Source organism: Pandoraea aquatica (genome assembly GCF_902459565.1).
Taxonomy (GTDB): domain Bacteria; phylum Pseudomonadota; class Gammaproteobacteria; order Burkholderiales; family Burkholderiaceae; genus Pandoraea; species Pandoraea aquatica.
The window spans coordinates 1-230686 of record NZ_CABPSN010000009.1; the positions used below are offsets into that span (position 1 = coordinate 1).

200 protein-coding genes, 2 tRNA genes, 1 pseudogene and 2 riboswitches (1 of these 205 cut by a window edge) are annotated in these 230686 nt (G+C 63.4%); of the genes and pseudogenes, 86 read left to right on the forward strand and 117 right to left on the reverse strand.

All coding sequences use genetic code 11. From position 1 onward, the window contains the following. Window positions 1-447 precede the first annotated feature (447 nt). Window positions 448-2094: a phospholipase D family protein gene (locus PAQ31011_RS22535; RefSeq protein ID WP_150577936.1), complete on the forward strand. Its 1647-nt coding sequence runs from the start codon at window positions 448-450 to the stop codon at window positions 2092-2094. Window positions 2095-2098: 4 nt separating this feature from the next. Here the strand turns inward: PAQ31011_RS22535 and PAQ31011_RS22540 are convergent, their stop codons facing one another. From PAQ31011_RS22540 to PAQ31011_RS22555, 4 genes are all read right to left on the reverse strand, one after another. Next, a complete protein-coding gene (locus PAQ31011_RS22540) occupies window positions 2099-4624 on the reverse strand; it encodes a TonB-dependent siderophore receptor (RefSeq protein ID WP_150577937.1) in 2526 nt (841 codons plus the stop codon). Between the two features lie 167 nt (window positions 4625-4791). Continuing rightward, complete coding sequence (locus tag PAQ31011_RS22545) at window positions 4792-5802, reverse strand: FecR domain-containing protein (protein ID WP_150577938.1); 1011 nt, start codon at window positions 5800-5802, stop codon at window positions 4792-4794. After that, window positions 5799-6323 (reverse strand): sigma-70 family RNA polymerase sigma factor, encoded by a 525-nt coding sequence (locus PAQ31011_RS22550; RefSeq protein ID WP_150577939.1) that lies wholly within the window; start codon window positions 6321-6323, stop codon window positions 5799-5801. The genes PAQ31011_RS22545 and PAQ31011_RS22550 overlap by 4 nt, the downstream gene beginning before the upstream one ends. 275 nt (window positions 6324-6598) lie before the next feature. Continuing rightward, the gene (locus tag PAQ31011_RS22555) at window positions 6599-7222 is read right to left on the reverse strand and encodes a M24 family metallopeptidase (RefSeq protein ID WP_246179750.1); all 624 of its coding nucleotides are present in this window, start codon (window positions 7220-7222) and stop codon (window positions 6599-6601) included. Between the two features lie 360 nt (window positions 7223-7582). On the opposite strand from PAQ31011_RS22555, the gene PAQ31011_RS22560 reads away from it, so the two are divergent. The 10 genes from PAQ31011_RS22560 to PAQ31011_RS22605 all read left to right on the forward strand — a co-directional run bounded on the left by PAQ31011_RS22560 (window position 7583) and on the right by PAQ31011_RS22605 (window position 16615). After that, on the forward strand, window positions 7583-8551 hold the full coding sequence (locus tag PAQ31011_RS22560) for a GlxA family transcriptional regulator (RefSeq protein WP_150577941.1): 969 nt from the start codon (window positions 7583-7585) through the stop codon (window positions 8549-8551). Window positions 8552-8700: 149 nt separating this feature from the next. Continuing rightward, the gene (locus tag PAQ31011_RS22565; protein WP_150577942.1) at window positions 8701-9891 is read left to right on the forward strand and encodes a hypothetical protein; all 1191 of its coding nucleotides are present in this window, start codon (window positions 8701-8703) and stop codon (window positions 9889-9891) included. A 160-nt stretch (window positions 9892-10051) separates the two neighbouring features. Further along, window positions 10052-11059 (forward strand): 1,2-phenylacetyl-CoA epoxidase subunit PaaA, encoded by a 1008-nt coding sequence (gene paaA, locus PAQ31011_RS22570; protein ID WP_039393800.1) that lies wholly within the window; start codon window positions 10052-10054, stop codon window positions 11057-11059. Between the two features lie 58 nt (window positions 11060-11117). After that, entirely contained in the window at window positions 11118-11414 is a 297-nt protein-coding gene (gene paaB / locus PAQ31011_RS22575) for a 1,2-phenylacetyl-CoA epoxidase subunit PaaB (RefSeq protein WP_039393802.1), read from the forward strand. A gap of 63 nt (window positions 11415-11477) precedes the next feature. Further along, the gene (gene paaC / locus PAQ31011_RS22580) at window positions 11478-12281 is read left to right on the forward strand and encodes a 1,2-phenylacetyl-CoA epoxidase subunit PaaC (RefSeq protein ID WP_150577943.1); all 804 of its coding nucleotides are present in this window, start codon (window positions 11478-11480) and stop codon (window positions 12279-12281) included. Window positions 12282-12297: 16 nt separating this feature from the next. Further along, entirely contained in the window at window positions 12298-12906 is a 609-nt protein-coding gene (paaD, locus tag PAQ31011_RS22585; RefSeq protein ID WP_150577944.1) for a 1,2-phenylacetyl-CoA epoxidase subunit PaaD, read from the forward strand. A 55-nt stretch (window positions 12907-12961) separates the two neighbouring features. Next, complete coding sequence (gene paaE / locus PAQ31011_RS22590; protein ID WP_150577945.1) at window positions 12962-14050, forward strand: 1,2-phenylacetyl-CoA epoxidase subunit PaaE; 1089 nt, start codon at window positions 12962-12964, stop codon at window positions 14048-14050. A 209-nt stretch (window positions 14051-14259) separates the two neighbouring features. Further along, on the forward strand, window positions 14260-15048 hold the full coding sequence (locus PAQ31011_RS22595; RefSeq protein ID WP_150577946.1) for a DUF1835 domain-containing protein: 789 nt from the start codon (window positions 14260-14262) through the stop codon (window positions 15046-15048). A 9-nt stretch (window positions 15049-15057) separates the two neighbouring features. Beyond that, window positions 15058-15714: a TetR/AcrR family transcriptional regulator gene (locus tag PAQ31011_RS22600; RefSeq protein ID WP_150577947.1), complete on the forward strand. Its 657-nt coding sequence runs from the start codon at window positions 15058-15060 to the stop codon at window positions 15712-15714. 244 nt (window positions 15715-15958) lie between these two features. Beyond that, complete coding sequence (locus PAQ31011_RS22605) at window positions 15959-16615, forward strand: GNAT family N-acetyltransferase (RefSeq protein WP_039393809.1); 657 nt, start codon at window positions 15959-15961, stop codon at window positions 16613-16615. Between the two features lie 86 nt (window positions 16616-16701). Here PAQ31011_RS22605 and PAQ31011_RS22610 read toward each other — a convergent pair whose 3' ends face one another. Beyond that, window positions 16702-17190 carry an Lrp/AsnC family transcriptional regulator gene (locus tag PAQ31011_RS22610; RefSeq protein ID WP_150577948.1) on the reverse strand — a complete coding sequence of 163 codons (489 nt, stop codon included), beginning with the start codon at window positions 17188-17190 and terminating at the stop codon, window positions 16702-16704. Window positions 17191-17432: 242 nt separating this feature from the next. Further along, window positions 17433-17642 carry a hypothetical protein gene (locus PAQ31011_RS22615; protein WP_039393813.1) on the reverse strand — a complete coding sequence of 70 codons (210 nt, stop codon included), beginning with the start codon at window positions 17640-17642 and terminating at the stop codon, window positions 17433-17435. Between the two features lie 629 nt (window positions 17643-18271). Between PAQ31011_RS22615 and PAQ31011_RS22620 the strand changes: the two genes are divergently transcribed. After that, a complete protein-coding gene (locus PAQ31011_RS22620) occupies window positions 18272-21838 on the forward strand; it encodes an indolepyruvate ferredoxin oxidoreductase family protein (RefSeq protein ID WP_150577949.1) in 3567 nt (1188 codons plus the stop codon). A 146-nt stretch (window positions 21839-21984) separates the two neighbouring features. On the opposite strand, the gene PAQ31011_RS22625 is transcribed toward PAQ31011_RS22620, so the two are convergent. After that, a complete protein-coding gene (locus tag PAQ31011_RS22625; RefSeq protein WP_150577950.1) occupies window positions 21985-24264 on the reverse strand; it encodes an NADP-dependent malic enzyme in 2280 nt (759 codons plus the stop codon). Window positions 24265-24423: 159 nt separating this feature from the next. Here PAQ31011_RS22625 and PAQ31011_RS26500 point away from each other — a divergent pair, with 159 nt between their 5' ends. Continuing rightward, window positions 24424-24579: a hypothetical protein gene (locus PAQ31011_RS26500; protein ID WP_174990240.1), complete on the forward strand. Its 156-nt coding sequence runs from the start codon at window positions 24424-24426 to the stop codon at window positions 24577-24579. A 21-nt stretch (window positions 24580-24600) separates the two neighbouring features. Here the strand turns inward: PAQ31011_RS26500 and PAQ31011_RS22630 are convergent, their stop codons facing one another. Beyond that, window positions 24601-25848: an MFS transporter gene (locus PAQ31011_RS22630; protein ID WP_150577951.1), complete on the reverse strand. Its 1248-nt coding sequence runs from the start codon at window positions 25846-25848 to the stop codon at window positions 24601-24603. Between the two features lie 387 nt (window positions 25849-26235). Between PAQ31011_RS22630 and PAQ31011_RS22635 the strand changes: the two genes are divergently transcribed. Together PAQ31011_RS22635 and crcB are read left to right on the forward strand one after the other, a co-directional pair. Continuing rightward, window positions 26236-26925: an orotate phosphoribosyltransferase gene (locus PAQ31011_RS22635; RefSeq protein ID WP_039393823.1), complete on the forward strand. Its 690-nt coding sequence runs from the start codon at window positions 26236-26238 to the stop codon at window positions 26923-26925. A gap of 114 nt (window positions 26926-27039) precedes the next feature. Next, window positions 27040-27441 (forward strand): fluoride efflux transporter CrcB, encoded by a 402-nt coding sequence (gene crcB, locus PAQ31011_RS22640; RefSeq protein ID WP_150577952.1) that lies wholly within the window; start codon window positions 27040-27042, stop codon window positions 27439-27441. 56 nt (window positions 27442-27497) lie between these two features. Here the strand turns inward: crcB and PAQ31011_RS22645 are convergent, their stop codons facing one another. After that, window positions 27498-28379 carry a helix-turn-helix transcriptional regulator gene (locus tag PAQ31011_RS22645; protein ID WP_150577953.1) on the reverse strand — a complete coding sequence of 294 codons (882 nt, stop codon included), beginning with the start codon at window positions 28377-28379 and terminating at the stop codon, window positions 27498-27500. Between the two features lie 146 nt (window positions 28380-28525). Between PAQ31011_RS22645 and PAQ31011_RS22650 the strand changes: the two genes are divergently transcribed. Next, window positions 28526-29323: a class I SAM-dependent methyltransferase gene (locus PAQ31011_RS22650; protein WP_150578091.1), complete on the forward strand. Its 798-nt coding sequence runs from the start codon at window positions 28526-28528 to the stop codon at window positions 29321-29323. A 115-nt stretch (window positions 29324-29438) separates the two neighbouring features. On the opposite strand, the gene PAQ31011_RS22655 is transcribed toward PAQ31011_RS22650, so the two are convergent. The 4 genes from PAQ31011_RS22655 to PAQ31011_RS22670 form a co-directional block, all read right to left on the reverse strand. Continuing rightward, window positions 29439-30221 (reverse strand): peptidylprolyl isomerase, encoded by a 783-nt coding sequence (locus tag PAQ31011_RS22655; protein WP_150577954.1) that lies wholly within the window; start codon window positions 30219-30221, stop codon window positions 29439-29441. Window positions 30222-30293: 72 nt separating this feature from the next. Next, window positions 30294-30854, reverse strand: a complete 561-nt coding sequence (locus PAQ31011_RS22660) for a DapH/DapD/GlmU-related protein (protein WP_039393831.1) — start codon at window positions 30852-30854, stop codon at window positions 30294-30296. Window positions 30855-31140: 286 nt separating this feature from the next. Continuing rightward, window positions 31141-32094, reverse strand: a complete 954-nt coding sequence (gene panS / locus PAQ31011_RS22665) for a ketopantoate/pantoate/pantothenate transporter PanS (RefSeq protein WP_150577955.1) — start codon at window positions 32092-32094, stop codon at window positions 31141-31143. A 243-nt stretch (window positions 32095-32337) separates the two neighbouring features. Continuing rightward, on the reverse strand, window positions 32338-33996 hold the full coding sequence (locus PAQ31011_RS22670; protein WP_150577956.1) for a DEAD/DEAH box helicase: 1659 nt from the start codon (window positions 33994-33996) through the stop codon (window positions 32338-32340). Window positions 33997-34334: 338 nt separating this feature from the next. On the opposite strand from PAQ31011_RS22670, the gene PAQ31011_RS22675 reads away from it, so the two are divergent. Further along, window positions 34335-35258 carry a LysR family transcriptional regulator gene (locus PAQ31011_RS22675; protein WP_150577957.1) on the forward strand — a complete coding sequence of 308 codons (924 nt, stop codon included), beginning with the start codon at window positions 34335-34337 and terminating at the stop codon, window positions 35256-35258. A gap of 54 nt (window positions 35259-35312) precedes the next feature. Here the strand turns inward: PAQ31011_RS22675 and PAQ31011_RS22680 are convergent, their stop codons facing one another. The 3 genes from PAQ31011_RS22680 to mprF form a co-directional block, all read right to left on the reverse strand. Then, a complete protein-coding gene (locus PAQ31011_RS22680) occupies window positions 35313-36620 on the reverse strand; it encodes a solute carrier family 23 protein (RefSeq protein WP_150577958.1) in 1308 nt (435 codons plus the stop codon). Between the two features lie 263 nt (window positions 36621-36883). After that, a complete protein-coding gene (locus PAQ31011_RS22685; RefSeq protein ID WP_246179731.1) occupies window positions 36884-38716 on the reverse strand; it encodes a virulence factor family protein in 1833 nt (610 codons plus the stop codon). Next, complete coding sequence (gene mprF / locus PAQ31011_RS22690) at window positions 38713-41463, reverse strand: bifunctional lysylphosphatidylglycerol flippase/synthetase MprF (RefSeq protein ID WP_150577959.1); 2751 nt, start codon at window positions 41461-41463, stop codon at window positions 38713-38715. Before mprF ends, PAQ31011_RS22685 begins: the two co-directional genes overlap by 4 nt. Window positions 41464-41951: 488 nt before the next feature. Here mprF and PAQ31011_RS22695 point away from each other — a divergent pair, with 488 nt between their 5' ends. Beyond that, window positions 41952-43259: a serine hydrolase domain-containing protein gene (locus PAQ31011_RS22695; protein WP_150577960.1), complete on the forward strand. Its 1308-nt coding sequence runs from the start codon at window positions 41952-41954 to the stop codon at window positions 43257-43259. Here PAQ31011_RS22695 and PAQ31011_RS22700 read toward each other — a convergent pair. Next, a complete protein-coding gene (locus PAQ31011_RS22700; RefSeq protein WP_150577961.1) occupies window positions 43231-43572 on the reverse strand; it encodes a GIY-YIG nuclease family protein in 342 nt (113 codons plus the stop codon). The two genes, PAQ31011_RS22695 and PAQ31011_RS22700, sit on opposite strands and share 29 nt — an antisense overlap. A 105-nt stretch (window positions 43573-43677) precedes the next feature. Between PAQ31011_RS22700 and PAQ31011_RS26505 the strand changes: the two genes are divergently transcribed. Both PAQ31011_RS26505 and PAQ31011_RS22705 read left to right on the forward strand, forming a co-directional pair. Next, window positions 43678-43836, forward strand: a complete 159-nt coding sequence (locus PAQ31011_RS26505; RefSeq protein ID WP_174990241.1) for a helix-turn-helix domain-containing transcriptional regulator — start codon at window positions 43678-43680, stop codon at window positions 43834-43836. 38 nt (window positions 43837-43874) lie between these two features. After that, window positions 43875-45329: an SLC13 family permease gene (locus PAQ31011_RS22705; RefSeq protein WP_150577962.1), complete on the forward strand. Its 1455-nt coding sequence runs from the start codon at window positions 43875-43877 to the stop codon at window positions 45327-45329. On the opposite strand, the gene PAQ31011_RS22710 is transcribed toward PAQ31011_RS22705, so the two are convergent. The 10 genes from PAQ31011_RS22710 to PAQ31011_RS22755 form a co-directional block, all read right to left on the reverse strand. Beyond that, window positions 45293-45739: a hypothetical protein gene (locus PAQ31011_RS22710; protein WP_150577963.1), complete on the reverse strand. Its 447-nt coding sequence runs from the start codon at window positions 45737-45739 to the stop codon at window positions 45293-45295. The two genes, PAQ31011_RS22705 and PAQ31011_RS22710, sit on opposite strands and share 37 nt — an antisense overlap. Window positions 45740-45872: 133 nt before the next feature. Further along, complete coding sequence (locus PAQ31011_RS22715) at window positions 45873-46511, reverse strand: hypothetical protein (protein WP_150577964.1); 639 nt, start codon at window positions 46509-46511, stop codon at window positions 45873-45875. 75 nt (window positions 46512-46586) lie between these two features. Continuing rightward, window positions 46587-48080, reverse strand: a complete 1494-nt coding sequence (gene sctE / locus PAQ31011_RS22720) for a type III secretion system translocon subunit SseC family protein (protein ID WP_150577965.1) — start codon at window positions 48078-48080, stop codon at window positions 46587-46589. Then, window positions 48077-48622, reverse strand: coding sequence for a CesD/SycD/LcrH family type III secretion system chaperone (locus tag PAQ31011_RS22725; RefSeq protein ID WP_246179732.1), 546 nt, complete (start codon window positions 48620-48622; stop codon window positions 48077-48079). The genes sctE and PAQ31011_RS22725 overlap by 4 nt, the downstream gene beginning before the upstream one ends. Beyond that, entirely contained in the window at window positions 48619-49245 is a 627-nt protein-coding gene (locus tag PAQ31011_RS22730) for a hypothetical protein (RefSeq protein ID WP_150577966.1), read from the reverse strand. Before PAQ31011_RS22730 ends, PAQ31011_RS22725 begins: the two co-directional genes overlap by 4 nt. Before the next feature lie 62 nt (window positions 49246-49307). Then, complete coding sequence (locus PAQ31011_RS22735; protein ID WP_150577967.1) at window positions 49308-49853, reverse strand: hypothetical protein; 546 nt, start codon at window positions 49851-49853, stop codon at window positions 49308-49310. Window positions 49854-49863: 10 nt separating this feature from the next. Continuing rightward, window positions 49864-50286, reverse strand: coding sequence for a hypothetical protein (locus PAQ31011_RS22740; RefSeq protein ID WP_150577968.1), 423 nt, complete (start codon window positions 50284-50286; stop codon window positions 49864-49866). A gap of 224 nt (window positions 50287-50510) precedes the next feature. After that, entirely contained in the window at window positions 50511-54185 is a 3675-nt protein-coding gene (locus tag PAQ31011_RS22745) for a hydantoinase B/oxoprolinase family protein (protein WP_150577969.1), read from the reverse strand. Between the two features lie 116 nt (window positions 54186-54301). Beyond that, a complete protein-coding gene (locus PAQ31011_RS22750; protein WP_150577970.1) occupies window positions 54302-55627 on the reverse strand; it encodes an MFS transporter in 1326 nt (441 codons plus the stop codon). Window positions 55628-55815: 188 nt separating this feature from the next. Beyond that, window positions 55816-56637 carry a putative hydro-lyase gene (locus PAQ31011_RS22755; RefSeq protein ID WP_281350024.1) on the reverse strand — a complete coding sequence of 274 codons (822 nt, stop codon included), beginning with the start codon at window positions 56635-56637 and terminating at the stop codon, window positions 55816-55818. Between the two features lie 248 nt (window positions 56638-56885). On the opposite strand from PAQ31011_RS22755, the gene PAQ31011_RS22760 reads away from it, so the two are divergent. Beyond that, window positions 56886-57818 (forward strand): LysR family transcriptional regulator, encoded by a 933-nt coding sequence (locus PAQ31011_RS22760; protein WP_150577971.1) that lies wholly within the window; start codon window positions 56886-56888, stop codon window positions 57816-57818. A gap of 51 nt (window positions 57819-57869) precedes the next feature. On the opposite strand, the gene PAQ31011_RS22765 is transcribed toward PAQ31011_RS22760, so the two are convergent. The 5 genes and pseudogenes from PAQ31011_RS22765 to PAQ31011_RS22785 form a co-directional block, all read right to left on the reverse strand. Continuing rightward, complete coding sequence (locus PAQ31011_RS22765) at window positions 57870-58211, reverse strand: cytochrome C oxidase subunit IV family protein (protein WP_150577972.1); 342 nt, start codon at window positions 58209-58211, stop codon at window positions 57870-57872. An 8-nt stretch (window positions 58212-58219) separates the two neighbouring features. Then, complete coding sequence (locus PAQ31011_RS22770; protein WP_174990242.1) at window positions 58220-58930, reverse strand: heme-copper oxidase subunit III family protein; 711 nt, start codon at window positions 58928-58930, stop codon at window positions 58220-58222. Between the two features lie 32 nt (window positions 58931-58962). After that, window positions 58963-59607, reverse strand: coding sequence for a cytochrome c oxidase subunit 3 (locus PAQ31011_RS22775; RefSeq protein ID WP_246179733.1), 645 nt, complete (start codon window positions 59605-59607; stop codon window positions 58963-58965). Continuing rightward, entirely contained in the window at window positions 59604-61469 is a 1866-nt protein-coding gene (gene ctaD / locus PAQ31011_RS22780) for a cytochrome c oxidase subunit I (protein WP_150577973.1), read from the reverse strand. Before ctaD ends, PAQ31011_RS22775 begins: the two co-directional genes overlap by 4 nt. Before the next feature lie 488 nt (window positions 61470-61957). Continuing rightward, window positions 61958-63085 (reverse strand): annotated as a pseudogene (locus tag PAQ31011_RS22785) (cytochrome c oxidase subunit II); the annotation flags it as partial. A gap of 78 nt (window positions 63086-63163) precedes the next feature. On the opposite strand from PAQ31011_RS22785, the gene neuC reads away from it, so the two are divergent. Next, window positions 63164-64498: a UDP-N-acetylglucosamine 2-epimerase gene (gene neuC / locus PAQ31011_RS22790; protein ID WP_246179734.1), complete on the forward strand. Its 1335-nt coding sequence runs from the start codon at window positions 63164-63166 to the stop codon at window positions 64496-64498. Between the two features lie 6 nt (window positions 64499-64504). Here the strand turns inward: neuC and PAQ31011_RS22795 are convergent, their stop codons facing one another. Genes PAQ31011_RS22795 through PAQ31011_RS22845 form a run of 11 tightly spaced genes read right to left on the reverse strand, consistent with a single transcriptional unit; the run spans window position 64505 to window position 75721 of the window. Then, window positions 64505-65782, reverse strand: a complete 1278-nt coding sequence (locus PAQ31011_RS22795) for a hypothetical protein (protein ID WP_150577975.1) — start codon at window positions 65780-65782, stop codon at window positions 64505-64507. Next, window positions 65782-67116, reverse strand: coding sequence for a polymerase (locus PAQ31011_RS22800; protein ID WP_174990243.1), 1335 nt, complete (start codon window positions 67114-67116; stop codon window positions 65782-65784). Before PAQ31011_RS22800 ends, PAQ31011_RS22795 begins: the two co-directional genes overlap by 1 nt. A gap of 39 nt (window positions 67117-67155) precedes the next feature. Continuing rightward, entirely contained in the window at window positions 67156-67920 is a 765-nt protein-coding gene (locus PAQ31011_RS22805; RefSeq protein ID WP_150577976.1) for an oxidoreductase, read from the reverse strand. Further along, window positions 67917-68618 carry an acylneuraminate cytidylyltransferase family protein gene (locus PAQ31011_RS22810; protein WP_217424887.1) on the reverse strand — a complete coding sequence of 234 codons (702 nt, stop codon included), beginning with the start codon at window positions 68616-68618 and terminating at the stop codon, window positions 67917-67919. Before PAQ31011_RS22810 ends, PAQ31011_RS22805 begins: the two co-directional genes overlap by 4 nt. Beyond that, complete coding sequence (locus tag PAQ31011_RS22815) at window positions 68615-69616, reverse strand: Gfo/Idh/MocA family protein (protein WP_150577977.1); 1002 nt, start codon at window positions 69614-69616, stop codon at window positions 68615-68617. The genes PAQ31011_RS22810 and PAQ31011_RS22815 overlap by 4 nt, the downstream gene beginning before the upstream one ends. After that, window positions 69613-70659, reverse strand: coding sequence for a nucleotidyltransferase family protein (locus tag PAQ31011_RS22820; RefSeq protein ID WP_150577978.1), 1047 nt, complete (start codon window positions 70657-70659; stop codon window positions 69613-69615). Before PAQ31011_RS22820 ends, PAQ31011_RS22815 begins: the two co-directional genes overlap by 4 nt. A 40-nt stretch (window positions 70660-70699) precedes the next feature. Further along, the gene (gene neuB, locus PAQ31011_RS22825) at window positions 70700-71716 is read right to left on the reverse strand and encodes an N-acetylneuraminate synthase (RefSeq protein WP_150577979.1); all 1017 of its coding nucleotides are present in this window, start codon (window positions 71714-71716) and stop codon (window positions 70700-70702) included. After that, window positions 71713-72384, reverse strand: coding sequence for an acetyltransferase (locus PAQ31011_RS22830; protein WP_217424888.1), 672 nt, complete (start codon window positions 72382-72384; stop codon window positions 71713-71715). The genes neuB and PAQ31011_RS22830 overlap by 4 nt, the downstream gene beginning before the upstream one ends. After that, window positions 72333-73493, reverse strand: a complete 1161-nt coding sequence (locus tag PAQ31011_RS22835; protein WP_150577980.1) for a LegC family aminotransferase — start codon at window positions 73491-73493, stop codon at window positions 72333-72335. Before PAQ31011_RS22835 ends, PAQ31011_RS22830 begins: the two co-directional genes overlap by 52 nt. Then, window positions 73486-74466 carry an NAD-dependent 4,6-dehydratase LegB gene (locus tag PAQ31011_RS22840; RefSeq protein WP_150577981.1) on the reverse strand — a complete coding sequence of 327 codons (981 nt, stop codon included), beginning with the start codon at window positions 74464-74466 and terminating at the stop codon, window positions 73486-73488. The genes PAQ31011_RS22835 and PAQ31011_RS22840 overlap by 8 nt, the downstream gene beginning before the upstream one ends. A 10-nt stretch (window positions 74467-74476) precedes the next feature. Continuing rightward, window positions 74477-75721 (reverse strand): lipopolysaccharide biosynthesis protein, encoded by a 1245-nt coding sequence (locus PAQ31011_RS22845; RefSeq protein WP_150577982.1) that lies wholly within the window; start codon window positions 75719-75721, stop codon window positions 74477-74479. Between the two features lie 741 nt (window positions 75722-76462). Here PAQ31011_RS22845 and PAQ31011_RS22850 point away from each other — a divergent pair. The 7 genes from PAQ31011_RS22850 to PAQ31011_RS22880 are packed head-to-tail and all read left to right on the forward strand — an operon-like array spanning window position 76463 to window position 83548. After that, complete coding sequence (locus PAQ31011_RS22850) at window positions 76463-77602, forward strand: N-acetyl sugar amidotransferase (protein WP_150577983.1); 1140 nt, start codon at window positions 76463-76465, stop codon at window positions 77600-77602. Further along, a complete protein-coding gene (hisH, locus tag PAQ31011_RS22855) occupies window positions 77599-78213 on the forward strand; it encodes an imidazole glycerol phosphate synthase subunit HisH (protein WP_150577984.1) in 615 nt (204 codons plus the stop codon). Before PAQ31011_RS22850 ends, hisH begins: the two co-directional genes overlap by 4 nt. A 2-nt stretch (window positions 78214-78215) precedes the next feature. Then, a complete protein-coding gene (locus tag PAQ31011_RS22860; RefSeq protein WP_150577985.1) occupies window positions 78216-78998 on the forward strand; it encodes an AglZ/HisF2 family acetamidino modification protein in 783 nt (260 codons plus the stop codon). Between the two features lie 43 nt (window positions 78999-79041). Further along, entirely contained in the window at window positions 79042-80070 is a 1029-nt protein-coding gene (locus PAQ31011_RS22865) for a polysaccharide biosynthesis protein (protein ID WP_150577986.1), read from the forward strand. A 3-nt stretch (window positions 80071-80073) separates the two neighbouring features. Continuing rightward, window positions 80074-81177: a UDP-2-acetamido-2,6-beta-L-arabino-hexul-4-ose reductase gene (gene wbjC, locus PAQ31011_RS22870; RefSeq protein ID WP_150577987.1), complete on the forward strand. Its 1104-nt coding sequence runs from the start codon at window positions 80074-80076 to the stop codon at window positions 81175-81177. Beyond that, window positions 81178-82311 (forward strand): non-hydrolyzing UDP-N-acetylglucosamine 2-epimerase, encoded by a 1134-nt coding sequence (wecB, locus tag PAQ31011_RS22875; RefSeq protein ID WP_150577988.1) that lies wholly within the window; start codon window positions 81178-81180, stop codon window positions 82309-82311. Between the two features lie 7 nt (window positions 82312-82318). Further along, window positions 82319-83548, forward strand: coding sequence for a glycosyltransferase family 4 protein (locus PAQ31011_RS22880; RefSeq protein ID WP_150577989.1), 1230 nt, complete (start codon window positions 82319-82321; stop codon window positions 83546-83548). A 91-nt stretch (window positions 83549-83639) separates the two neighbouring features. On the opposite strand, the gene PAQ31011_RS22885 is transcribed toward PAQ31011_RS22880, so the two are convergent. The 17 genes from PAQ31011_RS22885 to PAQ31011_RS22965 form a co-directional block, all read right to left on the reverse strand. After that, a tRNA-Ala gene (locus tag PAQ31011_RS22885) sits at window positions 83640-83715 on the reverse strand. A gap of 104 nt (window positions 83716-83819) precedes the next feature. Further along, window positions 83820-85529 carry a thiosulfohydrolase SoxB gene (gene soxB, locus PAQ31011_RS22890; protein ID WP_150577990.1) on the reverse strand — a complete coding sequence of 570 codons (1710 nt, stop codon included), beginning with the start codon at window positions 85527-85529 and terminating at the stop codon, window positions 83820-83822. Window positions 85530-85652: 123 nt separating this feature from the next. Continuing rightward, a complete protein-coding gene (locus tag PAQ31011_RS22895) occupies window positions 85653-86099 on the reverse strand; it encodes a TlpA family protein disulfide reductase (protein ID WP_150578100.1) in 447 nt (148 codons plus the stop codon). 256 nt (window positions 86100-86355) lie between these two features. Next, on the reverse strand, window positions 86356-87006 hold the full coding sequence (gene soxX / locus PAQ31011_RS22900) for a sulfur oxidation c-type cytochrome SoxX (protein WP_150577991.1): 651 nt from the start codon (window positions 87004-87006) through the stop codon (window positions 86356-86358). A gap of 19 nt (window positions 87007-87025) precedes the next feature. Next, the gene (gene soxA / locus PAQ31011_RS22905; RefSeq protein ID WP_425495137.1) at window positions 87026-87820 is read right to left on the reverse strand and encodes a sulfur oxidation c-type cytochrome SoxA; all 795 of its coding nucleotides are present in this window, start codon (window positions 87818-87820) and stop codon (window positions 87026-87028) included. A 183-nt stretch (window positions 87821-88003) separates the two neighbouring features. After that, a complete protein-coding gene (gene soxZ / locus PAQ31011_RS22910; RefSeq protein ID WP_044457410.1) occupies window positions 88004-88315 on the reverse strand; it encodes a thiosulfate oxidation carrier complex protein SoxZ in 312 nt (103 codons plus the stop codon). A 33-nt stretch (window positions 88316-88348) separates the two neighbouring features. Continuing rightward, window positions 88349-88816 carry a thiosulfate oxidation carrier protein SoxY gene (soxY, locus tag PAQ31011_RS22915; RefSeq protein WP_039393898.1) on the reverse strand — a complete coding sequence of 156 codons (468 nt, stop codon included), beginning with the start codon at window positions 88814-88816 and terminating at the stop codon, window positions 88349-88351. 110 nt (window positions 88817-88926) lie between these two features. Further along, a complete protein-coding gene (locus PAQ31011_RS22920; protein ID WP_150577992.1) occupies window positions 88927-89256 on the reverse strand; it encodes a c-type cytochrome in 330 nt (109 codons plus the stop codon). Window positions 89257-89337: 81 nt separating this feature from the next. Continuing rightward, window positions 89338-90567, reverse strand: coding sequence for a c-type cytochrome (locus PAQ31011_RS22925; protein ID WP_246179740.1), 1230 nt, complete (start codon window positions 90565-90567; stop codon window positions 89338-89340). After that, a complete protein-coding gene (gene soxC, locus PAQ31011_RS22930; protein ID WP_150577993.1) occupies window positions 90551-91963 on the reverse strand; it encodes a sulfite dehydrogenase in 1413 nt (470 codons plus the stop codon). The genes PAQ31011_RS22925 and soxC overlap by 17 nt, the downstream gene beginning before the upstream one ends. A gap of 32 nt (window positions 91964-91995) precedes the next feature. Beyond that, window positions 91996-92343, reverse strand: a complete 348-nt coding sequence (locus tag PAQ31011_RS22935; RefSeq protein ID WP_150577994.1) for an ArsR/SmtB family transcription factor — start codon at window positions 92341-92343, stop codon at window positions 91996-91998. 402 nt (window positions 92344-92745) lie between these two features. After that, complete coding sequence (locus PAQ31011_RS22940; RefSeq protein WP_343031684.1) at window positions 92746-94428, reverse strand: ShlB/FhaC/HecB family hemolysin secretion/activation protein; 1683 nt, start codon at window positions 94426-94428, stop codon at window positions 92746-92748. 326 nt (window positions 94429-94754) lie between these two features. Continuing rightward, window positions 94755-96068, reverse strand: coding sequence for an NAD(P)/FAD-dependent oxidoreductase (locus PAQ31011_RS22945; protein WP_150577996.1), 1314 nt, complete (start codon window positions 96066-96068; stop codon window positions 94755-94757). An 11-nt stretch (window positions 96069-96079) separates the two neighbouring features. Next, window positions 96080-96559, reverse strand: coding sequence for a c-type cytochrome (locus tag PAQ31011_RS22950; protein ID WP_150577997.1), 480 nt, complete (start codon window positions 96557-96559; stop codon window positions 96080-96082). Between the two features lie 26 nt (window positions 96560-96585). Beyond that, entirely contained in the window at window positions 96586-97383 is a 798-nt protein-coding gene (locus PAQ31011_RS22955; RefSeq protein ID WP_150577998.1) for a BON domain-containing protein, read from the reverse strand. A gap of 120 nt (window positions 97384-97503) precedes the next feature. Next, on the reverse strand, window positions 97504-98091 hold the full coding sequence (locus tag PAQ31011_RS22960) for a phosphoheptose isomerase (RefSeq protein WP_039393910.1): 588 nt from the start codon (window positions 98089-98091) through the stop codon (window positions 97504-97506). Between the two features lie 131 nt (window positions 98092-98222). Further along, window positions 98223-98576 (reverse strand): YraN family protein, encoded by a 354-nt coding sequence (locus PAQ31011_RS22965; RefSeq protein ID WP_150577999.1) that lies wholly within the window; start codon window positions 98574-98576, stop codon window positions 98223-98225. Between the two features lie 113 nt (window positions 98577-98689). Here PAQ31011_RS22965 and rsmI point away from each other — a divergent pair, with 113 nt between their 5' ends. The 3 genes from rsmI (at window position 98690) to PAQ31011_RS22980 (ending at window position 100272) form a co-directional block, all read left to right on the forward strand. Further along, entirely contained in the window at window positions 98690-99574 is an 885-nt protein-coding gene (gene rsmI, locus PAQ31011_RS22970; protein WP_150578000.1) for a 16S rRNA (cytidine(1402)-2'-O)-methyltransferase, read from the forward strand. 178 nt (window positions 99575-99752) lie between these two features. Then, window positions 99753-99995, forward strand: coding sequence for a type II toxin-antitoxin system Phd/YefM family antitoxin (locus PAQ31011_RS22975; RefSeq protein WP_150578001.1), 243 nt, complete (start codon window positions 99753-99755; stop codon window positions 99993-99995). Continuing rightward, window positions 99982-100272 carry a type II toxin-antitoxin system RelE family toxin gene (locus PAQ31011_RS22980; RefSeq protein ID WP_150578002.1) on the forward strand — a complete coding sequence of 97 codons (291 nt, stop codon included), beginning with the start codon at window positions 99982-99984 and terminating at the stop codon, window positions 100270-100272. The genes PAQ31011_RS22975 and PAQ31011_RS22980 overlap by 14 nt, the downstream gene beginning before the upstream one ends. A 41-nt stretch (window positions 100273-100313) precedes the next feature. On the opposite strand, the gene PAQ31011_RS22985 is transcribed toward PAQ31011_RS22980, so the two are convergent. The 5 genes from PAQ31011_RS22985 to PAQ31011_RS23005 all read right to left on the reverse strand — a co-directional run bounded on the left by PAQ31011_RS22985 (window position 100314) and on the right by PAQ31011_RS23005 (window position 112057). After that, window positions 100314-107759 (reverse strand): NEL-type E3 ubiquitin ligase domain-containing protein, encoded by a 7446-nt coding sequence (locus PAQ31011_RS22985; protein WP_150578003.1) that lies wholly within the window; start codon window positions 107757-107759, stop codon window positions 100314-100316. Between the two features lie 198 nt (window positions 107760-107957). Then, window positions 107958-108752 (reverse strand): ABC transporter ATP-binding protein, encoded by a 795-nt coding sequence (locus PAQ31011_RS22990; RefSeq protein WP_150578004.1) that lies wholly within the window; start codon window positions 108750-108752, stop codon window positions 107958-107960. Window positions 108753-108754: 2 nt separating this feature from the next. Beyond that, on the reverse strand, window positions 108755-109663 hold the full coding sequence (locus tag PAQ31011_RS22995; RefSeq protein ID WP_150578005.1) for an ABC transporter permease: 909 nt from the start codon (window positions 109661-109663) through the stop codon (window positions 108755-108757). 285 nt (window positions 109664-109948) lie between these two features. After that, a complete protein-coding gene (locus tag PAQ31011_RS23000; protein WP_039393914.1) occupies window positions 109949-110935 on the reverse strand; it encodes an ABC transporter substrate-binding protein in 987 nt (328 codons plus the stop codon). Between the two features lie 483 nt (window positions 110936-111418). Next, complete coding sequence (locus PAQ31011_RS23005) at window positions 111419-112057, reverse strand: septal ring lytic transglycosylase RlpA family protein (protein WP_150578006.1); 639 nt, start codon at window positions 112055-112057, stop codon at window positions 111419-111421. Window positions 112058-112365: 308 nt separating this feature from the next. On the opposite strand from PAQ31011_RS23005, the gene PAQ31011_RS23010 reads away from it, so the two are divergent. Both PAQ31011_RS23010 and PAQ31011_RS23015 read left to right on the forward strand, forming a co-directional pair. After that, window positions 112366-113022: an MBL fold metallo-hydrolase gene (locus tag PAQ31011_RS23010; protein ID WP_150578007.1), complete on the forward strand. Its 657-nt coding sequence runs from the start codon at window positions 112366-112368 to the stop codon at window positions 113020-113022. Window positions 113023-113030: 8 nt separating this feature from the next. Next, a complete protein-coding gene (locus PAQ31011_RS23015; protein ID WP_246179752.1) occupies window positions 113031-113795 on the forward strand; it encodes a 3'-5' exonuclease family protein in 765 nt (254 codons plus the stop codon). 53 nt (window positions 113796-113848) lie between these two features. Here the strand turns inward: PAQ31011_RS23015 and arsC are convergent, their stop codons facing one another. Then, a complete protein-coding gene (arsC, locus tag PAQ31011_RS23020; RefSeq protein ID WP_150578009.1) occupies window positions 113849-114199 on the reverse strand; it encodes an arsenate reductase (glutaredoxin) in 351 nt (116 codons plus the stop codon). Between the two features lie 216 nt (window positions 114200-114415). Between arsC and PAQ31011_RS23025 the strand changes: the two genes are divergently transcribed. The 5 genes from PAQ31011_RS23025 to PAQ31011_RS23045 all read left to right on the forward strand — a co-directional run bounded on the left by PAQ31011_RS23025 (window position 114416) and on the right by PAQ31011_RS23045 (window position 119450). Further along, complete coding sequence (locus PAQ31011_RS23025; RefSeq protein ID WP_150578010.1) at window positions 114416-115663, forward strand: dienelactone hydrolase family protein; 1248 nt, start codon at window positions 114416-114418, stop codon at window positions 115661-115663. A gap of 209 nt (window positions 115664-115872) precedes the next feature. Continuing rightward, window positions 115873-116364: an energy transducer TonB family protein gene (locus tag PAQ31011_RS23030; RefSeq protein ID WP_150578011.1), complete on the forward strand. Its 492-nt coding sequence runs from the start codon at window positions 115873-115875 to the stop codon at window positions 116362-116364. A gap of 56 nt (window positions 116365-116420) precedes the next feature. Next, a complete protein-coding gene (gene otnI, locus PAQ31011_RS23035; RefSeq protein ID WP_150578012.1) occupies window positions 116421-117215 on the forward strand; it encodes a 2-oxo-tetronate isomerase in 795 nt (264 codons plus the stop codon). A gap of 729 nt (window positions 117216-117944) precedes the next feature. After that, the gene (locus PAQ31011_RS23040; protein ID WP_150578013.1) at window positions 117945-118394 is read left to right on the forward strand and encodes a CoA-binding protein; all 450 of its coding nucleotides are present in this window, start codon (window positions 117945-117947) and stop codon (window positions 118392-118394) included. A 117-nt stretch (window positions 118395-118511) separates the two neighbouring features. Continuing rightward, window positions 118512-119450: an alpha/beta hydrolase gene (locus PAQ31011_RS23045; RefSeq protein ID WP_150578014.1), complete on the forward strand. Its 939-nt coding sequence runs from the start codon at window positions 118512-118514 to the stop codon at window positions 119448-119450. A 184-nt stretch (window positions 119451-119634) separates the two neighbouring features. On the opposite strand, the gene PAQ31011_RS23050 is transcribed toward PAQ31011_RS23045, so the two are convergent. Beyond that, on the reverse strand, window positions 119635-120435 hold the full coding sequence (locus PAQ31011_RS23050; protein ID WP_246179753.1) for a transporter substrate-binding domain-containing protein: 801 nt from the start codon (window positions 120433-120435) through the stop codon (window positions 119635-119637). A gap of 305 nt (window positions 120436-120740) precedes the next feature. Here PAQ31011_RS23050 and hemE point away from each other — a divergent pair, with 305 nt between their 5' ends. The 7 genes from hemE to PAQ31011_RS23085 all read left to right on the forward strand — a co-directional run bounded on the left by hemE (window position 120741) and on the right by PAQ31011_RS23085 (window position 133967). Next, window positions 120741-121811 (forward strand): uroporphyrinogen decarboxylase, encoded by a 1071-nt coding sequence (gene hemE / locus PAQ31011_RS23055; protein ID WP_281350029.1) that lies wholly within the window; start codon window positions 120741-120743, stop codon window positions 121809-121811. Between the two features lie 395 nt (window positions 121812-122206). After that, on the forward strand, window positions 122207-124681 hold the full coding sequence (locus PAQ31011_RS23060; RefSeq protein WP_150578017.1) for a primosomal protein N': 2475 nt from the start codon (window positions 122207-122209) through the stop codon (window positions 124679-124681). Between the two features lie 138 nt (window positions 124682-124819). Then, entirely contained in the window at window positions 124820-126157 is a 1338-nt protein-coding gene (gene sorA, locus PAQ31011_RS23065; RefSeq protein ID WP_246179743.1) for a SorA family sulfite dehydrogenase catalytic subunit, read from the forward strand. A 14-nt stretch (window positions 126158-126171) separates the two neighbouring features. Then, window positions 126172-126504, forward strand: coding sequence for a SorB family sulfite dehydrogenase c-type cytochrome subunit (gene sorB, locus PAQ31011_RS23070; RefSeq protein WP_246179744.1), 333 nt, complete (start codon window positions 126172-126174; stop codon window positions 126502-126504). A gap of 159 nt (window positions 126505-126663) precedes the next feature. Further along, window positions 126664-130578 carry a trifunctional transcriptional regulator/proline dehydrogenase/L-glutamate gamma-semialdehyde dehydrogenase gene (gene putA / locus PAQ31011_RS23075; protein ID WP_150578018.1) on the forward strand — a complete coding sequence of 1305 codons (3915 nt, stop codon included), beginning with the start codon at window positions 126664-126666 and terminating at the stop codon, window positions 130576-130578. A gap of 484 nt (window positions 130579-131062) precedes the next feature. After that, the gene (gene putP, locus PAQ31011_RS23080) at window positions 131063-132616 is read left to right on the forward strand and encodes a sodium/proline symporter PutP (protein ID WP_150578019.1); all 1554 of its coding nucleotides are present in this window, start codon (window positions 131063-131065) and stop codon (window positions 132614-132616) included. 208 nt (window positions 132617-132824) lie between these two features. Next, on the forward strand, window positions 132825-133967 hold the full coding sequence (locus tag PAQ31011_RS23085; RefSeq protein ID WP_150578020.1) for a branched-chain amino acid ABC transporter substrate-binding protein: 1143 nt from the start codon (window positions 132825-132827) through the stop codon (window positions 133965-133967). A 193-nt stretch (window positions 133968-134160) separates the two neighbouring features. On the opposite strand, the gene PAQ31011_RS23090 is transcribed toward PAQ31011_RS23085, so the two are convergent. From PAQ31011_RS23090 to PAQ31011_RS23120, 7 genes are all read right to left on the reverse strand, one after another. Further along, on the reverse strand, window positions 134161-135657 hold the full coding sequence (locus PAQ31011_RS23090) for an alanine/glycine:cation symporter family protein (protein WP_150578021.1): 1497 nt from the start codon (window positions 135655-135657) through the stop codon (window positions 134161-134163). A gap of 274 nt (window positions 135658-135931) precedes the next feature. After that, window positions 135932-137839, reverse strand: coding sequence for a hypothetical protein (locus PAQ31011_RS23095; protein ID WP_150578022.1), 1908 nt, complete (start codon window positions 137837-137839; stop codon window positions 135932-135934). Between the two features lie 223 nt (window positions 137840-138062). Beyond that, window positions 138063-139466, reverse strand: coding sequence for an L-serine ammonia-lyase (locus PAQ31011_RS23100; RefSeq protein WP_150578023.1), 1404 nt, complete (start codon window positions 139464-139466; stop codon window positions 138063-138065). A 139-nt stretch (window positions 139467-139605) separates the two neighbouring features. Further along, window positions 139606-142533 carry an aminomethyl-transferring glycine dehydrogenase gene (gene gcvP / locus PAQ31011_RS23105; RefSeq protein WP_150578024.1) on the reverse strand — a complete coding sequence of 976 codons (2928 nt, stop codon included), beginning with the start codon at window positions 142531-142533 and terminating at the stop codon, window positions 139606-139608. A gap of 160 nt (window positions 142534-142693) precedes the next feature. Beyond that, window positions 142694-143077, reverse strand: a complete 384-nt coding sequence (gcvH, locus tag PAQ31011_RS23110; protein WP_039393944.1) for a glycine cleavage system protein GcvH — start codon at window positions 143075-143077, stop codon at window positions 142694-142696. 77 nt (window positions 143078-143154) lie between these two features. Further along, complete coding sequence (gcvT, locus tag PAQ31011_RS23115) at window positions 143155-144261, reverse strand: glycine cleavage system aminomethyltransferase GcvT (RefSeq protein WP_150578025.1); 1107 nt, start codon at window positions 144259-144261, stop codon at window positions 143155-143157. Between the two features lie 174 nt (window positions 144262-144435). Next, a riboswitch (glycine riboswitch) is annotated at window positions 144436-144557 on the reverse strand. A gap of 8 nt (window positions 144558-144565) precedes the next feature. Then, window positions 144566-144662: riboswitch (glycine riboswitch) on the reverse strand. 143 nt (window positions 144663-144805) lie between these two features. Beyond that, window positions 144806-145702, reverse strand: coding sequence for a hypothetical protein (locus PAQ31011_RS23120; protein ID WP_150578026.1), 897 nt, complete (start codon window positions 145700-145702; stop codon window positions 144806-144808). Window positions 145703-146117: 415 nt separating this feature from the next. Between PAQ31011_RS23120 and PAQ31011_RS23125 the strand changes: the two genes are divergently transcribed. Beyond that, complete coding sequence (locus PAQ31011_RS23125; protein WP_150578027.1) at window positions 146118-148226, forward strand: UvrD-helicase domain-containing protein; 2109 nt, start codon at window positions 146118-146120, stop codon at window positions 148224-148226. A 554-nt stretch (window positions 148227-148780) separates the two neighbouring features. Next, window positions 148781-149557 carry a metallophosphoesterase gene (locus tag PAQ31011_RS23130; protein ID WP_150578028.1) on the forward strand — a complete coding sequence of 259 codons (777 nt, stop codon included), beginning with the start codon at window positions 148781-148783 and terminating at the stop codon, window positions 149555-149557. 90 nt (window positions 149558-149647) lie between these two features. Here the strand turns inward: PAQ31011_RS23130 and PAQ31011_RS23135 are convergent, their stop codons facing one another. After that, entirely contained in the window at window positions 149648-150544 is an 897-nt protein-coding gene (locus PAQ31011_RS23135) for a c-type cytochrome (RefSeq protein WP_150578029.1), read from the reverse strand. Between the two features lie 392 nt (window positions 150545-150936). On the opposite strand from PAQ31011_RS23135, the gene PAQ31011_RS23140 reads away from it, so the two are divergent. The 3 genes from PAQ31011_RS23140 (at window position 150937) to PAQ31011_RS23150 (ending at window position 154015) form a co-directional block, all read left to right on the forward strand. Then, window positions 150937-151012: transfer RNA gene (locus PAQ31011_RS23140), tRNA-Arg, on the forward strand. A 229-nt stretch (window positions 151013-151241) separates the two neighbouring features. Further along, complete coding sequence (locus PAQ31011_RS23145) at window positions 151242-152750, forward strand: hypothetical protein (protein WP_150578030.1); 1509 nt, start codon at window positions 151242-151244, stop codon at window positions 152748-152750. Beyond that, the gene (locus PAQ31011_RS23150) at window positions 152747-154015 is read left to right on the forward strand and encodes a hypothetical protein (RefSeq protein ID WP_150578031.1); all 1269 of its coding nucleotides are present in this window, start codon (window positions 152747-152749) and stop codon (window positions 154013-154015) included. The genes PAQ31011_RS23145 and PAQ31011_RS23150 overlap by 4 nt, the downstream gene beginning before the upstream one ends. Here PAQ31011_RS23150 and PAQ31011_RS23155 read toward each other — a convergent pair. Both PAQ31011_RS23155 and PAQ31011_RS23160 read right to left on the reverse strand, forming a co-directional pair. Then, a complete protein-coding gene (locus PAQ31011_RS23155) occupies window positions 153898-154431 on the reverse strand; it encodes a hypothetical protein (RefSeq protein WP_150578032.1) in 534 nt (177 codons plus the stop codon). The genes PAQ31011_RS23150 and PAQ31011_RS23155 overlap by 118 nt on opposite strands. Beyond that, window positions 154431-155138 carry a flagellar basal body L-ring protein FlgH gene (locus tag PAQ31011_RS23160; RefSeq protein WP_150578033.1) on the reverse strand — a complete coding sequence of 236 codons (708 nt, stop codon included), beginning with the start codon at window positions 155136-155138 and terminating at the stop codon, window positions 154431-154433. The genes PAQ31011_RS23155 and PAQ31011_RS23160 overlap by 1 nt, the downstream gene beginning before the upstream one ends. A gap of 319 nt (window positions 155139-155457) precedes the next feature. Here PAQ31011_RS23160 and PAQ31011_RS23165 point away from each other — a divergent pair, with 319 nt between their 5' ends. The 4 genes from PAQ31011_RS23165 (at window position 155458) to PAQ31011_RS23180 (ending at window position 158962) form a co-directional block, all read left to right on the forward strand. Further along, window positions 155458-156564, forward strand: a complete 1107-nt coding sequence (locus PAQ31011_RS23165) for an ATP-binding protein (RefSeq protein ID WP_150578034.1) — start codon at window positions 155458-155460, stop codon at window positions 156562-156564. A 122-nt stretch (window positions 156565-156686) separates the two neighbouring features. Next, window positions 156687-157499, forward strand: a complete 813-nt coding sequence (locus PAQ31011_RS23170; RefSeq protein ID WP_150578105.1) for a response regulator — start codon at window positions 156687-156689, stop codon at window positions 157497-157499. A 42-nt stretch (window positions 157500-157541) separates the two neighbouring features. Beyond that, complete coding sequence (locus PAQ31011_RS23175; RefSeq protein ID WP_150578035.1) at window positions 157542-158030, forward strand: alpha/beta hydrolase family protein; 489 nt, start codon at window positions 157542-157544, stop codon at window positions 158028-158030. Window positions 158031-158359: 329 nt separating this feature from the next. Then, on the forward strand, window positions 158360-158962 hold the full coding sequence (locus PAQ31011_RS23180) for a BPSL1445 family SYLF domain-containing lipoprotein (RefSeq protein ID WP_150578036.1): 603 nt from the start codon (window positions 158360-158362) through the stop codon (window positions 158960-158962). 86 nt (window positions 158963-159048) lie between these two features. Here the strand turns inward: PAQ31011_RS23180 and PAQ31011_RS23185 are convergent, their stop codons facing one another. The 3 genes from PAQ31011_RS23185 to PAQ31011_RS23195 form a co-directional block, all read right to left on the reverse strand. Beyond that, window positions 159049-159930, reverse strand: coding sequence for an ABC transporter permease (locus PAQ31011_RS23185; RefSeq protein ID WP_425495134.1), 882 nt, complete (start codon window positions 159928-159930; stop codon window positions 159049-159051). Window positions 159931-159944: 14 nt separating this feature from the next. Beyond that, window positions 159945-160730, reverse strand: coding sequence for an ABC transporter ATP-binding protein (locus PAQ31011_RS23190; protein ID WP_150578106.1), 786 nt, complete (start codon window positions 160728-160730; stop codon window positions 159945-159947). A gap of 234 nt (window positions 160731-160964) precedes the next feature. After that, window positions 160965-162005 (reverse strand): ABC transporter substrate-binding protein, encoded by a 1041-nt coding sequence (locus PAQ31011_RS23195; protein WP_425495135.1) that lies wholly within the window; start codon window positions 162003-162005, stop codon window positions 160965-160967. Window positions 162006-162267: 262 nt separating this feature from the next. Here PAQ31011_RS23195 and PAQ31011_RS23200 point away from each other — a divergent pair, with 262 nt between their 5' ends. The 13 genes from PAQ31011_RS23200 to PAQ31011_RS23260 all read left to right on the forward strand — a co-directional run bounded on the left by PAQ31011_RS23200 (window position 162268) and on the right by PAQ31011_RS23260 (window position 174623). After that, window positions 162268-162939: a response regulator transcription factor gene (locus PAQ31011_RS23200; RefSeq protein ID WP_046290162.1), complete on the forward strand. Its 672-nt coding sequence runs from the start codon at window positions 162268-162270 to the stop codon at window positions 162937-162939. Further along, entirely contained in the window at window positions 162932-164326 is a 1395-nt protein-coding gene (locus tag PAQ31011_RS23205) for a sensor histidine kinase (RefSeq protein WP_246179745.1), read from the forward strand. The genes PAQ31011_RS23200 and PAQ31011_RS23205 overlap by 8 nt, the downstream gene beginning before the upstream one ends. 371 nt (window positions 164327-164697) lie before the next feature. Beyond that, the gene (locus PAQ31011_RS23210; RefSeq protein WP_150578038.1) at window positions 164698-165498 is read left to right on the forward strand and encodes a sensor histidine kinase; all 801 of its coding nucleotides are present in this window, start codon (window positions 164698-164700) and stop codon (window positions 165496-165498) included. After that, entirely contained in the window at window positions 165495-166154 is a 660-nt protein-coding gene (locus PAQ31011_RS23215) for a response regulator (RefSeq protein ID WP_010807699.1), read from the forward strand. Before PAQ31011_RS23210 ends, PAQ31011_RS23215 begins: the two co-directional genes overlap by 4 nt. 535 nt (window positions 166155-166689) lie before the next feature. Continuing rightward, the gene (locus PAQ31011_RS23220) at window positions 166690-168087 is read left to right on the forward strand and encodes a flagellin N-terminal helical domain-containing protein (protein WP_150578039.1); all 1398 of its coding nucleotides are present in this window, start codon (window positions 166690-166692) and stop codon (window positions 168085-168087) included. Window positions 168088-168243: 156 nt separating this feature from the next. Then, window positions 168244-170289: a flagellar filament capping protein FliD gene (gene fliD, locus PAQ31011_RS23225; RefSeq protein ID WP_150578040.1), complete on the forward strand. Its 2046-nt coding sequence runs from the start codon at window positions 168244-168246 to the stop codon at window positions 170287-170289. Between the two features lie 15 nt (window positions 170290-170304). Further along, window positions 170305-170739: a flagellar export chaperone FliS gene (gene fliS / locus PAQ31011_RS23230; RefSeq protein ID WP_039393971.1), complete on the forward strand. Its 435-nt coding sequence runs from the start codon at window positions 170305-170307 to the stop codon at window positions 170737-170739. Further along, on the forward strand, window positions 170732-171070 hold the full coding sequence (locus PAQ31011_RS23235; protein WP_150578041.1) for a flagellar protein FliT: 339 nt from the start codon (window positions 170732-170734) through the stop codon (window positions 171068-171070). The genes fliS and PAQ31011_RS23235 overlap by 8 nt, the downstream gene beginning before the upstream one ends. 42 nt (window positions 171071-171112) lie before the next feature. Beyond that, window positions 171113-172525, forward strand: a complete 1413-nt coding sequence (gene fliK, locus PAQ31011_RS23240) for a flagellar hook-length control protein FliK (protein ID WP_150578042.1) — start codon at window positions 171113-171115, stop codon at window positions 172523-172525. Then, window positions 172522-172890, forward strand: coding sequence for an EscU/YscU/HrcU family type III secretion system export apparatus switch protein (locus PAQ31011_RS23245; RefSeq protein WP_150578043.1), 369 nt, complete (start codon window positions 172522-172524; stop codon window positions 172888-172890). The genes fliK and PAQ31011_RS23245 overlap by 4 nt, the downstream gene beginning before the upstream one ends. 231 nt (window positions 172891-173121) lie before the next feature. Then, window positions 173122-173577 carry a hypothetical protein gene (locus tag PAQ31011_RS23250; protein WP_150578044.1) on the forward strand — a complete coding sequence of 152 codons (456 nt, stop codon included), beginning with the start codon at window positions 173122-173124 and terminating at the stop codon, window positions 173575-173577. Further along, window positions 173574-173858, forward strand: a complete 285-nt coding sequence (locus tag PAQ31011_RS27035; protein ID WP_150578045.1) for a type II toxin-antitoxin system RelE/ParE family toxin — start codon at window positions 173574-173576, stop codon at window positions 173856-173858. Before PAQ31011_RS23250 ends, PAQ31011_RS27035 begins: the two co-directional genes overlap by 4 nt. A gap of 27 nt (window positions 173859-173885) precedes the next feature. Next, window positions 173886-174623, forward strand: a complete 738-nt coding sequence (locus tag PAQ31011_RS23260) for a P-loop NTPase family protein (protein WP_150578046.1) — start codon at window positions 173886-173888, stop codon at window positions 174621-174623. A gap of 84 nt (window positions 174624-174707) precedes the next feature. On the opposite strand, the gene fliE is transcribed toward PAQ31011_RS23260, so the two are convergent. Beyond that, window positions 174708-175043: a flagellar hook-basal body complex protein FliE gene (gene fliE, locus PAQ31011_RS23265; protein WP_150578047.1), complete on the reverse strand. Its 336-nt coding sequence runs from the start codon at window positions 175041-175043 to the stop codon at window positions 174708-174710. A 360-nt stretch (window positions 175044-175403) separates the two neighbouring features. Here fliE and fliF point away from each other — a divergent pair, with 360 nt between their 5' ends. From fliF to fliR, 13 genes are all read left to right on the forward strand, one after another. Beyond that, window positions 175404-177101, forward strand: coding sequence for a flagellar basal-body MS-ring/collar protein FliF (gene fliF / locus PAQ31011_RS23270; protein ID WP_150578048.1), 1698 nt, complete (start codon window positions 175404-175406; stop codon window positions 177099-177101). Continuing rightward, window positions 177088-178086 carry a flagellar motor switch protein FliG gene (gene fliG / locus PAQ31011_RS23275; protein ID WP_039393995.1) on the forward strand — a complete coding sequence of 333 codons (999 nt, stop codon included), beginning with the start codon at window positions 177088-177090 and terminating at the stop codon, window positions 178084-178086. Before fliF ends, fliG begins: the two co-directional genes overlap by 14 nt. 19 nt (window positions 178087-178105) lie before the next feature. After that, complete coding sequence (gene fliH, locus PAQ31011_RS23280) at window positions 178106-178765, forward strand: flagellar assembly protein FliH (protein WP_150578049.1); 660 nt, start codon at window positions 178106-178108, stop codon at window positions 178763-178765. Beyond that, window positions 178759-180480: a flagellar protein export ATPase FliI gene (fliI, locus tag PAQ31011_RS23285; RefSeq protein WP_246179747.1), complete on the forward strand. Its 1722-nt coding sequence runs from the start codon at window positions 178759-178761 to the stop codon at window positions 180478-180480. The genes fliH and fliI overlap by 7 nt, the downstream gene beginning before the upstream one ends. A 12-nt stretch (window positions 180481-180492) precedes the next feature. Then, window positions 180493-180945, forward strand: a complete 453-nt coding sequence (fliJ, locus tag PAQ31011_RS23290) for a flagellar export protein FliJ (RefSeq protein ID WP_150578050.1) — start codon at window positions 180493-180495, stop codon at window positions 180943-180945. A gap of 19 nt (window positions 180946-180964) precedes the next feature. After that, window positions 180965-182410 (forward strand): flagellar hook-length control protein FliK, encoded by a 1446-nt coding sequence (locus PAQ31011_RS23295; protein WP_150578051.1) that lies wholly within the window; start codon window positions 180965-180967, stop codon window positions 182408-182410. A 327-nt stretch (window positions 182411-182737) separates the two neighbouring features. Further along, entirely contained in the window at window positions 182738-183172 is a 435-nt protein-coding gene (gene fliL, locus PAQ31011_RS23300) for a flagellar basal body-associated protein FliL (protein ID WP_231965115.1), read from the forward strand. A 7-nt stretch (window positions 183173-183179) separates the two neighbouring features. Continuing rightward, entirely contained in the window at window positions 183180-184178 is a 999-nt protein-coding gene (gene fliM, locus PAQ31011_RS23305) for a flagellar motor switch protein FliM (protein ID WP_039394002.1), read from the forward strand. Then, the gene (fliN, locus tag PAQ31011_RS23310; RefSeq protein WP_039394006.1) at window positions 184178-184618 is read left to right on the forward strand and encodes a flagellar motor switch protein FliN; all 441 of its coding nucleotides are present in this window, start codon (window positions 184178-184180) and stop codon (window positions 184616-184618) included. The genes fliM and fliN overlap by 1 nt, the downstream gene beginning before the upstream one ends. After that, window positions 184615-185211, forward strand: coding sequence for a flagellar biosynthetic protein FliO (gene fliO / locus PAQ31011_RS23315; RefSeq protein ID WP_246179748.1), 597 nt, complete (start codon window positions 184615-184617; stop codon window positions 185209-185211). The genes fliN and fliO overlap by 4 nt, the downstream gene beginning before the upstream one ends. Next, window positions 185211-186041, forward strand: a complete 831-nt coding sequence (gene fliP, locus PAQ31011_RS23320; RefSeq protein ID WP_150578052.1) for a flagellar type III secretion system pore protein FliP — start codon at window positions 185211-185213, stop codon at window positions 186039-186041. Before fliO ends, fliP begins: the two co-directional genes overlap by 1 nt. A gap of 16 nt (window positions 186042-186057) precedes the next feature. Further along, complete coding sequence (gene fliQ / locus PAQ31011_RS23325; RefSeq protein WP_039394013.1) at window positions 186058-186327, forward strand: flagellar biosynthesis protein FliQ; 270 nt, start codon at window positions 186058-186060, stop codon at window positions 186325-186327. Between the two features lie 21 nt (window positions 186328-186348). Beyond that, a complete protein-coding gene (fliR, locus tag PAQ31011_RS23330) occupies window positions 186349-187140 on the forward strand; it encodes a flagellar biosynthetic protein FliR (protein WP_150578053.1) in 792 nt (263 codons plus the stop codon). Window positions 187141-187243: 103 nt separating this feature from the next. Here fliR and flgL read toward each other — a convergent pair whose 3' ends face one another. The 11 genes from flgL to flgB form a co-directional block, all read right to left on the reverse strand. Then, window positions 187244-188479 carry a flagellar hook-associated protein FlgL gene (gene flgL, locus PAQ31011_RS23335; RefSeq protein ID WP_150578054.1) on the reverse strand — a complete coding sequence of 412 codons (1236 nt, stop codon included), beginning with the start codon at window positions 188477-188479 and terminating at the stop codon, window positions 187244-187246. 18 nt (window positions 188480-188497) lie between these two features. Continuing rightward, window positions 188498-190486 carry a flagellar hook-associated protein FlgK gene (gene flgK, locus PAQ31011_RS23340; protein WP_150578055.1) on the reverse strand — a complete coding sequence of 663 codons (1989 nt, stop codon included), beginning with the start codon at window positions 190484-190486 and terminating at the stop codon, window positions 188498-188500. Window positions 190487-190618: 132 nt separating this feature from the next. After that, window positions 190619-191506 (reverse strand): flagellar assembly peptidoglycan hydrolase FlgJ, encoded by an 888-nt coding sequence (flgJ, locus tag PAQ31011_RS23345; protein WP_150578056.1) that lies wholly within the window; start codon window positions 191504-191506, stop codon window positions 190619-190621. A 1-nt stretch (window position 191507) separates the two neighbouring features. Beyond that, window positions 191508-192599, reverse strand: coding sequence for a flagellar basal body P-ring protein FlgI (locus tag PAQ31011_RS23350; RefSeq protein WP_174990246.1), 1092 nt, complete (start codon window positions 192597-192599; stop codon window positions 191508-191510). A gap of 113 nt (window positions 192600-192712) precedes the next feature. After that, entirely contained in the window at window positions 192713-193435 is a 723-nt protein-coding gene (locus tag PAQ31011_RS23355; protein ID WP_217424890.1) for a flagellar basal body L-ring protein FlgH, read from the reverse strand. Between the two features lie 62 nt (window positions 193436-193497). Then, the gene (gene flgG, locus PAQ31011_RS23360) at window positions 193498-194280 is read right to left on the reverse strand and encodes a flagellar basal-body rod protein FlgG (protein ID WP_039394029.1); all 783 of its coding nucleotides are present in this window, start codon (window positions 194278-194280) and stop codon (window positions 193498-193500) included. Window positions 194281-194335: 55 nt separating this feature from the next. Beyond that, window positions 194336-195079, reverse strand: coding sequence for a flagellar basal body rod protein FlgF (locus tag PAQ31011_RS23365; RefSeq protein ID WP_046290182.1), 744 nt, complete (start codon window positions 195077-195079; stop codon window positions 194336-194338). Window positions 195080-195122: 43 nt separating this feature from the next. Then, window positions 195123-196379 (reverse strand): flagellar hook protein FlgE, encoded by a 1257-nt coding sequence (gene flgE / locus PAQ31011_RS23370; protein ID WP_039394035.1) that lies wholly within the window; start codon window positions 196377-196379, stop codon window positions 195123-195125. A 91-nt stretch (window positions 196380-196470) separates the two neighbouring features. Continuing rightward, a complete protein-coding gene (gene flgD / locus PAQ31011_RS23375) occupies window positions 196471-197199 on the reverse strand; it encodes a flagellar hook assembly protein FlgD (RefSeq protein ID WP_150578057.1) in 729 nt (242 codons plus the stop codon). A gap of 24 nt (window positions 197200-197223) precedes the next feature. Continuing rightward, a complete protein-coding gene (gene flgC, locus PAQ31011_RS23380; protein WP_039394038.1) occupies window positions 197224-197628 on the reverse strand; it encodes a flagellar basal body rod protein FlgC in 405 nt (134 codons plus the stop codon). A 5-nt stretch (window positions 197629-197633) separates the two neighbouring features. After that, a complete protein-coding gene (gene flgB, locus PAQ31011_RS23385; protein WP_150578058.1) occupies window positions 197634-198074 on the reverse strand; it encodes a flagellar basal body rod protein FlgB in 441 nt (146 codons plus the stop codon). A gap of 371 nt (window positions 198075-198445) precedes the next feature. Here flgB and flgA point away from each other — a divergent pair, with 371 nt between their 5' ends. From flgA to PAQ31011_RS23400, 3 genes are all read left to right on the forward strand, one after another. Beyond that, window positions 198446-199492 (forward strand): flagellar basal body P-ring formation chaperone FlgA, encoded by a 1047-nt coding sequence (gene flgA / locus PAQ31011_RS23390; protein WP_174990244.1) that lies wholly within the window; start codon window positions 198446-198448, stop codon window positions 199490-199492. A 149-nt stretch (window positions 199493-199641) separates the two neighbouring features. Beyond that, the gene (flgM, locus tag PAQ31011_RS23395) at window positions 199642-199977 is read left to right on the forward strand and encodes a flagellar biosynthesis anti-sigma factor FlgM (protein WP_150578060.1); all 336 of its coding nucleotides are present in this window, start codon (window positions 199642-199644) and stop codon (window positions 199975-199977) included. After that, window positions 199974-200432 carry a flagella synthesis protein FlgN gene (locus tag PAQ31011_RS23400; RefSeq protein ID WP_150578061.1) on the forward strand — a complete coding sequence of 153 codons (459 nt, stop codon included), beginning with the start codon at window positions 199974-199976 and terminating at the stop codon, window positions 200430-200432. Before flgM ends, PAQ31011_RS23400 begins: the two co-directional genes overlap by 4 nt. A gap of 15 nt (window positions 200433-200447) precedes the next feature. Here the strand turns inward: PAQ31011_RS23400 and PAQ31011_RS23405 are convergent, their stop codons facing one another. After that, complete coding sequence (locus PAQ31011_RS23405; RefSeq protein WP_150578062.1) at window positions 200448-201110, reverse strand: hypothetical protein; 663 nt, start codon at window positions 201108-201110, stop codon at window positions 200448-200450. Between the two features lie 305 nt (window positions 201111-201415). On the opposite strand from PAQ31011_RS23405, the gene PAQ31011_RS23410 reads away from it, so the two are divergent. Further along, entirely contained in the window at window positions 201416-201880 is a 465-nt protein-coding gene (locus tag PAQ31011_RS23410) for an NUDIX domain-containing protein (RefSeq protein ID WP_150578063.1), read from the forward strand. Between the two features lie 6 nt (window positions 201881-201886). Continuing rightward, window positions 201887-202144, forward strand: coding sequence for a CBU_0592 family membrane protein (locus PAQ31011_RS27040; protein WP_425495136.1), 258 nt, complete (start codon window positions 201887-201889; stop codon window positions 202142-202144). Window positions 202145-202223: 79 nt separating this feature from the next. On the opposite strand, the gene PAQ31011_RS23415 is transcribed toward PAQ31011_RS27040, so the two are convergent. The 24 genes from PAQ31011_RS23415 to atpD form a co-directional block, all read right to left on the reverse strand. Then, window positions 202224-202952 (reverse strand): RNA polymerase sigma factor FliA, encoded by a 729-nt coding sequence (locus tag PAQ31011_RS23415; protein ID WP_150578064.1) that lies wholly within the window; start codon window positions 202950-202952, stop codon window positions 202224-202226. Between the two features lie 37 nt (window positions 202953-202989). Then, a complete protein-coding gene (locus PAQ31011_RS23420; protein WP_150578065.1) occupies window positions 202990-203874 on the reverse strand; it encodes a MinD/ParA family ATP-binding protein in 885 nt (294 codons plus the stop codon). Then, on the reverse strand, window positions 203867-205138 hold the full coding sequence (gene flhF, locus PAQ31011_RS23425; RefSeq protein ID WP_150578066.1) for a flagellar biosynthesis GTPase FlhF: 1272 nt from the start codon (window positions 205136-205138) through the stop codon (window positions 203867-203869). The genes PAQ31011_RS23420 and flhF overlap by 8 nt, the downstream gene beginning before the upstream one ends. Then, the gene (gene flhA / locus PAQ31011_RS23430) at window positions 205135-207240 is read right to left on the reverse strand and encodes a flagellar biosynthesis protein FlhA (protein ID WP_150578067.1); all 2106 of its coding nucleotides are present in this window, start codon (window positions 207238-207240) and stop codon (window positions 205135-205137) included. Before flhA ends, flhF begins: the two co-directional genes overlap by 4 nt. Before the next feature lie 3 nt (window positions 207241-207243). Continuing rightward, window positions 207244-208395 carry a flagellar biosynthesis protein FlhB gene (flhB, locus tag PAQ31011_RS23435; protein ID WP_150578068.1) on the reverse strand — a complete coding sequence of 384 codons (1152 nt, stop codon included), beginning with the start codon at window positions 208393-208395 and terminating at the stop codon, window positions 207244-207246. Between the two features lie 148 nt (window positions 208396-208543). After that, the gene (gene cheZ, locus PAQ31011_RS23440; RefSeq protein ID WP_281350031.1) at window positions 208544-209167 is read right to left on the reverse strand and encodes a protein phosphatase CheZ; all 624 of its coding nucleotides are present in this window, start codon (window positions 209165-209167) and stop codon (window positions 208544-208546) included. Between the two features lie 53 nt (window positions 209168-209220). Further along, the gene (gene cheY, locus PAQ31011_RS23445) at window positions 209221-209619 is read right to left on the reverse strand and encodes a chemotaxis response regulator CheY (protein ID WP_039401766.1); all 399 of its coding nucleotides are present in this window, start codon (window positions 209617-209619) and stop codon (window positions 209221-209223) included. A gap of 145 nt (window positions 209620-209764) precedes the next feature. Continuing rightward, window positions 209765-210844, reverse strand: coding sequence for a protein-glutamate methylesterase/protein-glutamine glutaminase (locus PAQ31011_RS23450; RefSeq protein ID WP_150578070.1), 1080 nt, complete (start codon window positions 210842-210844; stop codon window positions 209765-209767). Continuing rightward, a complete protein-coding gene (cheD, locus tag PAQ31011_RS23455; protein ID WP_046290196.1) occupies window positions 210841-211518 on the reverse strand; it encodes a chemoreceptor glutamine deamidase CheD in 678 nt (225 codons plus the stop codon). Before cheD ends, PAQ31011_RS23450 begins: the two co-directional genes overlap by 4 nt. 1 nt (window position 211519) lies before the next feature. Then, window positions 211520-212461, reverse strand: a complete 942-nt coding sequence (locus PAQ31011_RS23460) for a CheR family methyltransferase (protein ID WP_150578071.1) — start codon at window positions 212459-212461, stop codon at window positions 211520-211522. Window positions 212462-212504: 43 nt separating this feature from the next. Then, the gene (locus tag PAQ31011_RS23465) at window positions 212505-214139 is read right to left on the reverse strand and encodes a methyl-accepting chemotaxis protein (protein WP_150578072.1); all 1635 of its coding nucleotides are present in this window, start codon (window positions 214137-214139) and stop codon (window positions 212505-212507) included. 242 nt (window positions 214140-214381) lie between these two features. After that, complete coding sequence (locus PAQ31011_RS23470; RefSeq protein WP_150578073.1) at window positions 214382-216181, reverse strand: methyl-accepting chemotaxis protein; 1800 nt, start codon at window positions 216179-216181, stop codon at window positions 214382-214384. A gap of 80 nt (window positions 216182-216261) precedes the next feature. Continuing rightward, window positions 216262-218649 carry a methyl-accepting chemotaxis protein gene (locus tag PAQ31011_RS26930; protein WP_150578074.1) on the reverse strand — a complete coding sequence of 796 codons (2388 nt, stop codon included), beginning with the start codon at window positions 218647-218649 and terminating at the stop codon, window positions 216262-216264. A gap of 116 nt (window positions 218650-218765) precedes the next feature. Continuing rightward, window positions 218766-219281 carry a chemotaxis protein CheW gene (locus PAQ31011_RS23480; protein WP_150578075.1) on the reverse strand — a complete coding sequence of 172 codons (516 nt, stop codon included), beginning with the start codon at window positions 219279-219281 and terminating at the stop codon, window positions 218766-218768. Window positions 219282-219298: 17 nt separating this feature from the next. After that, window positions 219299-221533 (reverse strand): chemotaxis protein CheA, encoded by a 2235-nt coding sequence (cheA, locus tag PAQ31011_RS23485; RefSeq protein WP_150578076.1) that lies wholly within the window; start codon window positions 221531-221533, stop codon window positions 219299-219301. A 51-nt stretch (window positions 221534-221584) separates the two neighbouring features. Beyond that, window positions 221585-221959, reverse strand: a complete 375-nt coding sequence (locus PAQ31011_RS23490) for a response regulator (protein WP_174990247.1) — start codon at window positions 221957-221959, stop codon at window positions 221585-221587. Between the two features lie 26 nt (window positions 221960-221985). Continuing rightward, the gene (gene motB / locus PAQ31011_RS23495; protein WP_150578078.1) at window positions 221986-223005 is read right to left on the reverse strand and encodes a flagellar motor protein MotB; all 1020 of its coding nucleotides are present in this window, start codon (window positions 223003-223005) and stop codon (window positions 221986-221988) included. A gap of 12 nt (window positions 223006-223017) precedes the next feature. Then, window positions 223018-223878 (reverse strand): flagellar motor stator protein MotA, encoded by an 861-nt coding sequence (gene motA, locus PAQ31011_RS23500; RefSeq protein ID WP_023598342.1) that lies wholly within the window; start codon window positions 223876-223878, stop codon window positions 223018-223020. Window positions 223879-224007: 129 nt separating this feature from the next. Next, window positions 224008-224604: a flagellar transcriptional regulator FlhC gene (flhC, locus tag PAQ31011_RS23505; RefSeq protein WP_150578079.1), complete on the reverse strand. Its 597-nt coding sequence runs from the start codon at window positions 224602-224604 to the stop codon at window positions 224008-224010. Between the two features lie 83 nt (window positions 224605-224687). Next, window positions 224688-225005: a flagellar transcriptional regulator FlhD gene (gene flhD / locus PAQ31011_RS23510; RefSeq protein ID WP_023598340.1), complete on the reverse strand. Its 318-nt coding sequence runs from the start codon at window positions 225003-225005 to the stop codon at window positions 224688-224690. 670 nt (window positions 225006-225675) lie between these two features. Then, window positions 225676-226908 carry a Bcr/CflA family multidrug efflux MFS transporter gene (locus PAQ31011_RS23515; protein WP_150578080.1) on the reverse strand — a complete coding sequence of 411 codons (1233 nt, stop codon included), beginning with the start codon at window positions 226906-226908 and terminating at the stop codon, window positions 225676-225678. Window positions 226909-227030: 122 nt separating this feature from the next. Further along, window positions 227031-228749 (reverse strand): AMP-binding protein, encoded by a 1719-nt coding sequence (locus PAQ31011_RS23520; protein ID WP_150578081.1) that lies wholly within the window; start codon window positions 228747-228749, stop codon window positions 227031-227033. A gap of 279 nt (window positions 228750-229028) precedes the next feature. After that, window positions 229029-229445 carry a F0F1 ATP synthase subunit epsilon gene (locus PAQ31011_RS23525; protein ID WP_039394093.1) on the reverse strand — a complete coding sequence of 139 codons (417 nt, stop codon included), beginning with the start codon at window positions 229443-229445 and terminating at the stop codon, window positions 229029-229031. A gap of 147 nt (window positions 229446-229592) precedes the next feature. Beyond that, window positions 229593-230686 carry the 3' portion of a F0F1 ATP synthase subunit beta gene (gene atpD, locus PAQ31011_RS23530; RefSeq protein ID WP_039394096.1) on the reverse strand. Its footprint extends 298 nt past the window's final position, so the window shows 1094 of its 1392 coding nt (coding positions 299-1392); its start codon lies off the right edge, out of view; it ends in the stop codon at window positions 229593-229595.

A 230686-nucleotide genomic window follows, 5' to 3' on the forward strand; every position in this document is an offset into this window, starting at 1 on the left:
CTGCGTCGCTGCATCAGCAGCAGAGAAGTGAGATTATGTCGCAGCTTCTCGTCGTCGTCAACAGTTTTTTTCGCTTTTTTCGTTCGTCGCCGTAGCGACTCACAAGCTCCAAAACCACTAACCACCGGGCTTTCCAGCCCGTCGCTTCAACCGCTTCGCTGCTTTCGCTGCGTCGCTGTCGTTGCGAGAGACGGAATATTAGTGAAAACCCGGAACCCTGGCAAGCACTTTGTGAAAATAATTTGAAAAGGGCAAAAAAAGGCCCGCGTCGTGAGCGGGCCAAGATCCATGGGACAGGACACATGGAGGAGACGGGTCCACTGTATCCGGGCCACCCCGGACGACGCAACGAATGAAATCGCATATGCTTCCTGAAAGCTTCCCTATATGGAAAGGCGAAGCCCGCGTCGATGTCTCTCCCCCTATCTCTATATAAGAGCGTTTGAGATGCTCCCAGCGCGCGCCCTTCTGTCCTGCCTCGTCCAGCCGTTTCGCCGTTGGCGCATCGCGACGCTCATTCCACTCGCGATCCTGGCCGCAGCATGTACGTCGGTTCGTCCGCCGCCGGAACCGTCACAGTGGACGTCCCACACGCCGGCCGCTACACCGGGCGCATTGGCCACCGCCCTCGCTCCGGCAGTTCACACGCATCCGGGCCAATCCGGCTTCCAGTTGCTCGCGACGGGGTCTGCCGCCTTCACCACGCGTCTCGCGCTCGTTCAGTCCGCCCAGCATAGCCTCGATGTGCAGTACTACAGCGCGGGCGAGGACATCACCGGCCGTCTACTGCTCCAGTCGCTGCTCTACGCCGCCGACCGGGGCGTGCGGGTGCGCATGCTGGTCGACGATATCAACCGTCGCCACACCGATCCGGCCTTCGCCGCGCTGGACCAGCACCGCAACATCGAGATTCGGGTCTTCAATCCGTTCGGCACTCGCGACACCACGCTACTCGAACGGGCGGGCAACCTCCTCACTCAGTTCGACCAGCTCAACCGCCGCATGCATAACAAGGCGCTGATCGCGGACAACCAACTGGCGATCGTCGGCGGCCGCAATCTGGGAGACGAATATTTCGACGCCAATCCCGACCTCTCCTTCCGCGACTTCGACCTGTTGTGCGCCGGAACGGTAGTCGAAGCCATCTCCCGCAGCTTCGACCACTTCTGGACAAGCCCGCAGTCCTACCCGCTCAAACAGGTCCAGTCGAAGATCGACCAAGAGACGCTGGACGCCACACGCGACGCTCTCGCCCAACACTGGCACGACGCCGACAATGTCCCCGCCGGGCACGAAGCCCTGAACCAGCCGCCTCTCGCCGCCGGACTACGCGACGGCTCCGTTCCCCTCTTCTGGGCCCCCGCCGAACTCGCCGCCGACACGCCGGACAAACTCGACGCCCCCGCCACCGAAACCCAGAGCGCCCCGGGCGACAAACTCCGTCAACTGGCCGCGAAGGCACAAAGCGAGGTGCTGATCATCTCGCCCTACTTCGTGCCACTGAATGGTGGCGTCCGGTTCCTGTCGACGCTGACGCAGCGCGGCGTCAAAGTCCGCGTGCTGACGAACTCGCTGGCGGCGACGGACGTGGTCCCCGTCCACGCGGGATACGCGCGCTACCGTCCGGCGCTGCTGCAAGCGGGCATCGAGCTGTACGAATTCAAGCCGATCCGTTCCGGCGACGGCGAGCGCCCCACGCGCCGCGTCACCTTCGGCGGGTCGTCGAAGGCGAGTCTGCACGGCAAGGCGTACGTGATCGACCGGCGCGACGTCGTCCTCGGCTCCTTCAACCTCGACCCTCGCTCGGTACGTCTGAATACCGAACTGGCGATCGTCATCCACAGCCCCGAGTTCGCCGAGCGCATGGCGCGCATCTTTGACCGTGCGACGTCGCCGCGCAGCAGCTTCCGCGTCGAACTCGCGCCGCCGGGCACAGCGCCGCCCACACCGACGCCACCGACGATGCCCGCGCTTCGCTGGGTCGGCGAGGAGAACGGTCAACCGCGCATCTTCGATGTCGAGCCGTACGCGAGCTTCGGCCGCAACGCCGTCGCGGGCGCATTCACGCTGCTTCCCAGCGACGACTTGCTCTGATTCATCAGAACTCGAACGTCGCCGACAACGTCGCGGAGCGCGCGTCACCGATGGCCACGACCGTCTGACTCACGCTCGAGGGGTAATACGTCTTGTTGAACACGTTCTTCACGTTGAGCTGATAGTGGACGGGATGTCGCCCGATCTTCGTGTCGTACGTCGCGAACACATCGGCGACGAAGTACGCCGGCAGCGTAAAGCTGTTCGCCGAATCGCCCGGACGCGACCCGATGTACCGTCCCACTGCCCCGAGGCGCAGATTGCCACTCCCATCGCCCAGCACCGGGCCCCAGTCGTACACCCCCGCCAGCGACGCCGTATGTCGAGCCGCATTGACCAGCGTGTTGCCGGTGTACATCGGATCGTCGGTGATCTTCGCGTCGATGAACGCATAACTCGCAATCACGTTCCAGCGCTGCCCGATGCGCCCCGACACATCCAGCTCGACGCCCCGCGAGCGTGCCGCTCCGGACGTCCGCCAGTCCAGCGTACTGCTCCCGGGCACCGCCTGCGACACCAGTACATTGCGCTTGTCGATGTTGAACACCGCGAGGTTGCCGCTCAGCCCGTTCGGCATGTCGAGCTTCGCCCCGACCTCATAGGACTTCGCGTGTTCGGGCGCGACGTTCGAGTCGATGACAACGCCCGTCGACAACGGCGCAATGGTGGACGTCGGCTTGAGCGACTCGGAATAGCTGCCATAGAACGATAGATAATCCCGTGCCTTATAGACGACACCCGCGCGCGGCAGCCACTTCGAGTCGCTGATGTTCGTGTTCTCCTTGAACGGTCGCCCCTTGCCCGCGATCTGGCTGTACGTCAGCAAGCGCACGCCGCCAACGACAATCCAGCGATCCGTCAGATGGATGGCGTCCTGGAAGAACAGCGACGCATCGTGCAGCGTATCGGTCTGATCGCTATCGGCGGCGGACACGGTGGAAGGGATCACCTCGCAGCCGTAAACCGGATTCAGATAGGAGAACGTGCACTTCGCGGCCTGACGCAGCAGATCGCGCCGATAGATGCGCCGATACTCCCAGTCGCCGCCGAATTGCAGGTCGTGTCGCATGCCGGCGAGCATCACCTTGCCGTCGAGATATGCCGTACCGAAGCTGTCGGTGCTGTCCGAGCCGAGCGTACCGTCGTTACTGCGCGAGACGATCCCGGTCGTCGAATTTACGCCCGTAATGCGCAACTGCCCCGCATCGTACGTCTCGGTGTTGTAGCTGTAGCCGAAGTGCGCCTTCCAGTCCGGATTGAACTGATGGTCGACGGTGATCTGCGCCAGATGCGACTGCCCGGCCATTTCGTTGTGGACGTCGTCCAGACGCTCCCGTGCCGAAATCGCCAGCGGCCGGTTCGTCTTCGGGTCCAGCGCCGTGCCACGGTCGAACGGCGTCAGAAAGTTGCGGTACTCGTAGGAGGCGACGACCTGCGTATCGCGTCCGTAATAGGCGAGCGTCGGCGCGACGAGCGTCTCGCGCTGCGAACCGAAGACGCGCCAGTACTGCTGATTGTTCTGATCGACGACCAGCCGATAGGCCAGCCCGGAATCGCCGATCGGCCCGGTCGTATCGAGCGTCTCTTCGACACCGTTCTTACCGTGCCCATACGTCGTGCCCGCCACGCTCACTGCGGTGTACGGCTTAAGCAGAGGACGCTTGCTCACCACATTGATCACGCCACCGGGGTCCATGATCCCGTAGAGCAGCGACGTCGGCCCCTTGAGCACTTCGACCGAATCCGCGTTCGCGTTCAGCCCGCGCCCCTGCACGAGCGGCATGCCGTTGTGCATGATCGAGCCGTCGCGATTGCCACCGAAGCCGCGCTTGAGCAGCGTGTCCTGCGTACTCGCCAGCGTATTGCCCTGCACGATGCCGCTGACATTGATCAGCGCGTCGTCGAGCGTACGGGCGCGCTGGTCGGCGAGCACCTGACGCGGCACCACGTTGATGGCCTGGGGGATGTCGAGGATCGGGGTGTCCGAGCGCGTAACGTTCGCGTCCACCGGCAGGCGGTAGGCATCGGACCACGCCTGCCCTTGCACGTGCGTCGTCGGCAGTGCGACGTCTCCCGATCCGCCGCCAGCGGCCAGCGTCGCGGCCGCCGGGGCCGCCTGAGGGACGAGCGTGTAACCGGTGCCCTGTGGCGACGCCGTCAGTCCGGTGCCCGCGAGCATCTGACCGAACGCGCCCGGCACATCGAAGCGGCCTTGCACGCCGGGGCTCTGACGCCCGGCCGTCAGCGCAGGTGTGTACGTCAGCAAGATGCCCGCTTCGCGTCCGAAACGGGTCAGTACGGCGTCGAGCGAGCCTGCCGGAATGTCGTAGGCCCGCGCGGCGGCGGCGACCTTGGCCGTCGCGGGTGTCGGTTCGAACGTCTGCGCCTGGGCAACGCCCGCGCCAAACGTGGAAGCGAACGACGCAAACGTCAGCGCGACGCCAGCGCAGACGCGGCGTCGATGCAATCCGGTGGCGGTGCACGACGGGACGCGCGATAGTTCAGCGAAATCAGGTGAAGCGACGGCCATGATGTGAGGTCTCGTTGAAGCAATAGAGAGAAGGTTTCACTTCCCTTGTCACGCGAGACCGGCAAATCAGCTCACTGACCGTAAAGAAATTTGGAAAAAATGTTGGGACGTCCGTCGACAGGCAATCGAAGGGGGTGTCGCGTGTCACCGGGACATCCCCCGGCGTCTCACCCGCGCGGCCCGACCATCACCCAATACCGCGTGACGGACGACACCGATACGGGTAACGCGTGTGGCAGCACGCCGAGAATGGCGTCGATGTCGGCCAGCGGATACGTACCGGAGACGCGCAGCGATGCCACCGCCGGATCGCACCGCAGATAGCCGCGCCGATAGCGCGACAGCTCGGCGAGGAAGGTGTCGAGACGCATGTCGACGGCGACGAGCATGCCGTCGGCCCACGCGCCATCGCCGTTCACCAGCGGGAGGACCGCCCCGACGCCGCGTGCGCTGATCGTCGCCTGCTCGCCTGCGTGGACGATACGAACGCTCGACGTGTCAGTTTCGGGTGCGCCTCGCGGTGTCACGCGTACCGCGCCTTCGAACACTTGGACGGAGGCGTCGCGGCTTCTTTCGCTCTGACCATCGGTCTGACGCACGACGAAACGCGTGCCCAGCGGCTGGAGCGTGCCGTGCGCTGTGGCGACGATCAACGGCCGTGGCGGCACGTGCGCCACGTCCTTGCCGGTCGTCACCATGATTTCGCCTTCGACGAGCCCGATGCGTCGCACGTCGCGGTCCATCGACAAGTGCACGGCACTGCGGGTATTGAGGACGAGCGTGGTGCCATCGGCCAGACGCAACGTGCGTCGCTCGCCCGCCCCGGTGCGCGCGTCGGCGCGCAGCCATTGCACCGCCATCGGATCGCTGGCGACCCACGCGCCGGTGCCGACGAAGAGCGCGCCGACGATGGCCTTCACGGCCATGCGGCGTCCGCGCGAACGAGGCGCGCGCAGCGCCGCCTGCGCCACGGCCGCCCCCAACGTGCCCGACACATGACGCATACGCCGGTCGGCGCCTTCGATGTGCAGCCACGCGCGCTCGTGCTCCGGATTCGCCGCCCGCCAGCGTGCGCATGCCGCGCGCAGCGTCTCGGTGGCGTCGCCGCTTTGTAGCGTCACCCACCACTCGACGGCCTTTTCGGCGATGGCCGCATCGAACGTCGTTGCCCGCGTCATGCCGTCCCCATCGCAAAGAAACACTGCGTGCCCGCACGCACGAGGTGACGTTTCACCGTCGCCAGGGAAATGCCGAGTTCGGCCGCGATTTCGGGATGCGTGAGGCCGTCCAGTTGCGCCAGCAGGAATGCCCGTTTGACGAGGGGTGGCAGACCGTCGAGACAGCGGTCGATTTCGAGCAGCGTCTCCAGCACGATGGCGCGCTCTTCGGGAGACGGGGCAAGGGCTTCAGGCTGTTGGGCCAGGGCGTCGAGATAAGCGCGTTCGATCTGCTCGCGTCGCCAGTAGTTATAGAGGACGCGCTGCGCGACGGTCGTCAGGAAAGCGCGCGGCGAAGCCAGCAGGCGTGGCGGATCGCGCTCCAGCAGACGGACGAAAGTGTCATGCGCGAGGTCGGCCGCGCGATGCGAGCAGCCGGTCTTGCGATGCAGCCAGCCATGAAGCCAGCCGTGATGATCGTTGTAGAGTCCCTGCAGCGTGTTCAGCGAAGTGTCGCGCTGCAGCGTGTCGTCGGCGGGCATACGCCCCTCCTGTCCCCGGGCCAGGTGTGGCCGTAAGGCTCAGGCACCGTTTTGCAAATGAGAATCGTTCGCAGTATAGCAAACAACTCCCGCAGACAACGGAGTGCCTTTTTGCTGTCGCCGCGGTGCGTGGCGCCTATGCGACACCACGATCGCGCGACCGGGTGTGCGCGGGCGACGACCTGCCGACGAGAGACGGAGGGCTCGTGGACGACGATGACCTGCGACGTTGTCCGGCCCTTCCGTCCATGACCCACGCAATCTCTGCAACACGCTTAGTAATAGGCGTCCTCAAGCAGCATGTCTTCGAAGAACGCACCGAAGCGTTGCTGCGGATCGCGCAGGTGAATTTCCAGAATCCAGCGCATGGCGGACGGCGTCGTCTCGAAGTCGGCCAGCGAGCCGGTGTGGATCGCGGCGTGAGGGAAGTCCGAGACACGGTGGCCGGGCAGATCGAAGTTCAGCGTCCAGCCCATGCGACGGGCGACTTCGTCGGCGTAGGCATAGAGCGCCTGTCCGGTCGAACCTTCGCGCTGCCACTTCTGGCGGACGTCGTGAAACAGCGTCTCGGCGTCGCGGGCGCAGCGTTCGAATTCGTCATGCTGGCCGACGACGAAGCTCGCACCGCCGTCACCTTCCCAAGCTTCGAAGCGCGGCGCGATGTCGATGAAGAAGATGTCGTTCTCGCCGAGCACAATGCCCGGCTCGGACGGCTGGCGCATCGGCTTGAGCGTGTTTTTGCCGAAGCGAACGCGCGTCGGGTGCCAGCTCAGTTCGAGACCGGCAGACGTCAGCACGCCCTTGGCCATCGTGACGGCGTCTTCCTCGACCATGCCGGGGCGCACGTTCGCTGCGATATCGCGAATTGCGGCGCGGGTCTTGTTGCGCGCGGCGAGCATGCCGTCGACGGAGAACGCCGGGCCGACGCGCTCGGCGAGCGAGGCTTCGTCGGGATAACGGACGGCGGGGATGGCAGGGGCGGCGGAAGTCACTTGATTCGACATCGAATACCTCTCGGTGGATGCGGTTGTTCTGGGGGCATGCGACGGGGTTTTCCGTCGCTGAGAGGATTGTCGAAGCGCCACCGCACCACGCCGGCCAACGCGAGCGGGTCGATCGGGCCAACCAGCGGCATCTTCGCGCCAGCGTCCGGCCGATAGCTTGCCGATGGGTCGCTTTCTGCCAAAATGGGTCGCATCAACGCCAGTGCTTTCCGGTCCCGTTGCCCCCAAACCTGAGTCGCCTTGCGCAGAATCGCCATGATCCGTAACGTCGCCCTGCTGGTCTTCCCCGGTGTGCAATCGCTCGATGTGAGCGGGCCACTGGATGTCTTCGCCGAAGCCAATCGCTTCCTGCTACCCGGCGATCAGTACCAGACGGAGGTCATCGGCACGCAGCACGGGGCCATTGCGTGCTCGAACGGGATGGCGTTGCTGCCGCGTCGGCACTATCAGGACGTGGGCGGTCACGTCGATCTGCTGCTGGTGGCGGGGGGTCCGTCGCTACTGACGGACGATCTTGGGCCGAACGTCTATCGCTGGCTGAACGACATGGTCCCGCGCGCACGACGCTACGGCTCGATATGCAACGGCGCGCTGATTCTGGCGGCGGCGGGTTTGCTCGACGGTAAGCGCGTGACCACGCACTGGAACGATGTCGACGTGCTGGCCGAGCGTGCGCCCGGCGCGAACATCGAAGTCGACCGGCTGTTCATTCAGGACGGAAGCTTGTACACGTCGGCAGGCGTGACGGCCGGGATCGATCTGTCGTTGCATCTGCTGGCGCAGGATCACGGGCAGGAGGTGGCGCTGAACGTGGCGAAGCGGCTGGTGGTCTTCACGCAGCGCGCAGGCGGGCAGTCGCAGTTCAGTCCGTACCTGACGCCCTACGCCGAGCCGAACTCCCCCGTCGCACAGGTTCAGCATTACGTGCTGGAGCATCTGGCCGAACCGTTGTCGGTCGGCGATCTGGCGGCGGTAGCAAAGATGAGCGTGCGCAACTTCTCCCGCGTGTTTGCCCGTGACGCAGGCGTGACGCCCGCCGACTTCGTGAGCGCCGCCCGTGTCGACGCCGCGCGCGTAATGCTGGAGAACGGCAACGCGCCGCTCAAGACGGTGGCATGGGAGTGCGGCTTCGGCGATCCGCACAACATGCGCAAGGTGTTTCAGCGACGTTTCGGCGTATCGCCTCAGCAGTATCGCGAGAACTTCGGGCAACCGCAGGGGTGAGATGGTGCAAGATGGCTCGAGCGCGCGGGTATGGCGAGGCAGGGGGAAGTTTTGAATTGCGACGCAATCGCCCATAAGATCATGGGTCCCGGTCGCTATGCGCGATCGACCGTCCTGTCAGTTCAACAACGCCAACGGACCGCACCGCAATGCCACTGCCCGACGACCTGCGCGATTACACGAATCTCACGCACGCAAACGCGTGGCGCCGACATACAGGGAAGCCCAAAAACGGTCCGGATGAACCCGCTTACGTGAGTTCGCTGCTGTTGGGCGAGACATTCCGCGGGCTACGAGCCACCATCAGGAGTTACGCAACACCGGGCACCCTGACGCAGGTCCGCGGCATCTTTACCCACCAGACACCGAAAGTGAAGCTCGCGACGGGCGGACAATCGGTCGAAATGGGCGATCTGATGTTCGTGCATCGGCACTTTTCTCCCCATCTGCGGCAGGCCACGTTTGGCCGGGCATTGCTGCTTCAGGCGAAACGCACACTCACGCCGAAGACCGGCTCGCTTGCCTCGAAAACGCAGCCGATCCAATTTCGGTTGTACCGCGACTGGCCGTTGTTCGAAGGCGTCACCCGGATCCCTCAAGCGCCGATCGGTGCCACCGCCTGGGATTTCCATCTGAGCGGTGTCACCCCGGCCTCGCCGCCCCAAGCCGGCTCGGCCTATATGACGATCTTCCCTGAACAGGCATACACGATAGCCGCCGCCGTGCCTCAGTGGATGGCACCGCTTCAGGCCGGTGTCGCAAGGTCTCGGTTGAAGTCGAAGGGCTACCCACAGGACTGCACGTGGGCGGTCGGCGCAAGCCCGGCCCACGGAACGCACCCTCGCGCAGGTGTCAGTTGCCCCACCGACTTTGGCACGGCACTTACGGATTTTCTGAGCGGCAAGATCGGGCGCCCTTTCGTACCCGGTGCCATGACTGCCACCGATCACTGGTCCTATTTCGTCAACCAGATGCTGCTCGAATCGGGCCGGGCGAACGGCAACTATCGATACACCGCGACAAACCAGAATGTCACCAGCGCCCCACGCGGTCGCAACATTGGGTTCATGGCATGGGAAAACGTGCTCGAGCACAGTATCGCCAACGACCAGGAGGCCTGGCGTGAAGGGCTTGGTGATGGTGGCAGCCCGCCTTTTGAATTTTCTCGCAGCGTGCTTGCCATCATGGATAGGCTGGCGCGCGATCGGCGCGCCGAGGGTGGTCCTCCGGACGAGACGCCAGAGACTGTCTTCGTGCCCTCCGGCGGCCACGTCCCGCTTTTACTCGTGACGACCATCGGCAATGACTGCGAGCCATTCAACGTGGGCGAACGCGGGTAGGCGCATTTCCCTATCAGGCGGCGGCCTCCCCTGACGTCGCCAACCGCATCGCGAATCGCCCCAATCACCTCCCCGGCCTAATGGAAAACATTTATTGACCGACCGGCCGGTCGGTTTATAATGCGTTCCATATCCCCACATGCCGCGGAGGCCTTCCTCTATGTATACGCAAGCCATCGATCTGGCCGGCAACAGCCCCAAGGGCGTGCAAGCCCTGAGCGAGGCCGAGCAGGCGCAGCAAGCTCGCTTCGACGCACGCGTTGCCGCCGACCAGAAGATCGAGCCGCAGGACTACATGCCGGCCGAGTATCGCAAGACGCTCGTTCGCCAGATCTCGCAGCACGCGCACTCGGAAGTCGTCGGCATGCTGCCGGAAGGCAACTGGATTTCGCGCGCGCCCAGCCTCAAACGCAAAGCCATCCTGCTCGCCAAAGTGCAGGACGAAGCCGGTCACGGTCTCTATCTCTATTCCGCCGCCGAAACGCTCGGCACCTCGCGTGACCAGATGATCGACGCCCTGCACTCGGGCAAGGCCAAGTACTCCAGCATCTTCAATTACCCGACCCTCACGTGGGCCGACGTCGGTGTGATCGGCTGGCTGGTCGACGGCGCCGCCATCATGAACCAGGTGCCCCTGTGCCGCTGCTCGTACGGCCCGTACGCGCGCGCCATGATCCGCGTCTGTAAGGAAGAGTCGTTCCACCAGCGTCAGGGCTTCGACGCCCTGCTCGCGATGATGAGCGGCACGCAATCCCAGCGCGACATGGTGCAGGAAGCGGTGAACCGCTGGTGGTGGCCGGTGCTGATGATGTTCGGCCCGAGCGACAAGGAATCCATCCACAGCACCCAGACCATGAAGTGGGGCATCAAGCGCATCTCGAACGACGACCTGCGCCAGAAGTTCGTCGATGCCGCCATCGAACAGGCCAAGGTGCTCGGCGTGACCTTCCCCGACCCGGATCTGAAGTGGAACGAAGCCCGCAAGGCGCACGACTACGGCGAGATCGACTGGAGCGAATTCTGGCGCGTGGTCGGCGGTGACGGCCCGTGCAACAAGGAACGTGTCGGCACCCGCGTGGCCGCCCACGAGAAAGGTGCCTGGGTGCGCGATGCCGCCCTCGCCCACGCCGCGAAACAGCGCCAGCGCGCCGAGAAGCAAGCGGCATAAGCAGGCTGCATAAGCGGTTGCAAGAGCGCGCCGCCCTCACAAGACATCAGGAACGATCATGACGCAAGCAAGCAACAAGGAATGGCCCCTCTGGGAAGTGTTCGTGCGCAGCAAGATGGGCCTCGAACACAAGCACAGCGGCAGCCTGCACGCCGCCGACGCCGAGATGGCGCTGCGCATGGCGCGCGACGTCTACACACGCCGTCAGGAAGGCGTGAGCATCTGGGTCGTGCCGTCGGTCGCCATCACGGCCTCGGCACCGGAAGACAAGGCCGAGCTGTTCGATCCGGCCGCCGACAAGATCTACCGTCACCCGACCTTCTACCAGCTGCCGGAAGAAGTGAACCACATGTAAGCGGCCGCGCGCCGACGTGACGAAGCTCACGTCAATGGCGCGCCCCAAGCGAGACCCCAGAACATGAAACCGACGCAGGAACACCTGTCCTATCTGCTGCGCCTCGCCGACAACGCGCTGATCCTCGGTCAGCGCAACGCGGAATGGTGTGGTCACGGCCCCGTGCTGGAAGAAGACATCGCGCTCACCAACCTGAGCCTCGATCTCATCGGCCAGGCACGCATGCTGTATCAGCACGCCGCCCAGCTCGAAACCGAACTCACCGGCCTGGCCAAGCAGGAGGACGACTACGCCTTCTGGCGCGACGAATTCGCCTTCCGTAACTGGACACTTGTCGAGCTGCCCCACTACGGCCCGACCGCCGGCACCACAGCCGCCGAGCGCGATTACGCTGTCACCATCGTGCGCAACTTCCTCTACTCGGCCCTGATGGTCGAAGTGTGGCAAGCACTCGCGCAGTCGACCGACGAAACGCTCGCCGCCATCGCCGCCAAGTCGGTCAAAGAAGCGCACTACCACCTGCACCACGCGCGCGACTGGCTCGTGCGCTTTGGCGACGGCACGGAAGAATCGCATCGCCGCGCGCAGGCCGCGCTCGACTATCTCGTGCCGTACATGAACGAGATCTTCAAGCGCGACACGCTCGAAGACACGGTCGCCGCCGCCGGTACCGGCGTGACGATGGCCGACCTGAAGGACGCATGGCAAGCCATCGTGAACGACGCCCTCGCGCAAGCCACGCTCACCGCGCCGGTCGGCGGTGCGTTCGAGAGCACGGGCAAGTTCGGGCATCACTCCGAGCACATGAGCTATCTGCTCGGCGAGATGCAGGGTCTGGCCCGTCAGCACCCCGGCGCCACCTGGTAAGCCACGCGCGCACATCATGCCTACGACGAACCTGTTTGCCGACGCGATGACGAATCTGCCGCTCACCCCTCCCGTTGCGCCCGACGTACTCACGCCGGCCTCGGAGGCGTCGCTGCCGCTCGCCTGGCAAACGCTCGAAGCCGTGCCCGATCCGGAGATTCCGGTCGTGTCGATTCGGGAGCTCGGCATTCTGCGCGATGTGCGCGTCGTGACGAACGACGAAGGCCGCGCGGCGTTCGAGATCGTGATTACGCCTACGTACTCGGGCTGCCCGGCGATGCAGCAGATCGCCGAGGACATCGCCGCGGCCATGACGCGTGCGGGCCTCGGCCCGTGGCACGTCAAGACCGTGCTCGCGCCCGCGTGGACAACGGACTGGATCAGCCCGGAAGCGCGCGAAAAGCTGCGCGGCTACGGCATTGCGCCGCCCACGGGCGCGCACGCCGTGTCGGCCGACGCGCCGCGCAAGATCACGTTCTACGGCCGTCCGAAAGACGGCGTGCCGTGCCCGCACTGCGGCTCGACGCATACCGAAGTCGTCTCCGCCTTCGGCTCGACCGCCTGCAAAGCACATTACCGTTGCCGCACGTGCCAAGAGCCGTTCGACTACTTCAAGCCATATTGATTGGCCAGATTAACCTCGCGTTTGACCCCGCGTTGACGCATTTGGGAAGCTAACGATGACGACCCCGCAATTCCATTCGCTGACGATTCGCGAAATCCGGCCCGAGACCGCCGACGCCATCTCCATCGCCTTCACGGTGCCGGACACGCTGCGCGACGCCTATCGCTTCACGCAAGGCCAGTTCCTCACGCTCAAGACTGAGATCGACGGTGAAGAAGCCCGTCGCTCCTACTCGATCTGCGTGGGCGTGCCCGAATACGAAGCCACCGGCGAACTGCGCGTGGGCATCAAGCGCGTGCCAGGCGGCAAGTTCTCGAACTTCGCGAACGATCAGCTCAAGCCGGGACAGCAACTCGACGTGATGACGCCGGACGGCCGTTTCTTCACGCGTCTGTCGGAAACGAACGCCAAGCACTACGTCGGCTTCGCCGGTGGTTCGGGCATCACGCCGATGCTCGCGCTCATCAAGACCACGCTCGCCACGGAGCCGGACAGCCAGTTCACGCTCGTCTACGGCAACCGTTCGGTACCCGCGATCATGTTCGCGGAAGCGCTCGAAGACCTGAAGAACACGTATCTGGGTCGTCTGCGTCTGTATCACGTGCTGTCGGACGAAGCGCAGGAAGTCGAGCTGTTCAACGGTCTGCTCAATCAGGACAAATGCAGCGCGTTCCTGGAGACGCTGATTCCGGCCGCGAGCATCGACGAAGCTTTCATCTGCGGCCCCGGCCCGATGATGGACGCCGCCGAAGCGGCGCTTGCCGCCGCCGGTGTCGCCAAGGAAAAGATCCACGTCGAGCGCTTCGGTGTGCCGTCGCCGCAAGCCGGTGTGAAGCCGGTCGTCATCACCGACGACACGCCGATGGCCGAACTGGTCGTCGTCATGGACGGCAAGGAGCGTCGTCTGCGTCAGCCGTATGAAGGTCAGAGCATTCTGGACACCGGTCTCGCCGCTGGCCTGTCGCTGCCGTACGCCTGCAAGGGCGGCGTGTGCTGCACGTGCCGCGCCAAGGTGCTCGAAGGCGAAGTCGCCATGGAAAAGAACTACACGCTCGAAGACTACGAAGTCGAGCAGGGCTTCGTGCTGACGTGTCAGGCGCGTCCGCTCACGGAGCGCGTGGTGGTCAGCTACGACGAGCGTTGATCGAAGCAGGCGTCGACCGACGCAAGGCCGCGATGTCCCAAATGTCACCGGGATCGCGGTTTCGCCAGATCGAACGCCTGTTTGCCGCCGCGTGCGAACACGACGGCAACGCGAGCGAAACGCGCGTGAAATCCCGCCAATGCGTCGATTATTCCGGGCATTACGGGAGCGTCAACCCGAGGTAGCGGGAATACCGTAAACTACCGGGCATGAATACCATCCATGTCGTCTGTGGCGATATCGCCGCGCAGCAATTGCGTGCGGCGATGGCGCAAGCGCAACGCGCCGACCCTGTCCTGGTTCTGCGCGACGATCTGGCCATCGGCCCGTTGCGTGAGATCGACGAAAACGAACGCCAGCGTGCCGCCTTCTGGCAGCGCGTCGTCCCGTCGGCCGGCCGCGACTATGCCGGTGAGCTGCGCGAGGAACTGGCGTCGCTGCAACGCCTCGTCGAAGGCGACAACGCGGTGGTGTGCTGGCATGGCGACAGCGCGTCCGACCAGTTGACGTTGCGCCGCGTGGCCTTCATGCTGCGCGGCACGCCGGCCCGCCTGAACGAGATCCTGCTGCGAGGCAGCGACCTGACGGGTGCGGTGAACGGGAGCGACGCGAACCGCCGCACCAGCGTCGGCATGTATGCCCCGGAGGTGCTGGCCGAGCGCTTCGTGCGCATTGCCCCGATTTCGCTCCTGCGCATTGGCCGTCTGTCGCTGGAATGGCGGGCGCTCAAGCAAGTGAATACGCAGGTCCGTCGCTGGGTGCACAACACGTTCGAAGGCGCGACGTTCGCCGAGATCGACGATCAGATTCTGACCCGCGCCCCGGTGGCCTGGACACCGATGGCGGCATTTCTCGGCGAAATGATGCCGCGCGTCGAAGGTTTTTTCGCCACCGACAGTTTTCTTTTGTGGCGCTGCCGCGAACTCGGTGCGGCAGGCCGACTCGCGTTACGCGGCGACACCACGGCCGCCGCCGCGTGCGATTTACGACTGGAGTAACCCCCGTTTATGGCACGTACCAAAGCGCCCGATCACGAATCGCAGCGCGAACAGATTCTCGACGTCGCCGCCGACGCCTTTGCGCGCGCGAGCTATCCGAGCACGTCGATGTCCGAACTGGCCGCCGCCTGCGGCACGTCCAAGGCCCGGCTGTATCACTACTACGCCAGCAAGGACGCCATCCTCTTCGATCTGCTTGAGCGCTACACCAAGCGCCTGATGCTGATCGTCACGGAGGTCGAGGCACTCGGTCAGCGTCGCGGCCTGTCGGAGCGCGACACGTTCCACGAACTGATCCGCGCGTTCCTCGACGAGTACGAGACGTCGCAGACGCGTCACATCGCGCTGCTCAACGATGTGAAGTTCCTGAACGACGAGCAACGCGAGATCGTGCTCAACCGTCAGCGCGACGTGGTCGCTGCCTTTGCGCGCCAACTCACACGCGCCTTCCCCGACCGGGTCGCCAAGCACAACCAGACGGCGCTGACGATGATGCTGTTCGGCATGATCAACTGGACCTTCACGTGGCTCAAACCGGGCGGGCGCATGCGTTATCGCGACTTCGCCAACGAAGTCATCGCAGTGCTCGAACACGGCCTCGCAGCCCCGTTGCCTGACGGGATCGAAGCGGCGATTCCGGCACCGGCGATGCCTGTGAAGTCATAATGAAAGTTAGCGATCACTTACAAAACAAGGGCGAATAGTCGCCCTTTTTTGTTGCCGCGCAGCAACTCTTATAGAAGAGCCATCTGACGAGAAACCCAGAAAAGACGCCATTCTTCAGGGACTTAGACACTTCCCTCCACGGTCGGGACTTAATTTCCTAGGGTTTTTACCTAGCCCTTCGGGTATAATTCTTTTGCGTCGCACAATCAGGTGGACGCACTAAAGATTACCCAAGGATTACCCCATGACTGCCCCGAACCACACGCCCGACGTCGCACGCGCGACGGTTGCCGCCAACGAGCGGTCGAGCGTGCTGATTCGTGAGCTGACGTCCGGCGACATCCATCGACTCCAGCGCCACTTCCTGGCGCTCGGCGAAGAAGACCGCCTGCTGCGCTTCGGTCAGGCCGTCTCCGACGACATCATCACGCGCTACGTCGCCAGCCTCGATTTCTCCCGTGACAGCGTCTTTGGCGTCTATGACGACAATCTCGCGCTCGTCGCCGTGGCTCACGTCGCCCAATTGCCGGAAGGCAAGAACGGCCGTGTCGCAGAGTTCGGCGTCTCGGTGCTCGAATCGGCCCGTGGTCTGGGCATCGGCTCGCGTCTGTTCGAGCGCGCTGCGATCCATTGCCGCAACAAGCGCGTCGACACGCTGTACATGCACTGCCTCTCGCGCAACGCCCGCATGATGCGCATTGCGAAGAAGGCTGGTATGGAGATCAACTTCGCGTACGGCGAGGCAGACGGCTACCTGAGCCTGCCGCCGGCCGACACGCAGTCGATGCTCTCGGAAATGATGCAGGATCAGATCGCCGCATTCGATTACGCGCTCAAGCGTCAACTGCGCAACGCGCGCCGTCTGGTCGGCGCACTGCTGCCGAACCAACGCGCAGCCTGAACGCCAGCATGACGCTTCGGCGTCGCCCATAAAAAACCCGGCCTCGGCCGGGTTTTTTGTTTTCGTCAGCGCAATACGCGAACCGCTCAGGGCAGCGGCAGCGCCGTCGTCTCCTTCAACTGATCGAGCACGAAGCTGGTTTTGACGTCCACCACGCTCGGATGCACGAGCAGTTGCGTCTGCATGAAGCGCGAGAAATGCGCCATGTCGCGCACATGCACGCGCAGGAGATAATCCATGTCGCCCGCCATCGCGTAGCAGCCGACGACTTCCGGCCACGAATCGACAACGCTGCGGAAATGTTCGATCACCGAACCGCCCTCCCCGTCGCCGGGGTGACGCTTGTCGAGTCTCACGTTCACATAGGCCAACAGTCCGAGCCCAAGCCGTGTAGGCTCCAGCAAAGCGACGTAGCCGCGAATCACGCCCGCCTCTTCAAGGCGACGAATGCGACGCAGGCATGGGCTCGGCGAGAGCCGCACCTGCTCGGCGATTTCGAGATTGGAAAGACGCCCGTTGCTTTGCAGCAAGGCGAGAATCCGCCGGTCGATCTTGTCCAGTTCCAGCTTTGACATACCCCCTCCCTGTTTTTGGTATTTATGCGCAATATTATTGCGCATAAACCCACTTATCAGGAAGTTGGTATCAAAAATCGCCGGTTACGGAAGATTACAGCGGATGAGAATCGAGAAAACGGGCAAGAAAAAGGCGCTCGCCGCTGCCGGCTGCGCCCTGTGTCCGTCAATGACTGAGGGGTTTGAACGGATCGCCGACGTAGCCGTTCGGCGGTCGATTCGGGTGGATCGGGCCGATGGGATTATCGGCGCTGGAATTCTCGCGGGTCGATCGTGCGCTGGTCGAGCGGGCCTTCGTAACGCTGCGGCGTTTGGGTGGTGCGCTGCTGCGTGATGGGGGTAGGTTCGGCCGTCTTGTCGCGCGCCAGTTCATCGGCGCGGGCGACGCTCACTTCCAGGGTCAGGAACGAAGCGGAAACCAGCAGGAATTTGGCGATGTTTCGTTGATTCACAGTGACTCCTTCTTACGTGTCGCTTTGTTGTTGCTGCGTGCTTTCGCAGCACGCTATGAATGTGCCCGAGGTGACGATAATGGTTTTGTCACGCATCGGGTAACGCATTAGTGAGCATTCTGCCCGCTCCGTTCCCGTTCGCCCCGCACCGTTACACGTTGTTACCCCCGTGTCAGAAGGCACCGACAAGCGTACGGTTGCCGACATAATCGCGACACAATGCCGCCATTTTGGGGAGAATTCCTAAAGCAGGGAAGCGGCTCAATGCCGCACCTGTCGCTTATATGGGGGGTGTCCCCGCAGAAGACCAGACAGGGTTTACGCCAGCCGTCTTACGTTTACGTAAACGTCATAATCCTCGTTATACTGCCGTCGATCGGCAACCCATGGAACGTCGCCGCCAACGTCATCCGTCGTCAGGCAATGGCATGACACCGGTGCTACCATGAGTCCGACTGGCATCAGCATCACGAAAAAAGGCCCCGCCCGACGAGTGACATCACGAATGTGAGCCCTCGGAAGCGCAAAATCAAAAGGCCGGCATTCACGCTGCCGTCCTGCTTCACGAGAGCGGGAGGGGCAGGAAGTTTTGGCGATCCCAAAATCAGTGAGAGTGAGGAGCACACCCCATGAACGCCCCCGTCAATCCGAGCTTGCTGGCCGCACTAGAATCGGTCACGCTCGACGACAAATACACGCTCGAGCGCGGTCGCGCTTATATGAGCGGCATCCAGGCCCTGGTTCGACTACCGATGTTGCAGCAGGCGCGCGACGCCGCTGCCGGGCTCAACACCGCAGGTTTCATTTCGGGCTATCGCGGCTCGCCACTGGGCGGTCTCGACCTCTCGCTATGGAAAGCGAAGCAACACCTCGCCGGTCATAACATCGTCTTCCAGCCGGGCCTGAACGAAGACCTCGCGGCGACCGCCGTGTGGGGCTCGCAGCAGGTCAATCTGTATCCCGCCAAGTTCGATGGCGTGTTCTCCATGTGGTACGGCAAGGGCCCGGGCGTCGACCGCTCGATGGACGTGCTCAAGCACGGCAACTCGGCCGGCTCGTCGAAGCACGGCGGTGTGCTGGTGCTTGCAGGCGACGACCACGCCGCCAAATCCTCCACGCTCGCGCACCAGTCGGAACACGTCTTCAAGGCGGCCGGCATTCCGGTGCTGTTCCCGTCGAACGTGCAGGAGTACCTCGACTACGGTCTGCACGGCTGGGCGATGAGCCGCTACTCCGGCCTGTGGGTCGCGATGAAGTGCGTGACGGACGTGGTCGAATCGTCGGCCTCGGTGATGATCGATCCGCACAACGTCGACATTCGTCTGCCGAACGATTTCATCATGCCGCCCGACGGCCTGAACATTCGCTGGCCCGATCCGCCGCTGGTGCAGGAAGCGCGGATGATCGACTACAAGTGGTACGCCGCCCTCGCCTACATTCGCGCCAACAAGCTCGATCGCGTGACGGTCGACTCGCCCAACGCGCGCTTCGGCATCATGACCGGCGGCAAGGCGTATCTCGACGTGTGTCAGGCACTCGCCGATCTCGGTCTGGACGACGCCACGTGCCAGCGCATCGGTATCCGTCTGTACAAAGTGGGCTGTGTGTGGCCGCTCGAAGCGCAAGGTGCGCGCGCGTTCGCACAAGGGCTTCAGGAAATTCTGGTGGTTGAGGAAAAGCGTCAGATTCTCGAATACCAAATCAAGGAAGAGCTGTACAACTGGCGCGACGACGTGCGTCCGCGCGTGTACGGCAAGTTCGACGAGAAGGACGGTGCCGGTGGCGAATGGTCGGTGCCGATGGCCAACTGGCTGCTGCCCGCGCATTACGAACTCTCGCCGGCGCTCATCGCCAAGGCGATTGCCACACGACTGGAAAAGTTCGAGTTGCCGAGCGACGTGCGCGAGCGCATCGCCACGCGTCTGCGTGTGATCGAAGCGAAGGAACAGGCGCTGTCCAAGCCGCGCATCGCCGTGGAGCGCAAGCCGTGGTTCTGCTCCGGCTGCCCGCACAACACGTCGACGAATGTGCCTGAAGGCTCGCGCGCCATCGCAGGTATCGGTTGCCACTACATGACCGTGTGGATGGACCGCAAGACGGACACCTTCTCGCAGATGGGCGGCGAAGGCGTGCCCTGGATCGGTCAGGCACCGTTCTCGTGCGACGAACACATCTTCGCGAACCTCGGCGACGGCACCTACTTCCACTCGGGTCTGCTTGCGATTCGCGCAGCGATCTCGTCGAAGGTCAACATCACCTACAAGATTCTGTACAACGACGCGGTCGCCATGACCGGGGGCCAGCCGGTCGACGGCACGCTCACCGTGCCGCAGATCGTGGCGCAGGTCGATGCAGAAGGCGCGGCGAAGATCGTCATCGTGACGGACGAGCCCGAGAAGTACGACGGTGTGAAGCTCGTCGGCGACATTCCGATTTATCACCGCAGCGAACTCGACCGCGTGCAGCGCGAATTGCGTCTGGTGAAGGGTACGTCGATCCTGATTTACGACCAGACGTGTGCCACCGAGAAGCGCCGCCGCCGCAAACGCGGTGCGTATCCCGATCCGGCCAAGCGTGTGGTCATCAACGAGTCGGTCTGCGAAGGCTGCGGCGATTGCTCGGTGAAGTCGAACTGTCTGTCGGTGGAACCGCTGGAGACGGAATTCGGCACGAAGCGTCAAATCAATCAGTCGACGTGCAACAAGGACTTCTCGTGCCTGAACGGCTTCTGCCCGAGCTTCGTGACGGTGGAAGGCGGCCAGTTGCGTAAGCCCAAGACGGCACAGGTGGATAGCAGCGGTCTGCCGCCGTTGCCGGAACCTGCACTGCCCACGATTGCGCGTCCATACGGCATTCTCGTGACGGGCGTGGGCGGCACCGGCGTGGTGACCATCGGCGGTCTGCTCGGCATGGCGGCGCACCTGGAGAACAAGGGCGTCACGACGCTCGACGTGACCGGCCTCGCCCAGAAGGGCGGCGCGGTGACGAGCCACGTGCAGATCGCGCAACAGCCGGAAGACATTCACGCCACGCGTATCGCCATGGGCGACGCGCGTGTGGTGATCGGCTGCGACGCCATCACGACCGCCAGCGACGACACGCTCTCGCGTGTCCAGCACGGCGTGACGAACATCGTCGTGAACAGCGCTCACACGCCGACGGCCGAGTTCATCCGCAACCCGAACTGGCGTTTCCCCGGCGCAAGCACGGAGAACGACATTCGTGCGGCGGCCGGTGACAACGTCGATTTCGTCGACGCGAACCATCTCTCGCTGCGACTGCTCGGCGACACGATCTACACGAACCCGTTCGTGCTGGGCTACGCGTGGCAGAAGGGCTGGGTGCCGCTCTCGTACGCAGCCCTCACGCGCGCCATCGAACTGAACGGCGTGGCGATCGAGAAGAACAAGCAGGCATTCGAGTGGGGACGTCGCGCTGCACACGACCTCGCTACCGTGCGCAAGCTCGCGCAACAGGGTGAAGCGCCCGAGTCATCGGCCACGGGCGGCAAGCTGATCACGCTGCACTCGCCGCGTGCGCTCGACTTGCTGATTCAGCGTCGCTACGACCAGCTCGTCGCGTATCAGGATCGTGCATACGCAGAGCGCTTCAAGCAGACGGTGGACCGTGTGCGTGCAGCCGAATCGGCGCTGCCGAACGAGAATGCGCAGATGCCGCTGACGGAAGCCGTCGCCCGTGCGCTGCACAAGCTCATGGCCTACAAGGACGAGTACGAAGTCGCGCGTCTGTACACCGATCCGGCGTTCATGAAGAAGCTCAACGAGCAGTTCGAAGGCGACTTCTCGCTGCGCTTCCATCTCGCACCGCCGTCGCTCGCCAAGCACGACGACAAGGGCCATCTCGTGAAGAAGGCTTACGGTCCGTGGATGATGAAGGCGTTTGGCGTGCTGGCGAAGTTCAAGGGCCTGCGTGGCGGTGCGTTCGACATCTTCGGCCGGACGGAAGAGCGTCGCACCGAGCGTGCGCTGATCGGCGAGTACGAGACGCTGGTGAACGAGCTGTTGTCGCGCCTGAACGAGCACAACGTTTCGCTGGCCGTGCAACTCGCGGAGCTGCCGCAGGAAATTCGCGGCTATGGGCACGTGAAGGAACAGAACCTTGCCGCGACGCGTATCAAGTGGACGAAGTTGCTCACGCAGTTCCGCGATGGCGATTCGCATCGCGTAGCGGCTTGATTCGCTGACACTGACGAAACGGCTGTCCCATAAAAAATCCCGCCAGCGCGTAAGCGACTGGCGGGATTTTTTTATGCGCTTTCGACGGTGACAATCACCGGCCATTCAACGACTACTGGCCAGCGAATGTCCCCGTCAGCACAGCATCAACGCGTGACGTTCGCCGCAGCGACGGCCGTCATGTTGATGATGCGGCGCACGGTCGCGGCCGGGGTCAGGATGTGAACCGGCTTGGCGCAGCCCAGCAGGAACGGACCCACTGTCACGCCTTCGCCGCCCGTCATCTTGAGCAGGTTGTACGTGATGTTGGCCGCTTCCACGTTCGGCATGACGAGCAGGTTCGCTTCGCCCGACAGACGCGATGCCGGGTAAGCCGCGCGGCGGATCGTCTCCGACAGTGCAGCGTCGCCGTGCATTTCGCCGTCCACTTCCAGCGACGGGGCACGTGCGGCCAGCAGTTCGGCGGCGCGAGCCATGCGTTGAGCGGATGCCGACTTCACGCTACCGAAGTTCGAGTTCGAGAGCAGCGCCACCTTCGGAGCGATGCCGAAACGCTCGATTTCCTTCGAGGCCAGCACCGTCATTTCGGCGAGCTGTTCCGACGTCGGCACTTCGTTCACATACGTGTCGCTGATGAACAGGTTGCGGTTCTCCAGCATCAGCAGGTTCATCGCCGCGTAGTTCTCAACGCCTGCTGCACGGCCCAGCACCTGATCGACCACGTCCAGATGGCGGTGGTACGTATCGATCATGCCGCAGACCATGCCGTCGGCTTCGCCCAGATGCACGAGGATCGCACCGATCAGGGTGTTGTCCTTGCGCATGGCGGCCTTGGCGACTTCCGGCGTCACACCATGGCGTGCGCCAAGGTTGTGATACGCCTGCCAGCAGCGCTGATAGCGCGCGTCGTCTTCCGGATTCACGATTTCGAAGTCGACACCCGGCTTGAGCTTCGAGCCGATCTTCTGCAGACGCATTTCCACCACGGCCGGACGACCGATGATGATCGGCTTGGCGATACGCTCGGCCAGCACGAATTGCGCAGCGCGCAGCACGCGCTCGTCTTCGCCCTCGGCGAACACGATACGGGCGGCGTCGTTACCGAAGCGGGCACGCGCGGCGGCGAACACCGGACGCATGATGAAGCCGGTGCGATACACGGTCGTACCGAGTTGTTCGCGGTAGGCGTCCATGTCCTTGATCGGACGCGTGGCCACACCCGAATCCATCGCGGCTTGTGCCACGGCCGGGGCGATCTTGATGATCAGACGCGGATCGAACGGCTTCGGAATGATGTATTCCGGACCGAATTCGAGCGACTGGCCTTCATAGGCACGCGCGACTTCTTCGCTTTGCTCTTCTTCCTGCGCCAGTTCGGCGATGGCGCGCACGGTGGCGAGCTTCATCTCTTCCGTAATGGTGGTGGCACCCACGTCGAGCGCGCCACGGAAGATGAACGGGAAGCACAGCACGTTGTTGACCTGGTTCGGATAGTCCGAACGGCCGGTGGCGATGATGCAGTCCGGACGCGCAGCCTTCGCGATTTCCGGGCGGATTTCCGGCTCCGGGTTGGCGAGCGCGAGAATCAGCGGCTTCGTGCCCATCGTCTTGACCATGTCGGCGCTCAGCACGCCGGCGGTCGAGCAGCCGAGGAACACGTCTGCGCCGTTGCTGGCGTCGGCCAGCGTACGGGCTTCGGTCGCCACAGCGTAGCGCGCCTTGCTCTCGTCGAGCTTGTCGCGGCCGGTGTGAATCACGCCCTTCGAGTCGAGAACGAGAATGTTCTCTTTCTTGAGGCCGAGGTTCACCAACAGATCCAGACAGGCGATAGCGGCAGCGCCTGCGCCCGAGCAAACCAGCTTGACCTTCGCGATGTCCTTGCCGACGACCTTCAGGCCGTTGAGGATAGCGGCCGAAGCGATGATGGCGGTGCCGTGCTGATCGTCGTGGAAGACCGGAATCTTCATGCGCTCACGCAGCTTCTTCTCGATGTAGAAGCACTCGGGCGCCTTGATGTCTTCGAGATTGATGCCGCCCAGCGTCGGCTCCAGCATGGCGATGGCTTCGACCAGCTTGTCCGGGTCGTGCTCGGCAAGTTCGATGTCGAACACGTCGATGCCCGCGAACTTCTTGAACAGGCAGCCCTTGCCTTCCATCACTGGCTTGGCGGCGAGCGGGCCGATGTTGCCCAGACCCAGCACAGCGGTACCGTTGGTAATCACACCCACGAGGTTGCTGCGCGACGTGTAGCGATTGGCGGCGAGGGGGTCTTCCGCAATCGCTTCACAGGCGTAGGCCACGCCGGGGGAGTAAGCCAGCGACAGATCGATCTGGTTCGACAGCGGCTTGGTCGGCGTCACCGAGATTTTGCCCGGACGCGGATTCTCGTGGTACGCCAGGGCGCTTTGTTTCAGTTGTTCATCCATATCTCGATACCTAAGAACTGGGCGACGGCCGGGCCCGTGCCGCATGCGGGCGGTGTCTGGGCTCAGCCGTCTTTTGACGGATCACGGCGGGGGGAAGAGCCAACCGGAGGGATTCGGCGATTGTGTCGTCGACGGGGTTCTTCGCAGCGCAATGGCGTGATGACCATCGCTTCCCCGATCCTGAATACCGCGCTCGCGCGCGTCGGACCGTGGGACTTGCGGTGGCCGGTGCTCACCGCAGGACGCAAAGTGTACACCTTGCGCCAGAAGCGTGATGCCGCACGCGCAGCAAGGCTGGCGTGCGGCTGGGATTGACGTGGCGCCTACCGGAGCGCTTTAAACCAGCGCCTCGCCACGACGTTCCGGAATCAGGAACAGCGTCGCGAGAATGTCGAGCACGTAGATGCCCGCGAGGAACACGAGCGCCATCTTGAACGAGTATGCGGCCGCCAGCGCGCCGACCGTCAGCGGGCCGAAGCCGCCGACCGCACGGCCGATGTTGAACAGCACGTTTTGCGCCGTGGCGCGCGCCGCCGTCGGATACAGCTCCGAAATCAGCGCACCGTAACCGCCGATCATGCCGTTCACGAACATGCCCATCACCGCACCGCCGATCAGCAGCGAGAACTGCGACTGAAGCTGCGCATAGACGAACACCATCACGACCGCGCCGATCTGGTAGCCGATGAACGTGGGACGACGCCCGAACCGATCGGCCAGACGGCCGAACAGCCAGATGCCGAACGCCATGCCCAGCACGGTCACCGCCGTCCACATGGCCGACTTGGTGAGCGAATAGCCGAACGTCTTCGACAGATACGAAGGCATCCAGATCATCAGGCCGTAGTAGCCGAAGTTCTGCACCGAACACAGGATGGCCACGCCGAGGCTTGCGCGCGTGGTCGCACAATCTTTCACCAGCAGCTTGAGCGGCGCATGTTCGCGCGGCTGTTGCTGTTGCGCGAGGAACATCTCCGGTTCGCCCAGCGTGCGACGCATGACGAACGACACGACCGCCGGCAGCAGGCCGACCGCGAACATGCCGCGCCAGCCGATGACCGGCAGCAGCAGCGGCGTGAGGAGTGCCGCAGCCAGCACCCCGGCCTGCCAGCCGAGACCGACGAACGACGACGCGCGCGCACGGCGTTCCGGTGCGCAGGCTTCCGCCGCCAGCGCCATGCCGATGCCGAACTCGCCGCCCAGACCGATACCGGCAATGGTCCGGTACGCCAACAGATCCCAGTAACCCTGCGCGAGCGAGCACAGACCGGTGAAGACGGCGAACAGCAGAATGGTCCACGAGAGCACGCGCACGCGGCCGTAGCGGTCCGAGAGCATGCCGAAGACGATGCCGCCGACGACCGCGCCGATGAGCGTCCACGTCACGAGTGCGCCCGACTGCGCGCTGGAGAGCGCCAGATCGGCCGCGATGGCCGGCAGGATGAAGCCGAGGATCAGCAGATCGAAGCCGTCCATGGCGTAGCCGATGGCCGAGGCCCACAGGGCGCGGTTCGCGTAAGCGGTGTCTTGCTTCGGCACGGCGGAGGCCGGTGCGGCAAGGGAAGGCGAGGAATCGTTGGGCATGGGAAGGGTCTGGACCGGTCTGAATTTCGGCGAGAGTGTATGCCTGTCATAAAGGCTCGGCAACTGTCTCTTTTTTTGGACACATCTGTCGTTGGGCCTTTTTCATATGCGCCGTGCGCTCACACTGTGCGTATCAGTGCGTCGACGAATGTACGCTCAGTGCATAATTGACCTCGCATTTGCTGAAACTTGTGGCATAATTCGCGTTTAAGCGCAGGCCGTTCGTCGCAAGACGTGCCGCCCGCTGCCTCAGACGGTGTCCCGCCGCAGTAAGCTGTTCCTCTGCGTGGCGTGTTTTGCGCGGTAGTTGGCGCGGCACACCGCTGACTCATCAACGACTCCTGGCTGCGCGCCGCACGGCGGGCAGCTACGCTAAGGAACCGCATCATGATTGGCATCGACCGCCAGGCGATTTCCGACATCACCGCCAAGATCCTGCTCGAAGTGGGCGCGGTGCATTTCAACGCCGAGAAGCCGTACATCTTCACCTCGGGCTGGGCCAGCCCGGTCTACACCGACTGCCGCAAGCTGATCTCGTACCCGCGCGTGCGCCGTACGCTGATGGACTTCGCAGAAGCCGTGATCATTCAGGACGTGGGCTGCGAGCAGTTCGACACGGTCGCCGGCGGTGAAACCGCAGGCATCCCGTTCGCTGCCTGGATCGCCGACAAGCTGATGCTGCCGATGCAGTACGTCCGCAAAAAGCCGAAGGGTTTCGGTCGTAACGCCCAGATCGAAGGCGATCTGCCGGAAGGCTCGCGCGTGCTGCTCGTCGAAGATCTGACGACCGACGGCCGCAGCAAGATCAACTTCTGCAAGGCGCTGCGCGAAGCCGGTGCGAAGGTGAACCACGTGTTCGTGGTGTTCCACTACGACATCTTCCCGGAAAGCCGTCAGGTGCTGAAGGACATCGACGTGGAGCTGCACTCGCTCGCCACGTGGTGGGACGTGCTGCGTGTCGCCAAGCAGCAGAACCACTTCGACACGAAGACGCTCGACGAAGTCGAGAAATTCCTGCACGCACCGGCCGAGTGGTCGGGCGCGCACGGCGGCGCCACGTCGTTCCCGAAGGACTAAGTCCTTTGGCCATGTCAGTGGCAACGCACGCAGTATTCGCTTGAGAGGCGAGGACGGTCAGCCCGAAACGGCTGGCCGTTTTTTATTCTGTGGGATGGTCGGGAGGAATCACTCATGTTGGCTTCGGTCGTCGCCATCAGCCTCGGGGCTTCGCTCGGCGCGCTACTGCGCTGGGTACTGAGCGTACAACTCAACGCCATTCTGCCGACGCTTCCTCTCGGCACCCTCGCTGCCAATCTCGGCGGCGGCTATCTCATCGGCATCGCCGTTGCGGTGTTCAGCTACATTCCGTCGATTCCCGTCGAGTGGCGGCTGTTCGTCGTCACCGGGTTCCTCGGTGGCCTCACCACTTTCTCCACGTTTTCCGCCGAAGTCACCACGCTGCTGCGCGAAGGCCAGATCGGCTGGGCGTCGCTCATCGTGGTCGTGCACGTGGGCGGCTCGCTCGTCATGACGCTGCTCGGCATGGCCACCGCCACGCTGCTGGTGCAGTGGCTGCGCCCGGCGGCGGGTTGATCAGCCGGTTAGCGGCCGCTTGGCGATAGGTCGACGCAATCGGTCGACCTCGTGGCTCACGCCAGCAACATCACCAGCTTGACGTCGTCATGCCCCGACAGGCGGAACGTCACCTGCGCGAAATCGATGTCGCCGCGCGACGGGTGATGAAAACCGCGCCGTCCCCCTTCGCGCTCCACCACATCCTGCTGCGACCACAGCGCCGCGAACACCGGGCTCTCGCGTTGCAGTGCATCGGTCAGCGCGCGCACCGGCGTGTCGTCCAGATAGGCGCTGCATTCGGCGCGAAACTCGGCAACGACGCGCCGCGCACGGCTTTCCCAATCCTGAATCAACGTCCGCGCGCCCGGGTCGAGGAAGATGTAGCGCAGCAGGTTCTTCATGCCTGCGCCCCCTGCATTCCCCGCACCGCCTGACACGCCCGGCGCGTCGAGCCATCCACGAAAGATATCGGCCGCCGCCGCGTTCCAGGCGAGCACATCCCAACAGCGATCAAGCGCGTAAGCAGGTGCCGCGACCGCCGCCACCGCCGCTTGCACCTGCGCTGTTGCGTGATGCGGCAGCGGCGCTGCACCGCGCTCCGGGTCGCGCTTGCCTGCGAGATCGAACAGATACGCCCGCTCGGCGCGCGAGAGCCGCAGCGCAGTCGCCACGGCCGCCAGCGCCCCCGCTGAGATCGACACCTCCCTCGCCTGCTCGATCCATGTGTACCAGGTCGACGACAAGCCGCATAACTGCGCGACCTCCTCGCGACGCAGCCCCGGCGTGCGACGTCGGCCCATCGGCGGGAGACCGACGGCGGCGAGCGTCAGCCGTTCGCGATGGGCGCGCAGGAAGTCGCCGAGTGCCCGGCGCTGACGGGCATCGTCGCTGTGGGGCGAAGTCGGCGTATGCTCGGCCGAAGGCGAGGACTGCGTGGGGATGGGGGTAGTTTTCATACCAGGATAAACAGGCAACTTGTACCGGTATCGATGAGCCATTATCGTGAGACCCATCGATGTCGCGCAAGCCCCAGATACACACGGCGCAAGACGCGACAGATTGCGCCCCGCCCCACCAACGAAGGAGACTCCCCGTGAGCCACATGAGCGACACCCCTCGGTCCAAAGCCACTGCCTCCCATGAGGCTCACAATGCCGTCGTCACCGGCCAGTTCGGCCCGCAGGCGTCGGCCTATCTGACGAGCGCCAACCATGCGCAGGGCGCCGATCTGGAGCAACTCGCCGCGATCGCCCGCGCACACCCGAATGCGCAAGTCCTCGATCTGGGTTGCGGCGCAGGTCACGTGAGCTTCTTTACCGCGCCACACGTCGCCCGTGTGGTGGCTTACGACCTCTCGGCCGACATGCTCGGCGTGGTCGCGGGCGAGGCGGCCAAGCGCGGGCTGACGAACGTCGACACGCAACTCGGCGCAGCCGAATCGCTGCCGTTCGCCGACGCGTCGTTCGACCTCGTCTTCAGCCGCTACAGCGCACACCATTGGGCGGACGTCGGCGCGGCACTGCGCGAGATGCGCCGCGTGCTCAAGCCGGGTGGCCGCGTCGTAATCTGCGACGTCGCCTCCAGCGGACAGCCGTTGTTCGACACCTATCTGCAAGCGGTGGAAGTGTTGCGCGACACCTCGCACGTGCGCGATTACACATCGGGCGAATGGCTGACGATGGCGGCAGGCGCAGGCTTCTCGGTGGCATCGCTCACCCCGCGTACGCTCGACCTCGACTTCAAGACGTGGACGACGCGCATGCGTACGCCGGAACCGATGCAGGTCGCCATCCGCGCGCTGCAAACGGCGATGGCGGACGGTGTGCGACAACATTTCAAGATTCAGGACGACGGCTCGTTCACGCTCGACACGCTCACGCTCGAACTGATCGTCGGCTGACGACGACGGACGTCAAAAAAGGGCGCTGCCCGAGCCGCTTCCTTGGTGAAGCCGGCTCGGGCAGCGCCCTTTTGTATTGCGCCTAATGCACCTAATGCACGTAGTGCGGTGCCGATTACTGCACGCGCGTCGGTCCTTCGCTCTCGTTCCAATCGGGCATATCGTGCTCGTCGTTCGCGCCACTGATCTCGGCGGCGTCCGCGAGCAACGCGACATAGTGACGTAGCGCACGTGCGCGCGCCTGCTCGTACAACTGTGCAGCAATGCGATCGGCCACGCGCTCGAACGGCGGCATGCGGCCCTTCACCCGACGCTCGATGCGCAGCACATGGAAGCCGTAACGCGTATTGACCAGTCGGGGCAACACCCCTAGCCGGTCGCCGCAGAACAGCACCAGTTCGAACTCCGGCGCACCGCTGCCACGCGCGAGCATGCCGAGGCTGCCGCCACTGCGTCCCGACGGACAATCCGACATGGCCTGCGCGACGGTTTCGAACGACGTCGGCTCCGCGAGCACGGCGTCGAGCGCGGACTGCGCGCGCCCCAGCGTGCTGGACAGCGGCACGCCCGCCGACAAAGCAAACAAGATGTGGCTCGCCTGCACTTTGTCGCCCACGCGGAACTGCCCGGCGTGATCGTGAAAGTAGGTCCGGCACTCGGCTTCGGTCGGATGCCGCACCTGCACGTCGCGCGTGAAGAGCGCATCGACGACAGCGTCGTCGCTAGCCCCCGCGTCCTCGGACAGCAGGCGCAGATCGCGCGCCCGCTGCCGCAACAACTCGCGACTCACGAGTGCGCGTTGCGCCGCCGCTTCCGGATCGGCCGCGTCCCGATGCTGATCGATCTCATCGGCGACGCGGCGTGCGTCGATGACAATACCGTTGACACTCAAAGACATGACGGACTCCAACAAAACGTTCACGGCCACCGCGCACTCGCCAGCAGCATGCTGGCGAGTCGCCACCTATCGTCAGAACTCGTTCTGAATCCGACGATAGGCGCGCGCGAGCTGCACATTCGTGCGGCTCACCGATTCGGAGAACTCGCGCGCATCGACAGTGACCTTCGGAATGGTCGCGAGATCGGTCTCGCGGCTGATGTGTGTGGTCGAGGGAATGTAGAAGTTCTCGGGAATATCGCGCCCGTCGATCACGCTGTTGTGCCGCACCACCACGCCGTCGTGCACGACGCAGTTGAACAGCACCGAGTTGAAACCGATGAAGACGTTGTTACCGATGACACAAGGTCCATGCACGATGGAGCGATGAGCGATGGACGTGTTCTCGCCGATAGTCACGCGTGCGCCGTCTTTCGAATGGATCACGACCCCGTCCTGAATATTGGAATTGGCGCCGATCACGACCGGCTCCATCTTGCCGTCTTCGTCGACCTCGTCGGCGCGCAACACCGCATAAGGTCCGATAAAGACGTTCTCGCCCACGATGATCTGGCCGCACAAAATGGCCGTGGGATCGACGAACGACGTTTCGTGCACCACGGGGTAATCCCCGCGCGGATTCTTTCGCAACATGCTTGAGACACTCCAGACCGCTCGCTCGTACGCCGGACCACGACAGCACATCGCGCAACAAAGCCATACGCGCAATGCGGACTGTCGACGCTGGTCACGTCGGAATACGCCCTGTGGGCGAGCGGGGGAAGGGAAACACGGACGGGCGCCGTGCTACAGACTCTCTCACCGCCGCGAACGGTATATCGAAGTTGTAGGCGATGAGAGACGGAAAGGCAAATGTCCGCGATGACGGTGCGGACTCCCGTTGCGCGCCGCACACACCGGTGCGCGGCACAAAGAAAATTCAGTGCGTCGGACGCGTTGCCGTCGCCTGGCTGTCGTTGGCCGTGCCGGTCGGGCGACCGCGCCAGTAACCCGCGAGCAGCGAGCCCGAGAGGTTGTGCCAAACGGAGAACAGTGCCCCCGGCAATGCGGCCAGCGGCGTGAAGTAGACCTTGCCGAGCGTGGCAGCCAGACCCGAGTTCTGCATGCCGACCTCGATGGCCAGCGTGCGGCAGATCGATTCGTCGAAGCCCAGCAGACGACCGCCCCAGTAACCGCCGAGCAGCCCCAGTCCGTTGTGCAGAATCACGCCCACCATGACCAGCGGCCCCACCGTGGCAATGTTGCCCTGATTCGCCCCGACGACGGCGCCGATGATGAGCACGATCGCCACCATCGAGACCAGCGGGAGAACGCCTTCGATGGCACGTACCACGCGGCCGAAGAAGTGATTGATGAGCAGACCCGCGCCAATCGGCAGCGCCACGATCTGAAGAATCGACAACAACATACCCTCGACGTCCACAGCAATCGAGGCATCGACGTACAAGCGCGTGAGCAGCGGCGTCGCGAACACGCCGACGAGGGTCGACATGGCACTGATGGTGACCGACAGCGCAACGTCGCCGCGGGCGAGATAGATCATGACATTCGATGCCGTGCCGCTCGCTACGCTGCCAACAAGCACCATGCCCGCCGTCAGATCGGGGGGCATGTGAAGCACGCGTGCAATGATCCAGGCGGCCAGCGGCATCACCAGATAGTGCAGCACCACACCCGCAACGATGGGGGCGGGACGGGTGAACACACGCTTGAAGTCGTCGAACGTCAGCGTGACGCCCATCGCAAACATCACCACGGTGAGCAGTGCCGTGACATGCGGCGTGATGCCGGTGAAACTGCCCGGCGAGAAGAAAGCAAAGACGGACAGCAGCAAGGCCCACAAGGGGAACAGCCGGGTGACACGGGCGATCATGAGAGTCTCGGGCGCAAAAAGTTAATATTTTACTTATTTTGCGCAGCGCACTCGTCGGGGCTGACCCTGAGGCATCGGGAGACGCCGGCGAAGGCGTGTTCGAGTGCCTATTGACGTGATGCGCGTGATCGTCGCAGCCCCCGTCGCGAAGCCGCCGGGCAGCTTCGCGCAACGCCATGCCGCAGCTCAAATTCACCGGAATGTTGAGCTGCGTGCACATCGTCGATACGTCCGGCGAAGCGCTTAATCGCGCTTCGGCTTGCCCATCAGCAGGGCACCGCCGGCACCGTCGCGGCGCGCCGGACGCGGACCGCGCTGACCGAAGTCGCCGCGCTCGCCACCGCCGCCGCCGTTCTGCGCACGCGCAGCGTTCTGTCCCTGACGTGCATTGCCCGCACCCTGCGCGGTGCGTGCCGGTGCGCGTTGACCGTCAACCGGATTGCCCGGACGCTTCGGTGCCTGCTCGCGGCGTCCGGCAGATTGACCGACGTTGCTGCTGTTGCCAGCATTACCACCGTTCCCACCATTGCCACCCTGACGGCCACCCCGTTCGCCTTCGCGACGCGGCTTCGCTTCGCCGCCCTGGCGCGCGCCACGACCACCGTCACGAGGCTCACGAGGTTCGCGCGGCGCACGTGCGCTTTGACGCGCGTCGTCGCCACCGCCACCACCCGCGCCACGACCGCCACGGCCACCGCCGCCTGCGCCACGGCCGTTACCTTGCTGATTCTTGCGAATCGGCTGTGCCACGGCATGCGGATCCGGCTCGAAGCCCGGAATGACTTCGCGGTCGATGGTTCGCTTGATGAGACGCTCGATTTGCTGGAGCAGTTGATGCTCGTCCACGCACACGAGGGAGACGGCTTCACCGTTCGCGCCGGCACGGCCCGTACGGCCGATGCGGTGCACGTAGTCTTCCGCCACTTCCGGCAGATCGAAGTTCACGACGTGCGGCAGTTGGTCGATGTCGATACCGCGTGCGGCGATATCGGTCGCGACCAGCACTTGCAGCGTGCCGCTCTTGAACTCGGCGAGCGCGCGCGTGCGTGCGCCCTGACTCTTGTTGCCGTGAATGGCGAGTGCGGGAATGCCGCCCTTCGTCAGCTGCTCAGCCAGACGGTTCGCACCGTGCTTGGTACGCGTGAAGACCAGCACCTGAAACCAGTTGTGCTCGCGCACGAGGTGTTCGAGCAGTTCGCGCTTGCGGTCGCGATCGACCGGATAGATCTTCTGGTCGACGGTCTCGGCCGTGGTGTTGCGACGCGCGACTTCGATCAGCGCGGGCGACTTGAGCAAACCGTCGGCCAGCTGTTTGATTTCGTCGGAGAACGTGGCCGAGAAGAGCAGGTTCTGGCGCTTCGCGGGCAGCGCCGCCAATACGCGGCGGATATCGCGAATGAAACCCATGTCGAGCATGCGATCCGCTTCGTCGAGCACGAGAATTTCGACGCCGGACAGATCAACCGTCTTCTGCTGCATGTGGTCGAGCAGACGGCCCGGCGTGGCGACGAGAATGTCGACGCCGCGCGAGAGTTGCTTGACCTGCGGCACCATCGACACGCCGCCGAACACGGTCATCGACGTGAGACGCAGATACTTGCCGTATTGCGTGACGCTCTCTTCGACCTGAGCGGCCAGCTCGCGCGTGGGGGTCAGCACGAGGGCGCGCACCTTACGCTTGCCGTTGGCGGCAGCCGGGTGCGAACGCGACGAGAGCATTTGCAGGATAGGCAGCGTAAAGCCTGCCGTCTTGCCGGTTCCGGTCTGTGCACCGGCGAGAAGATCGCCGCCTTGCAGAACGGCCGGAATCGCTTGCAGTTGAATCGGGGTCGGCTGCGTGTAACCGAGATCGGCTACCGCGCGCAAGATGTCGGCCGATAGGCCGAGCGTTTCAAAAGACATATAAAGACCAATGCGCGGACTCCACGATGTGTGTCCCCGCGCGTATCGATGTTGTTTGTTCTTGATGGAATGCCCGCGTGGGCGTGCGACACGCATCGCGCTCATCCGGGCGACGCGTCTGAAGACGCCAGCAAGACGACCCGCCGGCGAATGAAACTCTGCGGCTTGGCGGGCGAGACCGTCGCGGGTACGGCCGTGTCTTGAAAGCGCGTAGTTTACCATGCGCCCTTGCCCAAGTCAGTCGCCATCGTGCCCGGACGAACCGCTACACTGACTGCACCCTGTCTCTCATCCGTGCCCAGCGCCTGCCCATCCCGTCCCTATCCCGTGCCCATCCCATGAGATTCGACCTGACCGATCTGCGTCTTTGCCTGCTGGTGGCCGAAGCCGGCAGCATCACTGGCGGTGCCGAGCGCGCGCATCTCACACTGGCCTCTGCCAGCGCCCGCATTCGCGGTTTGGAAGAGACGCTGGGCGTAGCGCTCTTCATGCGCCATCCGCAGGGCGTCGTGCCCACTCCCGCCGGACGTGCCCTGCTCGCACATGCGCGTCGCGTGCTGCTCCAGATCGAACAGATGCGCGGCGAACTCGGGGAGTACGCGGCCGGCCTCAAGGGCAACGTGCGCATCGCGTCGAACACGGTCGCCATGTCCGAATTCCTGCCCGATCTGCTGGGCGCGTTCCTGGCCGACCATCCCAACGTGGAAATCGCGTTGCGCGAGCAGACGAGCCCTGCCGTCGTGCAGGCCGTGCTCGAAGGCGCGGCCGACATCGGCGTCGTGTCCGACTGGATCGAGTTGACGGGGCTGGAGACGGTGCCGTTCCGGCAGGATCGTCTGGTGATCGTCACGCCGCCGGGGCACGCGCTGGCGGCGCGCGAGGGCATCGCATTTGCCGACGTGCTCGACTCGGAATTCATCGGTTTGCCCGCGCATAGTGCGCTGGCCGAACACATCGACGGTCACGCCCGACGCGCGGGACGCGCCCTGCACTACCGGCTGCGTCTGCGCGACTTCGACAGCCTGTGCCGTGCGGTGGCGACGGGCGCGGCGCTGGGCATCGTCCCTTTGAGCGCGGCCCATCGCTCGGCCGCCACGCTGGACATCGGCATCGTGCCGCTGGTCGACCCATGGGCACTGCGTACGCTGGTGCTGTGCATGCGCGAACGCGACGCCCTGCCCGTCTATGCCCGCCAGTTGCTCGAACACCTGCAAGCGCCGCCCCTCGAAACGATCCTCACAAACAAAAACGGCACGACGTAATCGCCGTGCCGCTTATATCGCACGCCCCGGTACTCGCAGGCGCAGGGTGAAACATTACATCGCCGCCGGGCGCGACGCGCCGCGTCCGCGCAGCAGCGCATACAGAATGATCGCGCCGAACGTCGCGCAACCGATACCGCCCAGCGAGAAGCTGCCGAACTTCAGCGTGAAGTCGCCGGCGCCCAGCACCAGCGTCACTGCGGCGACGATCAGGTTGCGGTTGTCCGAGAAATCGACCTTGTTCTGCACCCAGATGCGCGCACCGGCCACCGTGATCAGACCGAACACCACAATCGACACACCGCCCAGCACCGGACCCGGAATCGTCTGAATGACCGCGCCGAACTTCGGCGAGAAGCCCAGCACCAGCGCCAGTACGGCCGCCACCGCAAACACCAGCGTCGAGTAAATCTTCGTCACAGCCATCACGCCGATGTTCTCGGCATACGTCGTCACGCCCGTGCCGCCGACGCTGCCCGACACGATGGTCGCCAGCCCGTCGCCGAGGAACGCACGACCCATGTATCGGTCGAGGTTCTGCCCCGTCATGGCGCTCACGGCCTTGATGTGCCCCAGATTCTCAGCCACCAGAATGATGGCGATGGGCGCGAGCAGCACCATCGCTTCCGGCTTGAACACCGGTGCGGCAAAGTGCGGCAGACCGAACCACGCAGCGTTGGCCACGACGGCGAAGTCGATCGGCTTGCCCATTCCCATGCCGTTCGTCAGCACGGCATAGAGCACGTAGGCGAGCAGCAGGCCGACCAGAATCAGCAGACGCTGCACCATGCCGCGTGCGAACACGGCCACGAGGCCCACGCACAGCACCGTCGCCAGCGCCATCCACGTGTCGAAGCTGGTGGCCGAGACGCCCTTGACCGCGACCGGTGCCAGGTTCAGGCCGATCACCGCGACGACCGCGCCCGTCACGACCGGCGGCATGAGCGCTTCGATCCAGCGCGTGCCGACGACCATCACAATTAGGCCGATGATGGCGTAGAGCACCCCGCACGCAATGATCCCGCCGAGGGCGACGGGAATGTTCAGGTTCGGGCCGCTGCCTGCATAGCCCGTGACCGAGATGACCAGACCGATGAACGCGAAGCTGGAGCCGAGGTAGCTCGGGACGCGTCCGCCGACGAGCACGAAGAAGAGCAACGTGCCGATGCCCGACATGAAGATCGCGAGATTCGGATCGAAGCCCATGAGCAACGGGGCCAGCACGGTCGAGCCGAACATGGCGACCACGTGCTGCACGCCCATCGCGATGGTCTGCGGCCACGGCAGACGCTCATCGGGGGCGATCACGCGCCCGGAGGCGGTGTCCTGCGGTTGCCACTTCGGAAAGTATCCCTCGGCCATATCGATCTTCTCCTGTCTGTCGTGCCGTATCGTGTGGTCCCTACCGTATTCGTCACACGTGAAACACGCTAAGTGCGTGAGGCGATAGGGAAAAACTGGCCGCAGTGTACGGAGCGCCCGCACGGAAGGCAAGGCGAGAAAGCGCGGATACCTGATACGTTGGGACGGAGCGACAGACGGAAGGTCCGGGCACTCGTCAAACGCACGAGCTGGATCAGCAACCCGAATCGGAGCCAGCGGGAGCGCGACGAGCGCGGACGCCGTCAGCGCTTGGCGAGCCCCTGCAAGATCACGTCTGCCAGCGCGGTGTAGTTGCCGTCGAAGTGGTGCCCGCCGGGCATCTTCACGACCTGCACCCGCTTGGGGTCGAGGCCCGGACAGTTGCTGTCGTCCTCGTCCGCACCGTAGATACACATCGCCATGCCGTCGGGCAGACGCTCCACCTCGGGGCGGATCGGCAGCCCGTTCTGGCTCGACATCACCCAGTTGGTCATGCGGAACTCGAAATCGGCCTTCTGACCGAGCCCCATCAGCACCAGCAGGCCCACACGATCCCGCGCGAGCGGCGGCATCCGGTTGACCATGAACGGCAGCACGTCGGCCCCCTGCGAGTAGCCGATCAGGATCGCGCGCTTCTTGTTCCAGCGGGTCTGATAAAAGCGCATGAGACGGTCGATGTCGAGCGCGCCGGACGCCGGCGTGCGCGCCGACCAGAAGTACCGGAGCGAATCGACCCCCACGACGGGAATGCCATGCGCGGAAAGCGCCCCGGCGACGTCACGATCGAGCCCGGCCCAGCCGCCGTCGCCCGACATCAGGATGGCGAAGGTGTCGGCCAGATTCGCAGCGGGCTTGCCCGTGGCGGGCACCTCGATGACGGGCAGATCGGCGACGGCCGCAGGCGGTCGCGCCGTGCCTGCCACGTGGTGCGCGTTCAGACGCCGGAATGCGTTCTTGTATTGCGTCACCCAGTCGGCCAGCACCGGCGTGGACGACGCGCCCGTTGCCGAGGCGGACGTCGTACCGCTCGTATCCATCGCCCCCAGACTGCCCGCCAGCCCGCCCACGAGCCAGTTGGAATTCGGCGTACGTGCGGCGAACTCCTGCGCGACGTGGTCCGAGCAACGCGGTGCGCGCGCCGGACTGGCGGGACCACCCGAAGGGCCGCCCATCGCGAGCCACGGGGCGCTCATCACCGGCGCAGGCAGCAGACGCATCGGTGCGCCGCCCGGCGTGTGAGTGATGCCGCGCCCGAAATGCACGCCTTCGCCCTGACACAGCGGACGCGACATCGGCAGCACCGGACAGAAGTCGACGGACAACGCGCCGGAGAACGTGTCGTTACCGGCCTGCGCCAGCATGGCGTATGCGAACGTGCCTCCGACGCCGTCGCCCACGAGTATCGGCGGGGTATAGCCCGGCAGTTTGACGGCGGCCTCGACCCATCGGCCGAAGTTGTCGAGATCGCCCGCCGCATAGACGCACGCGATATCGTCCTTGGTGTAGTTCGCCATCAGTCGCGCGGTGTCGATGCCTGCGACCAGCGCGCCCGTGTCGGCCAAAGCGCGGGCCATGCGCTCGGCGCGTGGTGTCCAGCCGTCGTCGTCGGAGAAGAACAGCACCGTCGCGTTGGGCTCGCCTTCAGGTCGGAAGATGGGGACGCTCTCGAAGCGGCCGTGCGTCATGATCTCGGGAGCAGCGCCCGCGCCAGCACTACGAAAGGCGGCCGCACCGGCGGCGGCCGCAGCCGCCTGCGGCATGACCGGTGCCGGCACACTCGATGCCGCCGCAGGCGACTGTGCCACCGGCCCTGCCTTGGGCGCGGGTTTGAGCACATTCAGCGGATTGCCACGCTGCTCGGCGGTCTTCGACGTCTGCGCCATCACGACGGGCGACGACATCGCCGCCGTCAGCATCGCCACGCCAAGCGCCGCCCGCACGCCCCCTGCCGCCCCGACGACCCCGATGTCCCTTGCACTACGCGCCAATCGTCGCGACATCCCGCGAGAGCGCTCAAGTGATCTCACCGGTGCATCGTGGTTGCCGTCTGCGTTGCCCTCTGTCTTGCCGCGCTTCGCCATGGCGTTTCCCGTCATTTCGTAATCATCCCTTTCCAGCCGCCGCCTACGAGTGAGGCGACGTCGGCGAGCGTCAGCATCGGTGCAATGCCGCCCGGTGTCATCAGATAGCGCGCCTCCCATTGCGGATCGAACTTGTCCTTGAAGCTGCGCAGCCCCCGGAAGTTGTAGAAGCGCGCGCCGTGCGCGAACATCATCCGCCCGAAGCGGTGCCAGCGCGGCGCGAGCTGATGCGTCTCCATGCCCGACATCGGCGCCATGCCGAGACCGAAGCGTTGATAGCCCTGTTCCTTGAAATGCAGCATCAGCTTCGCGAAGAGGAAGTCCATCGTGCCCGGCGGCGAGTCGGGCACCTGACGCATCAGATCGATGCTCGCTTCGATGCGTTGCACGTCGGGACACATCAGCGTGGCGAACGCGACGAGCCGTTCTTCGCGCCGCACCAGCGCCACCGGCTGACGCGCGACGTATGCGTCGTCGAACGCCCCCAGCGAGAAGCCCTTCTCGCGCGTGTGCTGACGCGCGAGCCACGCATTCGACACAAGCCGCATCTCGGCAAGATGGGGCGCAACGTGCTCCGGCGGCACGATCTCCAGCGTCAGTCCTTCGCGCTCGCCGCGCGTCACACCATGGCGCAGATTCGCGCGACGCGCGCCTTGCAGGCCGAACTCCGGCAACGAGACGAACGCCTCTTCACCCAGTTTGTACGCGCGCAGTCCTGCGTCGATGTACAGCGGCAATGCTTGCGGACGCGTCTTGTAAAACGCCGCGCGGCCGCCGTGCGCGTCGGCCAGTTCGATGAACCGCCAGATCAGCTCCGGCCACTCTTTCTGATCGCCCACCGGATCCGAGAGCGACACCCACGAGCGGCGATGCTTCGCGTACATGATGAACGCGTTGCCCGACGGCGAGAACAGGAAACTCTTGTCGCCCATGAGCGCGAGACACGCGTCGGCGGCGGGTTGCTTGCGAATGACGGCCTTCGCGCGCGCCAGTTCGTCTTCCGTTGCAGGCACCATCGCGCCCGGCGATTGCCGCAGCAGTTGCCACAGCGACAACCCCAACCCGATCACGGCAACGACCATCAGCGCGCGCATCGAGCGCGGCGCATCGCCGTCGAACGTGAATTGCCACCAGAGTTGATTCGCGTAACCGACGCGCCGGTACGACATGAACATCAGCCACGTACACGCGCCCAGCACCGACAGCACAGCGATGATCCAGCCCGGTTCGAACGACTGGGTGAAGAGCGACGAGCGCCGGTCGAACTGCTTGCGCGAGACGAGTAGCAAGGTCGCTAGCACCGCCAACACGAAGAACTCCGACAACGCAATGCCCTTCGGAATCGCCAGCACCGCCGCGATGACGGTGAGGCCCAGCGAGCCCCACCACGCCGCGTCCAGCCGGTGCAGCAGACCGCGCGCGAGGAACAGCATCGACAGCCCCGCCACGCTGCCCAGCAAGTGCGACACCTCCACGAGGAACAGCGGCACATGGCGTCGCAGGAAGTCTTCGGCGTCGCGCGTGGCAGGCGTCACCCCCGAGATCAGCAGCATCACACCGGCTACGAGCGTGAGCGCGGCGAGCAAGCCGGGGAAGAGGCGCACGGCAGCGCGTCCGATGGGGGCGGCCGGCCCTTGCCGCAACTCGAACGCTGCGAGCAGGCACGCCGCGAAGATCAGCGGCAGCAGATAGTAGATCCCGCGATACAGCACCAGCGCACCGGCGACCTGACTGATCGGTGCGTGGCCGTTCGTCGCCAGCAGAATCACCGCTTCGAACACCCCGACGCCGCCTGGCACGTGGCTGAGCACGCCGAGTGCCATGGCGATGGCGTAGAAGACGACGAACGTCGGCAGATCGACCACGCCAGCAGGCAGCAAGCACCAGAGGGCTGCGGCGGCCATGCCGAGATCGGCGGCGGAGATCACCAATTGACGCAACGCGAGGCGCAGCGGCGGCAACGGCATCGACCAGCGGCCGAAAATCGCAACCGAGCGTTTGCGTGCGCACAGCACGAGGAACGCCGCCGCGCCTGCCAGCAGCAACACGGCGAAGGCCTGCAACATCCACGCGGGAATCGGCACCAGCGCCGAGACGCGCGACGCACCCCACAACATCCCGAGCGAGCCGAACACTGTCATGCCGAGGCCGAACGCCCCGGCGTTGAAGGCGACGGCCTGCGCGACCTTCGACGCATCGACACCCGCCGCCGCGTACATCCGCATACGTACCGTGCCGCCCGTCAGCACACCGAGACCGACGGAGTTACCCAGCGCGTAGGCGATGAACGACGTCAGCACGACGGTCGAGCGCTTCACCTTCGCGCCAGCGAACGCAAGCCCCGAGATGTCGTAGCCGGTGAGCGCGGCGTAGCTCGCCAACGTTGCCAGCATGGCAAGCACGAGGCGCGTCACCGGCGTGGCGTGAATCGCCGCGATCACGTTGTCGTAATGCACGTGTCGCAACATGTGATGCAGCGCGTCGAAGACGAACAGGCCGAGCAGCAGCACACCGGCGACGATCAGCCACGGGCGGGCGGCACTCCAGGGGAAACATCGGATCAGGCGGATGGGCGCGGGCAAGGCCAGCCAGGCGGCCTCGACGGGGGATGGTGCAGAAGGACTGGCTGCATCCGGCGGGTTGCCATCGCCCCCGCCAGCGGCAGAGGCCGCAGCGCTGTGTCCGGCAGTGGCCGGGGAAAGCGCCACGGGTGAAGCGGGATCGGCGGGCCGGCTCGGGCGCGCACGGGACGGTTCAGTCATGTTTCGGTCGTTCCTTCGGCCGGCACGACGTCATCGGGACGCCGCCCTCAAGGCCTGTGGGCGAGTCGGAGCCTGTCAGTCTTGGGAGATAGCTTACACCGCGATGCGTAACAGGTCTTGTCGGTGCGGCACTGACAAAGCCGCCGCTTGCGCTGACATAACGCCCGGAAAGCGCCGCCGGACGGTCCTCTGCGGTCGATGCTTTACGTTATGAGGGAGTTTTGGCAGCGCAATATGCGTGACGTTCCCCGCGCCGTGCCCGTCGGACGGGGCTGAGCCGGGGCGATTGCACCCGGCTATCGCCATTGGCGCGCGATATATGCAACTTAATGTAAAATGCGCAAGTTTTGCTGGGTACTTACCCGAAGTTTTCCTAAACTTCGATTTCGAATATCGCCACAAAGTGGCACGTGCGCACTCCGAACCATTCCGACTCCGAAGAGAGTCGATTCGCGGTTCGAAGTTTTGTGCGCGGGGGGAGTTAAGTAATGAACGTCGAACGGCAAAGCCGTCCGGCAGCAGGGGCACGTATTACCGCACTACGGACTATGCCGGGCAATTGGCATGCCGTAGCACGAGCTATGGGGCGTACCGGCGCGTCTGCACGCCGTGTTGTCCTGACTATCCTGCTGGGCACTGCCACACTGATGATGGCGAGCCATGCGCTCGCGCAGACGCCGTCGAACGCGTCGAACACGTCGTCCGCCTCATCCGCCACCGCTGTCACCAACACCACCGGCGCGGTCGTCGCGCTGCCGTCGTCAGGTGCCGTGACACCGATCAAGCCGGCCGTGCCGATCGGTCAGTCGACCATCGCGCAGGGTGTCGCGCAGCTCAAGGAACGCTACAACCTCTCACACGTCTGGCTGCGTACCGAGTCGGACGGCGGCGTCGCGCTCGAAGCGGCCACGCCGGGCGACGAAGTCCAGCAGTTGCTGCCCGTCGCGAGCCTGTCGAAGTCGGTCACGGCGATCGGGATCGCGCTGCTGGTACAGCAAGGCAAGTTATCGCTCGACGCCAAACTCGGCGACCTGCTCACCGACTACTCGAAGGAACACGGCAAGCCGCTCGACCCGTCGTTGCGCGAGTTGACGGTACGACGCCTGCTGGCGCATCGCGCGGGGCTGGCGACGAACGGCTTCAACGATCCGGTCAACGGTCTGTTCAGCGGACTGGCGATTCGTCGCGTGGGCGGCAGCGCCGACTTCTTCAACTATCTGGATGCGGGCGAGGCCAGCCATTCGACGGGCCGCTCCGACTTCGTCTACTCGAACGTCTCGTATCTGTTGCTCGGGATGGTGATCGAGGCGGTGTCCGGCGAGGATTACAAGGACTTCTGCGAGAAGAACATCTTCACGCCGCTGGGCGTGACGGATGCGAAGCTGCCCGACAGCTGGCGTCTGCTTGCGCCGTTCGCGGGCTGGCAGATGTCGACGGGGGCGTTGCTCAAGGTGTGGCGCGTGTTCGATGTCCGTCACCCGAGCCTGCTCACGGAGAAGACACTGCGCGCGTTGTTGCTCGATAAGCAGTCGGGGCCGGTGAATTCGGATCGCGATGTGTACTACACACTCGGCGTGTTCCTGCTGCCGGGGGCTGGGGATCGGAGCTATCGCATCAGTCACGACGGCATCGCCGATTTCTTCCGCACGCAGTCGACTTATTACACCGTGGTGGAGAAGACCGTGCCGGGCGATAGCTGGGCACTTGTGGTCTCGCCGATTCCGTCACGCGGCCAATTCGGCGCGCTGCAACGCGACGTGCGACGCATCATTCGACAGGCGCGTCTGGTGCCTTGAGGGATGACTCGGCGGCGGGGACGTCGCTGAGGTCAGCGAGGTCGCAAACATACGTCCCCGCAATCAGGCCGCGTTTCTGCGACGCGGTCAGTTGTTTGATGCGGTACTCGGCACGCGAGGCCGCCGACCTGTCGGCAAACGACAGTGAGAGCAACACCCGCGATGGCGGATACGCCCGCGTGAAGCGTGCCCCCTTCCCTGCCACATGCGCCGCATAACGCGCGTCGACGTCGACCGTGATCCCCGTGTAAATGCGCCCACCGGCACACTCCAGCAAATAGAGATACCAGGGCTTCGGTGCGGAGGCGGTCATGACTTCGTTCGGTTCCAACGTCTGAATTTTCGTCTTGAAAGGTAATTTGAGGGTGCAGACATTGTAGTCTTGCCGCGCCCCAACGCCCGAACACGACAACGCCAAATGACACATATCGAATTGACACCGTTCGATGCATCCGAATACTTGGACACCGACGAAGTCATCTCCGAATACATCACCGCTGCGCTCGAAGAAAATGACATCGAGCTACTGATGGCGGTAATTGCAGATATTAAGAAAGCGAAAGACCGAACCATGTAAGATCGCTGTTCTGGCCCAACATCAAAACGACAAGCGCCATGAACGAAACGGTTTCGTCGGAGACATTGCACGCCTCCAATCTCTTGCGTCGCGAACGATTGCGTGCCCGGTTGCGGGCGCTCGGCGGTTACGCCGCTTTCGGCCTTCTCGCGCTCGCGCTGTGGGCCGCGAGTCACGGCAGCACCACGCTCGGACTCTCTCCTACGGCGGCGCAAGCGGCGGTCCTCGTGCTCTTCACCATCGGCGCATGGGCGTTCGGCCTGTTCCCCGAACCTGTCACCACACTGACCTTCTTCCTGCTCGCCACGTTGCTGCATGTCGCGAAGCCGGAAGTCATCTTTGCCGGCTTCCACTCCGCCGCATGGTGGCTCGTCTTCGGCGGCGCCGTCACCGGCCTCGCGGTGCGCACGACCGGGCTCGGCTCGCGACTCGCGTCCACAGTGTTCGCGCTGAAGCGTCCGACGTATCCTCGTTACGTCGCGTCCGTGATGGTGGCCGCCGTCGGTCTCGCCTTCGTGATGCCATCGACTACCGGTCGCATTCTGCTGCTCATCCCCATCGTGCTCGCGCTCGCGGATCGCATCGGTCTCACCGAAGGACGACGCGGACGCACCGGTCTCGTGATGATGGTCGCCGCCGCGAGCTACATGCCGCCGACGACGATCCTGCCCGCGAACATCCCGAACAGCGTGCTGATGGGTGCCGCCGATTCGTTCTACGGCGTGAAGCTGCATTACGCGCCGTATCTGCTGCTCCACTTCCCCGTGCTCGGTGCGCTCAAGGCCGTCATTCTCGTGTGGGTCATCTGTCGCCTGTTCCCGGACGATGGTCCGCTCACGAACACGTCTACCAACACAACGCCACCGTTCACGAACGACGCACGTCATCTGTCCGTTCTGCTCGCGCTCGCGCTAGCAGGCTTTGCGACGGACGCATGGCACGGCATCTCGCCTGCGTGGATCTCCGTGGCCGCCGCGATCATCTGTCTGCTGCCCGCGATTCATATCGTGACGCCCAAGACCTTCACCGACCAGATGCAGATCACACCGCTCATCTACGTCGCAGGGTTTCTGGGGGTGGGTGCCGTCGTCGCGGATAGCGGACTGGGAGAGAAGGTGGCGCGCCTGTGTCTGGACGCCGTCGGCATGGTACCCGGCACACCGGTCATCAACGCGGCGTGGCTCATCGCCATCGGCGCGGCCATCGGGCTCGTGGCGACCCTGCCCGGGCTGCCCGCCGTGCTCACGCCGCTTGCGGGTCAGTTATCCACGGCGAGCGGCCTGCCGCTCTACACCGTCCTGATGCTTCAGGTGCCGGTGTTTTCTACGGTGTTGTTGCCGTATCAAAGCCCACCGATGATGATCGCGATGCACCTCGGTGGTGTCGGTATGCGAGACGGCACCCGGCTCACCGTCGTCATGACGGTTATCTCGCTAGTACTGCTCTTCCCGCTGGATTACGTGTGGTGGCGTGTGCTCGGCATGTTGCCGTGAGCCACAGAAGGTGAAGAGGACGAGGGGGACGGTGTGTCGCGTGCCGCCATGTGACGCGTCGGAATGCCCTGATGATCGCGGCAGAACACCAGCCAGCGATCGCCGTCCTCGTCTCGCCAGAACGCGCCCTCGCGCTCCAGAATCACACTCAGTCGAAGCCGCACGTCGCGCAGATGCGCGTCGCTCACGCCCGGCAGAATCATCCCGCGCACGTAGCTCAGATGCGGCACCGTCCTCAGCAACGTGCGGATCAGCTGACAGAATCGCCTCACCGCCTGATCGCTCGACCGTGCTTCGGCATCGAGCCGGAAATCGGTGATCGTCAGCACATAGCCCGCTGCGACTTTATCGAGACGATGACAAAGGGACAACTCGCCGTTCTCGACGCGTTGTCCCAAGGTGATGTGCATGCGTTCGCAGACTTCCGCGCGCGCCGTGAAACGGTGTGTCCGGAAAAATGCCGCAACGGCGCGCGTGCAGACTGTCATGGATGGGTCACTGGATGGGTCATGGGATAGATCACGGGATGAATCACGGAACGAATCAGCGGATGGCTTCGTACAGCTTCGTAAGATGTTGGCCCGCGAGGCCATACAACTGACGCGTGACGTCGCGCAGCTCGCCGCTCGCCGCGTCGATACGCTGACGCAACCGGTCGTTGCTCTTGCGCGTCTCGTCGGTGAGTCCTGTGGCAAACTCGCCGACCACTTCGTTGTCGCGCCCCCGGTTCGACAGGTCAGCGGCCGCGAACTCGAACGCCGGTTTGCCGAACTGTCCGACGCCGCTCACGACGCCGCCGAACATCTGCCCGATCTCCATCTTGTCGCGCATGCCGTAGCGCGCGCCGATCACACTGCCGCCGAGCGACATGACGCCCGTGAAGAGCGATCCACCTGCGGAGGTCATCGCGGCGTCGTAGTGCTTCTTGTTGGCTCGGTATTTCTCGTCGCGCGCCGCGACACCTCTCGCGAACAACATCACATCGTGACGCGTGCGGTACGACTGATCGGTGTTGCGCTCGCCGACGCGAATTTCCATCATCAGCTTCACCAGTTGCATCAGCGTCACCAGCCCGTCGACGGCACGTTCGCTGCGATCCGGCATCGGCACATCCGACACCCACGCGCCACGCTCACTTTGCGCCGTGGGCTGCCACGGCTTCGTCGTTGCTATGCCTGTCATTTACGTTTCCCTTTGCGTTCCATTTTAGGAAGACGCGACCGAAGCCGCGCCGATGATCGATAACACGCACGCCGCTCACGCCATTGAGGCGGCGATGCGGATGCGCACGGCCCCCGTCTTCGTCACAGCGTCGCTGGCCGACTCGGCGATCTCGCCCTGCTGCGCCGACAACGTCTCCATGCGTTTGGCCACACGCTTCTTGTCGTCGCCATTCAGCTCCATCAGGAACTGCAACCACATCATTTCCGTACCGATGTCGCGCGCTTCACGTTGAAGCTTCGCGCGCTGGATACCGATTGCGCCCGCCGTGATTTCGCGTGCGCCAACAACACCACCGCGAATCACACTCGAGAGCGACCACATGCCCCGCACGATAGCGCGACGTCCCTGCGAGGCGATCTGCCTGCCGAACGACTTCGTCACGTCGGTCGCCGTCACGCGTGCGCCCTTGGCCACTTGCTTACCCGTCGACTTGACGACGCTGTCGAACGAACGCGACACCATCCGCTCGACCATCTCCTGCGTGAACTGCTCGGCCATCCGGTTGAAACCGCGTTTGACGAGATTGCGTGCCGTGCGCGTGCCGTTCTGTGCGAGCGACTTGCCGACGCGCTTCCCGACTTCCATGCCGACCTGATACGAGACCTCGGAGACGACACGCTGCTTGATCGCGCCGATGGCCGCGTCGTCGCCCGCCTTCACGGCCTTCGTGAGCGCTTCGCCCGCGCCGCCCTTCATCACACGCGTGGCCGTCTTCGTCACCGAGCGAGATGCCATGAATCCGCGCACCGACGTACCGAAGCCGACGACCATGCCAAGCGCTTGAAACGCCATCTGTGCGTAACCCCACTTCGTGGCTTCCGCCTCGTATTTCTCGGCGTTCTTCGGATCGACGAGTGCCATCGTCTTGTAGACCGCCGCACCGATGCCCGCAACGCCCGCACCGACGTCCGCAATACCACCTGCGATCATCAGCGGATTCATCGTCAGCACGCCGGTCACGACCTTGACGGCACCGACGACGACGTCGATTGCCGCGACCACCCAGTCAAAGATCACGCCGAAGATGCCGCCCTTGCGCGCCTTGTCGGCGTCTTTGGTCGCGGCGTCCATCTGCTCGCGGAATTTCTGGAGGTCCTCCTGCCGCAGCTTGTCCTGCCGCTCCGCCAGCAGTTCCAGCGCCTTCTGCGTCGACTTCGCCGTGTCTCCCATCGCCTGCATCGAGATCATCGACGCGACCATCACCAGCGTGGACGGATCGAGCTTTTCGAGACTCGCGAGATCGGTCATGCCGAACTGCGATGGCGGACGCATGCCATCTGCCGCCATCGCACTGCCCAGCGAGTACAAGCGCTGTAGTAAGCGAGCGAACGCGCTGTCGGCGTCTTGCCAGTTCGCCACCTCCGGCGAGTCGGGAAAGAAGTCCTCCGATGAGAGCCAGTCGCCGGACGCGTTATCGCGTCGCACCGTATGCGACGCACGCGCCGCCTCGCGCTGCGTCGTTGGCACCTGAACGTCACCCAGGGATGACGGACGGTAAGCCATTCCCACTGCACCAATCACAGTCATGCGTTTCCTTTTGATGGAGAAGTTGACAGGGCATCGCACCGGGCGCGCGCCGAATGTGCGAGCTTGCGATGTTGCGTGTCCTCGCCGCAGAGCCGTAGTGTCGCGAGGTAGGCCTTCGTCGCGTAAGCCGTATTGCCCGCGCTCTCGTAACTCATGCCCGCCAGATAGGACGGACGCGGGTCCGCGGCGCGGATCACACCGGCCTTGGCGAAGCACGGCAACGCGTCGTCATGCTGGCCGAGCCGCTGATAGCACAGGCCGAGGCCGAACCAGTCGTCGAACGACCATTGGTCCAGCGTGGCGAGCATGAAATAGACGCGCTGTGCAGCCGCGATCTCGCCTTCCTTGAAGCGTTGCTGCGCGTACGCACGGACGCACGCCAGATCGCGCTCGTCGAGATCCGCCAGCATGCGCAGCGCGCCGCCCCGCTCGAAGAAGCGCGAGAAGATCGCTTCGGTGTCGGCAGCGGACGCGTCGCGCATATCGTGTGTGTCGTGTGCCGTACGAGCCAGCAATGACGCCGTCGATGAAGATGCGTTCACGAGCGCATCGAGCCGTTGATCTGATTGAGCTGCTGCCCGCGCGAACTGATGATCGTGTTGGCGAGCGTCGAAACGCCGTTGTATTCCTGGAGGAACTTGTTGATCTCGATGTTCTCGATGGTGCGGCTGTCGGTCGCTTCTTCGCCTCGACTGTCCGCCGCCGCCTTGAGCGCGCGCAGATGGTCCGCTCGGTAGTCGCCCGACGACCCCGACGGTCCTGAATAACCGTCCTCGCCGATCTTCTTGCTGCGCGACTCCCAGTCCATCAGCGTCTTCTTCGTACCGCTGTCGTCGATGCTGATCTTGAGGTCGTGCTTGTCGAAGAATTCGCGAATGCCGTCGCCGACTTTGGTCGTCGCCGTCGTGCTCGTGCCGAGCTTGTTGATGAGCGTTTCGATCTGATTCGCGACGTCGCGCGCCTCGCGGCCATGCGCCTGACGCGCACGCATCGAATCGATCTTCAGCTTGGCGTCACCGCCGCTGGCTTGCATCAGCGTGGCGGCGTGCGCCAGCAACAGCGAGTGAATGTCGACGGTACGTGCGGACGTCAGCGTGACGTCCTGCGACGCCTGTTGTGAAGCGGACGCGCCGTAGCGATACGCGCTCGATTGGATTGAAGTCATGGGATCGTTCCTGAATTCGATATGAGGGAGGGAAAGCTGAAACGTGAAGTGAAAGACGGCCGTCAGAGGCTGCTGGTGATCTTGCTCATGATGTCGCGCAACTTGGCGATGACCGCGTTGCTCAACGTCAGCGCATTCTCGTAGCGCGACAGAAACTGCTTGAGTTCAATCTGTTCGACGGTGGCCGACTCGCTCGTACCCGATGCCATCGACTGCACACCGGCCTTGAGGCTGTCCAATGCAGAAGTGCCGAGTGCGCCGGATGCCTGCAATGTCGACATCAACGCGTTGCGCACCACGAACTCGCGCAATCCTTCCGGCAACGACACCGCGCTTTCTCCCGCACGCAAGCGCGACTGCAATGCGTCAATCGACGTCAGCCAGTCGCGCGCATCGCGAGCGTTCGCCGAGCGGTTGCGCGCCTTGCCCAGCCACTCGTCGACGCGCACCTGCAAGCCATCCATCTGCTCGCTGGCGCGCCACATCGTGCTCAATAGCGGGTTGTCGCCTGCGTGCCTTTGCGATGCGGAGCCCGCATCCTGCGCGAACGCGCCGCCGGGTCGCGGCGCGTGGTGCGTGTAGCGCGTGCCGATCGTTCGATAGATCATGTCGCCCCCGTCACGCGCAGGTCCGATGCTTCGCGCGACTGCGCGCCGGGACTCGCACGGTTTCGTCGCCCGTCGCAGGCACCTCAGCGTTCAGCCGCTCGATCACGCCGGCGAGTGCGACGGCCATGCGCTCGATCTCGCGCGCTTCACGCTGAAAGGCTTCGCTGTCGAGCAGCGCATCGAGACGGGCGAGTTTGTCCGTCGCCTGCGGTGTACCCGCCTTTTCCATCCGCTCGATCTCGTCGAGTACCGTCTGATAGTCGAGCGTCTGACGCGCCAGCTTGCGACCGGCCATCTGGATCTCGCCGCAGGCGCGCTCGTACTGCGCGAGCAAGGCGTCGGCGTCACGCGTTTCGGGGAGTGAGGATGAGGGCGTTGCCTCAGTGGCACGCTGGGCGTTCGGGTCTTGGGGTGTTGCAGACATCTGGGACATTTCAGGCACCTCCGTACGTTTCGTAGCGGTTGTCATTTACGACAACGGCATCGTACGGAGGTCCTCATGGTGCGCCTTTGCAAAGCCCGCAATCCCTTCCGGGAACCGGTCTCGCTTCAGTCATTTCCCAGTGACGGAGCGGTTACGCGCATCGCGTTGCCGATGCGCAGCCCCTTATCCGGTGGGGCCATCCGGTCGTTCGACTTCAGCCCTCGACGTCGGCCTCACGCCCGGCCGAAGCCGCCACCTCCCGGCGTCTCCACGACAAAGATGTCGCCCGGTTGCATCTGCGTGCGTCCGATGTGTGCCAATGCCTCACGCGATCCGTCTACGCGCTCAACGTAGTTTGCACCCAATGCCCCCGTCCCGCCGCCCTGTGCGCCGAACGGCGCGTGCACACGGTTGTTGGAGAGAATCGATGCCGTCATCGGTGTAAGGAAACGAATGCGGCGCACGGCACCGTTACCGCCTTGCCAGCGTCCGCTGCCGCCCGATCCCACGCGAATGCGGTGGCTCTCGAGGCGCACCGGATAGCGCCACTCCAGCACTTCCGGGTCGGTCAGACGCGAGTTCGTCATGTGCGTCTGCACGGCATCCGCCCCGTTGAAGCCATTGCCCGCCCCACTGCCGCCCGAGATCGTCTCGTAATACTGGTACGTCTCGTTGCCGAAGGTGAAGTTGTTCATCGTGCCCTGACTCGACGCCACGCTGCCCAGCGCACCGTAAAGCGCGTTGGTGATGGCCGACGACGTCTCGACGTTGCCCGACACCACCGCCGCCGGATACACGGGGTTGAGCATCGACCCCTCCGGTACGATCACCGTGAGCGGCTTCAGGCAGCCTGCGTTGAGCGGGATGTCGTCGTCCACGAGCGTACGGAAGACGTACAGCACCGCCGCCATGCACACCGCACGGGGAGCGTTGAAGTTGTTCGGCAACTGCGCCGACGTGCCCGTGAAATCGATGGTGGCGCTTCTCGACGCCTGATCGACACGAATCGTCACGTCGATGACCGCGCCGTTATCGAGCGGGTAGCGGTAGTGGCCGTCGCCCAGCGCCCCGATCACGCGACGCACCGCCGCTTCGGCGTTGTCCTGCACGTGCCCCATGTACGCGAGTACGACGTCGCGTCCGAAGTCGTTCACCATGCGACGCAGTTCGTCCACACCCTTCTGGTTCGCCGCCACCTGCGCGCGCAGATCGGCCATGTTCTGATCGATGTTGCGCGCCGGATAGCGTGCGCCGCCAAGTAGCTCGCGCGTCTCACGGTCGCGCAGTTCGCCTGCGGCCACGAGTTGCCAGTTGTCAATCAGCACGCCCTCTTCTTCGACGTGCGTCGAATCCGGCGGCATCGAACCCGGCGTGATCCCGCCAATGTCGGCATGATGGCCGCGCGACCCTACGTAGAACAGCGGCTCGGCCGCATGCGCACCGGATGCCCCTTCGTCATCTTTGACGAACACCGGCGTGATAACGGTGACGTCAGGCAAGTGCGTGCCTCCGTGATACGGGTCGTTGAGCATGAAGACGTCGCCCTCACGCATGCGGCCGCGATTGCGCTCGATCACCGTCTTGATACTCTCGCCCATCGATCCCAGATGCACCGGCATGTGCGGTGCGTTGGCGATGAGGTTACCGTCGCGGTCGAACAGCGCGCACGAGAAGTCGAGACGCTCCTTGATGTTGACCGAGTACGCCGTGTTTTGCAGACGCAGCCCCATCTGCTCGGCAATCGACATGAAGAGATTGTTGAAGATTTCGAGGCGCACCGGATCGGCCTGCGTCCCCAACCCGCGCTGCGTTTCTCTCGGCACCACGCGCGTGAGCACGAGGTTGCCCTGTTCGGTCATCTGCGCCTGCCAGCCCGGCTCGACGACTGTCGTGCCGCTCTTCTCTGCGACGATGGCGGGACCGTCGAGGGTGTCGCCCGCGAGCAGCGTGTCGCGCTCGAACAGCGCCGCATCGTGCCACGTACCGCCGGCGTAGAGCTTCACCTGATCGACGGCTTGCGGCGCACCGGACGTGCGAGCCGCCAGCGGTGCGATGTCCACCGGCGCGTCCGACAGACCGATGGCTTCGACCGACGCCACTTCGACGATCAGCGCCGCCCCGTCCATCAGGAACGAATAGCGCTGACGGTAGGCGGCTTCGAACGCGTCGCGCATCTGCGCCACGCTGCCGAACGGCACGGCAATGGCCGAGTCCGTCCCCGCATAACGCACGTGCACGCGACGCACCGTCTCGATGCGCGATGGCGGCACGCCCTGCGACAGCAGCGCGTTGACAGCGTCGTCCGCGAGCGCGCCGAGCGCGTCTTCGAGCGCATTGATACCGTCCTCAGCCAGCGGTGCTTCGATCATGCGTTCGCGCATCGCCGTCTGGTCGGCCAGCCCCATGCCGTAGGCCGACAGCACGCCCGCGAGCGGATGCGCGAAGACCTTGGTCATACCCAGCGCATCGGCCACGCCGCACGCGTGCTGACCGCCCGCGCCGCCGAACGTCGTCAGCACATAGCGGCTCACGTCGTGGCCGCGCTGCACGGAGATTTTCTTGATGGCGTTGGCCATCGCACCGATGGCAATGTCGAGGAAGCCCTCGGCGAGCGCCTCAGGGGTCTGACGGCGGCCCGTCGCCTTCTCGATTTCGTCGGCGAGTGCGGTGAACTTCGCGACCACGACGTCGCGATCCAGCGGCTCGTTGGCGTGCGGACCGAACACCTTCGGGAAGTGCGCGGGCTGAATCTTGCCGAGCATGACGTTGCAGTCCGTGACCGCGAGCGGGCCACCACGACGATAGGCCGCTGGTCCTGGGTTCGCACCCGCCGAATCCGGTCCCACGCGCAGACGCGTGCCGTCGAACGACAGCACCGAGCCGCCGCCCGCCGCCACCGTGTGAATGCTCATCATCGGCGCACGCATGCGCACACCGGCGACCTGCGTCTCGAACACGCGCTCGAACTCACCGTTGTAATGCGAGACGTCCGTCGACGTGCCGCCCATATCGAAGCCGATCACGCGCTCGAAGCCCGCTGCGCTCGACGCGCGCACCATACCGACGATGCCGCCTGCGGGACCGGAGAGAATCGCGTCCTTGCCCTGGAAGTTGTCGGCGCGCGTCAGCCCGCCGCTGCTTTGCATGAATTGCAGATTCACGCCCGGCATTTCCTTCGCCACCTGTTCGACGTAGCGGCGCAGGATCGGCGACAGATACGCGTCCACCACGGTGGTGTCGCCGCGCGAGACCAGCTTCATCAGCGGCGAGACTTCATGCGAGACGGAGACCTGTGTGAAGCCGATGTCGCGAGCCATCGCAGCGAGCGTCTTCTCGTGTGCCTGATAGCGGTAGCCGTGCATCAGCACGATCGCCACCGCACGGATGCCCTTCGTGTAAAGCGCTTCGAGCGCGCTGCGCGCCGTGACGACATCCAGCTCGCGAACAACGTCGCCGTGCGCACCGACACGCTCGTCGATTTCCACGACATCGGCATACAGTGCTTCAGGCAGTGCAATGTCGAGATCGAACAGTCGCGGACGATTTTGATACGCGATGCGCAGCGCGTCGCGAAAGCCGTGCGTCGTGACGAGCGCCAGCGGCTCGCCCTTGCGTTCGAGCAACGCATTGGTCGCCACGGTCGTGCCCATCTTCACCATATCGACGAGGTCTGGCGTGATCGGCTCGCCGGCGGTCAACCCGAGCAGGTGACGGATGCCTGCGACGGCAGCGTCGCGATACTGCTCTGGGTTCTCGGAGAGCAACTTGTGCGTGACGAGCGTGCCGTCCGGGCGACGCGCCACGATATCGGTGAAGGTGCCGCCACGGTCGATCCAGAACTGCCAGCGCGACGCAGTCTGATGCGCAGGCGCGCGGTTTTGGGCGGAGGGCGTGAGAGCGTTCGTCATGATGTCATTCGCAAAACGGGGGGTGTCAATCGAGGGATCGGGGGATCGGGATCAGGCGAGAAGCGATAGCGCGGCGATGACAGGCGGTGCGCGGGGCACCGCCTTGCGTCATTCGATCAGTGCGTGGTGGTTTCGAGCGATTCGAGTTCGCGACCGCGCGTCTCGGGCAGCGTGAGCGCTGCGATGATCAGCACGCCGTAGGCCACACCGGCGAAGATGCCGATGGTTGTGCCCAGACCGTATTCCTTCGAGAGCATGCCGATCAGGAACGGGAACAGTGCGCCGATGGCACGGCCGACGTTGTAGCAGAAGCCTTGTCCCGAGCCGCGAACCCGCGTGGGGAACAACTCGGTCAGGAACGCGCCCATGCCGCTGAAGATGCCCGACGCGAAGAAGCCGAGCGGGAAGCCGAGCCAGAACATCGCGCTGTCGGTCAGCGGCAGCGAGGTGTACGAGAACGCGATCACCATCGACCCCACGGCGAACAGAATGAAGTTCGGCTTACGACCCAGACGGTCCGTCAGATACGAACTCGCGAGGTATCCGACCCAGGAGCCGAAGATGATCATCGCGAGATAGCCGCCGGTGCCCATCACGGTGAGGTGACGCTCCGTCTTCAGGAACGTCGGCAACCAGGTCGTGATGGCGTAGTAGCCGCCCTGCGCGCCGGTGGTCAGCAAGGCAGCGCGAATCGTCGTGGAGAGCAGCGCGGGGCTGAAGATGGCCGCCATACCGGGCGCGTCTTCCGACTTCGCCTGCTTGGCCTTCTCCTTCTGATACACCTCCGGCTCCTGCACGTAGCGACGGATGAACAGCACCAGCAGCGCGGGCAGCAAACCGATCAGGAACAGCGCGCGCCATGCCAGTTCGCCCGGCATGAGCGAGAACAGCACCGAGTAGAGGATGGCCGTCAGCCCCCAACCGATGGCCCAGCCGGACTGCACCAGACCTACGGCTTTGCCGCGGTCCCGAGCGCGAATGACTTCGCCGATGAGCACGGCGCCTGCCGTCCATTCGCCGCCGAAGCCGAAGCCCATGAGCGCACGGGCGGCGAGCAGTTGATGGTAGTTCTGCGCGAGGCCGCACAGCCCGGTGAACACGGCGAACCACAGCACCGTGAGTTGCAGCGTACGCACGCGGCCGATGCGATCCGAGAGGATGCCCGCGACCCAGCCGCCGAGGGCGGAGGCGAGCAGCGTGAGCGTGCCGATGAAGCCCGCGTCGGCGAGGCTGATGCCCCACGTGGCGATCAGCGTCGGGATGACGAAGCTGAGCATCTGGGTGTCCATGCCGTCGAGCATGTAGCCGACCTTGCAGCTCCAGAACGCGCGCTTCTCGCGCGGGGTGGCGTCGCCATACCAGCCGAACAGACTGCCGCCAGCTTCGGCGGGCGCGGAAGAATCCGACCCTACGGGGGGCGCGAGAGGGGTTTTGCTTTCCATGAGAAAAAGGCTCCGGTGATGTCCTGACTTGCCGTGTGATGCACTCGGGCCGCGCTCATTCAACAGGCGTGGGTCGTCACCGGCGGGCAATACCTCTCCCGCCGCGGCCCTTTATGGCGCGGTTCTTTTGCTGATTCGGTAGTGCTGGGTAGTACGGGTACTGCGGGTCTTGCAGTTTCCGAATGACGTCAGAAGACGGCCAGTGACGCGTTCGTGATGTCCGTCATCAGCATGTAGCCGGGGCGGTGCCCGATCGCGAGCGGCAGCTTCGCGCCCATGAGCGCCGTTTGCGGCGTCACGCCACAGGCCCAGTACACGGGCAGCTCACCGTCGCGAATGGTCACGGCGTCGCCGAAATCCGGCTTCGACAAGTCGGCAATGCCCAGCGCCGACGGATCGCCGATATGAATCGGTGCGCCGTGCACGCCGGGAAAGCGGCTCGTGATCTGCACGGCACGAATGGCGTCTGCGCCCTTCATCGGCCGCATCGACACGACCAGTTCGCCACCGAACCTGCCGGCGCGCTGATTCGCGATGTTGGTGCGGTACATCGGCACGTTGCGGCCCTCTTCCACGTGGCGCAGCGGGATACCTGCCTTGGCCAGCATGTCCTCGAACGAGAACGAGCAACCGATGGCGAACACCACGAAGTCGCTCTGCCAGAACTCCGCGAGGTTATCGACCTGCGCGTCGAGCTTGCCGTCGCGATAGACGTTGTAGCCCGGTACGTCGGTGCGGATATCGACTTCGCGTCCCAGCGCGGGCACGTGCCACTGTCCCGGCTCACCGACGCCCAGCAGCGGGCACGCCTTGGGGTTGCTCTGGCAGAAGCGCAGGAAGTCGTGCGCATACGCTACCGGCACGATAGCGAGATTCGCCTGCGCGAAGTCGCCGCAATAGCCAGCGGTCGGCCCACGGAACTGCGCCGAGCGCACGGCCTGACGAAATTCGTAAGGCGTGATGGTGTCGCGTTGCGAAGTGAAGTCGTGCGGGGTGGCTCGGTGGTTCATGGCAGATCCGGCTTGAGTGGGAGACGCCAATGCGGCATCAGATGGCAGAAGCATAGGAAGAAAAAAAAGTTGCCGCTAACGAGTTTTTGTTCGCCCCTGTGTATAGAATTTCTTAACAACCTCGGGGGTTTTCCCGAGGTTCGTTGCATTTATTTTCACTGCACCGTTCAGCACACTGCACACCTTGCGTCGCAGACTTTGGGTGACTTCCCGGCCCCTTCCCGGTCCATCGACGCGCACGGAGCCTCATGAATACGCGCTTTCTCGAAACCTTCGTCACGCTCGCCAAGCTGCGCAACTTTCGCGCGACGGCCACAGCGTTGCATGCGACGCCCGCCGCCATCTCACAGCGTCTCAAGGTGCTGGAAGAGGAGCTGAAGACCGAGCTTGTCGACCGCGACAGCCGCGAATTTCGACTCACGCCGAACGGGGAATACCTGCTGGGGTATGCGAAGGCGGTGGTGGAGGCTGCGCGTCGGTTGCAGGCGGCAGCGTCGGGCGAAAGCACGTTGCGCGGACGGCTGCGTCTGGGGGTGATCGAGACGGTCGTGCACAGCTGGCTACCGAACTATCTGCGACGCCTCGCCGCCGACTATCCGACACTCGAAGTCGAACTGACGGTCGACGTCTCCGTGCAGTTGCAGCGGCGGCTCATGGCTGACGAACTCGACCTCATCATTCGCGTGGAGGGCAGTGACGACAGCAGTGTGGTGTGCAATGCACTCGCCAACTATCCGGTGCACTGGATCGCGCGCAAGGGCATGTTTCCGAACACGCGCAGTGGACTGGCGAAGCAGGTGTTACAGCATCCGATCCTGACCTACGGACGCGGGACCGCGCCGCACCGCGCGCTCGAAGACATCGTGGCGAAGCTGGCCGGTGTGCACGGCGTGCCGCTCTCCGAGACGCGCATTACCGGTTCGCCTTCGATTGCCGTGATCGTGCAATTGGTGCGTGACGGTTTCGGCGTCGCCGCGATTCCACGTCTGTTCGTCGACGCGCTGATTGCAAGCGGCGAAGTCGTCGAACTGCCTTTGCAGCCAGCGCCGCCGTCCATCGTCGTATCGATGTCGCGCCGAGCCGATGCGCCGCTGTTCGTGCATGGCGCGGGCACCGCCGCGCGCGCCGCATGTGCGGAGTACTGTCAGAAGAGCGACCGTCGGCTGGTGGAATTGTTGTGAGGCACTGACGTCACTAATGTCGCTAATGTCGCTAGCGAATCGCGACTCAACTCATCCAAAGTGCGCCATCCGTGTGAGGAACGTGAAGTCTGCTTCCGACGCCATCAGCGACATCAGCACCAGCAGCGCCAATGGCGGAATCAGAATGGCGTAGACGAGCGCGAGCCGCTCCCATCGCATGTGCATAAACACCGCAACGATGAGGCCCGCCTTGGCAATCATCAGCGCGAGAATCAACCCCCATCGCAGATAGCCTTGCAGATTCGCGTAGTCGACGAGATACGAGAACGTCGAGAGCACGAACAGCAGTCCCCACACCTTCAGGTAAAGGCCGACCGCGTGTTGTTGTCCGGTGTGACCGGCACTGTGCGTCGCCGCCGCAGAGGATTCCATCGCGCCTCCTACCAGAGATAAAACAGCGCAAAGATGAACACCCACACGAGATCGACGAAGTGCCAGTACAGGCCCGCGATCTCCACCAGTTCGTAGTTGCCGCGCCGCTCCAGCGTGCCGTTGAGCACGCGGCGCATCACGGTCAGCAGATAGATCACGCCCGCGCTGACATGCAGCCCGTGAAAACCCGTGATCATGAAGAAGCACGCGCCGAACTGCGCCGCGCCCATCGAATTGCCCCACGGACGCACGCCTTCGTGCACGATCAGGTTCGTCCATTCGAAGGCCTGCATGCCGACGAAGGCGATGCCGAAATAAGCCGTCGCGAGAATGCACGCCGCAGTTTTGTCGCGGTCGCGCCGGTACGCGTAATTCACCGCCATCGCCATCGTGCCGCTACTCGTGATGAGCACGAACGTCATGATCGCGATGAGCAGGAGCGGTACCGGATGTCCGCCCACGTTAAGCGCGAAGATCTCCGCCGGATTCGGCCACGTTGCGGTCGTCGACATGCGCACCGTCATGTAGCCGATCAGGAAACTGCTGAACACGAAGGTGTCCGAGAGCAGGAAGATCCACATCATCGCCTTGCCCCACGGCACGCGGAATGTCGCGCGGTCGCCGGACCAGTCGGTGACGACGCCGCGCCAGCCGTCAGGCGGCGCGATGCCAGATGCCGCTGATGCAGCGGAGGATGGGGCGGACGATGGCGTATTCACGAGGCGTCTCCTGGCCGGGCCGATGCATGGACTTACGGCGCAACGCCGGTGCCGCACAGACGCTGCGCGATCTCCGGCGTGAGATTGACGATGGCCGCGAACAGCACCACCCACAACACGAACAGGAAGTGCCAGTACTGCGCGGTGAGCGAAAGACGTCTGGCACGTGCGGCATGCGTCACACGACGCGGCATCAGCAGCGCCCACGCCACCATGCCGCCGAGCAGATGCAGCGCGTGCAGCCCGGTGAGCAGAAAGAAGAAGCTGTTGGCCGGGTTGCCCGACACGCCATAGCGACGCAGCGCGAGATCGCGCCAGACCCAGAGTTGTCCGGCAATGAACGCCAGCGCGAGCGCACCGGCGAGTGTCCAGTCGCGTCGGGAGCGTCGTAGCTCTCCTCGCTTCGCCTGCCACGCCGCCGACTGCATCACGATGCACGCTGCCGCCAGTACCCCCGTGTTGACCCACAGCGCATTGACGGGCGGCAACGGGCGCCAGTCGCCGAGGCTCATGCGCATGACGTACGCCACGAGCATCAACGCGAACAACATGCCGATCACGCCCATGAGCCACCAGAGCGCGACCTGCGACGCTGTACGCCGACGCGGTTGCATCACGGGAACGCCGCCGGGAATGCCATCGGGGGGCATCGGCGGCCACGACGGAACGGGCCTCATGGTGTCGCTCCTTTCGGGGACTCGGGCGGTGGAGGCGCCTTGCTGCCGCCACCATGCAGCGCCGCCGAGTCGCCGCCGTCCACCAGCGTGGCAGGACGTCGCGGATCGGGCGCGAGATTCTGCGGCACGAAATCGTCGATGTCGCCCGGCACGCTGTACTCGTAGGGCCAGCGATACGTCGTCGGCAACACTGCGCCCCAGTTGCCATGTTCGGGTGGCGCGTGCGGTGTCTGCCATTCGAGCGAAGCGGCGCGCCACGGATTCAAACCGGCCGGTTTGCCGTGCCGCACGCTCCACGCGAGGTTGAACAGGAACAGCAACTGCCCCAGCGCGACGACGAACGCAGCCACCGAGATATAGGTGTTCATCGTGTGCGCGGACTCGGGGATGAAGCTGTAATTCTGGAACTCGTAGTAGCGTCGCGGCATGCCGAGAATGCCGAGGTAGTGCATCGGGAAGAAGATCGCGTAGGTGCCGAGGAACGTGATCCAGAAGTGCCACTGACCGAGACGGTCGTTCAAACGTCTGCCACTCACCAGCGGATACCAGTGATAGATCCCGCCGAAGACCACCAGCAAGGGGGCGACGCCCATCACCATATGAAAGTGCGCGACGACGAAATACGTGTTCGACAGCGGCATGTCCACGCTCACATTGCCGAGGAACAGCCCCGTCAGTCCGCCGATCACGAACGTGCTGATGAAGCCGATGGCGAACAGCATCGGCACCGTCAGATGGATGTCGCCACGCCAGAGCGTGAGCACCCAGTTGTAGACCTTGATCGCGGTCGGAATCGCGATGATGAGCGTGGTCGTCGCAAACAGAAATCCGAAGTACGGATTCATGCCGCTGATGAACATGTGGTGCGCCCACACGACGAACGACAGCACGCCGATGGCGAGAATCGCCCAGACCATCATGCGGTAGCCGAAGATGTTCTTGCGCGCGTGAACGCTGATGAGATCCGAGACGATGCCGAACGCAGGCAACGCGACGATGTAGACCTCTGGGTGTCCGAAGAACCAGAACAGATGCTGAAACAGGAGCGGGCTGCCGCCGCGATAGTCGAGCGGTTGTCCCATCGACACGACCGCCGGCATGAAGAAGCTCGTGTGCAGTGTCTTGTCGAGCAGCATCATTACGCCAGAGACGAATAGCGCCGGGAAGGCGAGCAAGGCCAGCACCGTCGCCATCACGATGCCCCACACGGTGAGCGGCATGCGCAGCAACGTCATGCCTTCGGTGCGCGCCTGCAAAGCCGTGGTGACGTAGTTCAGGCCGCCCATGGTGGCCGCCACGATGAAGATCAGCAGCGAGACGAGCATCAGCACGATGCCCCACTCCGTGCCCGGTGTGCCGGGCAGGATCGCCTGTGGAGGATAGAGTGTCCAGCCAGCGCCGGTCGGGCCACCGGGCACGAAGAAGCTCACCATCAACACGACCACGGCCAGCAGATACACCCAGTAACTGAGCATGTTCAGAAACGGGAAGACCATGTCGCGCGCGCCGACCATCAGCGGAATCAGGTAATTGCCGAAGCCACCGAGGAAAAGCGCCGTGAGCAGATAGATCACCATGATCATGCCGTGCATGGTGACGTACTGATAGTAGTGACTGGCGTCGATGAACGAGAACTTGCCGGGGAAGCCCAGTTGCAGACGCATGAGGTTGGACAGCACGAGTCCGACCAATCCGACGGCAATCGCGGTGCAGGCGTACTGCACGGCGATCACCTTGTGGTCCTGACTCCAGACGTACTTCGTCCAGAAACTCTGAGGGCCGTCGTGCCCACCATAGCCCCCATAGCTCCCGTGGGCACCGGCATGGGTGGAACCGTCGGCATTCTCGGCATTGCCAGTCATGACGTTGTCTCCCTTTGTTGCCGGTGCGGCCCGCGCATCTGTGTGCGACGCGCGTCGGGCTACGGCGCCGGTCTGATCATCGGCACACTCGGTTGCGCCGGTCCCGGCGATTGCGGACCGGTGGACTGCCGCGGCGGGATGGCCAGCGGCGGGGCGTACGTGTTCGGATCGTTCTGCAACGGCAGGCCCGGCGTGCCGCCTTGGCGGCGCGCCGGTTGCGACGGCGACTGTGCTCCCTGATTAGCTTGATTGCCCGGTGCGGACGGCGTCAGCGGTCCGTATTGCACGGGCGGTCGCGGCGACTGAAGCGTGTTCTGCGCGAGTTGCATCGCGGACGCGTCGCTTCGGGGCGAAGACTGTGCGGGGACAGCGGTAGCTGCCAGGGCAACGGCTGTGAGCGGAATAGTGAGATGTCGGACAGGTTTGATCATGGCAGACGAATGAGGTGTGTCGGATGAAGCAGACTGCGCTGACGGTGTCGAAGGCGCGGGTGCCCCGGGCTGCGCCGCCGGTTGAGCGCCCAGCGTCCGGATGTAAGCGATAAGCGCCTTCAGGTCGTCGTCGCTGAGTTCCAGTTTAGGCATGATCGGGGCGAAGCCCTTGGGCACACGTGCCGTCGGGTTGCGGATGAACTCGGCGAGGTAGGCGTCGTCGACGTGGGCGGAACTGCCATCCTGAAACGTCTCCGTCTTCCCGTAAAGCCCATGCCAGGTCGGCCCGACGCTCGCCGATCCATCCACCGAGTGGCAGCCAGCACACCCTTTGGCCTGCGCCAGCAACTTGCCCTTCGCGGCGAGCGGGTCCAGTGCGCCCGCCCCGGCGTGCTGTGTTTGCAGTGCAGCAAAGGTGGGGAGTTTGGCCACCCAGGCGTCGTAGGCGGGCTTGTCGTCCACGACGACCACGCCGCGCATGTTGGCGTGCCCCACGCCGCAGAGCTGGGCGCAGAGGATGTCGAAGCGTCCGGTGCGGGTCGGCGTGAGCCACATCTGCGTGACCATGCCCGGCACCATGTTCATGCGCGTGCGAAACGGCGGGACATAGAAGTCGTGCAGCACGTCTTTTGCGCGCAGCAGCAATTTCACCGGCTGACCGACGAGCAGGTGCAATTCGGGGGCGTCGACGATGCGATTGTCCTGATTCGCCGGGTCCTTGGGATTCAGGCCAAGCGGATTGTCGGCGGTGACGTAGCTGGGGTCCGACGTGCCGAGGCGTCCGTCGGGTCCCGGAAGACGGAAGCGCCACTGCCATTGCTGGCCGACGACTTCGACGACGTGAGCGTCCTTCGGCGCGTCGATCAGCTTCGCGTAGACGAACAGTCCCGGCGCGAGCATGGCGACGATGCCGACCGTCGTAATGCCGATCAGCCAGAATTCGAGACGCCGGTTATGAGGTTGATACGCCGCACGATGGCCGTCGCGATGACGATAGCGAAAAATGGCCCATGCAACGAAAAGATTGATGACGACGAAGGCTACGCCGGTGATCACCAGCGTAAGGGTAAGGGTGTCGTCCATCTGGTGCCAGTTCGACGCCAGCGGGGTCTGCCACCACGGACTCCAGAAATGAAACGCGAGCGCCGCAGCGACAACGACGATCAGGAGGATCGGGAGAGCCATATAGTCCCATGCAAAGACGCCGAATCGCGGCTCGCCTTTCAAAACTAGACGTTAAGGGAAACATGTCAAGGTCCGGCTTTGCAATTTCCTGCGCCTAAGGGATATCGGCAGCGTCATCCGCCCCAGCCGCGTTGCCCTGATGCATTAGGCCGCGAAGTATCCAAGTATGGGAGTCTTGTAGTGACTGGTAGAATTTCTGCTGATCTCCCTCTTTCCTCCTCTGCCATGACGACCCCTCGAAAAATCTGTGTCATTACCGGAACTCGCGCCGAGTACGGTTTGCTTCGTTGGGTCATGCAAGGCATCAAGGACGCCCCTGAACTTGAGCTGCAAATCATCGCTACCGGCAGTCATCTGGTTCGTGAGTTCGGCGACACGTACAAGGAAATTGAGCGCGACGGTTTTTCCATCGACCGTAAGGTCGACATGCTGATGGCTTCGGACACGCCCGTTGGTGTCGCCAAGTCGATGGGTATTGCGCTCCTGGGTTTCGCCGACGCGCTCGCCGATCTCTCGCCCGATCTGATTGTGGTGCTGGGCGATCGCTACGAGATTCTGGCGGCCGTCTCAGCGGCCATGGTCGCTCGCATTCCGATTGCCCATCTTCACGGCGGCGAAACCACCGAAGGTGCGTTTGACGAAAGTATCCGGCATTCGCTGACGAAAATGTCGCACCTCCACTTCGTTGCGGCAGCGCCATACCGGGACCGCGTCATTCAACTCGGGGAGTCACCAGAGACCGTGCATCTGGTCGGCGGGCTCGGCGTAGACGCAATCAAACGTGTCAAGTTGCTCGACCGCGCGCAACTGGAAGCGTCGTTGAACTTTCGATTCGGCAAACGCAATCTGCTGGTGACATTCCACCCGGTGACGCTGGAGTCCGATTCGGCAGGTCGTCAAATGAACGAGCTGTTCGCGGCCCTCGACACGCTACCCGACACGCACGTCATCTTCACGCTGCCGAACGCGGACACTGACGGGCGCTCCCTCATTCGTCAGGTGAATGACTACGTCGCCACGCGCCCGCATTGCCGTGCCTACCCCTCTCTGGGGCAATTGCGGTACCTGTCATGTATCGCTCAGGTCGACGGCGTGGTGGGAAATTCGTCGAGCGGCGTTGCAGAGGTGCCAAGCTTCGGCAAGGGAACGATCAATATCGGAGATCGTCAACGCGGCCGACTGATGGCCGACAGCGTGATTCAGTGCGCGCCGGAACGCGCATCCATCGAGCAGGCACTGACGACGCTCTATTCCCCGGCATTTCAGGCCACGTTGGTGCACACGGTCAACCCGTATGGCACTGGCGGTGCGAGCACCAAGATCGTCGAGGTTCTGAAGTCGGTTGATCTCTCCAACATGTTGAAGAAATCGTTCTACGACCTTGACGTGTCAGGCGGGCCGATCGAGCGCTAGACGCAGTCAGCCGACAGAAGTGGCAGCGACCTTCTCCGTCAGTCGGGCTTGAATTTCGCTGCCCAGTGCAGCCGCCATGTCGGGCGTCGCGTCGAGCGCGTGAACGACAGCCGGTACGCCAACGTTCGCGTACTCGGTCACCAGCGTCGAAGGATAGGCGACGACAAGATCGACGGCAGGGAAGACGCTTCGCTCGTGAATGACTTGCCAGGGTTGTCGTGCGACTTGATTACCCGGTGCCGCCGTCGGATGCGGCTTGTAGAAGACTTCGACATCGACGCCACCGCGCGACAGCTGATGCATGAGCGCGATATGAAGCGGCTCGCATAGCGTGTGCCCAACGATCAACAGGCTCGCTCGCCCTGTCGTATTCATTCGGGTCAGTTCAATGGTGGGCTTGAAAGTCCGCACATCAATCCCGCGGGCCACGCACTCGGGCGTCAGCACATCGCTAAGGAAGACGGACTGCGAAATCGCATCGTAGACCGAGAGTCGTGAAACCGACGTCAGTCGATGAGGTAACGGGAAATGGAGTCGACCCGACGGTGCCTCGCCATTCGCCGACAGTCCCGCCAGCGCCCCATGCTGCACCAGCGTTAGCGCATTGCATCGTCCGCTACGCGCGACGGCATCGGCCAACATGGCCCAGCGATCGTAGTGCTCCGCGATGAGCAAACGGCATTCTGTGAATTTGGCCAACGCGATACGCGCGGCGAACCAGCGCACGGCGGTGTAACTTTGCAGAGCCCAAAGTCGCGTTGGCGGCCTGCGTCGTAATTCGGCAGATGCCCGTATCGCGAGCTTTCGTGCCAGTTCGATATCCTCTGCCGTTAGCAGCGAGAACGCATCGACCTGGGCCTGACCTGGCGGTAGCGGGTGAATCGGTGCCCACGGAAACGTGAGCCATTGCTTCGGCTCGTCAGACAGCGCGGGGATGTGAAGCACGTCCGCCGCCCTGGACGAAAAGGCGACCGCGAGTTCGCGGCACTCCGACGTCAGTCGTTGCGGCGCGGGTGCGCAGGATTGGCGATAGCGCTCCAGACGCCTGGCATCGTAGTTCAGATACGCGCGGGCCGCGCCGACACCCCAGAGGACACGAGACACAGTACCCACCATACGCAACACCGGACGCAGCTTCGCCGACATGCCACGCCAGCGCGCCGGACGCGGCAAGTGTCCAAACGCGCCTGCATTGCCCCCACCGATCGAATAGAGATGCGCGTCAACGGCAATCTCGTTCTCGGTGGCACGCAGATACTCTTCGACCCAGGAAGACTCAGACATTACGGTTTCATCGCAGGTGCTGCGTTGCCAGCATCGCCAGGTACGGTCGACGCGACGTGGCGGGGTATCGGCCGCAACGACATTTTTCTGAACAGATACGCAATAACCGCGATGTAGGGATACAGATAGAAATCAGTCCAGTTGATCAGGCTGCCGCGCAAATGCGAAATCATGAGAATCGTCATGAGAATCGACGCAGCCCAGTACCCCAGCGAGTCGTTCCGAATCGCCCGGCCATGAATGAAGCCGATGATCCCAAGATACAGGGCAACCAACGGCAACCCGCCGACAAACATGAAATTAAGATACAGATCTGTCTCTACCGGCCATTGCTCGGTCGCACGAATCGCCCACGACTTCGGGAAATAAATGTCCGTCAGCAAGTGATTCATGTCGAAATACATGTCCGGACTCGCCAAACCGAAAGGCGTCTGGAATTTCACAAACGGCAGGAAGAACGTCATCAGCACGCTCGGATCGAAATCGCGCACCGAAATGGCAAGGTTCTCGAGCGTATTGAAGTAATTCAGTGCATACGGAATCATGGTGTCCGCACTGACCCACGTGATATTCCGGAAATACAGACCCAGCAGGAAAATCATGACGAACGAGACATAAAGCAGGATCGTCTTGACCGTCAGCAGTCTCATGTTGCGCACCCAAGGCAGCATCGAAACGACCGCGAGCAACGAAATCTGGAGCTTACTGCCATGCACCGGCGACGTCACTAACAACCAGGCCAGAAAAATGCACAGGGCAACCTTGCTGTGCTTGCGCACGCAGTAATAGCCCGTCAATGCTGCCAGCGCAACCGATGAGAAGTGACTCAGCACAACATAGACGCCGGACCCGCTTCGGTTCAGGAACGCATCACCGGGATTCGCCTCCCAGACGGAAAAGCCACCGCTGGACTGCACAATCATCACGACCATCGCCGTGGCAACGACGTACAGAATCATCAGCGTGCTGCGCAAGGCAAACGTCCCCGGTGCGCGCCCCCGATAGTCGGTGCGATGACCGGCCCGCCCGATCCGTTCGCCGACTTTGATCGCGACGACCCCGAGTCCGAACACCGTATACGCCAGGGCAATGGCCAATTGATATTCCGTGTGGTCCAACATGCCATCAAAGCGCTGGGCGAACATCGGCGCGACGACAAACCATGCGCCGTAATAGGCATAAAACAATGCCAGTGGGGAAAACGCCCGCTTCGGAAGATTGGTGACCAGCGTCAACGCGAAGAAGCACACGAACGCAGTGAAGTTGCCCGCGTGATCCAGGTATCGTCCCCAAATGACCAGCGACCCAACGATATAGACGATTAGCGACGACATTGAGAGTGTTCTACGGAATATTCAGGCAGTGGAGCGGAATTAGCCGACCGAGAAACCGTCGTCGATCACGATGTTTTGTCCACACACATAGGCGGAGTCGGACGACAACAAGTACAACACCGAGCCGACAATATCCTCCGCGTCCAGCATTCCCTTCTCGCGGCAATGCGCGTTGTATCGAGCCAGGAAGTCCGGATTCTGACCGGCAAGGATCCCGCCTGGACTCACACAATTGACACGAAACCGGGTGCCCTTCGTATATGCCGTTGCGTAACTAGTGAGATGCTGCAATCCGGCTTTGACCGCCGCGTACTCGACGGGCATCGTCATCGGCAGCCCTTCGTAGACATCGAAGCGCGGTGCCATCACGCCGTAAATCGATGAAAAATTCACCAGCGAGAAGGGCTGCTTCGAATGCAAAGCGTACTGAGCGCACTGCTGCATGAACAGGAAATAGGCACCCACGTGCCGACTCACGTTCTCGCAGAAATCGTCGTACGTCACCTCATAGAATTTCGCACCGTACCGGGCATTGCGCGGATAAGCGGTGTTCACCGCACCGTCCACACTACCGAATCGCTGCTCGGCGTCTGACAACAATTGGCGAATCGCCGTCGCGTCGCTCACGTCGAGCGTCTGGCACATGACGCGCGCCCCGTACTCCGCCGCCACGCTGTCCAGACCGCTTTCGTCCACGTCGGCAACGACAACGTTGGCGTCCGCCTGGACCAGTGCGCCGACAATGGCCCGACCGATACGGCCGGCACCACCGACGACAATGATCGTCTTATTGTTAAGGTTCATTGTTGTTCTGCCCGAATGAGGACTTCGGCGAATTGGAAATCGTGAATATCATCGATGTCCACCGCGCGAATTTTGGGGACGACCACCGATCCAACGCGCCCGTCGAACAGTCGATCGTGGGTGCGAACGAACTCGGGGCGTGTAACGTAAGCGACAGTCGTGAGGTCATACACGGCCGGTGCATCCTGACGACGCGCCGCACCATGTCCGCCAATCACGAGATTCGTCTGCCCCTCCTGTGTGCGGGTGACCATATTGAAGTACGGACTACGTGCTGCCGGTGTTACCGTGACAACGACGTCGGTCGAATCATTCAGGGCATCAAGGCATGCGTCAACATCGTCGACCGAACGCAACGGACTCGTCGCCGGCAAGCTGAGGAAGACGTCGAACGCACCGTCGCGCGCAAATACGGTATCGATGGCGTGGCGCCACGCAAGCCATTCCGGGGCGGTGTCGGTTGCGAGCTCTGCGGGGCGGTCAATCACTTCAGCGCCAAATTGGCGTGCGACGCGCGCAATCGCTTCATCTTCGGTAGAGACGTAGATCTTGCGAACCCGCGCGACCTGTTGCGCAGTACGGATCGAGTGAGCCACCAGCGGCACGCCGCCCAACTCACGGATATTCTTGCCCGGTAGTCCCTTGGACCCGCCACGGGCAAATATGAATGCGCAAACGCTCACTTCTTTCCCCTTCAAATCGCCACCTGCTGATGCGTCGCCGCGGACTGTCTCATCGCGTCGATCAACCTGAGAACGTCGGCCGCCTGGCCAATATCCACGAACGGTGCGCTCGCGCCACTGGCCACCTTGGCAAAATGAACGAGCTCGTCGATATACATGGCGTTCCGGTCGTAAGCCGCATCGCTATATAGCGTTGTCTCCTCGCCGCCGGAACGTTGCACGACCACCGTGTTCTTGAGCATGTCCCACACTAACGTCCCTGTCTCGCCGATCACTTTACAGCGACGCGTGACCGAACGTTGGAGAAAGTCCATGTGCAAATTGATGACGGGGCCATTGTCGTGGATAAGGAAAGCATCCACCACATCTTCCACATCGATTTCCAGATCGCTCACGCGGTTCGCGATGCAAAACACACTGTCCGGACGACCGAAAATCCAAACCAGATAATCGATCTCGTGGCTCAGCTCGCGAAGCACTCCGCCGCCAAGCGCATTCTGTGCGGATACCTGCTTTCGATAGTCCGAGCCAGGACGCCAGTCGGGCAAATACTGTCCAACCTCCGCACTCACGGAAAGCACGCGGCCGACGCTTCCATCGACAACCGCTTGTCTCAAACAGACAGCCGACGGCATGAACCGCAAGTTGTAAGCGATCTCGATTTTGTCCCGATGACGCATCAATTCATCAAGTGACGGCGCCAGCGTTTCCATACTGTCGGACAGCGGCTTCTCGATCAGCACGGGGATTTCCGTCTCAAGCAGCTTGCGCGCGTGCGCGACGTGCGCAGGGGCGGGGGACGCGACGACAGCAAAAACGGGCGATGCCGACATGGCCTCGTCAAGCGTGAGAAATCTGACGACACCGGGTTCCACATCGTCGGCAGACAGGGCCCGCCCCGATGCGGACACGCACCCAACATCCGCGTCAGGATACAGAGCGCGCAAGTTGCGCATGTGTCGGCGAGCAATACTGCCCGAGCCGATCACCAGATAGAGAGCCTTTGCCGTCATAGATTGCCGAACTGTTGCTGCGCCCGCTTGAAATCTTCCATGCGGCCGATGTCCAGCCAGTACTCGTGCACGGGGAACATCATGACGTCGGACCCCTTCTCGATGGACTGCTCCAGGAGGGTCGGCATATCCACGCGTTGGTTGACCGGTACGCTGCGGATCAACTCCGGAGAAAGTACGTAAATGCCCGCGTTGATAAACCACTTCTGGATGGGCTTTTCCACCATCGACTGAATGCGATGGCCATCGCTCTGAATGACGCCGTAAGGCACCTGGAACTCATACTCCCGCACGCACATCGTCGCCGAACCGCCATGCTCGTTGTGATAATCGAGCAGGCCGCGATAATCGAGTCGAGTCAACAGGTCGCCGTTCATGAGGAACATCGGCAGGCTGATTTCATCGCGCGGAAGCAGCCCCAACGCGCCCCCCGTGCCCAGTGGCGTTTCTTCGTGGACGTAGCTGATCGTCACGCCCCATTTGCTGCCGTCACCGAAATGCGCGCGGATCATTTCGGGAAGATAGTGCGTCGAGATATAGAACTTGTGAAAACCTGCGCTGATGTAGCTCTCGAGAATCAGTTCGAGGATAGGTTTGTCGCCAACTTTCAGCAGCGGCTTCGGGCAGTCGTTGGTCAGCGGATGCAGCCGGGTGCCAAATCCTCCCGCCATCAGAAAAACGGGATTGTCGAGGCGACGGCCATTCACCAGTTCTTGCATGGTCTCCAGCCCGACGAGCACATTGCCGTCGTCCACCACCGGCATATGCAGCAACTGGCGGGATTGCATAATCGCAAGCACGCGCTCGCGCGGCCAGGCTGGCCCGGCGGTTTGCGGCGTCGAGCACATGACGTCACGCACCGCCGTGCTCATCGGGAGATAGCGCAGCAAAGCCCGGCGCACGTCGCCATCGGTGATGGTACCGAGCAACCGGCGTTGGTCGTCCACGACGAGCACAATGCGCAGCGCGCCGGTGTCCAGCACCGAAATCGCCTTCTCCAGACTGTCGTCCGGGCCAACAAGCACAGCATTCCAATTCTTCATCGCTCGAAAATCCGTCGTACTCGAAAGTCGATCTGACTATTTACCACTCGATTGCATCACCTGCTTCGTAGTCGCGCCCCGCCTTGCGCCCTACGACCCGCGGCCATTCCATCGGCGATATGCCTTCGCCCGGACGGCGCACTGCGAGGTCTTCCTCAGACAGGACATGCCCCGCGGGAATCGCCCGTGCCGCCACAATCTGCTTTCGCGCGACGAGACGGTTACTACGCTCCGAAGGCGTCAGCCGCTTGACACCATCACCGAGCGCCAATTCAACGTGACGGATCGACGTCACCATGGCGCCCAGCTCGGCAGGCTCCAGCGAAGCCGCATGATCGGGGCCCGGCAGGGTCCTGTCCAAGGTGAAGTGCTTCTCGATGACGCGCGCACCCAGCGCCACGGCGGCAATCGGAATCTCGATCCCAGTGGTGTGGTCCGAGTAACCGCACGCCAGTCCGAAAGCATTGCCCAGCGTGTTCATCGCGCGCAGATTGACGTCTTGCCAGGGTGCCGGATATTCCGTCGTGCAATGCAGCACGCAAATATCCTCTCGCTTGGTACCGGCCGCCTGCAAGACATCGAGCGCAGCTTCCACGTCGCTCAAAGTACTCATGCCCGTCGACAGAATCACGGGACGTCCGAGCGCGCCAATGCGGCGAAGGTACGGATAGTTGGTGATTTCTCCGGACGGAATCTTCCAGACCGGCAGCTCCTGCGAAATCAGGAATGTCAGGCTCTCCGGGTCGAAAGCCGTGGAAAACCACAAGATGCCTCGGGAAGCCGCGTATGCGCGCAATTCACGTTGCGTTTCGTCTGACAGTTCGAGCCGCCGGAGCATCTCGTACTGCGACGTCTCTTCCCCCAGATTGCGCTTCTGATAGTCCGCCATTCGGGCTTCACGCGATACGAGCGCTGCAGCACGGAATGTCTGGAACTTGACTGCATCGGCGCCGGCTTCGGCAGCCGCATCGATTAACTGGCGAGCCAGCCCGACGTCGCCGTTATGGTTGACGCCGGCTTCTGCGATGATGAAAACGCGTTCGTTCCAAAGACTCATTTCATTCTCCTGGCGGGCGTTCCTACCCAGGTGCCCGCTGCGTCGATATCGGCGAGTACGGTTGCGCCAGCGCCCACAACGACGCCGTCTGCAATACGCACGCCATGCCGAATCACCGCGCCAGAGCCGATCATACAACCCTGACCGATAACCACGTTCCCATTGATCAGCGCCCCGGTGGACACATGCGTGTGATCGCCTATGCGGGCATCGTGTTCGATCAATGCGGCGGTGTTAATGATGCAGTTCGCCCCGACCCGTGCGTTCGCATTGACGACGGCACGCTCCAGTACGACTGTCCCTTCCCCAACGGTGGCGTGCCGGGAAACGACGGCTGTTGCCGACACCAGCGTGGCAATCGTCGCGTTCAAGCGACGCAAGTGCTCAAAGATGCGTCGTCGGATGGCCGCTGACCCTGTGGTCCCTACGCTCACAAGGAATGCGAATTCCCCGTCGGATACATGCGTGTCGATCCAGGTGTCGTCACCGAGCACCGGGTAGCCCAGAACGTCGGCACGGGCGTCGGGATCGACGACACCCGCGATCCCGATCTGCGCCCGCTCGGCGGCATCGATGCACGAGCGGCAATGCCCTCCACCACCGACAAAAACGAGCCTCATTGCGCCGGCACGCTGCTCGGAATGTTGACGATTCGGTCCTGCAGCCATTGCGCATTCGGAATAGCCATCGCCTGTGCGTCGCGGAATGCCGGCAAGGTCGTCATCAGTTGCCACACCGGGCGCATCATGATCTTTTCATCCGCCGCATAAGCCAGCAACGCGTCTCGTTCGTCCCGCCCTTCGGTCAGCACTGCGTTCAACCAGAAATTCGATTCCCCGCCGACCGGCTCGTTCAGGAAATTCAGCCCGGCTTTTTGACAGACATCCGCATAGAATCGCGACAGCTCACGCTTCTTCGCCAGAAAGCCCGGCAATTGCTCGAGCTGTGCGCATGCCAGCGCGGCGTTGATGTTCGGCAAACGATAGTTGTAGCCGACCTGGTCGTGCGAAAATTCCCATGCGTGCGGGCTCTTGGCCGTCGTCGTGAGGTGCTTGGCAAGGCGCGCGATTTCCGGAGAATCCGTGACGACGCATCCGCCGCCCCCGCTGGTCACAATCTTGTTTCCATTGAAGCTGAAAGCGCTCAGCGGCGCGAACGTTCCGAGCGCCTTGCCCTTCCATGTCGAGCCGATCGCTTCAGCAGCATCTTCAATGACGACGATATTCCAGCGCTCGCCGATTTCGATGAGCTTTTCGATACGCGAGGCGATGCCGAACGTGTGCATCGGCACCATCGCGCGAATACGCCGTCCGGTGCCGCGATTGAAACACTGCCCGTCGCGCATTTCGGCGTGCGACTCGAGGAAGTCGGCAACGGCATCCGGCGACAAGCCGAGCGTGTCGCGATCGACGTCGAGAAAAATCGGATGGGCACGTTGATAGGCAATCGCGTTACAGGTGGCCACGAACGTGAGCGGCTGTGTGATCACTTCGTCACCGTCGCGAACACCCGCGAGAATCAACGTCATATGCAGCGCCGCGGTACCGTTCATGGTCGCGATCGCAAACTTGCTGCCGGTGATTTCTTCCATCATCCGCTCGAAGCGGTCGACGAACGGGCCCACTGACGATACAAAAGTGCTATCGATGCATTCGCTCAAATAGGTTTTCTCGTTCCCGCCGAAGACGGGCGCGTGAAGCGGAACGAAGCCGTCGCCCGGGAAACGTTCGCGAACTGCCTGGATCAGCGGCAAATAGCGGGCTTTGACGTCAGACATTGTAAATACCTGCCTTGTACTTAGCGAGATTGCCGGGCTGAACAAACCAGTCGATGGTCGCCTGAAGGCCGGCACGAATGTCGTACTTCGGCGTAAATCCGGTCATCTCGCGAATTCGGGCGTTGTCGCACCAGAGGCGGAAGACTTCGGACTTGCCCGGACGCACGCGCTGCTCGTCATGCAGGAACTCGACCGAACTGCCCATCAGCTCGCGGATCAGATTCAGCGTGTCACCCACCGAAATTTCGTAATTCGATCCGATGTTGACGACTTCGCCTGCCGCAGCGTCGCAGCGCGCGAGCGCGAGGAATCCCTCGCACGTGTCGGCGACATAATTGAAGTCGCGTGTCGGTGACACATCGCCCAGCTTGATCTCCTTCGCACCCGCAGCAATCTGCGTGATGATGGTCGGGATGACCGCACGGGCGGATTGACGCGGGCCGTACGTGTTGAACGGGCGAGCCGTCGTCACCGGCAAATCGAACGCGTTGTAGAAGCTCATTGCCATCGCGTCAGCGCCGATCTTCGACGCGCTATACGGCGACTGCGGTTGCAGCGGGTGCTTCTCGTCGATCGGCACGTACTGAGCTGTTCCGTACACCTCGCTCGTCGACGTGTGGATGACACGCCCGACATTGTTTTCCAGCGCCGCCTGACAAATGTTCAACGTGCCGCGCACGTTGGTGTCGACGTAGCTCTCCGGTGCGACATACGAATAGGGGATCGCAATCAGCGCAGCCAGGTGAAAGATCGTGTCGACGTCTTTAGTGATGTGTTTGCAATAGTGAGCGTCGCGGATATCGCCGTTGAGAACTTCGATTTCCTTCAGGCATGCGACGTCCTCAAGCCATCCCCAATAGTTAAACGAGTTGTATTGCGAGAGCGCTTTCACTTCATATCCCTCACGCACCAACAACTCCGTGAGGTGGGAACCGATAAAGCCGTCTGCGCCGGTAACAAGGACTTTTTTCACAATAGGTAACCTAACAATGGGGATTGTTTTTAAACTCGCGAAGCATCAGGCGGTAGCACACTGTCTTCCACAGCAGAAGCGTCGTATAAGCGAAGCACAATGCGACGGGAACAGCGACTACTCCCCAGACTTGCCCCGCCGGCACCGCCACAGCGGCAAAAGCCAGCATCGCGGCAATCTGGCTCCACAACAGCACACGATCCAGCCCTCTTGCGTACAGTCCCAAATGGGGAATATGACTGACGCCAAATACGAACATAGCCAGAAGTATGTACTTGAACAGATAGAAATTGTCACTGTACGCCGGCTTGTCGAGCCACTGAACCACCAGCAATCCCACGCACCACGCGCCGATCGCCAGCACCAGCATGCACACCACGACATTCAGGGTGAGCTTGCGCATTCGTTGCGCAAAAGCTGCGAGATCGTTGCGTTTTGCAGCATCGATCAGGCTTGGATAGAAAAAAACAATAACCCCGGCTTCCAGGAACGAGATCATCGCCGTCGCAATGCCCGCGAAAAGTGAGTAAGCGCCCACATCACTGACGCTGCCGAAATCCTGGACGGCGTAGCGGTCAAATGTCGTGAGGCCTTGCAGCGCCAGCGCGGCAACGAAAAGGATGGCAGCCGTCTTCGCTCCCTTACGCACCCAGCGCCAGTCCACTTGGCCGATTCCGGGCCACCCATGCCGACTTCCCACCCAATACGCACCGAGTATGCAAGCCAGGAAGCTGCCACATAGCCAGGCCCCCAGGACGAAATTGAGATCACGCGCCGAATCGGTGGCCACCATTGCGCCGATGACGGTCAGGCACCAGGCACCGCTGCGAACGAACAGCACGGCACTGGCATGCAACTGCATGGACAGTGAGACGAGAATGCGATTTACCTCCTGGGAGAAATGCTCGACCAGAAGAATGGCGTAAAACCAACCGACATAAGCCCACGGGAGCTTCTTCCACACAAACAAGCCGATAAACAGCGGCATGAATATCGCATAGCAGACCAGATGAAACCCGATTTGGGATCGTAACATCCCGCGTCTGGCCGACTGGTCCGCAACCACCAGTTCGCGCATTGAAAAAGTGTAAAACTCGCCGCCCAGAATGAAAGCGCAGTAACCAATTGTGACGACCATGAGGCCATAGACGCCGACATCGACCGGGCGAAGGAATTTGGCCAGCGCAAACACCAGGAGGAATTTGCTCGCCAGCGTGAGGCCACGCAAAATCAAATTAAAAATCTGGAGACGCAATTACGCTGCACCGATTGTGAGATTTAAATATGTGGATTTGCGTCTGATTTTGGCTCGACTCATCGCCGTAGGCGCTTATCGGACGTGCGGCCACAGGCTTTGCGGTGGCCGTATCGGTCGGGCGGTATGGTAGCATAACGACCACTTTATCCGGCTCGCGGCACCCGCATAGCGGCGCCCCTTCGGCCGGCCGACGCCAGCGCGACTTTTGCACCATCGCAGACAAGTGTCACGCGCTCACAACATCCCTTCCCCGCAAGCCGCCTTCAAACACGCTTGGGCTATATCCGGCTGGTATAATTCGCGTCTCGCAATCTGCCGTTGAAGCCCTATGGATGGTGACCGAGCCCCCCGAGCAACGCGTGACCCCGGCAAAGCAGCCGGGCGACGCAGGCTGCCAGGGCTGCCTGGTCTCGTTTTAAGCCCCAGAGGCCCAACCGGCTGACGATTACTTACAATTTCAATTAGCCCCCTTGCGTAAAACGTTGTCTAAGCCGTGGTGATAGGGTCCGCACCGCGCCTTTCGACCTCGAGAACAGCGGGAGGGGCAATTTACGCCAGTCAAGCTCATTCACGATGCGCTCAGTTTTGTCGTCGAACGCGCCATTCGGTCGCAGGCCGCAACCACTGCACCCGAAAACGATTTGCCTTCCCCATCCATCGGCACGCACGATCGCGCCGGTCTGAATACCTCACCACGACGCCAACGCAAGTTTGCAGAATCAGTCAGGAACCGCATTTATGGCTAGCCAGCACTATCAAATTTGCTCCAACTGCATCATGGACACCTCGGATTCGAACATCACGTTCGACGAGCGCGGTTGGTGTGATTACTGCAACAACTACCACAGCAATATTCTGCCGAACTGGCACCCCGACGAGCGCGGCGAGCGTGAAATCATGGCGACCGTCGAGCAGATCAAGCGTGATGGCAAGGGGAAGGATCACGACTGTCTGATCGGTTTGAGCGGCGGCGTGGACAGCTCGTATGTCACGTACCTCGCCAAGGAAAAGTTTGGCCTCCGCCCGCTGCTTTATCACGTCGATGCCGGCTGGAACTCGCAGCAAGCCGTCAACAACATTGAAAAGCTCGTCGACGGACTGAATCTCGACCTGTATACCGAAGTGGTTGACTGGCCCGAAATGCGCGATCTGCAACTGGCATTCTTCAAGGCTCAGGTGCCGCACCTGGACACGCCCCAGGACCACGCGTTCTTCGCCGGCCTCTATAACTTTGCCGCCAAGCACGACGTCAAGTACATCCTGACCGGTGCGAATTACTCGACCGAATGCGTCCGCGAACCGCTGGAGTGGCACTACCACGCGTCCGATTTGCGCCAGTTGAAGGACATTCACCGAAAGTTCGGCACCCGCCCTCTCAAGTCGTTCCCGCTCGCCGGGATTTTCAAGTTCAAGCTGTACTACCGATTTGTGAAGGGCGTTCGCGTCGTCAAGCCGCTGAATTGCGTCCCGTACATCAAGGAAGAGGCGATGGACGAACTCGTCGCCAAGTACGGTTGGCAAAAGTACGCCCACAAGCATTACGAATCGCGCTTTACCCGTTTCTATGAAGGCTTCTGGCTCCCCACGAAGTTCGGGTACGACAAGCGACGCGCTCACTTCTCCAGCCTGATTCTCACGGGTCAGCTCACCCGAGAAGAAGCACTCGAAAAGATCGCAAAGCCGGCCTACGACGACCAGACGCTCGCTCAGGATTTCGAGTACATCGCGACCAAGCTCGGCATTACTGTGCAGGACTTGCGCAATCTGCTCGAAGGACCGAAGAAGACCTATAAGGACTACAAGAACGACATGGGATTCATTGATCTTGGTACACGAGTCCTTCGCGCATTGGGCATTCAACGGGCGATCATCCGATGATTACCATCGTCGATTACGGGTTAGGCAATATCGGCGCGTTCTCCAACATGTACAAGCGCATGGGTATCGAGTCGCGACGCGCGACGCGTGCCGAGGAACTCGACGACGCAACGCACATCATTCTGCCTGGCGTTGGCGCGTTCGATCACGCCATGGATCTGCTCAATGCGTCAGGCATGCGTGAATCGCTCGAGCGCAAGGTCCTGGTCGAAAAGACGCCGGTAATCGGTATCTGCGTCGGCATGCAGATTCTGGCGCAAGGCAGTGACGAAGGCGTGAGAGACGGGCTCGGATGGATCAAGAGCCGCGTGCGTGGTTTCGCCAACAACCCCGCGTCAGCCGCTCTGCCAATGCCGCATATGGGATGGAACGATGTCGCCCCCAACGCCAGTTCACCGCTATTCAAAGGACTGGAGCGCGACGCACGTTTCTATTTTCTGCATAGCTTCTATTTCGAATGCGAGCAGGCCGAAGACGTCTCCGCCACTGCGGATTACGGATTCCGTTTCGGATGTGCCGTGCGCCATGAGAATGTCTACGGCGTGCAGTTCCACCCGGAAAAGAGCCACCATTGGGGGGCAGCGCTGTTGAAGAATTTTGCGGAGATCTGACAATGCTGCGCCCGCGCATCATTCCTTGCTTGCTGATTCACGAAGGCGGCCTCGTCAAGACCGTCCATTTCAAATCGCCCAAGTACGTCGGCGACCCGATCAATGCCGTCAAGATCTTCAATGAGAAGGAAACGGACGAACTGATCGTCGTCGATATCGACGCCACCGCCAACGGTGCCGAGCCCGATTACAAGCTCATCGCACACATGGCAGCCGAGTGCCGCATGCCGTTGTGCTATGGCGGAGGTGTGCGCACTGCTGAGCAAGCTAAGCGCATTATCGGCCTGGGTGTCGAAAAGGTCGCCATTAGCGCCGCTGCGCTGGCTGATCCGACACTCGTCACGCGCATCTCCGACGAAATCGGCCGACAGAGCCTTGTCGTCGTGCTCGACGTGAAGAAGCGCATGTTGAGCCGCGACTATGACGTCTACACGCACAACGGCACGAAAAACACGAAGCGCAGCGTCTTTGACGTTGCGCTGGAAGCGGCAAAGAACGGCGCTGGCGAGATCGTCGTCAACTCGATCGATAACGATGGCCAGATGAAGGGCTACGATCTTGCGCTGGCCGAGAAGCTTCGCAAGACGGTGAGCATTCCCATCACGATTCTCGGCGGTGCCGGATCGTTGGATGACCTTGGACAGCTCATCGGACGCTGTGGCGTCATTGGCGCAGCCGCTGGCAGTCTGTTTGTTTTCAAGGGTGCTTATCGCGCCGTCTTGATCAATTATCCGACCCTGGCGCAACGCGACGAAATGATTCTCGCGGCGTTGCCCCGAGCGTGAGCGCGCTGCGCGTCGCGATCACCACTATTAGACGAGACTCCCCATGTTTGCAGGCAAAGTTCTCCTGATCACCGGCGGCACCGGTTCATTTGGCAACGCGATCCTGCGTCGCTTTCTCAATTCGGATCTGAAAGAGATCCGAATTCTGAGCCGCGACGAGAAGAAACAGGACGACATGCGCAAAAAGTACAACGACCCGAAGCTGAAGTTCTTCATCGGGGACGTGCGCGACTACCAATCTGTGCTCAACGCCGTGCGCGGCGCAGATTTCATTTATCACGCCGCCGCGCTCAAACAAGTGCCGTCTTGCGAATTCCATCCGATGGAAGCCGTTAAGACCAATGTGCTCGGGACGGAAAACGTTCTCGAAGCAGCGATCAATTGCAATGTGAAGCGAGTCGTCTGCCTAAGTACGGACAAGGCCGTCTATCCCATCAACGCGATGGGCATCTCGAAAGCGATGATGGAAAAGGTCATCGTCGCGAAATCGCGCGGCAGCGACAGCACCGTCATCTGTGCGACCCGATACGGCAACGTGATGGCCTCACGCGGCTCCGTCATTCCGCTGTTTGTCGAACAGGTTCGTGAGGGCAAACCCATCACGATTACCGACCCGTCAATGACGCGCTTCATGATGACGCTGGATGACGCCGTCGATCTCGTGCTTTACGCATTCCAACACGGCTCGCCCGGCGACATTTTCGTTCAGAAAGCACCGGCTTCGACGATCGAGAATCTGGCTCGCTCGCTCGTGTCGCTGATGAAAAAGCCCGACCACGAGATTCGTGTCATCGGAACGCGTCATGGCGAAAAGCTTTACGAAGCCTTGCTCAGCCGTGAGGAAATGGCCGCGGCCGAGGATCTTGGCAACTACTACCGCGTGCCGCCCGATCTGCGCGATCTGAATTACGGCAAGTTCGTCGAACAGGGCGAAACAAGAATTTCGGAAGCGACCGACTACAACTCGCACAACACCGAGCGACTGGACGAGGCGGGAATGACTGCGCTGTTGATGAAGCTGCCTTTCATCCAGGCTATCGCGCGCGGCGAGTACGTCACTCCGGAGGCGTAAAGCATGCGCGTGCTCATCACCGGCGCCAACGGATTCATTGGCAAGAATCTGGCGGTTCACCTGCACGAACGCAAGATCGAAGTCGTCCCCTTCACGCGCGACATGGCCACTGAGCGGTTGCCTGCCTTGCTCGACGGCGTCGACTTCATCTTCCATCTGGCGGGCGTCAACCGCCCCCAGGATCCCGCCGAATTTGACACCGGCAACGCAGGTCTGACCGAATCGCTGACGCAAGCGGTTCTCGCCAGCGGTCGCGCGATCCCGATCGCCTACACGTCGTCCATTCAAGCCGAGCGAGACAACCCCTACGGTCAGAGCAAGCGCGCCGCAGAAGACAGCATCGCGAAGCTCGCCGCCCAATGTGGTGCGCCCGCGTATATCTATCGACTGCCCAATGTTTTCGGCAAATGGGCGAAGCCGAATTACAACTCGGCGGTCGCTACGTTCTGCCACAACATCGCGAACGGCCTGCCCATTCAGATTCATGACCCCGAGGCTGTCGTTCATCTCGTGTACGTCGACGACGTTTGCAAGGCGCTGGTCGGCTTGCTCGATGCACCGACTCAGGGCGTGCAGTGGCCCGAGGTAACGCCGTCTTATCAATGCACGGTCGGCGAGCTGGCCGCGCATATTCGCGAATTCGAGGCCAGCCGTCAGTCGATTACCACGCCGGCGGTCGGCACCGGGCTCGTTCGAGCGCTGTACGCAACTTATCTGAGCGTGCTACGTCCCGGCCAGTTCAGCTACGACCTTACGCCGCACGGTGACGCCCGCGGTGTCTTCGTCGAAATGCTGCGCACGAAGGACTCGGGACAATTCTCGTTTTTTACGGCGCACCCGGGTGTGACGAGAGGTGGGCATTACCACCACACGAAGAATGAGAAGTTTCTGGTGCTCAAAGGGCGTGCCCATTTCGGTTTTCGCCATATCGTGACTGGCGAGACGACTGAACTGATCACGTCGGACGAAAAGCCGCAGGTCGTAGAGACCATTCCCGGCTGGTCGCACAACATCACCAACATCGGTACCGATGAATTGATCGTCATGCTTTGGGCGAACGAGATGTTCGATCGCGCGTTGCCCGACACGATTGCCCACGAGGTTTGAATGAAGAAGTTCAAGGTTGCCACCGTTGTCGGCACACGACCGGAAATCATCCGTCTTTCGCGCGTGATGGCCAAACTGGATCAGTACTGCGAGCACGTACTGATTCACACCGGGCAAAACTACGATTTCGAACTCAACGAGATTTTTTTCCGTGATCTCGCGGTTCGCAAACCCGATCATTTCCTGAACGCGGCGGGAAGTAACGCAGCAGAGACCATCGGCAACGTCATCATTGCCGTGGACAAGGTGCTGGCGCAGACAGCACCGGATGCCCTGCTGATCCTCGGCGACACCAACAGCTGTCTCGCTGCGATTCCCGCGAAGCGCCGCAAGATTCCGATTTTCCATATGGAAGCCGGAAATCGTTGCTTCGATCAGCGCGTGCCCGAAGAAACGAACCGCCGCATCGTCGACCATACGGCCGATATCAATCTGACTTACAGCGATATCGCGCGCGAATATCTGCTGCGCGAAGGGCTGCCGCCTGACCGCGTCATCAAGACCGGCAGCCCCATGTTCGAGGTCCTGACCCACTATCTGGACGACATCGAGAAAGCCGATTCACTGGAATCTCTCGGTCTCGAGCCGGGCAAGTATTTCGTCGTCAGCGCGCACCGCGAGGAGAATGTCGACTCCGACCGCTTGCTCAACAATCTGGCACTCACGCTGAATTTGGTCGCACAGACCTACAACGAGCCGGTCATCGTTTCGACGCACCCACGCACTCAAAAGCGTATTGACGCGATGGGCATTCGCTTCCACGACAACGTCCGACTGCTCAAACCGATGGGCTTTCACGCCTACAACAAACTGCAGAAGTACTCGCGGGCGGTGCTGTCCGATAGCGGGACGATCAGCGAAGAGTCGTCGATCCTCAACTTCCGTGCGCTGAACATTCGCGAGGCGCACGAACGCCCCGAAGCGATGGAAGAGGCCTCCGTGATGATGACGGGACTCAATCCCGAACGCGTCATGCAGGCACTGGACGTGCTTCGCGATCAACCTGTTGGCGAGACGCGCTTGCTTCGTCCGGTCGCCGATTACTCCATGCCGAACGTGTCGGACAAGGTCCTGCGGATCCTCCTCAGCTACACCGATTACGTCAATCGAACCGTCTGGCGAAAAGATTGTTGAGGCGGGCGTGAAGATCCTCATCGTCAGTCAGTACTTCTGGCCCGAGAACTTTCGCATCAATGACCTGACCGCCGCGCTCGTCGAGCGCGGCCATCAGGTCACAGTTCTTACCGGCTACCCCAACTACCCGGATGGCAAAATCTTCGACGAGTTTCGCGCCAATCCGGGCGGTTTCTCCCAGTACGAAGGTGCAGAGGTTATTCGTGTGCCTCTCCTGCCGCGCGGCAATGGCGCTTTGCGATTGATGCTCAACTACGCATCGTTCGTCGTCACCGGCATGTTCATCGCACCGTTCAAACTGAGGGGACGAAAGTTCGATCGGATTTTCGTCTATGAAACCTCGCCGATCACGGTTGGCTTGCCCTCGTCCGTGCTCCGTCGGATCAAACGCGCGCCGGTAGCGTTCTGGGTGCTCGATCTCTGGCCCGAGACGTTGCGCGCGGTCGGCGTGATCAAGTCCGAACGCGTGCTGGGTTGGGTCGGCAAACTTGTGACGTTCATCTACAACCGGTGCGACGTGATACTCGCGCAATCGCGTTCGTTCATTCCTGCGATTCGTCGACATGCCGGTGAGAGCGCCCGTGTGGAGCTGCTTCCGAGCTGGGCAGAAAGTCTGTTCGACGACGCCGAAAACGTGAGCGTCGCGCCTGAACTCGTACCGTTCGACGGCAAGTTCAAGATCGTCTTCGCCGGCAACATCGGTGAAGCGCAGGATTTTCCCGCCATCCTGGATGCGGCTTATGCACTGCGCGAGCGTACCGATATTCAGTGGATCATCGTCGGTGACGGACGTAATGCCGCATGGGTGGCGAGTGAGATCAAAACACGTGGCTTAGGCAGCACAGTGAGCATGCTCGGACGTTTCCCACTGGACCGGATGCCGTCGTTCTACGCGGGTGCCGACGCACTCCTCGTCACGCTTCGGGCCGACGAGATTTTCGCCATGACGATTCCTGGGAAGGTCCAATCCTACCTGGCCGCGGGCAAGCCGATCCTGGGCATGCTCGACGGCGAAGGGGCGCTGGTCATTGAAGAGGCGAAGGCAGGCTACGCCTGCGGCGCGGGCAATGGGGAAGCACTTGCGTCGCTGGCCTGTCGTCTGGCAGATGGCGGCGCGACGCAACGCGACGATATGGGTGAGCGGGGACGCGCGTATTATCGTGCCAACTTCCATCGGGACACCGTCATCCAGCGTCTGGAAGACATGCTTGCCGATTTGACGCTGAAGTCACGCTGATCATTTCGTGAGGAATGGCCCGATGTTCGGCCGAATCGCGAAGGCAAGAAAAAAGCACCCTCTCTCCCGAGAGGGTGCTTTTTTGCATTCTTGGTGGAGCGGAGGAGGATCGAACTCCCGACCTTCGCATTGCGAACGCGACGCTCTCCCAGCTGAGCTACCGCCCCACACGAAGCTCTGATTATATCGATTTTTCCCTGTGCGGCGAGCAGCCGACAAAATTGCTCGGGATTGCCCGTCCGACGCGCAATCCCTGTGTTTTCAGGGCACGTCAGGCGGACCCCAAATTCCCCTTCATCCCCTTGATGACAGGGACTTTCGGCGCTTTTGCGACAATCGTCTTCTGCGCCTTGAGATGGCGGGCCACGACATCCCAGACCGGCTCACCCTGCGCACCTTCCGCCACCGGCGCCCAGCCGGCCACCTTGTAGGTCTTGCCTGCCTCGATGAGCTTGCCGTTCAGACGCATTTCCGAGATCCGTTGCCCCATCGGTGCCATCGGATCGATGGTGTAGTCCATGCCGCCCACCCGCACCATATCGCCGCCCTGCTGGTAATACGGGTCCGGGTTGAACAGGTTGTCCGCCACGTCTTCGAGCACCGTCTTGATCGTCTCGCCGGTCATGGGAGTGAGGGTCGTGTACGGATAGGTAATCGCCGTCTGGTCGAGCAATTGCTCCATCGTGATCGCCTGGCCCGGCAGCAGCGACGTCCCCCAGCGAAAGCCCGGCGAGAACCCGATTTCGGCGTCCTTCTCGGCCATCACCGCGTCGAGCAGCAACTGGTCGAAGGTGCCGTTGAAGTTGCCCCGGCGGTACAGCGTGCCTTCGGTCACCGCCAGCGGCTCGGCCAGCTTGGCCGCGAACGGCGCGCGCACGCGCTCGATGAGCGCCTGCATCTGCGCGTCGGCCGGCAACAGGTTCGCGAACACCGGCAGGAGCTTGTAGCGGAAATCCACCGGCTTGCCGCCCTTCACATCGAAGTCCAGCACCGCGAGGAACTTGCCGTTCGAACCGGCATTCGTGACGAGCGTCTTGCCACCGGCGTTGGCCACCACGACCGGCTTGGGCACACCGTCGTGCGTGTGGCCGCCGAGAATCGCGTCGATGCCGCGCACACGCGACGCCAGCTTCAGATCGACGTCCATGCCGTTGTGCGAAAGCACCACGACCACCTGCGCGCCCTTGCCACGCACTTCGTCGACCATCGACTGCAAACGCTCTTCCTGAATGCCGAACGTCCAGTCCGGCACGAAGTAACGCGGATTCGCGATCGGGGTGTACGGGAACGCCTGACCGATGATCGCCACCGGCACGCCGTTCATCGTCTTGATGGTGTACGGCGCAAAGACCGGATCGCCGAAGTCGTTCGTCTGCACGTTCTGTGCGACGAAGTCGATCTTGCCCTTGAGCTGCTCCTCGACGACGGACTTCACGCGCTCCGCGCCGTACGTGAATTCCCAGTGTGCCGTCATGACGTCGACGCCGAGGGCCAGCGTGGCGTCGACCATGTCCTGACCCTTCGTCCACATGGCGGTGCCGGAGCCCTGCCACGTGTCGCCGCCGTCGAGCAGCAGCGCCCCCGGGCGCGACGCCTTCATGCGTTTGACCAGCGTGGCCAGATGCGCAAAACCGCCGACCTTGCCGTACGTGCGTGCGGCGGCTGCGAAATCGAGATAGGTGAAGGCGTAGGCATCGTGCGTGCCGGGACGCAATCCGTAGGCCTTCAGGAAGGCATCGCCCACGAGATGCGGTGCCTTGTTGGCCTGCTCGCCAATGCCCAGATTGACGCTCGGCTCACGGAAGTAGATCGGCAGCAACTGCGCGTGACAGTCGGTGAAGTGCAGCAGATGCACGTTGCCGAACTTCGGCAGATCGTAGAACGCCGCAGCCGCCTTGGCCGCTGCCGTCTCGTGATGCGACAGCGCCATCCCGCCTGCGGCCGCCACTGCCAGTACTTGCATGAACTCGCGTCGATTCATCTCGTCTCCGTTGCCACTGCGGGGCGCACGCTTCTCGCGATGCGTCGCCGCTATTGTTCTTGCGTGTTGTGCCCAGGTGTAGCGGCTCGCGCTGTCTTGCCGCTGTCTTGCCGTCGTCTTACGTTACTTGCCCGCGTAATCCGCGAGCGCCGCCACGTCTTCGCCGAACATCTCACCGACTTCCTTGCGCAGCACCTTGCCATTGCGTCCGATGACGTACAGCTCCGGCAAACCGCGACGCTTACCCAGCGCCGCCTGCCATTCAGGCGTCTCCATGCCCGCCGGGAAGGTGTAGCCATGCGCCTTGATGTAATCGACGGCCTCCTGCGGCTTCTTGTCGATGGACAGCGTGACGATCTGGATCGGCTTGCCGCGCGTTGCCTCAAAGAGCTTCTGCACGTGCGGATTCTGCTGTGCACAGAACGGACACCACGACGCCCAGTACTCGACGATGACCGTGCGGTCCTTGAAGGCGCTGGCGGGCAGCGTCTTGCCGTCGAGCAGGGTGAGCGACGGCAGCGTTACCGTGTCGCCGACTTCGACTGCCTGCGCAGGCGCACTCGCGAGCATCGCGCCAGCACTCAGCGCCGCCGCCAGCAGCGCCAACAGTCCCTTCGATACGCGAGCCTTCACGAGACCCCGCCAGCCAGTCGGCGCGGTCCAGGCGAAATTAGCGAACTGGGATTTCATGCGACGCTCCGAAAGCCGCCGACGCAGGGACGCCGATCGGCCGCCGGACAGCGCGATCACGTCATCGAGTGATCGCGCCCCGCGCGTCCGACCGCATCTCGTGCACCGAGGCGGCGAAGGACAAAAGGCAATCGCCTTATTGATTGACCGGCGAAGCCGGGTCGAGCAGCAAAGCCATGACATCCTTCAACTGCTTTTCCGTCAGGATGCCCGCCGCCCCGAAGCGCGGCATATTGGAGCAAGCCATGTAGCTGTGCGAGTCGTAGACCTTCGCCCACGTGTACTTGACCACTTCGGGCGAATCGCCGCGCAGCTTGCCGTAGTTGTACAGCGACGGACCGATGTTGCCGAACGAGATCTCGCTCTTGGTCAGTTGGTGGCACGCATAGCAGTTGCCGCCGTTGACCGTGTCGGCCTTGTCGGTGAACTGCATGCCGCGACCGTTCTGCGCAACCTTCTCGCCTTCCTTCCAGTCGCCGAGGTACTTGCCGTCCGCCGGTGCCTTGACGTTCGCCAGTTCGGCCTTTTGCAGACGCTCGGCGATCTTCGCCGGCATCGGCTTGGTCGCGTACTGCGTGCACAGCTTCTGCAATTCGCTCTGATCGATGCGATCGAGCTGTGCGATGCCCGAGCCGCGGAACGAGTCGCGCAGTTCCTGCACGACGGCCGCGTCGGTGGTACCGGTGGCGCGCTTCACGCCGTCATCCTGAGCGAAGGCCGCGCCGACGACGAGAGCCCCGGCCGCTGCCAGCGCGACACACGTCGCGCGCAATGCGAATGATTTCATGGGTGTGCCTCGCAATCGGTCAGCGCTTCAGGCCGGGGGCGTCCATCTTGCCGCCGTTGGCCATCACACCGAGGAAAGTAATCAGATCGATCGACGCCTGCGAACCGTAGTTCAGTTCCGGCATGCGTTGCTGACGGAAGCAGTCGTACATGCGCCACTGAATCGTACGCAGCGCGCCTTGCGAGACACGGTAGCCCGGCCACGTCGCGAAGGCCTGACGGGCGGCTGCCGGTTTGGTCAGGTTCGGCAGATCCTGCAACCGGATGCGCTTGTCGTCCGCCCCGTGACACGACGCGCACGAGAAGTCGTACGGACCGGCACGGTAATAGAAAATCTTCTGACCGCGCGCGTACGCTTCCTTCTCTTCCTTGTGCGACTGCGGAATGCGAATGAGCGCGCCACGCGACTGACCCGCCACATAAGCGGTGAGCGCTTCGAGATCGGTCGGGTCCTGGCCTTCCTTGGAGAACGGCTGCTTGATGACGTCCGCACGCTTGAAGCCTTGCAGATTCACCATGCATTCGACGATGCGCGACTCGGCGTCGAGCACGCGTTTCGTATCCGGGAAGTAGCGCGGCAGTTGCGCGTAGGCGTCTTTGATGACGCCAGCGCCGAGCCCGAGGTCACACTGCGCGAGCGAGACGTTGTTCGGGCCACGCGGCGTCTTCCAGAGCTCTTCGCCGCGCATTTCGATGAGTTCCGCCGGGTTGCCGTCGGCGAGCATTTCGCGATATTGCGCGATGGCGTCGGCCGTCGCGTTGTCGGCAGCGAATACCGTGGCGACGGGCGTGGCGACGCCCGCGATAGCGAGCATGCCACCGAGCACGGCACGGCGCAGCCATGCCGCCGATGTGATGTCGCGTGGGGTGCTCACCCGTGCGCTATGTTGCGCCTCTAGCATCTGACTCTCCTCTTTTTGTGGGTTGTTCGGCGCACCACGGGCAGACACGTTCCGCCTTCCCGCGAGCGCCACCGCACAGCTTCCCGGCATCGCCCCTTAGGCGACGGTCGCCTCGTCGGTACGCGAGTCGCCCTTGTTGTCGGTCCACGTCACCGCGACCTTGTCGCCCTTCTTGCCGCCCTTGAACTTGAACGACATGAACGGATCCTTCGACACGGCGGGACCCCATTCGGCCGTCAGCACCGTCTTGCCGTTGCAGGTGACCGTGACCGTCTGGATGAAGTGTGCGGGAACGATGTTACCGGAAGCGTCCTTGCGCTGGCCGGTTTCCATGATGTGGCTCATCAGCGCCTTCACTTCGACGACACCGCCGGCCTCGGTTGCGCGAATGCGCATCGGATTACCCATGTTGTGCTCCTCTAGCCTTATACGATGCGTCGCTCAACCGCCGCAGCCACCCAGCGTGACCTTGATTTCCTTCTCGGCCACGAGGTACTTGTTGTCTGCCTTGACCAGCGCGTAGACCTTCGACGTCTGGCCCATCTTCACGCGGGTCGTCACCGACGGCTCGGTGCCGTCAGGGATATCGAACGACGCGGCGAGCGTGTTCGGATTCTTCTCGATCAGGATGGCGATCGATTGCGTATTCGGCGCCTTGCTCGTGACTGCCACCGGCACGACCGCGCCGTTTTCGGCGATGTCGGGAGCCGTCAGCACGACCAGGTCGCTGGGGCTCGCGCTCGTGCCGCCGAGCGCCTTGACCGTATCGGCCACGCTCTTGGTGGCAAACGCCGCCTTGTTCCATTCCACCTGTGCCGCGCGGGCCTCTTCGGGCTTGATCAGCCCGGCGGCCACCGCCAGTCCCATTACCGCGGAAAACCGCAGCATGTCGCGTCGCTGTTGGTTCATCTCTGTGTGTTTCCTCTTTGAAGGCCGCCGACGCACGTCTGAAAAGCTTCCTACGTGACGCCGGCCGCCGTTCGCTCGTCCGATGTTCCGGCGAGCCCCCTGCCCCTGACTTACTTCGCCGGGGCGCCGGCCAGAACCCAATCCACCAGGATCTTGGCGTCAGCATCCGACATGTTCGGGTGGGCCGGCATCGGGATCGGACCCCAGACACCCGAACCACCGTTCTTCACTTTCTTCGTCAACTTGGCCACGGCATCCTTGTCGCCCTTGTACTTGGCAGCGACTTCCTGATACGACGGGCCCACGAGCTTCTTGTCGACCGCGTGGCAACCCATACAGGCGTTGGCAGCCGCAAGCTTGGTCGCAGCGGCGACATCGACACCTGCATGAGCCAGCGAAGTACCGGCAAGCATGGCCGCAGCGATGAGCATCTTCTTCATTCTTACTCCTTCGGTTTGTGTTGGGGACGGGGTCTTGCGGCGGCCTGGAGAATCGGCACATCCGTCGGACACCCTGCCCGCTCAATGTGCACCACGAAGAATCCAGTCGACCATCGTACGGATATCGGTCTCTGCAACCTGTGATTGCGGCGGCATAGGCATGCTGCCCCAATTACCGGCACCTCCGGCACGTATCTTCGCCACCAGTACATCAGTCGCATTCGACTGCCCATGGTACTTGGCGGCGACCTCCGAGAAGGCGGGCCCGATCTTCTTGTCGGTAACGCCGTGACAGGCCAGACAACCGTTCTTATCCGCAAGCGTTGCTGCCGGTGACGTCGCTGCGGCGGTTTGGGCCGGCGCGTCCGGACTCGCCATACCGAGCGTGGCGAGAGCCGCAGTCCTGCGCACCGACGCATTTTGCGCGGCAGTACCCGACAGCGGCGGCAGCTTCGTATCGACACCACGCACCGGGCCGATGACCCGGTTTTGCGCGGCCAGATCTCCATGTGCGTCGCGGGCGTACGCAGGGAGTGCGGACGTCACGATACCAGCCTCAGGGCAATCCTGCATACACGCCTTGTTATGGGTATCCGGTTTGTCGCCCACGCGCCACATGCCGTGCGCACGCGTCATACCGTTGCGATTGGGCATCAGTTTCTGCACGTCGCCAATGTTCTTATCCGACAGCACGAAGTCCGCCGGCACGATCTCGCCGAGGTTCAGGATGTAGGCCGTGACCGCATACACCTCATCGGGCGTGAGCGAGCGCGGCGCGTTCCACGGCATCGCGCGACGGATGTAGTCCCACATGGTGGAGACCGTATCGACCTTCATGAGCGTGGTGCGCACCGGCTGGTTGTTCGCGCGCAGCGAGGCGACGTGGCCCGTCTTGATGTCGTCGGCCGTCGTGCCGCCCACCAGTGGATTGAAGACCTCGTTGCTCTCGCCGAACGTGCCGTGACACGACGCGCAGCGCGCATCGAACAGCTTCTGCCCGTCGGCCACCGATCCTTGCCCTTTGGGCAAACCCTTGAAATCGGGACGCACGTCGATGTCCCACGCTCCGAGTTCGGCGGGGGTGGCGTCGCGCCCGATGCCGCCCGGTGCCTTGGTGGGGGATGCCGGGGATGCCGCTGCCGTCTGCGTTACTTTGGTCGTCGCCGTTGCGGCGTGCGCGGATTCGGCGAACCACGCCGTCGCGGTCAGCCCCGCCACGGCCAGCGCACCGGCCCAGAGCAAAACGACTGCCGTAGCTTGCGCGCGTCGGCGCAGGGTGTTCATGGGCATACGCTCAGTCGACGTGAACATTGGTCACCTCCCCGTTCGCTGCCACTTGCCACGTCTGGATCGCGTTGTTGTGATAAATCGATTTGGTGCCGCGCACTTCGCGCAGTTGCCGGTAGCGCGGCTGCAAGAAGCCCGTCTCGTCGACCGCACGGCTTTGCAGCAAGGCGGGCGAGCCGTCCCACTGCCAGTCGAAGTTAAAGCGCGTGAGGCATTTCGGGAGCACCGGTGATTCGAGCCGCGCGGCGCGCCACGACTTGCCGCCGTCGGTGGAGACGTCCACGCGTTTGATCCGCCCCCTGCCCGACCATGCGAGGCCCGTCACGTTGAAGTAGCCCCGATCGAGCAGCGCCTGCCCGCCCGAGGGCGACGTGATGACGGATTTGCACTCCTGAATCGACGTGTATTGACGATGCTGGCCGTCCGGCATCAGGTCGACGTAGTGGCTCGTTTCATCCTTGGTATTCCACGGCGCGTCACCCACTTTGATGCGACGCAGCCATTTCACCCACGACACGCCCTGCACGCCCGGCACCACCAGACGCAGCGGATAGCCGTTCTCAGGACGCAGCATCTCGCCGTTCATCCCCCACGCGACGAGCACGTCCGAGAGCGCCGCCTCCATGGAGATCGTACGGGTCATACCGGAGCCGTCGCCGCCTTCGGCCAGCACGAACTGGCCCTTCTTCGTGTCCGCGCCCACGTCGTCGAGCAGCACGGACAGCGGCACACCGGTGAATTCGCAGCACGACAGCATGCCATGCGTGTACTGGACGGTCGGCACGGCGGCATTGCCCCACTCCATGCCGGTGTTCGCACCGCATTCGATGAAGTGCATGCGCGAGACGGACGGCAGACGCATGATGTCGTCCATCGTGTACACCTTCGCTTCGCGCACGAGACCGTGCACCATCAGCCGGTGCTGCGTCGGGTCGATCTCCTGCCAACCCTGATGATGGCGCTCGAAATGCAGACCGCTGGGGGTGATGATGCCGAACAGACCCTGAAGGGGGGTGAAGGCGACCGAAGCCTGCGCCGTCTGCGTGAGCCCCGGCGACTGACGGCGTTGCAGGTTCGCTTCGAACTTCGACGGCATGCCGTACGGACGCGCCGCCACAGGCTGACCGAGCGACGTGGCCCAGGGGCGCGGCTCGAGAATCATCGGATCGCCGGCTCCCGGCACACCGTTGGGTGCGTCGGCAGCAAACGCCGCGCCGCCCGCGAGCGCCGCGCCTGCGGCGAGGAAGCTGCGTTGCAGAAAGCCACGTCGCGAAGGGTTCAACCCGTCGCGCGTGACGTCGGCCGCAAACGTGCCGTCGATGAAATTCTCCGGAGCCCGGCGCAAACGGCCGGCTCGCGACTTGTCATCGCTTGTTTTGCTCACCCCTGTCTCCTCGCGTTTTGTGGCGTCCGCCAGCATCGCGAGGACACTGACGGGTTACAGCTTATGTATTAATTCCCGCGTGGCATGAAGCCATCGACGGCACGCTCTGGCAGCGCTTCCTCCTCGATTCGGCCGGCCACCTGCACGCACACGGCGCGACAGATCTCGACCACCCCGGTATCCGCAATCGTGTAGTACACCTGGTTCCCGTCGCGACGCCGCGAAAGCACGCCCGCCTGATACATCGCGCCGAGATGCCGAGACACGTTGGTCTGCGACGACCCCACTTCCGTCACCACCTCGTTCACCGAGCGCTCGCCCCCACACAGCGCGTGCAGGATCTTCAGCCGCGTCGGCTCCGACAGCAGGCTGAAGTAGTGCGACACCTTTTCGAATACGCGATCGAGTTCTTCCATGACGGTCAGTCTTCAAGTTCGTGCGAAGGCACATAGAATTTCGCATATGCCTACATACGCATATACGGATAATCAAAATAACGAGCGAAGGAATCAAGCTGCACTGCAACATATCGGACACCGATCTATCGGCTGCGCGATGATCGAGCGTGTTCGACGACGAGACGTTTCCGTGTATACCGGTGGATATAGCGCACGGCCCTGTAATCGACTGCGAGACGCACGTCGCCAGCGGCGTCAGGCGACGCGTCGGAACACACGAAGACAGAGGGGGCATCGGCATCAGGGAAAAACCTGATAAGAAATTTGATGAGGGACGACCCAAACAACCGGGGCGACGCTCATGCAGCTATTGCACGAGCGTCGCCCCGCAGCATGCTACCGGACCCGGCGGTCCCCCGCTTACTCGAACTGATACGACCAGTTCGCGTTGAAGCGCAGCGGACGGTTGGGTGAGTTGGTCGGCGCGTCCGCCATCGGCTTGGCGACCGACAGGTCGAGCGTGTAGTACTTGCTGTCGGAGATGCGTACGCCAAGGCCCACGGACGCCAGTTGGTTGTGGAACAGTTGACCGGCGTTCAAGTAGACGCGAGCGGTATCGAGCAACAGATACGGCTGAACCGTCTTCAGATACCGGAAGTCCGTGCGGAACATACGGTTCAGCTCGATGGATGCGCCCCATCCCTTGTCGGCCGCGATTTCGCCAGCCGGATAGCCCAGACCGTAACGCTGCCCCCCGAACGTGGCCTGTTCGGACGTTGGCAGCGTGTTGCTGCTGTACTGCGCCCCTGCCGAGACGACGACACCGAAGTCCCACGGCAACACCACCCCTTGCTTGGCGTCGAGGTTGAAGCGCCAGAAGGCAAGATCGTACGGCCCGAGAATCTGCTGGATGCCCGCGGGCTGCGTCGTGTACGACTGGCTCGCGCCCATTCCGTTGAAGCCCTTGAACACGCCCAGCGTGGCGCTGCGCGTTTGCTTCTCGGTCACTTCGTTGTACGCGAGCTGGACCTGACCGGCGCGAACGTTCGTCTGCGAGTTGATGTTGTTCGGCGAATTCGGCACTTCGTAACGGTCTCGCGAATTCACGCCGTACATGCCGCCGCTGACCGTCAGACTGCGCTGGTTGTTGAGCAGGATCGGGTACGACAGGCTCACCGCGACGCGCTTGGTGTCGAGGTGACGCGTGAGGCCCGCGAGCGCCTGATCGTCCGGCTGGCCGCGATAGTGCGATGCATCGACCCGCGCCTGAAGCCCGTTCGAGCCCAGCGGCTGCAAGTACGACGCCGCGTAGAACTCCTCGTCGTTGTGTCCCTTCGGCGCGATGGCCGTCAACTGGATCTGTTCGCCCAGCGGCGTGAGCGCGTTGCTCGTGACGGTGAAAACGCCGCGAATGCCCGGGTTGTTATACGAGAGCGACGTGCCCAATGCGACAGGCTGACGCTGCACGTCCAGCGACAGTTCGGTTGCGCCGTCGGTCTGCGTGGGCGGCTGCACGTCGGCCTTGATCTTCATGCCGGGCACGAGCGTGAGCAGATTCAGATAGCGCTCGAACGTCGCGCGCTTGAGCGGACGCTCCGCCTCGATGTGCGCGGCAATGTCTCGCAACCGCTGCTCGGACGGTCCGGGCTTGCCGCTGATCTTCGTGCTGGAGATATATCCTTCGACGATGGTTACGCGCACGAAGCCGTCGTTGAAATCCTGCGCGGGGACGAAGGCGAACGACAGCAGGTAGCCGGCGTCCTGATACATCTTCGTGACCTGGTTGGCCTTCTCGACCAGATCGCCGATGGTGACTTCCTTACCGGCCATGGGCGAGAACAACGCCGCGATCTGATCGAACGGCAGCGACTTCACGCCTTCGATACCGAAACGCTGGGGTGTGATCTTGCGTGCGAGCAGCGACTTGAGCGCCTCTTCCTGCGTCGGCGGCTGAATGTGGATGGTCGCCGGTGCGGCCTTGGGTGCTTCGATCTTCGGCAGACTTTGCATCGGATCGCCGCGCACCGGGCTGGCGTCGGCCCAGGCGTACTGGCTGCCGAGCAGACTCAGGGAGCAAAGCGATATGGCGACGATCTCGGCCACACGTACGGCACTTCGGCCTACAGAATTGCGGTGTGCGACCTGACGATTGCGAACAGACTCCGAGCCCCCACGCGTGACGCGTGACGCAAGACGGGACTCTCCCTGGCGATACGCCATCCCTATGCCCCCCAACGCTTATTTTTTCGTGGAGCCAGTGTAACCGCGAGGGGTAAGGCCCCGTCAACGGGGGAAAGCGGGGGATTGCAGCGCGCCGACAACACGTGCGTCGGGCGCGTCGTAAGGACGTAGGTTGCGCCGCTTAGAGACTCCCCTCCAAACGCGATTCGACGACATCGAACGCCATCAAAATGCGCCTGAACGCCGCGTCAGGCCAGCATGTCGGCCCAGATGCCCTGCGCCCATGCGAGTCCCAGCGCGAATTCGTCTCGCGTGGCCCGTGGCGACGCGCCACCCGTGCCTTGCACCGGCATCACGGTGTGCTGCGCTGCGTCATAGCGATGCACGCTGGCAACGTGCATCGCTTCGGCGGACGAAACGAACGTATAGCAAGTGTTGCTGTAGAGCGGCGCGGGATTGACCGGACGGCCGGACAGCGTGGCGACGATGGCCGCCGCGCAGACCTTGCCGTGCTGGTTGGCCATGTGACCCGATTTCGGCATTTGCGGCGCAATCTGGATGGCGTCGCCGAGGACATGGATGTCGGGCTGCGCGGCGGACGCGAAGCTCAGGAAGTCGACGTCGCACCAACGGCCGTTGGCCGTCGCCAGTCCGCTTTGCACGGCGAGGTCGCCCGCGCGCATCGGGGGAATGACGTTCAGCACGTCGGCGCGGATTTCCTCGCCCAGCTCGAAGCGGGCGAGCGGCGTCTTCCCGTCGGCCACGACCTCCGTGCAGTTGAACTGCGGGTGGTACTCGATCATGCCGTCGTACTGCGTGCGCCAGACATCGTGGAACTGCTCCGCTTCGGCCAGCACCGCGTCATTGGCGTCGAAGATCAGCACTTTGGCGCGCGGATTGTGCTGTCGCAGCCATGCCGCCGCCTGACACGCGCGTTCGTACGGCGCCGGCGGGCAGCGGAACGGCGCTTCGGGAATCGTGATGGCGAACACGCCGCCGTCGGGCATGGCCTTCAGTCCAGCGTGCAACGTGGCGCTCTCGCGGGCGTCCGTCCAGCCGACGGGAAGCGCCTCGCGCATTGCGGCGTCGTTCAGACCGGCAATGGCGTCGCGACGAAGCGAGACACCGGGCGCGACGATCAGCTTGTCGTAGGCGAGACTTGCGCCGTCTGCCAGCTTGACCTGTTTGCGCGCCGCGTCGATGGCGGTAGCGCGCGTGCGTCGCCAGGCCACGCCGTGCCGCGACACCAGCCGGTCGTAAGGCACCGTGAGGTCGCTCACGCGCAGGTTGCCGCCGACGACGAGATTCGATAACGGAGAGGAGACGAAGGCGGGGTTCGGTTCCACGAGCGTGACGTCGATCGTGTTCCCCGAGAGCACGCGCAGCGCCTTGGCCGCCGTGGCACCACCGAACCCACCGCCGACGACGACCACGCGGGCGCGGCCTTTGACCGGCGTCGGCCAGAGTGGCGCAGCGAATGCGCCGGAAGGGATGGCCATGCCGACTGTTCCGGCGAGCGCAGCCGTCGAACTCAGGCCGAGAAGGAAGTGGCGGCGGTGCATGCGCGGGCGGCCTATCGGGACGAAGCAGAGGGTTTGGGCTGCGCAGCGAAGTACGCGGCGATGCGCTGCAATTCGTCCTCGCGATAGCCCTTGAGCAGTTGCGGCATCAGCGTCGCGGGACGTTTTCCGTCTCGCATGGCCTGAAGCGCAGCCATCAGCTCGGCCGCCGGACGCCCGTCCAGCACGGAGAGCGTTGCCTTCCCCGCACTGACCGGGGCCGACGCATTGTGGCAACTCATACAAGCCATCGCCCAATCGCGCGCCTGCCAGTCCGGCTCGGCGCGCGAAGACTGCGAAGGTGCGACGTACACCGGTGACGCCGCGCGTACGCCTGAAGCAGGCAACGCCTCGGCAGCCGATGCAACGCCCGATACGGCAAACCCGAGGCTTGCCGTCAAAACGAACGCCGCCGCAATCGTCCGGCTCGCCTTGTGGCGAAGGGGACGATGGCGGCGGCGTGTGTCCGGGCAATGCCCGGTCAGCATGGGCAAGGAGAGGCTCCGCAGCGCTGCTTCGATCAGTTGCCGGTCTTGTTCGACGGCCCCGGCTTGACCGGTCCTTCGCTGATCGGCGCGGGCGACGAGAGCGGCTTGGCCGTCACGGTGTCGTTGCCGATGGGCGTGGTGGTGACCGTGGCCGCATTGGTGTCGTCCTGCACCGGTGCCGGGTTCTTCTCGGCTTCGGTCGACAGACGCTGCGCCTCTTCCGGCTTCACGTATTCATACAGTTTGACGACCTTCTGCACGCCGTCGATGCGGCTCGCCACGTTCGCGCCGATGGTGCCTTCTTCCTGCGACACCAGCCCCATCAGATAGACGTCGCCACGCTCGGTCACGACCTTGAAGACATTGGCCGAGATTTCCTTCGTGTTGATCAGGTTCGCCTTGACCTTGCTGGTGATCCACGCGTCGTTCGAGCGCGAGCCGAACGAACTCTTCGGCCCGATGGCCAGTTCGTCGACGATGCCGCGCACGTTGCTGATCTGCTTGACGATGTTCACAGCGGCTTGCTTGGTGGCGTCGTTCGGCACTTCGCCGGTGAGCAGCACGCGACGGTTGAAGACGGTCACGTTCACGTGCACGGCGTCGTCGGTCAGCGTATTGGCGATGTTGGCTTCGGCCTTGACCTGGATCTCGCGGTCTTCCGTCTGCGCGCCGACCGAGCGACGGTCGGTGGCGACGAGTGCGCCTGTCGCGGCGCCGCCGAGGATGATGGGGGCGCAACCGGCGAGGGTTGCGGTAATCAGGGCTGCCGCGATCAGCGGCTTAATAAGACTTTGCAGACTTTGAACGCTTTGGGCGCGTCGGAAACTCATCGGGCTTTCTCCTTCCAGGATGTTCGGACGGGACGGCCCCCGCCGCGCCCGGTCGGCACCGCTCGCCCCCGCGACCCGGTACCCGTCACATGATCTTGACGCCTTAAGATGACAATAGGTTCACTCGTCGCCAAGCAGCATCGAGTCGATCAGGTCGCACAGGCAGTGAATCGTGAGCAGGTGCACTTCCTGAATACGGGCCGTGCGCTGGGCCGGCACGCAGATGTGCACGTCCAGTTCGCCCAGCACGTCGTTGGTCTTGCCACCGCCCTTGCCCGTGAGCGCGATCACGTGCATGCCACGCTCGTGCGCGGCTTCGATCGCCTTGAGCACGTTGCCGGAGTTGCCCGACGTGGTGATTGCCAGCAGCACGTCGCCTTCCTGGCCGAGCGCGCGGACCTGCTTGGAGAAGATGACGTCGAAGTTGTAGTCGTTGCCGACGGCCGTCAGGATCGACGAGTCCGTGGTCAGGGCGATGGCCGGCAGTTCGGGGCGTTCGCGCTCGAAGCGGCCGACGAGTTCGGCGGCGAAGTGCTGGCAGTCGGCCGCCGAGCCACCGTTACCGCACGCGAGAATCTTGTTGCCGTTGGCGAGGGCTTCGACCATGACGTCCGCAGCGGCGGCGATATGGTGAGCCAGTTCGTCGCGCGCGGCCAGCTTGGTCTCGACGCTATCCGTGAAGTGTTGCTGAATTCGTTCGATCGACATGGTCGTTTGCCAGGGTGTCGCAAAAGCTGCCAGCCTTATGTGGGCTGGCGTTCAGATGCCGTCAGTCTTGAAAAGCGGCAATTTCGCAAGTGTAACAGGGCCGGCGGGCAAGGGTTCGGGCACGGCCTGGCTCAGAGATCGTCCGTGCGAAAAGCGTCGGGCAGCCAGCGCACCACGGGCGGGCGTCCGTCGAACGTCACCACATCGAAGCGGCACCGCGCCGCCGGACGCCGCAGCAGGTAGTGCCGGGCAGCCAGCGTCAGACGTCGCCGTTTCGCGTGCGTGATGCTTTGTGCCGCACCGCCGAAGTCGCTGCGTGCACGGGCGCGCACCTCGACGAATACCAGCACGCCGGCGCGATCCCGCATAATGAGGTCGATTTCGCCGCCCCGGCACTGATAATTGCGGGCGACGAGCCGCCATCCGCGCCGCTCCAATAGCGCCTGCGCGCGCCCCTCGAACGAAACTCCTAGCTGATTCGACATGGTTGTTCCGATGTTTTCCGTGACCGGCGAAGCCGGCACTGTCCGAATTCCGATGCACCTCATGCACCTCACGCCCCGCATGACGATGCCCACGCGCATGGGAGGCCGATGCGATGGATGAGCGTCTGATGTCGCTGACCGAAGGTCAGCATTACCCCACGGGCACCCTGTACGTGGTGGCCACACCGCTGGGCAACACCGCCGACATCACCGTGCGGGCCCTGCACATCCTCGGCATGGTCGACGCCATCGCCTGTGAAGATACGCGCAACAGCGCGCTGTTGTTGCAGCGTTACGGCATCGATAAGCCGCTGATTGCGGCCCATCAGCACAACGAAAACGAAGCGGCGACGCGACTTGTGGAGCGCTTGCGCGGCGGCGAGCGCATCGCCTACATTTCGGACGCCGGCACGCCGGGCATCTCCGATCCGGGGGCACGACTGGTCGATGCGGTGCGCGCGGCGGGCCTGGGTGTGGTGCCGGTGCCGGGTGCTAGCGCGGTGATCACGTTGCTGTCGGCGGCGGGCGCTTGGGTGGAGACGTTCACGTTCGTGGGCTTTCTGCCGTCGAAGTCACAACAACGCGCCCAGGCGATTGCGGCTCTGTCGGGGTCGACGGCGGCACAGGTGTTTTACGAAGCGCCGCACCGGATCGTGGAGACGGTGGCGGCCCTGGCCGAGGGGCTGGGCGGGGAGCGTCGTCTGCTGATCGGACGCGAGTTGACCAAGCGCTTCGAGGACATTCACGAGTGTGCGCTGAGCGAGGGCGTGGCGTGGCTGAAGGCGGACGCGAACCGTCAGCGCGGCGAGTTCGTGCTGGCGGTTTCGGGCGCGGCGGCCAGCGAGAGCGACGACGGCGTGGATGCCGAGGCGCAGCGCGTCCTCGCGCTGCTCGTCGCGGAGCTACCGACGAAGAGCGCCGCCAAACTCGCGGCCGCGATTACCGGGGCACCGAAGAACGCGTTGTACGAGCGCGCGTTGGCGCTGAAGAACGGCTGATCGCGCGACGTTCGGCCACCGCTTTCAAGCGGTCTAAAAATCGGAAATATCTGGTGGGATTCTCGGCCATCCCCCAAAGCCAGCCGTCGATAACCGACCTATGATTGGCTCGTTCTCAGGGTCTCGGCCAATGTGCGCAAGCGGATTGGTCACCCCCCCGGGCCTGATGAGACATGACATGAAAATCATCCTTGCCAGCGCATCGATCGGAATCAGCGAATTGAAATCAAACCCCAGTGCCGCCATCAACCGTGCCGACGGCCCCGTCGCCATCCTGAATCGCAACACTCCCGTGGCGTATCTCATTCCCGCTGCGGATTGGGAAACGATCTGCGAGCGCCTGGACGATGCCGACCTCGCCGACATCATCCGTTCACGCGCCGGCGAAACGCCGGTGAGTACAAAGCTTGACGACTTATGACCTGCAATTTCTCCCTTCGGCGCTCACGGAATGGCGCACGCTCGACGCGTCGATCCGGCGACAGTTCAAAACGAAACTGCAACAACGTCTTCGACACCCTCAGGGGCCCGGCAGTCGATTGAGATCGATGCCTGATTGCTACAAGATCAAACTCGCGTCCGCGGGTTATCGGCTGGTCTACCGGGTTAATGCGACGGCATTCACCGTCCTGGTGATCGCAGTGGGCAAGCGAGAGAACCTCGATACCTACCGCAAGGCACAAACGCGAATCCAATAGGATGCCTGCCCCCGCCAAACCGGGGGTAGCCTTCGTGCCTATCACCCCATCGCCAGCAGACGGTCGATTAGCGGGCGGTAGGCTTCGTAGGTCCGGGTTTGCAGCACACCCGGACCGGCCCCGCGCAGGGCGTCGGCGTCGTTGTCCAGACCGTCGTCCCTCAGATGGTCTTTCACCCGCTGCTGGAAGACATCCGGGTCCATGCTGTCCGTGAGTTGGTCCCTCGCCGCAGCGAACTCCTCCGGCCAGCGGCGTTCGAGCAATGCCTGCACCGGCCCCGAATTCGCCAGATACTTCGGGAAGTCCTTTTCCTCTTCTCGCAGCACCCGCTCCTTCGCCGCCTTCAAGTCCGCCTCCGTCACGCCCGACACGCCGAAGTAGCGCATCTCGGTCGCGTCCGTCGGCAACGCCAGCGCGCCGCGCAACTTCACCTGATACGCGAGAAACACTTCGATTTCGTCGACATAAGCCAGCGTCGGCACCTTCTCACGTGCGATCAGTTCGAGAAGATGGAGACGGTACAGGCCGAGCATCGTCGCCTTGAACAGTTTCGGATCGTCGTCGTACACACCCTTGGTCACCGCGTGCGCGAGCCACGCCTGCTTCATCTGCCCGAAGGTGTATGTCACCCGGTCCTCACAAGATTCCGTCGAGCACAGACTCACCGGAAATATCTTCTCGCGAAACGACCGGTCTGCCTCCAGCTCAGTAATGAACTTCCTCGCGCGGCTGCGAAACGACGCACTTTCGTAATTCACAGTGCGACGAAGGCGGTCGAGAAACTGGGAAAAGTCCGGCGCGTTAGTCTCCTTCGCGAAACCCTCCCAAAGCTGCCGATGCATCGCCTGCACCGCCGGGTCGAACCAATCCGACACCGCGTCCGCCAGCGGGCGGGCGGCGATCTGAAAGGTGTTGCCCATCGAGAAATACACTTGCGCACCATTCGGCACGGCCGGACGTTGCTGCCATTCGAGAATGCGCTGCTCAGGAATCGGATTGCCCGCCATGTCCACGATGAGCGGACGCCCGAACAAGCTATGCGTCGGCACGACGCTACGCCAGCTCGCCACCACATGAGGAATGTTCGCAAACTGATTCGTCGTGAGCGTGAGCGTCTGCAACCCGGGCAACGCCGGCACATCGGTAAGCGTCGCGATGCGATTACGCGCGAGATTGAGTCTCATCAGGCTCGGCAGTCGATGGTCCCCTGTCAGCGGCAGGCGCGTCAGGTCGTTGCGCGCAAGATTGAGCGTCCCCAAGTCCGGCAGATCGAGCGGCAAATCCACTTGCTGAAGTCGCGGATTGTTATTGATCTCGATGCTGAGCAACTGCGACGGCTCAGCAGCCCCCGCCCCTTCAGGCATCGACTCGATCTCAAAGCTGCGCAGCGACAGATTGCCGTCGACACCCAACATCGTCAGTGACTGACACTCGTACGGAATACGCAGCGTATTCGCGTTCGTGCCATCGACCACGACAGTGATCGCGCGACCCATGACCGGCAAGCGGAATTCGCGAGGCACTACGGCGCGCTTGACGACGAAGCGCTCGACGCTGGGCAACGACTTCGGCAGCGTGAGATCGACATTCCCCTCGATGCGAAGACTCTTCAGATGCGGCATCACGTCCGGCAGCACGAGCGTGGCAGACGTATGCTGCAACACGCTCAGACTTTCGATGCCTCGCGGAATGCGATTCGGGCCAAAGAGCGCCAGCACGTTCTCCGGCTCGACCATCGGAAATGCCCATGCCGGGGGTGCCCCTTCGAGAATCCGCGTCAGGGCGATCTGTTTTGCCTCATCGACGGAGAGCTTGCCGCTCACGCGGGTGAGTGGCCTGAACTGCGCGAGGTAATCGCCCGCCTCCTTGAGGGTGTTGAAGATACCTGCATTCGCCAGCATCTTCGCGCCCGACACTTCCATACTGATCGGCTCGCGCAGATAGATGGCGAACTCGCGCGGCGTCGATCCTGTGATCAGTCGTCGTTGCGCCAGCCACGTGCGCCGCTCTGCGCCCAATGCCCCGAGCGGGAATTCGAACTTGCCGAGATACGCATGCACGTCGGCTTCACTCAGAAAGTCCCCGGTCGCGACGAGAATCTGTTCGGCGGAGAGTCCATCCCTGCTGAGCAGCAACCACGCGTCGTTTGGCTTGATGTACGGGTAGGCCCACGACGGCGTGCGTCCGCTCATGCGATCCGTCACCAATCGATGCCGCGTCGCCGTATCGAGCGATTCGAAAGCGTTCAGATAGCGGCGTGCCGCGCCGATGTCTTCGAACACGCCCTTCGCGACCAGCACTTCCTCGGCCGAAAACATGCCCTCGTACGACCTGGCGAACGCTGCCGCCCACATCGGTTTCCCGCCCTGTACCGCTTCGAGATCGAACCACGCCCACATCTCCGGTTTCGGAAACTCGAACTCGCTCCGGTACAGTGATTGCTGTGCATCGCCCACCGTGCCCGCTTTGCCAAGCACTTCGGCAGGCGACTGACCTGTCCATCCGAAGACGCGGCCGCGCTCCGACGCACGCACATAGTTGAACGCCCACCCCGGCACCTTGCCCGTCGCGTGAATTTCCTGCGCCACCTCGATACGACGCATCGCTGCCACCCCCGGCGGGAAGACAAAAGCGTTCAGGAAGACGTTGACGTCTCGCGGCGCCAGACCGAGGTCAAGCAGGAAGCTGCTCGCGTCGATCGTCCGCGCTCGTTTGGCCGCCGTCGGCCCGCCGCCGAGCAAACCCGCGTCGTCCCACTGCCAACGGCCATCGCGAAACGTCACCGGAATGCCGGGCGCATTGGCACGTTGCGGATCACGCACCCGAATCGTCGCCCATGCGTTGTCGGAGAACACTTCGAAGGTGCGGCCGCCGTCACGGATGTAGCTGCGTCCGTCGCGTTCGTAACGCACGCCGCCCGATACCGGACCGGTGCGCACCGGCGTCGGGTCAACGTTGCCGACGTCGATGCCATGGGTCGCCAGCGTATCGCGCAGATGCCCGAGATCGTCGAAGGCCGCGCGCTGCCCCTTCACCTTATTCAGTACTTCGGTGACGTCGGCCGCATTCGCGAAATGCGATTTCCCGGCCCAGGCGAGCAGACGTCGCGGATCCATGATGCGCAATCCCGCACCGATATCCAGCGCGTCGGCCCACAAGAACGCGACGTCGAGTAGCGCTGCATCGATTTCTCCGCGCTGGATATTCTCGTAGGCGCTCATCAGGTCGACGCCAGCCAGCGCAGCCGTTCCCACACCGCAAAGCGCTATGCCCGCGCCACCGGTCGGCGCAATGCAGACCGGCAGCAAGGCCAGTCGAACACCTTTGACGACTTGTTCCCAGACGACTTCCGAACGGCTCGTCGTGCTCTCTTGCGTCTCGTCGATCCTGTCGAGCAGCCGCTGGTCGCCGAAGCTGCCGAAATCGTTCAAGGCCACCGTATGCATCTGCGATGCCCCGATCCCCTTGCCGTAACGCAGCGCGTCGTCGACAACTTTGCGATCCTTCGTGAGTACACGTCCCAACAGATCGTCGTCATAGGGCGTGCGGTGCAGCCCCTCGCGGTACGCCGTGAGCGGTAGCAGTTCCGAGCCATACGGCCCCTCGGGCAGCCAGACGTAGTCTGTGCGCAGCGGCGCTTTGCCAACGGTATCCGGCCCCACGCGCTTGCGTTGCGAGAGGACCAGCACGCCGGGAATGCGACGGCCCGCAACGTATAGCTCGCTGATGAACGCGTCGCCCACTGCCACGCGCCCCGGCAACCCGCCGACGAGACCGTTCAACCATGCGGCGTCCGCCGGCGGGAGACGTCCACTCGCCGTATCCATCGAAATCGTCACCTGAAGTTTTGCCCGGATCGCCACTTGCGTCAGATGCCGGAAAGTCTCCGCCGTCGGATCGTCCGATGTGAGCCACTGTCTGAGATGCGCGATGTAGGCATCTCCGGCGTAGGTGCTGCGAAGATTACGCTCAAGACTTTCCTTGAAGTCAGGCGTACTCAGACGCTCAGCGACCGCCGCATCGCTCGCGACGATTTGCGCGTCGCGCTGAAAGTTGTTGGTCGACGCGAACACGCCGTCGCCATGGTGGCGATAGCCTTCCAGCACCCAGTCCGTCACGGTCATGTTCTGACCGTTGAACAGGATCGAGACACTGTCGGCGTCGACCGCGCCGAGATCGGGCAAACCGTCGCCGCTTTTTCCCTCTACGCCACGCAAGCCCCGCGTGAGCTTGTCGCTCTCCGTGCGCCGCGTGAATTCCCGCAAGGGTGGAAGATGCTCCGCCTCATAGGCCTGAAAGCGTTGGTCGAGCGCCAGCGCGTCCGCGAGTTGCGCGGGCAATCCCGGCACCTTCGTCATCGGGTCGAGTTGCGTGGCGAGCCGATCGAGCTGACGTCGCGCCCACGCCTCAAGCCGTATGGGCAAACGCGCGCCGTCGTACGGCGAGAACTGGAGAAACTCGGGCTTCCAATGCGCGGGATTCTCGGATTGCGAGTCGAGGAATTTTCTCAGCGCCTGACGATCGCGCGGCGCGACCGCTTCCAACGCCACCTGCGGCAGCGTGCGCAGGGCGTCGTCGTTCACCGTCACGGTGGCAGGGCTCGACGGGGTCGGCTTTTCCATCTCACGGCTCAGCGACTTGCGAAGGCGTGGAAGATCCAGGTATTGATAGAGGGCCTGACGATTGTCAAATACGGACCACGCCTTTTCTTCGGGACGATAGAGCACCACACAGTGGTCCGCGTCCTTGCGCTTGTTGTCCTTGCGAGCGAAGACGAGCCACGGCAACAGTGGAATCTCGGACATGCCGGGCGGCGCGAGGCGTAACGCGCCGACCTCGACATCCGGCGCGTCGTGCATCGCATCCTGCATCAGACGCAGCCCCTGAATCCACGCGTCGCGTCCGCCCGTCAGATGCCCCTTCAGCTTCGCTTCCAGAATGTCGCGATGCAGTTCTCCTTCGAGGAAGGTCGCGAATGGCGTCTGCAACGAGGGAATCGACGATTCGATCGCCTTGAACCGCGCCTGCGGTGTCGTGCGGCAAGCCTGACCACGCAGCAACGTGCGCATCAGCGCGGTCTGCGCTGCCGTCACCGGCTGACCGTTCAGGAAACCTTCGAACGTCTCCGGATCGCGGCGCGAATCGCCCGACAGACAGGCGTCGATCAGGCGTTGCTGCACGATGATCGGCGGCGAGATGCCCTCAACCGGCGCAGGATATGTCACCGTCCATGACGCCGGATCCCCTTGAAGCCCTGACTGCGCGAACGCGACGTACACCACATCGAGCGGCTGTGCGTGATGGATCGCCTGCGCGAATTTATCGAAGCGATCGCGCGCCTTTTGCACGTAATGCAGCCAGAGCTTCTGCTCCGATTCCGGCGCGCGTGCCAGCCATTCGAGCGACGGGTCCGAACGCCAATGCGATTGCAACGCGCCGAACAGGCGCTTTTCGTCGTCACCGGAGACCGAGTGCCGATACTGGTCGACGGCATCGATGATGTCGATGACGGTTTCGGTGTCAGCACGATCACCAGCGGCGACGTCTCGCATTTGCGTCAGCCGTTGCGCCGTCGTGCTCGAATCGACGGAACGACGCAAGCGTCGATGGTCGGGGGCGACGTCAGGGACATCGAACTCGCTGAAGTCGTCTGCGTCATCGTTTGCTTCGTCTTCCTGGATCGCTGCGATCTCGTTGAAGTCGTGACGCAGCAACGCTGCGACCCGTTCAACGACGTCTGGCGCGTGGGGATCGGGCGCATTCGACACGACTCCGGCGATGGCCTCCAGCGTCGAGCCCCAGACACCATCGTCGCCCGCGTGAAGGCGGTCGGCAAGTTTCGCAATGAGCGCTTGCTGTGAAGTCGTGAGCGCCGGATCGGTCGCTGTCGCGTTGCTACCCTCGCCAGGTCCGGCCGAGGGCGGCGCACCCTCCGGCCGCATCCATTCATAGCCGGTGTAGAGGATGCCGCTCGTGGCGGCGAGGCCGAACACGCTGGCCGAGAGGCCCAGCTTGGGGTTCGTCGACGCGCCACCGGTGTCCGCGGACAGCGAAAGATCGTGCGCCAACGGGTCCGCCAGAGGATCGACACCCGCGAACACCGTCAGCGGTCTGCCTGCCTCCTCGTCGAACGTCGTCTGCGTGGCGTCGTGCGTCGTCGAGCCCCACGAGAACAGGGTGCGCACCGCCGAGCCGATGTACCCCATTGCGCGCGGCACCGTTTGCAGCATGCCGCCATGACGCGCGGCGGCCGACGTTGTCATCTCGAGGGGCGGCTCCACATCGAACACGTCGTCGGCCACGGACGGGGCTATGGGAAGAATGGGCACGATGTGCCGGGGCGGTATCAACGTTGGCGGCTCGAATCCGGCAAACTCGTCGCGCTGCCGCTTTTGCATCGCGACGCGCTCGTCCTTCGGCAACGACCACAGCGCGATGTCCTTTCTCAGCGCCGCCAACTCACGCGTCAATACCCCGCGCTTTTCTTCGTTCGGCTCCGTCAACCGTCGATCCGATAATTCGAGCACCTGAATGCGCCGGTCGAGCTGACGACTTTCCGTCCCCGCTTTCATTGCCTGCTTCTGCGCAAGCAGCACCGCTTTACGTTGCCGCAACTCACGTTGCGCGACGCTGACCGCCCCGTTGTCGAGCGCATCGCCCGTGCATTTGAGGTCCAGCATCCGACGGTCGTTGAGCTTCAGCCAATCGGCCGCGTCGTGATTCATCACAGCGCGGCTTTCCTCTCGTGCAGCACGGACCGGCAGCGGATCGACGGAGGTCGGACGGAAGCCCCCGTACAGCCATGTAAGCGCCTCACGCGTGAGCGTAGCCACCGGTTTTTCCTGACCGACCTTCACAGGATCGAACTGTGCCTTCATCGCGCGTTCGGCGTTGAGCGCCCAATAGCGGACCGGTAGCGAACGCAGCACCTCGTCCGGATCGGTGTGCGGCGACAAATTCAGTGCGCCTCGCACCGCCAGGACGATGCGGCCGAAGTCGAGCAATCGATGCTTGTCTGCGGACTCGATTTCCTTCATCCACACGGTAAAGGCCGTCAGCGAGATCTCCGGGAAGATCGCGTGAAACATCGCCGCTTGCGTGGGATGACTGCGGTCGACATCCGCGAGCTTCGCCACGTCTTTCTGACAGACGCCCTGCGCGCGCAGCTCGTCCATGAACTGCCCGAAAGCCGCGTCGCGTGCCTGTTCGGCCGTTGGTCCCCAGCGGAGTAGCGCGGAAAAGGCACCGCCCAAAGCCAAGGCGCTGCCGATGATCGGAGCACCCGCCGTGCCGATGGCTGTCGCCGATCCCAACAGTGCCATCAGCGACAACACATCTCGCCTGAATGTCTGCGCGAGATCCACGTCGGGTGCGCACGGACGTGTGCGCGCGGCATCGGTGCGCATGGTGCGGGAAGGACTGGCGTCGGCCGCAGACGAACGACACGTCGCCGTCAAGCCGGCGGTACTTTGCGAGATGTTGAGCATGAAACGGCGACCGTCGAAACTCCGAAGCGATCATTGTTTTCCGACAGCACACGCCTGGCTTCCATGATTCGTTTTTGCGCTCAGTACACGTTCGCCAACGTCGAGATTTGGTCTGAAAAAAAAAGCCCCCGGCGAACCGGGGGCTTCGTCTGCTACGTCGGCGTCGCGACCGTCAGGACGCGATGGCCTCGCAGGCACTCAACTCAGCAGCAACGCATCGTCATCGAGTTGTTCGCCACGCGTGCGCTCGAACATCTGCAACAGGTCCGGCACGTCCAGTCCCTTACGGTCCTCGCCCGAGACATCGAGCACGACCTTGCCCTGATGCAGCATGACGGTCCGCTCGCCGTAGTCGAGTGCCTGACGCATGCTGTGCGTGACCATCATCGCCGTGAGCTTGCTCTCCTGCACGATGCGCGCCGTCAGTTCCAGCACGAACGCCGCCGTCTTTGGATCGAGTGCCGCCGTGTGCTCGTCGAGCAGCAGAATGCGCGACGGTTGCAGCGATGCCATCAACAGACTCACCGCCTGACGCTGACCGCCCGAGAGCAACCCGATACGGTCCGACAGACGATTCTCCAGTCCAAGGTTCAGCAAGCTCAGCTTCTCGCGGAAGCGCTCGCGCAACTCCTTGTTCAGGGCGATGCGAAAGCCCCGACGCTCGCCGCGCTTGACCGCCAGCGCCATGTTTTCCTCGATGGTCAACGCTTCGCACGTGCCCGCCATCGGATCCTGGAACACACGCGCCACCTGATTCGCGCGCTGAAACGCGGTCTTCTTCGTGACGTCGTTGCCATCGATGGAGATCGTGCCCGAATCCACCGACAGGTCACCGCTGATCGCGTTCAGGAAAGTCGACTTGCCCGCACCGTTCGAGCCGATCACGGTGACGAACTGGCCCGTCGGAATATCGAGCGACATGCCACGCAGCGCGCGATTTTCGATGGGCGTGCCCGGGTTGAAAGTGATCTTGAGGTCTTTTGCGCTCAGCATGATCAGGCACCTCCGTTCTTGCGCGGGAACAGCTTGCGACGCGTTGCAGGCAGCACGAGTGCCACCGCCACGAGCAAGGCCGTCACCAGGTTGAGGTCCTGCGCCTTCAGACCGATGAAATCGCTATTCAGTGCGAGTGCGATGAAGAAGCGGTACAGCACGGCCCCGACGACCACCGCCAGCGTGGTGAGGATGAGGCGTCGCGCCGGCAGAATCGTCTCGCCGATGATCACCGCCGCCAGACCGATCACGATGGTACCGATCCCCATCGAGATGTCCGCGCCGCCCTGCGACTGCGCAAACAACGCACCCGCGAGCGCCACGAGCGAGTTCGACAACGCCATGCCGGCGAGGATCTCGCGGCCGGTGTTCACGCCCTGCGCACGCGCCATGCGCGGATTCGCGCCGGTCGAGCGCATTGCGAGACCTTGCTGCGACGAGAAGAAGTAATCCAGACCGAGCTTCACCACGACCACGACCACCAGCAGCAACAGCGGACGCAGCACATAGTCCGGCAGCCAGTCCGGGGCGTTCTCCGGCAACAGCATCGTGAAGACCGTCGGCGACGTGATCAGCGGCACGTTCGGTGCCCCCATCACACGCAGGTTGATCGAGTACAGCGCGATCATCATCAGAATACTGGCGAGCAGATCCATGATCTTCAGGCGCACGTTCAGCCAGCCGGTGATGAAGCCCGCCACCGCGCCGGCCACCATAGCGACGAGCGTTGCGACAAACGGATTGGCCCCGCCGGCGATCAGAATGGCCGCCGTTGCACCGCCAAGTGCAAAGCTGCCGTCTACGGTGAGGTCGGGGAAATTGAGGATGCGGAAGGAGATCAGCACCCCGAGCGCCACGAGGCTGAAGATCAGACCGATCTCCAAAGCGCCCATCATCGAGAAAAAGGACATGTTCGTAATTCCACTGCGCAAGACGGCCCATGCCGGGTCTCGGCATCGGCGCCCGCACGGCCGAGTCGGCCAGTTCAGGTCATAGCCGGTCGTTGTGCGACCGCGTTTCGGGGGGAGCCATCTCGCCCGTTCGATAGGAAAAGAGCGGCGGGGACAGATCGTGTCCGGACGCCGCCCTGTCGCTCGCCGATGCTGCGGGAGTTAGCCCACAGCATCGGTGTCACGCCTTCACCACCGCAGCGATAAACCGTCCGCAGAGGTGCGCGTGAGTCGCGGGTGAGTCGCTTACTGCTTGATGACCGTCTTGGCTTCCTTCACCAGATCGTCCGACAGCTTCACGCCTTGCTTCTCGGCGGCTGCCGTGTTGACGAACAGTTCCAGATTCGAGCTGGTCTGCGAGGCGATCGCGCCCGGCTTCTCGCCCTTCAGGATACGGCCCACGACCTTGCCCGTCTGACGGCCGAGGTCATAGTAGTTGATGCCCAGTGCCGCAATGGCACCGCGCTTCACGCTGTCCGTGTCCGAAGCCACCAGCGGGATCTTGCGGTCGTTGGCGACCTTCACCAGCGACTCGTATGCCGACACGACGTTGTTGTCCGTGTTGGTATAGATCACGTCGACTTTGCCGACCAGGCTGTTCGCGGCCGAGCTGATGTCGACGGTGCGCGGTGCGGCGGCTTCGACCAGCGTCAGGCCAGCGGCCGGCAGCAGCTTCTTCAGTTCGTTGACGACCACGACCGAGTTGGCTTCGCCCGGGTTGTACACCATGCCGACCTTCTTCGCGTTCGGCACGACACGCTTGATCAGCGCGACCTGCTTGTCCAGCGGCAGCTTGTCCGACACGCCGGTCACGTTGGTGCCCGAAGCATCCCAGCTCTTGACCAGTTGAGCCGCGACCGGATCGGTCACGCCCGAGTAGACGAGCGGCACCGACTTGGTGGCAGCGGCCACGGCCTGAGCCGTCGGCGTTGCAATGCCGATGATCGCGTCCGGCTTGTCGCCCACGAACTTGCGGGCGATCTGTGCTGCCGTGCCCGTGTTGCCCTGTGCGCTCTGGTATTCCCACTTGAGGTTCTTGCCGACCTCGTAACCTTCTGCCTTGAGTTCGTCGCGCGCGCCATCACGGATGGCGTCGAGTGCCGGGTGTTCCACGATCGCCACGACAGCAACCGACTTCGTCTCCGCCGCGAATGCCGCGCCGGTCGTCCCCAACAACGTTGCGGCCACCGCGCACAGCACGGTGCGCTTGGCGTATTTGCCCATCGTCGACATCAAAACTCCTCCAGGAATGCTTCTTGATAGGTGCGCCGTGCCCGGGTCTCGGCGGGCCTCTTTCGGATGCACACAAAGCGTGCACCTGCGCGTGGGGCACAGTCTACCCACATCCCCGGCAGCGAACAACGGTTGCCAACGCAACTTCCCGGGACGCCCGTGGAACATCGGATTGCGCCCAAACGCTGGCATTTTTATGCGGCAATCGGAAAAAAATTAGTCGATTCGGTCGTGTGCAATTCGATGCACGCACGTTCGTGCGAGGCGTTCAATCCATGGGATTCACCGAATAGCGAAAGAATCCGGCGCATTTCATCCGCAATGTGCGTCGTTTGCACAATAAACGCGCAGCAGACGTCCCGCTTTTTAAGGCACGTCCGAGAGGAATTCGGAATGACGTTCGGGATTCCTGGGGAGGATGTGCGCCACACCGAAGCACCGCGCCGCTCCGCGCCCCGCCGACCGATGTACCGACGGGTGGAATTACTGAGCGTTGCTTTGGGCGTTGCTCTGGGTGTTGTTCTGCGCGCTGTTGGCGTCGTCGAGGCCGAGGGCGGCGACTTCGCTGCGAGAGAGGCGGCGAATTTCAACCTTGGCGTGTCCGGCGCGAATGAAGTCGAGTTGCTTGGCTGCGCCGAAGGACAGATCGATGATGCGATTGCGGGTGTACGGCCCCCGGTCGTTGATCTTCACGACGACGGTCTTGTTATTGGCGATGTTGCGCACCAGCGCGAAGCTGCCCAGCGGCAATGTCGGATGTGCGGCGGTGGGTTCGTTCATGTCGAACGCTTCGCCGGTGGCGGTGCGGCGGCCGTGAAACTTCTTGCCGTACCACGATGCCATGCCCGACTGAAAGAATGTACCGGCGTCGGCACGCAGACGCGCTTCGCCATCGCGCTCGGGGGCATCGGGATCGCCGGGGTTGAGGCCCTCGTTGCGATACGACCGGCCCGGCCATTGCAGATCGAAACTGGAGCCGACAGGTGCATTGGCTTCGCGCGCACGGGCGCGCGCGCCTGTCGCCGAAGTGGCGGCAGCCGTCTGGCTGGGGGGTTCGAGCGGCGTTGTGCAGGCTGTCAACGTCAGGGCGAGGGCGCAGCAGACCGCGAACCGTGTGAGCATGTCGCGTGTTCGCATAGCCCGCAAGTCTAACACGCCGCAAAATTCAACCTAGCAGCGAGCGTTCACTTACACGTTGAGACTTGTTTACAAAGCGTTACGCAGAATTAGGCGTTCACGTCCAATGCGCCTATTCCGAAAGCCTTTTCCGTTGAAAGGTGCAGGCCATGCGCACGGGCCTGTCACGCGTATTGCACAGCGCACCACGGGCGCACCACGCGACTAACGGGACAGCGCTGCGGGCGACGACACGCGTGGCCGAATACAATAGACAAAAATTGCGTCCCCCGAATTGCGTCCCCGATAACCCAATGAACGTCACCCTGATCCCTGTCACGCCCTTCCAGCAAAACTGCACCCTGCTCGTCTGCGACGCCACGAAGCGCGCTGCCGTGGTCGATCCCGGCGGCGACATCGACCGGATCGTGGGCGAGATCGAACGTCAGGGGGTGACACTCGAAAAGATTTTCCTGACGCACGGCCACCTCGACCATTGTGGCGGCTCGGGCGCACTGGCTGCCAAATACGACGTGCCCATCGAAGGTCCGCATCCGGACGACGCTTTCTGGATCGATCAGCTTGAGGCGCAAAGCGCGCGCTTCGGCTTTCCGGAGCCCGAGCCTTTCACGCCCGACCGCTGGCTGGGTGACGGCGACACCGTCACCTTCGGCGACGTCACGCTCGACGTCTTCCATTGCCCGGGCCACACGCCGGGTCACGTGGTGTTCTTCTCGAAGGACGAACGACTGGCCAGCGTGGGCGACGTGCTGTTCGCCGGCTCCATCGGCCGCACCGACTTCCCGCGCGGCAACCATGCCGATCTGATCGCTTCGATTCGCGACAAGCTCTGGCCGCTGGGCGACGACGTCACGTTCATCCCGGGTCACGGCCCGGTGTCGACGTTCGGTCAGGAGCGCCAGACGAACCCGTATGTTGCCGATGCCGTGCTCGCCCGGAGCGCCTCATGAGCGAGGCGATGTCCCGTACCCCGTCGCGCATCATCCCTGTGGACGAAGAGATTTTCGTCAGTACCGACGTCGAGGCCGATGGTCCGATCCCGGGGCCGCATTCGATGCTGAGCTTCGCGTCGGCCGCGTACACGGCCGATAAGGAACTGATCGGCACGTTCAGCGCCAATCTCGAATGTCTCCCCGACGCGAAGGGACACCCGCTCACGATGAAGTGGTGGAAGACCGAGCCGGAAGCCTGGGCGGCATGTCGCGTGGCGCCGGAAGACCCGGCCAAGGCGCTCAAGGCCTATGTGAAGTGGGTGGAGAAGTTGCCCGGCAAGCCGGTATTCGTGGCGTATCCGGCGGGCTTCGATTTCACGTTCATGTTCTGGTACATGATGCGCTTCGTCGGCCGTTGTCCATTCTCGTGGTCGGCACTGGACATCAAGACGCTCGCGTTTGCGATGACGGGCATGCCTTACCGCAAGTGCATCAAGCCGCGTCTGCCGCAGGTCTGGCTCGACCCGCTGCCACACACGCACGTGGCGCTGGACGACGCGTTGGAGCAAGGCGCGCTCTTCTGCAACATGCTCGCGGAGCTGCGTGAGCAGCAGAAAACGCTCGCCGAGTTACCCGGCTGGCGTGGCGCGGGTCTGACCGCGAATGCCGACGCCCCCGTGTTCGGTTCGGCCGCAGCGAAGGCGGCAGCGGAAGCCGAGGCAGCAGAATCCAACGACGACGCCGAATCCCCGGCTACCGGCCCGGGCAAGGACAGCCCGGCGCATCGCTGACCGCACCCGCGCCGGGCTGGCATCCCCCGCCTCCCTGCCGTTCCTTCGTTCGTTTACAGCACGCCGCTGACCAGCTCCGGCGGCCGTGCGATCACCGCCTTGTCGCCGTTCACGACGATGGGGCGCTGCAACAGCTTCGGATGCTTGGCCACCGCGGCCAGCAGCTTGTCGTCGCTCAGCGCCGTATCGGCCAGTCCCAGTTCCGCGAATTCCGTCTCGTTGCTGCGAATCATCTCGCGCACGGGCACGCCCAGCAACTGATGCAAACGCTTGAGTTCGGCGAGCGTCGGCGGCGTCTTCAGATATTCGATGATTTGCAGGTCATGGCCCGCCGGGGAGCCTTCGACGAGGGCCAGCGCTTCGCGCGACTTCGAGCAGCGCGGGTTGTGATAGACGGTAATCATGGTCACTCCAATGCGTTCAGAAAGCGTCCGGGGCGACGCTGCAACGTGCGGTGAACCGCAGCAGGTCACGCCTGGAACGTGCGCTCCGAGTATGCATGGTATCGTCGGAAGCCGCTACTCAGGGACTTCGGACCGCGCAGCGCCGGTCCCGAAGTTAGCCCGATTCCTTTGCCTGATTCCCACACAGAATTCCCAGGACTTACAGGAGAAGACGACATGGCAGGACGCTTCATCAGCATCAAGTCACGCGACGGCAAGACCTTTCAGGCCTATCTGGCGACACCCGACAGCAAGGGCGCGAGCGAAGGCAAAGGTCCGGGACTGGTGTTGTGTCAGGAAATCTTCGGTGTGAACGCCTATATCCGTGAACTCGCCGACCGTTACGCCGAAGAGGGTTACGTCGTGCTGGCCCCCGACCTGTTCTGGCGCATCGAGCCGGGCATCGAACTTGGATATTCGTCCAGTGACTGGCAGCGCGCGTTTGCGTTGTTCCAGAGCTTCGACGTCGATCTAGGCATGGAAGACGTGGGTGCCACCGTCGACACGCTGCGTGCGTTGCCCGAATGTGTCGGCGGCGTGGGCGTGGTCGGGTACTGCCTAGGGGGCAAGCTCGCCGCGCTGTCCGTTACGCGAACCAGTGCTGACGTCGCGGTGGCGTACTACGGCGTGGGTCTGGAGCAGCATGCCGAAGAACTCGCAGGCGAGCATCCGCCCCTCGTCCTGCACATTGCCGAACTCGACAAATACGCACCCGCCGAAGTGCGCGACGCGCTGACCGAGCGTCTCGGCAAGCATCCCAACGTCACCCTCTACAGCTATCCGGACGCCGATCACGCGTTCGCGCGTCCCGGCGATCACTTCAACCGTGCAGCCACGCAACTTGCGCATCAACGCACCATCGCTGCGATTCGCAACGCCATCGGACCGCACTTCGACTTTGCGTCGCTCTGGGAAACGCATTGTGCGTACGAGTTCGCCATTCGTGAGATCGATCCGCTCATGAAGACGATGGTGGCGGAGCCATACGTCAATCACATTCCGACGATGACGGGCGGCGTGGGTCATCAGCAACTGGCGCACTTCTACCGGAATCACTTCGTCAACAGCAATCCGCCCGACACCCAACTGATCCCGATTTCGCGAACCATCGGCGCGACGCAGTTGGTGGACGAACTGCTGTTCTGCTTCACGCATACGACGCCGGTCGACTGGATGCTGCCAGGGGTCGAGCCGACGGGACGCCGCGTCGAGATCCCGCTGGTGGCCATAGTGAGATTCCGGGGAGACAAACTGGAGCACGAACACATATATTGGGATCAGGCGAGCGTGCTGGTGCAGATCGGTTTGCTCGACCCGAAGGGGTTGCCGGTCGCGGGCGTCGAGACCGCGCGCAAGTTGCAGGACGAGAACCTGGCGTCCAACGCGCTGATGCCGAACTGGTCGTTCGGCACACGCAGCCAGTAATCCCGGCAATCCCGGACGGTGTCCGGCCCGCGCGATGCGCCGGGTGCGGATGCCGTCCATGCAGCACCAGCCGTCAAAACAAGAAAAAGTGTCGCGATCGTTGCGGGAGACAAGTCATGAATACGCAACTTTCCCGGTGCGGGCATGTGCCGCGTGCCGCCCGTTTGATCCGTATGACCCGTATGACCCGTATGACTCGCATAGCCCGGATGGCGCGTTTCGCTTTCGCCACCATCCCCGGACAGGTCGCGGCCGTCGCGTGCACGTTGGTGATGACCGGCTGCGCCAATCCGGACTTCGAACCGAAGAAGCCGCTCATCCTGAACTTTCCGTCGGGTCAGGCCCCGCTCACAGGTCTCGATCAATACAAGATCGCGGCGGCTCGGCGCATCGCCGAAGTCAACGCGCGCGAAATCACGCCCGGCAATCCGCAGCCGATGTTGCGCTCCGTGGTGTCGCTCGAATACTGGGTGGATCGCAACGGCAACGTGACCGGCGTCGCGCTTTATCGCAGCAACGACGATCACGAGGCCGAGCGCATCGCCATCGCGAGCCTGCGGCGGGCGAGTCCGCTGCCTGCACCGAGCCGGGCGCTGGTCGACAGCAGCGGCCGCGTGCGTGCGGTCGAGACGTGGCTCTTCAATAACGACGGACGATTCCAGTTGCGCAGTGTGGCGGCGCCTCAGATCGACGGGCAGTGATATCGTGGGGGCATCCGCCCACCCTGCCCCGCCCGTAGTTGGCGACGGAGAGTCCCATGCCGCGATTTGCTGCGAACCTCACCCTGCTCTATCAGGAAGTACCGTTTCTCGACCGTTTCCGCGAAGCGGCGACCGATGGCTTCCGGGGCGTCGAATTTCTGTTCCCGTACGAGCATCCGGCGCAAGAAATCCGGAGCCGTCTGAACGACACCGGCCTCACGCAGGTGTTGTTCAATGCGCCGGCGGGCGACTGGACGCGCGGTGAGCGCGGTCTCGCGGCGTTGCCCGGGCGCGAAGCGCAGTTTCGCGACGGCATCGAACTCGCCCTCGACTACGCCGATGCCCTCGGCTGCCGCCAACTGCACGTCATGGCGGGGTGCCCCGATGCCACCGAGTCGCCCGAGCGTTGCCGGGCCGCATTTCTCGAGAACCTCGCGTATGCGACGGGCCAGGCGGCAGCGCACGGCGTCACCGTCATGATCGAACCGATCAATCCACGCGACTTTCCGCGCTATTTCCTGACGCGTCAGGATCAGGCGCACGCCATCCGCTCCGAAGTCGGGGCGAGCAATCTCAAAGTCCAGTTCGATGCTTACCACTGTCAGATCGTCGAAGGCGATCTGGCGATGAAGCTGCGCCAGTACATCGGCAACATCGGCCACGTGCAAGTTGCGGGCGTCCCTGCGCGGCATGAGCCCGATACAGGCGAAGTGAACTACCCGTTCCTGTTCCGGTTGCTGGATGAGTTGGGTTACGCGGGATGGGTGGGATGCGAATACCGGCCGCAAGGCGAGACCCGTGCAGGGCTCGGCTGGCTCAAACCGTGGCTCAGAGCGACTGCGTCGCGCTGACGTTCTCGTCGACACAAGCCAGCAATTCAGACAAATGACCGGCATTGACCGATTGCGTCAGGTCTTTGCGCGTCTTCCTCACGCGATGCGCAGGCGGCTCACTCAAGCGGCGCACTCAGACGGTAAATTTACGCAGGCGTGAATCGATTTCCGAAAATCAATCGGAGGTCGAACCAGTTGCGGCGTGAACGTCGGAGAAAGTCTTAGGAAAGATGTAGGACGAAACAGGCAAAAAAAATGGCGGGACACACGGGCCCGCCAAAACCACACGCTACGGGGTTAGCGCGAGGAGACCAGATTCGGAGCACTGCATCGAACCACTTGCAATTCGCGCCGGGGGACGCCTCTTGCCGATACAGTCGCGCTGCTGTGTTACCGGGGGATAAGCACTTCAGCGTTGAGATGCATTGTGGTGGAAAGGGTTGGCCGGAGGGGTAACAAAGTGTTTCAGGTTGTAACACCTTGAGCGTCACATCGTCGCATCGACACCCCTGAGAGCCTTATCCGGAAAGGACTTCAGAAGAGACACAAATTGCCCATGTTGGTTCGTCATCCTGAATAACTCACCGGATGAAGCATCTCATCGGCACCTCCCAATGCATCCGCCGTTAAGCCCGACAGTCATCCGCTATTGCCCTGCCGGGCTGACTTGCGCGACGTACCACCACTTGCACGCCGTCGGTTGCAATGTGCTACTTTCAATCTTTGTGCGTGGCAACAAAGTGAGCAATGGAAACCATTGAACGACTGGGGCAGATTCTGGCGCGGGATCGGGTGATCGCTGTCGTGGGATTGTCGCCGCGGCCGGACCGGCCGAGTTTCACCACATCGCGTTATATGCAGCAGCACGGATACCGGATCGTGCCGGTCAATCCGCAGGCGGCGGATTCGGGCGAAACGATATTGGGCGAGACCGTTTACGCGAGCCTCGGCGAGGCGGCGGACGCCTTGCGTGCCGAAGGGTTGCGTATTCAGATGGTCGACTGTTTCCGACGCAGTGCGGACATTCCGCCGATCGCGCAGGAAGCCGTGGACATCGGTGCGACAAGTCTGTGGATGCAGATGGGCATCGAGAACGACGAAGCAGCCGCCGTCGCACTGGCGGCGGGGCTGGATGTCGTAATGGACCGCTGCGTAAAGATCGAACATCAACGTTGGCTGATGCAGGGTGGTGGTTAGCCGAGTCAGCCAAAGCAGGTCGGCGACCGACGAAATGTCGCATTGCCGTGTCTCGAAAAACAAAAAAACCGACGTCTTCCGCTCCTCCTAAAACCAGAACGCCAACCTATTGCTGCCATGACCATCGATGCCGATTTGCTCGCCTACTACGACCTGATGGCGCGTAAGTACCCCACCCCTGAAAACGCGCCCGCACCGACGCCGCAGGAAGTCCGGGCGAAGTTCGCGACCGTCGCGGTCGAGGCCTTGCGTCCGTTACCGGCGGGTTTGCGCAGCGAGACGTTCGACATTCCTTTGCCGGGCCGCAACCTGCGCGCGCGCCTATATCGCCCGGTAGGTCGCACCGTCCCGCTCGTCGTGTACTTCCACGGGGGTGGTTGGGTGGTTGGTGACGTCGACACACATGGCACCGTGGCGGCTTTGCTCGCGCAGGATGCGGACGTGGCGGTGCTCAGCGTCGACTACCGTCTCGCGCCGGAGCATCCGTTCCCGACGCCGGTCGACGATGCGCGAGAAGCGCTTGCGTGGGCGGCGGAACAACGAGCGCGACTGGGTGTGAGTCTGGACCGTCTGGGGGTTGCGGGCGACAGTGCGGGCGGGCATCTGGCGGCGCAGGCGGCGGCGTGGTTCAACGATAAGCATCCGGGAATGGTGGGCGCACAGTTGCTCATTTACCCGGTGGTGCAGTACAGGTTCGACACGCCGAGTTACGAGCGGTTGGCGGACGGCGTGGGATTAACGCGTGACGAGATGCGTTGGTACTGGAAGGAATTTCTGGGCGACGTAAAGCCGGACGAAAACGATGTGCGTGTGAACTTGATGGCGGAAGCCCCGCGTCATCCGTTGCCGAACAGTTTGGTGATTGCGGCGGAGTATGACCCGTTGCATGACGAGGCGGTGGAATATGCGCAGTTCGTCGCAAGAACGGGCGCAAGGGCGGAGGTCATCGAGGCCTCGGGCCTGACGCATAGTTTTGCGAGATTGCAGCCATTCGTGCCGCAGGCGAGGATGGTGATGCACGACGCCGCCCAGCGCCTGAGAGAGTGGTTGGGATAAAAAAGCGCGGCAGGACTAGAAGACCGGCGGGTTTTCTGGCCCTGGGCAAAGCAGGCCGGAACAAGGGGGGCGCTCACCGCAGTGACTTAAAGGTAGTGGAACGGAGGGGAGCGCCCCCCTTGTTCCGGTGTCGCTGCGGGGTGGGGAGGGTGAGGCGTGGGCCTCACCTGATAACGTCAGAGCGTCACTTCAGCCATTTATCGACAACGGCTTGATACTCGCCGGTTTTCTGGGCGAGGTTGAGCCACTGGTCGACGTAGTGTTTAAAGACGTCATCACCGCGGGGCAGAAGGTAGGCTTTCTCGCCAAACTGGAGCGGCTTATCGGGATTGACCGGGCACAAGGCGGGGTTGAGCTTGTGTTGAAGCAGCGTCTCGGAGGAGTCCGTGACCATGACGTCGGCTTTGCCGTCGGCGATCTGTTGGAAGATCGTGACGTTATCCGGGTAGATGGTGAGGGTGGCGTTGGGGAGGTACTGACGGGCAAAGCGTTCGTTCGTACCGCCGGGGTTGGCGATGGCACGCGTGCTGGGTTTATTCAGATCGGCGAGCGTCTGGTACTTCGCCACATCGGCACAGCGGACGATCGGTGACTTCCCGTCGATCATCACCACCTTGCTGTAGTAGGCACGCGCAGCGCGATCGAGCGTCACCGAAACCCCGCCAACGGCGATGTCGCACTTACCAGCGGTGAAATCGTCCATCAGCGCCTTCCAGGTCGTGGGGACGATCACCGGCTTCACGCCGAGCGACTTCGCCAGCGAGGCGACCAGATCCACATCGATGCCTTCGAACTGACCGTCCGGACGGCGGAACGAATAGGGCTTGTAGTCGCCCGTCGCGCAGGCGCGCAGCGTGCCCGACTTCATAATGTCGTCGAGCCGCGAGTGGACGGCGGAAGGCTGGGGCGTGGCGGATTGCGCCTGAGCGAGGGTGGCAGTGGCGATACCCGTGGCGAGGGTGACGGCGAGCGCCGTCCCTGCCATGAAGGCCGCGCGGGCGGCCGTCTTCATGACTGTCATGCTTGTCTCCGTATTGTTTTACTGGCGTTGAACGCACAAGTTTCCCGCGCCGTCTGCGGCGGCACGTGGGCCTCCCATACTACGGGTTCGAGCGCGACGCCGCCAACCCGCGCAAAAAAGAACGACACCGCACGCGTCCCTCCCGAGCGCTTGTCTGCGGCACTCATCTGCGGCATTTATGTGCGGCATAACAGCCCGGCCCGCGACCCGCCCCCGGATACCCGAGTAAAATGGCCGCTTGCCCAAAACCCTCTGACCACCACTGCGACGTGTCCCAAGCTCTGCAAAACGATACTTTCCTGCGCGCCCTGCTGCGCCAGCCGACCGAGTACACGCCGATCTGGCTGATGCGTCAGGCGGGCCGGTACCTGCCCGAATACAACGCGACCCGTGCCAAGGCCGGCAGCTTCCTGGCGCTGGCCAAGAACCCCGCCTACGCCACCGAAGTCACGCTTCAGCCGCTGGAGCGTTTTCCGCTCGACGCCGCGATTCTGTTCTCGGACATCCTCACCATCCCCGACGCCATGGGCCTCGGCTTGTCGTTCGAAGCAGGCGAAGGCCCGCGCTTCGCGCATCCGCTGCGCACCGAAGACGACGTGCGTCGCCTTCAGGCGCCGGATCTGGACAGCCTGCGCTACGTATTCGACGCCGTCAGCGAAATCCGCCGCGCCCTGAACGGCCGCGTGCCGCTCATCGGCTTCTCGGGCAGCCCGTGGACCCTCGCGTGCTACATGGTCGAAGGGCAAGGCTCGGCCGACTTCCGCACCGTCAAGACGATGATGTACGAGCGTCCCGATCTGATGACGCACATCCTCGAGACCAACGCGCGCGCCGTCGCTGCCTACCTCAATGCCCAGATCGAAGCGGGCGCGCAAGCCATCATGGTGTTCGACACCTGGGGCGGCGCGCTGGCCGACGGCCTGTATCAGCGCTTCTCGCTCGCCTATATGAAGAAGGCGCTCGAAGGCGTTCACCGCGAATGGAACGGTGCGCGCATTCCGCACATCGTCTTCACCAAAGGCGGCGGTCAGTGGCTCGAAGCCATCGCCGACACCGGCCCGGATGCCATCGGTCTCGACTGGACCGTCGATCTGGCAGCAGCCCGTCGTCGCGTGGGCGATCGTTGTGCACTGCAAGGCAATTTCGACCCGACCGCGCTGTTTGCCGCGCCCGACGCCATCCGCACCGAGGTGCGCCGTCTGCTCGACGCGTACGGCAATGCACCAGGCCATGTCTTCAACCTCGGACACGGCATCTCGCAGTTCACCAACCCCGAGCACGTTGCGGCGCTCGTGGATGAGGTACACAGCTATAGCCGGAAGGTGCGTCAGACAGCGTGATCAAAAACTCGCGCAAGCGAGAATGCGGGTTCGCGGGGCATTTTGCCCTGCAAACCCAACCGCCGTTTCAAGTGGGGAAAGTCAAGGGAAAAGCGGTCGAAGAACCCCTCCAATTTACGGAGTTGTCCCGAAGACTTATGCACAAATTCTCGCTGCGCCGCCGCAAGTGAGAGACCCCGACAGGTCATCGTCGACGTCATTCATAAGCTATTGATCAAAAAGCAATTTTGATTCAAGCAAAGTCGGGACGTCGAGCGACGTGAGGGCCGTGCAGTGAGGCTTGCGAGCCATAATCCCCACAGTTCTTAACATAGTTATCCACAAGCATTTCGAAGCTGCCGGAAAGCCGACTCAAATCCGGGGTTTACCGAGACTTCTCAGGATTCACTTTAAGTTTGACCCGCGCCGACGACCTTTCCGAACCGAGCGTCGCATCGCACGACGATGCACTGGCTCCGGCGGCCCCGCCCCGTGCGGGTACGCCCGCCATCGCTCGCGTTGCGCTCGATACGCCGCTGATCACCCTGTTCGATTACCGTCTGGATCAGGCGGCGAGCCTCGGCCAGCTGGTGCAGGTTCCGTTCGGACGACGACAGGTTGTGGGCGTCGTCTGGGAATTGACGCAGCGCAGCGAAGTTGCACCGGCCAAGCTGCGCGAAGTGACGTCTGTGTGGCACGAATTGCCGCCGCTCGGCGACGATTGGCGCGAGCTGATGCAGTTCGCGTCGCGTTACTACCAGCGCGGTATCGGGGAAGTCGCACTGCCCGCGATTCCCGGGCACCTACGCACGCCGATGCGCTGGCCGCGTCTGCTCGCGCAGCGCGGCGTGCAACGTTTCCGGATCGCCGACGGCGCACTGTCCACACTGATGGAGAACGTTCCGGCGCGACTGCGTGCACAACGGCGGCTCGCCGAAGGCCTTGCGCAGGCGGGCACGCTCGACGCCGACGAAGCAAAGGCGTTGTGCGCCAAGGCGGCGGATGTGCTCAAGCAATGGGCCGCTGCCGGCTGGGTCGTCGTCGAGACCGTACCGTTCCATGAAACGGTGCGCGATGCCGAGGACGCTGAGGACGCCGAGCGTCCTGACGATGGTGACGCATCGTCCTCCACTCTCGCCGAGGTGCTGGACGATGACGTCGACAGCGCCAGCCCGCCGGGCACGAAGACGCTGACGGTCGGGCAGGCGGACGCGGTCGGTGCGATCCACGACGCCCTGATCGCCGCAGGCGCACAGCGTCTGGATAAGACGCCGACCACCGACGATGCACCCGACACCCCCGCATGCCCGCCCTTTCTGCTCTACGGCGTGACCGGCAGCGGCAAGACCGAAGTCTATTTGCGTGCGGTGGCCGAAGCGTTGCACACGCGGGACGTGCGCGATGCGCAAGTGCTCGTGCTCGTCCCGGAAATCAACCTGACGCCGCAGCTCGAAGGCGTGTTCCGCGCGCGCTTTCCCGACGAAACGCTCGTCACCCTGCACAGCGGACTTGCCGAGGGCGAGCGCGCCCGACACTGGCTCGCCGCCCATCGGGGCGAAGCGCGCATCGTGCTCGGCACGCGTCTGGCGGTGATGGCCTCGTTGCCCCACCTGCGGCTGATCGTCGTCGACGAAGAACACGATCCGTCTTACAAACAGCAGGAAGGCCTCCGGTACTCCGCGCGCGACCTCGCCATCTGGCGGGCGAATCGCCTGCGCATTCCGGTCGTGCTCGGTTCGGCCACACCGTCGCTGGACAGTTGGAACCGGGCGGAGCAAGGCCGTTACGTGCGTTTAGCCATGCCCGAGCGCGCCACCCCTGACGCCGTGCTGCCGCGCGTGTCGCTCATCGACATGGAGATCGAGCGCAAGCGTCAGCGTGTGGTCCACGAAGGGCTGTCGCAGCCGCTGCTCGCGGCCATTCGTGCGCGACTGGAAGCGGGCGAGCAAAGCCTGCTGTTCCTCAATCGTCGCGGTTATGCGCCGGTACTCAACTGCGACGCCTGCGGATGGATCAGCGACTGCCGCCGATGCAGCGCGCACATGGTGCTGCACAAACCCGAGCGTCGCCTGCGGTGCCACCATTGCGGGGCCGAATCGCGCATTCCCCATGCGTGCCCGGACTGCGGCAATCTCGATCTGGCGCCGCTCGGTCGCGGCACACAACGCATCGAAGAAGCACTCGCCGAACACTTCCCCGACGCCCGGCTCGCACGGATCGACGCCGACAGCACGCGTCGCAAGGGCAGCGCACAAGCGCTCTTCGCACAGGTGCACGCGGGCGAGGTCGACATCCTGATCGGCACCCAGATGGTGGCCAAGGGGCACGACTTCCGTAACGTCACGCTCGTGGGCGTGGTCAACGCCGACAGCGCCCTCTTCTCGCATGACTTCCGGGCCGCCGAACGGCTCTTCGCTCAGCTCATGCAGGTGGCGGGCCGTGCCGGACGTGCCGCGCGGGCCGACGGCCCCGGCGACGTGCTGATTCAGACGCGCTACGCATCGCATCCGCTCTTCGCGTCGCTCATGCGTCACGACTACGCGGGCTTTGCCGCACAGCAACTGGAAGAGCGCCGCGTCGCACTCTTGCCGCCGTACACCCATCAGGCGCTGCTGCGCGCCGAAGCCCGCAAGCTCGACGACGCGATGGCGTTCCTCAAACAAGCCCGCGAAATCGCCGCCACCCCGGCGCTGAACGACCCGCGTATCTCGTTGTGGGACCCCGTCCCCATGACGATGGTCCGCATCGCGGGCACCGACCGGGCGCAACTCGTGGTCGAGAGCCCGCACCGGGGGGCACTCCAGCGCTTCCTCACGCAATGGATGAGCGAATTGCGCGCGCTGAAAGCGCCCGTTCGCTGGCATCTCGAAGTCGACCCTCTCGAAATATAAATCGGTATATAGCGTTCCGGAAATTTGACAATATCGGAAGAATCTCCGACGATGCGGCCATAAGATCGCTGCACGTCGAACGGTTCACGTCATCTGCATTGCATTTGAACGATAAGAAGTCCCTACAGGAGACATCCGATGAAGTCGCACGACCGGAGCGCCGCCCCCACGGTGCCGCAAGCCGCATCCTCTCTCGTTCCTCCCGAATACGCCTTCTCCGAGTCACCGGCCGAGTCCGCGGTGGCTGAGGTGTCGCGCCGTCGCTTCCTGCGACGTGCCGGTGCCCTGGGCGTCGGGGCGAGCCTCGCGGGCCGCGCACTCGATGTGCTCGCCGCCACGACCGCACCGCAGACGGTGACGCTGCCGTTCGCGAACGGCGAGCGCGAACTCGTCGCGTACCCGCAGAAGCGCCCGTTGATCCGGCTGACCGCGCGTCCGCCGCAACTGGAGACGCCTTTCGAAGTATTCAACGACGGCCTGATCACGCCGAACGACGCGTTCTTCGTGCGTTATCACCTCGCGGGCATTCCGACCGACATCGATCCGGCGAAGCATCGGATTCGCGTCGGCGGCAGCGTCGCCAAGCCGCTCGATATCTCGCTGGCGTCGCTCAAGAAGGATTTCGGCGCGCCGGTCGAACTGGTGGCCGTGCATCAGTGCTCAGGCAATAGCCGGGGGTTCTTCGAGCCTCGCGTGGGCGGCGGCCAGATCGCCAACGGTGCAATGGGCAACGCGCGCTGGCGCGGCATTCCGCTCAAACGCATTCTTGAGCGCGCGGGCGTTTCCGCCAGCGCGAAACAAGTGACGTTCGAAGGTCTCGACCGCCCGATCGTCCCGGCGACGCCCGAATTCGTGAAGGCGCTCGACCTCGACCACGCGATGGACGGCGAGGTGATGGTCGCGTTCGCGATGAACGGCAAAGACCTGCCCATGCTCAACGGCTTTCCGGTGCGCCTCGTCGTGCCGGGCTACTACGGCACGTACTGGGTCAAGCATCTGGCGGACATCAACGTCGTGGACAAGGTGTTCGATGGCTTCTGGATGGCCACGGCGTACCGCATTCCCGACAACGACTGCAACTGTGTCGAACCGGGCAAAGCACCGGAGAAGACCAAACCGATCGGACGCTTCACCGTGCGCTCCTTCGTCACCAGTCACACCGACGGCCAGCAAGTCGCGGCGGGCAAACCGATGCGTGTGCGCGGCATTGCGTTCGACGGTGGCGAAGGCATTCGCGACGTGCAGTTCTCGACCGACGGCGGCCAGACATGGCAGGCCGCAAAACTCGGCAACGAGTTGTCGAAGTACTCGTTCCGCGAATGGACGGCATCGTTCACCCCACCACAAGCCGGTGAGTATGTTCTGAAAGTTCGGGCGACGAACCGCGCAGGGGTCACGCAACCGCTGCAATCGTTGTGGAATCCGGCCGGCTATCTGCGCAACGGGGTAGAAACCGTGCGCGTGGTCGCGGCTTAAGGCGGGGGACGATCATGACCTTCTCTAAACTGATGCGCAGCACCGCCCTCGTGTTTGGTGTCGTCGGCCTGACGGCTGCTTTACCGGCCCACGCACTCGACATCAAGTTGCCGCAGGAAACGTCGCAACTCAAGGCGTCGACGCTCGCGGGTCATCAGGCCGCCAGCGCCTGGTGCGTGATGTGCCACTCCATCGACTACATCAATTCGCAGCCGCCCATGCCGTCGGCGTTCTGGCACGCCGAAGTGACCAAGATGGTGAAAGTCTACGGCGCGCCGATTCCCGAGGATCAGGTCAAGCTGATCTCCGAGTATCTGGGCAAGACTTACGGCACCGACCAGAAGTAACGCAGTCACGCGCCGTTGGTTGACCTATGAGCAGCAATGGGGTGCAACCCTAATTTTGACTCTGGTTGCACCTCTTTCGAAACCCGGTTACGATGCCGCCATTCACCCGCTATGGGTGTCACGCATTTTTGCGTTTTCGCGTCATCAGGGTCCCTTCTCATGGCTAATACCACTCTCGGCGTCAAGGTCGACGATATCCTGCGCACCCGTCTCAAGACGGCCGCCCAGCAAATCGAGCGCACCCCCCACTGGCTCATTAAACAGGCGATCTTCGCCTATCTGGAGCGCATCGAAAGCGGCGCGCTGCCGCCCGAGCTAAGCGGTGCAACCCAGTCGGGCACCGAGGTGATCGACGGCCATGCCGGCGACGACACCGTGCCGCATCCGTTCCTGGAATTCGCGCAGAACGTGCAACCGCAGTCGGTGCTGCGTGCGGCCATCACGGCCGCGTATCGCCGTCCGGAACCTGAGTGCGTGCCCGTGCTGGTCGGTCAGGCCAAGCTTGCGCCGGCCACGGCCACGCTGGCCTCCGATCTCGCCCGCAAGCTCGTCGTCGCGCTGCGCGGCAAGAGCACCGGCGGTGGTGTCGAAGGCCTGATCCACGAATTCTCGCTGTCGAGCCAGGAAGGCGTGGCGCTGATGTGTCTGGCCGAAGCGCTGCTGCGTATTCCCGACAAGGCCACGCGCGACGCGCTCATCCGCGACAAGATCAGCAAGGGTGACTGGCACGCCCACATGGGCAACTCGCCATCGATGTTCGTCAACGCCGCCACCTGGGGCCTGATGATCACGGGCAAGCTCGTCACCACGACGAGCGAAGCGGGTCTGACCAAAGCCCTCACGCGCCTGATCGGCCGTGGCGGCGAACCGCTCATCCGCAAGGGCGTCGACATCGCCATGCGTCTGATGGGCGAGCAATTCGTCACGGGCGAGACCATCTCCGAAGCCCTCGCCAACAGCCGCAAGTACGAAGCTCAGGGCTTCCGCTACTCGTACGACATGCTCGGCGAAGCGGCAACGACGGAAGAAGACGCACAGCGTTACTACGCCAGCTACGAGCAAGCGATCCATGCCATCGGCAAGGCATCGGCCGGACGCGGCATCTACGAGGGCCCGGGCATCTCGATCAAGCTCTCGGCACTGCATCCGCGCTATTCGCGCAGCCAGCACGAGCGCACGGTCACCGAGCTGCTGCCGCGCGTGCAGGCGTTGGCCAAGCTGGCCCGCTCGTACGACATCGGCCTGAACATCGACGCCGAAGAAGCCGACCGTCTCGAAATCTCGCTCGATCTGCTCGAAGCGCTGTGCTTCGATCCGGAACTGGCGGGCTGGAACGGCATCGGTTTCGTGGTGCAGGCGTATCAGAAGCGCTGCCCGTTCGTGATCGACTTCATCATTGATCTGGCACGCCGCAGCCGTCACCGCATCATGGTGCGTCTGGTCAAGGGTGCGTACTGGGATACCGAAATCAAGCGCGCACAGGTCGACGGCCTCGAAGGCTATCCGGTCTACACGCGCAAGATCTATACGGACGTGTCGTACCTCGCCTGCGCGAAGAAGCTGCTCGCGGTGCCGGACGCCATCTATCCGCAATTCGCCACGCACAACGCGTACACGCTGTCGGCGATCTATCACCTCGCGGGCAATAACTACTATCCCGGCCAGTACGAGTTCCAGTGCCTGCACGGCATGGGCGAGCCGCTGTACGAGGAAGTCGTCGGTCCGATCGCTGCGGGCAAGCTGGCGCGTCCGTGCCGCGTGTACGCCCCGGTCGGCACGCATGAAACGCTGCTCGCTTACCTCGTGCGCCGTCTGCTGGAAAACGGTGCGAACACGTCGTTCGTCAACCGTATCGCGGACGAAACCGTCAGCGTCGACGAACTGATCGCCGACCCGATTACCGAAGCTGAGAAGGTGCAACCGCTCGGCGCGCCGCACGCCAAGATTCCGCTGCCGCGCGAACTGTACGGCGCGTCGCGCGCCAACTCGTCGGGCTTCGATCTCTCGAACGAACACCGTCTGGCTTCGCTGTCGTCAGCGCTGCTCGCCAGCGCGGGCACGCCGTGGCGCGCCGCCCCGATGCTGGGCGACGGCGAACGCACGGCAGGCACGCCGCGCGCTGTACGCAACCCGGCCGACCTGCGCGACATCGTCGGTCAGGTGATCGAAGCGACGTCTGCCGACGTGGAAGCCGCACTGACGCACGCCGTGGCCGCCGCCCCGATCTGGCAAGCCACGCCGGTCGAAGAGCGTGCCGACTGCCTGATGCGCTCGGCTGACCTGCTCGAAGCGCATATGCCCACGCTCATGGGCCTGTGCGTGCGTGAAGCGGGCAAGTCGCTGCCGAACGCCGTTGCCGAAGTCCGCGAAGCCGTCGACTTCCTGCGCTACTACGCCGCGCAGATTCGTCAGGGCTTCTCGAACGACACGCACCGTCCGCTGGGTCCGGTCCTGTGTATCAGCCCGTGGAACTTCCCGCTCGCCATCTTCGTCGGTCAGGTCGCTGCGGCGCTCGCCGCCGGTAACCCGGTCATCGCCAAGCCCGCCGAGCAAACCCCGCTCATCGCCGCCGAAGCCGTGCGTCTGATGCAAGCCGCGGGTGTGCCGTCCGGCGCGCTGCAACTGCTGCCGGGCACGGGCGAGACCGTCGGCGCCGCGCTCGTGGCCGACGCCCGCACCAAGGCCGTGATGTTCACCGGCTCGACCGAAGTGGCCCGCATCATCGCGCGCACGCTGGCCGATCGTCTGGACGCGAACGGCCGTCCGATCCCGCTGATCGCGGAGACCGGTGGTCAGAACGCCATGATCGTCGACTCGTCGGCACTGCCCGAACAGGTGGTGTACGACGTACTCGCCTCGGCCTTCGACTCGGCCGGTCAGCGCTGCTCGGCCCTGCGTGTGCTGTGCTTGCAGGACGACATCGCCGACAAGACGCTGCACATGCTCAAGGGCGCGATGCAGGAACTCGCCATCGGCAACCCGGACCGTCTGTCCATCGACGTCGGCCCGGTGATCGACGCCGAAGCGCAGAACGGCATCACCCGTCACATCGAACAGATGCGCGGCAAGGGCTTCCCGGTCGAACAACTCACGCTGCCGGACGCCGCGCGTCACGGCACCTTCGTGCCGCCGACACTCATCGAGCTGACCGACCTGAAGGCGCTGCAACGCGAAGTTTTCGGTCCGGTGCTGCACGTGATTCGCTTCAAGCGTGCGCAACTCGACAAGCTGCTCGACCAGATCAACGGCACGGGCTACGGCCTGACATTCGGTGTGCATACGCGTATCGACGAGACCATCGCTTATGTGACCGAGCGTGCGCATGTCGGCAACGTCTATGTGAACCGTAATGTGATCGGTGCTGTGGTCGGTGTGCAGCCGTTCGGCGGTGAAGGTTTGTCTGGGACGGGTCCGAAAGCGGGCGGTCCGATGTATCTGCCGCGACTGCTGGCGACGCGTCCGGCCGCCCTCGCACCGGAGCTGAACCGCAACGAAGCTGCGCTCTCGCCGCTGGTGAACTTCCGCGACTGGCTGCGCCAGCAATCGGACAGCGCCCCTGCGATCGATCGCGTCGACCGTTATCTGGCGACGTCTGCACTCGACGCCACCGCCGTGCTGCCGGGTCCGACCGGCGAGCGCAATACGTACGGTCTGGAGCCGCGTGGCCCGGTGCTGTGTGTCGCTGCGACGACACTCGGTGCGCGCACGCAACTCGCGGCCGTGCTGGCGACGGGCAACAACGCGGTCTTCACCGACAGCGCCGCCGCCCGCGAACTCGTGGGTGCGTTGCCCGCGACGCTCAAGGGACGTGCATCGGTGCTGGCAGCCGGCGCGGACGCCGCGAGCGAAGCGGCGCTGGCTGCGGTGCTGTTCGAAGGCGACAGCGACGAGTTGCGCACCCTGAACCGCCGCATCGCCACGCGTAACGGTCCGATTCTGTCGATGCAGGGCCTCGCTCCCGAGGCGTTGGCGGCTGGCGACGACTACGCACTGGAACGTCTGTTGTGCGAACGCTCGGTGTCGGTCAACACGGCCGCCGCCGGCGGTAACGCCAACCTCATGACCATCGGCTGATCGTTCGATCCATCGATGTCATCCCGCCGGATTTAGCGACGTCTCCTCCCGGATTCGTCCTAAATCTGGCGGCGTCGTTTCCCGCAGTCACCCCCGTCATTCCCCTGCTATTTCCCTGCTGACGCCCCGGTTTGACACCGAATTCGGGGTACGTCGTCGCAACAATCCCCCGCCGCAAACGTCTCGTACGAGACCGTTCCCCGCACCCGCCGCCGCCTCCGCGACATCTTCCGCAAACCCTGCGCACTGCCGTCACCTCGCTTGCGTCGTCGTCGCGCCGCTAGCTGCGTACATGCGCAATTTGAGCGAAATCGGGGTATCGTCGCGCCCGCCCCCGACATATAACGCGTCTCACCGCCTTCGAGCGGTTAACCCGTGCCGGCGACACGTATCGTCGGCCATCGCGGTCTTCAGTACGCGTTTGCCCCTTTCGTCATGCCGGAAGACAGGCACGGCGCGCGCCTGAGCCGTACAAGGAGGCAACATGTCCCTTTGGAATCCCACGGCGGTCTCGTTCACCGTCTATTTGCTGTTGATGTTGGTGATCGGCTGGCTCGGCTATCGATCTACCAATAACCTCTCGGACTACATTCTGGGCGGACGCCGTCTCGGCAGCTTCGTCACCGCGCTGTCCGCAGGTGCCTCCGACATGAGCGGCTGGCTGCTGCTCGGCCTGCCTGGCGCGATCTATGTCGGCGGCCTGTCTGGCGTTTGGATCGCCATCGGCCTGGCCATCGGCGCGTGGGCCAACTGGCGTCTCGTGGCGGCACGGCTGCGGGTGCACACGGAAGTCTGCGGCAACGCACTGACGCTGCCCGAATACCTGACGCAACGCTTCGGCGACCGCAGTCACGTGTTGCGCATCGTCACGGCGCTCGTGATCCTCACCTTCTTCACGATCTATTGCGCGTCAGGCGTGGTGGCCGGGGCGCGTCTGTTCGAAACGATGTTCGGTCTCGACTATCACACCGCCTTGTGGATCGGCGCGGTCGCGACCATTGCGTACGTCTTCATCGGCGGCTTCCTCGCCGTGAGCTGGACGGACACGGTGCAGGCTTCGCTGATGTTCGCAGCGCTCGTCGTCACGCCGATTGCCGTCATCACCATCGACGGCGGACCGGTGGCCGCGGTCACGGCGGTCACCGCCGTGCATCCCGCACACACCGACTGGTTCGGCGATCTCGCGCCCATCGGCGTGATCTCGATGCTCGCCTGGGGTCTCGGCTATTTCGGTCAGCCGCACATTCTGGTGCGCTTCATGGCCGCGCGCTCGGCGGCGGCGATTCCGCAGGCGCGTCGCATCTGCATGACGTGGATGGTGCTGTGCCTGGCGGGCGCGGTGGCCGTGGGCTTCTTCGGACTGGCCTTCTATAGCGCACGGCCCGGGCTGGGCGCGGGTGTGCAAGCGAACGCCGAAACCATCTTCATGGCGCTCACGACGCAACTCTTCACGCCGTGGCTTGCGGGTGTGCTGCTGGCTGCGATTCTCGCGGCCGTCATGAGCACGCTGTCGTGTCAGTTGCTGGTGTGCTCCAGCGCGCTCACGGAAGACCTCTACAAGACGTTTGCACGTGGACCAGTGAGCCAGAAGCGTCTGGTGTGGATCGGTCGCGCGATGGTACTGGCCGTGGCCGTGGTGGCCGTGCTGCTCGCGATGGATCCGAATAGCCGCGTGCTCGGCATGGTCAGCTACGCGTGGGCGGGCTTCGGCGCCGCCTTCGGTCCGCTGGTGCTGGCCACCCTGCTGTGGCCGCGCGTCACTCGTAACGGGGCATTGGCGGGCATCGTGGTCGGTGCGGCCACGGTCCTGATCTGGAAGCAGTTCGGCTGGTTCGACCTGTACGAGATCGTGCCGGGCTTCGCGCTGGGCGGTCTGGCACTGTATGTCGTCAGCCGTCTGGATCGCGCGCCGAGCGCCGAGGTGCTGGCCCGCTACGCCGCCGCCGAAACGATGCTGAAGGACATTCGCGAAGGTAAATCGACCGGCGAAGTCATGGGCGGTGGCACCGACACCCCGGTGGCGCAACCTTCGCCATAAGGCGGTAGCACCTTCTATCGGAATTTCTCCCTCTTGACCGGCGCGAGCAGCCATCCAATACTGCCGCGTCGGACGCATTTTGCGTTTGATTGCGATTGATGCCGCCACGGGTCAACCGGCCCGATGTTGACGGCGTTTCAAGAAAGGCGTGCCGCGGCGATCCCGCAGACACGCCACTCAACGACAAACACATGCAAGGAGAGGGTTGATGCAATCGAAGCTTACGGCTAGCGCCGTCGCAGTCGCGGGGCTGCTCGCGTTTGGCGCGGCTAACGCGCAACAGGCGCAGGAAGTGAAGCTGGGTTTTGCCGCACCGCTCACGGGCGCTCAGGCCCACTACGGCAAGGACATGCAGAACGGCATTCAGCTGGCCGTTGACGAGTACAACGCCACCAAGCCGACCATCGAAGGCAAGCCGGTGAAGTTCGTGCTGCAAGCCGAAGACGATCAGGCCGACCCGCGTCAGGGCTCGCTCGTTGCACAGAAGCTGGTCGACAACGGCATCAAGGGCATGCTCGGCCACTTCAACTCCGGCACGACCATTCCCGCGTCGCGCATCTACGCGCAGGCTGGCATTCCCGAAATCGCCATGGCCACGGCCCCGGAATACACCAAGCAGGGCTTCAAGACGACGTTCCGCATGATGACGTCCGACATCCAGCAGGGCTCGGTCGTCGGCACGTTTGCCGTCAAGAAGCTGGGCTTCAAGAACATTGCCATCGTCGATGACCGTACCGCCTACGGTCAGGGTCTGGCAGACGAGTTCGAGAAGGCCGCCAAAGCTGCCGGCGGCAAGATCGTGCGTCGCGAATTCGCTAACGACAAGGCCGTGGACTTCCGTGCCATTCTCACGAACCTGAAGCGCTCCAACCCGGACATGGTGTTCTACGGCGGTGCCGACGCACAAGCCGGCCCGCTCGCCAAGCAAATGCGCGAACTCGGCATCAAGGCCACGCTGATGGCGGGCGAAATGGTCAAGTCGGACGCCTTCCTGAAGATCGCCGGCGACTCCGCCAACGGCTCGGTCGTCTCGCTCGCCGGCCTGCCGCTCGACAAGATGCCCGGTGGTGCCGCTTACGAGTCGCGTTACAAGGCCAAGTTCGGTGCAGGCCCGGAAACGTACTCGCCGTACGCTTATGACGGCGCAATGGCCATGATGTCGGCCATGAAGAAGGCCAACTCGACGGACCCGGCCAAGTACCTGCCGGTGCTGGCGAAGACGAGCATGCCCGGCGTGACCACGCGTGAGCTGGCCTACGACAACGTGGGCGACCTGAAGTACGGCTCGATCACGCTGTACAAGGTAGTCGACGGCAAGTGGACCGTGCTGGAAACCGTCGGCGGCAAGTAAGCCATCGATGTGACTGAGCGCTGACACTTGGCGCGCACGGCACAGCAGTAAAACGACAAGGGCCGGTGAGGATAACTCACCGGCCCTTGTGCTTTGTGACGCGTCAGGAACGCTCGTGCACGCCGGACCGCACGGTTGATCCGACAGCGATCTAACGGGACCTAACAGCGATCTGACACCGATCAGCCGGCGGTCAGACAGCGTTCGACGCTACCGCGTCGCCGTCGGTCCGACCGGTGGCTTTACCCTCAACCGCCGTCGATTCGCGCGTCTCCGGCCAGACATTCGCCGGTAATGTCTCGCGCAGTTCGGGCGGCAACGCATCGCGTGCGAAGACCGGCTCGGCAACACCCGCTTCGCGCTGCGTCTGATAATCGCGCCACGCCGCCAGCGCGTAACGCATCAGCAGGCCAATCGCGACAAGATTGATAAACGCCATCAGCGCCGTGCCCACATCGGCAAAGCTCCACACCAACGGCAAGCTCGCAACGGACCCGAGCATCACGGCCAGCAAAACGAACGCTCGGAAGATGTTGAGGAACCACGGACGCTGCGTCAGGAAATCCATGTTCACTTCCGCATACGCATAGTTGCCGAGCACGCTGGAGTACGCGAGGAAAAACACCGTGATGCCGGTGAAGATCACCGCCCAGTCGCCGAAGTGCACGCCGAGCGCGCGTTGCGTCAGCACGGTACCCTCGGGCGCCGCACCGGGGATGAACTGCCCCGAGAGCAGGATCATGAAGGCAGTGGCCGAGCACACGACGATGGTGTCGAAGAACACGCCGAGCATCTGCATCAGCCCCTGCTGCACCGGATGCTTCGTCGTGGCCACCGCTGCGGCATTGGGCGCACTGCCCATACCTGCCTCGTTCGAGAAGAGGCCGCGCTTCACGCCCATCAGCACGGCCTGACCGACCGCGTAGCCCACAATGCCGCCCGCCGCCGGCTCAAGGCCGAACGCGTGACGCCAGATCATGGCGATCATGCCGGGGATATGTTCGATGTTGACGATGCAGACGTACGCCGCGAGGCTCAGATACGCAATCGCCATGACGGGCACGATCCATTGCGCGAAGCGTGCCACGCGTCGTACACCGCCATAGATGATCGGTGCGGTCAGCAACACGAGTGAGATACCGATCCACTGCGGCTCCCAGCCGAAGGACGCTTCGAGTGCCTGAGCAATCGAATTCGCCTGCACGGAGTTGAGTGCAAAGCCGAACGTGTAAAGCAGCACGACAGCGAACGCAATGGCGAACTTACGCGAACCGAGGCCGAGCTGGATGTAATACGCCGGTCCGCCACGGAAGGTGTTATCGCGATGAGGGATCTTGAAGATCTGTGCGAGGGTCGATTCGACGAACGCGGAAGCCATGCCGAGCAGCGCTGTCATCCACATCCAGAAGATCGCGCCCGGCCCGCCGATGGTCAGCGCGACGGCGACACCTGCGATATTCCCCGTGCCGACGCGGCTCGCAAGACCCGTCGCAAACGCCTGAAACGGCGAGATGCCGGTGGTGCTGCCGGAAGTGCGCAGCAAGTTGACGCTATGCGCAAACGCACGAATCTGAATGCCGCCGAACCGCAAGGTGAAGTACAAGCCTGCGCCGAGCAGGGCAATGACCAGCGGGTAGCCGGATAACACCCCGCCAATCGCGTCGACCACGGAATTGAGCCAACTTTCCATCGATTGCGTCTCCTTTCGTAACCGCCTGTCGTCCCCCGGGAACCCGGGGCGTGAGGCAGGAGAATCGCAAGATTTCGCTTAATTCGACGCTTTGCCACTGCACTTTGCGTTTATTCCTAGACGCTGACGCACCTGAGGCGTCGAATCCGGCTTGCAGACAATAAAAAAGCCGCTCGGCATTCGCCGGGCGGCTCAAAGACAAGGCAAGGAGACATCGGTGAGTAGATTAACGGGGGAATGTGGCATTCATGTGACGGACATATGGGCATCGAGGTCACCAGGTGGACACACAGTTATTACCTTCGTAACTGCATACCGAGAAGCCTGCGGCCAGTGTGTCTGCTTTCGTTGGAAAAGCGCAGGTCACTTCGCCATACGTATTGCCGAAGTCGACGATGGGCGTTCCGTCGGTATCCATCTCAACAGAGGCTCGTTTGGAACCTCCGGATGTCGAATAGCACCAGTTCCGTTCCCTCACTGTGCATGCCAGCGCACCTTTCATTCGGCTCCGATAGCTACCGCTGCAATTGGCCCACTCGTACTTCCAGATGCCCATCACGATGTGCTCTTGCTGACGACGCGCAAATATGGCGGCGGTTCTCGTCTTGAATTCGCTGGAATCGCTTGAGAACTGTTCATAGGGCGCGATGGCGACATAAGTCCACGCGTTGGGGCCGGTGAGCGAGTACATCTCGCCTTTTACCCATGACGAACGTGACAGACACGCGACTTCGGTGCCGCGCCCAATTCCCTTAAAGGACACTGAGCCGTTGGCCTCCAACCAAACCTCGGGACTGCCCGCGCCGGTCGGGCTAACGAACGTCGGCGACGTCATGTCGGTCCGACGCATACCGACAGGCGCGCAGGCCAGCGCGCCGTCGACGCGAACCATCCCTTGCGTAGCGCCCGGCTTGAACGTGGAGAGCCAGATCGCCTCGCGTGTCCGGATGACTTTGATGATGGGATCCGGTACCTCGGTGATGGTCTTCGGTGTACTCGCCAGTTGCCAGGAACCTCCCTGACACGAAAGCACCCGCCCGCCGGCGTCCAGCGCAATGCCGTTGGACGCAGAACGGTCGAGGCCACCCACACCACTGCAGGCGCCGCCAACGCGGTACTCCTTTTCCAGCACGACAACACCTGATCCCGATTTCAAGGCCTCCTTCGAAGTGACGGTGTCCGCAACCGCCTTACCGCTGACGTTCAGATCCTTTGAAACCTGCACACTGCCCGCGCTCAGCAGACCATTGACCTCCGCGCTCGCGACTTCAAGACTCCCCATCGTCAGCTTTCCGGCTCCCTTGATGTCTCCCGCCCCGACGATGTCGCTTCGCGCCTTGGTCTTCGGATCGGTCAGATTTAGCTCCCCCTTTATCGTGACGTTCGTCGCGTCCAGCGTGCCGGTCACGGTCGCACTCGCGACCTGAAGCTCGTGTCCCACGATCTTTCCCGCCCCCACGATGTCGTGCTTGTCCATCTTCAGATCGCCGGTCATCGGCCGCGAACCATCGCGACGAAGATAAGCATCCATCGCACTGGTGGAGTAACCGCCGCGCATTGCAACGAGGCCTCCTGTCGTCGCGAAATTCGCAACCGTACTGCTGCGTCCATTAGCCTCAAGAAATCGGAACGCGTGGCCCCCTTCCGTCTGCGAAACCCCACCTAACATGCCGATCTTGCGCGCAGCAATCGCCGCCGCATCCATGTCCGGCTCAGACGAATAAGGTTTCGGAATCGGCTTCTCGATGTACGTCAGGGTTTCGACGTTGCGCTTTTGTCCAGGGACATCAGGCGACAGATAGACCCGAATGACGTACTCCCCCACATTCCCCGGCGGACGCTCACCGATGCCGCTCGCGTTCGTCGCCTTGATCAACCTGGCGGCGGTGAGTTTTCCGACGTAGACATTGCCCTGCGAATCCGTCTCTCGTTGGAATGTCTCGCCACCGGCCTTAAGCTCGGGTTTCCCATCGCGCAACAACGCATCGATCTCATGATGATGTTCGACAACAAAGCTTTGCACTCTGTCGCCCACGATCTTGAGCGCCTCGCCGATACGTTCGGCTCGCTCGATTCGCATCTGACGCGCGTAGTTCACACCCCAGAACGAGATCAGTACGCCAAGAATGGCGACCGCTATCGCGGCCGAAATCAGGAATGCGCCTGCTTGCTTCTTTCGCATTGTCCGTGCCCTCTCTCTCAGTCACGTCACTGCCGCGCAACGCCATATCGTGCGTGGCAGTAAAGACGTCAAGCCCGCTATTCTCTAGGCAAGCGTCCGAAAGAGGTCTGGGAAATGCCCGAACTTTGCAAACCGCGATCACGAAACCGACAACGGTGGCGTCAAAAAGAAAAAAGCCGCACGGCGAAAACCGTGCGGCTTTGACTTGGCTACGCAGAACGCGTCAGCACTCGACGATATTCACCGCGAGTCCACCGCGCGCCGTTTCCTTGTACTTCGTCTTCATATCGGCACCGGTTTCGCGCATCGTCTTGATGACGGAGTCGAGCGACACATAGTGCGCACCGTCGCCGCGCAGTGCCATGCGTGCGGCGTTCACGGCCTTCACGGACGCCATCGCGTTGCGCTCGATGCACGGGATCTGCACGAGGCCGCCGACCGGGTCGCACGTCAGACCCAGGTTGTGCTCCATGCCGATCTCGGCCGCGTTCTCGACTTGCGCGACCGTGCCGCCCAGCACTGCGGCGAGCGCACCCGCCGCCATCGAGCACGCCACACCGACTTCGCCCTGACAGCCCACTTCCGCGCCGGAGATCGACGCGTTGAGTTTGTACAGAATGCCGATGGCCCCGGCCGTGAGCAGGAAGTCGATCACACCCTGTTCGTTCGCGCCATGCACGAAACGGTCGTAGTAATGCAGCACCGACGGGATGATCCCAGCCGCGCCATTGGTCGGTGCCGTCACAACACGACCACCCGCTGCGTTCTCTTCATTGACGGCAATCGCGTAGAGGTTCACCCAGTCCATCACCGACAGCGGATCGGACAGCGTGCGCTCCGCACGTTGCGTCAGTTGACGATACAACTCCGGCGCACGACGGCGCACATGCAGCGGCCCCGGCAACTCGCCGTCGGCCTCGGGGTTACCGATGCCGCATCCGCGCGTCACGCACGACTGCATCACGTTCCAGATGTTGAGCAAGCCGCGACGAATGTCCTCCTCCGCGTTCTCGCCGTGATGCCAGACCTTCTCGTTTTCCCACATCAGCTGGGCGATGGACTTGCCGCTCGCACGGCACATCTCCAGCAATTCCTTGCCCGTGCGGAACGGATACGGCAACTGGTTATGCGCGGAGAGCACCTGCGCATTCGACGCACCGGCCGTCACCACGAAACCACCACCGACCGACAGATAACGCCCTTCGCGCAGCGTGTTACCTGAACCGTCGAACGCGTGGAATTTCATGCCGTTCGGATGTTCCGCCATCGCCTCGCGACGGTAAAACACCATGTGTTCCTTCTCGACGAACGGCACCTCGTGCTTGCCGAGAATCGACAGCACTTTTTCCTTGCGCATGACAGCGAGACGCGCGGCAATCGTCGACGGATCGACCGTATCGGGCGCGTCGCCCATGAAGCCGAGCAACACGCCCTTGTCGGTGCCGTGGCCTTTGCCCGTCGCGCCGAGCGAGCCGTAAAGCTCCGCACGCACCGACGCCACTTGCGGCAGCAGGCCGTCGCGCTCAAGACCTTGCACGAACATCAGCGCCGCGCGCATTGGCCCGACGGTATGCGAACTCGACGGTCCGATACCGATCTTGAACAAATCGAAAACTGAAACGGCCATGAGGCTTCCCTGAAGTTCTGAAACGTGTTTGTGACTCGACGGATACCACCAGTCTGGCGCATCCGCGTTACATCTATAGAGACAAAAAGGGGCCAGCAATGTTTCTGCCGGCCCCCGTTTGTCGAATTATCGCGACAATTTACTCGTAGTCGCTCATCGGCACACAGGCGCAGAACAGGTTCCGGTCGCCGTAGACGTTATCGGCACGTCCGACCGGCGGCCAGTACTTGCGCTCGCGCAGGGCCTTCACCGGGTACGCCGCCTGGCTGCGCGCGTACGCGTGCGTCCATTCGTCGGCGGTCACGACATCGGCCGTGTGCGGTGCGTGCTTGAGCGGGTTGTCTTCGCGATCGGCACGGCCTTCTTCCACCGCGCGAATTTCCTCGCGAATCGTCACCATCGCCTCGATGAAGCGGTCCAGTTCGTGCTTCGATTCCGACTCGGTCGGCTCGACCATCAGCGTGCCCGGCACCGGGAAGCTCATCGTCGGGGCGTGGAAGCCGAAGTCCATCAGGCGCTTGGCCACGTCGTCGACGCTAATGCCGCTGGTGTCCTTGAGAGGGCGCAGATCGAGAATGCACTCGTGCGCCACCAGACCGCCCGGGCCCGTGTACAGCACCGGATAGTGCGGCGCGAGCTTCTTGGCGAGGTAGTTGGCGTTGAGGATGGCCGTCTCGGTCGCGGCCGTCAGGCCCTGTGCGCCCATCATGGCAACGTACATCCACGAGATCGGCAGAATCGATGCCGAACCGTAGGGTGCTGCCGACACCGCGCCGATGCCATCGGCATCGCGCGAGTAACCCGTCGAGCGCTGGTTCGGCAGGAACTGCGCCAGATGCGCGCCCACCGCCACCGGACCGACGCCCGGGCCGCCACCGCCGTGCGGAATGCAGAACGTCTTGTGCAGGTTCAGGTGCGAGACGTCGCCGCCGAATTCGCCCGGTGCGCACAGACCGACCATCGCGTTCATGTTCGCGCCGTCGACATACACCTGACCGCCGTTGGCATGCACGATTTCGCAAATCTGACGGGCACCCGCTTCGAACACGCCGTGCGTGGACGGGTACGTCATCATGATCGCGGCCAGACGGTCGCGATGCTGCTCGGCCTTCGCTTGCAGGTCGGCCAGATCGACGTTGCCGTTCGCATCGCATGCGACGACCACGACCTGCATGCCGGCCATCTGCGCCGATGCCGGGTTCGTGCCGTGGGCCGACGCCGGGATCAGGCAGATGTCGCGATGCGCTTCACCACGCGACGCGTGATACGCCTGAATGATCAGCAGGCCAGCGTACTCGCCTTGCGAACCGGCGTTCGGTTGCAGCGAGACAGCGGCGTAACCCGTGGCGGCGACGAGCATTTGCTCCAGCTGGTCGATCATCGTGCGGTAGCCGACGGTCTGCTCGGTCGGTGCGAACGGGTGGATCTGACCGAATTCCGGCCACGTCACCGGCAGCATTTCCGAGGTCGCGTTGAGCTTCATCGTGCACGAGCCCAGCGGGATCATCGTGCGATCGAGCGCGAGGTCCTTGTCCGACAGGCTGCGCAGGTAACGCAGCATTTCGTGCTCGGAGTGGTAGCGGTTGAACACCGGGTGCGTGAGGTACGCGCTCTGACGCGAGAGCGACGCCGGGAAACCGCTGGCGACGGTGGCTTCGATGGCGTCGAAGTCCAACGACACTGCGCTCTTGCCCAGCCCTTCTGCGACGACTTCCCACAGCGCGATCACATCGGCGCGCGTGCTGGTCTCGTCGAGCGAAATGCCCACGGTGTCGGCGTCTTCGCGACGCAGGTTGAAGCGGCGCGCCGCAGCCACCGTGTGAACGGTGTCTGCACGACCGGTGACGGGGACCGTCAGCGTATCGAAGAACGTCGCGTTGCGCGGGGTGGCACCCAGCGTTGCGAGACCGGCGGCCAGCGTCGCCGTCAGACGGTGCACGCGTTCAGCGATCACACGCAGGCCCTGCGGGCCGTGATACGCGGCGTACATGCTGGCCATGATGGCGAGCAGCGCCTGTGCGGTACAGATGTTCGACGTCGCCTTCTCGCGACGGATGTGCTGCTCGCGCGTTTGCAGCGCCAGACGCAGCGCAGGCTTACCTTGCGAATCGACCGACACGCCGACCAGGCGACCCGGCATCGAGCGCTTGAGTTCGTCGCGCGTGGCCAGATAGGCGGCGTGCGGGCCGCCGAAGCCCATCGGCACGCCGAAGCGCTGGCTGTTACCGACAGCAACGTCTGCGCCCCACTCGCCCGGCGGCGTGAGCAGCGTGAGCGAGAGCAGATCGGCCGCTGCGATCAGCATGCCGCCCTTGGCGTGGATCGCGTCGGCCAGCGCGCGGTAGTCGCGCACGTCGCCGCCCACACCCGGGTATTGCACCAGCACGCCGAACGCATCGATTTCCGTGGCAGCGGCCACCGGGCCGACCTGCACTTCGATACCCAGCGGCTTGGCGCGCGTTTGCACGACTTCGATGGTTTGCGGCAGCACGTCGTCGGCCACGAAGAACGTGTTCGACTTCGACTTGCCCGTGCGCTTGACCAGCGTCATCGCCTCGGCGGCAGCGGTCGCTTCGTCGAGCATCGACGCGTTGGCAATCGCCAGCCCCGTCATGTCGATGATCATCTGCTGGTAGTTGAGCAGCGCTTCGAGGCGGCCCTGCGAGATTTCCGGCTGGTACGGCGTGTAGGCCGTGTACCAGGCGGGGTTCTCGAGCACGTTTCGCAGAATCACGCCCGGCGTGAGCGTGTTGAAGTAGCCCTGACCGATGAACGACTTGAAGACCTGATTCTGGTCGGCCAGCGCACGCAGTTGCGCCAGCGCCTGTGCTTCGGTTTGCGGGGCAGCGAACTGACCGAGCGACGTGGCGAAGCGGGCGCTGTCGCGACGGATCGAGTCGGGCACGACGGCGTCGATCAGTGCAGCGCGCGAGGCGTAGCCAAGCTCGGAGAGCATGGCTTGTTGTTCGGGGGTGTCCGGGCCGATGTGGCGCGCGGAGAAGTTGTCGCGCTGCTCAAGCTCGGCAAGCGAGCGGCGCGCGGCCTGCAGGTCGGTCAAAGCATTCATGGGTCAAATCTCTCGTTCGATCACGGCAAGTGACGGCGTAGGAGGTATTGCTTCATTCAAGTCGTCTCGACGGAGTCACGGGATGTGAACTGCGCCGCGCGAGCCGAAGCCGCACAGCGCCGTCCACAGACCGGACTCGGTCGTCAGACCGATCGGCCGGTCAGGCGCCGATCTTCTTGGCGTAAGCGCCGGCGTCGAGCAGCTTGTCCAGCTCGGCCACGTTCGACGGCTTCACGCGGAACAGCCAGTTGCCGTAGGCGTCGCCGTTGATCAGGTCGGGCGAGCCCGGCACTTCTTCGTTCACTTCGAGGATCTCGCCGCTGACCGGCGAGTGGACGTCTGCCGCCGCCTTGACCGATTCGATCACGGTCGAGGCTTCGTCAGCGGCCACCGTGCGGCCGACATCCGGCAGCTCGACGAACACGATGTCGCCCAGGGATTCCTGTGCGAAGTCGGTAATGCCGACCGTCACGGTGCCGTCGGCTTCGAGACGCGCCCATTCGTCGGATTCGGTGTACTTCAGGTTATCGGGGATGTTCGCCATGTTGACGCTCCGGGATTCAGTGTTTGGGGTATTCGGTTATCGGTACTTCGTGTCGCCTTACCGTGGTGCGGTGGTGCTCAGGCCACCACGGCCTTGCCGTGACGCACGAACGGTAATTTGACCACACGTGCGGGCAATTGCTTGTCACGAATTTGCACATGGACGACGGCGCCGTCCGGCACGCCCTTCGGCAGGCGTGCAAAAGCGATCGATTGCTGGAGGCTCGGGCTGAACGTGCCGCTGGTGATTTCACCGTCGCCTGCGTCCGTCACCACGACCTGATGGGCGCGCAGCACGCCGCCCTTACCGTCGAGCACGAGACCGGCGAAGCGCCACGTCTGGCCGCGCGAGATCAGCGAGTCCTTGCCCACGAACGTGCGGTCGCTTTCCTTTTCGACGGTCCAGCCCAGGCCGGCGTCGAGCGGCGACACGTCATCGTCCATGTCCTGACCGTAGAGGTTCATGCCCGCTTCGAGACGCAGCGTGTCGCGCGCGCCGAGACCGGCCGGACGCACGCCAGCGGCGACCAGCGCCTGCCACAGCGCCGCCACGTGATCCGAGTTCACAACGACTTCGAAGCCGTCTTCACCGGTGTAGCCGGTGCGCGCGATCATCAGCTCACCGAAAGCGGTGTCTTTTGCGAACGCGGCGTTGAACGGCTTGAGGGTTTCACTGACCGCCTGGCTGCCCGGTACGGCCTGCCACACCTTGGCGCGGGCGTTCGGGCCCTGCACGGCCACGATCGACAGATCGCGACGCGGGGTGATCGTCAGGCTGTAATCGCCGTGGGCGTTGAGCTGACCGATCCACGCGAGGTCTTTATCGGCGGTACCGGCATTCACGACGATGCGGAACCAGTCTTCGGCGATGAAATAGATGATGAGGTCGTCGATCACGCCGCCGCTCGGGTTGAGCATGCAGGTGTAGAGGGCCTTACCCGGGGATTGGAGTTTGTCGACGTTGTTGGCGACGGCGAAACGCAGGAATTCGCGGCAGCTCGGGCCGTGCAGGTCGACCACACACATATGCGAGACGTCGAACATGCCGGCGTCGGTGCGCACGGCGTTGTGCTCTTCGATCTGGGAGCCGTAGTTCACCGGCATGTCCCAGCCGCCGAAATCGACCATGCGGGCACCGGCTGCGCGGTGCGTCTCGTTGAGCGGAGTACGTTTGAGTTCGGTCATCGGGGCGTCTGTCCGTAAGGCACCAGGGTTCATGAATTCCGGACGACGCGGGGCGAGGCTAGGCGAATGCGCCGCTTACCGTCCGAAAATGCAAAAAGGGGTCATCTCGACGACCGGCACTTGTCGCGCGGGGCGCGTGCTTGTGCACTAGCCCGGCGCAATGCCAGTTGGCGAGATGACCCCTCTGTCCTTGGTACCTGAGAGATTGCCCGGTTCACGATGCTGTTGATGACCGGCCCCTTCGGTGGGTTGCCCGCGTGCCATGCACGCCGCAACCGCTCTCCAGAGATCGAAGGCGATGCCTTCGGCGCGGCCGGTCCTTGATGCCTGAGAGTTTGTGGGTATTACCCCTTCGGCGGCGCCGGCATGTGCTTCCCGGCGCGCTCTCCCGACCACGCTCGCGCACTTTACGGGGAAAGCCGGGGGCTGTCAATTTGGGCCAAAAACGGCGCGATGCCCCGTGCGCTTTCCCTGCAATTGCGGCGCAATTTCATGCCCATTCGATGTCGATTCCGAGCCGATTTAGTGACGATTCAGCGCCGATTTAGCGCGACTCGCCCGGATTCGTGCCCGCCGGACACCCGTCTCGTCCCCATCGTCCGTTGCATACCGCCCAGATGCAGCGCTGCTTCGGGATCACCTCGAACCATCGATAGCGATCGCATTGCGCGAGCGCGGCGGCAATCGTCGCCGCAGCCGTTTGCGCCGTGGGTGCGGACGCCACCGCTGCCGTTGCCCCCTCGGACGGCCCTTGCGCCGGCGGCACGGCCGCAATCGCACCGATGTCGTCGTTGTCGTAGTGGGCAGGCAGATCGCTGTTGGCCGCCGTCCGGGGCGGCGCACGGTTCCCGGCCGCCGCTTCGCTTCGGCTGAGCAATTGCATCATCGGGTCAGGGGCATTGCTCGGAGATACGGCTGACGGCGACGTCGCGGCCGCCGTCAGCGCCGCCGTGGCCGCCGAGGCGGTCAATGGCGCGCCGCCGCCCGCCGTAGTCGCCGCAATCTCGGCTGCCGCACCGGACGCCGCCGCGTCCACCGCAGCGAGCGCCTGCGCGCGCGCCAGGGCGGCCGACGCTTCGCTCGCCGCACCCGCCACGGGGCTCGAAGCCAGCGGCGGCGTATCGTTACCGGAATTGAACGGCGTGACGGTCAGTCCGCCGGGAGGCTTCGGCACCGGGTCGACGTATGGCGCACGCAGGTTCCACCAGATGCCAAGCAGTGCGATGGCGGCAAACACCGCCGTGCCAATCACGAGTGCACTGTTGAGCCAGCCGGGCTCTTCGCCACGCGCACGGCGCTCGCGTCGAGTGGGCTTTCGAGAGGGAGGATCGTCAGACACAGCGGCATCGCGTTGCGCAGATCCCATGGGCGAGCGCATCTCGGGCATCGCACCGACGGCACCTGCCGCAGCGCCGGCCATGCCGGCGGCGGCCACGCTCAAACCCTCATCCGGGAGGAATCCGGGTTCGGCATCCGCGAGTGTTGCGCCGCACTTCACACAGTGCAGTGCACGCGTCGCATTGTTCGTCCCACAGGTTGGACATTGCACGGCGACCTCACCACGATGGCAACGTTTTTCATTATAGGCACCCGCTCGGCGTCGACGCCAGCGCGACACCCTCTGCCTGCGGCCGCGCGTCGCGTCGGCCCCACAGTCGGCCCCCTTCAGTCGCCCGTCGCACACCTGTCGGTAGGGACGATCCCTCGGTGTCACGGCGGTGTGCATGCTGCGTGATAGACTTGCCCACCACCCGGCGCATGCCCGTTCCGACCGATTCCGACCGAATTGCGGAACCGCTATCAGGCATGCCGCACGCGGCCAGCGCTTTCAATCTTCGTCCCCATCGCTTCACACCATGTCGTCCTTTCCGCTCAATCCTGCCCAGAACGAAGCCACGCACTATTTCGACGGCCCATGCCTCGTGCTGGCCGGCGCAGGCAGCGGCAAGACGCGCGTCATCACGCAGAAGATCGCGTGGCTCATCGAAGCCAAGGGATTCGAGCCCAAGCACATCGCCGCCGTGACCTTCACGAACAAAGCGGCGGCCGAAATGCGCGAGCGGGTGGCAAAGCAGCTCGAAGGCAAGACCCTCACCACGCCGGGCAAGGTCGGGCGCAAGGTGCCGGTCAATCAGCTCACCATCTGTACGTTTCACTCGCTGGGCGTGCAGATCCTGCGACGCGAAGCGGAGAACGTCGGCCTCAAACCTCAGTTCTCGATTCTCGACGCCGACGACTGCTTCGGCCTCATTCAGGAACAGCTCGGCACGACCGACAAGGCGATGATTCGCGGCGTGCAAACCGCCATCTCCCTGTGGAAGAACGGCCTCGTCACGCCGGAAGTCGCGCTCGCTGCCGCCGAGACGGCCGACGAACATCAGGCGGCCGTCGTCTACCGCAATTACATGGCGACGTTGCAGGCCTATCAGGCGGTCGACTTCGACGATCTGATCCGTCTGCCCGCCGAACTCTTCGAGCGCGACGAGGAAGTACGCGAGCGCTGGCAGAACAAGCTGCGCTATCTGCTCATCGACGAGTATCAGGACACCAACACCTGTCAGTACCTGCTGCTCAAGCTGCTCGCCGGGCCGCGCGCGGCATTCACGGCCGTGGGCGACGACGATCAGGCGATCTACGGCTGGCGCGGCGCAACGCTGGAAAACCTCAAGCAGCTGCAAGTCGACTTCCCGACGCTCAAGGTCATCAAGCTCGAACAGAATTACCGTTCGACGTCGCGCATCCTGACGGCGGCGAACAACGTCATCGCGAAGAATCCGAAAATCTTCGAGAAGAAGCTCTGGAGTGAGCACGGTCTGGGCGATCCCATCACCGTCACCGCGATGAACGACGAAGAGCATGAAGCCGAGTCGGTCGTCTTCCGTCTGTCCGCGCATAAGTTCGAACGTCGTGCGGAATTTCGCGACTACGCCATCCTCTATCGTGGCAACCATCAGGCGCGCATCTTCGAACAGGTGCTGCGCCGCGAGCGCATTCCGTATGTGCTCTCGGGCGGTCAGTCGTTCTTCGACAAAGCAGAAATCAAGGATCTCTGCGCGTATCTGCGACTGCTCGCGAATCCCGACGACGATCCCGCGTTCATCCGCGCCGTGACGACACCGCGCCGGGGCGTGGGCAGCACCACGCTCGAAGCGCTGGGCAGCTTTGCGGGTCAGGCGAAGGTGTCGCTGTTCGAAGCGGTTTATATGGGCGCGGTCGAAGCGCGTCTGCAACCGCGTCAGCTCGATCCGTTGCGCGCGTTCTGCGACTTCATTCAGCGCATTGCGGCGCGCGCCGCGCGCGATCCGGCCAACGAGGTCATCGACGATCTCATGGAAGGCATTCACTACGAGGCGTATCTCTACGACACGTTCGACGAACGTCAGGCGCAATCGCGCTGGACCACCGTGCTCGAATTTCTCGAATGGATGAAGCGCAAGGGGACACGCAGCGAGACCTCGGCGACCGCTGAAGGTCTCGACTCGCTGGAAGATCAGGACGACGACGCCAAGAGCCTCATGGAACTCACGCAGACCATCGCGTTGATGTCGATGCTCGAAGGTCGCGACGGCGACGATCCGGACGCCGTGCGCCTATCGACGCTGCACGCATCGAAGGGGCTGGAGTATCCGCACGTGTTTCTCGTCGGCGTGGAAGAAGGCATTCTGCCGCACATTCGCGAAGACGAGGAAGTGACCGCCGAGAAGATCGAAGAAGAGCGCCGGTTGATGTACGTCGGCATCACGCGCGCGCAGCGCACGCTGCAACTGTCGTGGTGCAAGAAGCGCAAGCGCGCTCGTGAGACGTACACCTGCGAAGTCTCGCGTTTTGTGCCGGAAATGCAACTGGACGAAGCGCCGCCCCCGCCGCCCGAAGACGCGCCGATGTCGCCCAAGGACCGGCTTGCCAGCCTCAAGGCGATGCTCGCCGGCGGCGCGAACAAGACCCCGTCTGCATCGGACGCTTAAGCGTCACGCGTCTTCCACAAACGAATAGCCCCCGCAGGCGGGGGCTGGACCAGGACACGGCCAAACTGCGGGCCGAATGGCGTCATACGGCGACACACGGCGACGTCATTACCGGGGCTGTCGGCGGCGGCAGACACGCCGTATACACAAAATAAGCACAATGTAGGCAATGCTTACCGCTACTTGCCACTACCCGAAGACGTTTGGTCACATGCGGCAGCCGGGCTCGTTGCCACGACCACACCCGCCAGACCGGTCAAACAAAGCAGGACTGCAACCATCAGTTTTCGCATAGGCTCGCCTCCTCTCGTCAGGTGAAGTTTCACTATAGGAGCGCATCCTTTCGAAGACAAAGACATCTTGACCATCGACGCGGGCCGGGTGATAGTCGGTAAAAAACGGACGAAACGATACGCAAGTTGCGTCGATTTCGATCCAATGCCCACACCCTCCGCATCTTCGTCAGGCGCTTTGTCAGGCAACGCCATACGTTTGACGTGCGTCGCGGTCGCGCGTGTGCGGCGCCGATCCCCAGTTTTTGTGGAGCGTGGTGCGTGAGACTGCATATCCTGTCCGACCTGCATTTGTCCGTGGCGCCGTTGGCCATTCCTGAAGTCGACGCCGACGTCACGATCCTCGCCGGTGACATCAGCCGCCCGGCGCAAGCCATCGAATGGGCGACGCAATTGCCACGCCCTGTCATCTACGTTCCCGGCAACCACGAGTTCTATGGCGCGACGCTCGCCGGCACGCTGGCCGAATTGCGACGTCTGACGGCCGGCACCAACGTGCATCTGCTCGAACGCGGTTCGGTCGTCATCGGTGGCGTGCGCTTCGTTGGCACCACGTTATGGACGGACTTCGCGCTGTACGACGCCGAGGGCAAACACGACGCGGCGGTCGAAGAGTCGCAGAAGTTCGTGCGCGACTTCACGCGCATACGTGTCGGCGACCCCGCCGCCCCGTGGTCCGATCTGCCCTTCTTTTCGCCGGACGACTGCGCGGCGCTGTGTCGCGAGAACGTGGCGTGGCTCGCGCGCACGTTCGCCGCGCCCCACGACGGCCCGACGGTGGCCGTCACGCATCACGCGCCGACGCCGCAGAGCATTCATCCGCGCTTTTCGGGCTCGCTTGTCAATCCGGCGTTCATTTCGGATCTGACCTCGCTCATCGAACAATCCGACGCCGCGCTGTGGATCCACGGCCATACGCACGATTCGTTCGACTATCGTGTCGGGCACACGCGGGTGTTGTGTAATCCGCGCGGTTACTGCTTCGAGGGACGTGTCGAGAATCCGGCCTTCGATCCGCGGATGATTGTGCGCGTGTGATGCGACGGTGCAAACCCGGTTGCGTGCAGAAACAAAAATCCCCGCCGAAGCGGGGATTTTTTTCGCGCGCTACCGTGAGGTGCGAAGCGCTTACTTCGCTGCGCTCACCATGTAGTCCACGGCGGCCTTGACGTCGTCGTCCGAGGCATTGGCCGCCCCGCCCTTCGGCGGCATCGCGTTCAGGCCCTTGAGTGCCGCGTTGTGCAGCGTCTCGATGCCGGTCGCGATACGCGGTGCCCATGCGGCCTTGTCACCAAACTTCGGCGCACCTGCCACGCCAGCTGCGTGACAAGCCATACACACGGTGTCGTAAAGCTTCTTGCCTGCGTCGAGGTTGCCCCCTGCGCTGGCGGCGGCCGGGGCGGCCGTCTTGAGCGACGCCATCGCAGCGGCTGCGGCAGCGGCCGAACCTGCATCGCCCCCCGAAGCGGCAGCCGGTGCCGTCGCTGACGCTGCCGCGGCACCCGATGCGGGTGCTGCTGGCGCGGCGGGTTCCTGCAACTTGCCGCCCGACGCGTTTGCCATATAGACGATGGCGCGGCCGATTTCGTAATCCGTCACGTCGTCGGGGTTGGTGCCCCCACGCGCGGGCATGCCACCTTTGCCGGCCAACGCGATCTTGAGCATGTCGTCGTAACCGGGCTTGATGCGCGGGGCCCAGTCTTCGGAGGAGCCGACTTTCGGCGCACCTGCTACACCGGCCGCGTGGCAAGCCGCACAAACGGCCTTGTAGAGTTGTTCGCCGGTTTGATAGACGAGCGGTGCGTTGACGTCTTTGACCTCGACGTGCGCCACGGGCGCGATGCGCTCGGCAATGGCTTTTTCGGTCATGGCGGAACTGCCGGCACCGGTCAGGGCGTTGTTGCCCACGTAATTGACCAGCAAAACGATGATGACGATCGGGACGAGAAAACCGGCAATGACTGCGGCGATGAGCTGCTTGGGTGTTTTGATCAGGGACTCGTGCTCGTTATGTGCTTCACTCATGCGGGATCTCTCAATAGTTTTTGTGGAAACCGAGTGCATCACACTGGATAGTTCGCATCGGCCGCGGGCACCATCCAGTCAAAATAACGAACCATTGTAGCAACAAACCCTCGGCCGATGACGTGCCGAGGCAGTGCGCAGACGCCGCAAAAGTCCCGTATTTTCCCTAACTTACGCGAAAGCAAAAGCGGTGTTCCGCGTAGTTCGTGCGCAAAGTGCGGGCGCATTGCATACACGTCAAATCCGCGCGGGACGGGCATCTGGCAGAGAATCGCCGCATTGTGGGGCGAGAGAATGCACGGGGCATGGACGCCACGCGGCAAAACCGCTATGCTTCTACCTCTTTGCCTGCCGGTCGCGCGCTCGCGCCTTCTCCCCCGGTGGTCAGCACAGCGCCCGTAGCTCAGGGGATAGAGTATCGGCCTCCGAAGCCGAGGGTCACTGGTTCGATTCCAGTCGGGCGCACCAATCTGCCGTTTGCTTCCGTTGCCTCCACCAGACCGCATCCCCTAGTCCTCGACGGATACCCTAGATGCCCCTCGTTCACCGCTCGACGCTTCGCATCGGCAGATTGGGCGAATCACGAATGTCTGCAAACGCCTCCCATGTAACGATTTGACGTCGGCTGATGGGCCGACGGTCATGACTCGTGTAAATCGATGTGCAGTGCACCATCCGCTGCGCCGGAGCGTCGTCCATGTTTGTCGTTCCCCAGCCCAACGGCACCTACTTCGTCATCGGCCCCGTGCCGTCCAGCACGTCATCGTGGGTGCCCGTTTCCGGAACGGGCGTCATCCTCAGCCATATCCCGATTGACTTGAGCCGCGTACAGCAAGCCTCGATGGCCGCGTCGCTGATCGACGAAGCGCCTTCTCCGGCGACCGATCTCCCCGTTGGCACCGAGTGTTTGCCGATGGCACAGGTCGCGCGCCTTCAGGAAGTATCCGTTCCCCCAGAGGCAGCGGTGCCGGAATCCACCGCGGCGACCTCGACATCCCGTCCTGCGGCCCGTGAGCGTTTCGCCATCACCGCCGCGCAAATGCGCGAGGCCCGGCGAATGCCGAACGAATTCAAGATCGTCTGTGCACGACGCCTGCGGCTGCACCGTCCCGACCTCTCCAGCGATCAGATTCAGGCGATATCCGGCGCGACGACGCTCCCTCTTGCGAGGGATGCCGCCTATAACGGATCGATGGACGCGTTGCGCGATATCCTCACCGAGCTTCCCCGCGAGGATGACGAAGGGGCGTTGGCCTATGCGACGAGAGTGCACATGCGGCACCCCAAACTGCCGCTAGTGAATCTCGACATGCTTTCCGGCGCGGGTTTGCCGACGTTACGCGCACATCTCAGTTCCGGTGACCCGAACACCACGCTGGATCAGGTCCTGACTGCCGTGCCCCGCAATCCTGAGGAAACGCTTCGCCAGCATGCACGCCATCTGCGAAGCCAATTTCCCCACCTATTGAAATCTCAACTCGCACGAATTACCGGGTCCAGCGCCTGCAATATCGGTGGCGATCCGAAGCTCGCTGTCTTGTCCGATAAGGAGCGGCAGATTCGCGACGAGATTCCCCGAGATCCGGGCGAAAGTGGCACGAGACACGCGCTTCGCATTCTTGCGGCACAGCCCTCTCTTTCGCCCCGGCAAGTGGCTAACATCACCGGGCTCGACGAGAACAACATCCGTCAAAAGTTGAGAATGCAGCGAGCCCGAGCCTCGACGAATTCGACGACGGCAACCGCGGCGGCGGCAATGGCGGCGTTTCTCGTTCACAAAGCCTCTACCGGAGAGGCACCGCAACGACGGACGCTTGAAACGAGCATCCGTTATGCCCTACGCCTGCACCTGCACAATCGCGATCTCAGCACTGAGCAACTCGCGGCCGCATCCGGCGCAACCTTGGAGCAAATCGGGGCGTGCACCGCGTTCAGACGCTCGGAGGCGGAGCTGGTTGCCGTCGGCGTGAAATGGCCTCGTGACGCAGACGAATCACGCCTACGTTATGGGCTTCGTCTGCTGTCGTCGGACCCGTCGCTGCTAGAGGAAGAAGCGGCAGTGCTCGCCGACGTCAACGCGGGCTCTCTGCGACGCACAGTCCGAAATGCCGATTCGGCAGTCGACCATTCGGGTCAGTCGTCGACTTCCGAAGCACGACTCACCGCGCCACCCGCTGCGCCCTCCAGCAATGCGACACCGACATGAACGTCCGCCCCCCTCCCGAATTTGGATGGAACCCTTTCGTTCCCCGCTCCCCCACCGACGTGCTGACGCACCTGCCCGTCAACGTCGAGGCGCACTCGGACATCCTTGCCAGCGATCTCTCGACGGTGGCTCAGGCACCGATGTCGGCATCCGCGAGTGCGTTCGTGCTGGAAGAAGGTGTTGTCGCGCCGGACGTGCACTCACCGAATCGGGTGGGCACGATCCATCGCCCCGTCTCAGTCATTTGCGACGCAGATGCCGCCACTCGGTCGACGGTTGCGCCAGCAGGCATTGAAGCCTCCCCCGAACCTGTCGCCCCTGATCCACAAATTGCTAAGGCCGCTTCGAATGGGCTCGACGTCGTGCCTGCGCCAACCGATCCGTCATTGCTCATTCGCAAAAGCAACGAGACCAATATCCGCTATGCAAGACGTCTGCATCTGCTGGATCCGACGCTCAGCATCGAGAAGATTTCGGCCATGTCTTACGCCGGGATTGCACGACTGCGGAGCGATGCGATGTTCAACCTCATCACGCCGCGCTTGAGGGACATCTATTCTGCAACGCCAGTGCTTCGTCACGAGACGGCGTTGAGCCACGCAAGGCGGGTCGCCGCGTTATATCCTGAACTCACCCCTGCCGCGCTTGACCTTCTGACCGGCGTGTCACCGGTGCGCCTTCATCTCCACACCGCCCCCGGCAAATGCGACGACGACGTGAAGCAGGCCCTCCAACTCATACCGCGTGCCGACGGAGAATCGCGCCTCGCGCATGCGCGTCGCATACGTCAGGCGTATCCCACGCTGTCCACGGGCCAGATCGCTCATCTGTCGGATACAAAAGAATCGAACCTGCGCGCCGATCCGGTGTTTCAGCAATCGAATCCGGAACTTGATCTGATCCGCGCATCGAACCCGCCCAAAGCCGACGAGAAAAAGACGGCCTATGCGCGTCGGATTTGCAACCGTCTGCCTCATCTCACTGCGCAGCAACTGTCGACCATTTCTGGCGTGCCGGTGAGAAACATCCTTCTTTACGTCTTCGATATCGACCGAGGCGTCGTTGGAGACTATCAGCGGGTGGCCGACGCCCTGACGAAGGCGTCGATCCCATCGGCTCAACCCTCGGAAGAAGCCCAGCTCGCCCCTCAGAACACCACCAACCGATCCACCAGCTGCGCCATCCGGGAATTCGACGCCGACCACGATTCCACCGTCGATGAGCGTCCGTCGAAGTACACCGTATTGATGACCGAGCCGTCCTGACTCAGGGTGAGCGTCGCGTACGCGAGGTACTCGCTCGGGGAGTTGCCCCACAACGAATTGCGCCACGCACGGCGCACCGTGTAGTTCAGCACGACGCAACCTGTCGGCCATGTGCCGGGGCTGTAGATCGTGCTGATGATGCCGTACGCCCGCAAACGCCCTTGAATCGCGGGCAGCAAATCGGAAATGCCGTCTGGCGCAAGTTCGATGCACATGTTGCGCGAAAGCAGTTCGGGCGCTGCCGGCTGCGTCGGTGGCGAAACCGACGGCAACTGGTCGGAGAGCACCACCCCCGTCGACACGACGCTCGCCGCGACCTGCGCCGCGAGGATCGGCGCGGGCGTGGTGAAGAGACAACCGCCCAGCGTCGCGCTGGCCGTCGCCGCCAGCGCCAGCACCATCGCGAGGCGCTTCATCAGAACGGTGAAACGCCGAGAAGAATCGTCTGCAACCAGCCGCCGTTGCTGCCATCGGCGACCTGCCCGTCGTCCACGCGCGCCACCTTGGCCTGTCCGACCTTGCTCGACGCCACCACATTGGCCGGCGAGATGTCGAACTTGTTGACCACACCTGTGAAGCGGAACGTCTCCATATTGCGCCCCTGCATGACCTGCTTTTCCCCGCCGACCACGTATGCGCCATTGGGCAGCACTTCCACGATCGCCACCGCAATCGTGCCGGTCATCGCAGAACTCGACGTATTCGTACCGTTGCCCTTGAAGCTGCTCGCCTGCTGGCCGATGTTGAACCAACGCTCCAGCACCGAATCGGCCCCGTCCGCCTTGGCGCTCTTGGCCGTCATGCTCGCGTTACGCGACGTATCGCTCTGCGATTTGCTGGTGCCCGTGGAGTTTTCCGAGACCGCAATCGTCAGCAGATCGCCGATACGGTGGGCGACCGGCGTTTCGAACCAGTTCGTCGCCGTGGTGGACTGGTAGATGGAACCGCCGGTCTGGACGTTGGCGACGCGCGGCATCGGCATGACGGCCATCGGCGTTGCCGTGACCTGCGGGCCCGAACAACCGCTGAGCGCGACGCTTGCGCTCACGATCACCGCCAGCCAGGCCAGCGTATGGGTCAGTACGCGCGTTGCCGCGCTCGGTAGCATCGACAGTTTCGACATGGTGAGGCGCCCCCGCGCCGGTCCCGGATGCCGTATCCGGATGTCTTTCGAAAGTGGTGAACGGTTGGCGGGCGGCACAGCCCCTGCCCGACGAAGACAGCACGGCGGCCAGCTTCGAGATGGATAGTAAGAACCGCGCGTGCAGCCACTGCGCACAAATAGAGGAAAATTTGTGGAGGCATGACGCGCGGCGTCCCGAAGCTGAGAGAATGGCGCGCCGACCACGGGAGGGGCCGCACTCGCCCGCCCGGCCGTCACCCGGTCGCCAATAGGACAGCAGTCAACTTAAGCCGCTAACTTCGTCGGAACACCCGAGCGCATGAATTCAGGCATCACCCGCAAGCTGTTCCTCGCGATCTTCGCGACGGGTCTGGTCACCATGGCGGCCACGACGGCTGTCGTGCGTGCCGCCATGGGCGGACACAGCTGGTTGAGCGGCGACAACCTGATGTATCTGGCGATCCTCGGCATCGCCCTGCTCGGCGCTGTCGCGCTGCGGCTCGCCCAGCGTCTGCTCGTGCCCGTCACGCCGCTGCTCGAAGCCACCCACCGCATGGCGATGGGCGACTACAGCGTGCGCGCGCCCACCGCCGGGGCGGACGAACTCGCGCGGCTCGCCGTCGACCTGAACCGTCTGGCGGACACGCTGGCCCAGAACGACCGCCTGCGCCGCAATCTGCTCGCGGACATCTCCCATGAGCTGCGCACGCCGCTGTCGATCCTGCGCGGAGAAATCGAAGCGATGGAAGACGGGGTGCGCCCGCTCACGCAAGACGCGCTCGCCTCGCTGCGTGTCGAAATCTCGCTGCTCTCCAAGCTGATCGACGACCTGTACGAACTGTCGCTTTCCGATGTGGGCGCGCTGACCTACGAGTTCGCGCCGGTGGACATGACCGAGCGCGTCGCGACATCCGTCGCCGCCTTCGGCGACTGGTTCGAAGCCAAGGGCATTGCACTGAACGTGCACCTGCCGGACGACACGCTCACGGTCGACGGCGACCTGCACCGTCTGACGCAGCTCATCGGCAACCTGTTTGAGAATTCGTTGCGCTATACCGACGGCGGCGGCGCAGTGCGTGTCTATCTGTCGGCGACTGAGACACAATTGCGCCTGGAAATCGAAGACTCCGCACCCGGCGTGCCGGACGATGCCCTGCCTCGCCTGTTCGAGCGGCTGTTCCGGGTGGAAGCGTCGCGCAGTCGGCGCAGCGGCGGTGCGGGCCTCGGACTGGCGCTTTGCAAACATATTGTCGAAGCGCACGGCGGTCAGATCGCCGCGCGACACTCGCCACTGGGCGGTCTCGCGCTGGCCATTACCCTGCCGCGTCAGAACCCGGCCGCCACCGGCGCTTCGGCATCGACGGCCTGCGCACTGAGCGCGGCCGCCAGCTGTTTCGGCACCCAAGCCCTGACGACCCTGAGTTGAGCCTGCCCTTTATGCACACGCACTCGTCGACATCCCTGCAAAGCGCTTCCGGCACTTCCGGCCTTTCCTCCCTTACACCCACGCCACCGGCACATTCGGCGATCGTCTCGACGCCCGCCGCCATGGCGCTCTCGGACGCCGCGCCGATTCTGATCGTCGAAGACGAGCCGAAACTCGCCGCACTGCTCGCCGAGTATCTGCGTGTGGCGGGCATGCCGTGTCGCATCCTGACGGACGGACGCGACGTGTTGCCCGCCGTGCGCGTGACGCAGCCGCGTCTGGTGCTGCTCGACCTGATGCTGCCGGGCATGGATGGCCTCGAAGTCTGCCGCGCGGTGCGCGAGATCTCCGAAGTGCCCATCGTGATGCTGACCGCACGCGCGGCGGAAACCGACCGCCTGCTCGGGCTCGAACTCGGCGCCGACGACTACATCTGCAAACCCTTCAGTCCGCGCGAAGTGGTTGCGCGTGTCAAAGCCATCCTGCGACGCGTGCGCGGCGGCACAATGGTCAGCCCCGGCACCGTGACGGCAACGCCCGCCGCACCGCCGACACCCGCGCTCGTGATCGACGCCGTGCGTCATCACGCCAAACTCGACGGGCACGAACTGCCACTCACGCCGGTCGAGCTGCGACTGCTCGCCACGCTCGCCAGTCATCCCGACAAGACATTCCCGCGCGCGCATCTGCTCGACCGGATGTACGACGATCACCGCGTGGTCGCCGACCGCACGGTCGACAGCCATATCAAGAATCTGCGGCGCAAGTTGCAGGCGATCCGGCCGGACGAGGAAATCGTGCGCTCGATCTACGGCGTGGGTTACCGGCTGGAGTTGCGCACGGACATGCCCGCGGTGCCAACCCTTCCGACCATGCAGACGGTGCGACCGGGCGTCGCGGCTATCGACAACCCGACCGGGGCGGTGCCAGAATAGGCGCACCCGCTGCCCAGGCGGGATTCATTGAGGAGAATGTCGATGCCGCGCCGCACCGTCACGCTGTCCCCGATGTTCCTGACCACCGCTTCCCCTGTCACACACCCTGTCGCCCACGCTGCGTCGGCAATCGTTGGCACTGCCGAGTTTGACGACGCACCGTCGTCCGTCCGATCGCTCCACCGTCTACTTAAGATCGCTGCTGCGACTGTGGCGCTCGGTGCGAGCGGCTTCGCTTTTGCGCAAACGCCGGTGTGCTTCGATAGCGTTGGCCGCGCGTTACCGCCGGAGCAATGCTCGCAAGCGGCCCGCAATCAGGCCGCTGCACAGGAGGCCTCTTCCGCCTCTGCCGCACCGACCAAACGCGACTATTGCAAGGCGCTCGCCGACAAGATCGCCAACACGCCGGACAAGCCGGTGTACACCCGCGATCAACGCGTCGATTCGCCCGCGGGCAATCGCGTCGACATTCCTACACGCACAAACCCGCGCAAAGCGCTCAAAGAGCAATACATGCGCGAGTGCACGTAGGCGGACACCTACAAGTTAGCGAAAGATAGCAACACGTTAGCGGAACTTATCGCGCTATTTTCTTGACAATACCGACAGAGCCCGCATAATCGACGTCACGCCGATGCACTGATTTCCGCTTTCTCAACACTGTGAAGCGGACATCACGCTACGCTCTCTGGCCGATCAATTGTCACCATCGGCATCCGTCGGATGCCAAACGATCGTCCTCATCACCCGCTTCAATGCTGCGGGGACCGGTGCCGAAAGGCGCGTCCCCATCGGCCTGACGTTTAATCCACATCCACGCCGCTACGCTTTGCGCACGGCTCGCTTTCCGGAGGGAGAAAATGCAAAAACGCGAATTCCTGATGAAAACTTCCGTCGCTGTCGCCGCTGCCGCCTTTGCGCTTGCGGGCTGCACGACGACGACCCCGTCGCAATCCGACAAGAGCGATAGTTCGCCCGCCGCGAACGCCAGCAAGCGTCAGGAGATCGACGCTTCGGTGAACGGTGCGCTCGACAAGATGTACGCCTCGGTGAAGGGCTCGCGCGAACTGGTGAACAAGGCGCGCGGTGTGCTCGTCTTCCCGTCGGTGCTGCAAGCCGGCTTCGTGGTCGGCGGCGAATACGGCGAAGGCGCGCTGCGCGTGGGCGGCAGGACGCAGGGTTACTACAACACGGTGACGGCGTCGTTCGGTCTTCAGATCGGCGCGCAGTCGAAGGCTGTCATCTTCCTGTTCATGACGCAGGATGCTCTCGACAAATTCCAGCGTACGGACGGCTGGACGGCCGGTGCCGACGCCTCGGTTGCTGTCGTGAAGATCGGCGCAAACGGCGCTGTCGACCTGAACACCGCGACCTCGCCGGTGGAAGTGATCGTAATGACCAACGCCGGCCTCATGGCTAACCTGAACATCGAAGGCACGAAGGTCACCAAGCTGAAGATCTGACGACCCAGGCTCGTCATCGTCTCCAAAGGAAAAGCGGCGTCACTTGTCAAAGTGACGCCGCTTTGTGTTTTTGCAGAACGCGAGGATTACTCGTTAGAGAACGCCGCCGGACGCCACTTCAGCAAGCGCTTCTCCAGCGACGTGAGCAACCAGTCCGCCCCCAACGCCACCACGGCCAGCACGATCATCGCAGCGAACACGCCACTGGCGTTGAATGCACCCTGCGCCGTCGAGATCAGCAGACCGATGCCCTGCTTCGACCCGAGGAATTCGCCGACGACCGCACCGACCAGTGCGAAACCGAAGCTCACGTGGAGGCTTGCGAGAATCCACGACAGCGCCGACGGAATCACCACGGACATCGTCACCTGACGGCGTGACGCCCCGAGGATCTGCGCATTCGCAATCATGTAGCGGTCGGCCTCACGCACGCCCTGGAAGGCGTTCGCGAACACCACGAAGAACACCATCACCACGGCGAGCGCCACCTTCGACGCCATGCCCAGACCGAACGCGATCACGAAGATCGAGCCGAGCACCACACGCGGAATCGAGTTGGCGATCTGGATGTAAAGACTGAAGACATCCGAGAGCAGCTTGTTGCGACCCAGCACGATGCCGCAGATCACACCCGCAACACCGCCGATCAGAAAGCCCAGCACGGTCTCTTCGAGCGTGACGAGCACCTGCGTCCAGAGCGGTCCCTGCGACGTGCCTTCCACGCACCAGTCGTAGATCTGCTGAACGATCAGCGTCGGTTGCGAGAAGAAAAACGGATCGATCCAGCCGATGCGCGCCGCCAGTTCCCAGCCGCCCAGCCCGACCACCAGAATCGCCACGCGCAGAAACACCACCAGCGCGCGACGTTGTTTGATACGGCGTTGCGCGATGGCTTCTTCGCGTGCCAGATCGGCCTCGCCGAGTCCGGCGGGCATCACCGCCTGCATAGCTTGTTCACTCATGTTCATATCCTCCGTGCCACTCAACCGATCTTCACTTCTTCACGCAGATCCGCCCAGATCTCGCGGGAGATGTCGATGAAGCGCTGTTCGTAGCGAATCTCGGACATCACGCGCGGACGCGGCAAATCGATCGTGTACGTGTTCTTCAACGTCGCCGGGCGCGCGGTGAGCACGAACACCCGGTCAGCCAGCGCAATCGCTTCTTCGAGATCGTGCGTGACGAACACCACCGAGCCCGACGTCGACGACCACAGTTGCAGCAGCTCGTCTTGCATGAGCGTGCGCGTTTGCATGTCGAGCGCGGAGAACGGCTCGTCCATCAGCAGGATTTCGGGGTTGTTGATGAAGGTCTGCGCGAGGGCCACGCGTTTGCGCATCCCGCCCGAGAGCTGGTGCGGATAGTGGCCACCGAACTTGTCGAGCCCGACGCGCTTGATCCATTCGTCGGCCTGCGCATAGGCGGCATCCTTCGACTGACCGCGAAACAGCGGCCCGGCGGCCACGTTATCGCGCACGCTGCGCCACGGGAAAACCGCGTCGTTCTGGAAGACGAAGCCGATGCGCGGGTCGATGCCGTTGACCGGCTGCCCCATCACGCGCACGCTGCCGGCGGTCGGACGCAGCAGGCCGGTGATCATCGACAGCGTGGTCGACTTGCCGCAGCCGGTCGGGCCAACGATGGCGACGAACTCGCCGCGCGCCACCGACATGCTGAAGTTGCGCAGCGCGATGGTGGCTTTGCCGTCCGGCGAGATGAAGCGGCACGACACGTTGTCGAACTCGATGGCAGGCGTATCACGTGACATGCGTGACACGGCGCTTGCCGCGCGCGCCGGTGCCGTGGGGGTAATGGTCTGGGTCATGCCCGGCTCCTGAATGACGTCGGAACGGTGGTGTTGCGTTTGCTAGGGCTGAGCCGGTCCGCACACCTGACATGGGTCGGGTGCGGGCGGCTTGGCGATTTCGGGTAAGGGCTGCGCGTCGTGGGGACCGCGCGCCGGTACTACAGGGTCAACCGATGCGAGTCGGTACGTGCAGACTTACTTGGCCTGATCGACGAACTCGTTGGTGTACGTCTTCGACAGATCGATGTGCTTGCCCTTGACGTTCGGGTTGAACGCGGAGAGCACCTTCAGCACGGTCTCCGGACCGTCCTTCGGCATGCGGCCGTCCGGCGAATACATCGGCAGCGAGTTCTGCAAGGCCTGCACGTACAGCGCCTTGTTGTTGCCGTAGTAGTCCTTCGGCATCTTCTCGGTGATCTCGGCCGCCGAGTGCGTGTTGATGAACTTGAGCGTCTTCACGAAGGCGCGTGCAAGCTTCTGCGCTTCCGGCTTATGTTTGTCGAGCCACGCACGCTGCACGTACAGGCTCGATGCCGGGTAAGCGCCACCCAGCGCCGCCACGGTGCCTTCCATCGTGCGCATGTCGACGAGCACGGCAGCGTCGCCGGTCTTGAGCAGTTGCGAGGCGGTCGGCTCGGTGGTCATGCCCGCGTCGATACGGTTTTGCTTGATGGCGGCGATGAACGTGTTGTCCGCGCCCACCGGCAGTACCGAGTACTGCGCCGAGGTCAGGCCGTGCTTGGCGGCCAGATACTGCGTGAGGAAGTTCGTCGACGAACCCAGACCGGTCACGCCAAGGGTCTTGCCCTTCACGTCGGCCATGCTCTTGATGGTGTCTTTGCTCTTGGCGTTGACCAGTTCCACTTCGCCCGGTACCTGACCGAACACGACGATGGACTGAATCTCCTTGCCCTTGCTCTGCAAATCGATCGAGTGATCGTAGAAGCCGACCACGGCCTGCACGGCACCGGCGAGCAATTCGTTTTCGGCGTCGACACCGGCCGGCTGCGACAGCAGTTCGACGTTCAGGCCTTCTTCCTTGAAGTAGCCGAGTTGCTCGGCAAGCTTGGCCGGCAAGTAGACCATCTTGGTGATGCCGCCGACCATGATCGTGATCTTGCCGCTATCGGCAGCGAAACCCGGTGCGGCGGCCAGCGCCAACGACACGCCGAAAACGGCGGCCAGAACGGGTTTCACGAAGGCTTTCGGCGCACGCACGCCAAGGCTTGCTCGCATTGTGGTGTCTCCATCGTTTTTAGGGATAATGGCCCGAACCGATTGCGGTGCCGGCCGGCCCGTCGTGATATCTCTGTCACTGGGCCCGGGCAGCGGTCCTCTGATGCGTATCCTCTGCCTTGGAGCAAATTGTAGAAAACCGAAGCTTTCATCAAGCTTTCGCCCCATGCAGGTTTTCGCCTAATGCTCATGGGTGTTTACCCGCTGTTGGCGCGCCCACGTTCCGCGGGCACACTCGCCGTCGCATTCTGCATTCGCCGTCATGAAACTGCTGCTGATCGAAGACAACGAGACTCTGGCCCACTGGCTCGCCCGCATGCTGCGCGACGACAACTTCACTGTCGACGCCGCGCGCGACGGCGACGCCGCCGACCGTCTGCTGCAAACGGAAACATACGACGTGGTGCTGCTCGATCTGATGCTGCCCAAGCTCGGCGGCAAGCATGTCTTGCGGCGACTGCGCGAGCGGCGCAACAACGTGCCCGTCATCATCCTGACGGCCAGCGGCTCGGTCGACGAAAAGGTCGATTGCCTAGGGGCCGGGGCCGACGACTATCTCGTCAAACCCTTCGAAGTGCGCGAACTGATCGCCCGCGTGAAGGCGCTGGCGCGGCGTCACGCCCCCGAGCAGAGTGCCGATCTCGTGTGCGCCGATCTGAGCTATCACGCCGGCACCCGGCAATTCACGATTGCCGGCGCGCCCCTGGCGTTGCCGTCGCGCGAACATGCCGTGCTCGAAATCCTCATGCGCAAGCAGGGCAAGACCGTCGCCAAAAGCGCGCTGGTCGACGGCGTGTTCGGACTCGACGACGAACCCAGCGCCGACGCCATCGAAATCTATATCCACCGGCTTCGCAAGAAACTCGAAACGAGCCGCGCGGCCATCATGACCCTGCGCGGTCTCGGTTATCTGCTGCGCGAGAAAGATGCTTAGTCTGCGCGTCCGGCTGCTGATGTGGCTGATGCTGCCGCTCTCGCTCTATATCGTGGCGACCGGCTGGCAGGCCTATCGCAGCGCACACGACACCGCCGAACTCGTACAGGACCGCGCGTTGCTCACGTCGGCTCAGGTCATTGCGGGCGAACTCAGCTGGGCGGACGGCGCACTGCGCGCGAGCGTGCCGCCCTCGGCGCTGGAATTGTTCGCGTCGCCCGCGCGCGACCGGGTGTTCTATCAGGTGATCACCGAAGACGGCAAGCTGCTCGCCGGCCCTCCCGACTTTCCGCATCCGCCGCTGTTTCCGCAAACGGTGCCCACTTATTCGAACGTCACAGTGAATGGCGAGCCGCTGCGCGCGATCAGTTTCGTGCGTACGATGTACGACTCTGGCCAGCCGCATCGCGTGGCAATTGTGGTCGCCGAAACGATGCATGCGCGTGACGAGATGCTTGCGCAGTTGTGGGAGCCTTCGCTGCACCGGCAGATCGCCATGGCCGCGCTGGCCGCCGTGCTGGTGCTCATCGGGTTGACGGTCGAGTTGCATCCGCTCATCCGGCTCAAGGACGAAGTGGCCGGACGCGCACCGCAGGAACTGGTGCCGATCCGCGCCGGGCAATTGCAAACGGAACTCAGACCCATCGTCGACGCCATCAACCTTTGTATTCAGCGACTGTCCGCGCAGGCCCAGCAGCAGCGCCGCTTCGTGGCCGACGCCGCCCACCAGTTGCGCACGCCGCTCACACTGCTCGACACGCAATTGCAGTTCGCCGCGCAGCTCGACGACCGCGCAGCACTCGCCGATGTGCTGGCTGCCATGCAGACGAGCAGTCGCGGCCTGGCCGATCTGACGAACAAGCTGTTGCTGCTCTCACAGGCCGAGGCGGCGGACACGCCGGCGTTCTCGCGTTCGCGGGTGGATCTGGTGACGGTGGCCGCCGGGGTGCTGGAAGAACTGGTCGCGCTGGCGCAGCGGCGCAACATCGATCTCGGGCTGGAGACGGTCGAGGCGCACGTGTGGGTAGCGGGCAATGGCGAGCTGTTTCATGCGATGGTCATGAATCTTGTCGACAATGCGATCCGCTATATCCACGAGGGTGGACGCGTGACCGTCGCGATCGACTGTCCGGACAGCACCGCCCGCCTGCGCGTCATCGACGATGGACCCGGCATTCAGGCCGAGGCACGTCAGCGCGTATTCGAACGTTTCTACCGCAACGCGCCGCCGGGTCAGCCCGGCACGGGTCTGGGGCTGGCCATCGTGAAGGAAATCGTGGCGGCCAGCCATGGCACGGTGACCCTGTCGCCGGGCACGGATGGTATCGGACTGATCGTCAGCGTGACGCTCCCCTTAGATTCGGAGACCGAAAGCAACGTCTCATAGGGAACGCCACGTGAGGCGGTGTACCGATGGGGCGCGTGGTATACCCGCGTCCTCATCTGAAAGAAAATAACAATCGTATGAAATAACGTCGTCAATTCAGGCGTTATGACCGTTTTGGACCGAGAATGTCGTTTGAAACATACGCTCGACTGGATGCGCTAGGACAAACCCTGATATATTTGGGGTCTTCGCAGAAATCCCCTCAAGCAAGCGAAAACTTCTTGATCCAAATCAAATAGTTACGCATCGCTGTCAACCATGCGGGTGCCCGCCGCGTGTAATTGTGACGAAATGTAAAGTTTGTTAAATTGAATGTGGGTCTCGCCGCGTGGGTTGCGGCACGGGACTTTTTCTCTCAGGGATTTGCCTCCATGCCGTTTCTCGTCGATCCTGCCGCACAGGCTGCGAGACGTCGCGTGTCGATTGACGACGCGTTGCATACGCGCGCCACGACGCCGCAGACGGTCGCACGCAAGATCGACGCAGCCCGCGAAGCCGAGCGCACGCGACTCGCGCAGGAAATGCACGACGGGCTGGGCGCTCACCTCACGGCATTGCAGCTGGTCGTTGCGCGTCTTGCGACGCGCGCGCCCGCAGACGCCGCCGAGTGGCAATCCTTCTGCTCCCAGATTCAGAACGTAGCGAACGCTGCACAAGACGCGGCCGACGAACTCGTCGGACGCAACCGCCCGCCTGCGCTCGACGCGGGTCTCGTGAATTCGCTGCGCGTCTGGCTGCGTGGCTTTGGCGAGCAAAGCGGTCTCACGTGCATCTGGCGCTGCGACGACGTGACGCGCGAGCGCGTTGCGAGCCTCACGCCTGACGCGATGCTGGCGTTGTACCGCATCGCGCAGGAAGCGCTGACCAACGTTGCCCGTCACGCCCGCGCCACGCGCGTGGTGGTGGCGCTCGATGGCAGCCATCGTTCACTCAAACTCACGATTTCCGACGACGGTTGCGGGTTGGCCCGCGGCTCGCGTCGCAAGCAGGGACATTTCGGATTGGTTGGCATGCGCGAGCGCTGTACGGCGCTCGGCGGCACGCTACGTATCGGCAGTGTTCAAGGATCGGGGACGCTCGTCAGCGCACGGCTTCCCTGGCATCAGATCCTGCCTGCCCCGACCGGCCAGCACGGCCCGGAATCGCTTGCTCTTCACGGATACGCATCATGACGCTTAGAGTGCTCATCGTCGACGACCACGCCATCGTGCGCCAGGGCGTCCGGCAATTGCTCTCCGATAGCGGAAGCATCGCCGTCATTGGCGAAGCCGACTGCGGCGCAGAAGCGCTGGAGATGACCGACGCAGCCCAGTGGGACATCGTCCTGCTGGATATCTCGCTGCCCGACACCAACGGTCTGGAAATTCTCAAGACCCTGCGACGCAAACATCCGCGTCTGCCGATCATGATCTTCAGCATGTACGGCGAAGGTCAGTTCGCACTGCGTGCGCTCAAGGCGGGTGCCGCCGGTTACCTGAGCAAACGCTCGAACGCCCAGCAACTGGTCTCGGCCGTGCGACAAGTGGCCGCTGGCCGCAAGTACGTGAGCCCGATGGTCGCCGAAACGCTCGCCGACTACCTCGGACCGGACGCCGACCAGCCGCCGCACGAGCGTCTGTCGGATCGCGAGTACCAGACGCTGTGCATGATCGGCTCGGGCAAGCGCCTGACCGACATCGCCAACGCGTTGTCGCTCTCGGTCAAGACCGTGAGCGTGTATCGCACCCGTCTATTAGAGAAGATGCGTCTGAATAACAACGCCGAGCTGACCTATTACGTCATGCAGCACGGCCTGGTCAGTGCGGAGATGGGTCCGGTCTGCGCCTGATCACGGCGACCGGCACGACCGCATCACCACATTTCCTGCCAGATTCCGTCGGGAATCCCAAGAACTAAGTGCTCACTTCGTGGCCCGCAACAGCGGGCCACTTCCATTTCCGGGGTTGCATTCGACGGTCGACGCGCGCGCTTGCGAGGAATTTTCACGGCGACGAGAAAATTTTTTTCGTCCACTGGCCGGGGTTGCCGCCGATTGAGAATTGCCAGCCGCGCCGTCGGGAATCGCAAGCGAGCGCAAACGCCGCGCCACCTCTCCGAGCCTTACAGGGCATGAATAGGCGGCACATTGCCCCTTTCCTTGACGGATCAATCGTGGAGGAATTTTGTAGACTGGCCTACTAGCGTTTTTCCGACATCGGCCTGGCACGTCGATGGGGGCTGGCAAAGCATTTTGCAAATCCACCCTAAATTTTCCCAATGGCCGTCCGATATCCCCTACAACGGCGGCTTTCGGCGATTGGCTGGTGAGCCAAAGTTACGGCGCTTAAGCCGGAGCCAAAAAATTTTGGGAAAGGAGTGGCTAAATGTCATCTGTCATCAATACCAACATCTTCTCGACGATCGCCCAGCGTAACCTGAGCTCGTCGCAAAGCAGCCTGCAAACGTCGATCACGCGTCTGTCGTCGGGTCTGCGCATCAACAGCGCCGCTGACGATGCCGCCGGTCTGGCCATTACCGACCGTATGACGTCGCAGATCAACGGTCTGACGCAAGCTCAGCGCAATGCCAACGACGGCATCTCGCTGGTGCAGACCGCTGCTGGCGGCCTGTCGTCGATCTCGGACAACCTGCAACGTATCCGTACGCTGGCAGTGCAAGCAACGAACGCCACGAACTCGGCTTCGGACCGCGCCGCTATCGACCAGGAAGTTCAGCAACGTCTGTCGGAAATCACGCGTACGGCACAACAAACGCAGTTCAACGGTCTGTCGGTGCTCAACGGCACGATGGGCGCAGCGAACTTCCAGGTTGGCGCTAACGCTGGTCAGTCGATCTCGGTCGCCCTGACGCAAAACATGGGCGCTGGCTCGATCGGTGGCGTTGCTCTGGCAACGGCAACGACGGCTGCCAAGTTCGGCTCGATCACGCTCGACGCCGCCAACTCGATCTCGGTCGGTGGCACGGCAGTTGCGAACGGCACGTACAACACGGCAGCCGACCTGGCCGCCGCGATCAACACCGCCGCTGGTACGAACATCGCCGCCGCTAACGCGACGACGGGTGAAATCGACTTCACCAACACGACCGCTGCTGCGATCAACATGACGACGACCGGCCTGACCGGCGTTACCGTTCCGGCAACCCTGGCAGCTACGACGGGTACGGGTTCGTCGACCGGCGTGAAGACGGCTCTGTCGCCGCTGACCCTGACGGGCACGGACCTGCAGATCAAGGCAGCCGGTTCCACGACCGCCACGTCGATCACCGGTACGTTCAAGACCGTGGGCGAACTGGCTGACGCCATCAGCTCGAGCGGCAGCGGCGTGACGGCATTCGTCGACTCGACCGGCAAGCTGAACCTGGTTTCGAGCCAGAACTTCACGGTGGCGGGCACGGCCGCCAAGCTGACGCAAATCGGCGTGGCAGCAGGCAGCTCGGCAGTGAGCGGCAGCCTCTCGACGGCTAACGCACTGACGGTTGACTCGGCAACCAAGCTGGTTGCACAGATCGACGCCGCCATCGGCACGGCTGACTCGTTCAACGCAACGCTGGGCGCAATTCAAAACCGCTTCCAGTCGGCTGTGAGCAACCTGTCGGCAACGACGCAAAACCTGACCTCGGCACGTTCGGGCGTTCAGGACACGGACTACGCAGCGGAAACGGCCAACATGACCCGCTCGCAGATCCTGCAACAAGCTGGTATCTCGATGCTGTCGCAAGCTAACCAGCTGCCGCAGCAAGTGCTCAAGCTCCTCCAGTAATACCGGAGTAGTGCTTGACACACCCGGTGGGCGCAAGCTCGCCGGGTCGACGGCGGCGTCACTGCGAAACGGTGCCGCCGCCGCGTGTTTTACGGGCCATCGCGTTTTTGGGCGGTCCGGGTAGCAACGATCAATTCAACGGAGTGAGAGCACATCATGGCAACTTCTAACGGACCGGGCACAATTTCCTCCCCAGGGATCGGGTCAGGCCTGGACGTCAATGCACTCGTCAAGAGTCTGATGACGCCTGCCACGAACAAGCTCACTCTGCTGCAAAACCAGGAAGCGGCGTACAACACGAAGCTCTCCGCCATCGGCCAGCTGCAATCGGCGTTGTCTGCGTTCCAGACCTCGCTCAACACGCTCTCCAGCGCCTCGCAGTTTCTGCAAGTCGCAGCGGCCGTCGGTGACAACACGATCCTGTCGGCCACCGCCGACTCGACGGCCAACGTCAGCCAGTGGTCCATCGCCGTCTCGCAGCTCGCCCAGGCGCAAAGTCTGACCACATCGGGCTTTTCGAGCCAGACGAGCACGATCGGTACGGGTACGTCGACCAAGGTGACGATTACCCTTGGCACGATCACGGGCGGCACGCTGACCGACGGCAAATATTCGGGCGCAAGTTTCGCCGCCAACGCCAGCTCCTCGCCGATCAACGTCACGATCGACAGCAGCAACAACTCGCTGACCGGTATTCGCGACGCGATCAACGCCCAGGGCGGCGACGCCGTGGCGACGATCGTCAACGACGGCAGCGGCACGCCTTATCGTCTTGTGCTCACTTCCAAGACGACGGGCCAGAACATGAGCATGAAGGTCGATGTGGCCGCCGGTGGCGACCCCGCGGTCACCAACCTGCTGGCCAACGATCCGACCGGCACGCAGAACCTGACGCAAACGAGCGCCGCGCAGAACGCCAACCTGACCATCAACGGTCTTGCGGTCACCAGCGCGACGAACACCGTGACCAAATCGCTCACCGGCGTCACGCTCAATCTGACGAAGGTCGGCTCGACCACGGTGACGACCAGCCGCAACTCGGCGGCCGTCACGCAAGCCGTGCAGTCGTTCGCCACGGCCTACAACACGCTGCAATCGACGATCGGCAAACTCACCGCGTTCGACCAGGCCGGCAACGGCGCGAACAACGGTCCGCTGATCGGCGACTCGACGGTTCAGCTCGTGCAGAACCGTCTGACCCAGATTCTGAACGGCAAGCTGCCGGGCGTCGGCTCGACGGGCCTCGCATCGCTCGCGCAGGTCGGCGTGGGCTTCAACAAGGACGGCACGCTTTCCGTCGACACCACCGCCCTGAATAAGGCGATGAACTCGACGAACGGCTTCAACGCGCTGGCGTCGCTGTTCGCGACCAACGGTCAGACGACCGACAGTCTGGTGAGCTTCACCAGCTCGACCAATGCGACGCAGCCGGGCCAGTACGGGATCAATATTTCGCAGGCGGCCACGCAAGGCACCACGACGGGCGCGATCACGCTGGGTGCGACGACCACGATTGCGGCCGGCAGCAACGAACTCCAGATCTCGCTCGACGGCAACATCGCCAGCGTGCTGATCCCGCCGGGCACCTATACGCAGGACAAGCTGGCCTCGGCCATTCAGGCGGCGATCAACGGCAACAACAAATTCACCACCGCGCAGTCGGGCGTGTCGGTCGCGTCGAACAACGGCATTCTGACGATCACGTCGAACCGTTACGGTTCGGCATCGAAAGTGATCGTGACGGGCGGCTCGGCCTACAACCAGCTGTTCAACGGCAACAACACCACGACCGGTCTGGACGTCGTCGGTACCATCGGCGGTTTCACCGCAGTGGGTAGCGGTCAGACGCTCACCGGCGCCGCAGGCACGCCGATCGACGGCCTCAAGATCACGGTATCGGGCACGGCCACGGGCAATCGCGGCAACATCGGCTTCTCGCAGGGCTTCGCGTCGCTGCTGAACACGCAGGTCGGCGACTTCCTGAGCGCCAAGGGCGCGGTGACGAGCGCGACGAACAACCTGAATACGTCGATCAAGCAGATCAAGCAGCAGGAAACCGACTGGCAAGACCAGATGACGCAGATGCAAAACCGTTATCTGGCCCAGTTCACGGCGCTCGACGCGACGATGGCCAAGCTCCAGAACACCAGCGACTACCTCAAGCAGGTGCTGGGCGGTTCGTCTTCGTCGTCTTCGAAGTAAGCGGGGCAACGACTCATGTACGGTCAGAACGCCGCCAATGCGTATCGCAAAGTCGGGCTCGAAACCGGCGTCGTCGCCGCGAGCCCGCACCAGCTCATCGTGATGCTGTTCGACGGTGCCAAGGCTGCGCTCACCAAAGCCCGCATTCACTTCGAAGCCGGCCATATCGTCGAGCGCGGGCAGGCCATCTCGAAAGCCATCGAGATCATCGGCGGTCTGCGCGATGGTTTGAATATGGAAGTCGGCGGGGAACTGTCACGCAATTTGCGTGATCTCTACGACTACATGGGGCGACGTCTTCTCGAAGCCAATCTCGAAAACGACGTGGCCAAGATTCAAGAAGTCGACACCCTGCTCGAGACAATTGCATCGGCCTGGCGAGCGATCGCCCCGGCTGCCGGCACGGGTGCCCCCGCCGCTCAGGCGGGCACCGGAGTGCGCTATGAATGAAGCCACGACTTTGCTGAACTGCTACGAAAGTATTGCCGGTCTCACGGAGCGCATGCTCGGTGTGGCGCGCGATGGCGACTGGGATGCCCTCATCGATCTCGAGACGCAGTATCGTGCACAGGTCGACTCGATCAAGCAGCTCGACGCCGATCTGCCGTTGTCCGACGACGAGCGCACGCGCAAGCACGCCATCATCCGCCGTATTCTGGCCGACGATGCCGCCATTCGCGATCTCGCGGTGCCCCATCTGGCGCACCTGGACGCCATGATCAACAGCACGCGCCGTCAACGTGCCCTGCACGAAGTCTACGGCCTGAACCTGGGCGCCTGACGCGCGGCCGCGCGTCACCTCGCCCGCATCTCGGAGTAAGGCATGGCCGGTCTCGACTCGGTTCTGGCCACGACACTCGCACGGCGGCTCGACACGTTGCTCGGCGTGGGGGTGTCTTCAACGACCGCGCCCAATGCCATCGCCGGCTCACAGCCGACGGGCGACGCCACTTCCGCCCTCGGCGACCTCGCCACCAAGACCTCACCCACCGCCGTTGCGCTCGGCAATGCGACGTCGCAGACAGCGGCGCGCACGCCGACCCCGGTTCAGCAGGCGACGCTGTCCGCCGCCGCGCGCACCATCGACACCATTCTGCGGCTTGCGCCCGACTCGCCCGGCCCCGTACAGGCGAGCGCACCGGTGTGGCCTGCCGCGCCCGGCACGGGTGCCCCGGCACTCGCACCGCTGGTCGCCGCTGCGCTCAAAGAAGCGCTGTCGGCGAGCGGACTCTTCTACGAATCCCATCTGTCGCAATGGGCCTCGGGCAGCCGCTCGTTCGAGCAGTTGCAGGCCGAGCCACAGTTGCGCTGGCCGGCGTCCGCCAATCTTGCAGCGCAGTTACGTGCGGCTGGTGCAGATGCCACGTTGCCCGGCCCCGGACCTCTGACGCGTCTGCTCGGCCCGGCGGGCGGTGAAGCTGCGCTGGCCACCGGCTGGCCGACGTTGAGCCCGTCGGCACTGGCATCGTCATTGCCCTCGGCCACGCCGAATCCCACGCCTGCGCAACCCGGTACGGGCGCACAGCCGGCGCAGGGCGACGGCACCGATGGCGGACTGCGCGCCAGCGCGAATCTTCCGAACACCGCGACTGCGCTCGCCCATGCCGCGAGCGTGGCGCATACGACCAGCAGCGTGCTGCCGACGGGACATGACGGCGGCGACGCTGCACTTGCGGCCAACGGCACGTCGGCGAACGCACAGCAGCACGGTGCGGCGGGCGCGATTGCGGCCGTCGCGAATACCCCGGCCGAGAGCGTAACGCTGGTCCGTCAGCAACTCGACATGCTCGTTAATCCGCAGTTTCAGTGGAACGGCATGGCATGGCCGGGCGCGCCGATGGAGTGGCGCGTCGAAGAGCGTCCCGGGCAGCAAGCGGCGGGAGAAGCCGCTGCGCCGTCGACGTGGCATACCCATTTGCGTCTGACGCTGCCGTCGTTGGGCACGATCGACGTCACGCTGGGCTTATCCGGTCAGCAGTTGCAGGCGCGTGTGCTCACCGACTCGACGGCGACCACCGACGTGCTGTCGAGCGAAGGCGAAGACCTGCGCCACCGGCTGGCAGCCGTCGGCCTGATCGCGAGTCAGTTGTCGTTCGGTGCGCTGGACGATGCGGGTGAGGTAGTGACGCACGGGGGGGATATCGCTGTGTCCGGTGCGCCATCCGCCGATGTTGAAGTCGCTGAGCTGCCCGTGCCCGTGACCGATACCCCGCCGCAAACCGGAGGTGATGCATGACGTTGCCACCGGAACGCCGCACGGCGGTCGCGCTCGCCTACGGCGCGAAAGATTCGGCCCCGCGTGTCGTGGCAAAGGGTTACGGGTTGCTGGCCGAGACTATCGTGCGCACGGCGCGCGAGCATGGCCTGTACGTGCACGAGTCGCCGGAGCTGGTGAGTTTGCTGATGCAGGTCGACCTCGACCAGCGAATTCCCGCGCAGTTGTATCAGGCCGTCGCCGAACTGCTGGCATGGCTCTACAAACTCGAAGCCGGACGTGGCGGCAAACCGCCCCCGCTCCCTCCGGGCATCCTGCCCCCGGACGTCCCGGCCGAAGCATCCGCCGACACCCCGCCACCGCCCGTCTCCTCCCCGTCCGCCTGACAACGCAGGCACTAGGTCGCACCCTGCGCGCTAAATGCGTGTGTGGCGTGAAGTATCCGAATAGCGCTCCGTACGCGTTCGCACTACTCGCTTGATTCATCTAGGGATTTGGCGCTTTCGACGCGCCAGGATTCGACGCGCCCGTCCCATCGTTCGCGGATGGTCAATAGCATGAGTCTTCGGGTGTTCACGCGGAACGCCCGTGTCCACTGATCGCTTTGACGGAAGACCATGCAACTCACCACCTTTACCGACGCTCGTCGGTCCGGCGCAATGCCCTGCGCCTCACATTTCATTTCGCCGCCTATGCCGACGCTCTCGCACGACGCGTTTCTCGATTGGATCGCCGCAGAGAAGTCCGGTGTGTTCGCGGTGTCGGAAGCGGAATTCTGGCGACTCGAAGTCATCGTCGACGATGAGATTCGATTGCTGGCGGATACAACGTCAACTGCCCCAAGAACCTTTGCAACGTTGAGCGATGTCTCGGATTTCCTGCTCGTCGTCGGCATTTCCGAATTCTCCGTGATCCCGAATCCTTCGGCGTTACGCGCGGCGGACTACGACAACTGGGTCTTGCAGGCGATTCAGGAAGCCGTTCGCGAGGCGGATGCTCCCGACACTGAGTGGATTGCTAACGAAGAGGTCGAGGAAGCGACCAGAAACCTGACCGAGGGCAATCACGAGTGATCCCGATCGTCTGGACACGCCGTGCAGCGAACGAACGTTATGACGCCTATCGGTATTTGTTGCCGAAAAATGCCGCAGCCGCGGGTCGCCAGTCTCGCGAGGTCTCCGCGCAAGTGCTGTGGTTTCAACGTTACCCAAGCCTAGGTCGACTTGGCCGTGTCTTGCGGACTCGTGAATTCCTTATACGACGGACGCCATATCTCGCGATCTATCGCCATCGAGTGGATCTGTCACGCATCGAAATCATGCGATTTCTGCACGGTGCTCAACTTTGGCGTTGACCGGAATTAGCTACATCTCTCTTCTCAATGGAAAACGTGCAAAGTCCACATCCCTCTGAAACGTCGGCGAACCGCCTCGCCTTTACCCAACACGAAGATATCCGAGAGGAAGTTCGTATCTGCATTGAACGACTGCGTCTGGGCCGCCATTCGAATGCACAACTGCTTGTCGGCACCTACGATGCTGGTAAATCAGCAATGCTTGACCGCTTGCATCGGGATATCGAGCATCTAGGTGCCATGACCATCTGCATACCGATGCCTGGGAGCTGCAAGCTTTCCGATCAACTGGTCCCTTTGATTCATATGGTGCTCACGCGCTTAAGCAAGGTGCCCGCCGCACGCGACGAAGTCGCGCTTGGCTTGAACGAGCTTGCGCGTTTTGTGCATCGCATGAAGGTCCCATATGGCGAGATTGATGGCGCGTATCTCGACTCGTTCGAATTGGCGCTCCCGTTTTTCGGCCGCCTGGAAGTTGATCTGTGTGCGCTATTGGCGCAGGTGGGACTTGCTGCGCAGGCGGCAAAATCAGTACTCGCCATCGTTATCGACGACATGCACCTGATGTCCAGATACGAGAAGGTCTCGCTGCTTTACGCCCTTCACCGATGTAACCAAAAGGGCCTACCTGTCACGGTGATTGGAACAGGCCTGCCCGAGATCCTTGGGCAACTCAGCAGCGAGGCAACAGGCTACGCAGAACGAATGTTCGAGGTGACATATCTCAGTCCCCTGAACGATATGGACTTCTCGGTTCAGGCGTAACCCTTCGATGTCGGCGATCTAGCAGGAGGCAATAAAAAAGCCCCGTCAAAGACGGGGCTTTCTCGACAGCCATTCAGCCAGCCATCAAACCTGCATATTCATGACGGTTGTGTAGGCCGAAACGAGCTTGTTGCGCACTTGCAGGCTCATCTGGAAGCCGATGTTGGCTTTTTGCAGGTCGACCATCACGTCGTTCAGCGCCACGCCCGGCTCGCCCATTTCGAAGGCCTTGGCCTGCGCTTCGGCACCGTTCTGCGATGCCGACACGCGCTTGAGCGACGCTTCCAGTTCAGACGCGAAACCGCCCGTCTTCGACGCGGCACCCGCGCCGACACTGGACGTGCCCATGATCGAGCCCGCCGCCTGCGACGCTACGCCGCCCAGCTTTTGCAGTACCGATTCGATCCCCGGAATGGCCATTGTGCTTGTCCTTGCTTATGTCGATGCGTCGATACAACAACCCCGGCAGCCCGCGAAACACCCGCCGAACCCACCGGATTGCCTTTTATCAGTCACGTCGGAGCTTACCACCCCTTGGCAAGCCCTCAATAGCTTAATTAACGGGAAAAGACCCGCCTAATCCTTAGAACGATTCCACATTCGCCATCGAATAATCAGGACCATCGGCATCGTGCGCACCCGCACCAAGTTTCTTTCCAATCCTTAGCAACTTGAGGATGCGCGCCCGATGCCACGCGTACCCGGAGAATTCTGTCGCATGTTAGTGAGCACTTCCACCGCGATGACCGTCATCACAACGCCCCTGGCGTGGAGCCGCGCATGAACGCCGCCACCCAGACGGCTGACGCCGCCGCCAAGCCGCCCCTGCTCGCGCAGCTACGCTCGCGTGAGCGCCTGCCGTTGCTCATCGGCGGCGCGGCCATCGTCGCATTGCTGATCGCCGTCTTCCTGTGGAGCCGTGCCCCCGACTACAAGGTGCTGTACAGCAACCTGAGCGATCGCGACGGGGGTGCCATCATCACGTCGCTCCAGCAGATGAACGTGCCGTACAAGTTCGCCGAGGGCGGCGGGGCCATTCTGGTGCCGTCCGAACAGGTGCACGACGTGCGTCTGCGTCTGGCCTCCCAAGGCCTGCCCAAGGGCGGTCTGGTCGGCTTCGAACTGATGGACAACCAAAAGTTCGGTATCAGCCAGTTCGCCGAACAGGTCAATTACCAGCGCGCCCTCGAAGGCGAACTCGCCCGCTCGGTCGAATCGCTTTCCGCCGTGTCGGCTGCCCGCGTGCACCTCGCGATCCCGAAGCCGTCGGTGTTCGTGCGCGAACAGCAAAAGCCGAGCGCCTCGGTGCTGGTCACGCTCTACCCGGGCCGTGTGCTCGACGATGCGCAGGTGAGCGCCATCGTGCACATGGTGGCGTCGAGCGTGCCGGAACTGCCCGTCAAGAACGTGACGGTGCTGGACCAGAACGGCAATCTGCTCTCCGCCCAAAGCGGTAATGCGCTGGGTCTGGACGCCAGCCAGCTCAAGTACGTCCGCGAACTCGAACAGTCCTACGCACGCCGCATCGAGGCGATCCTGAACCCGATCGTCGGGCCGGGCAACGTCCATGCGCAGGTGACGGCAGACGTCGACTTCAACCAGGTCGAGCAGACGTCCGAAAACTACAAGCCGAACTCGGGCGAACAAGCCGTTCGCAGCCAGCAAAGCAGCGAAGCCTCGCAGATCGGCGCGAACGCCGCCGGTGGTGTGCCGGGTGCGCTGTCGAACCAGCCGCCGGGTCAGGCCACCGCGCCGATCACGCAGCAACAGCAACAACAGCAGTTCGCCCAGCAGGGTGCCAACCCGGCCAGCGCCGCCAGCGCCCCGCAAGGCCCGCGCAGCGACCGCAAGGACGCCACGACCAATTACGAAGTCGACCGCACGATTCGTCACGTGCAGCAGGCGACCGGCGGCCTCAAGCGTCTGTCGGCAGCGATTGTCGTGAACTACCGTCCGGGCACCGACGCCAAGGGCAAGCCCGCGATGGTGGCGCTCACGCAAGCCCAGCTCGACCAGATCCAGAATCTCTCGAAGGAGGCCATCGGCTTCTCCGGCCAGCGCGGCGACACGATCAACATCGTCAACAGCGCATTCACGGTCGAAGAAGATCCGGAAGCGAACCTGCCGTGGTGGCGTCAGCGTCAGAACATCGAACTGGCCAAGCAAGTCGGCAAGTGGGTGCTGATCGGCCTGATCGGTCTCTATCTGTGGTTCGGCGTGATTCGCCCGGCCATCCGCAAGCACCTGACCCCGCCGCCGCCGGCCGAGCCGACGATGGCAGGCGCAGGTGGTGCGGGCGGCGCAGCAGGCGCCGAGGGCGGTGAAGGTGAAGGCGCAGACGGCGAAGCCGGCAAGCGCGGCGAACTCAGCGCTTACGAACGTAACTTGCAGTACGCGCGTCAGGTGGCGCGACAGGATCCGAAGATCGTGGCAACGGTAGTCAAAGCATGGGTGGGTGGTGGCGATGAGCGCGGCTGAGGGACTCCAACGCAGCGCCATCCTCCTGATGTCGCTGGGCGAAGATGAAGCGGCGGAGGTCTTCAAGTACCTCGCGCCGCGTGAAGTGCAGAAGCTCGGCGCAGCGATGGCTCAGCTTAGACAGGTCACGCGCGATCAGATCGCCGACGTGCTGCAGGACTTCGTGCTCGAAGCGGAGCAGCATTCGGCGCTGTCGCTCGATTCGTCCGAATACATTCGCTCGGTGCTCAACAAGGCGCTGGGTAACGACAAGGCCGCGGGCCTGATCGAACGCATTCTGCAGGGCGGCGATACGAGCGGTATCGAAGGCCTGAAGTGGATGGACTCGACGGCCGTGGCCGAACTGATCCGCCACGAGCACCCGCAGATCATCGCGACGATTCTGGTGCACCTCGACCGCGATCAGGCGTCGGAAGTCCTCGCGCTCTTCACGGAGCGTCTGCGTAACGACGTGGTGCTGCGTATCGCCACGCTCGACGGTATCCAGCCGGCCGCGCTGCGCGAACTCAACGACGTGCTGACCAAACTGCTTTCGGGCAGCGAGAACATCAAGCGCAGCCCGATGGGTGGCGTGCGCACGGCGGCAGAAATCCTTAACTATCTGGGCGGCGTGCACGAAGAATCGGTCATCGAAGCCGTGCGCAACTACGACTCGGACCTCGCGGCGAAGATCGTCGAAGAGATGTTCGTGTTCGAAAACCTGCTCGACGTGGAAGACCGCAGCATTCAGGTGCTGCTCAAGGAAATCGAGTCCGAGTCGCTCATCATCGCACTCAAGGGTGCACCGTCCGAGCTGCGCGAGAAGTTCTTCAAGAACATGTCGGCCCGTGCGGCCGAACTGTTGCGCGAAGACCTCGAATCGCGCGGTCCGGTCCGTGTCTCGGAAGTCGAAGCCGAACAGAAGAAGGTGCTGCAAGTCGTGCGGCGCCTGGCCGATCAGGGCGCCATCATGATCGGCGGCCGCGGCGACGACGCGTACGTCTAACGGAACGGGGCCCGCGCGTATGTCGACCATCATCCCGAAGGAACGCCTCTCCGCCTGGCAACGCTGGGAGATGGCGTCGTTCGACCCGCCGCCGCCCCCGGCCCCGCCGCCGCCGCAACCGCCCAGCCCGCTGGACGATCCTGCACTCGTCGAACAAATTGCCGCGTGGCGCGAAGAAGCACGCGCCGCCGGACACGCCGAAGGCTACGCTGCCGGTCATGCGCAAGGTTATGCCGCAGGCCAGGCCGAGGGAAAGCAAGAAGTCGACACGCGTGCCGCACAACTCGCGGATATCGCGCATGGCTTCGGCAACGCCGTGAACGCCATCGACCGTGAAGTCGCCGAACCGTTGCTCGGACTGGCGCTCGACATCGCGCGTCAGGCATTGCATCAGACACTCGCCATTCGTCCGGAAACGCTGCTGCCGATCGTGCGCGATCTGCTGGCCAACGATCCGCTCACGGGCTCCCCGCGTCTGCTGCTCAATCCGGAAGACGTCGAACTCGTCGAATCGCATGTCGGCGCAGAACTCCGTGCCGCCGGCTGGACCGTGCGCGCCGATCCCACCATTGAGCGCGGCGGCTGCAAGGCCGAAGCCGCAAGCGGCGAAGTCGATGCGACCATCGCGACCCGCTGGCAGCGCGTCATGGCGGCACTGGGCAAGGATCTGCCATGGTGAACGCCGAACTCACCCCGCTCTCCGCACATGCGCCGGTGCTGCCCAGCACCGAGCATCCGCATGACGAGGCGACGCCGTCCACGCCCGCCCCGGCGAACGACGGCACCACGCCTTCCGTGCGGTTGTGGGATGAGATCGACACGCACACGGTGCAAGCCGGTGCGTTGCAGCCCGACGATCACGATCACGACGCTGAGACCGACGTCGAAGCTGCCGCACAAGCCAGTGACGACACCTCAGCGCAAGCAACGCCCGAGACCGATGTTGGCACGTCGGCTACCGCAGCACAACAACCGCACAACGCACTGAACGCCCGCGAACTCGCGCGCGATGCCCACCTGCGCCGCTGGCAGAACACGTTGCGCGAGCGCATCGCGCACGTACACGCCGTCGAGCCGACACGCCGCTGCGGTCGCCTCACGCGCGCCGCCGGTCTGGTGCTCGAAGCCGTCGGCCTGCGCTTGCCGGTCGGTGCGGGCTGCCTGATCGAACTGCCGGTTCACGACGCCTCGCGCGAACCCGCCACGGCGGAAGCGGAAGTCGTCGGCTTCGGTGGCGACCGCCTGTTCCTCATGCCGCAAACGGAAGTTGCCGGCCTGCTGCCCGGTGCGCGCGTGTTCCCGATGGAACCCGCTGCGGACGGCCCGCTCCCGTCGCAACGTCACAACGGCAAACGTCTGCCCGTGGGCGAAGCCCTGCTCGGCCGCGTGGTCGATGCCGCAGGTCGCCCGCTGGACGACTTCGGCCCGCTCGGCATGACCGACAGCGCCTCGCTCGCGTCGGTGCCGATCAATCCGCTGGGCCGCGCGCCCATCGAGTCGGTGCTCGATGTCGGCGTGCGCGCCATCAACTCGCTGCTCACCGTGGGACGCGGTCAGCGCATGGGCCTCTTCGCAGGGTCGGGCGTCGGCAAGAGCGTGCTGCTCGGCATGATGGCCCGCTTCACGCAGGCCGAAGTGATCGTCGTCGGACTGATCGGCGAGCGCGGACGCGAAGTGAAAGACTTCATCGAGAACATTCTCGGGCCGGACGGCCTGGCGCGCTCGGTCGTCGTGGCCGCACCGGCCGACGTCTCGCCGCTGCTGCGCCTGCAAGGCGCGGCCTACGCCACAACGCTGGCCGAGTACTTCCGCGATCAGGGCAAAGACGTGCTGCTGATCATGGATTCGCTGACCCGTTACGCGATGGCGCAACGCGAAATCGCACTGGCCATCGGTGAGCCGCCTGCCACGAAGGGCTATCCGCCCTCGGTGTTCGCCAAGCTGCCCGCGCTCGTGGAGCGTGCCGGTAACGGTCCGGACGGCGGCGGTTCCATCACGGCGTTCTACACCGTGCTGACCGAAGGTGACGATCAGCAAGATCCCATCGCCGACTCGGCCCGCGCCATTCTCGACGGGCACATCGTGCTCTCGCGTCAGCTCGCGGAGTCGGGTCACTACCCCGCCATCGACATCGAACAGTCGATCAGCCGGGCGATGGCCGCGCTCATCGACGACGCGCAGTTCGATACGGTGCGCCGCTTCAAGCAGATGCTTTCGCGCTACCAGCGCAACCGCGACCTCATCAACGTGGGCGCGTACGCGCCGGGCAGCGACCCGATGCTCGATCAGGCGATCGAGCTGTATCCCCGTCTCGAAGGCTTCCTGCAACAGGGAATGCGCGAGCGGGCCAGTTATCCGGACGCCGTGCAGCAGTTGCGCGGACTGTTCCACTAATTGGAGGCGGCCATGAATTCCAACCTGCCCCTCAAGTTGCTCATCGAACTCGCCCAGAAGGACGTGGACGAAGCTGCGCGCCTGCTTGGCGAGCGTCAGACGCAACGCGCCGAAGTCGAGCGTCAGCTCGAAGCACTGCGTCAGTATCGTCACGAGTACCGCACGCGCATGCAGACGGCAACGATTCAGGGCATGGCGGGATGCGACTGGCGCAACTTCCAGCAATTCATCGATACGCTCGACACCGCCATCGGACAGCAGGCCATGCTGCTCCAGCAAGCGGAAGAGCGTCTCAACGTCGCGCGCCGGGAATGGCAGGCACAGCAACGCCGCCTGAACTCCTTCGGCACGCTCGCCTCGCGCGAAGAAGCCCGCACCGCTGTGCGTGTGGCACGTCGCGAGCAGAAAGAAAACGACGAGTACGCCGCGCGCAGCCTGCGCCGTCGTGCCGAATCACCGATTTGAAGGAATTGAGGAGCCCACTATGTCGATTCTGAGCTTCCTGACCGATGCCGCCGGCGCTGCCCGGCAAGCCGTGAACCGCGCCGGTTCGTCGAGCAGCGACGACGCCAGCGTGCTGCCGTTCTCCACGGTGCTTTCGCAGCAAACACGTCAGACCGTCCAGCCCTCGGCCAGCAGCGCGAATAACAATGCCGCGCAGCAGGCCGGTCAGACGAATTCGTCCAACGGCTCGTCGAGCAGCACGAAGTCGACCGAAAACGCGTCGTCCGGACAAACCGGTCAGACGGCGCAATCGGGCCAGACGGGACAGACAGGTCAAACGAACGCTTCGAACAAGCCTTCGAAATCGTCGAACGCCGACGATGGCAAGGACGAGGAAGACGACACGCAAACGGCCACTGCTGCCCCGGGCGATCCGGCCGCCGCACTGGCCGTCGCGCTCGCTGCGATGAACAACGCGCCGCTGCAAACCGCCACACCTGCCCCGGCAACGCCGACGGGCGATGCGGTCGCCACGGCCACCGACGGCAAGCCGGGCACCGGCGCAGCCATTACCGCTGCCGTCGCAGGTGCAATGCAAGCCGCAGGTGCCGCACAACTGACCGGCCAGCCGCCGGCCGGCACCAATGCGGATGCCACGCCGGCGACGACTGCCGCCAACACCGGCGCGCCGGTCAAGAGCACCGTCACGCCGGCCGCCTCGACGACCAGCCCGACGGGCGGTATCTCACTCGACACGCTGGCGAAGAACGCCACCACCGCACACGCTGCAACGACGGCCCAGCCGGCGGCGACGGACGCGAAGGCCGCCACGCCGGTGGCCGCTACCGACGCGCAGGCACAACAACGCATGGCCGACGCACTGGCGCAGGGCAACCGCGACGCCGCCTCGCAGGCCGCCACCGCAGCGTCGCAAGCTGCCGTGCAGGCTGCCCAGAGCGCCACCCCGGCCGTCGACGCCCAGCCGCAGTTGCAGGCGCAGGCCAACCTGCCTGCCGCCCTTGCACTGAACGCACGCGTCGGCACGCAGGACTGGAACAACCAGCTTTCGCAGCAGGTGGTGTGGCTCTCCAGCGCCCATGCGCAGACGGCCCAACTGAGCCTGAATCCGCCCGATCTCGGCCCGCTGCACGTGGTGCTAAACGTGGCGAACGACTCGGCACAGGCCATGTTCGTCTCACAACACGCCGCCGTGCGCGACGCCGTTCAGGCCGCCCTCCCGCAATTGCGCGACAGCCTTGCCAACAATGGCATCGCGCTCGGCAATGCGACCGTGAGCAGCGACAGCTCTCAGCAGCAAGCCTTCGCACAGCAAAGCGCCAACGGCAATGGCGGCGGGAACGGTAGCGGCAATGGCAACGGACGCGGTACGCCGGGCTTCGGCCAGACGGCGGACGACGCCCCGATCGCCACCACCGTGAACGTCCCCGTGCGCGCGAGCAACGGCTTTGTGGACACGTTCGCGTAAGTATTCCTGAGACTGCCGCCGGCCTCATAACAGGTACATAACAGGTGTATGAGCGGCGCAGAAGTCGGCGCAAATCGCCATGCCATGCGGGCTGCCCGCCGTCGCCGACCTTGCGACGACGTGAAGCAGCGCCGCAGTGTGGCGGCAAAGTACCCTAAAGCAAGCGGGTTTTTCTGCCGTTAAGACAAAGACGCGAGTTAGACGCGATTGTCCCTTCTTTTCGGCCGATCACCCCCAGGCGGGTTGGCCGACAATCACTACCCAATAGCAGGCGAATACATGGCAAATCCCGCACCGACGCAAGCCGCGGCTCCCTCCGGAGGGGGCATGCGCAAATGGATTCTGTTGATCGTGGCGGTAGCGCTCATGGCAGCGGCCGGCGCGGCAACGGCCGTGTATTTGCTGACCGGACGTAGCGAAGCGGCCAAAGCACCGCCGCCCCCGCCGCCGCCCGTGTTTGTCGGCATGGATCCGTTCACGGTGAACCTCTCGGGCGAAGACGGCGAGCGTTACCTGCACATCGGCCTCTCGCTCAAGGTGGCAGATGCCGAAACGCAGGCCCGCATCACGCAACATATGCCCGAAGTACGCAGCCGAGTGTTGTTGTTGCTGTCGTCGAAGCAGCCGCAGGATCTCGCAACGATCGACGGTAAGCGCCGTCTGGCGAGCGAAATCCGCGCGTTGGTCGCACAGCCGTTCGCAGCCAACATGCCGCAGCAAGCCGTGGGCGACGTCCTGTTCACCGCGTTTGTAATTCAGTGAGTGATTCATGGCGCATGAGGAGTTCCTGTCGCAGGAAGAAGTCGATGCCCTTCTAAAGGGTGTCACCGGCGAACAGGATGAACGGTCGGAGTCGGAAGATCATTCCGGCATTCGGCCATACAACATCGCGACGCAAGAGCGCATCGTGCGCGGGCGCATGCCCACGCTCGAAATCATCAACGACCGCTTCTCGCGACTGTTCCGCATTGCGCTGTTCAACTTCATGCGCCGCAGCGCCGAAATTTCGGTCAGCCCGGTGCGCGTGCAGAAGTACAGCGAGTTCATTCGCAACCTGCCTGTCCCGACCAACCTCAACCTGGTCCACATCAAGCCGCTGCGCGGCACGGCGCTGTTCGTGTTCGATCCGAACCTCGTGTTCCTCGTGGTGGACAACCTGTTCGGTGGCGACGGCCGGTTCCATACGCGCGTCGAAGGCCGCGACTTCACGCAGACCGAGCAACGCATCATCGCGCGCCTGCTCGACCTCGTCTTCGAGAACTACGGGGCGTCGTGGAAGCCGGTGTATCCGGTCGAGTTCGAATACGTGCGCGCCGAAATGCACACGCAGTTCGCCAACGTCGCCACGCCGAACGAAGTCGTCGTCACGACCACGTTCGACATCGAGTTCGGCTCGGTGGGCGGCGAATTCCACATCTGCATGCCGTACTCGATGATCGAGCCGATGCGCGACCAGCTCTCGAGCCCGCTGCAAGGCGAGACGCTCGAAGTCGACAAGCGCTGGGTGCGTCTGCTCTCGCAGCAGGTGCAGGCCGCCGACGTGGAAATCGTGACGAACCTCGCCCAGTTCGACATGACGCTCTCGCAGCTGCTCAACATGCGCGTGGGCGACGTGATTCCGCTCGACGTACCTGAGGTGCTCGAAGCCAAGGTCGACGGCGTGCCCGTGATGCACTGCAATTACGGCGTCTTCAATGGTCAATACGCGCTGCGCGTGAACCAGATGATCAACCATTCGCACAGCGATTACAGCAAGGACAACGAGTGATGAGCGATACCCCTCAAACGCCCGGTGAAGACGCCCAGGCCATGGCGGACGAGTGGGCCAGTGCCATGGCCGAGCAGACCGCTTCGGAGCCTGCACCTGCCGCTGCACCCCAACCCGCGGCAGCCCCGGTGTTCCAGCCGCTCGCCGCGACCGCCGGCAATCCGGCCGGTGCCGCGCACAACGATATCGATCTGATCCTCGACATCCCGGTCCAGATGACCGTGGAGCTGGGCCGCACCAAGATCGCCATCAAGAACCTGCTGCAACTCGCACAAGGCTCCGTGGTGGAACTCGACGGCATGGCCGGCGAGCCGATGGACGTGCTGGTCAACGGTTGCCTCATCGCCCAGGGCGAAGTGGTGGTCGTGAACGACAAGTTCGGCATCCGCCTGACTGATATCATCACGCCATCCGAACGCATCCGTAAGCTCAACCGATGATTGCTTTGAAAGTCCGCGGCACGCCCGTGGGGCGCGCTGCGGCAAGCGCCGCCGGGCCGACGTCCACGCATCGTGTGATGTGCACCCTTCGCAAGCTGGCGCGTCCGCTCTCCCTTCCGACCGGTCTGGCCGTAATCACAGCTATTGCTGGCATGGCCCTCCTCCCCGTCTCCATGGCTCACGCGCAAGGCACCGCTTCGCAAGCGGCGGCCGTGCCGAGCCTCGGCGGTGCGGGTATCGTGCAAACGGGCTTCGGCCTCGTGCTCGTACTGGCGCTGCTCTTCGGGCTGGCGTGGCTCGCGAAGCGCTTCGGGTTGCAACGCCCGCTCGGCGGGAGCAACGTACGCATCGTGGGTAGCGCGGCGGTCGGTCAGCGCGAACGTGTGGTGGTCGTGGAAGTGGCGGGTGACTGGGTCGTGCTCGGCGTTGCCCCGGGTCAGGTCCGCAGCCTTCACGTGATCGACGCCGACCGCGTTGCCGATCATGTCGCCGAATCACCGGCCCCTGCCGTCGCCCATCCGGGTGCGCAAGCCAACCGCGCCGCGCAAGCTTTTGCGCAAAAGCTGCGCGAAACGATGAAAAAGGACACCTGATGTCACGCGGCGTGTTGCTGGCCGGACAAGCACCGGGCCCGGTGCGTATTTTCCGTCCGACGGCCGGTCTGAAGCCGGGTCTCGCGCTCGCGCTGTTCGCGTGCCTGCTTTGCCTGATCGGGCTGACCCTGCCCGTCTCCGCTTTCGCGCAGGCCACGCTGCCTGCCTTCACCACGACGCCATCGCCGGGCGGCGGACAGACGTACTCGCTGTCCGTGCAGACGATGCTGCTGCTCACGTCGCTGGGCTTTCTGCCCGCGATGTTGCTGATGATGACCGCCTTCACGCGCATCATCATCGTGCTTTCGCTGCTGCGTCATGCCATCGGTGTGACGACCTCGCCGCCGAACCAGATCCTGATCGGCCTGGCGCTGTTCCTGACCTTCTTCGTCATGTCGCCCGTGTTCGATCAGGTCTACACGAACGCCTACCAGCCGTTCGCCGCGAACAAGATCAGCTTCGAGCAGGCCATCGACACTGGCGCCAAGCCGTTCCACTCGTTCATGCTCAAGCAAACGCGTGAAGCGGACCTCGCCCTGTTCGCCAAGCTCGCCAAGACGCCGCCGATGAACGGTCCGGAAGATGTGCCGATGCGCATTCTCGTGCCCGCCTTCGCCACCAGCGAACTGAAGACGGCCTTCCAGATCGGCTTCACGATCTTCATCCCGTTCCTGATCATCGATCTGGTGGTGGCCAGCGTGCTGATGGCCATGGGGATGATGATGGTCTCGCCGTCCACCGTCTCACTGCCGTTCAAGCTGATGCTGTTCGTGGTCGTCGACGGCTGGCAACTGCTGCTGGGCTCGCTGGCCCAGAGCTTCACGACGTAGCGGGGAGGCCACCGAAATGACGCCGGAAACCGTGATGGCGCTGGCCCATCAGGCCATGCAGGTCTGTCTGCTGCTCGCCGCGCCGCTGCTGATCGTCGCGCTCGTTTCAGGTCTGCTCGTGAGCCTGTTTCAAGCCGCCACGCAGATCAACGAAATGACGCTGTCGTTCATCCCCAAGCTGCTCGCCGTGTTCATCACGCTCGTGGTCGCAGGCCCGTGGATGCTCAACCTGATGGTCGACTACATGCGCCAGCTGCTCACCGGCATTCCCGGCCTCGTCGGGTAAGCCGGCGCATCGGCCAGCGCCTTGATCAGCTTCACTTACGACCAGCTCTCGAGCGTCATTGCGACGTTCCTGTTCCCGTTCGTCCGCCTGCTTTCGCTGTCCATGACCGCGCCGATCTTCGGCGACTCGCGCGTACCCGGCACCGTGAAAATCGGGCTGGCGGGTATCGTCGCGCTCACGCTGGCCCCGGTCATCGGTCCGGCACCGTCGGTCTCGCCGTTCTCGTGGGAAGGTCTCTGGATTCTCGCGCAGCAGATGATGATCGGCGCAGCGCTCGGCTGGTGCATGCAACTCGTGTTTTCCGCCGTCAGCATGGCGGGCGACTTCGTTGGCCTGCAAATGGGCCTGTCCTTCGCCACGCTGCTCAATCCCAATGCCGACGGCAGTACCGCCGTGCTCGGCATGCTGCTCAACGTCGTCATCATGCTCGTCTTTCTCGCGACGAACGGGCATCTGGTGATGTACGCCACGCTGGTGCAAAGCTTCACGGTGCTGCCGATCTCCGGCACGCCGATCTCGGTCGGCGGCTGGCATTACCTCGCCATGCTCGGCGGGCAGTTGTTCACGCTGGCGCTGATGTTGTCGCTGCCGCTCGTCGCCGCGCTGCTGATCTGTAACCTCGCACTCGGCATTCTGAACCGTGCCGCGCCGCAACTGAACATCTTCGCCGTGGGCTTTCCGCTCACGCTCGGCGTCGGTCTCGTGGTGCTCGAACTGATGATGCCGCGCCTGGCGCCCGTGATGGACCACTTCGTGTCCATCGGCATCGACATGATGATGCGCGCGACGGCTGCGTTTGTGCCAAAGGCCTAAGCAGCCCCAATGGTCTGTCCACCGGCGGCAATCGCCGCCGCCCAAAACAAAGCAGGCCACCCGAAGGTGGCCTGCTTTGTTTTGGTGTCCCTCAATCTCGCGATCAGAGCAAGCTGAACAGCGAGAGCTTCTGCGTCTGAATGAAGGTCTGCTGGGACGCTTGCAGCGCGGCTTGCTGCTGCGCGAACTGGCTCGTCGCCGAAATGATGTCCACGTCCAGCAGATCCTGCATCTGCGACGTGTAAGCGAGATCGTTGGCGCTGCCGATGTCGTTGAGCGTCGAGATCTCGTTCATGCGCGAGCCCACGGTCGTGCGAACGGTCGTCACGTTGTCGTAGGTGTTGCTGAACATCTGGTTGAACGTGGTCAGCGCGTTGCTCAGATTGGCCGAACCGGCTTGACCTTGCGCCGAGATCGGCGTCTTGAGCGTGTTGATCAGCGCTTGCAGGTTGTCGAACACGTTCGTGCTGGACTTGCCCGCCGGATTCACGTTGTAGGTGTCGCCCGTGGCCGGCGCGCCCGTGAACGTCACCGACTTGCCGGCGAACGTGATCGGCTGGCCCGACGTGTACGCGCCCGTCACATCCGCTACGGTCGTGTCCGTCAGATCCTTGACCGTGTAGTTCGTGGTCGGCGGCGTGGTCGTATTGTCGATGGCGAAGCTGATCGAGAACTGGTGATTGGCCCCCGCGTTGCTCGCATCGGTCGTCGAGACCGGCGTGAACGTGGCCGTGCCGGTGTTCGACAGGCTGCCGCTGATCACCGTGCTGGCCGTGGCCGGCTGAATCGCCTGGAAGATGTTCGAGCCGATGTCGTTGATCGCAATCTGACGTCCGCTGCTCACTTGCACATAGCGAAGACCGGTGTCGCCCGCGTAGCTGGCACCCGTCGGCGTGGCGACGTAGGCGGCCGAGCTGCCCATGAAGCCGGAGAACAGGTACTGGCCGTTCGCGTCGGTCGTGTTGGCCAGCGAGAGCAGCTGCTGGTAGCTCGACTGCAGATCGGTGGCGATGGCCGAGCGATCATTGTCGTTGAGCGACGGGCTGCCCGCGGCGATCACTTGCGACATCACGTGTTGCAGCGTGTTGACGATGCTGCCGAACGTCTGGTCTTCGAGCTGGAGCGCCGTCGTCGCCGAACCGCGGTTCGTCGCGTACTGCTTGTTCATGTCCTGGGCTTGCGACACGGCCACGGCCTGTGCCGACGCGAGCGGATCGTCGCTCGGCGTGGTCACGCGCTTGCCCGAGGAGAGCTGTGCCTGCGTGTTGAGCAGATCGGAGACGTTACGGCTCATGGCCGACGACCCCTGATCGAAAATCATGCTGGTGCTGATACGCATTTTTCCGTCTCCTCAGCCTTAGTTGACCATCTGCAGAATCGTGTCGAACAACTGCGACGCGGTCTGGATGACCTTTGAGTTGGCCTGATAGAGCTGCTGGAACTTGATCAGGTTGGCGGCCTCTTCGTCGAGGCTCACGCCGGAATTGGACTGCTGGGCGCTCTTCGCCTGCGTGAGCAGCGTTTGCTGCGCGGCGCTCGTCGCCTTGTAGGTGTTCGTGGTCGAGCCGACGTACGAGACCAGATTGGCGTAGGCGGACGCATAGCTGTCCTTGCCGCCGACCTTGGTCTTGTCGTTCTGCAGCGCCGAGAGTGCGAGGCCGTTACGGTTGTCCGTGGTCGCGCCCGCAGCGTTCGGGGAGATCGTCAGCTTGTCGCCGTCGGCCGGGGTGCCGCTCACGTTCACGGTCATGCCGTTCATCGTGATCTTCGCGCCGTTGGCGGCGTCGTACGGCACGGTGTCGCCAGCGGCGTAGGTGGTCGTCGTGCCGTTGACCGTCACGGTCATCGGCGACGGCGCGACCAGCGTGATCGCACCGGTCGTGGCGTTCTTGCTGAACGTGAACGAGACCGGCGTGGTCAGCACGTTCGACAGGTAATTGGCGTCGACGGACCCCTGATCGGTCTTGAGTGATCCGGTGTTGGTCGTCGGCGTCGACGCGAGGATCGGCGCGGCCAGGGCGATCTTGCCCGGGTCGGTGATCGCCACCCCGATGTTGCCTGCGGCATTGCGCGTGGGCTGGATCGTGAAGCTGTCGCCCGCGACGTTATTGCCGACCGTGACGTTGAAACCGTCGTTGAACGCGTTACCGCTACTGTCCGTGAACGCCAGCGGTGCGCCAGGGGTGCCCGGCACCGGGGCCGTCCACTTCGCACCGTCCGACGAACGGGTCATCGTGTAGTTCGTGCCGTCGAACGTGACGTTGTAGTCGCTGGCCGTGACCTTCGACGCGTCGGTAATCGTCGAATTGAGCACCGCGCCGTTCGAGTTCTTCGTGTTGGCGACGATGGTCGGGTTCGGCACCGTGAAGAGGTTGCCGCCGAGCTGGCCGTACAGGTCCAGCCCGAGCTGGTTCTGCGCGTTCATCGTGCCCGCGAGCGACAAGGCGATCTGGCCGAGCGAATTCTGGGCTTGCGTCAGCGCGCCGCTGCGGAACGACAGAAGACCGGCGAGCGAGCCGCCCGTGATCGACGATTCCGGCACCGGCACCTTGGTGCCGTTGGGCGTCACGTAGGCAATCGTCAGTTCCGACGGGTCGTTGGTCGACGCCATGGTCGTCAACTGGTACGCCGAGTTGCCCGTCACGAGCGACTGGCCGTTACCGACGTAGACGTTGTACGTGCCGTCCTGCGCCTTGACCACATTGGTCTGGATGATGGCGTTCAGGCTGGCCACCGCCTGATCGCGCTGGTCGAGCAGGTCGTTCGGCGAAGCGCCGCCGCCATTGGCTTGCGCCTGCACGATGGCGTCGTTCAGTTGCGCGATCTGCTTGGCGTAGACGTTGATCTGGTCGGTCGACTGGGAAATGCTGGCATTCGTGCTGGAGCGCAGCGTCGACAGCGTGCCCGAGAGCGACTGGAACATGCTCGCCAGCGTTTGCGCCGACGACACGACGGTCGCGCGCGTGGCCGAGTTGGCCGGGGCCGACACGATGTTCTGCAGGTTCGTGAAGAACTGCGACATGGTGGCCGACAGACCGGTCGTCGAGCTGCCCAGCGCGTTGTTGATCTGCGAGATCTGCTGGTAGTACGTATTGAGCTGGCTGTACTGGGTCTGCGCCTGGTTCGTCTGGTTCGACAGGAACTGGCTGTACACGCGCGAGACGTCGTTCACCAGCACGCCCGTGCCGATGTAGCCCGCGCCCGAATACTGGCTGGCGGCCTGCGAATAGTCGACGATCTGACGGTTGTAACCGGCCGTGCCTGCATTGGCGACGTTATTACCGGTGGTGCTGAGGGCGAACTGGGCGGCATTCAGCCCGCTCATGCCAGTATTGATTAGGCTCATGATCTCGCGGCTTGAGTTAGAGGCACGCCCCGCGGTGAAAAGCCCGCTCGCGCACCGTTACCGATGTGTTTACGGCAGTCCGGCGACAAAATTGAGGCCCGGACTCGCTTGAATCTCAGGAATCCCGCGACGTCAGGTGAAGTGTTTCATCACTTTCATCAGCTTGCTGGCGTACTGCGGGTCGGTCGCGTAACCGGCGCGTTGCAGATTGTTGGCAAAGCTCGCGGCGTCGTTGGCGCTCGCCACCACCGACGAATAGCGCGGATTGTTCGAAATCAGCTTGGCGTAATCGGCGAAAGCCTCGTCGTACGAGCCGTAGGTGCGGAACTTGGCCATCACCTTGCGCGGCTGGCCGTTCACGTACTCGGTCGTCGCCACTTCCACGGTCGGACCGTTCCAGTTCTTGCCTGCCTTGATGCCGAACACGTTGTGGCTGGTGCTGCCATCCGCCCGGCGGATCTCGCGCTTGCCCCAGCCCGACTCCAGCGCCGCCTGACTCAGCATGAAGCGCGCCGGAATGCCGCTGTTGGCGCTGGCGTTCTGGGCGGCCGTGGCCATCCGGTCGACGAATTCGCCTGCGGCAGCCGGTGCGTTGTCCGCCACACCGATCGCATCGGCCGAGTTGTAGGCGCGCCCGGCCAGCGGCTGCTGACGGCCCATGGCCGCCGGCGGCAGCGTAGTGCCGGTCTTGGCCAGTTGCTTGAGCATGAGGTCGGCCAGCCCGATGCCCTTGTTCGATGCCAGTTGCTGGGCAAGCTGATCGTCCAGCATGCCGTTGAACATCTTTTCCTGATCGCTGCCGAGCAAGCCGCCGGACATGGTGGCGTCGCGCATGCTCTTGACCATCATCTGCGTGAAGACGGCTTCGAACTGCTTGGCCGCCTGCTGCGTGGCCTGCGGCGTTTGCTGGTGCGCGGCTGCGCGCAGCGCCGAGAGGCCCTGCATTTCGTAGGACGCGCGCTGCGTCAGGTCGGGCAGAGGGGCGCTCGCAGCCCCCGTGAGGCGATTGCTGTCGGCCATATCAGATGATCTCCAGGTCGGCGCGCAGGGCGCCCGAGGCCTTCATGGCCTGCAGAATCGACATCAGGTCTGCCGGACTCGCACCCAGCGAGTTCAGCGCCTTGACGACGTCGGCGAGGTTGGCGCCCGCTTTCACCATCTTGAGCGCGTTGTTCTCCTGTTGAACGGAGATTTGCGAATTCGGGGCCACCACCGTCTGACCGCCCGAGAACGGTGCCGGCTGGCTCACATTGTTTTGCGTGTCGATGACGACCGACAGGTTGCCGTGCGCCACCGCGCATTGCTGGATCGTCACGTTCTGGTTCATCACCACCGAGCCCGTGCGGGCGTTGATGATGACGCGTGCGGCCGTGTTGTCAGGGCGCACTTCCAGGCTTTCGAGCTGTGCGAGGAATTGCACACGCGAGGACGGGTCGGTCGGCGTGCGCAGCAGAATCACGCGGCCGTCGAGCGCCTGTGCGGTGCCGTAGCCGAAGCGGCGGTTCACAGCGTCGACCACGCGCTGCGCGGTCGAGAAATCGGTGGCGTTCAGCTCCATCTGCACGGTACCCGGCTGACCGCCCATGGCGGTCGGCACGGCGCGCTCGACGATGGCGCCGCTCGGAATCCGGCCCGAGGCGAGCTGGTTGATGGTCACGCTCGACCCGTTGGCGGCCGCGCCCGCGCCGCCGATCAGCAAGTTGCCCTGCGCCAGCGCGTAGACCTGACCGTCCGGCCCCTTGAGCGGGGTCATCAGCAGCGTGCCGCCGCGCAGACTCTTGGCGTTACCCATCGACGAGACCACCACGTCGATGGACTGACCGGGACGCGTGAACGCCGGCAGCGTGGCCGTCACCATCACGGCGGCCACGTTCTTCAGCTGCATGTTGGTACCGGGTGCCACCGTGATGCCCAGCTGCGAGAGCATGTTGGTCATACTCTGCACGGTGAACGGCGTCTGGGTCGTCTGGTCGCCCGAGTTGTCGAGACCGGCCACGAGGCCGTAACCGATCAGCTGGTTGTCGCGCACACCCTGAATCGACGCCAGTTCCTTCAGACGCTCGGCGTGCGCCACGCCCGGTGCGAGCAGCACTGCGCCGCCCGCGACGCTCATCGCAGCGGCCACGGCCAGCGTGGAAGCGGAGCGACGGAGGTGGCGAATGGGGCCGAAGGAGCCGGTTGAGCCGGAATTAGGCGCGCGGCGCGACAGGAACGACATGATCGACATCAGAAGGGCGAAACGTTAAGGAAGAAGCGCTGCAGCCAGCCCATGGTTTCGGCTTCGTTGATGTAGCCCTTGCCACGGTATTCGATGCGCGCATCGGCCACCTGCGTCGACGGCACGGTGTTCGCGCCCGAAATGGTCTGCGGGCTGACGATGCCCGAAAACTTGATGTACTCCGTGCCCTGGTTGATCGCGATCTGCTTTTCGCCGGCGACCGCGAGGTTGCCGTTGGAGAGCACGTCCATCACGGTCACGGTGATCTGCCCCGAGAACACGTTGTTGGCATTGGCCGCGCCCTTGGCGTCGAACTTGTTCGAGCCGCTTGCGTCCAGTGCCTGATTATTCAGCACGCCGCCGATCACGCCCGGCGTCTGCGTCAGCGTCAGATTGCCGCTGCCCGCGCGCGTCGTGTTCGCAGCGGAATTCTTGCTCGCCGCCGTGTTTTCGTTGATGACGATCGTGAGAATGTCACCCACGTTGCGCGGACGGCGGTCTTCGAAGAGCGGCCGGTTCGAGTACAGCGGACGGTAGATCGAACCTTCCGGGTCGGCCGATACGGGCGGGGGCGGCGGACGCGTGGTCGTCGGTCCGGTGACGACCGGCTCCTGCGGCACGTAGGCGCAGCCCGCCAGACCGGTCAACGCCACGGCAGCCGCGAGCGCGAGGAACCGAGCGAGGCCCGCGCTGCGTGGCTTGCGTTGAGAAGCGGTCGTGCTTGCGGACATATCGACGTTCATTTCCTAAGTGCTGAATGCGTTCGGTGCTCGTTCGGCGGCTGTCGCCCCGATTACATCTGCGTCAGACGTTGCAGCATCTGATCCGACGCCGTCACGGCCTTCGAGTTGATTTCATAGGCGCGCTGCGCCGAAATCATGTTCACCAGTTCTTCCACCACGTTCACGTTCGACGTTTCGACGTAGTTCTGGTTGAGCACGCCCGCGCCGTTGGTGCCCGGCTGTGCGACGTTCGGCGCGCCCGAGGCGGCCGTCTCGGCGTACAGGTTCTCGCCCATGCTTTGCAGGCCGGCGTTGTTGATGAACGTGGCGAGCTGGAACGTACCGATCTGCACGTTGGCGGTGTTACCCGGCTGCGTGACCGAGACCGTACCGTCGCGTGCGATGGTCAGCGACAGCGCATTGGCCGGAATCGTGATCGCCGGCTGGATCGGGTAGCCCGAAGCCGTCACGAGCTGGCCGTTGTTATCGACCTGGAACGAGCCGTCGCGCGTGTAGGCGGTCGTGCCGTCCGGCATGAGCACCTGGAAGAAGCCGTCGCCGTTGATGGCCACGTCCTTCGCGTTCGCCGTCGACGTCAGGTTGCCCTGCGTGAAGATGCGCTCGGTCGCCGCCGGACGCACACCCGTGCCCAGTTGCAGGCCCGAGGGCAACAGCGTCTGTTGCGACGACTGAGCACCCGGCTGGCGGATCGTCTGATACAGCAGATCCTCGAACACCGCGCGGCCTTTCTTGAAGCCGTTCGTGCTGGTGTTGGCGAGGTTGTTCGAAATCACGTCCATGTTCGTCTGCTGGGCGTTCATGCCGGTGGCAGCGATGTAGAGCGAACGGATCATTTGATGTTTCTCCCCGTGTACGGTGGCTGGCGTCGTCTGGCCGACTGGCCGTCCGTTAGCTGAAGTTCAGCAACTGGTTGGCGGATTGTTCGTTGGTGTCGGCCGTCTGCAGCATCTTCATCTGCATCTCGAAGGCCCGCGACTGCGAAATCATGTTCACCAGACCGCTGACCGGATTGACGTTGCTGGTCTCGATCGAGCCGGCGACCACCACGACATTCGGATCGACCTGCGCCGGTGCGTTGTTGCCCATGCGGAACAGCCCGTCGTCGCCGCGCACGAGGTTGCCCTCGGGCGGGTTGACCAGCTTCAACTGGCCCATCACGGCGATAGAGTTGGGCGGATCGCCCTGCCCCAGTGCCGAGATCGTGCCGTCGGTGCCGACGGTCACGGCAGCGCCCGGCGGCACGGCGGCCGGACCGGCGTCGGTCATGACCGGCAGGCCATGCAACGTGATCTGGCCGTCGGCCGTCATTTCGAGGTTGCCGCCACGGGTGTAGGCTTCGCGGCCCTGCGCGTCGCGCACCGCGAGCCAGCCCTGCCCCTGAATGGCTACGTCGAGCGCACGGCCCGTCTGCTGCATGGCGCCGGGCGTGAAGTCGGTGCCCGGCGTGGACGTCGTCACGAACGTACGCGTGCCGGTCGAACCGTCGGCCCCGCGCACCGGCGCCTGACGGAACGCCGAGAGCTGGGCACGGAAGCCCGGCGTCGAGACGTTCGCCAGATTGTTGGCGGTGGTCGATTGCTGCTCCATCGCCTGCTTTGCGCCGGTCATGGCGATATAGATCAGACGATCCATCGACGCCCCTCCTGCAAGTTACGCATACGCGCCGCTCCGTGTCTTACAGGTTGACCATCGTCTGCATCAACTGGTCTTCCGTCTTGATCGTCTGCGCGTTCGCCTGATAGTTGCGTTGCGCGGTGATCATGTGGACCAGTTCGGCCGTCAGGTCGACGTTCGACGCTTCGACGGCACCGGCTTGCAGCTTGCCGAGGTTGGTGCCGCCCGGCACGCCCACGATGGGGATGCCCGATGCGGCCGATTCCGACCAGAGGTTGTTACCCAGCGGGATCAGGCCGTTCACGTTGTTGAAGTTCGCGAGCGCGACCTGACCGAGCACCATCGATTGCGTGTTCGAGTACGTACCGACGATGGTGCCGTCGGCGTTGAACGTGAAGCCGGTCAGGCGGCCCGACGAGTAACCGTCCTGCGTCAGCGTGTTCGGCGTGTAGCTGTTACCGAACTGCGTGGTGCCGGTCAGGTTCAGCGTGAGGTTGCCCTGCGCCGCGCCGTTTCCGTAGGTGATCGTCGGCAGCGTGATCGGGCCGGTCACGGCCGCGCCCGTCGAGTCCGTTTGCGAGACGAGGCTGCCCGACGAGTTGAACGTCAGCGTGCCGATCGGGCCGGCGCCGACTTGCGTCGTGCCGTCGACCGAGGCGTACACGGTCCACGTGGCGTTGTTGGTCGTGGCGTCGACGCTCGTCTTCTTGAAGTACAGGTTGACGTCGTGCGAATTGCCCAGCGAGTCGTAGACCTTGAGCGACGTGGCGTTGGTGTACGAGTTCGGGTCGGTGATCGAGAACGGCGTGGTGTTCACGGCGCTGCGCGAATCGAGGTTGAACTGACCCGTGATCTTCTTGGTGGCCGTCGGGGCCAGATCGCCCGTCGGGATCTGCAGATCGACCGGCGAGACGCTGTTGATGATGCCGTTCGGACCGGCCAGATAGCCGGTCAGGTGATCGCCGTTCGAGTCGACGATGTAACCGTTCTTGTCGAGCGAGAACTGGCCGTTACGCGTGTAGGCGATGGTGCCGTTGTTCGACACGCGGAAGAAGCCGTTGCCGGAGATCGCCAGATCGAGCTGACGGTTCGTGACCGTGATGTCGCCCTGCGTGAACTGCTGCGCGATGGCGGCCACACGCGTACCGATACCGACGGTGTTGTTGCCTGCGCCGAACAGCGAGTTGGCGTAGATGTCGGCGAACTGTGCCTGACCCTGCTTGAAGCCGACGGTGGCCGCGTTGGCAACGTTGTTGCCGATGACGTCCAGGTCCTTGGAGGCGGCGTTCAGGCCGCTCAATCCGGTCGAAAAGGCCATGGTGTTACTCCTGAAATTCGGTTGTCGACGACAGGTATCGCGACGAATACGGTTCGAAAAGAGTTAAGCGCTTACGAATCAGAGCTACGGATCAGAGAATTTCGCGAACGTCGGAGAGCTTGATGTTCGAGCCCGTGCCCACGTTGAGCAGCGGCGAGCCGGTCGTGCTGGCCACCACGCTTTGCACCTGCGCGTACGAGAGCAGCGTCGGCGTCACGGCCTTGCCGTTGGCCGTTGCCGTCACGCTCAGCGTGTACTTGCCGTCGGCCACCGCGTTACCGGCGTCGTCCTTGGCGTCCCAGGTCAGGGCTTGCACGCCCGCATCGAGCGCGCCCGCGTTGACGGTGCGGATCGTCTTGCCGGTGCTGTCCTTGATCTCGATCTTGACGGTGTCGGCATCGCTCGGCAGTTCGAAGCCGAACGGCGTGGCCGTCTTCGTGACGGTGCCGTCGTCGGCCTTGGTGCTGCCTACGCCGATGTTGGTGCCCGGGATCAGCACGCCCTTGCCGACCAGCGCCGCGGCTTGCAGGCTCTGGGTCGAGTTCAGTTGCGAGGTCACCGACGAAAGCGTGGTGTTGAGCTGCGTGATGCCCGAGACCGTGCTGATCTGCGCGAGCTGCGACGTGACCTGCGAGTTGTCCATCGGGTTGAGCGGATCCTGATTGTTCATCTGGGCGACGAGCAACTTCAGGAAGCTGTTTTGCAGATCGTCCGCGCTGCCCGCCGACGACTTCGAGCTGCTGCTGTTCGCAGTGCCGTTGATCGAGTCGAGGAAGTTCTGCGAAAAGTTCGCGGCGTTCGACGTATTGATGCTGGCCATTTCTTCTGGTCTCCGCGCGGCCCCTTACTGGCCGACCGTGAGGGTTTTGAGCATGAGTGTCTTGGCGGTGTTGAGCGCTTCGACGTTGGCTTGGTACGAGCGGGAAGCGGAGATCATGTTGACCATCTCTTCCACCGGATTCACGTTGGGCATGGTGACGTAGCCCTGTGCGTTCGCGGCCGGGTTCTTCGGGTCGTACACGGTCTTGAGCGGCGACGGGTCTTCCACCACGCCGGCGACCTTCACGCCACCGACATCGGTGCCCGTGACCGGATTGACCTGAAACACGACCTGCTTGGCGCGGTACGGCTGGCCATCCGGGCCGGTCACTGATTCGGCGTTGGCCAGGTTGCTGGCCGTCACGTTCATGCGCTGCGACTGCGCAGTCATGGCCGAGCCGGCGACGTCGAAGATGCTCATGAGTGGCATGGCGCTTACCCTTGACTGGTGATGGCGGCCAGCATCGTCTTGATCTGGCTGCTCAGGACCGTGAGGCCCGTCTGATAATGCACGGCGTTGTCGGCGAAGTTCACACGCTCGGCATCGAGTTCGACGGTGTTGCCGTCGACGCTTTGCTGATACGGCACGCGGTAGAGCAGCTCCGGGCCGCCCATCGGCGGCGCCGTCGTCACACCGCGTCCGGCGATGTGGCGCGAGGACGTACGCGAGAGCGACACGCTCGACTCGGTGGCGAGCTGCTGCTGCGCGCCGCGCTCGACGGCCTGATTCAACGCGTTATTGAAATCGACGTCGCGCGACTTGTACCCCGGCGTATCCGCGTTGGCGATGTTCGACGAGATCACCTCCTGACGGTAGGCGCGCATAGCCAGCGCCTGCTGGGAGAATCGCAATGCCGCGTCCAGTTTGTCCATGATCTCGTCTCGCCCGATGCTTGCCTTGATGCTTGGGTACTTGGGTAATGCTCAAGAAACTTGCCCGTGCTGCGTCCGGTCCGGCTCAGTCGTGTGTTGCGTTGACTGGCGGGCGGTGCGCAGACGGGGTGCCCTGCCCGGTCCGGAAAAAATAGGGACCTTTTGGCATGCTTCGCATCGTATGCGTACCCCCCGGGATTCAATCGGAGGAATAGGAAGGAGATTGACCGCCATTTCGAGCCATGCCCCGCGGCGCGACATCTCTAGAATGGCTTCCTGACGGCATCGGGCGGGGTTCGCCCCCCAGGCACAGGGACACTGCCCGGTGTCGTCGGCTTCGCTACGCGAAAGCCGTTCAAGCAAGGAGAGTGAGCATGGCAGGCAAATTCGGCGACCCATTCGCCAATGCCCCGCGCACGCACGGTGTGCAGCGGTTCGGCCAGCGCTCGTCCGCAAAAATGTCCCCGAACTTTCAAATACTTACGAGTGCGCGACGTGGCCTGATGGCCGCGATGTTCGCGACGGTAAGCATGGCCGGGTTCGTGACGTCTGCACACGCTGCAACGGGTGCGAACCCCGGCGTCGCCACCGATCCCGCCGCCCAGAACCTCGGCAATACGCTTGGGCCCAGCGCCATCGTCATTCCCGGCAACAACGCCGCCGCAGGCGGTGTCGCGTCGAACGTGCCGAACATGGTGCGTCCCGCGACCGCCACGGCGAATGCGCCCGCTCAGACACAGCAAGCACCGGTCGCTGTCGCAGTACCTGTGCAGCCCCAGGCATCCCAATTCCAGAACACGCAGGTGATCCGGCAGACTGCCGAGCGTTTCCTGCGTGAGCAGACCACCGGCCTGCCCGGTCAGGTCAACATCACCGTGGGCGAGTCGGTCTCGGACCGCATGCCTGCGTGCGCGGCGCTTGAGCCGTTCCTGCCGCCGGGCGCGCGCCTTTGGGGCACAACCAGCGTGGGCGTGCGGTGTGCGGGGGAGCGTCCGTGGACGCTGTATCTGCAAGCGCGCGTGAGCATCAACGCGACGTATTTCGTCGCCGCACGTCAGATCAATCCGGGCGAGACCATCGGGCCGACGGATCTGTCACCGCGTCAGGGCGATCTCACGCTGTTGCCGCGCACGGTCGCGACCGATGCCGGTCAGATCGTCGGCACGGTGGCCGTCAACCGGATTACCTCGGGGCTGCCGATCCGCTCCGACCTGCTGCGCAGCGCGATTGCCGTCCAGCAGGGACAAACCGTGCGAGTGGTCTCGCGCGGCTCAGGTTTTGAAGTGAGCACGGAAGGTCAGGTGCTCACCCGTGCCAGCGCGGGCGACCCCGTGCAGGTGCGCACGCGTGCCGGACAGGTCGTCAGCGGCACCGTGAAGTCAGGAAAGAATGGCAACGTCGAAGTCGAAGTTGCACTGTAAGAAGTTGGAAGAAGGCGATGAAAGTAATCGCTTACTTACGTTAAGTATTCGCTGAAATCACCCGGGCACTTGAACTGGTAACAGGATGTTACTTGCCTAAAGTTATGGCGGATAATGCCGTTACACAGGCAGGTTTCTGGGGAAAGCACATGAAAATCGAACCACCCGCCAATCCGCTGACTGGTGTCGGCGCGAGCAAGGCGACGACGGATCGGACGACGGCCGGCGCTGTGAATAGCGACGCTGCGGCAGCACCTGCAGCGGGCACTGGCGGTGCCAGCGTGAGCACTAGCGCCTTGTCGTCGGAGATGCGTGCCTTGCAGGAAAAACTGGCAGCCAGCGGCTCGGCCGACATCGACGTCGCGAAGGTTGCGGCGATCAAGACGGCGATCGCTAACGGCCAGTTGGCTATTGATACCTCCAAGATTGCGGACGGTCTGATCTCGACCGCACGCGATTTGCTCTCTGCGCAATCGAAGTCATGACCACCGATGCCCTGCTGAACGCCCTGACTGCTGAGACTGCCGCGATCGGCACGTTTTCGACATTGCTCGGGGAAGAACAGCAGGCATTGGTCAACGGCACGCTCGACGCGTTGCCGGACCTGACCGAGCGCAAGACGCGCGCTGTAGCGGAGCTGTCCGCCCTCGGCCGCGAGCGCGATGCGCAGTTGAAAGCGTTGGGCTATTCGCCTGACGAAGCGGGCGCGACGGCAGCGGCCGCCGCCGATGCCAAGGTCGACACCGCGTGGAAAGCCCTGCTCTCCGCCGCCGCCGAGGCCAAGCGGGCCAACGACACGAACGGCCTGCTCATCAACACCCGCCTGACGTACACCCAGCAAGCCCTGAACGTCCTCTACGGCCCAGGCAACAACACCCCGCTCTACGGCCCCGACGGCCGCACTACCCCGCGCTCAAGCGGGGGGAGTGTTACGGCTTAAACGAGCACGAAATTTTCAGCATTCCACCGCGACAAGCGGCCGTTCTCTTTTAACGAACGGATCGATGCTCGTCACCTGGCCTGGAATGCGGACGCAATACAATCCTGTCGCCGTTTGAATCCGCTCTAGTCTCGATCCATCAGGCCTAACATCGCCGGACAGCGTGCCCAAAGAGCGCCATCCTTTGCCGAGTGCCGCCTCAAACGCCTCCGCAACCTCGCTGGTCATCCTCCCCGCCCGTTCTGACAGCGGATCATCTGCACTACTGGACTGCCGCGTTACTGCCTCCTCTGCAACACTACCCGCGCCCTGTCGCTCTACGGATCGAACGAACGATGTCACCGATTGACGCCAATCCGGCAGGATCGACGCAGCGTCATCTTTAGGGAGTGATGGCTCAACGACGGGCGATGGTTCGGGAACGGTGGCCGACGATTTTGGTTCGCTCGCAGACCCCGCGCTCATTGTGCGAGAGTGCATTGCCCTCGCAGGCTGACTTTCTGCAACCGTCGCGCCCTGCTGCTTCGACGGTTCGACGAAATAGACGGTCAATACGGGCGTCTGTTGGGTGGTCGAGGAAAACGCATCCCATCGCGAAAGCAAAAGAAGTGCGATCACATGTATCGCGACGGACACCACGATGCCGCAGGATAGCCAGACGCTCGAACGGGACTGCAATGGTATGCCTCGGCCTTGTCTGAGAATGGCTACGCGCCAAATGGCGGCGAGCCGTGGCATACAGAATAGGAAAACGAGTGTGTGATCGACGCAGGGAAATTTCTGTTGAATTCCGATTCTTGTCGTCAGCAACGACCGTCGCCCCGTGCGGCTTAGCGTCCGCACTCGTAATTAATGCAACGCGCCCACGCCGTTAGATCCAAGTATCAGAACTTCCTCAACATTGTTCTGCGCCAAACACCCCCATCATTGAGAGGATCTAAGAATGCCGGAAGTGGTCCGGCTTGAGATGGAGCAAACTTGTCATGTTATTGCTGGCGAGAATGGGATCGTATTGGCGCAATATCGTCCGAAGCGTCCGGTCTCCGAAAACCGTTGGCGTTCGGGCGCTGATTGTCGATGAAACGAATCGTGTCCTGCTCGTCAGGCACACTTACCTGCCCGGATGGTTCACGCCCGGCGGTGGCGTGGAAAAAGGGGAATCACCGGTGGCCGCGATACGGCGGGAGATTTACGAAGAGACGACACTTCAAGTGACCGGCGAGCCACAGTGCTTTCACGTCTACTTCACGAACCGCGAAAGCCGGGACGACTATCCGATTCTGTACGTTGTGCGTGAGTATTCGGGCAACGCCACCATAGGCGACGAATCGGAGATCGCCGAGATCGGCTGGTTCCCTGTCGACTCCCTACCGGACGGAACGTCACCAAGCACGCGCCGACGAGTCGCCGAGTTTCGTGGGCTCAGCCCAAAATCCGACCGGTGGTGATCTGGCATGACATCAATAAATGCCTCAGACGTCATTGGCATTGCGGGTGCGCTGATCGTAGTCATTGCCTACTTTCTTAATCTACACGGGACGCTCTGCACGACCTCGTACAAATATTCGGCACTGAATCTGGTTGGATCGCTAATGATCGTCTACTCGCTGATCTACCACCCGAATCCTGCCTCGATGCTGATCGAAGGCTTCTGGGCATCGATCAGCTTGTACGGTTTGTACAAAGCTCATCAGAACAGGAGGACGAGGTGATGCGAAGGCGAAGCCTCGCGCAACAAAAAATCCCTCGAAGCGAAACGCATTCGAGGGATTTTTTGAGCCTTGCTACCGCTTAATTCGCCGAAGTCCAAGCCTTCTCACGCAGCGTCGCACGCAAACGCGAAATCGCCTGGCTGTGCAGCTGACAGACACGTGACTCGCTGACTTCGAGCACTGCACCGATTTCGCGCAGATTCAGACCCTGCTCGTAGTACAGGCTCATCAGCAACTTCTCGCGCTCGGGAAGATGGTCGATGGCGTCGACCACGCCGCCGCGCAAACCTTCGTCGAGCAGCATCGTCAGCGGATCCGCACCCGGGTCCGCGCAAATGCGGTCGATGAACGGCTCTTCGTCCGCCGCTTCGAAGTCTTCGTAATAGATCAGCTGGCAGCCGTGCACATCCTGCAACATCTGCTGATACTCGGTCAGCCCGATCGACATCTCGCCCGCAATCTCGCTCTCGGACGGACCTCGTCCCAGCCGCTGCTCCAGTCGCTGCACCGCCTTCTCGATCTCGCGCGCCGTCTTGCGAATGCCGCGCGAGGCCCAGTCCAGCTCGCGCAACTCGTCGAGCATCGCCCCGCGAATGCGCTGGCTCGCGTACGTTTCGAACTGCGCGCCCTGCGTCTCCTGATACCGGTTCGCCGCATCGAGCAGCCCCAGCATGCCAGCCTGAATCAGATCTTCCAATTCCACGCTCGCCGGCAGCTTCGCCATCAATTGCAGCGCCAGGCGGCGCACCAACGGCGCGTATTGGGTCAGCGTGTCGTTCGTGTCGACCTTCCCGCGCGCGGTATACATGTTTCCCTCCGCTTCCTCTCGACGCGTGCCGTGACGCTCAGGCCGTGTGCGCGCTCACCGCGCCCACGCCATGCGTCATCTCGACACCGCGATCGCCGCCGCAATCGCCCACCTGACCGATCCCGGCACCCAACGCCGCCGGTCCCGTGTCCCGAATGGCCAACGGCCAATGCATCACCTGCGCCGCCAACTGACGGTACGCCACCGCCGCCGGCGCCATCGGGAACGCATCGACCACGGTGCGCGTCAGTTGACGCGCCCGCACGACCTGACGGTCCGACGGCACATGCCCGGCCAATTCCAGCGACACCGCCAGATAACGACTCGCCGTCGTGGCCAGATTGCGGCACACGACGCGCGCCTCCATATCCTCCGCCCGGTTCACCAACACCCGGAACTGCGCCAGCGCATATTCGTAATGCGCCTGCTTGATCCACGAGTACGCGCCCGTAATCGATGCCGGCTCGCAGCCAAGCACCACCAGCACATCATGCGCATGCGCCGCCAACGGACTCAGCACGCCACCGGCGTGCGTACAGTCGACGATCACGACGTCCGGCTCGCCAATAGTCAGCACCGGCAGTGCGCGTTGCGGATCGATGCGCTCGGGATGACGGTGCGCCACCGGCACCAGCACCACGTTGTCGCGCGTCGGCACACGCACCGCATCGGGCGAAATGCGTCCCGCCAGCACGTCATGGATGTCGCCACGCAACGGCAGACCGAGTGCCGGCGCTGCATGGCCGCTCTCGTCGGCCAGCACGACATCCTGACCGTGATGAGCCAGAGCACTGGCCAGATTCAACGCAACACTCGTCTGACCGGCTTCAGGCGCACTTCCTACCACCGCGACGATGCGCGTGGTATGGCGCGCCACCAGTCGGCGCAGCCCCTCAGCTTGATCGAGTACGAGTTTAACCAAAGCAGGCCTCGCCTGAAGGTTGTGCGGGCGCGAACAGCCCGCTGTAGTTGGGATCGACCCCGCGCACCACGGCCGGCAAATCTTCCTCGGACGGCACGAACGGCGAACCCGTCACCGGCGCAGACAACGCCGTGTCGATCAGGAACTCCCGGTCCGCCACGTGCAGGTTCTCCGGTACGCGCTGCCCCGTCGAGACGTAATGCACCGGCAGACGGTGACGAATCACCGTGTCGAGCACCGAACCGAGGTTGGTCGTCTCGTCGAGTTTCGTCAGAATACACCCGGCCAGGTCGCCACCGCCCTCGGCGCTCGCGCTGCGATACGCGTGCACCACTTCGTTGAGCGTGTCGCCATGGCTCGTGGCGTTGAGCAACAGCAGGCGCTGCACCGGCGTCTCCGCCCCGCACAGCATCGCCACCTGCTCCGGCACCGTGCGGTCGCGCTGGCTCATGCCGACCGTGTCGATCAGCACCATGTGCTTGTTGCGCAGTTCGGTCAGCGCCAGACGCAGATCCGTCGCGTCCTTCACCGCGTGCACGGTCACGCCCAGAATCTTGCCGTAGATGCGCAGTTGCTCATGGCCGCCGATACGATAGCTGTCGGTCGTGAGCAGCGCGAGCTTCTCCGCGCCGTGACGCATCACGCAGCGCGCCGCGAGCTTGGCCGTGGTCGTGGTCTTGCCCACGCCGGTCGGCCCCATGAGCGCATACACGCCGCCGCGATCCATCAATTCGTCTTCGTTCGGCATGATGGGCAGATTGCGCTTGAGCGCGTTCTTCACCCAGTCCAGACCGTTCTCGCGGTCGCTGCCTTCCGGCAGATGCTCCAGCAACGCCCGGCCGAGCTGTGCCGAGAAGCCCGCTGCGAGCAATGTGCGCAGAATCTCGCCCTGTGCCGGCGAACGACGCTGTTTGTCGTTCCACACAAGCCCGGCGACCTGCTCTTCGAGCAACCCGCGCATGCTTTGCAACTCGCCCATCATCGACTGCGCGAAAGCGCTGGTCGCCGCGATGTCGTTCGCGGCGGCGGCGGGACTCGCCACGGGCGCAATGGGCGCAACGGGCGCAGCAGGACGGGGACGCGGACGATGCGTCGGCATATCGCCGCCGGCGAGCGCGTCCAGATCCTCTTCCGCCAACGCCACGATCTCGACGCCGTTGGCGACCGAGCGATTGGACAATACGACCGCGTCGGGTCCGATTTCCTCGCGAATCTGGCGCAGTGCGTCGCGGCACGTGCCCGCAAAGAATTTCCGAATCTTCACGCTTGACCTCCGATGAGTGCCGTCATTTTCACGTTACGGGTGTCTGGCACTTCCGCATACGACAAAACCTTGAGCTGCGGCAGGCTGCGGCGCAGGAAGCGCGAGAGCAGCGAACGCAGCGGATGTTGAACCAACAATACCGACGGCAGACCCTGACGCTCCTGACGCGTCACGGCAGCCTGGGTTTCACGCAACAACGTATCGGCCAGGCCCGGCTCCAGACCGGTGCCGCCGCCGGCCGACAACGCCTGCGTGAGAATTCGTTCGAGATTCGCGTCGAGCCCCACCACTTCCAGATCGCCACTGCCCGGGAACACGCTCTGCGTGATCGCGCGCCCCAGCGACAGACGTACCAGCGCCGTGAGGTCGTACGGGTCCTGCACGCGTGCGCCATGCTCGGCGATGGTGTCGATGATGGTGCGCATGTCGCGAATCGGCACCTGCTCTTCGAGCAGGTTCTGCAGCACCTTCTGCAACGTGGTGAGCGCGATGGTCTTGGGCACCAGGTCTTCGATGAGCTTCGGCGCGTCCTTGCCGATGCGCTCGATGAGCTGCTGCACTTCCTGACGTCCCAGTAATTCGTGGGCGTGCGCGTTGATCAGGTGATTCAGGTGGGTCGCCACGACCGTACCGGCATCGACCACGGTATAGCCGTACGCCTGCGCCTGATCGCGCTGGCCGACGTCGATCCACGTGGCGGGCAGACCGAAGGCCGGATCGCGCGTCGGCGTGCCTTGCAGCGGTGCGCTGACCTGCCCCGGATCGATCGCCAGCAACTGGCCCGGGTACGCCTCGCCTTCGCCGATGATCACGCCCTTGAGCGTAATGCGGTACTGGTTCGGGCGCAGTTCCAGATTGTCGCGAATGTGCACCACGGGTGCCAGGAAGCCGATTTCCTGGGCGAACTTCTTGCGGATGCCCTTGATGCGCTTGAGCAGTTCGCCGTCCTGATTGCGGTCGACGAGCGGGATCAGGCGATAGCCGACTTCCAGCCCCAGCGGGTCGACCAGCGCCACGTCGTCCCACGACGCTTCGGCCACTTCGGGCGCTGCGGTCGCTGCGACCGGCGTCGGACGCGTTGCCTGCACCTTGGCGGCAGCGGCCTTGCGGAACTGCCAGCGGGCCAGTGCACCGAGACCCAGCGCGAGCAGCAGGAAGGCAAAGTGCGGCATGCCCGGGATCAGGCCCATCAAGCCCAGAATCGCGGCCGTTATACCCAGCACCTGCGGGTTGTTGAAGAGCTGCGAGACGACCTGCTGACCGACGTCTTCGTCGGTCGCCACACGCGACACCACCACACCGGCGGCCGTCGAGATCACCAGCGCCGGGATCTGCGCGACGAGACCGTCACCGATGGTCAGCAGCGTGTAGTTCTTGGCGGCGGTCGCGAGATCCAGATTGTGCTGGACCACGCCGACGATCAGCCCGCCGATGATGTTGATCAGCATGATCAACAAACCGGCAACCGCATCGCCGCGCACGAACTTGGACGCACCGTCCATCGAGCCGTAGAAGTCGGCTTCCTGTGCGATCACCTTACGGCGAGTGCGCGCTTCCTCTTCCCCGATCAAACCCGCGTTCAGGTCGGCGTCGATGGCCATCTGCTTGCCGGGCATGGCGTCGAGGGTAAAACGCGCACCCACTTCGGCGATACGCCCCGCGCCCTTCGTGATCACCATGAAGTTGATGACCACGAGGATGATGAACACCACGATACCGACGGCGTAGTTACCGCCCACCAGGAAGTGGCCGAACGCCTCGATCACCTTACCGGCGGCGTCCGGGCCGGTGTGGCCTTCGAGCAGCACCACGCGGGTGGACGCCACGTTCAGCGACAGGCGCAGCAGCGTGGAGAACAGCAGCACACTCGGGAACGCCGCGAAGTCGAGCGGCTTCTGCGTGTACATGGACACGAGCAGCACCATCACCGCGAGGGCGATGTTGAACGTGAACAGCAGATCCAGGATGAACGGCGGCAGCGGGAGGATCATCATGCCCAGAATCATGATGATCAGCACCGGCGCGGCGAGCGACTTCAAGTTGCCGCCGAGGAGCAACTGCGACGCACGCAATAGCTGGTTCGCGCGAGGGTTGAGGTTCATTCGTTACACTCGTTTCGACCCGAGGCGCCGGGGCGCGTCGAGTTCGGACGGCACAGGCAGATCCGACGGGGTCAGCGGCTCGATGCCCCCCTCGGTACGCCAGCGGCGAAGCTGGAAGACCCACGCCAGCACTTCGGCCACGGCCGTGTACAGCGTGGCCGGGATTTCGTGACCGATTTCCACGTGACGGTGCAGCGCACGGGCCAGCGGCGGGGCTTCGAGGATCGGGATGCGGTGCTCCGCCCCCATCTCACGGATACGCTGCGCGACCAGATCGGTGCCCTTGGCGAGCACACGCGGCGCGCGCATGTTATCCTTGTATTCGAGGGCGACGGCAAAGTGCGTCGGGTTCGTCACGATCACGTCGGCCTTGGGCACGTCCTGCATCATCCGCCGGCGTGCTGCCTGACGCTGCAACTGGCGGATTTGCGCCTTGACGTGCGGATCGCCCTCGGTTTCCTTGTTTTCCTGACGCACTTCCTCTTTGGTCATGCGCAGTTTCTTGTAGTGCTGCCACAGCTGGAACGGGATATCGATGGCCGCCACCAGCAGCAGCGACGCCACGATAAACGCACAGCACACCGCGATCATCTCGCCCACATACGGCAGCGCCACGCGCGGCGACTGCGTCATCAGGCCCATCACGGCTTCTTTGTCCCGGGCAATCGCCCAGTACGCCACACCGCCCACGAGCACGGTCTTGGCCACCGCCTTGACCAGCTCGATCAGCCCCTGCGTCGAGAACATGCGGCCCAGCCCCTTGAGCGGGTTCAGACGGCCGAAGTTGGGGGCGAGCGATTTGGTGGTGAAGAGCCAGCCGCCCAGTGCCATGGGAGCGACGATGGCCGCGATCACCAGCGCGACGAGGAGCGGCGCGATGGCCATCAGGGCGTCGGCGCCCGAGTGCGCGGCGTAGGACAGCATGCGGCGCGTGTCCATCGCCGTGCCCGGCTCGAACTGCATGCCGTGGCGCATCAACTGGGCGAATCCCTGCGAGATACGGTCGGCCGTCATCCACATGCCGGCGACACCGGCGGCCAGCAGGGCGAACGTCGAAAGCTCGCGCGAACGCGCGACCTGCCCTTCCTCGCGCGCCTTCTCCAGACGCCGGGGAGTGGGTGATTCCGACTTTTCGAGATCGCTTTCCTCAGCCATGCCCTATCCACAGCGGGCGGACGAACCCACCCTATCGCGACTGATTATGGCCGTAACCGTCAAGTCACAAAGGGGGGAATAGAGGCGGGATTGGGCGGTATTTCGCGCAAGCGCGATTCCGCCAGCCGGGGCGCGGCTGGCGGCGGGGTCAGAAACCGAGGCTGGCGAGCAGGTCGTCGACCTGTCCCTGATCGGCCACGATGTCGGTGCGGCCTTCCTTTTTGACCTGCGGCCCGTTGAGCAGCGAGTCTTCGGCTTCCTTGCGCTTCTCGGGCGGCATGTTCTCGAGCAGCGTCTGGAGCAGATGGCTCTCGATCTCCTGCACCACTTCCATGATCTTCTTGATGACCTGCCCGGTCAGATCCTGGAAGTCCTGCGCCATCATGATTTCCATCAGATGGTTGTTGGTCGCGCGGGTGTCGTCCGGCACGCGACGCAGGTAGGTGCGGGTCTCGGTGACGAGCTGACGCGCGTCTTCGAGTTCCAGCGGCTGATCGAACCACTTGGCCCAGCGCGCGTCGAGCGCATTGGCGTCCGCTTCGAGACGGTCCTGAATGGGCTTGGCCAGTTCGATGGCCGTCAGCGCCCGCACGGCCGCCTGTTCCGTCATGGTCGCGACGTAGTTCAGACGGTCGCGGGCATCGGGAATCGCCTCGGCCGCCTGTTCCAGTTGCTTGTCCAGACCGAGTTCGCGCAGGTTGTCGCGCAGCATGCGCGTCAACTGCCCGATGCGCATCAGCATGCGCTCTGCCGGATCGGCCTCGCCGGTCACGTAAGCGCCGCCCGGCTCAGCCGGCCATTCAGTGCTCGACTCGTGGGTCACGTTCAGGCCCCCGTTTTTTCCATTTTTTCGAAGATCTTGCCCAGCTTCTCATCGAGGGTCGCGGCCGTGAACGGCTTGACCACATACCCGCTCGCACCGGCCTGGGCGGCGGCGATGATGTTTTCCTTCTTGGCTTCGGCCGTGACCATCAGCACCGGCAGCTTGGCCAGGTTCGGGTCGGCACGGATCGTCTGGAGCATCGTCAGGCCGTCCATGTTCGGCATGTTCCAGTCGGACACCACGAATTCGAAGCTACCGCCGCGCAGCTTGGCCAGCGCCGCCACACCGTCTTCCGCTTCGTCGACATTGGAGAAACCCAGCTCCTTGAGCAGGTTTCGCACAATGCGGCGCATCGTCGGAAAATCGTCGACGACCAGGAATTTCATATTCTTGTCTACCATCATCACTCCAATTCTGCCGGTCCCCCTTTGGGGGGCCGACAATATTCAGGGGCAAGTTCCGCCATCACTCAGTGCCCTGAGTGTGAACGCAAATCGTTGCGGACCATACGGCGAAAACAAGCCAAAAACAACGCCAAAAGCCGAACTATACCCGTTGCGTGCGTTCGCCGAATTTCGCGACCTGATGAAGCACTTTTCGGGCCATCTCGTGCAGCGGCACCACTTCTTCCGCGCCGCCCATGGCAATGGCTTCGCGCGGCATGCCGAACACGATGCAACTGGCTTCGTCCTGCGCAAACGTATGCGCACCGGCGCGGCGCATCTCGACCAGACCGGCCGCACCGTCGCGGCCCATGCCCGTGAGAATCACGCCGATGGCGTTACGCCCGGCATGCACCGCTGCGGAGCGAAACAATACATCGACCGACGGACGATGTCGATTCACCGGCGGTGCCGGATCGAGCACGGCCACATAGTTCGCGCCGCTGCGCGAGAGCTGCAAGTGGGTGTCACCGCCCGGCGCAATGTAAGCATGGCCCGGCAACACCCGCTCGCCGTGCTCGGCTTCCTTCACCGTAATGCGGCACAGCCCGTTCAGGCGTTGCGCAAACGACTTGGTGAAGCCCGCCGGCATGTGCTGCGTGATGAGAATCGCCGGGGCGTCCGGCGGCATCGGCACGAGCACTTCGCGAATCGCTTCCGTGCCGCCCGTCGACGCGCCGATGATGATCAGCTTTTCCGTCGACACGAGCGGGTTGCGCAGCATGGGCGCGGCTTCCACCGCGACCGGGGCCGCGCTCTTGGGCGGGGCGCTGCGCACACGGGCGCGCGCGGCCGCACGAATCTTGTCGGCGATCATCTCGCCGTATTCGAGCATGCCGTCACGAATGCCCAGACGCGGCTTCGTCACGAAGTCGACCGCGCCGAGTTCGAGCGCACGCATCGTCACTTCCGAGCCGCGCTCGGTCAGCGACGACACCATGAGCACGGGCATCGGACGCAGGCGCATGAGCTTCTCAAGGAAGTCCAGCCCGTCCATGCGCGGCATTTCGACGTCGAGCGTGAGCACGTCCGGGTTGTGCTGCTTGATCAGATCGCGCGCCACGAGCGGGTCGGGTGCGGTCGCCACTACGGTCATGTCCGGATGCGCATTGATGATCTCGGTCATCAGGCTGCGCACAAGTGCGGAATCGTCCACGCACAGGACTTTGATTGGTTCGCTCAAGCCTCCTCCATTTTTCGGTTGTCAGGCCCCGGCCGAGGCTTGGCATTTCTGGCCGGTGGCGCAAAGAGTTCTACGGAGCCCCGTACTTCGCGTGCGCGCAGACGCTGCGCGTACGCCTGTTCCCGCTGGACGATCGCCGGATCGCCCCGGTCGCCCAGCTTCTTGACCATCACCCGCCCGGTGCGCGGCAAAAAGCACACCTTGCGCGGATGCGGTCCGAGCAGATCCTGCGCAGTCACGCGAATCTGCTCCATCTCGAGATAGCGCAACACGAAGTTCGCGTTGCGATCGCCGATATTCAGTGTGGTCATGCCCGCGAGCACCGCGCCGCCGCCGAAGACCTTCGCCTCCAGACGCTCGCGCCGCGCGCCGAGCTTGATCAGCTCGTTGATAAGCATTTCCATCGCGTATGCGCCGTAACGCATGGACGCAGAGAGTAGCCGATCGCGCTCGCTCTCGCCATCGTCCGGCAGCATGAAGTGGTTCATGCCGCCGATACCGGTGACGCTGTCGCGCACGCAGGCGGCCACGCACGAACCCAGCACCGTCACGAGCATGATGTCTTCGGTCGTGACGAAATACTCCGACGGCAGCAGTTTCACCGCCTGCGTATTGAACGCATTGTCGAAGTAGTGGTTGGTCGCGAGTGCTTCGGCCAATGGCTGTGCTGCCATGTCAGGCTCCCCGTGCTCCGGCGCCGGCCAGTTCGTACACCGTCTGCCCACGCAGACGGAACGCCCGGCTTACATAAGTGAAGTTCTCCGAATGCCCGGCGAACAGCAGGCCATCCGGTTTGAGCAAGGGGACGAAGCGCTCGAGAATGCGCGCCTGCGTGGCCTTGTCGAAATAGATCATCACGTTGCGGCAGAAGATCACGTCGAACGGCCCGCCGATCTGCCACGACGGTGCAAGCAGGTTGAGCGGCTCGAACGTGACCAGTTGCTGCAATTCGGGACGCACCTTGATCTTGCCCGAGTTCGCGCCCGTGCCCCGCAGGAAATGCTTGCGCAGCTGTTCCTGCGAGATCTTGCCGGTCTGCTCGCCGTTGTAGACGGCGGCCGACGCACGGGCCAGCACCTGCGTATCGACGTCCGTGGCCAGCACCGTGGCGTTGGGACGCGAGCCGAGCGTGTCGACCAGCGTCATCGCAATCGAATACGGCTCTTCGCCGGTCGACGCCGCGCAGCACCACACCGAGATCGGCTTGGGGCGATTGCGCACGAAGTCGGCGAGCAACGGGAAATGATGAGACTCGCGGAAGAACGACGTGAGGTTCGTCGTCAGCGCGTTGGTGAACGACTCCCACTCGCTGTCGCCGGTGTCGGCTTCGAGCATGTCGAGGTATTCGGTGAAGCTCGTCATGCCCAGCGCACGCAGACGCCGCGCGATGCGGCTATAGACCATCTCGCGCTTGTGCTCGGCCAGCGCAATCCCGGCACGCTGGTAAATCAGATTACGAATACGACTGAAGTCCGCCAGCGAGAACGCGAAGTCGCGCTCGCCCGACAGGGCGGCGCCACTGGCGCGCGCGAAATCCGCGCTGCGCGAACCCGCGTCGCCATCGGGGCCGGAGCCACCGCGACGCGTCAGATGCGAGGTGTTGCGCGAATCGTTCATGATGTCTCGGTTGCGTCGAATTACGTCAGACGGCAGTTATGCCTCATGCCGCACGGGCCAGCGCTTGCCGCGTCGGCTCACGCCGGGACGCGCCAATCGCATGCACGCTCCCCGCCCCTGCCGCCCCGCCCGTCTGGAAGACGGACACGGCCGCGCGCAGCTCCTGCGCCTGCGACTCCATCGCGCCAGCGGCAGCCGCCGCCTCTTCCACGAGCGCCGCGTTCTGCTGCGTCACCTCATCCATCTGCGTCACTGCGCGATTGACCTGTTCGATGCCGCTCGACTGTTCGGCAGACGCCGCCGAGATCTCGCCCATGATGTCGGTCACGCGCTTCACGGCCTGCACGATCTCTTCCATCGTCTGACGCTGACGCGTCACGAGTGCCGTTCCGTCCTGCACGCGGCGCGACGAATCTTCGATCAGCGCCTTGATTTCCTTGGCGGCCGCCGCACTGCGCTGTGCCAGCGTGCGCACTTCACCTGCGACCACGGCGAAACCACGACCCTGCTCGCCCGCACGCGCTGCTTCCACTGCGGCGTTCAGCGCGAGGATGTTCGTCTGGAAGGCAATACCGTCGATCACGCCGATGATGTCGACGATCTTGTTCGAACTGGTGGAGATGCCGTCCATCGTCGCCCCGACCTGCCCCGAGACTTCGCCGCCACGCGTGGCGATTTCCGAGGCATTCACAGCGAGTTGGCTGGCCTGACGCGCGTTATCGGCGTTCTGGCGCACGGTGGCCGTGAGTTGCTCCATCGACGAGGCGGTTTCTTCCAGCGACGCCGCCTGCTGCTCGGTACGCGCAGACAGATCGGTGTTGCCCGCCGCGATCTCATGCGCGGCCGTGGTGATCGACTCGGTGCCCTGACGGATCTGCGAGATGGTCTCGGCCAGCGTGTGCTGCATGCGTTGCATGGCGTAGAGCAGGCTGTGCGTGTCGCCCGGGGCCACGTCTACGTGGCTGTGCAGGTCGCCGCTCGCAATGCGATGCGCGATGCTCGCGGCGTACTCCGGCTCGCCGCCGAGGCTGCGCTGCACGTTGCGGATGATCACGATCATCGCAGCCGTCACGATGCCACCGATCAGCAGAAGCGCGATGCCGAAGCGAATGAGCGTGGCGTAGAACGCCTCGTCGACGTCCTGCACGTACACGCCGCTCATCATGCCCCAGTCCCACGGTGCGAAATACTTGACGAACGAGAGCTTGGCCATGCGTTGATCGCTACCCGCGACGCGGCCGAAGTAGTCGACAAAGCCCGCGCCCTTGTCCTTGGCCACGCGAGCCATTTCGACGTAGAGCAGCTTGCCGTTCGAATCCTTGTAGGTGGAGACGTCCTTGCCCACCAGATCGGCGAGCGTGGGATGCATGAGGACAGTCGGCTTGGTGTCGAAGATCACCACGTAGCCGTTGCCGCCTTCGCCGTAGCGCATGACTTTCAGTCGCGCCATGGCCTGTTGTTTCGCCTCTTCGACGGTGATCTTGCCTGCCGCTGCCTGCGCCGCGTAGTCGCGCACGATGCCATCGGCGCTCGTGACGATGTTTTCCACTGCCGCGCGCCGCTCCGACATCATCGTGCTGCGCTCGTGCAGCGCAGCCCAGCCACCGAGAATCAAAAGCCCCAGCCACATCAGCGCAAGCGCCGACCAGAGTTTTGCTTTGAGACTCAACTGCATCATGATGTGACCTCCACTACCCGCCTGCCGTGGCACTGCATAAGATGCAGCGCGCACGACGGCTTTTGTCTTACCGATTGTTGCCACTTGCCGACACGCCCCTCGGGGTGCCCGGCGGTACTGAGTCGCCGGGCGAGGTGCGTGCACCGTTCCTATAGTTACTGCTGTTGCCGCGAGCATCGCTGCACGACGGCTGTGTGAGGCTGTGAGGACCGAATCGGCATCACAACCATCACGTCATACGATCAAAAGGTTTCCCAGTCGCCGTTTGCGTCGTCCGTGCCCGTGCGCGTTGCGGCCGGCGCTGCGGCAGCCGGTGCAGGTTTGCGCAGCGGTGCCGGTGCGGGCGTCGCCTTCGGTGCAGCGGCCGATGCCGGGGCTGCCGACCCTGCCGACTTGGCAGAGGTTGCTGCCTTCTTCACCGCCGCCGGACGTGCGGCAGGCACTGCCGACGGAAGCGCCGCCAGCGCCGGGGCTGCGTAGCCGGTCGCGACCTGGCTGGCGTCCACGCGGAACACCGACACCGTCGTCTTCAGACGATTGGCCTGTTCTTCCAGCGAACCGGCGGCCGCTGCCGCTTCTTCCACCAGCGCCGCGTTCTGCTGCGTCACTTCGTCCATCTGCGTGATCGCACGGTTGACCTGTTCGATGCCGCTCGACTGTTCGGCCGATGCCGCCGAGATCTCGCCCATGATGTCCGTCACGCGCTTCACCGCCTGCACGATCTCGTTCATCGTGTGGCCTTGCTGCGCGACGAGCGCCGTGCCGTCCTGCACGCGACGCGACGAATCTTCGATCAGCGCCTTGATTTCCTTGGCAGCCGCAGCACTTCGCTGCGCCAGCGTGCGCACTTCGCCTGCGACCACGGCAAAGCCGCGGCCTTGTTCGCCGGCACGCGCCGCTTCCACGGCAGCGTTCAACGCGAGGATGTTCGTCTGGAACGCGATGCCGTCGATCACGCTGATGATGTCGACGATCTTGTTCGAGCTGCTCGAAATGCCGTCCATCGTCTCGCCGACCTGGCCGGAGACCTGACCGCCGCGCGTGGCGATTTCCGAGGCGTTCACTGCGAGTTGGCTAGCCTGACGTGCGTTATCGGCGTTCTGGCGCACGGTGGCCGTGAGCTGTTCCATCGACGAGGCGGTTTCTTCGAGCGACGCAGCCTGCTGTTCGGTACGCGCCGACAGATCGGTGTTGCCTGCCGCGATCTGCTGTGCGGCCGACGTGATCGACTCGGTGCCCGAGCGAACTTCCGCCACGGTGCGCACAAGGCTGTCCTGCATGTGCTTCACGCCCTTGAACAGTCGTCCCGTCTCGGTCTCGTTCCACACTTCGATGCGTTGCGTGAGGTCGCCGCCGGCGATCTTCTCGAAGTGACGAATCGCGTCGTCGATCGGGCCGACGATGGCGCGCGTGAGCGTGATCTGCGTGATGATGCCGACGATCAGGCCGAGGCCCAGACCGATGCCGACCATCCACATCACCATCGTGTAGCGAGCCTGTGCGGCCACATAGCGCTCTTCGGCGTTCTTGACCTGCAAATCGGCCAGCGCGGTCATCGCCTTCGTGTAGTCGGCGAACAGGCGCGGCACGTCCATCACCGTCTTGGCGTGGAAATCGGGGATGTCGCCCGATTCGATGGCCTTGAGCGCGGGGAGGATACCGTCGTTGTTGACCTTGCCACGTGCGGCGATGACGGCGTCGGCGTATGCCTTCTCACCGTCGCTCATCGGCAGCGCGGCGTAGTTTGCCCACGACTCGTCGGCCTTCTTGAGGTTGTTGCGCACGCTGTCGATCGCCGACTTGATCTCGGTCGGATCGGCGATGAACTCGATGCGCGAGAGCGTCACGCGTGCGCCCAACGTCGAGATCGTGGTCTGTGCCAACGATCGCGCCGATGCCATGTCGTTCGTGTAGATCTCTTGCAGCGACGCATTGCTCTGTCGCAGCGAGACGAGACCCACCGCAGCGCCCACGACCAGCAGCACCATGAAGAGTCCCAGCGCCAGCGTGAGCCGCGCCCGGATGGTGACATTCTTAAACATAACGACCTCTACCCCGTGAAGACCGGCCCGTAGCCGGTTGATCCATCACAACAATCTCGTCTCTTTGCACCAACAAACCGTCAAAACTCTTCCCAGTCGCCCGGGTCGCTCGCCTTCGTGTTCGAAGACGACCCCGTCGCGCCGTCGGGCTGTGCCTTGCCCCGGCGCGCCGCCAGTTGCAGCACCTGCGCATCTTCTTGTGCGTTGGCTGCCGGTGCGCTGGCCTGCGGACGGCGCGTAGCCGTTCGCGTGGCAGCGCCGCCAGCGCTTGCGCGAGCCGGCGCGGCGGAGGCGGTGTTCTGCGCTGCGACCACTGCCGATGTTGCTGCCGCCGGCTTCGTCGCCGACTGACGCACAGCGGCCGTGGCCTGCGTTTGCTGCATTTGCTGCACTTGCTGTCCTGCACCGTTCGCCACGTGACGCACGGTCGGTGAACCGGCGGCCTGGAAGGCGTCGCCTACACGGAAGACGGAGACCGCGTCGCGCAGGCGATGCGCCTGATCTTCCAGCGAGCCCGCAGCAGCAGCCGCTTCTTCCACGAGGGCCGCGTTCTGCTGCGTGACTTCGTCCATCTGCGTCACGGCGCGGTTGACCTGCTCGATGCCGCTCGACTGCTCGGCCGATGCCGCAGAGATCTCGCCCATGATGTCGGTCACGCGCTGCACGGCCTGCACGATCTCGTCCATCGTCTGACCGGCCTGCGCCACGAGGGCCGAGCCGTTTTCCACGCGGCCCACCGAATCTTCGATGAGCACCTTGATTTCCTTCGCGGCGGCTGCACTGCGCTGCGCGAGCGTGCGCACTTCACCCGCCACGACCGCGAAGCCGCGTCCCTGCTCACCCGCGCGCGCCGCTTCCACAGCAGCGTTCAGCGCGAGAATGTTGGTCTGGAACGCAATGCCTTCGATCACGCTGATGATGTCGACGATCTTGTGCGAGCTTGTCGAGATGCCCTGCATCGTGTCGACGACGTTGCCCACCACCTGACCGCCGCGTGCGGCGATCTCCGAAGCGTTCACCGCCATCGCGCTCGCCTGACGGGCGTTGTCGGCGTTCTGTTTGACGGTGGCCGTCAGCTCTTCCATCGATGACGCCGTCTGCTCCAGCGACGCCGCCTGTTGTTCCGTACGCGCCGACAGATCCGTGTTCCCTGCGGCGATTTCGCGCGAGGCGATGTTGATCGATTCGATGCCTTCGCGCACATCGGAGACGATGGACAACAGGCTGTTCTTCATCACCGACAGGCCGAACAGCAACTGGCCGATTTCGTCGCGGCCTACGCCTTCCGCCTTGCCGGTCAGGTCGCCCGCCGCGATCTGCTTCGACATGCCGAGGGCGACGCGCAGCGGATGGTTGATCGCGCGACGCAGGATGCTGCCCAGCAGGAACAGCACCACGATGCCGCCCAGCACTGCGACGACCGTCGCCGCACGCACAATCGTGTGTTCCTTCTGCGACTGCTGATACAGATCGGTCGCCTGCGTGAGTTCGAGACGCGTCAACGCATTGAGCTCGTCGCGCATCGGCCCGTAGGCCGGCTTCACTTTTTCGAGGTACGTCTGTTGTGCGCCTTCGGCCGAGCCGACGCGCAGCATTTCTACCGTCTGCAACAAGCCATCGGACGTGAAGCGCTGACGGATCACGTTAAAGCGCTCGGCTTGCGCACGCGTGCTGTCGTCGACCGTCTTCATGTACTCCGCCCATTGGCGGTTGATTTCGTCGAGGCTGCCCGCGATTTCGTCACCGGCGCGCTTCATCGCGTCGAGATTCGGGCTACCGACGGCTTCGGCGACCAGCAGCACGTCGCGGTCGAGCTTCTGACCGATGACGCCGAGCGTGCTCACCGGCACCATGCCGTTGCGGTACACCTTCAGCAGCTTGTCGTTGCTGCTCGACACGCCCCAGAGACCCAGACCCCCGACAATCGCGAGCAAGATCGCGCCGAGCACGATGATGCCGGTCAGGCGCGCGCGCAGCGTGTCGAGACGCACTCGGCGCGCGAGCGCCGCAATGCCACCGCGCTCGACCTGACCGCCGCGGATGCGCAGATTGCCCGCCTGTCCGTTACGGAAGCGCGCGTAAATCGCTTCGGCCTGTGCCGTAGCACCCGCGGCCGGACGCACCCGCACCGACGTGTAGCCCACGACGGCGTTGTTTTCGAGCGTCGGCGTGACGGTGGCCAGCACCCAGTAGAAGTCGCCGTTCTTGCGACGGTTCTTGACCAGTCCGGTCCACGTGTCGCCGCGCTTGACCGTCTCCCACAGATCGCCGAATGCCTCGGAGGGCATGTCGGGATGGCGCACGATGTTGTGCGGTGCCCCCAGCAGTTCATCACGCGAATAGCCGCTCACCTCCACGAAGGCGGGATTGGCATACGTGATCCGCCCCTTGAGATCCGTCCGAGAGATCAGATACTGATGCTCGCCGATGACGAATTCGTTCTGGGTAACGGGCTGGTTATCGCGCACGTGCTCGGTCTCCGTGGACTGGGTGAGTGGGTTATGTCTGTATGGGTGACGCGGCGGGTGTCTCGGCCCCGCCTGCGGTTAGTACATGGATGACGCTCAGCCGTTGCTGCCCGGCCTTAGCTCGCCAGACGCTCGATGAGCGCCATGTCGTCGCTAGTCATCAGCTTTTCGATGTCCATCAGGATCAGCATGCGGCCTTCGACCGTGCCCAGCCCAGTGATGTACTCGGTCGCCAGTTGCGCGCCGAACTCCGGTGCCGGCTTGATCTCGCCGCGTGCGAGCGTCAGCACGTCCGACACGCCGTCGACGACCATGCCGACCACGCGACCCGCCACGTTCAGAATGATCACGACCGTCTGCGTGTCGTACTCGACGCGGCCCAGACGGAACTTGATGCGCATGTCCACGATCGGCACGATGATGCCGCGCAGGTTGATCACGCCCTTGATGAACTCGGGCGCGTTCGCGATGCGGGTCACGGCGTCGTAGCCGCGAATTTCCTGCACCTTCAGAATGTCGATGCCGTATTCCTCGTCACCCAGCGTGAAGACGAGAAATTCCTGGCCGTCGCCATCGGTCTGCATGGCGCCTGCGTGGCGCGACACGGCCTGCTCTTGCGAAAGGTTGTCCATCTAACGCGTCTCCGACTTCAGTTGAAGATGGTGGCAGCGGCCGAGCGCTGGCCGCGCTGGAGCGCCGCCACATCGACGATCAATGCCACACTGCCGTCACCCATGATGGTGGCGGCGGAAATACCGTGAATACGGCGGTAATTGGTTTCGAGGTTCTTCACCACGACCTGCTGCTGACCGACCAGCTCGTCGACGAGCAGTGCAAAGCGGCGGCCTTCGGCCTGGAGAATCACGATGATGCCCTGCGTCGGATCGAGGCGTGCTTCGGGCACTTCGAACGCGCGGTACAGCTCGACGAGCGGCAAATACTCGCCGCGCACCAGCACGACCTGGCCTTCGCCCGTCACCGCGCGGATGTCGTCGCGACGCGGTTGCAGCGACTCCATCACGAAGTTCAGCGGCAGGATGAAGATCTCCGGGCCGACCTTGACGGACATGCCATCGAGAATCGCGAGCGTGAGCGGCAGCACGATGCGGATCGTGGTGCCCTTGCCGCGCGTGGACAGAATCTCCACGTGGCCGCCCATCTGCTGGATGTTCCGCTTCACGACGTCCATGCCCACGCCACGGCCCGACACGTCGGTCACGGCTTCGGCGGTGGAGAAGCCCGGCGCGAAGATCAGTTGCCAGACTTCCTCGTCCGCCATCGACTCGGACACGTTCATGCCTTGCTGCAACGCCTTGGCGAGAATCTTCTCGCGACGCAGACCCGCGCCGTCGTCGCTCACTTCGATGACGATATTGCCGCCCTGATGCGCAGCCGACAGCACCAGTTGGCCGACCGGATCCTTGCCCGAGGCCAGACGTTGTTCCGTCGTTTCGATGCCGTGATCGAGACTGTTACGCACCAGGTGCGTGAGCGGATCGATGATGCGCTCGATCAGGCTCTTGTCGAGTTCGGTCGCCTGACCGAACGTCACGAGTTCGATCTGCTTGCCGAGCTTGGTCGCGAGGTCGCGCACCAGACGCGGGAAGCGCGAGAACACATAGTCCATCGGCATCATGCGGATGGACATCACCGCTTCTTGCAGATCGCGCGCGTTGCGCTCCAGCTGACCCATGCCGTTGAACAGGCGGTCGTGGAGCATCGGGTCGAGGCTGCTGGCGGTCTGCGCGAGCATGGCCTGCGTGATCACCAGTTCGCCCACGAGGTTGATGAGCTGGTCGACCTTCTCCACGCCCACGCGAATCGAGCTGTTCTCGTGACCGGCAGCGCCGCCGGCGGCCGGTGCTGCGGCGCGCTTCTCCGGCGGATGCTGAGCACCGCCGCCGCCCGAGGCGGCCTGGGGTGCTGCGGGCGGCACGACGATCGGTTCGGCAGCGGCCGGCGGCACGACGGCTTGCGGTGCTGCCGGTGCGGCGGCAGCCGGGACTTCGATCGGTGCCGAAGCGGCCGGTGCCGGCGCGGGCGTCGGCTCGAAGATTTCGACGGTCTGCGACGGAGCCACCGATGCTGCCGGTGCTGCGGCAGGGGCAGCAGGCGCGGCGGGTGCAGCCGCCACCGCGGACGCATCCTGCACGTCGATCTGCGACGGTTCGATCACGAAGCAGCACACAGCGAGGATGTCGTCGGCGTCGCACGTGGTGTCGAGCCACAGGTAAAGTGCATCGCCCACCGTATTACGGCCAGCGACTGCGCCGAGGTTGCCCAGTTCTTCGGCGAGCAACGCCTGATCTTTTTCGCCCACACCGGAGAGCGTGACTTTCAGACGCTTCTGACCCGGCGGGATGTCGCTGGTCGGTGCGCCGCTGGCGTCGGCGGCCGGGGCGGCTTGCGCTGCCGGGGCCGCAGGTGCGGGTGCCGGTGCAGCGGCCGCCGGGGGCGGTGCGAAGGGCGACGTCGGCGCGGCGGAGACCGGCGCACCGTCGCCTTCGGCGGCGAGTTGCTGGAGCACGGCGCAGATGCGCTTCATGGCCTCGGCATCGGGTTCACTGGAGGCGCGGTAGGCATTCAACTGTTGATGCAACACGTCTTTGGTTTCCAGGAAGGTGTCGACCATCTCGGTGCGCAACTGCAATTCGCCGCGACGGGCACGGTCGAGCAGGTTTTCCAGCAGGTGCGTGGTCTCGGTGAGCGCGGTGAAGCCGAACGTCGCGGCGCCGCCCTTGATCGAATGGGCGGCCCGGAAGATCGCGTTGAGTTGCTCGTTATCGGGCGCGCTTACGTCGAGCGCAAGCAGGAGGTGCTCCATCTCTGCGAGCAACTCTTCCGCTTCATCGAAAAAGGTCTGGTAGAACTGGGTGATATCCACCGGTTTCCTCGTCCTAACTTGGTTGTGCCATCGACGCCATCGACTTCATCGTCATGCGCCTTCGCCGACGAGCGATGCGACCACGTCGACCAGTGCTTCGGGGTCGACCGGCTTGATCAGCCAGCCGCTGGCGCCCGCTTCGCGGGCAGCCGTCTTGTATGCGCCGTCGACTTCCGTCGTCAGCACCAGAATCGGGGTCTCGGCAAATGCGTCGAGCTCGCGCAGTGCGCGAATGAGCGACAGACCGTCCATGCCGGGCATATGCTGATCGGTCAGCACCAGATCGAAGACCGCGTTCGTGGCCAGCGTCAGCGCTTCCTGCCCGTCGCGGGCGGTCGTCACGGCGTAGCCCGCTTCATCGAGCGTGGCGGCCAGGATCTGACGCATCGACGCGGAATCGTCGACGGCGAGAATCGTGTTGCGAATTGCCTGCATGCGTCTCCTCTTGTCGGTTATCGCGACGCGCCGGGCGCCGTCGGGGCCGCCGGGGCCATCGGCGGTGCTGGCGGCGCGGGCAATCCCGGCACTCCCGGCCCAACCGACAGCTCACCGCTCATGGCGGCACTCACCGCGTTGCTGCCTGCGCCGCGTGCGTTCGCGGCGTCGATCGTCGGCTGATCCACCTCATGCTTGACCGACTGTTCTGCGCGACGGTTGAGCACGATGATGCTGATGCGACGGTTGATCGGGTTGTAAGCGTCGTCGCGATCGAGCGGCACCGTCGACGCCAGACCCACCACGCGCAGCACCTTCTCGCTGTCGAGACCGCCCGCGATCAGTTCGCGGCGCGAGGCGTTCGCGCGGTCCGCCGACAGTTCCCAGTTGCTGTAGCTCTTGTCACCTTGCGCGTACGCCGTGGCGTCGGTGTGACCGGACAGGCTGATGGCGTTCGGTACGCCGTTGAGCGATTTGCCGATCTCGCGCAGGATGTCGCGCATGTACGGCTGCACCTGCGCGCTCGCATTGGCGAACATCGGCCGGTTCTGGTCGTCCACGATCTGGATGCGCAAGCCCTCGGTCGTCACGTCGATCAGCAATTGCTTGCGGAACTGCTTGAGCGTGGGGTTACTTTCGATGGCTTTCTCGATGCGCGCTTTGAGATCGCGCAAACGTTGTGCATCCGCACGCTCGGCCATCTCGGCGGTGGTCGCCTGACGCGAGCGCGTCTGGTCGCCGCGCGACTTCTGACCGTCGGTGCGCGTGGTGTCGGTGCCGCCGCCGGGAATCACGCCGCTGTTGTCGGCGGCGTTACGTCCGCCTGTGAGCGCCACTTTGAGCGGCGTGCGGAAGTATTCCGCGATCCCCGTCAGTTCCTTGCTGCTCACCGAACTCAGCAACCACATCAGCAGGAAGAACGCCATCATGGCCGTCATGAAGTCGGCGTAGGCAATCTTCCAAGCACCGCCGTGATGGCCGTGCCCGCCGGCTTTGCGGCGCTTGACGATAATGGGCCGCTCGTCTTTCTCGCTCATTTCTCGCGTCCGTCAACGGGCCTTGACCTGTCGCACGTGCTCTTCGAGCTCGGCAAACGACGGACGTACGGTGGAGTAAAGCACCTTGCGGCCGAACTCGACCGACAGGGCCGGTGCGTAACCGTTCAGGCTGGCAAGCAGCGTGACCTTGATGCACTCGTAGAGCTTCACCGATTCGTTGATGCGGTGCTCGATGAGCTGCGCCAGCGGCGAGATGAAGCCGTAGGCGAGCAGAATGCCGAGGAAGGTCCCCACGAGGGCCTGTGCGATCAGCGCGCCGAGCACGGCCGGCGGCTGGTCGGCCGACGCCATGGTGTGCACCACGCCCATCACGGCGGCCACGATACCGAAGGCCGGCATGGCGTCGCCCGTCTTTTGCAGACAGTGCGCGGGCACTTCGCCCTCGTGACGGTACGTTTCGATTTCGTGATCCATCAGGTTCTCGATCTCGAACGCGTTCATGTTGCCGCTGACCATCAGTCGCAGATAGTCGGTGAGGAATTCCATGATGCGCGGCTCGCCGAGAATGCGCGGGTATTGCGAGAACACCGGGCTCGATGCCGGATCTTCGACGTCTCCCTCGATGGCAAGCATGCCGTCCTTACGCGCTTTCGCGAGCAGCACGTACAGGAGCGCCATCAGCTCCATGTACAGCTCTTTGGTGTATTTCGAGCCCTTGAACAGCATCGGCAGCGCTTTCATCGTCGCCTTGATCGCCTTGCTGTTGTTGCCCACCACGAACGAGCCGACGCCCGCGCCACCGATGATCAGCAGCTCGGTCGGCTGAAACAGCGCGCCCAAGTGGCCCCCGCCAATGACGAAGCCGCCAAAGACCGATGCCAGAACGATGATGTAACCAATGACGACAAGCACTGCCGGATACCTCTCGCAAAAATACGTCTACGGAAAATTGTCCTTCCTGTTCAGAGGGCTTAACGGCAGACACGCAGGGAAACTGTAGGGGCGGGATTACCTCGATACGCTGGGGGCGGAAGGCACCGTTCAGGCCGCTAGCGGCGAAATCGTGGCGTCCGGCTCACCCGACGCCACAACGGGCGCGAGATCGGCGGCATGCGCGTGCTTCGCTTTCCGGGTCTTTCCGGCACGCGACGGCGGTGCGCACAGCCCGCAAACGTACTGGCCATGCGGCTCGTGCGCATGCGTGACGAAATGACCGCCGCAACGCGTGCACGGCGTCATCTGCAGCATCTTGCTGTCGAAGAAGCGAACGAGCGTCCATGCCCGCGTGAAGCCGAGCACCGCCTCCCAACCGTGCAACTCCACGTGCTCCAGGTACAGGCGGTAAGCCTTCACGATGGCTTCGATGCCCTGGCATCCGCCGTACTGCACGAGGTGGCGGTAGATGTTGTGGAAAAGCGACGAGTGGATGTTCGGCAGCCAGGTCACGAACCAGTCGGTCGAGAACGGCAGCATGCCCTTGGGCGGCGAGGCGCCTTTGAGCTCTTTGTAGAGTTTGATGAGTCGATCGCGGCTCAGGCTCGTCTCCGCTTCCAGCAACTGGAGGCGGGCGCCGAGTTCGATCAGCTCGATGGCCAGCTGAATTTCACGGGCCTCGAGGACGACGCTTTTGGTACGCATATACAGGCTTCCTGGCAAATCACGCCAAGCGCGGCCCCGATGACATCAGGCTGCGCGTGGCGTGCGTCGCGTATGTCGTACGCTCAGCCGATCTGCTCGACGGGCTGACCCGCGAGCAGAATCGAAGCGTGCGACTGCTGCATACCCACGTCTTTCGCACCGTGCGTGAGGCTCGAAAGAATCACGTGGTCGTCGAATCGAAATCGGCACAGAAGCTGGTTCGACCCCGCGAACTTAACGAGTTGAGCCAGTGTGAGACTGCCGAGCACGTCGGCAAGCTGGTCGCTGATGCCCAGGCGGAACATTGCCGCCGCGCGATCCTCACGGATCAGGCGCTGAGCCAGGACTAGGTAGGAGAGATTCAACTCACGAATCTCGTTCAGTGTTTCGCTGTTTCGCATGCGGCCCCCCGGCGCAATGGATGAATCTGGCGGTACTACTGTCTATTCCCTCGCATTGTGGACAAGGGCGAAAGATAAAGAAATCGGAGAAAAACTACAGAAAGGGGCGAGAAAAGCGGAAGTTTATTGTAGGAATTTTTCCTACATGAGCGGCGCGCAGGGATCCTACGACGCGCTCGGGGGGAACGTTCGATGACAGAGTGTGACGGCTTCATGAAAGTGTCACGAAGCTGCGCTCTACTACTTGACTGTATTTCGGCGGACTTTTGCCGAACTTTAGGCATCCTTGCAAAAAATTTCAGGGGGCTTCTGCATGGGTTGCCTGGATCGTACTTTGCCTATCGAGCGGGCACTGGAACAGAGCAATTACAAAGTGTTACAGATGTAGTGCCGCTCACCGAAGCTCAGGTTTGGAAGCATTGTTCTGATGCCGGTTCCCGCCGTTTTGCCGGAATCGCGAAGCGCCATCTTACAAATCCTTCCCAACGGCACAGTCCCGTTATCCCCGCTTCCGTCGTTTTCGTCGTTTCGACAGGCGATCTCAAACAGACGTCAGAAACCGCACAACGTTCCCGACACCGCGATAGATGTTACGCGTGATGCGTTTGGAAGGTGTTCAGAGGGCGTTCGGGACGCGTTTGGTCCTGTCCTTGCCCTGCCCTCTGTCCGCTCAGGCCGCGCCTGCGGCGGGCGGCAGTGCGGGCCTTGCGCGTCGGATCAGCACCGTGTGGAAGCCCCACGACAGCACGCCGCATATCGCCATGACCGCCGCCATCGGCACGGCCGAGCGGGCGTGCAGCAAGCCGACCGCAGCACCGGCGCTGGCCGCCGCGAGGAATTGCAGCGCGCCCAGCAAGGCAGACGCCGCCCCGGCACGCTGGTGCTGCCGGTTGAGCGCCTCGGCAATGGCGTTCGGCTGCGAGAAGCCGAGGCTCGTGACAAAGGCGAACAACGGCACCATCAACCCGATCAGCCCGCCAAGCCTGAGCGCCGCCACGGCGAGCATCAGCAAGCCGAGAATCGCGACCAGATTGTTGGTACGGCGCAACACGTCGGCCGGACGCCGCGTGCGCAGCAAATATGCGTTGATCTGCGAGCCGCCGATGATGCCGCAGGCGTTCAGGCCAAACAGCCAGCCGTAATGGGTCGGATCGACGCCGTACAGATTGATGAAGACGAAGGGCGAGCCGGTGATGTACGCGAACATCCCCGCCTGCGAAACGCCGCCTGCCAGCGCATTGCCCATGAACTCACGGTCGCGCAGCAGCTCGCCGTAGTTGTGCCACGCCGTCGTCAGCCAGTTGCGCGCCTGCTTCGCAGCCTGACGCGTCTCCGGCAGCCAGTAGACGGCCATGCCGAAGCACATCGCACCGAAGACCGTCAGTCCCCAGAAGATCCAGCGCCAGCCCACGAACATCAGCACTTGCCCGCCGATCAACGGGGCGAGGATCGGGGCTGCGCCCATGATGAGCGTCATGCGCGACAGCACACGCGCCACCGTCGCCGTATCGAACAGGTCGCGCGCCATGGCGCGGGCGATCACGAAGCAGGCACAGCCGCCAACCGCCTGAATGAAGCGGCTGACGATCAGCGTTTCGATGTTGGGGGCGAGCGCGCATCCGGCCGACGCGAGCGTGTAGAGCGCCAGTCCGGCATAAAGCGGACGTTTGCGTCCGTAGCGGTCGGCAAGCGGGCCATGCAGCAACTGGCCGAGGCCGAGCCCGATGAAGAACGATGCCAGGGAGAATTGCGCCGCAGCGTCCGTCGTGTTCAGTTCGCGCGCGATGCTCGGCAGCGCGGGCAGATACATGTCGATCGACAGCGAGCCGATGGCCGACAGAATGCCGAGGATGAAAACGGTACGGAAGGTGTGTGAGGGCGCGGACGCCGTGGCAGCGGACATTGGGCGAAGCCTAGGGTAATCCCGAATGATACGGCATTCGCCCCGAGTTCGCTTAAAAATTGGGCAGAGGTATCGTGTGTCCGATCCCCTGCCCTGACAACGTTATCCGGCAGCGATGCCCGTCAGGCGGTCTTCTCTTCCTGAAGGCCGAGCGATTCGACCATCTTCTCGCGCATGATGAACTTCTGCACCTTGCCCGTCACGGTCATCGGCATTTCGTCCACAAAACGGATGTAACGCGGGATCTTGTAGTGTGCGATCTGATCCTTGCAGAAGGCGCGGATGTCGTCCTCCGTCGCGCTCTGCCCCGGCTTGAGGACGATCCATGCGCACACTTCCTCGCCGTACTTCGCATCGGGCACACCGAACACCTGCACCGCCTGTACCTTCGGGTGACGGAACAGGAACTCCTCGATTTCACGCGGGTAGATGTTTTCGCCGCCACGAATGAGCATGTCCTTCACGCGGCCGACGATGTTGCAATAGCCGTCCTCGTCGAGCGTCGCGAGGTCGCCCGTGTGCATCCAGCCGTCGCGAATCGCTTCGCGCGTGCGCGGCTCGTCGTCCCAGTAGCCCTGCATCACCGAGTAGCCCTTCGTGCACAGTTCGCCCTTCTCGCCGACCGGCACGATCTCGCCCGCCACATCGACCAGCTTCACTTCGAGGTGCGGTTGCACGCGGCCGACCGTCGTCACGCGCTTATCCAGCGGGTCGGTCGTGGTGGTCTGGAACGACACGGGGCTCGTCTCGGTCATGCCGTACGCGATGGTCACTTCGCTCATGTGCATCTGGTCGATCACGCGCTTCATCGTTTCGATGGGGCATGGCGAGCCCGCCATGATGCCGGTGCGCAGCGAGTCGAAGTGATAGTTGCCGAAGTCCGGATGATCGAGCTGGGCGATGAACATCGTCGGCACGCCGTGCAACGCGGTACAGCTTTCTTCCGAGACGGCGGCCATCGTCGCCTTCGGATCGAACGCCTCGCCGGGAAAGACCATCGTCGCCCCCGTCGACACGCAGGCGAGCACCGCCAGCACCATGCCGAAGCAGTGGTAGAACGGCACCGGAATGCACAGGCTGTCGTGCTCGGAGAAGCGCATCGCCATCGCGATGTAGCGACCGTTGTTGACGATGTTGTGGTGCGTGAGCGTCGCACCCTTCGGGTTGCCCGTCGTGCCGCTCGTGAACTGGATGTTGATCGGGTCGAAGCAGTCGAGCGCGTCGGAGATCTTGCGCAGCGTGGCGAGGTCGGCGTCCGCACCGAGCGTCACCACGTCGCTGAAGTTCATCATGCCGGGCGTGTGCTCCATGCCCATGCGGATGACGGTGCGCAGCGTCGGCAGTTTCTCCGACTGCAACTGGCCGGGGGCGCACGTGGCCAGCTCGGGCGCCAGCACGTTGAGCATGTCGAGATAGCGCGACGACTTGAACGACTCGGCCGCGACCAGCACCTTGCAGCCGACCTTGTTGAGCGCGTATTCCAGCTCGGCCAGCCGATAGGCCGGATTGATGTTCACGAGAATCAGGCCCGCACGCGCGGTCGCAAACTGCGTGACCAACCATTCGACGCGATTCGGCGACCAGATGCCCACCCGGTCGCCCTTCTTCAATCCAAGCGCAATGAGTCCGGCGGCAAAGGTATCGACATGGGCGATGAATTCGCGCCACGTCCAGTCCACGCCCTGCTCGCGAAACACGACCGCCTGCCGCTCGGGAAACTTCGCTGCCGTCTCGGCAAGCAGTCCAAATACCGTCAACGTCGAAAGCGGTACGGTGGTTTCACCCTTCACATACGACAGTCCATTACGAGGTACAACGCCCGCACCTTCCCGGCTTTCCATGCTTTTGTCTCCTGAAGCAATGCTGAAGTGGTGAATGCTGTCGCGCGACGATAGGTGACTTGTTATAACAATAGCGCGTCACGCTAGATTGACGTTTACGTTAACGTAATTTGAGTGACGCAACGAGTGGGGATGGCCCTGAGTGAAGGGTAAGACGCGTGTCATCAGACGCGCGTACGACGACGCGTAAAACCTTGAGACAAAACAAAAGCCCCACACATTCGCATGTATGGGGCTTTCGCAGACATTGCGCGGCGCGAGGCCGGCGCAGCGCCGGTGTTACTTCGTGCGACGCAGCTTCTGGATCGCAGCGAGTTGGGCAATCGCTTCGGCCAGTTCGGCTTGAGCGGTCGCGTACTCGATGTTCGAATCCTTGTTCGACATGGCTTCTTCTGCACGACGCTTGGCTTCGTTAGCCTTCGCTTCGTCCAGATCCTTGCCGCGAATCGCGGTGTCGGCGAGCACAGTCACCGTGCCCGGTTGCACTTCGAGAATGCCGCCTGCGACGAAGACGAAGTCCTCGTTGCCTGCTTCGTCCTCGATGCGAACCGCACCCGGCTTGATACGCGTGATCAGCGGCGTGTGGCCCGGCAGAATGCCGAGCTCGCCGGCTTCGCCGGGCAGCGCGACAAACTTCGCCTTACCCGAGAAGATCTGCTCTTCCGCGCTGACGACGTCTACGTGAATGGTTGCCATAATCGCTCCCGTTGAGTGTGATGAAGCGGCAGGCGCGCCAGTCCGGACGTTACCGTCCTCGCTTCGCTACCCCGCCCCGCAACAGTCACCTGCCGAGCTGCGGTGGCACCTCTTGCGAGACACCGCCGTCGCCCGGCACTCAACCGTTTACTGCATCTTCTTGGCTTTTTCGAACGCTTCGTCGATCGTGCCAACCATGTAGAACGCTTGTTCCGGCAGGTGGTCACATTCGCCGTCGACGATCATCTTGAAGCCGCGGATCGTTTCCTTGAGCGGAACGTACTTGCCCGGCGAGCCCGTGAACACTTCTGCCACGTGGAACGGCTGCGACAGGAAACGCTGGATCTTACGAGCGCGGGCCACGGCCAGCTTGTCGTCCGGCGACAGTTCGTCCATACCCAGAATCGCGATAATGTCGCGCAGTTCCTTGTAACGCTGCAGCGTCGATTGCACGCGACGGGTCACCGTGTAGTGCTCTTCGCCAATCACGTTCGGGTCGATCTGACGCGAGGTCGAGTCGAGCGGATCGACTGCCGGGTAGATACCCAGCGAGGCGATGTCACGCGACAGAACGACGGTGGCGTCCAAGTGACCGAAGGTGGTTGCCGGCGACGGGTCGGTCAAGTCATCGGCAGGCACGTACACGGCTTGCACCGACGTGATCGAGCCGGTCTTGGTCGACGTAATACGCTCTTGCAGCTTACCCATTTCTTCAGCCAGCGTCGGCTGATAGCCCACGGCCGACGGCATACGGCCGAGCAGTGCCGACACTTCGGTACCGGCCAGCGTGAAACGGTAGATGTTGTCCACGAAGAACAGCACGTCGCGACCTTCGTCACGGAAGTGCTCGGCCATCGTCAGACCGGTCAGTGCGACGCGCAGACGGTTGCCCGGCGGCTCGTTCATCTGGCCATAGACCAGTGCGACCTTGTCCAGAACGTTCGAGTCCTTCATTTCGTGGTAGAAGTCGTTCCCTTCACGGGTACGCTCGCCCACGCCGGCAAACACCGAATAACCGCCGTGTTCCTTGGCGATGTTATTGATGAGTTCCATCATGTTCACGGTCTTGCCCACACCGGCGCCACCGAACAGACCCACCTTACCGCCCTTGGCGAACGGGCAGATCAAATCGATAACCTTGATACCGGTTTCGAGCAGTTCCGTCGACGGCGACAGCTCGTCGAATGCCGGAGCCTTCTGGTGAATCGAACGGGTGTGTTCCTTGGCGATCGGACCGGCTT

What these genes read in the sequence shown, in the direction of transcription:
- PAQ31011_RS22795 (WP_150577975.1), bottom strand. Translation starts at nt 65,782, where the DNA reads ATGTCTGAGTCTTCCTGGGTCGAAGAGTATCTGCGTGCCACCGAGAAC.
- PAQ31011_RS22650 (WP_150578091.1), top strand. Translation starts at nt 28,526, where the DNA reads ATGAGCGACACCCCTCGGTCCAAAGCCACTGCCTCCCATGAGGCTCAC.
- PAQ31011_RS23355 (WP_217424890.1), bottom strand. Translation starts at nt 193,435, where the DNA reads ATGTCCGCAAGCACGACCGCTTCTCAACGCAAGCCACGCAGCGCGGGC.
- PAQ31011_RS23005 (WP_150578006.1), bottom strand. Translation starts at nt 112,057, where the DNA reads ATGCTCACACGGTTCGCGGTCTGCTGCGCCCTCGCCCTGACGTTGACA.
- PAQ31011_RS23150 (WP_150578031.1), top strand. Translation starts at nt 152,747, where the DNA reads ATGAACGTCCGCCCCCCTCCCGAATTTGGATGGAACCCTTTCGTTCCC.
- PAQ31011_RS22535 (WP_150577936.1), top strand. Translation starts at nt 448, where the DNA reads ATGCTCCCAGCGCGCGCCCTTCTGTCCTGCCTCGTCCAGCCGTTTCGC.
- flgJ (WP_150578056.1), bottom strand. Translation starts at nt 191,506, where the DNA reads ATGGCCGACAGCAATCGCCTCACGGGGGCTGCGAGCGCCCCTCTGCCC.
- PAQ31011_RS23200 (WP_046290162.1), top strand. Translation starts at nt 162,268, where the DNA reads ATGAAACTGCTGCTGATCGAAGACAACGAGACTCTGGCCCACTGGCTC.
- PAQ31011_RS23000 (WP_039393914.1), bottom strand. Translation starts at nt 110,935, where the DNA reads ATGTCGACGATGGGCAAATACGCCAAGCGCACCGTGCTGTGCGCGGTG.
- PAQ31011_RS22740 (WP_150577968.1), bottom strand. Translation starts at nt 50,286, where the DNA reads ATGTCCCAGATGTCTGCAACACCCCAAGACCCGAACGCCCAGCGTGCC.
- flgL (WP_150578054.1), bottom strand. Translation starts at nt 188,479, where the DNA reads ATGCGTATCAGCACCAGCATGATTTTCGATCAGGGGTCGTCGGCCATG.
- PAQ31011_RS22610 (WP_150577948.1), bottom strand. Translation starts at nt 17,190, where the DNA reads ATGTCAAAGCTGGAACTGGACAAGATCGACCGGCGGATTCTCGCCTTG.
- PAQ31011_RS22685 (WP_246179731.1), bottom strand. Translation starts at nt 38,716, where the DNA reads ATGACGGGAAACGCCATGGCGAAGCGCGGCAAGACAGAGGGCAACGCA.
- PAQ31011_RS22660 (WP_039393831.1), bottom strand. Translation starts at nt 30,854, where the DNA reads ATGTTGCGAAAGAATCCGCGCGGGGATTACCCCGTGGTGCACGAAACG.
- PAQ31011_RS23015 (WP_246179752.1), top strand. Translation starts at nt 113,031, where the DNA reads ATGTCCCGTACCCCGTCGCGCATCATCCCTGTGGACGAAGAGATTTTC.
- gcvH (WP_039393944.1), bottom strand. Translation starts at nt 143,077, where the DNA reads ATGGCGAACATCCCCGATAACCTGAAGTACACCGAATCCGACGAATGG.
- gcvP (WP_150578024.1), bottom strand. Translation starts at nt 142,533, where the DNA reads ATGAATGCTTTGACCGACCTGCAGGCCGCGCGCCGCTCGCTTGCCGAG.
- PAQ31011_RS23185 (WP_425495134.1), bottom strand. Translation starts at nt 159,930, where the DNA reads ATGAACATGAGTGAACAAGCTATGCAGGCGGTGATGCCCGCCGGACTC.
- PAQ31011_RS22625 (WP_150577950.1), bottom strand. Translation starts at nt 24,264, where the DNA reads ATGGATGAACAACTGAAACAAAGCGCCCTGGCGTACCACGAGAATCCG.
- soxZ (WP_044457410.1), bottom strand. Translation starts at nt 88,315, where the DNA reads ATGGGTAATCCGATGCGCATTCGCGCAACCGAGGCCGGCGGTGTCGTC.
- PAQ31011_RS23245 (WP_150578043.1), top strand. Translation starts at nt 172,522, where the DNA reads ATGACGTTGCCACCGGAACGCCGCACGGCGGTCGCGCTCGCCTACGGC.
- PAQ31011_RS22555 (WP_246179750.1), bottom strand. Translation starts at nt 7,222, where the DNA reads ATGCTCGCCGCGCGCAACAAGACCCGCGCCGCAATTCGCGATATCGCA.
- soxA (WP_425495137.1), bottom strand. Translation starts at nt 87,820, where the DNA reads ATGCTCGCTATCGCGGGCGTCGCCACGCCCGTCGCCACGGTATTCGCT.
- PAQ31011_RS22835 (WP_150577980.1), bottom strand. Translation starts at nt 73,493, where the DNA reads ATGTCTGACGTCAAAGCCCGCTATTTGCCGCTGATCCAGGCAGTTCGC.
- PAQ31011_RS22605 (WP_039393809.1), top strand. Translation starts at nt 15,959, where the DNA reads ATGACTGCCCCGAACCACACGCCCGACGTCGCACGCGCGACGGTTGCC.
- PAQ31011_RS22755 (WP_281350024.1), bottom strand. Translation starts at nt 56,637, where the DNA reads ATGAACCACCGAGCCACCCCGCACGACTTCACTTCGCAACGCGACACC.
- PAQ31011_RS22920 (WP_150577992.1), bottom strand. Translation starts at nt 89,256, where the DNA reads ATGAAGAAGATGCTCATCGCTGCGGCCATGCTTGCCGGTACTTCGCTG.
- PAQ31011_RS23155 (WP_150578032.1), bottom strand. Translation starts at nt 154,431, where the DNA reads ATGAAGCGCCTCGCGATGGTGCTGGCGCTGGCGGCGACGGCCAGCGCG.
- hisH (WP_150577984.1), top strand. Translation starts at nt 77,599, where the DNA reads ATGATTACCATCGTCGATTACGGGTTAGGCAATATCGGCGCGTTCTCC.
- crcB (WP_150577952.1), top strand. Translation starts at nt 27,040, where the DNA reads ATGTTGGCTTCGGTCGTCGCCATCAGCCTCGGGGCTTCGCTCGGCGCG.
- PAQ31011_RS22680 (WP_150577958.1), bottom strand. Translation starts at nt 36,620, where the DNA reads ATGGCCGAGGGATACTTTCCGAAGTGGCAACCGCAGGACACCGCCTCC.
- PAQ31011_RS22695 (WP_150577960.1), top strand. Translation starts at nt 41,952, where the DNA reads ATGAACGTCGAACGGCAAAGCCGTCCGGCAGCAGGGGCACGTATTACC.
- flhB (WP_150578068.1), bottom strand. Translation starts at nt 208,395, where the DNA reads ATGGCTGAGGAAAGCGATCTCGAAAAGTCGGAATCACCCACTCCCCGG.
- fliL (WP_231965115.1), top strand. Translation starts at nt 182,738, where the DNA reads ATGCGCAAATGGATTCTGTTGATCGTGGCGGTAGCGCTCATGGCAGCG.
- PAQ31011_RS23260 (WP_150578046.1), top strand. Translation starts at nt 173,886, where the DNA reads ATGGAAAACGTGCAAAGTCCACATCCCTCTGAAACGTCGGCGAACCGC.
- flgK (WP_150578055.1), bottom strand. Translation starts at nt 190,486, where the DNA reads ATGAGCCTAATCAATACTGGCATGAGCGGGCTGAATGCCGCCCAGTTC.
- PAQ31011_RS23460 (WP_150578071.1), bottom strand. Translation starts at nt 212,461, where the DNA reads ATGAACGATTCGCGCAACACCTCGCATCTGACGCGTCGCGGTGGCTCC.
- PAQ31011_RS22750 (WP_150577970.1), bottom strand. Translation starts at nt 55,627, where the DNA reads ATGGAAAGCAAAACCCCTCTCGCGCCCCCCGTAGGGTCGGATTCTTCC.
- sorB (WP_246179744.1), top strand. Translation starts at nt 126,172, where the DNA reads ATGACCTTCTCTAAACTGATGCGCAGCACCGCCCTCGTGTTTGGTGTC.
- paaB (WP_039393802.1), top strand. Translation starts at nt 11,118, where the DNA reads ATGACGCAAGCAAGCAACAAGGAATGGCCCCTCTGGGAAGTGTTCGTG.
- paaD (WP_150577944.1), top strand. Translation starts at nt 12,298, where the DNA reads ATGCCTACGACGAACCTGTTTGCCGACGCGATGACGAATCTGCCGCTC.
- cheY (WP_039401766.1), bottom strand. Translation starts at nt 209,619, where the DNA reads ATGGTAGACAAGAATATGAAATTCCTGGTCGTCGACGATTTTCCGACG.
- motB (WP_150578078.1), bottom strand. Translation starts at nt 223,005, where the DNA reads ATGAGCGAGAAAGACGAGCGGCCCATTATCGTCAAGCGCCGCAAAGCC.
- PAQ31011_RS22830 (WP_217424888.1), bottom strand. Translation starts at nt 72,384, where the DNA reads ATGGCTGCAGGACCGAATCGTCAACATTCCGAGCAGCGTGCCGGCGCA.
- fliH (WP_150578049.1), top strand. Translation starts at nt 178,106, where the DNA reads ATGTCGACCATCATCCCGAAGGAACGCCTCTCCGCCTGGCAACGCTGG.
- PAQ31011_RS22550 (WP_150577939.1), bottom strand. Translation starts at nt 6,323, where the DNA reads ATGCCCGCCGACGACACGCTGCAGCGCGACACTTCGCTGAACACGCTG.
- PAQ31011_RS22765 (WP_150577972.1), bottom strand. Translation starts at nt 58,211, where the DNA reads ATGGAATCCTCTGCGGCGGCGACGCACAGTGCCGGTCACACCGGACAA.
- PAQ31011_RS23365 (WP_046290182.1), bottom strand. Translation starts at nt 195,079, where the DNA reads ATGGATCGTCTGATCTATATCGCCATGACCGGCGCAAAGCAGGCGATG.
- PAQ31011_RS23025 (WP_150578010.1), top strand. Translation starts at nt 114,416, where the DNA reads ATGGCAGGACGCTTCATCAGCATCAAGTCACGCGACGGCAAGACCTTT.
- fliE (WP_150578047.1), bottom strand. Translation starts at nt 175,043, where the DNA reads ATGGCCATTCCGGGGATCGAATCGGTACTGCAAAAGCTGGGCGGCGTA.
- PAQ31011_RS23045 (WP_150578014.1), top strand. Translation starts at nt 118,512, where the DNA reads ATGACCATCGATGCCGATTTGCTCGCCTACTACGACCTGATGGCGCGT.
- PAQ31011_RS26500 (WP_174990240.1), top strand. Translation starts at nt 24,424, where the DNA reads ATGACCATCGCTTCCCCGATCCTGAATACCGCGCTCGCGCGCGTCGGA.
- PAQ31011_RS23235 (WP_150578041.1), top strand. Translation starts at nt 170,732, where the DNA reads ATGAATGAAGCCACGACTTTGCTGAACTGCTACGAAAGTATTGCCGGT.
- PAQ31011_RS22760 (WP_150577971.1), top strand. Translation starts at nt 56,886, where the DNA reads ATGAATACGCGCTTTCTCGAAACCTTCGTCACGCTCGCCAAGCTGCGC.
- PAQ31011_RS23195 (WP_425495135.1), bottom strand. Translation starts at nt 162,005, where the DNA reads ATGCGAGCAAGCCTTGGCGTGCGTGCGCCGAAAGCCTTCGTGAAACCC.
- PAQ31011_RS22540 (WP_150577937.1), bottom strand. Translation starts at nt 4,624, where the DNA reads ATGGCCGTCGCTTCACCTGATTTCGCTGAACTATCGCGCGTCCCGTCG.
- PAQ31011_RS23160 (WP_150578033.1), bottom strand. Translation starts at nt 155,138, where the DNA reads ATGTCGAAACTGTCGATGCTACCGAGCGCGGCAACGCGCGTACTGACC.
- soxC (WP_150577993.1), bottom strand. Translation starts at nt 91,963, where the DNA reads ATGCTGGCGGACGCCACAAAACGCGAGGAGACAGGGGTGAGCAAAACA.
- flhC (WP_150578079.1), bottom strand. Translation starts at nt 224,604, where the DNA reads ATGCGTACCAAAAGCGTCGTCCTCGAGGCCCGTGAAATTCAGCTGGCC.
- flgC (WP_039394038.1), bottom strand. Translation starts at nt 197,628, where the DNA reads ATGCCACTCATGAGCATCTTCGACGTCGCCGGCTCGGCCATGACTGCG.
- PAQ31011_RS22730 (WP_150577966.1), bottom strand. Translation starts at nt 49,245, where the DNA reads ATGACTTCAATCCAATCGAGCGCGTATCGCTACGGCGCGTCCGCTTCA.
- PAQ31011_RS22860 (WP_150577985.1), top strand. Translation starts at nt 78,216, where the DNA reads ATGCTGCGCCCGCGCATCATTCCTTGCTTGCTGATTCACGAAGGCGGC.
- fliF (WP_150578048.1), top strand. Translation starts at nt 175,404, where the DNA reads ATGAACGCCGCCACCCAGACGGCTGACGCCGCCGCCAAGCCGCCCCTG.
- PAQ31011_RS22595 (WP_150577946.1), top strand. Translation starts at nt 14,260, where the DNA reads ATGAATACCATCCATGTCGTCTGTGGCGATATCGCCGCGCAGCAATTG.
- PAQ31011_RS23050 (WP_246179753.1), bottom strand. Translation starts at nt 120,435, where the DNA reads ATGGCAGGGACGGCGCTCGCCGTCACCCTCGCCACGGGTATCGCCACT.
- PAQ31011_RS23135 (WP_150578029.1), bottom strand. Translation starts at nt 150,544, where the DNA reads ATGAGTGAAGCACATAACGAGCACGAGTCCCTGATCAAAACACCCAAG.
- putP (WP_150578019.1), top strand. Translation starts at nt 131,063, where the DNA reads ATGTCCCTTTGGAATCCCACGGCGGTCTCGTTCACCGTCTATTTGCTG.
- PAQ31011_RS23010 (WP_150578007.1), top strand. Translation starts at nt 112,366, where the DNA reads ATGAACGTCACCCTGATCCCTGTCACGCCCTTCCAGCAAAACTGCACC.
- PAQ31011_RS22710 (WP_150577963.1), bottom strand. Translation starts at nt 45,739, where the DNA reads ATGCACATCACCTTGGGACAACGCGTCGAGAACGGCGAGTTGTCCCTT.
- PAQ31011_RS23085 (WP_150578020.1), top strand. Translation starts at nt 132,825, where the DNA reads ATGCAATCGAAGCTTACGGCTAGCGCCGTCGCAGTCGCGGGGCTGCTC.
- fliQ (WP_039394013.1), top strand. Translation starts at nt 186,058, where the DNA reads ATGACGCCGGAAACCGTGATGGCGCTGGCCCATCAGGCCATGCAGGTC.
- PAQ31011_RS22955 (WP_150577998.1), bottom strand. Translation starts at nt 97,383, where the DNA reads ATGAGTTTCCGACGCGCCCAAAGCGTTCAAAGTCTGCAAAGTCTTATT.
- soxY (WP_039393898.1), bottom strand. Translation starts at nt 88,816, where the DNA reads ATGAACCAACAGCGACGCGACATGCTGCGGTTTTCCGCGGTAATGGGA.
- PAQ31011_RS23515 (WP_150578080.1), bottom strand. Translation starts at nt 226,908, where the DNA reads ATGTCCGCTGCCACGGCGTCCGCGCCCTCACACACCTTCCGTACCGTT.
- PAQ31011_RS23095 (WP_150578022.1), bottom strand. Translation starts at nt 137,839, where the DNA reads ATGCGAAAGAAGCAAGCAGGCGCATTCCTGATTTCGGCCGCGATAGCG.
- PAQ31011_RS23165 (WP_150578034.1), top strand. Translation starts at nt 155,458, where the DNA reads ATGAATTCAGGCATCACCCGCAAGCTGTTCCTCGCGATCTTCGCGACG.
- otnI (WP_150578012.1), top strand. Translation starts at nt 116,421, where the DNA reads ATGCCGCGATTTGCTGCGAACCTCACCCTGCTCTATCAGGAAGTACCG.
- PAQ31011_RS22635 (WP_039393823.1), top strand. Translation starts at nt 26,236, where the DNA reads ATGATTGGCATCGACCGCCAGGCGATTTCCGACATCACCGCCAAGATC.
- fliM (WP_039394002.1), top strand. Translation starts at nt 183,180, where the DNA reads ATGGCGCATGAGGAGTTCCTGTCGCAGGAAGAAGTCGATGCCCTTCTA.
- PAQ31011_RS23220 (WP_150578039.1), top strand. Translation starts at nt 166,690, where the DNA reads ATGTCATCTGTCATCAATACCAACATCTTCTCGACGATCGCCCAGCGT.
- PAQ31011_RS22815 (WP_150577977.1), bottom strand. Translation starts at nt 69,616, where the DNA reads ATGACGGCAAAGGCTCTCTATCTGGTGATCGGCTCGGGCAGTATTGCT.
- mprF (WP_150577959.1), bottom strand. Translation starts at nt 41,463, where the DNA reads ATGACTGAACCGTCCCGTGCGCGCCCGAGCCGGCCCGCCGATCCCGCT.
- sorA (WP_246179743.1), top strand. Translation starts at nt 124,820, where the DNA reads ATGAAGTCGCACGACCGGAGCGCCGCCCCCACGGTGCCGCAAGCCGCA.
- PAQ31011_RS22820 (WP_150577978.1), bottom strand. Translation starts at nt 70,659, where the DNA reads ATGAAGAATTGGAATGCTGTGCTTGTTGGCCCGGACGACAGTCTGGAG.
- ctaD (WP_150577973.1), bottom strand. Translation starts at nt 61,469, where the DNA reads ATGACTGGCAATGCCGAGAATGCCGACGGTTCCACCCATGCCGGTGCC.
- PAQ31011_RS22675 (WP_150577957.1), top strand. Translation starts at nt 34,335, where the DNA reads ATGAGATTCGACCTGACCGATCTGCGTCTTTGCCTGCTGGTGGCCGAA.
- PAQ31011_RS22620 (WP_150577949.1), top strand. Translation starts at nt 18,272, where the DNA reads ATGAACGCCCCCGTCAATCCGAGCTTGCTGGCCGCACTAGAATCGGTC.
- PAQ31011_RS22805 (WP_150577976.1), bottom strand. Translation starts at nt 67,920, where the DNA reads ATGAACCTTAACAATAAGACGATCATTGTCGTCGGTGGTGCCGGCCGT.
- flhD (WP_023598340.1), bottom strand. Translation starts at nt 225,005, where the DNA reads ATGCGAAACAGCGAAACACTGAACGAGATTCGTGAGTTGAATCTCTCC.
- PAQ31011_RS23090 (WP_150578021.1), bottom strand. Translation starts at nt 135,657, where the DNA reads ATGGAAAGTTGGCTCAATTCCGTGGTCGACGCGATTGGCGGGGTGTTA.
- flgA (WP_174990244.1), top strand. Translation starts at nt 198,446, where the DNA reads ATGGCAGGCAAATTCGGCGACCCATTCGCCAATGCCCCGCGCACGCAC.
- putA (WP_150578018.1), top strand. Translation starts at nt 126,664, where the DNA reads ATGGCTAATACCACTCTCGGCGTCAAGGTCGACGATATCCTGCGCACC.
- fliS (WP_039393971.1), top strand. Translation starts at nt 170,305, where the DNA reads ATGTACGGTCAGAACGCCGCCAATGCGTATCGCAAAGTCGGGCTCGAA.
- PAQ31011_RS22965 (WP_150577999.1), bottom strand. Translation starts at nt 98,576, where the DNA reads ATGTCGAATCAGCTAGGAGTTTCGTTCGAGGGGCGCGCGCAGGCGCTA.
- PAQ31011_RS22565 (WP_150577942.1), top strand. Translation starts at nt 8,701, where the DNA reads ATGCCACTGCCCGACGACCTGCGCGATTACACGAATCTCACGCACGCA.
- PAQ31011_RS23410 (WP_150578063.1), top strand. Translation starts at nt 201,416, where the DNA reads ATGTTATTGCTGGCGAGAATGGGATCGTATTGGCGCAATATCGTCCGA.
- PAQ31011_RS22600 (WP_150577947.1), top strand. Translation starts at nt 15,058, where the DNA reads ATGGCACGTACCAAAGCGCCCGATCACGAATCGCAGCGCGAACAGATT.
- wbjC (WP_150577987.1), top strand. Translation starts at nt 80,074, where the DNA reads ATGCGCGTGCTCATCACCGGCGCCAACGGATTCATTGGCAAGAATCTG.
- PAQ31011_RS23175 (WP_150578035.1), top strand. Translation starts at nt 157,542, where the DNA reads ATGCCGCGCCGCACCGTCACGCTGTCCCCGATGTTCCTGACCACCGCT.
- PAQ31011_RS23465 (WP_150578072.1), bottom strand. Translation starts at nt 214,139, where the DNA reads ATGATGCAGTTGAGTCTCAAAGCAAAACTCTGGTCGGCGCTTGCGCTG.
- fliG (WP_039393995.1), top strand. Translation starts at nt 177,088, where the DNA reads ATGAGCGCGGCTGAGGGACTCCAACGCAGCGCCATCCTCCTGATGTCG.
- PAQ31011_RS22865 (WP_150577986.1), top strand. Translation starts at nt 79,042, where the DNA reads ATGTTTGCAGGCAAAGTTCTCCTGATCACCGGCGGCACCGGTTCATTT.
- flgG (WP_039394029.1), bottom strand. Translation starts at nt 194,280, where the DNA reads ATGATCCGTTCGCTCTACATCGCTGCCACCGGCATGAACGCCCAGCAG.
- PAQ31011_RS22735 (WP_150577967.1), bottom strand. Translation starts at nt 49,853, where the DNA reads ATGATCTATCGAACGATCGGCACGCGCTACACGCACCACGCGCCGCGA.
- flgD (WP_150578057.1), bottom strand. Translation starts at nt 197,199, where the DNA reads ATGGCCAGCATCAATACGTCGAACGCCGCGAACTTTTCGCAGAACTTC.
- PAQ31011_RS22705 (WP_150577962.1), top strand. Translation starts at nt 43,875, where the DNA reads ATGAACGAAACGGTTTCGTCGGAGACATTGCACGCCTCCAATCTCTTG.
- fliO (WP_246179748.1), top strand. Translation starts at nt 184,615, where the DNA reads ATGATTGCTTTGAAAGTCCGCGGCACGCCCGTGGGGCGCGCTGCGGCA.
- PAQ31011_RS22645 (WP_150577953.1), bottom strand. Translation starts at nt 28,379, where the DNA reads ATGAAAACTACCCCCATCCCCACGCAGTCCTCGCCTTCGGCCGAGCAT.
- PAQ31011_RS22655 (WP_150577954.1), bottom strand. Translation starts at nt 30,221, where the DNA reads ATGTCTTTGAGTGTCAACGGTATTGTCATCGACGCACGCCGCGTCGCC.
- PAQ31011_RS23215 (WP_010807699.1), top strand. Translation starts at nt 165,495, where the DNA reads ATGACGCTTAGAGTGCTCATCGTCGACGACCACGCCATCGTGCGCCAG.
- PAQ31011_RS23210 (WP_150578038.1), top strand. Translation starts at nt 164,698, where the DNA reads ATGCCGTTTCTCGTCGATCCTGCCGCACAGGCTGCGAGACGTCGCGTG.
- cheD (WP_046290196.1), bottom strand. Translation starts at nt 211,518, where the DNA reads ATGGCAGCACAGCCATTGGCCGAAGCACTCGCGACCAACCACTACTTC.
- fliD (WP_150578040.1), top strand. Translation starts at nt 168,244, where the DNA reads ATGGCAACTTCTAACGGACCGGGCACAATTTCCTCCCCAGGGATCGGG.
- PAQ31011_RS22995 (WP_150578005.1), bottom strand. Translation starts at nt 109,663, where the DNA reads ATGTCCTTTTTCTCGATGATGGGCGCTTTGGAGATCGGTCTGATCTTC.
- rsmI (WP_150578000.1), top strand. Translation starts at nt 98,690, where the DNA reads ATGGATGAGCGTCTGATGTCGCTGACCGAAGGTCAGCATTACCCCACG.
- PAQ31011_RS23295 (WP_150578051.1), top strand. Translation starts at nt 180,965, where the DNA reads ATGTCGATTCTGAGCTTCCTGACCGATGCCGCCGGCGCTGCCCGGCAA.
- PAQ31011_RS23480 (WP_150578075.1), bottom strand. Translation starts at nt 219,281, where the DNA reads ATGGACAACCTTTCGCAAGAGCAGGCCGTGTCGCGCCACGCAGGCGCC.
- PAQ31011_RS23100 (WP_150578023.1), bottom strand. Translation starts at nt 139,466, where the DNA reads ATGGCCGTTTCAGTTTTCGATTTGTTCAAGATCGGTATCGGACCGTCG.
- PAQ31011_RS23250 (WP_150578044.1), top strand. Translation starts at nt 173,122, where the DNA reads ATGCAACTCACCACCTTTACCGACGCTCGTCGGTCCGGCGCAATGCCC.
- PAQ31011_RS26505 (WP_174990241.1), top strand. Translation starts at nt 43,678, where the DNA reads ATGACACATATCGAATTGACACCGTTCGATGCATCCGAATACTTGGAC.
- fliK (WP_150578042.1), top strand. Translation starts at nt 171,113, where the DNA reads ATGGCCGGTCTCGACTCGGTTCTGGCCACGACACTCGCACGGCGGCTC.
- PAQ31011_RS22700 (WP_150577961.1), bottom strand. Translation starts at nt 43,572, where the DNA reads ATGACCGCCTCCGCACCGAAGCCCTGGTATCTCTATTTGCTGGAGTGT.
- PAQ31011_RS22800 (WP_174990243.1), bottom strand. Translation starts at nt 67,116, where the DNA reads ATGTCGTCGCTAATCGTCTATATCGTTGGGTCGCTGGTCATTTGGGGA.
- soxB (WP_150577990.1), bottom strand. Translation starts at nt 85,529, where the DNA reads ATGAATCGACGCGAGTTCATGCAAGTACTGGCAGTGGCGGCCGCAGGC.
- PAQ31011_RS22975 (WP_150578001.1), top strand. Translation starts at nt 99,753, where the DNA reads ATGAAAATCATCCTTGCCAGCGCATCGATCGGAATCAGCGAATTGAAA.
- PAQ31011_RS23170 (WP_150578105.1), top strand. Translation starts at nt 156,687, where the DNA reads ATGGCGCTCTCGGACGCCGCGCCGATTCTGATCGTCGAAGACGAGCCG.
- PAQ31011_RS22925 (WP_246179740.1), bottom strand. Translation starts at nt 90,567, where the DNA reads ATGTTCACGTCGACTGAGCGTATGCCCATGAACACCCTGCGCCGACGC.
- PAQ31011_RS22715 (WP_150577964.1), bottom strand. Translation starts at nt 46,511, where the DNA reads ATGACAGGCATAGCAACGACGAAGCCGTGGCAGCCCACGGCGCAAAGT.
- paaE (WP_150577945.1), top strand. Translation starts at nt 12,962, where the DNA reads ATGACGACCCCGCAATTCCATTCGCTGACGATTCGCGAAATCCGGCCC.
- fliP (WP_150578052.1), top strand. Translation starts at nt 185,211, where the DNA reads ATGTCACGCGGCGTGTTGCTGGCCGGACAAGCACCGGGCCCGGTGCGT.
- PAQ31011_RS22545 (WP_150577938.1), bottom strand. Translation starts at nt 5,802, where the DNA reads ATGACGCGGGCAACGACGTTCGATGCGGCCATCGCCGAAAAGGCCGTC.
- PAQ31011_RS22895 (WP_150578100.1), bottom strand. Translation starts at nt 86,099, where the DNA reads ATGCTCGCGAGTGCGCCTGCGCAGGCAGTCGAAGTCGGCGACACGGTA.
- PAQ31011_RS22935 (WP_150577994.1), bottom strand. Translation starts at nt 92,343, where the DNA reads ATGGAAGAACTCGATCGCGTATTCGAAAAGGTGTCGCACTACTTCAGC.
- PAQ31011_RS22560 (WP_150577941.1), top strand. Translation starts at nt 7,583, where the DNA reads ATGATCCGTAACGTCGCCCTGCTGGTCTTCCCCGGTGTGCAATCGCTC.
- PAQ31011_RS23125 (WP_150578027.1), top strand. Translation starts at nt 146,118, where the DNA reads ATGTCGTCCTTTCCGCTCAATCCTGCCCAGAACGAAGCCACGCACTAT.
- PAQ31011_RS22670 (WP_150577956.1), bottom strand. Translation starts at nt 33,996, where the DNA reads ATGTCTTTTGAAACGCTCGGCCTATCGGCCGACATCTTGCGCGCGGTA.
- wecB (WP_150577988.1), top strand. Translation starts at nt 81,178, where the DNA reads ATGAAGAAGTTCAAGGTTGCCACCGTTGTCGGCACACGACCGGAAATC.
- fliN (WP_039394006.1), top strand. Translation starts at nt 184,178, where the DNA reads ATGAGCGATACCCCTCAAACGCCCGGTGAAGACGCCCAGGCCATGGCG.
- PAQ31011_RS22960 (WP_039393910.1), bottom strand. Translation starts at nt 98,091, where the DNA reads ATGTCGATCGAACGAATTCAGCAACACTTCACGGATAGCGTCGAGACC.
- soxX (WP_150577991.1), bottom strand. Translation starts at nt 87,006, where the DNA reads ATGAAATCATTCGCATTGCGCGCGACGTGTGTCGCGCTGGCAGCGGCC.
- PAQ31011_RS23350 (WP_174990246.1), bottom strand. Translation starts at nt 192,599, where the DNA reads ATGAGCGTCGCGGGCGGCGCAGTGCTGCTCGCACCGGGCGTGGCGCAC.
- flgE (WP_039394035.1), bottom strand. Translation starts at nt 196,379, where the DNA reads ATGGCCTTTTCGACCGGATTGAGCGGCCTGAACGCCGCCTCCAAGGAC.
- PAQ31011_RS23145 (WP_150578030.1), top strand. Translation starts at nt 151,242, where the DNA reads ATGTTTGTCGTTCCCCAGCCCAACGGCACCTACTTCGTCATCGGCCCC.
- PAQ31011_RS27040 (WP_425495136.1), top strand. Translation starts at nt 201,887, where the DNA reads ATGACATCAATAAATGCCTCAGACGTCATTGGCATTGCGGGTGCGCTG.
- panS (WP_150577955.1), bottom strand. Translation starts at nt 32,094, where the DNA reads ATGATCGCCCGTGTCACCCGGCTGTTCCCCTTGTGGGCCTTGCTGCTG.
- PAQ31011_RS23525 (WP_039394093.1), bottom strand. Translation starts at nt 229,445, where the DNA reads ATGGCAACCATTCACGTAGACGTCGTCAGCGCGGAAGAGCAGATCTTC.
- PAQ31011_RS23205 (WP_246179745.1), top strand. Translation starts at nt 162,932, where the DNA reads ATGCTTAGTCTGCGCGTCCGGCTGCTGATGTGGCTGATGCTGCCGCTC.
- PAQ31011_RS22985 (WP_150578003.1), bottom strand. Translation starts at nt 107,759, where the DNA reads ATGCTCAACATCTCGCAAAGTACCGCCGGCTTGACGGCGACGTGTCGT.
- PAQ31011_RS22745 (WP_150577969.1), bottom strand. Translation starts at nt 54,185, where the DNA reads ATGACGAACGCTCTCACGCCCTCCGCCCAAAACCGCGCGCCTGCGCAT.
- PAQ31011_RS23470 (WP_150578073.1), bottom strand. Translation starts at nt 216,181, where the DNA reads ATGTTTAAGAATGTCACCATCCGGGCGCGGCTCACGCTGGCGCTGGGA.
- paaA (WP_039393800.1), top strand. Translation starts at nt 10,052, where the DNA reads ATGTATACGCAAGCCATCGATCTGGCCGGCAACAGCCCCAAGGGCGTG.
- fliJ (WP_150578050.1), top strand. Translation starts at nt 180,493, where the DNA reads ATGAATTCCAACCTGCCCCTCAAGTTGCTCATCGAACTCGCCCAGAAG.
- neuB (WP_150577979.1), bottom strand. Translation starts at nt 71,716, where the DNA reads ATGAGTCTTTGGAACGAACGCGTTTTCATCATCGCAGAAGCCGGCGTC.
- PAQ31011_RS23190 (WP_150578106.1), bottom strand. Translation starts at nt 160,730, where the DNA reads ATGTCACGTGATACGCCTGCCATCGAGTTCGACAACGTGTCGTGCCGC.
- PAQ31011_RS22990 (WP_150578004.1), bottom strand. Translation starts at nt 108,752, where the DNA reads ATGCTGAGCGCAAAAGACCTCAAGATCACTTTCAACCCGGGCACGCCC.
- arsC (WP_150578009.1), bottom strand. Translation starts at nt 114,199, where the DNA reads ATGATTACCGTCTATCACAACCCGCGCTGCTCGAAGTCGCGCGAAGCG.
- flhA (WP_150578067.1), bottom strand. Translation starts at nt 207,240, where the DNA reads ATGAACCTCAACCCTCGCGCGAACCAGCTATTGCGTGCGTCGCAGTTG.
- PAQ31011_RS22630 (WP_150577951.1), bottom strand. Translation starts at nt 25,848, where the DNA reads ATGCCCAACGATTCCTCGCCTTCCCTTGCCGCACCGGCCTCCGCCGTG.
- sctE (WP_150577965.1), bottom strand. Translation starts at nt 48,080, where the DNA reads ATGACTGTGATTGGTGCAGTGGGAATGGCTTACCGTCCGTCATCCCTG.
- fliI (WP_246179747.1), top strand. Translation starts at nt 178,759, where the DNA reads ATGGTGAACGCCGAACTCACCCCGCTCTCCGCACATGCGCCGGTGCTG.
- PAQ31011_RS23030 (WP_150578011.1), top strand. Translation starts at nt 115,873, where the DNA reads ATGGCGCGTTTCGCTTTCGCCACCATCCCCGGACAGGTCGCGGCCGTC.
- paaC (WP_150577943.1), top strand. Translation starts at nt 11,478, where the DNA reads ATGAAACCGACGCAGGAACACCTGTCCTATCTGCTGCGCCTCGCCGAC.
- PAQ31011_RS23400 (WP_150578061.1), top strand. Translation starts at nt 199,974, where the DNA reads ATGACCACCGATGCCCTGCTGAACGCCCTGACTGCTGAGACTGCCGCG.
- PAQ31011_RS23520 (WP_150578081.1), bottom strand. Translation starts at nt 228,749, where the DNA reads ATGGAAAGCCGGGAAGGTGCGGGCGTTGTACCTCGTAATGGACTGTCG.
- PAQ31011_RS23415 (WP_150578064.1), bottom strand. Translation starts at nt 202,952, where the DNA reads ATGTATACCGCGCGCGGGAAGGTCGACACGAACGACACGCTGACCCAA.
- gcvT (WP_150578025.1), bottom strand. Translation starts at nt 144,261, where the DNA reads ATGACCGAACTCAAACGTACTCCGCTCAACGAGACGCACCGCGCAGCC.
- PAQ31011_RS22775 (WP_246179733.1), bottom strand. Translation starts at nt 59,607, where the DNA reads ATGAGGCCCGTTCCGTCGTGGCCGCCGATGCCCCCCGATGGCATTCCC.
- flgM (WP_150578060.1), top strand. Translation starts at nt 199,642, where the DNA reads ATGAAAATCGAACCACCCGCCAATCCGCTGACTGGTGTCGGCGCGAGC.
- PAQ31011_RS23040 (WP_150578013.1), top strand. Translation starts at nt 117,945, where the DNA reads ATGGAAACCATTGAACGACTGGGGCAGATTCTGGCGCGGGATCGGGTG.
- PAQ31011_RS22850 (WP_150577983.1), top strand. Translation starts at nt 76,463, where the DNA reads ATGGCTAGCCAGCACTATCAAATTTGCTCCAACTGCATCATGGACACC.
- PAQ31011_RS23180 (WP_150578036.1), top strand. Translation starts at nt 158,360, where the DNA reads ATGCAAAAACGCGAATTCCTGATGAAAACTTCCGTCGCTGTCGCCGCT.
- PAQ31011_RS22945 (WP_150577996.1), bottom strand. Translation starts at nt 96,068, where the DNA reads ATGCACCGCCGCCACTTCCTTCTCGGCCTGAGTTCGACGGCTGCGCTC.